Consider the following 175,203-nt stretch of genomic DNA (forward strand, 5'->3'; position numbering starts at 1 on the left):
AACACCACGTCCGAGTGGGTGGAAGGCACCTACCTGTTCCCCCTGCCGGAGGACGCGGCGGTCGATTCGATGAAGCTCGTGATCGGCGACCGGGTGATCGTCGCCGACATCCGCGAGCGGCAGGCGGCGCGCCGCGCCTACGAGGCGGCCAAAGCCGAGGGCAAGGCCGCCGCGCTTACCGAGCAGCAGCGCCCAAACCTGTTCACCAACGCGGTCGCCAATATCGGCCCCGGCGAGACCGTGCTGGTGCAGATCACCTATCAGCAGAGCATCCGTCTCTCCGGCGGCACCTACGCCCTGCGTCTGCCCACCGTCGCGGCGCCCCGCTACAGCCCGGCCCCGCCGCTCGTCCGGAGCGCGGCCGAGGGCCCGGCGGCGCCCGATCCCGTGCCGGATCGCGCAAAGATCGAAGCCCCCGTGCTCGATCCGGCCCACCACGCGCCGATCAACCCGCTGACGCTCGCCATCGACCTCAAGGCCGGCTTCGCGCTGGGTGCGGTGAAGAGCGCTACCCATGCGATCCGTGTGGACGACCTTTCGCAATCCGAGCGCCGCATCACGCTGGCGGACGGGGCCACCGCCGCCGACCGCGACTTCGAGCTGACCTGGGCGCCGGCACCCGGCAGCGAGCCCAGCGTCGGCCTGTTCCGCGAGCGCGTCGCCGGGGCCGAGGCCGTCCTCGCGGTCGTCACCCCGCCGTCCGAGGCCGCGCCCGCCCCGGCGCTGCCGCGGGACGTGGTGTTCGTCATCGACAATTCCGGCTCGATGGGCGGCGCCTCGATCCGGCAGGCCAAGGCCAGCCTGCTCGCCGGCCTCGACCGCCTGCGGCCGGGCGACCGCTTCAACGTCATCCGCTTCGACCACACCTACGAAGCGCTGTTCGTGGACACGGTGACGGCCGACGAGCGCCACATCGCGCAAGCCAAGACCTTCGTGGCCGGGCTGGAGGCGAGCGGCGGCACCGAGATGCTGGCGCCGCTCAAGGCCGCGCTGCAGGACGCGCATCCGGACGAGGCCGGCCGCCTGCGGCAGATCGTGTTCCTCACCGACGGCGCCGTCGGCAACGAGGCGCAGATCTTCTCCGCCATCGCGACTGAGCGCGGGCGCACGCGGCTGTTCATGGTGGGCATCGGCTCGGCCCCGAACGGCTACCTGATGCGCCACGCGGCCGAACTCGGCCGGGGCAGTTTTACGGAAATCCGCTCGGTCGATCAGGTGAGCGAGCGGATGCGCGAGCTGCTGGTGAAGCTCGAGAGCCCCGTCGTCACCGACCTCACCGCGACCTTCTCGGAGGCGGCCGACGCCACGCCCTCGCAGATGCCCGACCTCTATCGCGGTGAGCCCGTCACCGTCGCGGCGCGGATGCCGGAGGCCAAGGGCACGCTGACGCTGACCGGCCGGATCGGCGGCCAGCCGTGGCGGACGGTCCTGGACCTCGGCGAAGCCGCGGAGGGCTCGGGCATCGGCAAGGTCTGGGCGCGGGCGAAGATCGCGGACGCCGAAACCGCGCGGATCACCGGCCGGCTCGATCAAGCCGGTGCCGACGCCGCGATCCTGCGCCTCGCCCTCGACCACGGCCTCACCACGCGGCTGACCTCGCTGGTGGCGATCGACGCGACGCCACGCCGGCCCGAGGGCGTGCGCCTCGTCAGCACCGATCTGCCGCTCAACCTGCCCGCCGGCTGGGATTTCGATGCCCTGTTCGGAGGAGCCGGCGAGGCCGCCCCGCCGCGCCAGCGCCGCGCCGGACTTCCCGCTGCTCAATACGCCGCGGCCCCCTCCGTCCCGCTGCCGCAGACGGCCACCGATTTCGAACTGCGGGCGCTGGCCGGTCTCGTCCTCCTCGGCCTCGGCTTGCTGATGGCCGCTCGCCGCCGGAGGTTGGCGTGATGGTTTTGGCACTGCCCGAACCGAACGAGGCGCCTCTCCTCCCCCTTGCGGGGAGGAGCCGGAGGTGGGAGTGGTGCAGGAGGCACCGCTCCCGCCTCATCCTGAACCACCCCCACCCCGAACCCCTCCCCGCAAGGGGGAGGGGACCCGCGCTTGGCTCGGCTCTCGCCGTTGCCCTCTGCCTCGCCGGACTCGCCCTTCTGGCGCAGGCCGCCTGGATTCCCGCCAAGGCGGCCCTGGCGCAGGTGCTTCTGGAGCGCGCCTTCGCCCGGACGCTCAGTGAGGGCGCCCCCGCCCGCTCCTGGCCCTGGGCCGACACCGTGCCGGTCGCTCGCGTCTCCTTCCCAGACCTCGACGAAAGCTACATCGCGCTCGCCGGCTCCAGCGGGCAGGCGCTCGCCTTCGGCCCCGGCCATGTCGAGGGCACGCCGGAGGCGGGCGAGCCCGGCATTGCGGTCTATGCGGCGCATCGCGACACCCAGTTCCGCAGCCTCGGGCGGTTGCGGCCGGGCGATCCGGTCACGGTGCAGCGCCGGGACGGCCGGATCGTGCGGTTCCGGGTGACGGGGGCCCGCGTCGTCCGCTGGGACGCCTCCGGCCTCGATCCGGACGCGCCGGGCCGCCGCCTCGCGCTGGCGACCTGCTGGCCGCTCGACGGGCTGACGCCGGGGCCGGAGCGGCTGTTGGTGGAAGCGGAGGAGGACGTAAACCCCGCGCCTTGACGGCGGCGGGCGCGGTGCGGTTCTGTGCGGGTTCGTCCGGACCCGAGCACGATGCCGACCTTCGAGGCCGCCTGTCCGGCCGATCATCCCGAGACCGAACTCCCCGATGCGCAGAGCCGCGTCATCGCGGATGCCGTGCGCGAGGCGCTGGCGCGGCGCCGGATGTCGCGCCAGGCGCTGGCGGATGCGGCCCGCATCAGCATCTCGACCCTGGAGAAGGCGCTGTCGGGCCGCCGCCCCTTCACCCTGGCGACCACGATCCGCCTGGAGGAGGCGCTGGGGCTTCCCCTGCGGGTCCCCGCCGCGTTGCCGGTGGCGAAGCCGGCGGCAACGCGCCACGCGCCGGAAGAATTCGGCTCTTACACCCGCGAGGCGGTGGCCTTTCTGGAAGGGCGCTACCTGACGCTGCGGACCTCGTTCGGGCAGGCCGGCGCCCTGTTCGCCTACCGCACCGAGATCGCCTGGGATGTCGAGAGCGCCCGTCTCGTCTTCCGCGAGGCCGAGCGGCTCGATGCGCCGTTCGCGCAATCCGGCACCGTCTCGGTGCCGAACCAGTCGGGCCAGATCTATCTCGTGACGAACTTCCAGGGGCAGTACCGGCTTGCCATGCTCGGCCGCCCGACGATCCAGGGCGAGCTGTTCGGCATCCTGACGACGCTGTTCTCAGGCCGCGGCGCCCATCTGACGCCCGCCGCGACGCCCATCGCCCTGGTGCCCGAGCGCGGGGCGCTGGCGGACGGCGCGCAGTACGGCCGGATCGAGCCCGGCATGGCCTGCGAGCCGGGCTACCGCCGTCTCCTCGACCGGGTGCGGGCGGATGGGTTTGCCGTCTTCCCCGGCTGCGCCGGGGAGTGATGCTTGTTGCATCGAGACCGACCGATGGTCGGTCACGATGCGCCCGGCGGACGACCGCCGCCCCGCAGTCGCGGGGGCCGATCGGTGATGAGGATTCATCGCCGATCGGAAGAAGCCTGTCGGCTCAGGCCGTGCTCGACAGCTTCATCAGGACGAGGCCGCCGATGATCAGCACGGCGGCCAGCACCCGCATCGCGCTCAACTCCTCGCCGAGCACCGCGATGCCGACCACGAAGGCCCCGACCGCACCGACGCCGGTCCAGACCGTGTAGGCGGTGCCGAGCGGCAGCGTCCGCATCGCCCAGGCGAGCCCGGCGAGGCTCACCGCCATCGCCGCGACGGTGACGAGCGAGGGCCAGAGCCGGGTGAAGCCTTCCGACTGCTTCATCGAGAAGGCCCAGACGACCTCGAACAGTCCGGCGACGATGAGGATGATCCAGGCCAACACGGCCTCCTGGCGTTTTTCGCCGGGCCGTCCCGGTCTCGAACCCGAAAGTAAAGGGGGAGGGCGTGGCCTCGCGGGCGAAGCTATGGCGCCGGGCCCGCTATTCCAGCCGCACCACCACGCTGTCGCTGGTCCCAGTGGCGTCCATCACCGAGATGCGGGCGAAGCCCGCGCCCTCCGGGCTCCAGTCCGATTGCCGGCGCAGGCTCTCGGCCACCGGCAGGCCGTCGACCATCCAGGTCAGCGGTGGCTGGCCGCCGAGCGCCTTGAGGGCGAGGCGGGTCTTTTCACCCGCACTGATGCCGAGATCGACGCGGGCGCCATCGGGCGGGTAGGCGATCTTGAGCGGCACGCCCAGCGTCGCCGCCAGCGTCTTGGGCGCATCGCGGCGGATGTGGCGCAGCGGCGGCGGCAGGGCGATGGTGGCCGCCACCAGCGCCTCGCGCGGGCGCGTCAACGGCTCGGGCTCGCCGCCGAATCGGCTGAAGGCGTCGAACAGCATCGGCGCCGCGGCCGTCCGGCCGACGAGGCCCGGCACCGAAGCGCCGTCCGGCCGCCCGACCCAGACCGCGATCGTGACGCGGGCGTCGAACCCCACCGCCCAGGCATCGCGATAGCCGTAGGAGGTGCCGGTCTTGTAGGCGAGGCGGCCGGCGGGCGCGTTCTCCGGCGGCGGGGCACCCCGCAGGATGTCGGCGACGTACCAGGCCGAGACCGGGTCGGTGACGGTGCGCTCAGGGATGGTGGGGGAGGGCGGCCCGTCGAGGCGGCGCGTTAGGGTCGGCACGCTTCCCGCCCGCGCGAGCCCGGCATGGAGCCGGGCGAGGTCGGTGAGCGTGATGCCGAGCCCCCCGAGCGCCACGGGCAGGCCCGGCGCGGTGTCGCGCGGCAGCAGGATCGTGGCGCCGGCCCCGCGCAGCCGCGCGACGAAGCGGGCCGCGCCCACCGTCTCCAACAGATCGACCGCGGGCAGGTTGAGCGATTGCTGGAGCGCGACGCGGGCCGTTACGGTGCCGCGATAGCCCTGATCGAAGTTCTCCGGCGCATAGCTCGCGGCGAAGCGCGCCGGGCGGTCGTCGAGGAGGGTTTCGGGGTGGGCGAGCCCGTTCTCGAAGGCCAGCGCGTAGATGAAGGGCTTGAGCGCCGAGCCCGGCGAGCGCACGGCCGCCGTTGCATCGACCGCGCCGGCGCGAGCCGCGTCGAGATAGCCGGCGCTGCCGACATGGGCCAGCACGTGGCCGCTGCGGTTGTCGAGCACGAGGATCGCCGCCGACAGGGCCGGGCCGAGCGCCGCCGCGCGCTCGGCGGCCAGCGTCTCCAGGCTCGCCTGGAGGCGGGCATCGAGCGTCAGGTGCTGCACCCGCGCGGCCGGGTCGGCGGCGACCGCCTGCTCGGCGGCGTGGGCCGCGAGCATCGGGAAGGGTTTTCGCGAGGCCGGCACCGGCTCGGCCTTGGCGGCGCGGGCCTCGTCGGCGTTGAGCACGCCGCGCTCCGCGGCGATGTCGAGCACGCGGTCGCGGGCGCGTCTCGCGTTGGCCGCGAAGCGGTCGGGCCGGCGCGCCTCGGGGGCCTGGGGCAGGGCGACGAGGAGCGCGCTCTCGGCAAACGACAGGCGGGCCGGCTCGCGGCCGAAATAGGCGAGGCTGGCCGCCCGCAGACCCTCGACCGGGCCGCCGTAAGGGGCGAGCGCGAGGTAGAGGTCGAGCACGCCGGCCTTGCCCAAGGTCCGCTCCAGCTCGACCGCGCGGATCATCTGCCGGAGTTTTGCGGGAAGCGAGCGCTCCGCCCGCGGCTCGACCAATCGGGCGACCTGCATCGACAGCGTCGAGCCGCCCGACACGATTTTTTGGTGGGCGAGCCATTGCCATGCGGCGCGGACTATGGCGGCGGGGTCGATGCCGGGGTGGGTGTCGAAGCGGCGGTCCTCATAGGCCTTGAGCATGGCCAGGTACCGCGGATCGACCTCGCCCGCGGTGACGGGCAAGCGCCAGCGCCCGTCGGCGGTGGCGAAGGGGCGCAGAAGTTGGCCCTTCCGGTCGAGGACGACGGTGGAGCGGAGGGAGGCGGCGGTGAGGTCGATGGGGGGGAGGGAGGTCGCGTAGCGCCAGAGGGCGAGGCCGGGGAGCGCCAGAGCAGCAATCACGAAAACAGCGCAGAGCAGGCCGACGCGTCTCCCTCCCCCCTCTGCGGGAGAGGGTGGGCCTCGCGTCAGCGAGGGTCGGGAGAGGGGAGCGACGCTTCCGGAAAATTCGCCGTCGATGGCGGCCAAGCGGGACTGTCGCTCCCCTCCCCCGCCCCCTCCGCGGGCACCCTCCCCCGCGGAGGGGGGAGGGTTAATGGCGTCGCGCCTCATCAAACTACTTCGCCGACACCACCTCGACCGATCCGAACGCGCTGCGTCCGAACCGCTCGGGGCGGTACATGTCCTCGACGCTGGCGCCCGGATGGACGTAGGTGCCGGGCGAGACCACGCGCACGATGTAGGCCGCCGAGAAGAAGGCCGATTGCTCCGGCGTGCGGTCGTAGGCGGCGACAAACCGGTCGTCGCGGAACTCGGTGTGGACCGGCTGCACGTCGCTCTTCGCGAAGCTCAGGCCGCTGAGCGCGTCGGCGTCCAGAAGCTTCGGGTTGTCGATCTCCAGGCCCGCGGGCAGGCGATCGACCAAGAGCAGGCGGGCGGCGGAGGCCTTGGCCTCGGTCACCTTCAGCACGACGACGAGGCGGTCGTTCTGGCGCAGGGGCTTGCCCGCATCCACCGGGCTGCCGTCGAGGCGGTAGAAGGCGCGCTCGACCGTGTAGCCGTGGGCGGCCGCCGGCTCCGGGGCGATCGGGTTGCCGGTGGTACCGAGCGTCAGCTGCACCGGCTCGCGGCCCTCGTTGACGATCCACACCGGCCGCGCCTCCAGGGCGGGCGCCCGGTAGAGCCGCGACAGCGGACCGGTCTCGGGCCGACCGTCGATCGACAGCTTGAGACCCTCCGACTCCTTGGCGAGGCCTTGGGCGGCCAGCACCATCCAGGCGTTCTCCTGGGTGCTGGTGGTGCGGGAATCTCCCCGCTCCTGGCCGATCACCGCGGCCACCGGCTGCAAGGTCTCGCGGGAAAAGCCGGTCTCGGCCGAGAGCGCCAGCAGGGCGGCGCCGTCGCGCAGGCGGGAGCCGTAATCGGCGCGGTAATCGCCCTTGTCGCGGCCGGCCTGCAGCGCCTTCACCGCCGCGTCGAAGGCTTTCTGCGCCCGGCCGCGGTCGCCGAGGAGCGCCAGCGCCGCGGCGAGCTGCCCGCGCCCGAGCGGCGTGGCGAAATCCTCGATCTTGGTGTCGGCGAGGTAGCGCAGGTCGCCCATCACCGGGCGGCCGTTGCGGGCGAGCACGTAGGCCGCGTAGGCCAGATCCATCCCGCCGTTCTCGACGTTGGTGGTGTTGGCCACCGTGTTGCGCAGACGGTCCAGCGCGCTGTTGAAGGCGGTCTGCGCGACGGAGAAGCCCCGCTCGCGGGCGCGGGTGAGGAAGTCGGTCACGTAGGCGTCGAGCCACGTGTCGCCCGCATTCTCCGTCGACCACAGACCGAAGGCGCCGCTCGAATCCTGACGCGCCAGCACCCGCTCGATCGCGCCGCGCACCCGCTCGTCCACCTTCCCGTCGAGGCCGAGTTTTTCGGAAGCCGCCAAGCCGTTGACGTAGAGGAGCGGCAGCGCCCGGCTCACCGTCTGCTCGGAGCAGCCGTAGGGATAGCGGTCGAGCGCTTGCAGCAGGGCGGCCACGTCGATTCCGGCCAGCCGATTGGCCGCCACCGAGACCGCGCCGGTGCCGGGCAGGATGTCGGCGAGCAGATCGGCGCTGACGTCGAGGCCGGCACCCGGCTCCAGCGGGCGTACCGTACGGCGCAGCAACGCGCCGGTGCCGGGGCCGATGGCGAGCGCGAAGGACTGGCCGGCGCTGCCCTCGATGCCGGGGCCGGTGAGCGTCAGGTCGAGCCGGGTGAGGCCCGGCCCGGCGGCGGTGATCGGGATCACGAACTGCCCCTTGGCGCCGGCCTCCAAGCGCAGCGTCGAGCGCAGGGCCTCGCCCGCCACCACGACCGGGCCGGACAGGTCGAGATCGACCGTGTAGTCGCCGGCCCCGCCCTCGACGTTGTCGAGCGCCACGAAGAAGCGCGAGCGGTCGCCGACATTGAGGAAGCGCGGCAGCGTGCCGGTGAGCACCACCGGATCGCGCACGATCACGTCGGCCTGGGCCTGCCCCACTTTGGCTTTGGTCCAGGCGGTCGCCATCAGCCGGGCGGTGCCGTTGAAGGCCGGCAGCTCCAGCGGAATTTTCGCAATTCCGTCCGCGCCCACCGTGACGACGCCGGAATAGAGCGCCAGCGGCGCCTGGGTCGGCGGGGTGTCGGCGAGTTCGGTGGCCCCGCCGTCGCCGCCGGAGCGGATCGCGCCGAGCGTGCCCTGCATGCCGTCGATCAGGTAGCCGTAGAGGTCGCGCACCTCCGGCCCCAGCGCCTTCTGGCCGAAGAAGTAGGCGAACGGGTTCGGCGCCTCGTAGCGGGTCAGGTTGAGGATGCCGACATCGACCGCGGCGAGCGTCACCCGCGCCTCCTCGCCGGCCTGGAGCCCGGCGATCTTGACCGGCACGGTGAGCGTGCCGCGGGGGCGCACCTTCTCGGGCGCGTCGAGCGAGACCGAGAGGCCGCGCTTCTCCCCATCGATCGAGAACCATGCGAGTCCGAGCGCCCGGCCCGGCATGCGCTTCGCCGCCTGATCCAGCGGCCGGTAGGCGGTGGCGACGAGGTAGGCGCCGGAGCCCCATTCGGCCTTGACCGGGATGTCGACGGTGGTGCCGCCCTCCGACACCGTGACGTCGCGAATCTCGTGGACGCGGTCGCTCACCACCGCGAGGGTCGCCGTGCCGGCGAATTTCGGCGCGAGGCGTGCTTTCAGCCGCTCGCCGGAGGCGTAGGCCGCCTTGTCGAGGGTGAGGTCCAAAAGGTCGGGCACGTCGGCGCTCTCGGAGCCGCCCCAGCCGACGGAAAAGCTCACGCTCACGGCGGCCTGCGGCTGGCCCGGCACGGTGGCTTCCAGACGGTACTGCCCGAGGCCGACCGGGGCGGCGATGCGCGCGGGCGCGTCGGAAGAGATCGCCACGCGCCCGTCGGCGACGCGGCGGCTCGACTTCACCGGTTCGAAGCTCCAGCGCCCGTCCTCGCGGTACCATTGATAGGTCCGCTCGACCTTCGAGAGCGTCCACACCACGCCGTCCTGCGACAGGCGCCGCCCGTCGGGCGTGGCCATCACGAGATCGAAGGTTGCGGTCGCCCCATCCGATAGGTCGCCGCCGAAATTCTTTCGGATCGCCAGGACCGGGTTGGACGGCAGGATCGGCAGCGTGACGCTGCGGCTGAGCACCCGCCCGCCGGGCTCGCCGACCGAGAGGGTGATTTTTGCCTCCAATGGCCGGGGGGCCGCCAGTTCCTGTACCGGCACGGTGAGGCTCGCCTGCCCCCGCGCGTCGGTGGTCGCCTTGGCATCGACTTCCGTTGTAGTCGCCTCCACCGCCTCGTCGTCGAGGCCGATGGAAAAGCCCTCCAGGCCCTTGATGCCGGAACCCGTGGCGGGCTGCACCGCGACCGCGGCCGACACGTCGAGGCCGGCGCCCGGCGCGCCGTAGAGGTAGCGGGCCGACACGTCGATCGTCGCGGCCTCGCCGCGCTTCAGCGCCGGGGACTTGGGCGAAAGACTCACCTCCAGCCGCTCGGGGACGTAATCCTCGACGAGCCAGCTCGCCTCGCCGACCGGCGGCGCCTTCGGATCGGTGTAGGCCGAGACCCGCCATGTGCCGTGCATCGCGCCCGCCATGAGCGGCAGCGACAGGGCACGCCCGCCGAGCCCCTCGTCGGCGACCGCCGCGCGGCGATACTCGACGCCGTCCGGGCGCTTGACCACCAGGGTCAGCGGCAGGCCGCTCACCGCCGCGCCCTGTGGGTCGCGGAGCAGGGCGGTCAACTGCACCGTCTCGCCGGAGCGGTAGACACCGCGCTCGGGAAACACGTAGGCCTCCGCCCCGCCGGGCGCCGGGCGGCCCTTCACGCCGCGGTCGGACAGGTCGAAGGCGCCCTGCGCCAGATCGAGGAAGCCGTAATCGTCGCCGACCTGCGCCACGACGAGGCCCGGCGCCAAGCCGCCCTCGCCGCGGGCGAGGCCGCCGGGGAAGGCGGCGTGGCCCTGGCCGTCGGTTTTACTCGTCGCCAGCACGTCGTTGTTGCGGGCGACCAAGCGGATCTCGGCGCCCGAGACCGCCTTGGCGCTGGCCAGCGAACGGGCCAGCACGTGGACGCCGTCGCGGCCCTTGAAGGCGGTGAGCCCGAGATCGGAGACGACGAACCACTGCGTCGCCTGGGTCTCGTACCCGCCCTCCTCGTCCTCCGATGCGTCGGTGGTGCCGGTGGGTTTGGCAAGCATCAGGTAGAGGCCGGGCTCGAGCCGGCCGACCGCCTGGAGCACGGGGAAGGCGGTCACCGCCTCGCGGTTGGTCTCGACTTTCGCCGTATCGAGCGTGCCCTTCCAGACCCGCTGGCCCTTCTGGTCGGCGATGGACTTGGCCGTCGAGCCGCTGAGCTGGCTCAGGAATTCCTCCGAGCGCAGCGTCGGCAGCAGGCCGCGGTCGCCGATGCGCAGCACCTCGACATCGAGTTTCTGGGCGTTGACCGAGACCAGCGGCACGCCGGCCTGTCCGGTGCGGGGCAGGACGTAGTTGCGGCCGGTGAAGCGCACCTGGGGCGAGCGGTCGCGGACGTAGACCTCGTAATCTGCAGCCTTCAGCAGGTTCTCGCCCACAGTCGAGGGCAGGCCTTGGCGAAGCACGAAGGCGTAGCGCTCGGAATGCTTCAGCCCGTCGACGCAGAGCTGCTGACCCTCCGCCGTCACCGCCGCGTTGCTCGCCCCCGAGACCGCGACGAAGGGGGCGTAGTCGGCCTTCGGGACGAGCGCTTCCGAGAAGGTGAAGCAGACCCGCGGGGCGGCCGCGTCCGAATCGACCTTGTAGTCGAGGATGCGGAAGCCGTGCGCCTCGCGCAGCTTTTCGTAAGTCCCCCGCGTCGGCGCATCGTCCCGGAGGGCGAGGCTCGCCCGGTAGGCCTCCATGGCCGGGCGCCACTCGTTCTGCGCCGCCTGGACCTCGCCGAGGCGGGCGAGCGCGCGGGCCTCGTCGGCGGGCGTCCTGGCCTTGAGGTAGCCCTGGTAGGCGGCGGCTGCCGCGCGGCCCCGCAGCTTGAGCCGGGCCGAATAGTCGCCGCGCTCCTCGTCGGCGCCCGCCTCGCCCGCGGTGCGGGCATAGTCGAGCCAGTTCCGGACATCGTTCGGGTCGGCCGCGATGGCCGCGGCGTAGGCGTTCATCTCGGCGTCGGGCTCGGCCTCCTCGCTCTTGGCGGCGGCCTCCGCCTCGCGGCGCCACTGGGCGGACGTCTTGGCGCCGGGAGGCGCCTCGGCCCTCAAGGTCGCCTCCAGCCGCACGCCCGCGCTGGCCAGCGCCTCGCGCACGAAACTTTTCTGGATGGGGGCCGTCGCGGATTTCGGCGGCGGCGCGGGCCGGGGCGCCTGGGCGACCGCCGGAAGGGTCGTGGCGGCCAAAGCCGCCGTCAGGACGGCGAGGCGCCGGATCGGGTTGCCCTGGAACATGCGCGTCTCTCCGACCGCCTATGAGCGCATTCCGACGAAGCGGACACCGGTTCGTCGAAAGAATGCGCGGCACGACAAGGGCCTAGAGGCGTGATCCGACCCAGCGGGGTCGGGCACGGCTCTAGGAGCGGCGGGCGGCACGCTATCACTTGGCGCGGACGCCGCAACGCTTGTCGTGACGCGCCGGACGCGGGCATCATCGGCGCCGTGACGCGCCCGGCGCGTCGGAGCGGATGGCGGCGATGCGTGAGCGGACGGCAGCTTTGCGAACGGGGCTCGCGGCTCTGGCCAGCCTCGGCCTCGCCCTCGGTGCGGCGGCGCAGGGCGCGCCGCCGCCCACGGCTCCCAGACCCGCCGCCCCCGCGCCCGACCCCGCCCTGGAGGCGGCGCGGGCGGCCTTCGAGGCGTTGCCCGAGCCCGAGCGGCGGGCCGTGCAGGACGCGCTGGTCTGGACCGGCGACTACAACGGCGTGACCACCGGCGGCTTCGGGCGGCGCACTTTCGACGGCATCGCCGCCTACCAGCGGCGCACCGGCGGCACCCCCACGGGCCAGCTCTCCGCGCCCGAGCGTGCGGCGCTCGCGAATGCTGCCGAGGCGGCCCGCAAGGCGGCGCGGTTCCGCGTTCAGACCGATGGGGCGAGCGGCGCCGTCATCGGCGTGCCCGAACGGATGCTGTCGAAGCGCAGCCTGCTGCCCGGCGGTACCCGCTGGCAGAGCGCCGACGGGCGCGTGACCCTCGACACCCGCTCCTTCCCGCCCGGCACGACCGACCTCGACACCCTGTTCGAGCGCGCCACCGCCGCGAGCCCGGAGCGCAAGGTCACCTACAAGCTGAAAAAACCCGACTTCGTCGTCGTCACCGCCGAGACCGCGACCGGGCGCTCCTATGTCCGCTACGCCGCGGGCGAGGCCGGCATCCGCGGCTTCGCGCTGGGCTACGACCGGGCGATGGCCGCCGAGGTCGAGCCGCTGATGATCGCGGTCGCCAACAGTTTTTCCGCGTTTCCCGTCGAGGGCTTGTCACCGTCGGTCGCGGCCGCGCCGACGGCCGCGGCGACGCCCCCGACCGCAGCGACCGCGGCGCCCAGGCCGGCCCCGAATCCCGGCCTTGCCGCGACACCGTCCCCGACACCGTCCTTGGCAGCGCCTCCGGCGGAAGCGCGCCTGTCCGCGACCGGGCTGAACCTGGGCGGCGGGCGGGTGCTGACGGCGGCCTCCGCCGTCGAGACCTGTCCGGCGCCCCGCATCGGTGCGCAGCCTGCCCGGAGCGAGGGCCACGATGCCTCCGGCTCCGTCGTCATCCTCAAGGTCGACGGCCTCGGCGGCGGCGCTGTGCCGCTCCCGCGGGCGGACGCGCCCGGCGCGGACGAGGCCTTGCTCGTGCTGGCCGTGGAGGCCGGCGGCGGGCGCAGCGTCGCCCCCGGCATTGCCGGGCCCGGCGGCGTGTTCGCGCCGCTCCAGCCGGGTGCCGCCGGCGCGCCGGTGCTCGACCGGACGGGCCGCCTCGTCGGACTCGTGGCGCGGGCGCCCGCGGCCCCGCGCCTGATCGCCGGCGTGATGCCGCCGACGCGCTACGCCATGGTGCCGGCGGGCGCGGTCGCGGCGCTGCTGAAGCAGAGCGGGATCGCGCCCGCGCCCGTCGCCGCCGCGACGCCGAGCGGGGCCGCCGCGCCGGTTCTCGGCGCGGTGGTCGGGATCGCGTGCGGACGATGAGGGGGGGAGGCCCGAGGCCCCCGGTCAGTCGAGGACGACGGCGACGAGGGAGAACAGGCCGGCCAGCAGCAGGTTGCAGGCGATGAGGACGACGACCGTCATGGGAACGCTTCGAACTTTCGAGGGAGGAGCCGAGAAGGCGGGACAGGCACGGGCTCCCAGGCGGTAGCCCGAGAAACTTGACGATGTGTTCCCTCGTGGCCGATTGCGGCGGCGGCGGGGCCTGCTGCGCTGGAAACCGGTGCAGGGAGATCACACCGGCTCCCGATCGGCCACGACGCTTGAACCGCTCCTGAACCGGCTGTCGCCGTCCGGCCACAGCGTCGCCGCGACGGCACCGAAAACCGGCCGCGCCGCAAAAGCGTCAAGGTTGCATCAACCTTTGCGCTTCCACGGGCATCCTGTTTCGAGACGGTGGCGGCATGATCTCTCTGAGCGAATCCCTCCTGACCGCCGCGAGCCGGCTCGGCCTCGGCGCGGTCGCGGCCCGTGCCGAGGCACCGCCGGAGCCCGAGCCGGAGAGAAGGAATCCTTCGTCCGAGCCGGTGACGCCGGACGATCCCCTCTTTCTTGCGGTCGCCGAGGCGCTACAGGAGGCCGGCTATCTGGATTCCTGAAAACCCCGCGCTTAAGCCTCGGCCCACGACCGGCGCCCATTCCGGGGCCGGGGCCGGAGGCCTTTCCGCATGACCGCATCCCACGACGTCCGCCCGCGGGTCTCGCCGGACGTCCTGGCCGCGGTCGGCGGCACGCCGCTGATCCGGCTGCGCCGCGCCTCCGAGGAGACCGGCTGCACCATCCTCGGCAAGGCCGAGTTCCTCAATCCCGGCCTGTCGGTGAAGGACCGGGCCGCCCTCTCGATCGTGCGCGATGCGGAGAGCCGCGGGCTGATCCGGCCCGGCGGCACCATCGTCGAGGGCACCGCGGGCAACACCGGCATCGGGCTCGCGCTGGTCGCGTCGGTGCGCGGCTACCGCACCGTCATCGTCATCCCCGAGACCCAGTCGGCGGAGAAGAAGGAGACGCTGCGGCTCGCGGGCGCCCGCCTCGTCGAGGTGCCGGCCGTGCCTTTCGCCAACCCGAACAACTACGTCCACGCCGCCCGCCGCCTCGCCGAGCGGCTGGCGCAGACGGAAGAGGCCGGCGCGTTCTTCGCCGACCAGTTCGACAACGTCGCCAACCGCAACGCCCATATCGAGGGCACGGGCCCCGAGATCTTTTCCCAGACCGAGGGTGCGGTCGACGGCTTCGTCTGCGCCGCCGGCACCGGCGGCACGCTGGCCGGCGTCGCCGAGGCCTTGCGGGCGAGGAAGCCGGGCGTGACGATCGCCCTGTCGGACCCGGAGGGCTCGGCGCTCCACAGCCTTTACAGCACCGGCACGCTCAAGGCGGAGGGCTCCTCGATCACAGAGGGGATCGGCCAGGGCCGGGTGACGAAGAATCTCGAAGGATTCACGCCGGACCACTCCTTCCGGATTCCGGACACGGAGGCGCTCGCCATCGTCTTCCGCCTGATGCGGGAGGAGGGGCTGTCGCTCGGCGGCTCCTCGGGGATCAACGTGGCCGGCGCGATCCGGCTCGCCCGCGCGCTCGGGCCGGGCCACACCATCGTGACGATCCTGTGCGACGGGGCGGCGCGCTACGCCTCGAAGCTGTTCAACCCGGCCTTCCTCACGGAGCGCGGCCTGCCGACGCCCGACTGGCTCGGGGCGCCCGCGGGCGCCCTGCCGGATTGGCGAGCCTAACCCCGCCCCTTGCCTAACCCCGCGATTTGCCGAGCCGGGCGATCAACGCCTCGATGCGCTCGCCGACCGGCTCGGTGAGGCAGCCCGAATAGAGGCTACGCAGGTTCCTGCCGAGATGGCGCCGCACGCCCTGGCTCAGCGGCGGGACGGCGTCGTCGCCCGTGGACTTCGTCTCGGTGACCGTCTTCGTCACGGATCGTCTCCTGTCCGGGGGCCTTTGGAAAGGGCAACGTGACAGGAGACGGTTAAGGCCGGGTTTTACCGGCGGCGTTGACCGACGGTTCACCCTGGGGCGCCCGAACCCGGCGCCCGCTCCGATCCGGGGCTCTCAGAACGAGGCCCGGATGCCGCCGAACACGCTGCGGCCGATGCCGGGATAGAAGGCGACCGGGTTGGACGAGGGCGCCAGCGCGAGCACGGAGATGTCCGAGATGTACCGTTCGTCGGTGAGGTTGCGGGCATCCACGAACAGCGAGACGCCGTTGGCGAAGTCGATGCCGGTCTGGACGTTGAACAGGGCGTAGCCCGGAACCTTCAGCGTGTTCCTGTGGTCCACGAAGGCGCCGCCGGGCACCCAGTCGATCGAGGGCGTGAGATAGAAGCCGCTCGGATGGGTGTAGCCGAGGACGGTGCGCAGCACGTCCTGCGGGATGCCGGCGATGCGGTTGTTGCGGTATTCCGGGTCGTTCACGAAGCGGAAGTCGTTGTGCGTCCAGATCTGCGTGAGGCGTAAGCCGTCGCCGATGCCGGTGAGGTCGCGCGAGAGGTCATAACCGAGTGCCGCCTCGATGCCCTGATGGCGCGTCCGCGGCGCGTTGAAGGTCGCCGCCGGCACGTTCGCCGCGCTGCCCGCTGCCGTGTTGAAGTTGATCAGCGTGTCGCGCACCTCGGCCCGGTAGAGCGTCACGTCCCAGAACCAGTCGTCGAGGCGGCCGCGGGTGCCGGCCTCGTAGGTCCAGGCGCGCTGCGCCCGCAGCGGCACGAAGACGACACCCGCGGCGACGAGGTTCGGATCCACGATCGTCTGCGCGAGGTCCGAGAAATCCGGTACGTCGGCCGAGCGGGTCGCGTCGGCGAAGACCTGCACGGTCGGCAGCGGCTGCCACAGCAGGCCGACCTTCGGATTCACGCCCTCGTAGGTCACGTTGTCGTAGCGCACGGCGGGATTCTGCGTGAAACCGCCCTTGTTGCTGAAGGTGCGGTTCGAGGAGAACGCCTTGGCCCCGGTCATCAGCGCCATGTCGGGCAGGAACCAGAACCGGTTCTCGCCATAGGCCTCGTAGTTCGAGGCGCTTTGGACCGCCCGCAGCGTCTGGGGCCCGCGCAGGCCGGACTTGTTCTCGAATTGCCGGGCGTCGTTGATCCCGGCAAACGCCCGCAGGCCCAGCAGCAGGTCGTTGCGGAATCCCCCTACGTCGAAGGTGCCGGACCAGTGGGGCGAGACGCCGTAGGTCCAGCCGTCCTGATCGATCACCTGGAAGATCGGGTGGTAGAGGTTCTTGTGGATCGCCCAGGAATCGATGTCGAGGCGGCCGACATCGAGTTCGAACGAGGTGCGGTTGGCGATCCGCTCCGCCTGCACCTTTCGCGATTGGTTGCCGCTGACCGCGTTCGGATTCGCCACGCTTGGATTCGTTAGCGCGGCGTCGAGGTTCAGCGTGCCGGGCAGCTTCTGGTCGGTAGCGTAGCTGCCGACGTAGAACCGCGTCTCGATCCCCGGCGCGATGCGATAGCCGACATTCGCGTTGAAGTTCTGCGTGCGCTGGGTCTCGTGATCGCGGAAGCCGTCCGAGTTCGTGAGGGTGCCCGAGATCAGGAAGTCCGCCGGCCCCGCGATGCGCGAGAACTGGAAGCTCTCGCGGAACGTGTTGAAGCTGCCGGCCTCGAAGCGGAGGATGTTGGGCGCCAGCGCCGTGTAGGCGGTCGGCGTCACGAAGTTGACCGCCCCGCCCAGCGTGGTCGCGCCAAAGCTCAGCGCGTTGCCGCCCTTGTAGACCTCGATGGAGCGCAAGCCCAGCGGGTCGATCTGGTAGAAGTCGCCGCTGCCGTCGGCGAGGTTGAGCGGGATGCCGTCCTGCAGCAGCTCGATGCCGCGCACGTGGAAGCCGCGGGCGATGCCGGAGCCGCGGATCGAGAGCCGCATCTCCTGGCCGTAGCGGGTCTGCACGAAGACGCCGGGCACGTCCTTGAGCACATCGCGCACGGTGTTGGCGTAGGTGTTCTGATAGGCGGCGGCGTCGACGAAGGCGACCGAACCGACGGTGGACTTCACCGCCGCCTCCTGGGCCGCGACGCTCGGCACGGTGAGCGAGCCGGCGGCCTCGCGCCGGCCGGCGCGGGCCGCGCCGGCCACGCTGATCTCGTCGAGCGTGGTCGCGCTGCCGGATGGGGCGTTCATGCTGCCCGGCGGGGCCTGGGCCAGGGCGGGTGAAACGGTCGTCAGGCAGGCGAGCAGGGGCAGGGCGGCCCGCGGCGCGCCCCGTAGGGAGGAGGTCATGGTGGGACTGTCCGTGGTCTGAAGGATCGGGAGAGGGCGATCGATCAGGCGACGGGGGGCGCTCGGACGCGGGGGCGGGTGCCCGGCGGGGCGCGGGGCGATGCCGTGACCTCGGGGCGCCACGCGACCCGGCGGACCTGCGCCGCCGGCCAGACGACGGCGGTGGCCACGGTCGGGGGAAGGACGGGCGCGGCGGCCGCGTGGGCGGCCGGGCAGCAGGGCAGGTGGGCGTGCGGCGGGTGCTTCGGCGATCCCTCGGCATCCCCGGCGTCGGGGGCGCAGAGGATGTGCGCGGGCCCGAAGCTGCCGACGAAGGCGGCCTGTCCCAGAAGCGCCTGCAGGGCGAGCGCGTAGAGCGCGGCCACGGCGATGACCGCGCGGCACGCGGTCCATCCGGGCAGGCGCCTTCGCATCGGGCCAGCTATGGTCAAGCTTGGCCGGGCGTCAATGCGAATGCGCGCAACAGCGGCGCGATTTCGGTCTCCGGTGACGGCCCGTCAGCTGTCGCGTCCGCCCGCGACCAGCCGATGCAGCTGCTTGAGGGCGAGGCCGTGGCCGGCTTCCAGATCGAGCGGTCCGGCAAAGCCTCCGTTGCGGTCCATCATGTAGACCATCAGGCTGTGCTCGATCGTCGTGCCGCCCTCCGTCAGCGGCACCCGCTTCACCTCGGCGCGGAAGGCCCGCGTCACCCGCTCGATCGCCTCGGGGCTGCCGGTCAGGCCGGTGATCCGGTCGCTGAACGAGGCCATGTATTCGCGCATGACCTCCGGCGTGTCCCGCTCGGGATCGACGGTGACGTAGTAGGCCCGCAGGTCGCCGCCTTCCTTTGCGAAGGCGTCGAGCAGGTTGCCGAGGTCGGCCAGCGTCGTCGGGCAGACGTTGGGGCACTGGGTGAAGCCGAAGAACACGAGGTAGGGCTGGCCGGCGAGCGTGCGCGAATCGAGCACGCCGCCCTTCGAGGATTCGAGCCGGAACGACCCGCCCACCACCGAGATAGGCGGCGGCTTCGGGCCGCGCGGCAGGAACGCCACCGTCGTCCCGACGATGGCGGCGAGCCCGAGCGCGAAGACGGTCAGGATCTGGCCGCCGCCCCGCGGATTCCGGGGTCGCCCGGGCTCAGTGGGCATGGTCGTGGCCCTTGTCGGGTCCCTTTGCGGCCAGCCCCTCCACGACGAACTCCACCGGCACCGTGCCGGCCTTCTCGAACGTGAGGGTGCCGGCGACCCGCTCGCCCTTCTTGAACGGCTGCTTCAGGTCGAGGAACATCAGGTGGTTGCCGCTGGGCGCGAGCTTCACCGTGGCGCCCGGCGCGATCTCCAGGCCGTCGGGGAGCGGCGCCATCCGCATCACCCCGCCCTCGCTCGACATGCTGTGCAGCTCGGTCCGGCCCGCCGCGGTGACGCTCGCGCCGGTGAGACGGTCGGGGCTGGTGCCGGTGTTGGTGACGCTGAGGTAGCCCGCCGCGACCTTGGCCCCGCCCGGCGTGGCGCGGGACCAGGGATGGTCGATCTTCAGCGGGCCCGCCTTGTAGTCGTGGGCCGAGAGCGGGCCTGCCGACAGGGCGGCGAGGGCGATGGACAGCGAGAGGGCGGGAAGGCGCATGTCTGTCTCCGGTCGTGGGCGCTCCGGGCGTCGGCCGCGGGGCGTGGAGGCTTCAGGGGAAGATAGGAACGCTTTCGGAGGGGCCGGGGCGGGCGCGGCGTCGCACGCCGCGCTCAGGCTCAGTGGTGGTGGGCGTGGCCGCCGGCCTCGGGCGCCGCTGCGCCGGGGCCCTGTGCGCCGATGGGAGCCACGGTGAAGGTCACCGGAATGGTGCCGGCCCGCTCGAAGGTGAGGGTGCCGGAGATCGTCTCGCCCGCCCGTAGGCCGTCGGTCAGGTCGAGGAACATCAGGTGCAGACCGCCGGGCTTGAGCGCCACGCTCTCGCCGGGCGCGATGGTCAGCCCGCCCGCGACGGGGGCCATCTTCATCACGCCGTTCTCCGTCGACATCGTGTGGATCTCGCCCCGCCCGGCGCGGGCGATGGCGGCGCCGGTCAGCCGGTCGGGCTCCGCGCCGGTGTTGCGGACCGTCACGTAGCCGCCCGCGACCTTGGCTCCGCCCGGCGTGGCGCGCAGCCACGGCGTCTCGATCGCGAGCGCGCCGGCCTTGGTCTCGGAATCGGCCTTGACGGGCACCGGGGCCGCTGCCGTGGCCTTGGCGGCGACGATCCGCACGGCGGGGGCCGGCGTCTTGAGCGTCCGCGCCTCCTGGCCCGGCGCGGGCACCTCGCTCCAGCGATAGCCGCCCTCGGTGCAGTCCTGCTCGACCGGGAAATGGATCGTCGCGCCGGGCTCGAAGGCGTCGGAGACGCGGGCGAAGAAGGTGAACTCGTCGACCTGATCGTCCGGCAGGCTGCCGCCGCTCCACGTGATCGTGGTGACGCCCTCGGTGACGGTGCCGTGGAACGACGGGTAGGGCTTCGAATAGGCCGAGCGGGTGGTGGCGAGGGTCCAGCCGGGCTTCGGCATCGGCTTGGCGCCGGTCACGCCCTCGGGGATCGAGACGCTGACCCGCGTGGTCGGCTTGCCGTCGCAGCCGTGCATGATCTGGACGACGCCGCGATAGGCGGCGTTGGGCGTAGCCTCCTTGCGCTCCAGCAGGGCGTGGGCCGAGGCGGCGGAGGCGAGGAACGGAACGAAGACGAGGGCGGCGACCGGCAGGGCGCCGCGGCGACGGATGGGGGGCATGGCGAATCCGAAAAAACTGACGTCGAAGGTCGCTCGCGGCCCTGTCGCTTGCGGCACTCTTGGCCGGTTCGGCAGGGGGGGGCGCGGCGGGGCGAGACCCTTCAGAACCGCCCGCGACGGGGCGGCCTGTCGGAAAGATCGAGGTCAGGCGAGCGGCGGCGCGCGAGCGCTGGCGATCAGGAAGGGCGGCGCGCGGGCCGCGTGACGCGGGCGTCCCCGCCAGCCGGGTGCCGTCGCGTCCGGCTCGCTCCAGGCCGGCGAACGCGCGAGGTCGGGCGGCGGGGCGGCGAACGGGGTGTGGCTCGCAGCGGTGCAGCAGGCGGCGTGAGGCGGGGTCGGTGAGGACGGGCCATCGGGCGCCGCCTCGGCCGCGGCGGCGCAGAGGAGGCCGGGGGCGCCCGCCACCGGCAGGGCCGCGATGCCGCCGAGCAGCGCCTGGAGCACCAGCGCGTAAAGCGCGACGACGGCCGTGAGCGCGCGCAGGCGGCGCGGCGCCCGCCCGGTCCGGTCGCGGTGGTTCGTCGGCATGATCCGAGCCGTAGAACAGCCGTGTGCAAGCCGCCAGTGAATTCGCGTCGCAGCTCGTTCCGGCGCGCGTGACTCCCAGGCCCCACCGGCGCGGTCACGTGCGCCACGGCACCAGGGGCGCCACAATATGGCCCGGAACGCCATGGCTTCTTAACGCCAAGACCGCAACAACGGCGGCACGAGGACTTGGCGGGACTGTCGTCTCCGCTCCGTCCACCCGACCGCACCTTCATCCAGAGCCCCGGATCGATGTTGAAGACCGCGCGCCCCACCCGCTCCCTCGCCTTCGCCCTGGCGGCGACCACGCAGATGGTCACGCTCATGGCCGGGCCGGCGCTCGCCCGCGAGCCGGGCTTCGCCCAGGCCGAGTGGGCGCAGGACTATTCCTCGCCCTCGACCATGCAGGTCACGCGCTCCTCGACGCCGATCCTGTCGCCGCAGACGATCGCGGCGACCGAGGCCATGGTCGAGAAGTACCGCGCCATCGTCGCCCGCGGCGGCTGGCAGCCGGTCTCCGGCGCGGCGTCCCTGCGCGTCGGCTCCCGCGGCCCGGCGGTCGCCGCCGTGCGCCAGCGCCTGATCGTGACGGGCGACCTCGACGCCAATGCGGGCGGCGCGGGCGTCTACGATTCCTACGTCTCGGCGGGCGTGAAGCGCTTCCAGGCCCGCCACGGCCTGTCGCAGACCGGCCAGATGAGCCCGGCGACGCAGGCCGCGATGAACGTGCCCGCCGACATTCGGCTGCGCCAGCTCGAGACCAACGTGATCCGCCTGCGCTCCTATGCGGGCGATCTCGGCCGGCGCTTCGTCATCACCAACATCCCGGCCGCGCTGGTGCAGACGGTCGAGAACGGGCAGGTCGTGACCCTGCACGCCGCGGGCGTGGGCAAGATCGACCGCCAGTCGCCGATCATGAACACCAAGGCGGTGGAGATCAACTTCAACCCGACCTGGACGGTCCCGGCTTCCATCGTGAAGAAGGACCTCATCCCGAAGATGCAGAAGGATCCGAACTACCTCACGGACAACAAGATCCGCATCCTCTCGGGCGGCCAGGAGATCTCGCCGCGCTCCGTGAACTGGAATTCGGACGAGGGCACGCGCTACACCTACCGCCAGGATTCGGGCGCCGACTTCAACTCGATGGGCGTGGTGCGCATCAACATCCCGAATCCCTACGGCGTGTTCATGCACGACACCAATTCCCGCGGCGTGTTCGGCGACGACTTCCGCTTCATCTCCTCGGGCTGCGTGCGCGTGCAGAACGTGCGCGAGTACATCACGTGGCTGCTGAAGGACACGCCCGGCTGGGATCGCGCCGCGGTCGAGCGCGCGGTGGAGGGCGGCCAGCGCATCGACGCGCGCCTGACGCAGCCCGTGCCGGTCTACTGGACCTACATCACCGCCTGGGCGACCCCGGAGGGCACCGTCCAGTTCCGCGACGACATCTACAAGCGCGACGGCGTGAACGTGCCCTCGACCATCGAGGCGCCGACCCCGGTCGCCAGCGCCGCCGCGACCCAGCCCGAGACCTTCGAGCCGGGCGACGAGGGGAACTGATCCTCGAATCGCGTCCCGGAGCCGGGCGGCCCGAGCGCGGTCCCGACGGCTCCGTCCTCGACCGTCACGCCGAAGCGGCCCCCGCTTCGGCGTCTTGCGTTCCGCCCAAGACCCGATCGGTCGATCGGCAAGGTGGGGGTGAAGAGGCGGCCCCGCCTCGCCGGAACACCGGCGCTCTTCTGTGGCGACTTGCCGCAGATCCGCGTCCCGTTTTGGGACTTCGGTGCGTCCCGGCGAACCTATTCGCATCCGTCGCTTCGGGATAACGCTCAGGCGGGCATGACCGCATGCTTCGGCCGCGACGCGCTTCGCGGGATCGAGCCGCGATCATTCGCCTTCTCCAGTAATGCCACCGCAGTTCCGCGAGACATCGTTGCCTCGGCTCAAGCTCGGCCTGAGGTTGTGTTCGAAACGCCTTGGAAACCATGGGCCTCGATTGTCGGCGTCCGCCCGCACCGTGCCATAAATATTGATTAATGCTCGGGTGGGATGGTGCGCCGCCGGCCGGTCTTGTGCGATCGGGTCGAGGCCTCGTTCTGCGAGAGCTCTGGGGGAAAACGAGCGCAATGGGCGATTACAGGGTAACCACCGGCACGGATCGCCTGATCGGTGACGACGAGGACGATGTCTTCAACGTCGTCGGATCGTACATGAGAACCCTCAGTGCCGCCGACGTCCTCTCGGGAGGCGGCGGCAGCGACGTCCTGACCTTCTCCGGCATCACGTCGGGCCTGCAACTCGGCTCCGACCGCCTCGCCGGCCTCTCCTCGGTCGAGGAGATCGACATCAAGGGCGTGAGCGGGACCCTCAACATCGTGCTCGACGCGACCACGATCCGGCAGGCCGACGGCGGCCGGCTGACGGTGACGTTCGGCGCCAATCCCCTCGCCTTCGGCGTGATCTCGAAGGATCCGGGCGACGCCGTGATCCTGTCCGGCTCCGGGCAGGTCACCCTGCAGAATTTCAACAGCAATCAGACCGTCCAGCTCGCCGACGGCGTCAACGGACGCGTCATGGGCTCCAACTTCGACGACACGATCCTCGGCGGAGACGGCAACGACACGCTGGTGGGCGGCAAGGGCAACGACGTTCTGAACGGCGGCGCGGGCAGCGACACGATCGACGGCGGCATCGGCAACGACCTGATCATCACGGGCAGCGGCCGCGACGTCGTGACCGGCGGCACCGAGGCGGACCTGTTCCAGGTCGGCTCGGGCTCGACCACGATCACGGACTTCGCCGTCGACTTCCACCTCGAGCGCATCGATCTGCGCGGCGTCGTCGCCGCCACCGACTTCTCGAAGCTCGCCGTCGCGGACACCGCCGCGGGCGCCCAGATCACCGTGGCGGACACCACGATCCTGCTCCGCGGGGTCGAGGCCTCGGACTTGAGCGCGGGCAACTTCATCTTCAGCGGGACGGCCGATCCGAACGTCATCCTCGTCGATGCCGGGACCTCCGAGGCCATCATCCAGCGCATCGTCAACGAGGCGCCCCCCGGTTCGACCATCAAGCTCGCCGCCGGGACCTACACCTTCGACAAGACCCTGACGATCAACCGCAGCGACATCACCTTCGAGGGAGCGGGCAGCGACAAGACCGTCATCCGCTCGGTCATCACCGACGCGAACCCCGTTCCGGTCCTCATGGTGAGCGGGGAATTGACGGTCGACAAGGCGGCCGATCTGGCGACGACCGCCGTCAAGGGATCGAACACCCTTCAGCTCTCGTCGACGGCGGGCCTGAAGGTCGGCGACGTCGTCCGCATCGCGCAGAACAACGACGACGCCTTCTTCGCCGCCACGGGCAACACGGGCGTCCAGGTGGCCGGGTCCATCGTCTACTCCGACCGCTGGGCCCTGCGCGAATCGCTCTCGAAGATCGTCGCGATTGACGGCAACACCGTCACGGTCGCCGAACCGCTGCCCTACACCTTCGAGGCGGGCAAGGGCTGGGTCGGTCAGTTCGAGGCCCTGCGCAACGTCACGGTCGGCGGCTTCCGCGTCGATTCCGGCTTCACGGGGGCCGATCCGAACGCGTTCGTCAACAAGAATCCCGCCTGGGACGGAGCCGGACACATCTACTTCAAGTCGATGGTGGGCGGCAAAGTGTACGACATCGAGGCGTACAACAACGCCTCCAAGGCCTTCATCTTCAGCCGCATCTACGGCCTCACCGCCGACCACCTGGTCGCCGTCAGCGCGCAGAACAAGGGCGCCGACGGCAACGGCTACGGCTTCACCCTGGAAGAGGCGTTCGCCAACACGTTCACGCACCTGAGCGACCGGGACATGCGCCACAGCGTGCTGTTCTCGTCCTGGAACGCGGAGCACTACAACCACATCCAGGTCGACTCGACCAACCGGGACATCAACTTCCACGGCAGCCCCGACAGCAGCAACACCATCATCGTCGACCGCGCCGTCGCCAGCTACGGCGGCGGCATGGCGTCTTGGCCCATCGTCGGCCCGGGTGCCTTCCCGATCCATCCGCGCAGCACGATCGAGGACAACGACATCCGCTTCCACTACCTGCGGGCGACGGAGCATTACGAGACCATCCGGGCCACCGACGACGGTGCCGATATCGATGCGGCGGGCGGCGGCGACTTCATCACCGGCGGCAAGGGGGCGGACCGTCTGTCCGGCGGCGCGGGCGACGACACGATCCGCGATACCGACAGCGGCAACGACACGATCGACGGCGGCACCGGCAACGACACGATCGCGTCCGGCCGCGGCAACGACGTCATCACCGGCGGCGAGGGCAACGACACGATCCGGGACAGCGGCGGCAACGACCGGATCAGCGGCGGTGCCGAGCGCGACCTGATCCTGGGCGGCGCGGGCGACGACACCCTGTCGGGCGACGACGGGGCCGACATCCTCGACGGCGAGGCCGGGACCGACACGCTCACGGGCGGGACCGGCAGCGACATCCTGAAGCTCGGCGCGGGCGATACCGGGACCGGCGGCACCGATCCCGACACCTTCGTCGTCACCGGCAACGTCACGATCACCGATTTCACGGTCGCCGACCCGCTGGAGAAGATCGATCTGCGCGGGATCGCGGGCGCGACCTCGTTCGCGGCCCTCAAGCGGACCCAGGTCGGGACCGATGCCAAGGTCGTCGTCGGCGGGGTGACGATCCTTCTCAAGAACGTCGACGCGCGGACGCTGACCGCCGACGACTTCGTCTTCGTCGGTGCCACGAAGGCGACCTACGCCGAGATGCAGACGCGGACGTCGCACGCGACGCTGACGGACACGATCAAGAGCGTGGTCGGTACCGCGGGCGACGACCTGTTCGGCGGTTCGGGCATTCGCTTCATGCAGGAGGGCACGGTCGCCGGCGGGGCCGGCACGGACACGCTGCGCCTCGTCTCCGACAAGATCAACCTCGACGATGCGGCGCTGTCGCGGCTGTCGTCGGTGGAGATCATCGACCTGTCGCAGTCGACCGGCGGGGTGGTCGTGCTGGTCGGCGCGCGGGGCGTGGGTCAGGCCGACGGCGACGTGCTGACGCTCTACGGCGGCCTGAGCGACATCGATCTCAACACCTCGGCGGTGGGTCCGGCCGGCAAGGTGGTGGTCGAGACCTTCGGCACGGTGAATCTGGCCCACAGCGCGAACAACGCCGTGACGGTGTCGGATTTCGTCGAAGGCAAGGTGATCGGCAGCAACGGCCGCGACGCGATCACCGGCGGGGCGCGCAGCGACGCGCTCGCCGGCGGGGCCGGCGACGACGTGCTCAGCGGCGGCGGCGGCAACGACACCCTCGACGGGGGGCTCGGCGACGACGTGCTCCGGGGCGATGCCGGCAGCGACCGGATGCTCGGCGGCGAGGGCGACGACACCTTCCTGATCGAGGCCGGCGACACGGTCACGGGCGGGATCGGCTCGGACACGTTCGTGATCTACGGCAGCACCACGATCACCGACTTCGCGGTCGCCGACCGGATGGAGAAGATCGACCTGCGGCCGATCAAGTCGGCGACGAGCTTTGCCGCCTTGAAGCTGCTGCAGTCGGGCGCCGACACCCGCGTGCAGGTGGCCGGTCGGGAGATCGTGCTGAAGAACGTCGCCCCGTCGCAACTGACGGCGGACAACTTCATCTTCTACGGCTCGACCGAGCAGACGCTGGCGAGCCTGCACAGCCGGGCCCCGATCGGCCTGCTAAGCAGCGGGGCCGACAAGCTGACCGGCACCGCGGGCAGCGACCTGTTCGAGGGGCAGACCTCGCAGTTCACCACCGCCGACACCATCGTCGGCGGGGCGGGCATCGACACGCTGAACCTCGCCTCGAACGGCTTCGGCCTGACCGACGCGCTGCTGTCGCGCCTGTCGTCGGTGGAGATCATCGACGTGTCGCAGACGCTCGGCGGCGCGGTCTTCCGGGTCGGCGCGGGCGCGGTCGGTCAGGCGGACGGCGACGTGCTGACGCTGCGCGGCGGCAACCGCGAGCTGTTCCTCGACACCTCGGGGGTGGGTACGGCCGGCAAGGTGGTGGTCGAGACCTTCGGCACGGTGAGCCTGACCCCCGGCGTGAACAACGCCGTCACGATGTCGGACAAGGTCAACGGCACGGTGATCGGCAACACCGGCCGCGACGCGATCACCGGCGGGGCGCGCAGCGACGCGCTCACCGGCGGGGTCGGCGACGACGTGCTCAGCGGCGGCGGCGGCAACGACACCCTCGACGGGGGGCTCGGCGACGACCTGCTCAAGGGCGATGCCGGCAGCGACCGGATGCTCGGCGGCGAGGGCGACGACACCTTCCTGATCGAGGCCGGCGACACGGTCACGGGCGGGATCGGCTCGGACACGTTCGTGATCTACGGCGGCGCCACGATCACCGACTTCGCGGTCGCCGACCGGATGGAGAAGATCGACCTGCGGCCGATCAAGTCGGCGACGAGCTTTGCCGCCTTGAAGCTGCTGCAGTCGGGCGCCGACACCCGCGTGCAGGTGGCCGGCCGGGAGATCGTGCTGAAGAACGTCGCCCCGTCGCAACTGACGGCGGACAACTTCATCTTCTACGGCTCGACCGAGCAGACGCTGGCGAGCCTGCACAGCCGGGCCCCGATCGGCCTGCTGAGCAGCGGGGCCGACAGGCTGACCGGCACCGCGGGCAGCGACCTGTTCGAGGGGCAGACCTCGCAGTTCACCACTGCCGACACCATCGTCGGCGGCGCGGGCATCGACACGCTGAACCTCGCCTCCAACGGCTTCGGCCTGACCGATGCGCTGCTGTCGCGCCTGTCGTCGGTGGAGATCATCGACGTGTCGCAGACGCTCGGCGGCGCGGTCTTCCGGGTCGGCGCGGGCGCGGTCGGTCAGGCGGACGGCGACGTGCTGACGCTGCGCGGCGGCAACCGCGAGCTGTTCCTCGACACCTCGGGGGTGGGTACGGCCGGCAAGGTGGTGGTCGAGACCTTCGGCACGGTGAGCCTGACCCCCGGCGTGAACAACGCCGTCACGATGTCGGACAAGGTCAACGGCACGGTGATCGGCAACACCGGCCGCGACGCGATCACCGGCGGGGCGCGCGGCGACGCGCTCACCGGCGGGGCCGGCGACGACGTGCTCGACGGCGCCGGCGGCAACGACACCCTCGATGCCGGGCTCGGCGACGACCTGCTCAAGGGCGGCACCGGTCGCGACACGCTCCTGGCCGGTGCGGGCAACGACACTCTCTGGCTCGAAGGCGGCGATACGGCCTCGGGCGGGACGGGCTCGGACACGTTCGTGATCTACGGCGGCGCCACGATCACCGACTTCGCGGTCGCCGACCGGATGGAGAAGATCGACCTGCGGCCGATCAAGTCGGCGACGAGCTTCTCCGCCTTGAAGCTGCTGCAGTCGGGCGCCGACACCCGCGTGCAGGTGGCCGGCCGGGAGATCGTGCTGAAGAACGTCGCGCCTTCGCAGCTGACGGCGGACGACTTCATCTTCTACGGCTCGACCGAGCAGGCGCTGTCGGTCCAGCACAGCCTTGCCCCGGTCGCACTGCTGAGCAGCGGGGCCGACAAGCTGACCGGCACCGCGCGCAACGACCTGTTCGAGGGACAGACCTCGCAGTTCACCACCGCCGACACCATCCTCGGCGGCGCCGGCACCGACACGCTGAGCTTCGTCGCCGGCTCGGTCTCCCTGACCGAGTCCACCCTCGCGCGGCTGTCCTCGGTGGAGATCATCGACGTGTCGCAGTCGGGCGCGTCGATGGCCTCGTTCCAGATCGGCGCGAAGGCGGTCGGTCAGGCGGACGGCGACGTGCTGACGCTCCTCGGCGGGACGAAGAACTTCGTCCTCGACACCTCGGCGGTGGGTTCGGCCGGCAAGGTGGTGGTCGAGACCTTCGGCACGGTGGCCCTGCGCCGCGACGCGGGCAACGCCGTCACGGTGTCGGACAAGGTCGACGGCAAGGTGGTGGGCGGCGACCTCCGGGACACGATCTTCGGCGGAGCCCGGGCCGACACGCTGTCGGGGGGCAAGGGCGCCGACCTCCTGTCCGGCGGCCTGGGCCACGACGTGCTCGCTGGCGGGGCGGGCGCCGACACCTTCGTGTTCGCGACACGGCCCGGCAGCACCAATATCGACCACATCACCGACTTCGTCGCGGAGGACACGATCCAGCTCGCCAAGAGCGTGTTCGCCACGTTGGCGACGGGCCAGCTGGCAGGAGGCGCGTTCAAGGACCTCGGCGTCACCGGAGCCAAGCTCGATGCCGACGACCGGATCGTCTACAACCACGACACCGGCGTGCTGGCCTACGACGCGGACGGCTCGGGCAAGGTTGCGGCGGTGACGATCGCCGTGCTCGACAACAAGCCGCTCCTCACCCACGCCGACATCCTCGTCGCGTGACGTCACGCACCCCGCGCGGGTTCGCCCGCGCGGGGGCGGATTAAGCGCGAGGGCACCCGCGTTAACTCGACATGGTGCCAGATCGCATGCGCTCGAAACGCCCCGAAATCGTCGATCTCCTCGTGCCGCTGCGGCGCTACGCCCGCTCGCTCACCCGGGACGCGATCAAGGCGGACGACCTCGTCCACGACACGCTCGTGCGGGCCCTCGAATCGCGCGCGAACCTTCGGCCCGACACCAACCTGCGCACCTGGATGATGACGGTGCTGCACAACGTCTTCATCGATGAGCAGCGCCGCAGGCGGGTCGAGGCCCGGCACGCCGACGTGCTGGTCCAGCTCTCCGACGACGTCGCGCCGCCGGCCCAGGAGGGGCAAGTGCGGCTCATGCAGATCCGCAAGGCGTTCGAGGATCTGCCGGAGGAGCAGCGCGCCGCCCTGCATCTCGTCACCCTGGAGGGCATGGCCTATGCCGACGCGGCGGCCGTGCTCGGCATCCCGATCGGCACGCTGATGTCCAGGCTCGGCCGCGGACGTGCGGCGCTCCGCGCCTTCGAGGAGGGCAGCCGGAAGTCGCGCGGCTCGGCCGCCTCGGACGAGCCGTCCGAGCGAGGGCCTCCGCGCCTGCGCCTCGTCGGTCGGGAAAACGTCGCCTGAACCGGCGTTTCCCGAGAGAAAGCGAAGCGGCCCACACCCGGTGCGACGGGCGGCCTGGAAGGAAGCATCGGGCTTGCAGGCCGAAGGGCCGGGCAGGCAGAAAGGACAGTCGGAGTGGACTGATGGTCGACCCGATCACACAATCCGAACTCATCGCCTATGTCGACGGCGAACTGGACCCGATGCGTCGCGTCGAGGTCGAGGCGCATCTCGCGCGCCACCCGGAGGACGCCGTCCTGGTGATGGCGGATCTGCGGGATCGCGACGCCCTGCGCGAGGCCTTCGCGCTGCCGCCCAGCAGCGGTCCCGAGCGCCTGCGCTCCGGCGCACGCCGCATCGACCGGGCGATGGCTTGGCAGCGGATCGGCAACCGCCTGCGCCGCGCCGCCGCCATCGCCGTGCTGGTCGGGGCGGGCTGGCTCGCCCACACCGAGATCGGCACCTTCGGCGTGCCGAACTCCATCGCCTCGCCGATCGATCCGGCGCTGGCCGAGGAGGCGCAGCAGGCGCGCCAGGCCGTGCAGATCCGCGCCCGCGCGGCGTCGCAGCGGGCGACCTCGGCCTACGACACGGCCGATCTCGAAGCCGCCACCGGCATCGACCTGCCGGAGATGCCGAGCGACTGGGTCGTGCGCGACGTGCAGATCTTCCCCGGCCGCCACGGCACCGGGGTCGAGATCGAGATCGAGACGAAGGACCTCGGCGCGTTGTCGCTCTTCGTGAAGCGCAGCAGCGGGGCCCTCGTGCCCGAGGGGGCCGAGCCCGTGACCCGCTCCGGCGACGGCACCACCGCCTATTGGCGCAACGGCCAGACGGCCTATGCCCTGAGCGGTCCGCGCGACGAGCCTCGCCTGCACGCCGCCGCGACCCGTCTCGCCGCCCTGCAGCATTGATCCGCGGCATCGTCCGCGCCGCCGCCGGCCCGCGGACGATCACGGTTGCGGGATCGGCCCTACCCATCGCCGAGTGAACGCATTATTCAAGATGCGTTCGTCGCAACCTTGGGTCCATGCGCCTCCTCGGCCTCATCGCCCTCGCCCTCGCCGGTCTCTACGGCATCGCCGTCCTCTCCCTCGCCCTGGGACAGAGGCGGCTGATCTATCCTGGGGCCTGGATGTCGGCGCCCCCGGCCGAGTCGGTCGCCGGGGTCGAGGCGATCACGCTTCACACCTCCGACGGACAGAGCCTTCACGCGCTCTGGCGCCCGCCGCAACCCGGCTGCGGCGTCGTGGTGAGCTTCCACGGCAACGCCTCCGCGCCCGAGCCCCATGCCGAGCGCTTCGCCGACGGCGTGTGGCGCCAGGGCGGCTGGGGTGTCCTGGCGCCGGCCTATCGCGGCTATCGGGGCTCGACCGGCCATCCGAGCGAGGACGGCCTGATCCGCGACGGCGTCGCGGCCTATGTCGCCGCCGCCGAGCGGGCGCCCGGCGCGCCGATCCTGCTGCACGGCCATTCGCTGGGCGCCGCCGTCGCCGTCGCGGTGGCGGAGCGGGCACCCAACCTCGGACTCTACCTCGAAGCCCCCTTCGATTCCATGAGCCACCTCGTGGCCCTGCGGTTTCCCTTCGTGCCGAGCCGCTGGCTGCTCGCCGACACCTACCGCTCCGACCGGCGCATCGCCGACCGCTCCGAGCCGGTGCTGATCGTCCAGGGATCGGAGGACCCGGTGGTGCCGGCGAAGCTCGCCCTTCGCCTCGCCGCCGCCGCCGGCCCGCAGGCGCAGATCGTCCTGATGCCCGGGGATCACGTCTCGATCCTGGGCGAGGTCGACGCCCGCGCCGAGGCGCTGTTTCGCGCGCGGCTCAAGGGCCGCTGCAGCGCGGCGCCCGCGCAGGCGGCCGTGCCCTGACCGGGAGGATCGTGCCGCAGCGGGACCGCCGGAAGACGCCCTGCCCGGCCGCGGGCTCGAACGGAACGAGTGGAGATCGGCGGGCACGGCGGCGCGGCAGGCGCGCGCCGTCGTGTCCGCGGGAAACGGGAGCCTCGTGCGCGCCTACGCGATCAGGAAATCGGCGTGGGTGATCGCCGCCTTGTTGTCGAGCACGGCGAACTTCACCGCCGCCGCCTTGCCCGAGCCGTCGGCGTCGTAGAACAGGCTTCCGTTTCGGCTGTCGTAGAGGATGTGGTCGTCGGCATCGACCCTGGCCTTGGCGATGTCCTTGAACGCCCGCGCCGTCAGCTGTCCCGGCGCCAGAGCCGAGAAGACGCTCTCGCTCAGCCGGATCGTATCCACGGTGGCGAAGTCGGTGATGTGGTCGAGGTTGCCCGCTCCGAGCGCGCCCGCGAACACGAAGGTGTCGGCGCCGCCCCGGCCGACCAGCACGTCGAGGCCGAGCCCGCCGTCGAGGACGTTGGCGCCGGTATTGCCGACGAGCGTCTGGCCGAACTCGTTGCCGACGAGGTTGAGGCGGGCCGAGCCGGTCGCGGTGAGCAGTTGCAGGGCCTCGATCTGCTGACCGGCGGACAGCGCGTAGCTGACGAAGGACAGCACCTTGTCGCTGCCGCCGCCCACCTTCTCGAAGGCGCGGTCGCCGCGATCGTCGACGAGGAAAGTGTCGTTGCCGGCCCCGCCCGTCATCCGGTCCGCGCCGGCCCCGCCGTCGAGGGTGTTGCTGCCGACATTGCCGACGAGGATGTCGGCGGCCGAGCCGCCCCTGGCGTTCTCGATCATGTTGACGATGACCCCGTCGACCGTGTGGGCGAGGGCGAGGCCGATGTTGTTGGCGACCTGCCCGATGGTCGAGAAGGCGCCGGGATTGAGGTCGATCCTGACCGAGCCGGTCTGGTTCGAGGCGTCGATCGTGTCGATGCCGCCCGCGTCCCACACGGTGAGGATCGCGGTCCGGCCGTTGGCGAGCAGGCCGCCGTCCTTGAGGGCGTAGGCGCCGTTCGTGCCGAAATAGGTCGTGGCGCCGGCGCGGGTGGTCAGGTTGGCGCCGTAGAGCTTCTGGATCGCCGCGATGTCGTACATCATCGGCGTGATCGGCCAGTCCTGATCGGCATCCGGAACGCCTTCCATGCCCGGATGGGGGACGTAGGACATCACCGTGTACTGGTTGTTGTGGAAGGTGACCGGCGTGTTGGGCTCGCCGTCGTCGTTCGGGTGATGCAGGCCCAAGGCGTGGCCGAGTTCGTGCAGGTAGGTCTGCCAGCCGGTGTTGCCGTAGACGGCGCCGACCTGCTGCGGATTGCCGGTGTTGATCCAGAAATCGCCGTGGACCGAGGGCCTGCCGAGCGTGGCAGGCCCAATGTCGGTGACGCTTCCGTCGGGGAAGTCCGCCACGAAGCCGAAGGTGTCGGTGTTGTTGAACTTGAAGGAGCCGAGCGTGATGTCGGCGCCCGTGGCCGAACCTGGCTTGACCTCGACGAGGTTGAGGTTCGCCACCTCGGCCCATTCCTTGAGAGCCTGCCGCGTGAGAGCGGCCTCCGCCCGGCCCATGGCGACGCTGGCGCCGAACGGAACGGTGAAGTCCGCCTCGCCCGTGTCGCCTTCGCTGATCAGGTAGGAATCGGCCCGGCCGTCGCCGTTCGTGTCGACTCTGGCGTAGTAACCCGGCACCTGCGTGATGAAGGCGTAGGTCAGCGTCCTGTCGCCGTCGTGCCAGCCGAGGGCGTTGCCGACGAGGAGCGAATCGGGGGTGATGCCAGAAGCCATGGTCGTGTCGCCGGCGTAAGAGTGATCGCATCCCTCGACGGGGGCGCTCACTCTATAGACTTGGCAATATAGCTTACAAGATCGACCTCTAAGTCTAAGCCGAGCCCGTGGACAATCATCGCGTGCGCATTCGATTGGGAAACCCACGTAGGATGGTGCCGTCGGGCCGGCCCGATCCAACCGCCTCCTGCCGCGTTATCCCGTCTCCTGCAGGGCCGCGCCGCGGCACGGGACGATGAGAACTGGGATCGGACGGAGCCGGATGAGCGTACCGCGGGAGATCGAGCTGAAATTGGAATGCGAGCCGTCCGACCTCGCCGTGCTGCAGGACCATCCGCTGCTGCGGGAGGCGTCCGAGCGCGGCGAGGCGGAACTCGCCTCGGTCTATTACGACACGCCGGATCGCGATCTGCGGGCGGCCGGGCTCGGCCTGCGGGTTCGCCGGATCGGGGAACGCCACATCCAGACCCTCAAGGCGGAGGGCGACGGCCTGTTCGCGCGGCCCGAATGGGAGGAGGAGATCGGAGGACCCGAGCCCGATCTCGCCGTGCTCGCCGACACGCCGCTGCCCGACATCCTCGAGCGCGACGCGAGGCTCGAGCCGCTCTTCACCACCGCGGTGACGCGCAAGACCTACCTCGTGCGGCAAGGCGCCTCCGCGGTCGAGGTCGCCCTCGACACCGGCCGCATCGAGGCGCCCGCCGCCGGCGACCGGATCGCGACGATCTGCGAGATCGAGCTGGAGCTGAAAGCGGGCGAGGCCAGCGACGTGTTCGCCCTGGCCCATGCGGTGGCCGCCCTGGTGCCGGTGCGGCTCGGGGTGCGGACCAAGGCCGAGCGGGGCTACGCGCTCGCCGCCGGCACGCCGGAGCGCGTCCACAAGGCCGAGCCCGTGCCGCTGTGGGAGGAGGCCACCGCGGCGGAGGCCTTCCGGGCCATCGCCCATGCCTGCCTGCGCCACATGCGGCTCAACGAGGCGATCCTGCTGGAGCGGCGGGACGCGGGGGCGCTGCACCAGATGCGGGTGGCGATCCGGCGCCTGCGCTCGGCCTTCTCGCTGTTCGGCGACCTCGTCGAGGACGCGATGGGCGAGCGGCTGCAGGCGGAGCTGAAGCGGATGACGGAGCCGCTCGGCCGCGCGCGCAACCTCGACGTCTTCCTCGCCACCACCCTGCCGGCGGAGCGCGAGCGCCACCCGGACGAAGTCGGCCTGCTCGGCTTGGAGCGGCAGCTGGAGGCAGCGCGGACCTCGGCCTATGCCGAGGTCGAGGCGCTGATCGGCTCCGAGGCGTGGCGCGCCCTGGCGCTCGACCTGATCGGCTGGATCAATGCCGGTCCCTGGCTGCGGGACGCGAGCGGCGATCGGCCGGTGCGCCGCGACGAGCCGGCCCGCGACTTCGCCGACCGGGAGCTCGACCGCCGCCGCCGGCAGGTGAAGAAGCGCGGGCGCCGCCTCGACCGGCTCAGCCCCGAGGAGCGCCACCGGGTGCGCATCGCCGCCAAGAAGCTGCGCTACGGCGCGGAGTTCTTCGCCGGCCTCTATCCCGGCCGCAAGGCGGGCCGGCGCCATGCCGCCTTCGTCAAGGCCCTGTCGGGCCTGCAGGACCAGCTCGGCGCGCTCAACGACATCGCCACCGCCCACGACGTGGTGCGCGGCGAGGTGGTGGAGGAGAGCGGGAGCGAGGCCGGCCCCTCGACCCTGTTCGCCGCCGGCATGGCCGCCGCCGACATCGAGGCGCACAGCGGGAAGCTGCTCGACGAAGCGGCGGAGGCGCACGCGGAACTGGTCGACGCCAAGCCGTTCTGGCACTGAGGTATCGTCCGGAGGCGGCGAGCCCCGCGCCCGCCGCATCCGCTGCGCGCTCCGCATCGGATGGCGCGCAACCCGGATTTGGCCTAGTCGGGTCGCGCCGAAGGAGGCGGGCCGGCCCCGCCCTCTCCCTCGGGCCTTGGAGGAGCGTTTCCGGATGCGGCATCCGGAACGATCCCGTAAATCGTTGTGCGGCACCGGCTCTTCCGAAGATCCGGTGCGCACCCTTTGGGCCGATGCTCCGGTTATGCGTGTCGAGATCGAGCGGAAGTTCCTGGTCGTCCATGACGGCTGGCAGGCGGCCGTGATCGGCCGGCGGCGGCTGACGGACGGCCTCGTCGGGCAGTTCGAGAACGGGAAGGTGCGGGTGCGGCTCGACGAGGAGCGCGCCTTCCTCACCGTCAAGGGCGAGCGCCGGGGGCTCGGGCGGCCGGAATTCGAGTACGAGATCCCCCGCGCGGACGGCGAGGCCATGCTGCGTCTCGTCTGCGGCACCTGCCTGATCGAGAAGACCCGCCACCGGGTGCTGCACGGCGGGCTGGTCTGGGAGGTCGACGTCTATACCGGCGCGCTCGAAGGGATGATCCTGGCCGAGGTCGAACTCGACGACGAGGCGCAGGCCTTCTCCCTCCCCGACTGGCTCGGGCGGGAGGTCACCGCCGATCCGCGCTTCCGCCAATCCACCCTGCTGCGGCTCTCCCGCGAGGCCGGGCGCACCGTGACCCTCGACGAGGTGCTCTCCGCCGTTCTGTGAGACCCGCCTGCGAGACGTGGCGCCCCGCGACGTCGCCGCTCGGAACGGCGCCCTTCCGTGCCCCGTGCGATCGGCGGAAGGTCCACTACATCCCACCCGAAGATCGCCCTACTCTCTCCGGCGGGCCGCTTCTCCGAGCGGCGCGCCGCCTGTATCGAGCCTGCCCATGACCGTCATCGCCCCCTCGATCCTCGCCGCCGACTTCGCGCGCCTCGGCGAGGAGACGCGGGCCATCGCCGAGGCCGGGGCCGACTGGATCCATCTCGACGTGATGGACGGGCATTTCGTGCCCAACATCAGCTTCGGCCCCGCGGTCGTGAAGGCTTTGCGGCCCTGGACCGACAAGCTGTTCGACGTCCACCTGATGATCGCGCCCGCCGATCCCTACCTCGCCGCCTTCGCCGAGGCCGGGGCCGACGCGATCACGGTCCACGCCGAGGCCGGCCCGCACATCCACCGCTCGCTCCAGACCATCCGGGGCCTCGGCAAGCGCGCGGGCGTGGCCCTCAACCCCGGCACGCCAGCCACCCTGATCGAGCCGGTGCTCGACATGGTCGATCTCGTGCTGGTGATGACGGTCAATCCCGGCTTCGGCGGCCAGAGCTTCATCGCGTCCGCGTTCGAGACCGTGTCGCGGGTGAAGGCCCTCGTCGCGGACCGTCCCATCGGCATCTCGGTCGACGGCGGCGTCACCCCGGAGACCGCCGGGCCGGCGGCGGCGGCGGGCGCCGATATCCTGGTCGCGGGCTCCGCTGCCTTCAAGGGCGGCCCCGACCGCTACCGGGCGAACATCGCGACGATCCGCGAGGCCGCGGCGATGGCCACCGGGCGGGAAGGCGCGCGATGCTGAAGGCGCTGATCTTCGACGTCGACGGGACTCTGGCCGAGACCGAGGACCTTCACCGCCAGGGCTTCAACCGGGCCTTCCGGACGCTCGGCCTGCCCTGGGAGTGGTCGCCGGAACTCTACGCCGAACTCCTCAGGGTGATGGGCGGCAAGGAGCGGCTCGTCCACTACATCGAGCGCTTCCATCCGGGCGAGGCGGACGCGCTCAAGGCCCGCATGCCCGAGATCCACGACCTCAAGACCCGCTATTACGGCGAACTCGCCGAGGGCGGGGGGCTCGGCCTGCGGCCGGGAATCGGGCGGCTGGTGGGGCAGGCGCGGGCGCGCGGCGTGCGGCTGGCGGTGGCCACCACCACGAGCCGGCCCAACATCGACCTGCTGCTGCGCCTCAACTTCCCCGGCGACAACCCCTTCGACGTGATCGCGGCGGGCGACGAGGCGGCGCAGAAGAAGCCCGCCCCCGACATCTTCGCCCTCGCCGTCCACCGCCTCGGCATCGACCCGTCCGCGGCGATCGCCTTCGAGGATTCGGCCGCGGGCATCCGCTCGGCGCTGGCCGCCGGCCTGCCGGTGCTCGCCACCCGCAGCCGCTACACGAAGAGCCACGCCCTCGACGGCGCCTTCTCGGCGGTGTCCGATCTCGGCGAGCCGGGCGCCCCCCACACCCACCTCCAGGGCGTCGCGTGGCCCGGCGGGATCGTCACCCTCGACGCCCTGGCCGCGTGGCACGCGGGTCAACTGCACGGCGCCGCCTGACGCGTCGCCTCCTGACGCGATGCGAAGCCCCGCCCATCACCGTTCCGTGGCTTCCCAAGCCGCCCCGGCGCGGTCTATCAGGGCCGGCCTTCCGCTTCCGGGTCGCGGGTCCCGGGACGGCACCGCACGGTGGCCGACCCCCCTGCCCGGGAGGCCGGGACCTGACGCTTCGACGTCGCTTCGACGTCACACCGCCGGACCGTGGAGCCTGATGCGCGAGCCGAACGCGATCGATTTCTGGCGTGGCGTCGCGCTCGTGACGATCTTCATCAACCACATCCCAGGCAACGTCTTCGAGCGCTACACCTTCTCGCAATACGGCATCTCGGACGCCGCCGAGCTGTTCGTGTTCCTGGCCGGCTGGTCGATCGGGCTCGCGACCCGCGGGCGCGACGGTCGCCCGGAGCCGCGGCTGATGACGGTGCTGCGGCTCCTGTCGCGCACGGTCGAGGTGTACCGGGCCCAGATCGTCATCATGGCGCTGGCGCTCGCCATGATCGCCGCCTGCGCGCTCTATCTCGACAATCCGCTCATCCTCGAATGGCACAATGCCGGCGGCTTCTTCGGCGATCCGATCCAGACCATGGTCGGCATCGTGCTGCTGACGCACCAGCTCGGCTTCTTCAACATCCTGCCGCTCTACGTCGTGCTGATCGCCATCGCGCCGGTCGTGGTGCTTCTGGGTCGCGTCAGCCGAGCGCTCCTCATCGCCCTGTCGGTCTCGCTCTACGCGGCCAGCCTCGTCTTCGCGTGGAACTTCCCGTCCTGGCCCGGCGAGGGCGACTGGTTCTTCAATCCGCTCTGCTGGCAACTCCTGCTGGTGCTCGGCTTCGTCTCGAACGAGGCAGCCCGCGAGAACCCGCGCCTGCGGTCTCTCGCCCGGCGGCTGACGCCGCTCGGCATCGCCATCGTGATCCTCGGCGTCATACTCGCCGTGTGGGAGCTGCGCCCCGATCCGATGCTGGCGCCCGAGCCGCGCCTCGTCTTCACCTTCGACAAAACCTATCTCTCGCCCGGCCGGCTGATCCATTTCTGCGGGATGGTGCTGGCCTTCCAGGCGGTCTACGGGCTGATCGCGCCGCGGGTGATGCCGCTCGCCCGCTTCCTCTCCGGGCTCGGGCGCAACTCGCTCGCGGTGTTCTCGATGGGATCGCTGTTGAGCCTGGCCGCGCAGTTCGTGCGCTTCCAGACCGGAGGCGGTATCATCGTCGACGTTTCGGTCGTAGGGTCCGGCCTGTTCGCACTGGGTTTCACCGCATGGTTCGTCGAATGGCGTTCCCGCAAGCCGCGCACCCCGCGGACGCCGCCCGACGGCGCCGCCTCGCGCTCGGCCTCTCCGCCGGCCTGAGCTTCGTCCTCGGGGCCGGCCTCTCCGCCCGCGCCGAGACGCCGCCCGCCGTCGCGGCGCCGGTCCAAGCTGCGCCCGTTCAGGTGGCCCCGCCCCAGGCGGCGGAGCCCCTCGACCAGAGCCTGTCGCCGGAATGCCGCGTGCCGGGCTCCAAGCTCTACACCCTGGCCAAGCTCAAGGCGGTCAAGGCCGCGCTCAAGGAGAAGCGGCCGATCCGCGTGCTCTCGATCGGCTCGTCCTCGGCGGGGCTCGGCTCGGCGTCGAGCTATCCGGTCAAGCTCGAGAACGCGCTGGAGCGTGCGCTGCCCGACGTGAAGGTCGAGGTCGAGGCCCGCGCGCTGCCCGGCGAGGTCGCGAGCGGGGCGGGCGAGCGCCTGCGCACCCTCGTGGCGGAGGTCGAGCCCGACCTCGTGGTCTGGCAGGTCGGCACCAACGACGCCCTGGCGCGGGTCGACATCGACACCTTCGCCGAGGCCCTCGACGATTCGGTGAAGTGGGTGATGTCGCACGACATCGACATCGTGCTGATCGATCCGGTCTTCACCGCGAGCCTCGCCGAGGACGACTATTACAACCGCATGGTCCGCACCGTGCAGGAAATCGCGAGCCGCGAGGCGGTGCCGCTGGTCCACCGCTACGCGGCGATGCGCTATCTCTCGACCCGCGGCACCGACGAGGCGCACATGCTCGGGCGCCATTTCCGGCTGAACGACCTCGGCCTGCGCTGCATGGCCGAGCACGCGACCCGCGCGATCACCCTATCGCTGCTGCAACCCGATCCCACCAAGGCGGATGCGGACCGAACCGGCACCGCGACCGGCCCGGCCCAGGGCCGCACGTCCTCCGGCGCGGCGCCGGCCGCACGCGGGAACTGACAGGATCGGCCGGAGAGACGGAAAATTCTTGCGCTGCCGGCCGCGGGCGGCAAGATCGTGCTTGGCGCCCGACTGCAAGCCGGCTAAGGCTTCGCTGCCTCGACAAAAAAGGCCGCCCCGGTGAGGGAGCGGCCCGAAGTCTAGGGAGGAAACGCCCAAGAAGGGCAACGGGACCGCGACGCCATCGCGATCTCGTCTGATGCAAAATTATATGCTGCGTCGCACAAAGCAAGATGCGGCGCCCCCGCATCCAGCGCATGAAGCGCACGGTCCGCACCACGAGGTGCGCTATCACACCCTGTCGAGGGAAGAGGATCCGGCGGCCTCGCGCTTGTCGGCCTCCAGCTGCTGCACCAGCGCCGTCAGCCGCGGGTCGAGGGGCTCGTCGAACACGGGATCGTAGAGCGCCTTGAGCTGCCGCCCGAGGCGTTCCCGCGTCTGCGCATCCAGCACCGGTCCCTGCTCGGCCGGCATCGATGCAGTCTGTGCCCGCGCTTGAACCATGAGACCTACATTGCCCGGCCGCGCCATAAGGCAAGCGTCGTCCGCGCCCTGCGGCCGCGGGCGAGCCCCCGACCGGGGCCGGCACGCGGTTTAACCGGACCGAAACGCGTGCCCCGCTAGCCTGAACCTCATGTGGGCCGGCCCCAGTCCGGTGCCCGGCCGCTCTGGGGAGGGCACCGCCTTGGCTGCGGACGAATGGGCGGCGGGTCCTTTTCCGGGCGCGGTCTCTCCGCTGGGCCGGGTGCGCGCCCGGCTGGTCGCGGCGCGCGCCGGGGCGGGCGGAGCCGCGCTCGGCGTGTTCTCCGTGCGCATCGCCGCCGCCGGCTGCGCCTACCTCGCCCAGGTGCTGATGGCCCGGATGATGGGCGGCGCGGAATACGGCGTCTTCGCCACCGTCTGGGTCTGGATCGCGATCCTCGGCCACACCGCGACCCTCGGGCTCGCCCAGGGCGCCTGCCGCTTCCTGCCCGTCGAGCGGGCGCGCGGCCATCTCGACGCGGTGCGCGGCTTCCTGCTCGGCGGAGCGCTCGCCAGCATCGCGGGCGGGCTGGCGCTGGCGCTCGCGGGATTCGCCATCGCCGAGATCCAGCACGACATCCTCGACGGCCCCTATGGCGGTCCGATCCTCGTCGCCGTCCTCGTCGTTCCGCTCTTCGCCTTCCAGGACTATCTCGAGGGCGTGGCCCGCAGCCAGGGCTGGGCGATGCTCGCCATCGCCCCGCCCTACCTGCTGCGCCAGGGGCTGATCATGGCCGGCATGATCGGCGCCGTGCTGTTCGGCGCGCCGGCCCACGCCTGGGTCGCCATCGCCTGCACGCTGGCCGCCACCGGTGTCAGTGCGACGATCCAGGGCTTGGCTCTGCTGGCGCGGCTGCGCCGCCACCTGCCCGCCGGGCCCCGGACCTACCGCTGGAGGATCTGGCTGACCGCCTGCCTGCCGATCGCGGCGGGCGAACTCGCCACCAGCGCCTTCGGCTTCGTCGACGTGGTGCTGCTCGGCTTCCTCGCGCCCCCGGCGGCGGTGGGCCTGTACTTCGCCGCCACCCGCATCCAGCAATTCGTCGTCTTCGTCTCCTACGCCGCCTCCGCCGCGACCGCGCAGCGCTTCGCCGCCGCCCGCGCCGAGGGCGACGAGGCGGGGCTCGCCGGCCTCGTGCGCAGCCAGGCCCGCTGGACCTTCCTCGGCACGGCGCTCGTCGGCCTCGGCGTCATTGCCGCCGCGCCGCTCCTCCTCGGCCTGTTCGGCTCCGACTTCCACGACAGCCTGCCGGTGCTGGCGATCCTGGTCGCGGGCGGCGTGACCGCGAGCCTGTTCGGGCCGGGCGAGGACATCCTGATCATGCTCGGCGGCGAGCGGCTCTGCGTCGCCATCACGCTCGCCATGCTGGGGCTGGCCGTCCTGCTCTGCCTCGTCCTGATCCCGTGGCTCGGCGTCACCGGGGCGGCGCTCGCCATGGCCGGCGCCACGGCCCTGCGCGGTCTCGCCATGGCGGCGGGCGCGCGCGCCGTGCACGGCATCATGACGCCCGCCTTCGCGCTTCCGGCCTTCTCCCGGAGCGGCGGCGCCTGATCATGGGTCTCCCGCTCCGCCGCTCCCCGCACGTCGCCCTCGACGCGGCCCCCGAGGCCGCCGTCGTGCCGGTTTCCGCCCTCGAGTCGGGGGCCTGGGACGCGCTCGCGCTCGCGGCCGTCGAGCCGCACCCGTTCTACGCCCGCCGCCCGGTCGAGGCGCACCGCGCGAGCGGGCTCGCGCCTGCCGACCTCGCCGCTGTGGTCGTGCCCGGCCCCATGGGCGTGTCCGGCGGCTTGGCGGCGCTGCTGCCCTTCGTCCTGCGGGCCGACATCGCCGGGCTCGGCGCGGCGATCGCGCAGCCCTTCCTCTCCCCGTACGTGACGGCGAGCGCCCCGCTCGTCGCCGACGGGCCCGATCTCGACCTTCGACTCGACGCCCTGGTGGCCGGCCTCGCGCGCGCCTCGGGCAGGCGTTGCTGGCGCTGGCCGCTGCTGGCGGTCGAGAGCCGCCCCGGCGCCGGGCTCCTCGCCGCGATGGCGCGGGCCGGCTGGCAGATCGCCACCGTGGCGAGCTTCGAGCGCCCGGTCCTCGACCGGCGGGCGAGCCACCTCGCCTTCCTCGCCGATCATCCCCACAAGAGCCGCCTGAAGGACCTGCGCCGCCGCCGCCGCCGCCTCGCCGAGTCCGGTGCGCTGGCCTTCGAGACCGCGACCGAGGGGCCGGCGCTGGAGCAGGCGCTCGACGCGTTCCTGGCGCTGGAGGCCGCGGGCTGGAAGGGCGAGGCCGGCACGGCGCTCGCGAGCCGACCGGACAGCGCGCGCTTCGCCCGCGCGCTGTTCCGGCAGGACGGCGCCGCGTCCGGCCCGCCGGCCGTGCGGGCCGATACCTTGCGCCTCGACGACCGGGTGATCGCCGCGAGCCTCGCCCTGGTCGCGGGGCCGACGGCCTACCTGCTCAAGACCGCCTACGACGAGAGCCTGCGCGCCCATGCCCCGGGGCTGGTCCTGGAGGACGAGATCGTGCGCGCGCTCCACGACACCGCCTTCGCCGAGCGCCTCGATTCCGCGACGCTGCCGGGCTCGCCGCTGGAGGGCCTGTTTCCCGAGCGGGTGCGGATCGCCGAGATCCTGGCGCTTCCCCCCGGCGGTGGCAGCCTGCTGCCGCTCGAACGCCGCGCCGACCTCGCCCGCTTCGAGCACCGGGCGCGGGCGGAGGTGAAGCGGTTGATCGGGCGGCGATAGGTTTTCCCAGGCTCGTTCCGCGCCCCTTCGCCACCGCGAGGCGGAGCCGAACCGCTCCGGGGCGCGACGCGTCGGGACAAGGCGTGACGCGGCCGGACGTCGATCGGGATGCCCGAACGGGCCGATCCGCGCTGTAGGTTTCTCCCGCCCCTGCGGAGGGCTTCGACCGAAGCCTCGCGAGACGGTCGCGGCGTGGTCCGTCGCGCTCGATCAGGGACCTCACAACAGCAGCAGCGCTCCCGCCAGGACCAAGAAGGCCGCGAGGCCGGACAGGAGGACGATCCGGTCCACCGGCTCCGCCGCGGCGCCCCTCTCCGATCCGGCCGGCGCCGCGGCCCCCGCGCCCGCGGCACCGCCCGCGGATTGCGGCGCCCCCACCGGCACGGGGGCGGACGTCGTCGCCCGTCGCTCCGGAGCGGGCAGATCCGGCACCGCCGTCACCGGGCGCTCGCCCCGCGGCCCGAACGCGTCCGGCTCGACGCCGACGCCCGCGGCGTCGAGTTCCAGCATCACGAGGACGAGGGCGTCCACGTCCATGGTGTCGATCGGCAGGGCGCGCTGAAGGTCGTCGGCGGTGAGTTGGCCGCGCTCCCGCCCGAGGGCGATCAGCCGGTCGAGGGTGGCGCGGTCGATCGGCGTGGTCATGCGGCGTCCCGTTGCTCCTCCCTACCTGTGCCGCGCCTGCGCCTTCTCCAGATGGCGCAACAGCGCGGCGGCCTGGGACGCGCGGTCGGCGGGCTCGTCGCCGCCCCGGCGCCACACCACGCGGTCGTCGCGCAGGGTGATCTCCTCCGAGACCGGCATGGTCGGCGCCGCCCGATCGGGGTGGAAATCCGCCGCGATCCCCTGCGGCCCGCCGCTGAGGCGCAGGATGCCGAGGCCGAGGCAGCCGATCCGCAGGGAGGCCAGGGTGAACAGGGCCTCGACCGGCTCCGGCGGCGCCCCGAACCGGTCCTCGACCTCGTCGCGCAGCGCATCGAGCTCGTCGCGGGCGCGCAGCCGCAGCAGCCGCGTGGCGAGGCTCAGGCGGATCTCGGGCTCGGGCACGTAGTCGGCGGGCACGCGGCCCGAGAGGCCGATGCGCACCTCCGGGCTCCAGTCCTCCGCCGGCTCGCCCTTGGCGGCGCGCAGCGCGAGCTGCAGCAGGTGCTGGTAGAGCCCGAGGCCGACGCGGGCGACGTGGCCGGCCTGGGCCTCGCCGACGAGGTCGCCCGCCCCGCGCAGGTCGAGGTCGCGCGCCGCGATGGCGAAGCCGGCACCCAACCGGTCGAGGGCCTCCAGGGTCCGCAGCCGCTTCTCGGCGGTCGCACCCAGCGGCTTGCCGGGCCCCCCGAACAGGAAGACGCTGCCCCGCCGCTGCCCGCGCCCGACCCGGCCGCGCAGCTGGTGAAGCTGGGCCAGCCCGAAGCGCTCGGCGTCGAAGACCAGCATCGTGTTGGCCCGCGGCACGTCGAGCCCGCTCTCGATGATGCTGGTGGCGAGCAGCACGTCGCCCGCGCCGTCGGCGAAGCCGACCATGGCGGCGTCCATCTCGGCGGGCTTCATCGCGCCGTGGGCGGTCATGACGGCGAGGTCCGGCACCAGCGCGGCGAGGCGCTCGGCCATCGGCGCGATGTCCTCAATGCGCGGACAGACGACGAAGCTCTGGCCGCCGCGCCGGTGCTCTCGGACCAGCGCAGCCCGAAGCGTCTCGTCCTCGAACGGCGCGATCACCGTGCGGATCGGCCGGCGCACGGCCGGCGGCGTCGCGATCACGCTGAGGTTCTGGAGACCCACCATCGCGGCCTGGAGCGTGCGCGGGATCGGCGTGGCGCTGAGCGTCAGGAGATGCGCATTGCCCGCCGCCTTGCGGAGAGCGGCCTTGGTCTTGGTGCCGAAGCGCTGCTCCTCGTCGACGATGACGAGCCCGAGATCGTGGAACCGGACGCCACGCCCGGCGAGCGCCTGCGTGCCGACGACGAGGCGCACCGAGCCGTCTTCGAGGCCCTGCTTCACCCACCGCGCCTCGGCCGGCGCCACCAGCCGCGAGAGCTGCGCCACCGCGATGCCGAAGCGGGCGAAGCGCTTCCGAAACGTCTCGGCGTGCTGGCGCGCCAGCACCGTGGTCGGCGCCATCACGGCGACCTGCCGCCCGGCGAAGACGGCGGCGGCCGCCGCGCGGAGCGCCACCTCGGTCTTGCCGAAGCCGACATCGCCGCAGACGAGGCGATCCATCGGCGCCTCGCCTGCGAGATCGGCCAGCGTGTCCTCGATGGCGCGGGCCTGATCCCCCGTCAGGGCGAAGCCGAAGCCCGCCGCGAAGCGCTCCATCTCCCAGGCGGGCGGCGCGATGCGCGGCGCGCGGGCCGTGCGGCGCTCCTGCGCGGCCTTCAGCATGGCGCGGGCCGCCTTGGCGAGCGCGGCCTCCGTCTCCAAGCGGCGCCGGGCCCAGGTGCCGCCGTCGAGACGGTCGAGGGAGACGGCTTGCGCCTCCGAGCCGTAGCGCCAGATGCGGTCGGCCTGGGCCGCCGGCACCATCAGGACGGAATCGTCGGCGAAGCGCAGCCGCAGGGCGTCCTCTTCCGCGCCGTCCACGCCGGGAATCGTCTCCAGCCCCTCGAACACGCACAGGCCGTGGTCGCGGTCGACCGCCACGTCGCCGACGCGTAGTTCGACCTCGCCGATGGGGAGCATCGCGACTTGGCGCGGCGCGCCCGCCTCCGCGCCGCCGAACAGGTCGGCGGCGGCGATCACGGTGGCGCCGGCCTCCGGCACGCGAAACCCCGCCCGGATCGGCGCTTCGAGCGCCAGCATCGCGCCGGGGGCGGCCTCCGCCACCTCGCTCCAGCCGTCGATCAGGCGAAGCGCGCGCCCGTCCTGCTCGGCCGCCGCCCGCACGAGCCGGCGCAGGGGCGCCTTGGGGCCGGTGAGCACGATCCGGTCGCCGGCCTTCAGGCGCTCCTTCAGGGTCCTGGCGAAGGCGGCCTCGGGCCGGCGCTCGCGCAGGAAGGGCGCGAGCGCGATCTTCTGGGCCTCCTCGATATCGGCGGTGGCGAGGCCGTGCTTCTTCACCAGCGCCATCCAGTCGGCGGGGCCGAGATAGAGCGCGCCCTCGGTCGAACGGGACGCCTCTCCTCCCCCTTGTGGGGGGGAGGCAGGAGGTGGTGCAGGAGGAGTCGTCACGGTGCCATCGGCACCACCCCCACCCCTCCCCCGCCCCAGAAGGGGGAGGGGAAGGCGCGGCTCCGACGCGCCCCCCGAAAAATCCTCCCGTGCCTCGTCGAGCTGCTCGAAGAAGGCCGCCACGCGCTCCTCCGTGCCGGCCTCGACCACGAGGCGGGCCTCGGGCACGTAATCCAGCACCGTCGAGAGGGCGCGGTAGTGGCGCGCCAGCCGGTGCTCCGCGCCGGTGAACGGCGTCACCGTGACCTCCGAGCCCGCCTCCGGCACGATCTCGGTGGCCGGGTCGATCACCAGCCGCTCGGTCTCGGTGCGGGAGCGCTGCGAGACCGGATCGTAGGCGCGGATCGCGGTGACGCGCCCGTCCGCATGCTCGATGCGGCAGGGCAGGGGAGCGGCGGCGGGAAACACGTCGATGGTCCGGCCGCGGACCGCGACTTCGCCCGGCTCGTCCACACGGTCGTCGAGCTGGTAGCCGAGCCGAGCGAGCTGCGCCGTCAGCGCCTCGGGATCGAGCCGGTCGCCGACGCGGATCTCGACATGGGCCGTGGCCCAGGTCTCTCGCGGCGGCACCCGCTGCAGCAGGGCCGGCGCCGTGGTGAGGAGGAGATCGGGGAGCGCCGCCCGGTCGGTCAGCCAGCGCAGCACCCCGGCCCGCGCGCCCATGACGCCGCGCGAGGGCGAGGCGCGGTCGAAGGGCAGGCAGTCCCATTCGGGATAGACCGCGACCGTCCGCTCCGGCGCGAGCGCCCGCAGGATCGCGGCGATCTCGTCGAGCCGGCGCCCGTCGCGCGCCACGTGAACGAGCGGCTTCGGGCCGTCGAGGAGGCCGAGCAGGGAGACGGCGAGCGCGCCGGCCGGGACCAGCGGGACGGCGTTCGGCTCCGGGGCGCTCTCAGGCTTGGCAGTCACGGACTTGGCCATCGGGGATCCATGATGAGCCGGTTCAGGACCGGTTTCCCCCGAAACCCGGCGCGACCCGGCCGGGTCCCCGGTGCGGTGCCGCGATCCCCAGGTGAAAGGGAGCGACTCTCCGCCTCAGGCCGCCCGCCGCGACCGCTCAGGCCTTCCGCAGGACCACGCTGAGATTGTTGGCCGGCATCGCGATCCGCTCCGCAAGGTGCAGGCCGTGCCCGGCCGCGGCCGCCAGCACCGCTTCGAGATCGCGCACCCCCCATTCGGGATCGCGCATCCGCAGGTCCGCATCGAAGCGGGCGTTGCTCTCGGCCGTATGCGCCCCGCCGATGCGGAACGGGCCGTAGAGGACGAGCGGACCGCCTTCCGGCAGCAGGCGGCCCGCTCCGGCGAGCAGTCCCTCGGTCGCCGCCCACGGCGCGATGTGGATCATGTTGATGCACAGGACCGCGTCCGCCCGCTCGACCGGCCAGACCTTCGCGCAGGCATCGAGCGCGACCGGGGGCAGCAGGTTCGGCAGGCCCGCCATGCGGGCATGGGCCCGGATGCTGCCGCGTCCCCGCCGGTCCGGGTCGCTCGGCTGCCAGGTCAGCGCCGGCAGGGCGGCGGCGAAGCGAACCGCGTGCTCGCCCGTGCCGCTGGCCACCTCCAGCACCGTGCCGCCCGGCGGCAGGACCGCCCGCAGCACCCCCACGATCGCCGCCCCGTTGCGGGCGGCGGCCGGCGCGAACAGGGCCTCGTCCGCGATGCTCTCGCCGCTCAACGGCCTCTCTCCCGACAACCCTGCCCAGCGCCCCGGCGGCGGCATGCCCGGCCCCTGCGCCTCCCTCTCGCCCCAATCAAGCCCTGTCTGGGCCGATCCCGAGCCGTTCCGCCGGGGCGCTTCCCATCCGAGGCACACCGTCTTGAACGCTCCCCACCGCGCCGAAGCCGCCGACGCCTCCGCGCGCCTCGACCCGGACCAGATCCGCTCGATCATCATCGGCCTCGTCGCCGCGATGCTGCTCGCCGCCCTCGACCAGACCATCGTGGCGACCGCGCTGCCGACGATCGGCCTCGAACTCGGGGATGCGGCCAACCTCCCCTGGATCGTCACCGCCTATCTGCTCGCCTCGACCGCGGTGACGCCGCTCTACGGCAAGCTGTCCGACATCCACGGGCGGCGGATCATGCTGCTCATCGCCATCGTGACGTTCAGCCTCGGCTCGCTGCTGTGCGCGCTGGCGCCGAGCATGATCGCGCTGGCGCTCGCCCGCGGGCTCCAGGGCATCGGCGGCGGCGGGTTGATCGCGCTGGCGCAGACGATCCTGGCCGACATCCTCACGGCCAAGGAGCGGGCGCGCTATCAGGTCTACATCGCGGGCGTGTTCGCCCTGTCCTCGGTGGCCGGGCCCCTGCTCGGCGGCTTCTTCGCCCAGCACCTGCACTGGTCGGCGATCTTCTGGATCAACCTGCCGATCGGGCTCGCCGCCTTCCTCCTCACCAACGGCAAGCTGAAGCTCCTGCCGCGGCGCGAGCGGCGCCACAGCGTCGACTATCCGGGCGCGGCGCTCCTCGTCGTCAGCTCGACCAGCCTGATGCTGGCGCTCAGCTGGGGCGGCGTGCATTATCCTTGGGCGTCCGCCCCGGTGCTCGGGCTCGCGGCCTTCGGCCTCGCCGGGGCCGCCGCCTTCGCCGCGCGCCTCGCCACCGCGTCCGAGCCGCTGATCCCCTTGAGCGTCCTCTCCGACCGCGTGGTCACCAGCGCGACGCTCGCCGCCTGCTTCGCCATGGGCACCCTGATCGGCCTCTCGATCTACGTGCCGATCTTCCTCGAAGGGGTGATCGGGCTCGATCCGAGTCGCTCGGGCCTCGCGATGGTGCCCCTGATGATCGGCACGGTCGTCGGCGCCACGATCTCGGGCCGCTCGATGGTCCATTTCCGGCACTACAAGCGCCTGCCGCTCGCGCTCCTGAGCCTGAGCGTCGCCGCCTGCGCCGCGCTGGCCTTCCTCGGCCACCGGCTGCCGCTCTGGGGCATCGAGATCCTGTTCGTGGTGCTGTCGATGGGGATCGGCACGGTGCTGCCGCTCTCGACCATCGCGGTCCAGAACGCGGTGGCGCCGCAGCAGCTCGGCATCGCCACCGCCTCGATGAACTTTTTCCGCGCCCTCGGCGGGGCGCTGATCGTGGCGATCTTCGGCACCCTCGTGCTCGGCGGCGCGGGCGGGGAGAGCACGGCTCACGACATGGCCGCGCTGATCCGCGGCGCCGACGCGGCGCAGCTCGGGCAGACCTTCCGCCTCGTCTTCCTCGCCGCCTGCCTCGGCCTCGTGCTGGCGCTCGCCTGCCTCGGCCTCGTGGAGGAGCGCCCGCTGCAGGATTCCGCCGGGAAGAAGCCCGCGGCGTGAGATGTCGGCCGATCAGGCGCCGGATGCGCCGTCAGGCGCCAGCGTCCTCCTTCTTCTCCTCCCCCGCCGGCTGGCCGTCGTCGCGGGCGCGGTGGAGGATGAAGATCGCGATCACCATGGTCAGGATCAGGCCGGCGAGCACGGCGAGTTCGATCATCGAGGCCTGGAACAGGGCCTGCTTCTCCGGCGACCAGTCCTTGGAATGGGTGATCTCGGAGGATTGCAGGGTGATCACCAGCACCCGCCGGATCGAGGCGATGAGGCCGACGATCAGGAACGGCTCGCAGGTCAGGCGGCCGGAGCGCATCGACACCCGCACCGTGTGCAGGATCTCGATCAGCATCAGCAGGAACAGGAGCCGGTCCACCACCTCCAGGATCTGGGCGGCACCCCCGAGCGCGACGAGCGCGTTCCACGTCAGGCCGGCGGCATCGATCAGCGCCACCAGGGCGGTCAGCGCCAGCAGAACACCGAGGGCGGCATAGATCGCGTGTTCCGTATGCAGAAAAACGAAGCTCGCCGCGCGCGTGAGCCGACCCTGGTCTTCCCCATTCTCGGACATGTCTCGCCTCCCGTCTGTTTTCGGCGATCAGACAGGATCGATGGACGGGCGTCCAGCGCGGCGATGTGTCCGCGCACAGGCCCGGCGCCGGCGGGCGACGCGTCGGCGGTTCTCCAGGTTCTCGTGCCGCATCGGCTTTCGCCGAAAGCCGGCAGCCACCGTTCGGGCCGACGCTCTACCCGACCACGAGGTGGAGCGCCCGCGGCGCGGGGGCGAACGCGACGCGCCGGCCCCAGTCGAAGGGGATGAAGTCCTGCTCGATGCCGTCGGCGAAGACCACGCCGCCCTCGTTCATCCGCGAGACCACGCGGAGCGTCGTCTCGGCGAGCTTGCCGGCACGCAGCCGCGTCGCCGTCGCCACGCTGGGGAAGGGCTCGCGCACCCAGTAGCCGAGCGCGGGCTCCTCGGGCCCGAGGGGCACGCCGAGGCCGGTCGCCTCGCTGATCGAGCGCGCCCAGCCCGTCGCCCCGGTGCCCGAGGCCACGATGAGCCCGCTCGACGAATGGTCCTCGGCCGCCTCGCCGGCCTCGATCCGGTAGCGGGCCGATTGATGGCTGCGGTGGCCCACGAAGATCTCGTTGAGCGCCAGCAGCCGCTCGCCGCCGTCGAGCACGGCCTCCACCATGGTCCGGCGCTCGATGGCCGCGGCCCCCGCGACGCTCGCCGGCAGCAGGGACCCGAGCTGCGCGACGGCGATGCGGGCCAGCACGCCGTCGTAGAGGTCGGGCGCCGGGTTGAGGCCGATCACCGGCTGGCCGGCGAGATACTTCGCGACGTTGGCGACCAGACCGTCCTGGCCGACGGCGACGACGACGTCCTCGGGCGCGAACAGGAAGCGGTCGAGATCGGCGCGCCGCGCCAGCGCCTGGCGCCAGTCTCCCGGCACCGCGGCGCGGGCCTGCGCCAGCGCCGCCTGGAACCGCGCATGGCGGTCCTCGGCCTCGTTCAGGGACTGCCCGCGGCTCTCGAGGAAGAACTTGGCCTGGCCCCGCGTCGCGTGGCGGGCGAGCAGCAACTCGTAATCGGTGTCGCGGGTGACGAACACGGCCCGCGGGGTGATCGCCGCCATGGCCCGCGCCCTCAGCGGGGCGCGGCGAGCGGCGCCGCCCGGCGGAACTCGCCCATCACGCTCGCCAGCAGGTCGGGCGTCACGGTGACGTGATCGATCGTCTCCAGCTTGGCCGCGAGTTCCCGCGCCGCCAGCCCGAGCAGGGTGGCCGGGGGAAGGTCGCGGTAGACCGCCACGCGCCGCGCCTCGGCCTCGGCCCGCGCCCCCTCGACGAGGCGGATGCGCTCGGCCTCCGACGCCGCCTCCAGGCCGCGCGCTTCCGCCAACCCCGCCGCGCGGTCGCGGGCGTTCTCGGCCTCGCGGGCGATGAGGCCCGATTCGCGCTGCGCCAGCTCGGTGCGGGTGGCGAGTTCGTTCTCGGCGATGGCGCGCTCCTTCTCCACCGCGAGCGCACGGCGGGCGAAGGTCGCCTCGTCGGCCTTCTGCTGGAGCGCCTCGAAGGTCGGCGTCTGCAGCGCGCGCTCCAGCTCGCTCGTCGGCGCGAGGTTGGTGAGCCGCACCGCGACCGGGGCGACGCCGATCTCGGCGAGCGCGGGGGCCTCCGTCAGCACCGCTTCGAGCAGGAGGCGCAGGGGCTCGGGGCCCGCGTCGAGCAGGGCGCGGACCGGGCTCGCCGCGAGATGCTGCAGCACCGCCTGGCCGGCGATGCCGGAGAGGCGCGCCTCGATCCGCTCGATCGGCTCGCCCTGGAACGTACCGCTCCGCAGCCCGATCGAGAAGTCGACGCGGCTCGCCAGCCGCTCGGGATCGACCACGTGCCAGCCGATCGTCCCCTGCACCGCGACGGTCTGGAAGTCGCGGCTGCGTCCCCGCACGAACAGGGTCATCTCGCGGTCGTCCATCGGGACCTCGCTGATGCTCGCGGTCTCCGGGCGAAACCAGAACACGAGGCCCCGCCCGCTCTGGCGCACCCGTCCGTTGCGGTAGCGGATGACGTGGCGGCTCGCCTCGCTGCGCAGCTGGGCGACCGGGCCGAGGTTTCGGATCGTGGCCATGGCAGTCTCCTCGAAGACGGATCAGCGGGTGTTGCGGAAGCGGTAGAGTTCGGGCGGCCGGAACGAGGTGCCGGCCTCGCGCTCGCCGGTCGGTTCGAGCCAGCCGCGGTCGAGCATCCGGCGGCGGAAGGCGGGCTTGTTGAGGGGCGTGCCGAGGATCGCCTCGTGCACATCCTGGAGCTGGCGCAGGGTGAAGCGCTCCGGCAGCAGCGCGAAGCCGACGGCCGAGTAGTCGAGCTTGCCCCGCAGCCGCAGCATCGCCAGCGCCAGGATGTCGGCGTGGTCGAAGGCGAGCGGCAGCGGGCCGGGCTCGGGGCTTCCCTCGGGCGGGTGCAGCACGACGGGGCCACCCGCCTCACCGGCCCACGGCACGTCGATGATCGCCGACAGCAGGCCCGCGCCATTGCGCGCCGCGTCCGCGAAGGCCCGCTCCGGCAGCAGCGCGAGATAGGCCACGGAGACGATGCGCATGCGCGGATCGCGGTCGAGCGCGCCGAAGGTGTAGAGCTGCTCCAGATGCAGGCCGGTCAGCCCGGCCTTCTCGCGCAGCACCCGCCCGGCCGCCGCATCGATCGTCTCGTCGATGCGGACGAAGCCGCCGGGCAGCGACCAGAGCCCGACCTGCGGAGGCTCGCTCCGCCGCAGCAGGAGCGCGGCCGGGCGGGTGCCCCGCAGCCCGATCAGGACGACGTCGACGGTGAGCGCGAGGCGCCCGTAGGCCTCGGGGTCGTCACCGGCAGGATTTGCGGCCTCGCTCACGGGCGCCTCATATTCGCAACTTGCATCTAACTAAGATGCAGTTTGCGAATATGTCAAGGGCGCCCGTCCCTCCGTGAGAGCGAGGGCCCGGTCAGGCGAGGACGAGGAAGTCCGCCGCCGTCAGCACCGCCTTGGTCTCGACGACCGCGAAGGCCACCGCCGCCCCCACGCCGCTCCCGTCCGCGTCGTAGGTCAGGAGGCCGGTGGTGCGGTCGTAGAGGATCCGGTCGTCCGCATCCCGCACCGCACCGGCGACCCCGAGATCCTTGAAGGCGCCGGCCGCGAGCGCTCCCACGGGGAGCGATGCGAACACCGAACGGTCGAGGGCGATCGTGTCGTCGGCCGCGGAGAAGTCGGTGAGGCGGTCGAGGTTGCCCCCGCCGAGCGGCGCATCGAACACGAAGGTGTCGGCGCCGGCGCCGCCCGCGAGGCGGTTGGCGCCGGCATTGCCGGTCAGCGTGTTGGCGAACTCGTTGCCGGTCAGCGCGAAGGCGCCGGTGCCGCCCGCGTCGAGCGTCAGAACCTCGATCTCCTGGCCCCGCGCCAGGGCGTAGCTCACGGTGGCGTAGACCGTGTCCCGGCCGCCGCCGACGGCCTCCAGCACCGCGTCGCGGGCCGTGTCCACCCAGTAGGTGTCGTTCCCGGCCATGCCCTGCAGCGTGTCGGCGCCCGCGCCGCCGGACAGGACGTTGGCGAGGCCGTCGCCCTTCAGCACGTCGGCGCCGCCGCCGCCGACCACGTTCTCGACGTTGAGGATCGTGTCCTCCGCCACCCCGCCGACGAACACCGTCGCCGCCTTGGCCCCGGCGAGCGTCACCGAGACCGCCGCGGTCTTGTCGCCGTAATCGGCCGTGTCGAGTCCCGCCCCGCCGTCGATCCGGTCCCGGCCGAGCCCTCCCAGGAACGCGTTGGCGAGGCCGTCGCCGGTGAGGCTGTCGGCGCCCGCGCCGCCGACCACGTTCTCGACGTTGAGGAGCGTATCCTCGGCCACGCCGCCGACGAGGACCGAGGCGGCGCTGGCACCCTTCAGCACGACCGAGATCGCGGCATTGCGCTCGCTGTAATAGACGGTGTCGAAGCCCGCCCCGCCGTTGATTCGGTCCGCGCCGAGATTGCCGAGGAACAGGTTGTCGAAGGCGTCGCCCGTGAGGATGTCGGCGCCGGAGCCGCCGATCACGCCCTCGACGTTGAGGAGCGTGTCCTCCGCGATGCCGCCGACGAGGACCGAGGCGGCAATCCCGCCCTTGAGGGTCACGGCGATGCCCGCCGACTTGTCGTCGTAATAGGCGAGGTCGAGGCCCGCGCCGCCGTCGAGGCGGTCGCGGCCGAGCCCGCCCTGGAGGATGTCGCTGCCCCCGGCCCCGATCAGGACGTTGCCGAGGCCGTCGCCGAGCAGGGTGTCGTTCCCGGCGCCGCCGGTCACGTTCTCGACGTTGCGGAGCGTGTCCTCGGCCACACCGCCGACGACGACCGAGACGGCGGTCGTGCCGTTGAGGGTCACGGAGACGCTCGCCGTCTTGTCGCTGTAATCGGCGGTGTCGGCGCCGCCGCCGCCGTCGAGGCGGTCGCGGCCGAGGCCGCCGCGGAAGACGTTGGCGAGCGCATCGCCGGTGAGCGCGTCGTTGCCGGCGCCGCCGAACACGTTCTCGATGTCGAGGAGCGTGTCCTCGGCCACGCCGCCGACGAACACCGAGATCGACCGGGTCCCGTTGAGGGCGAGCGAGACCCCGGCGGTCCTGTCGCCGTAATCGGCGGTGTCGGCGCCGGCGCCGCCGTCGAGCCGGTCGCGGCCGAGGCCGCCGCACAGCAGGTCGTTGCCCGCATTGCCGCGCAGCACGTTGGCGAGGCCGTCGCCCCGCAGCACGTCGTTGCCGGCGCCGCCCGTGACGTTCTCGACGTTGAGCAACAGGTCTTCCGCCACGCCGCCGACGAGAACGGAGACCGCGCTCGCCCCGTTGAGGGTCACGGAGACGCCCGCCGTCTTGTCGCTGTAGTCGGCGACGTCGATCCCGCCCCGGCCGTCGATCCGGTCGCGGCCGAGGCCGCCGCGGAAGCCGTTGGCGAGCGCATCGCCCGTGAGCACGTCGTTGCCGGCGCCGCCGATCAGGTTCTCGACGTTGAGCAGCGTGTCCTCCGCCCGGCCGCCGACCGAGACCGTCACGGCGGTCGCGCCGTTGAGGGTCACCGCGATGCCCGCGGTCTTCTCGCCGTAATCGGCGACGTCGATCCCGGCACCGCCGTCGAGGCGGTCGCGGCCGACGCGACCGCACAGCACGTCGTTGCCGGCAAGGCCGCGCAGCACGTTGCCGTAGCCGTCGCCCGTGAGCAGGTCGTTGCCGGCGCCGCCGGTGACGTTCTCGACGTTGAGGAGCGTGTCCTCCACCACCCCGCCGACGAGGACCGAGACGGCGATCGACCCGTTCAGCGCCACCGAAACGGCCGCCGTCTTGTCGCTGTAGTCGGCGGTGTCGATCCCGCCCCGGCCGTCGATCCGGTCGCGGCCGAGGCCGCCGCGAAACGCGTTGGCGCCCGCATTGCCCGTGATGGTGTTGGCGAACTCGTTGCCGATCAGGGTGAGGGCGGTGGTCGCGGTGAGGGAGAGCGCCGAGAGGACCTCGATCTCCTGGCCGAGTTGCAGCGTGTAGCTGACGCTGGTGAAGACGCCGTCGGTTCCCTCGCCCCGGGCCTCGTAGATGCGGGTCGAGGAATGCGAGATCTCGTAGCGGTCGTTGCCGAGCCCGCCGTAGAGCCAGTCGAACCCGCCGCCGCAGACGATCCGGTCGTTGCCCTGAAGGCCGTAGATCACGTTGTTGACGGCGCTGCCGATCAGGGTGTCGTTGCCGAGCGTCCCGCCGATCACGGCGGAGGCCGAGACGTTGAACGTGGCGGTGAGGACGAAGACGCTCGTCTGCAGGCCGAAGGCGGCGAGCTGCGCGCCCGTGTAGCTGCGGACAAGGCCGAGCGTGTCGGTCAGGTCGAGCCGGGCGATCTGGTAGATCGGCGAGCCGGTCCCGGCGACGACCGTCGCGCCGAACCTGCCGTCGGCACCGAAGGACAGGCTCGTCGTCGTGCCGGTCGAGAGCTGGAGGCCGTGGTCGAAGGTCACGACGCCGCCGCGCAGGCCGGTCTGGTCGCTCGCCGACGCGTCGAGGACGAAGCCGCCGCGGCCCTTGGTGAGGTCGATCACGCCGGTGAAGTCGAGCGAGCCGACCTGCGGCCCGACCGTGTCCTTGGCCGGGAGCGGCGGCGCGCCGGTGACGGTCAGGCCGGTGACGAGGCCGAGCGCCTTCAACTGCGCCGTCGTGTAGCTGCGGACGTTGCCGACCTTGTCGATCACGTCGACGCCGGTGACGGTGTAGGTGCCGTTGCGCGCCGTCGTCGGGATGACCTGGACGAGCCGGCTCGATCCGTCGGCCCAGGAATCGGGCCCGAGCCCCGCGATCTCGATCAGCCCCGTCCCGGTGCCGCCGGACAGGTCCTTGTCGAAGCGGATGCGCACGCTGCCGATGCCGGTGCCGACATCGCTCGCCGCGGCGAGGAAGCTCACCGACTTCGCGCCGCCCGAGAGGTCGACGGTCGTGGGGAAGCCGATCAGGTCGAGTTCCGGCGCGGTCCGGTCCGAGGACGCGCCGGTGATGGTCAGGTCCGTGCCGAAGCCCAGCGCCTTCAGCTCGGCCGGGGTGTAGGCGTGCCGGTTGCCCGCCCCGTCGGTCACCTCGAAGCCGGTGATCAGGTAGGTGCCGTTGCGGGCGTTCTGCGGGATGGTGAGGTTGATCCGGCTCGCGTTGTCCGCCCAGCTGTCGCCGGTGCCGTCGAGGACGATCCGGTAGGGGCCGGCCCCGCCGGTGACGAGGTTCTTGTCGAAGGTGATCGTGACCGAGCGGATGCCGCTGGCGTCGTCGGTGGCGGCGACCCCGAACAAAGCGGCCTTCGGCCCGGCCGACACGTCGACGGTGGCCGGGAAGGCGAGGTTCTTCAGGTCCGGCGGCGTGGTGTCGGGGGTCGCGGCCCCGCCGGTGATGGTCAGGCTGGTGCCGATGCCGAGCGCCTTGAGATCGGTGGTCGCGTAGGTGCGGACGTTGCCGGCCCCGTCGGTCACGCTCACGCGGGCGACGGTGTAGAGGCCGGACTTCGCCTCCTTGGGGATCGTGACGCCGAGCGAACTGGCGCCGTCGGCCCAGCTGTCGCCCGCGCCGTTCAGGAGGACGGTGCTGGGGCCGGTGCCGCCGTAGAGGTTCTTGTCGAAGGTGACCGCGACGCTGGCGATGCCGGTGGCGTTGTCGCGGGCCTGCGCGGCGAAGGGCTGGATCCGCGCGCCCGTCGAGACGTCGACGGTGCCGGGGAAGGTCAGCGCGGTGAGTTCGGGCGCCGTCCGGTCGCCGTTCACGGTGAGTTTCGTTTGGGTGATGCCGAGCCCCGGCAAGTCGGCCGCCGCATAGGTGCGGACATTGCCCGCCCCGTCCGTCACCACCACGTCGGTGAGGGTGTAGACGCCCGAGCGCGTCGAGGTCGGGAACAGGGTGGTCAGCGCCGAGGAGCCGTCGGCCCAGGAATCGTTGCTCGATCCGGGAATCGCGATCGTGCCGCGGCCGGTCCCCCCGAAGAAATCCTTGTCGAAATGCAGGACGACGCTGGCGATGCCGGTGGCGTTGTCGGTGGCCGAGGCGCCGAAGGTGACGTTCTTGGCGCTTCCCGAGACGTCGACATTGGCCGGGAAGGCGAGCCCGGTCAGTTGCGGGGCGGTCGTGTCCGTGGCCCCGACGACCACGGTGGTGGAGTAGCCGAGCGCCTTCAGCTCGGCGGTGGTGTAGCTGCGGGTGTTGCCCGCCTTGTCGGTCAGTTCCAGGCTGAGCACGGTGTAGGTGCCGGGCTGGGTCGTGACCGGCACGGTCTCGGTGTCGCTGCTGGCGCCGTCGCTCCACGGGTCGGCGGTCGAGCCGAAGATGTAGACGTTGCGCCCGCCCCCGCCGAGCAGGTCCTTGTCGAAGCGCACCACGGCGGACGCGATGCCGCTCCGGTCGGTCGCGCTGACCCCGAAGGTGATGTCCTTCGCGCCGCCCGCGAGGCTGACGCCGTCCGGATGGGTAAAGCCCGTCAGCGTCGGCCCCTCGAGGTCGGAGGCGCCGACCGTGAAGGTGTTGGGCAGGCCCAGCGCCTGCAGGTCGCCCTGCAGGTAGGTGCGGGTGTTGCCGGCCTTGTCCGTGACGTCCACCTGGGCGACGACGTAGGTGCCGGGCGGCGTGGCGGCCCGGATCGTGTCGGTGCCCGCGCTGCGCCCGTCGTCCCAGGAATCGCTGCCGCCGAACAGGTAGTAGTTGCCGAGATACTGGCCCGTCTGGCTCTGGACCCGCAGGACCACGCTGGCGACGCCGCTGCGGTCGCTGGCGGCGGCCGAGAAGTGGAAGGTGGCGTCGCCCCCCGAGAGATCGACGTTGCGGTCGAAGTCGAGCCCCGTCAGGGTCGGCCCGGACGTGTCCGCGCCCGAGATCGTGAAGGTCTTCTGGATTCCGGCCATCCCGGCGAGTTCGGCCTCGGTGTAGGTCGTCTGGTTGCCCGCGGTGTCGGTGACCCGCACGCTCGCGACGTGGTAGGTGCCCGGCGGCGTGCTGACCCGGATCGTGTCCGAGCCGCTGCTCGTCCCGTCGGCCCAGGAATCGGTGCCGCCGAACAGGTAGTAGTTGCCCTGATAGCGGCCCTCCGCGTCGCGGATCTCGAAGGAGAGGCTGGCGATGCCGCTGCGGTCGCTGGCGCTCGCGGCGTAGCGGAAGGTGGCGTCGCCTCCCGAGAGGTCGACGGTGGGATCGAAGCTGAGCGCGGTCAGCGTCGGGCCGGTGTTGTCGGCGCCCGAGACGGTGATCGTCGTGCCGATGCCGCGCGCATTCAGGTCGGCGGTGGTGTAGTAGCGCTGGTTGCCGGCCGCGTCGCGCAGGTCGACGGAGGTGACCGTGTAGGTGCCGTTCGGGGCGCCGACCGGGATCGTGGCCTGGATCGCGCTCGACCCGTCCGCCCAGCTGTCGTTCGAGCCGAACAGGTAGAAGCTCGATCCCGCCGAGCCGAAGCCTTTATCGAAGGTGATGACGGCGTAGCTGACGCCGCTCAGGTCGTCGTCCGCCGAGGCCGCGAAGGTGATCGTCTTCGCGCCCGACGACAGATCGATGGTTCGAGGAAAGCTGAGGCCGTAAAGCGTGGGCTGGACCGTGTCGGCCATGACGAACCTCGAATCGACGTCGCGCCATGTCTGCGCGATCACGCGCGTGTAAAATATCGTTCCCTCGCATCGCGAGCAAACGTAAATCACGGCCGCGGAAGCGAATACCCTTTCGGTGTTGCGGCGCGTGTCAAATCAATGAATTTCGCCGCCTGCAAAGCTCTCGCGCCGTCGCTGCCGCGCCGGAGATCGCCGTCACGGCATCGCACGAAGGTTTTCGAGACTATACCCTCGATTGCACGACGTGGCTTTGCCTCGGTGCCGGTGCCGGTGCGGTCGGACGCGCATCATCCACCGTCGGGGGAGCCCGCGCCCGCGTTCAGCACCGCCGCGATCTTCCGGCAGGCGGGATGGGGGGCGGCCGGGCCCTGGGCCGCCGCGCCGTGCTGCCAGACCAGGAAGTCGGTGCCCGCGCGCGTGCCGCCCAGCGCGTAGACGGCGGCGCGGCCGGCGCGGGCACCGTTGCGCTCGACCACGACCGACATCCGGAAATACTGGCGCGGCGAGGGGACCGGCCGCCCGCCCGCCGGCAGCGAGCGGACGGACGAGGGCCGGACCCGCGCGATCAGGGCGGCGAGGTCGAAGCGGCCGCCCTCGTTGTAGACGGTGAGCACCGGCGTCAGGATCGCGGCGACGTCCGGCGTCATCGAGGGGAGACGGCCGATCTCGTCCACCCGCACGAACGGGCCGTTGCGCGGGCCGGAGGCGAGACCGCGCGCCCGGTACTGGGCGCGCTCGGCCCCGCCGTTCGGCTCGGGCACGTCGTCGGGGTCGCGGGCATCGACGATCTCGGCGGCGAGCGCCAGCACCGTCGGATCGGGCAGGCCGAGCAGGCGGAAGGCCTCCTCCAGGGCCGGGCGCGGCGTGGTGTTCAGGTCGATCAGCCGCCCCTGGTCCTGCAGCGCGACGAAGGCCGTGCGCCCGCGCCCGAGGGGGCAGGCGACGGCGGCGCCGTCCTCCGGCAGGCCGAGGCCGGCGACCCGGTGGGTCCGCGCCACGCGCAGGTCGTAGGCGACGAACTGGCCGATCCCGTCGGCGAGCCCCTGGAGGCGCACGCCGTCGCCCCGTGCCTGGATCGTCGCCGTCTCGCTCCGGACCTGCAGCAGGGCCGCGGCCAGGATGGCGCTGACGACGACGAGCACGGCCAGCACCGAGAGCAGCACGAAGCCGGACTGGCCCGAGTCGGTGCCCTCTCCCTCGCGAGGAGGACGGCAGAGGCCCAAAAACATCATCGGCCGTCCCGCGGCCGGTCGCCGAGGGCGACGAGGAGGGGCGGCCAGCGCCGACGGTCGGCGGGCGCGAACAGCACCTGGATCTCGACGAGGACCGGCAGGCGGTCGGCCCGCAGCCAGACGGTCTGCCACGCGGGCGGCGCGCCGTCGGTCGTCTGGCCGAAGTAGCGCAGCCCGACACCCGCGACGCCGTCGAGCAGGACCTCCGATTGCCGCCAGGGCGCGCCGCCCGGCTCCGGTTCGAGCGGGCTGCGGGTCTCGACGAGATCGAAGATGCCCTCGGCGCGCGGGACGCTCGCGAGGCTTACGGCGAATTCGAGGCCGCGCTCCAGGGTCCGGTCGGCGCCGAGGGCGGCGTGCAGGCCGTCCGGCCGGCCGAGCAGGCTCGGGCCGGACCCGTCGATGCGCCGCCGCGCGAGGCTGCCGAGGGTGCGGCGCAGATGGTCGCGCACGGTCTGCACGTCCTCCGCCCCGGCCGCGAGGGCGGCGGTGGCCGAGGCGGTGCCGGCGGCCCGCATCGTGCCGAGCATGAGCAGGCCGATCAGCGAGGCGAGCGCGAGGCAGACGATCATCTCGACGAGGGTGAAGCCCGCCTCGCGCCCCTCAGCCATCGCGGCCTCCGGCGACCAGCGTCGTGTAGAGCGGCTCGCCGCCGCCCCGCTCGCCGGCGCCCTGCTCGACCTGGATCTGCCACAGGGGCGGGAGCCGGGGGTTGCCGAGCGCCGCACGGGCATCGGTCACCCGCAGGGTCCAGGCCGTGCCGTCGGAGAAGCGGCCCTGCGTCAGGCCGGGCCCGAGCGGCCCGGCGGCGATGCGGCGCAGCGCGACGCCCTCCGCCTCGTCGAGGGAGGCCCGCGCGGCTTCGAGCCGCCGCACCCCGCTCGTCGTCGATCCGGCGATCTCCAGGGCGAGCAGCGCGCCGAGGCTCGCCACCGCGAAGGCGACGAGCACCTCGGCGATCGTGAAGCCGGACTCGGCGTCGCGCGCCCTCACCGGATCTCCTCCCGCACGACCCGGCCGGTCAGCGGGGCGAGCGTGAGGACCACGCCCGAATTCCGGCCCGCCAGGACGATGCGGCCCCCCGTGCTGCCGCCGTCGGGCAGGAGCCGGATCTCGCCCGGGACCGGACGATCCGAGGGCGGCGTCTCCAGCGAGACTCGCAGGCCCGCGGTGGCGATCGCCGCCGCGCCGGGGCGCGAACTCAGGAAGCGGGCGGCCTCGGGGTCGTAGACGAGGCGCCCGCGCGTGCCGGAGCGCAGAGCCTCCGCCCGCAGCCGGCCGATCTCGGCGGCCAGCGCGTCGGCGGCCTGCGCGGCCCGCCGGTCCTGGGTCGCCCCGAGCAGCGTGTGCGAGCCGGCGGTGACGGCGAGGCTCAGGATCGCCAGCACCACGAGCAGCTCGATCAGGCTGAAGCCGTCGGCTCGGCCGGCGATCGCAGGGGGGCCGCGATGCCTGTCGGGCGCAGCACTCTCGGTCATGGCCGGCCCCGCCCCTCCCGGCGCGCCCCGCGGCCGATGCGCCGCGCCCGCCATGATGCCCCGGAATCCTTTCGGAAGATTTTTTTGATCGACCCTGCGCCAACGCCCCGACCGCGAGGTCGGGGCGTTGGCGCAGCCGGCCGGAGATCGACCTCACCTTCCGAGGATCGCGCGCGGCGTCCTCGGGAGGTGGGGCGTCCGATCACTGGGTCAGCTGGGTCGTGGCGAAGGTCTGGTTGCCGCCGCCGTGGCAGGCCCACATGATCGCGGCGGCCCCGGTCTGGGTCGAGGCTCCGGCGATGTCGAGGCAGAGATTGGCCGCGGCGGCGGTGACGAAGGCGTTGCCGCCGTTCTGCGCCCGGGTCGTCCAGGCCTGGTTCGTACCGCCGTGGCAACCCCACTGCCAGATCCGCGAGTTGTTGGCGACCGCCCGCTCCAGGCTGATGTCGAGGCACTTGCCGCTCGCCGCGTTGACCAGTGCCGAGCCGCCCGCCACCGCCCGGACCCGCCACATCTGCTCCGAGCGGCCGGTGCAGGGCTGCTGGGTGACGAGGGCGCCGTCGTTGTTGTTGCCGGTGGGCACCGAGAGGCACAGGCCGGAATGGGCCGCCCTCAACGGCATGCCGCCGGTGTTGCCCGCCGTGCCTCCGCTCGAAGTGCCGCTCGAGGTCGCGGTGATCGAGAAGGTCTGGTTGCCGCCGCCCCAGCAGCCCCAGACCACCGTCGCCGCACCGGCCTGGGTCGAGACGCCGTAGACGTCGAGACACAGATTGGCCGCGGCGGCGGTGACCAGCGCGTTGCCGCCGTTCTGGGCCCGGCTCGTCCAGGCCTGATTCGTGCCGCCGTGGCAGGCCCACTGCCAGATCCGCGAACCGTTGGCGACCGCTCGCTCCAGGCTGATGTCCATGCACTTGCCGCTCGCCGCGTTGACATAGGCGTTGCCGCCCGCGGTGGCGCGGACCCGCCAGGTCTGCTCGGCGCCGCCGGTGCAGGGCTGCTGGGTGACGAGGGCGCCGTCGGCGTTGTTGCCGGCGGGCACCGCGAGGCACAGGCCCGAATGCGCCGCCTTCAGGGTGACGCCGTCCGTTCCGCCCGTTCCGCCCGCGGTGTCGGTTCCGCCGGTCCCCGTCCCGCCTGTCCCTGTCCCGCCCGTGCCGGTTCCGCCGCCCGCGGTGCCGCCGCCGGTTCCGGTGCCGCCGGTGCCCGTGCCGGCCGGGGTGCCGACGATCGGCGTGGCCGTCTGCGGGGGAGCGGCGACGTTGCCCATGGCCACGATCACGCCCGGCGAGGGCACGCCGTTCCGGTCGAGTGCGACGAGCTGGTAGTAGCCGGGAGGCGCGACGGCGCCGGAGGCCGGCGGCTGGAGCGTGACCGTCTGGTCGGTCTGGGTGAAGCCGAGGGGAATGCGGCGCTGGGTGAAGTTGAAGCTGTGCGTGGTCTGGCTCAGCCCGATCAGCACCACCTGCGCGACGCCGTTCTGCGAGGCGAACTCGAACTGCATCGCCTGGCCGTATTGCAGCCGGGTGGTGTTCAGGCTGACGATCTGCGGCCGGGGGGCGAGCGCGGCCCTCCCGTTCACCGTGGCGAACAGGTAGGGCGGGTAGAAGATCTCCGCGTTCTGGTTGTTGACCGGGCCGGGCGCGCCGCCGCCCGCCAGCAGCAGGGCGCCGTTCTGAAGCAGGATCGCGGAGGAGTGGTAGCCGCGATAGACCGCGCCCGACGCGCCGAGCGACCAGCGGCCGTTGCCCGGGTTCCAGATCTCGCTGGCCAGCACCACGTCGCCGCCGCCGCGGTCGTTCCACTTGCTGCCGCCCGTGACGGCGACCTGGCCGTTGGGCAGGACGGTCGCGTTGGCCCAGGCGCGCCCGAAATTCATCGCGGCGGTGTCGTTCACCGCGGGCGTGCCCCCGTTGATGTCGACCACCGTCGCCCGGCTGCTCGACAGGAAGCCCTCGCCGTTGGAATAGGAATTGCCGCCGACCTGGAGGATCTTGCCGGGCTCGTACATCACGGCCGTCGAGGCGGGGCCGACATTCGGCGCGTCCGCCGCATTTCCGGCGTTCCGCTGCGGCTCCTTGAACGGCAGCGTCGTGACCGAGCCGTTGCCCGCCGGATCGAGGGTCCACATCTTCTCCGACGAGATGCCGAAGACCCGGCCGTTGGGGGCGATCCAGGCGCGCGGGTACCAGAAGCGGTTGAAGTCGGGGCCGAAGGCGTCGCGGCTGTTGGCGCCGAACAGGCTGCGCCAGCTCCCGCCGTCGTAGACCTCCGGCGTCGTGCCGGTCATCCAGCCGTTGTTGATGCTGCCCTGCGGATCGGCCCACCCGCCGAGATACGGATAGGAGCCGCCGACGATCACCTGCTGGCCGTTCGGCAGGGTCAGCATGGTCGAGTAGTAGCGGTCGTTGGCGAGCTGCGCCCCGATGGCGGAGACGCCGTTGGCCGCCGTGTTGAGGACGACGCTGCCCTTGTCGTTGCCGTTGTCGAAGATGCCGCCCGAGACGAGCAGCGAGCCGTCGGCCTGGAAGGCCTGCGCCGCGCAGAAGCTGTTGATGCGGGTGATGCCCGGCAGGTTGACGTGGCTGCCCGCCGCCAGTCCGGCATAGGGGTTCCAGATGTCGAAGGTGCGGCCGTCCTGCACGCCCGGATTGCCGGCGGCGGTGCCGAACGAGACGACCTTGCCGGAGGGCAGCAGGCCCATGTGGATCGCGTTCATCGGCCAGTCGCGCACGCCCGACCACATGCCCATGGTCGGCGCCGAGTCCGGGATCGCGAGGTTGGCCAGCAGCGGGTCCTGGACGGCATCGACGACGATGCCGAACTTGGCCGCCTGGGCGGGATTCAGGAAGCCGGTGGCCAGCATCGTGGCCGAGAGCAGGGCGGTTCGGCGGGCGCGGGCCCGGCTGTCCGCCACGTTGCGTCGCGTCATGTCGTCAACTCCGTCGTCGGTCGGTGAAATCGGTCGGGATCAGTGGGTCGGGGCGGGCTCGGACGTGCCGCGCGGGGGGCGCCCGACCCCGTCCTCGAAGGTGTCGAGGATCGCGAGGTCGCGCCGCAGCCGGGGGGCATCGAGCGGGTCGCTGCCGTAGGTCATCGCGATCTGCCCGCGCCGGTCGAACACGAGGATGGTCTGGGGCGGCTCGGGCAGGGCGCGCGCCGGGTATCGCAGCCGGTCGGCGATCGCCGCCGTCGCGGCGGCGTCGGCATCGAGGAAGCGCAGGGGCGTCGTCGGACCGACGAGCCCCTCGGCGAAGCGGCGCAGGCGCCCGGCTTCGTCGCGGGCGTCGTCGCCGGTCGGGTCGGTGTCGAGGGCGAGGAAGCTCACCCGCCCGCGCAGGGGCTCGGGCAGGGCGCGGGCGAGCTTGTCGAGGTCGAGGGTCCGCACGGCGCAGACGATCGTGCAGCCGACACTTACGAAGGAGACGACCACGAGCCGGTCGCGCAGGCTCTCGGGCGTCGGCCGCTCGCCGTGCTGGTCCCGGCGCGGCCGGGACGCCGCCGTGGGCTGCAGCAGGACGGCGAGGTCGCTCGAACCGCTCGACGCTTCGGCGCCGCCCGTCTCGGCGGCGCCGAGTCCCGTCGTCGCCAGGGCAAGAAGACCGAAGCTTGCCGCAACGGTTTGTCTGAAAATCGAAGGCATCGCGCAGGGTGCAACCGAGTTGTCGGGCTGATCTGCTGCGACCATCGGCGGGAGACATTGACAAATGGTGTGGCGGGTTTGCACAAGATGGTTTTGGACGCGATAACCTCAACGAAGTCTTGTCTTCCTACCCCCGATCGGGTGGGACGACGGGATGCGGGGGGGCGGCCCGTTCCCGTGCCCGTGCTTGGCATCGATCCGGTGGGCCGGGCGGCGAGGGTCCCGCCGCCGAGCTTCGACCCGGCGGCCATGGCTCGGGACATGACCCGCGAGACCGGCGCGGCGGCCACGTGATCTTGCGCTCGATCGGTCTATGCTCGCGGCCCGTGCGCCACTTGGCCGGAGCAGGGCAGGCGTTCTGAGTCGAAGAACGGGCGGGAAAGATCAGTCACCCTCGAATACGTTCAGGTCGCGAAATCGGTGCACGGCTCGACTATCTCGCCTGATCCAGTCGTTCTTTCGTTTGCGACCGTCTTCAACATCTCATTAACCATAAATCCCTAACGTCCCCGGACGAACGGATCGGGGCGCAAAGGCTCGTCGGCTGCATGAGGTGGGGGGCATTTGTCGTTGGAGCGGCGCTCGGCGGCGCCGTGGCCGGCGCGGCGCTCGCCGCCGAACCGGTCTCGGGGCTCAACCCGGCCGTCGCGGGCGCCGCGCCGGCCGGCCGGCCCTCCGGCGGCATCGTCGTGCGCGGCACGGACCGACACGTCGGCGGCGAGGCCCCGGCGGGGGCGTCGCTGCCCGGCGGCATGGTCAACCTCAACCTCGTCGAGGTGCCGCTCTCCGAGGCCGCCAAGGCGGTGCTCGCCGACACGCTGGGCTGGGGCTACAGCCTCGACGAGCGCGCCGCGGGCACGATCACCCTCCAGACCGGCGGCCCGGTCACCCGCGACACGCTGCTGTCGATGTTCGAGACCGCGCTCGGCAGCCGCGGCCTCGTCCTGCGGCGGCGCGGGCGCACCGCGCAGATCGTGCCGTCCGGCGGTCCCGGCGTGCAGCCGGTGCGGGGGCCGTCGGCCGAATCGGGCGCCGTCACCGTACCGCTGCGCTGGATCTCGGCCGCCGAGATGCAGGCGGTGCTCGGCGCGATCGCCCCCCGCGAGGTGGTGCTGCGCGCCGACCGGACCCGCAACCTCCTGATCCTGTCGGGCGATGCCGGCCAGATCCGGGCGCTGCGCCAGACCATCGAGGTGTTCGACGTCGACTGGATGCGCGGCATGTCGACGGCGATGCTGCCGGTGCGCAGTGCCAACCCCCGCTCGATCGCCCGCGACCTCGCCCAGATCTTCGGCGGCGAGGCGGCGGGCACCGGCGACATGATCCGCTTCGTGCCGAACGAAGCGCTCGGCGCCATCCTCGTGGTCAGCTCGCGCGCCGCCTATCTCGACCGGGCGCGGGGCTGGCTGGAGCAACTGGAGACCTTCGCGGCCGAGCGCGAGCGCCAGCTCTTCGTCTACCGGATCCAGAACCGCTCCGCCAAGGAACTCGCGATGGTGCTCCAGGGCGTCGTCGCCGCCGAGACCGGGATGTCCGTCGGCGGCGGCATGGGCGGCGGTATGGGAGGCGGCTTGAGCGGTGGCCTGGGCGGTGGTTTGAGTGGCGGATACGGCGGCACGATGGGCTCCGACCCGTCCGGGCTCGGTAGCGGGGGCGGTTTCGGCAGCGATCCCTCGCATGGCGGCTCGGGCAGCCTGCCGAGCCAGAACTCGGGCGGCTTCGGTTCGTCCTTCGGCGGCGCGTCGGGGGCGCAGGGCGCCGGGTCGGGCGGCGGCTTAGGCGGGGGCACCTCGGGCGGGTCCGGCGGCACTCTCGGCGGCACTCTCGGCGGCGGCTTCGGTGCCGGTGCGGGCGGCCTCTCGGGCGCGCCCGGCACCCTCTACGGCGGCGCCTCGGCCTCCGGCTACGGCATGGACAGCGGCTATGGCGGCTATGGCGGCGGCATGGGCGCGCGCCGCGACGCCATCGGCATCGTCGCGGACGAGGCCAATAACAGCCTCGTGATCTCGGCCACCCGCAACCAGTACGACAAGATCCTGCGCATCCTCGGCCGCCTCGACGCGATGCCGACCCAGGTTCTCCTGGAAACCGTGATCGCCGAGGTGACCCTCAACGACTCGCTGCGCTTCGGCGTGCAGTGGTTCCTCAAGAACGGCGGCGGGCAGTTCAACAACGTCCAGGGCGACGTGGTCGGATCGTCCGGGCGCGGCGGGGGCACCGCCTCGCTGGTCAAGGCGGCGGTCGGCGGCGTGCCGGGCTTCAACTACCTGCTCAACGCCTCTGACTTCAACGTCGTGCTCAACGCGCTCCAGGGCGTGACGCGGGTCAACGTCATCTCGTCGCCCAACATCACCGTGCTCGACAACCGCACCGCCAAATTGCAGGTCGGCGATCAGGTGCCGATCGTGCAGCAGACCGGGCAGAGCGCGCTCTCGACCAACGCGCCGATCCTCAACCAGATCGAGATGAAGGACACCGGCGTCATCCTCTCGGTGACGCCGCGGGTCAACAAGAACGGCCTCGTGGTGCTCGACATCAACCAGGAGGTCAGCGACGTGGTGAAGACCACGACCTCGAACATCAACTCGCCGACGATCCGCCAGCGCCGCGTCGCCACCAGCGTCGCGGTCAACGACGGCCACAGCCTCGCCATCGGCGGCATGGTGCAGGAGAAGGCGCAGATCTCGAACGAGGCGGTGCCGGTGCTGGGCGAGCTGCCCGTGATCGGCCAGGCGTTCCGCAACCGGATCGACGAGCGGGTGCGCACCGAACTGATCGTCTTCATCCGCCCGAGGGTGATCCGCGGCACGGCGGAAGCCGACCGCATCGCCGAGGATTTCCGTCAGCAGTTCAAGGCGATGATGCCGGTCCGCCCCGTCCCCGCCCCTCCGCCGATGGCGGTGTCGCTGCCGGGGCAGGAGGGGGTGCTGCGGCGGATGATGGAGTGACGCGGGGAGGGAACGCGCTTGGATGCGCGCGGGGCGTGGCTCCTCTGCCTCAGGCGCTGCCGCCGGTTTCGTAGTGCCGTAAGGTCCGGGCGGCGGCATCGAAGGCGGCCCAGGTTTTCTTGGCGAGGCTCCCGCCGACGCTGCACCGACGGACACCGAGCCCGGCGAGCGCCCGGATCCCGTCATCGTAGTCGTGCACGACGACGTTGACGGTCTTCGGGGCGACCGCCGCGACGAGTTCCGCGACGGCGCCGTGATCGCTGAGGAAGGGCACGAAAAGGCAGTCGGCGCCGGCCTCGGCATAGGCGACGGCACGCGCGATGCTGGCACTCGCCGGCATGCCGGGAACACGGAAATTCTCGTTCCGGCCGATCAGCATAACGCTCGGATCGATGGCGTCGATGGCGGCCCGCGCGGCAGCGATCCGATCGACCGCCAGGGCCGTCTCGTACATGACGGTGCCCGACCAATCCTCGATCGACAGGGCGGCGACACCCGTATCGATCGCCAGGGCGACGTTCCGCGCAACGTCCTCGGGAGGGTCGGCGAAGCCGTTCTCGAAATCCGCATTGATCGGCAGGTGCGTGCTGGCAACCAGCATCTTCAGGTGGGCCAGCACCGCCTCCAGGCCGAGCTCTCCATCCTGTTTACCCGCCGCCCACGCCGCGCCGGCGCTTGTCGAGGCGATCGCCTTGAATCCAAGCCCGGCCAGTCGCACCGTGCTGCCGGCATCCCAGGCATTGGGCAGCAGGAAGAACCCATCTTCGTGCAGCTTGCGAAAAGCAGCCCTCTTTTCCGCCACGCCGTGCATCGGCCCATCCCCCGTTTTCAGGCCAACCGTCTTCCGGCTTGCGCCGGTGCCGACTCGCTTCATTGAAGCTCGTGGTGTCGAGCCATGCACGGAGCGTGGCCCCTTGGTCGTCGCGAACCGAGCACGCACGACTCTCGCTACGAGAGACGTCTCACCGCCGCAGGCCCGCGTCGAGCGGCTTCGGGCGCAGCGTCGCCGGGGGCCCCATGAAGGCGGCGGTGAAGGCGCGGCCGCGCTGATCCACGGTGACGTGATCGGCCGCGATGGCGACGACGCGCCAGTCGGCGCGGCCCTCGCCGGTCCTGAGCCAGATGCGGTCGCCGCTGCCGTCGTCGATCAGCGCGCTCGCCGCCGCGCCGTCGAGGCGGATGCCGCGCACGATCAGGACGGGGCGGGGCGGATCGCCCTCGGCCACCGTCTCGCGGCTGCCCCGCGCCGTCCACTCGCGCCGGCCGGGATCGAACAGCGGGCGCCGCAGGGCGGCCTCGCCGGGCGGTTCGGCGCGGATCGCGGGGGGCTCCGGCGCCGGATCGATCCGCACCGGCCAAGCGAAGGCCGCGAGCGCCGCCGCCGCCGCGAGGCCGAACAGGACGCGCGGCAGCAGGCCGGTCGGGGGCAGAGCGGGCAGGGCCGGTCTCACGGGGCGCGGCCTCCGGCGTCCGGCGGGGGAGCGGGCGGCACCACCACGCCGCGCAGGGTCAGGCTCGCGCGCATCACCAGCGGCCGGCCGCCTTCCTCGTCCGCCGCCCGGGCGATGCCGAGTTCCGCCTCCTCGACGGCCAGGAGCGGCGCCTCGGTTTCGAGGGCGTGCAGCAGGCCGTGCAGGCCGTCGGCCGTCCCGCGCAGGCTCGTCCGCAGGCGCGGCAGGGCCGGCCGGGCCGGATCGGGATCGAGGCCGGCCCAGTCGATCACCACCGCGCGGCCCAGGGCGAGGCCCTCCAGCCGGCCGCGGAAGGCGGCGAGCAGGGCGTCGCCGTCCGGCGCGACGAGCGGGGCGGGAAGCGGCGGGCGGGCGGCGGCGGCCTGCGCCCGGGCGAGGTGGTCGCGCGCCGCCGCGATCTGCCCCTGCGCCTCGATGGCGCCCGAGACCGGCCCGGCGGCGAGCCCGAGGATCAGCCCGATCCCGCCGAGGCCGAGGAGCAGGGGACGGATCGGCAGGACGCTCAGGGATGGGAGAGGGGGACGCGTCACGGCCGATCCCCGCGGTCGGTTCGCGGCAGCAGGAGGACGAGCCGGCGCGCCCCGTCGGGGCCGGCGGCCGTTTCCTGCAGGAACGGCGCGCCGAAGCCCGGCACGCTCCCCAAAGCCGCGAGCGCGGCCGGCTCGTCCGCGGTCAGCACGGTGAGCCGCGCGCCGTCCGCGTCGAGGCGAAGGCCCGCGGCGGACGCCGAATCCGGGAGGGCCGCAGCGAGGGCGTCCCAGGTCTTGGCCAAGGGCGGCCCCCGTCCCGAAACGATCGCCGCCGCTCCGGCCTGGACCGGGGCCGGCAGGGCGGGACCGGCGGCGCGGCGGGCCTGCGCGAAGGCGTCGTCGAGGGCGGCCAGCGTCGCGTCCTGATGGGCGCGAAGGCCCCAGAAGGCGGCGAGCAGCATCAGGGCCGCACCGGCCATGAGCGCGAGGTCGCCCTTGCGGGCGCCGCCGGCGAGCCCCTGCAGCGTGCGGTGCCCGCCGGTGAGGAGATCGACCGGCATGGTCCGCGCCTCGTCCGGCCCGACCGTGACCGGTCCGGCGGCGATGCCGGCATCCGCGAGCGCGGCGAGTAGCGGATCGAGGACGGCGCGCTTCACCACGACGTGGCGCACCCGCAGGCTCCGAGCGGCGGCATCCTCGCCCTCGACGTACCAGTCGCTGTGCACGCCCGCCGCGCGGAAGGGCGTCGCCGCCTCCAGTTCCTGCGCCAGCACCGCGCGCATCCGCGGCAGGGCCGCGCTCGGCAGGGTGAGGGTGCGCATGAAGCAGCGGGCCGGATCGACCAGGATCTTGGCCCGCACCCCGGCTTGCCCGGCGCGGATCGCCGCGAGGCGCGCCGTCAGGTCGTCCGCCGCGTCGAGACGCTGGACCAGGGGCGTCTGCCCGCGCCGGTCGATCAGGGTCAGGCCCGGCTCGGCCGGAGGGCCGAGGCGAATCGTCAGGAGGCCCGGCGCGCGGTCGGCCCGCACCTCGCTCAGGCCGAGCAGGTAGGCGGTCGTGTCGAGGCTCTCGCGCAGCACGGCCTTGCGCGCAGGCCGCGCGCCGACCGGATGGGCGTCCATGGCATTCACGCGGGCAGGTGCTCCGGCAACGTCGATGGGAGGAGTTGTTAAGCCTCCCGGTGTTTACGTCGGCTTAAGGGGCGCGACGCCCGCGCGGGGCTTGTCCGAACGCCGACCCGCGGAGTGCGCGCGGGGGCGATCCGGGAATGCTGAGCGTCTGGGGATCGAAGAGCCGGCCGCAGCGGGTGCGGCCCGACCGGCGCGGCGGAGCCCGCGATCGGCTCGACGCGCCCCGCGCCTTCGTCGAGTCCCTCATGGCCGCCGGCCTGCTCGACGCGGCGGGATTCGAGCGGGCGCTGGCCGCCCTCGACCTGCCGGGCCGCCGGCCGCTGCCGGTGCTCCTGACCGAACTCGGCCTCGTCCACGAGGCGGCGCTGGTCGATGCGCTCGCCGAGGCGACCGGGCTCGCGGTCCTCCAGGACGAGGACCTCCCGGCCGCCCCCGTTCTCCCCGAGACCATCTGTGCCGATTACTGCGCCCGCGCCCGCGTGCTGCCGCTCGCCGAGGACGGCGACGGCCTCGTCGTGGCTGTGGTCGATGCGTTCGATCCCGAGATTCCGGCCGCACTCGAACACCTGACCGACCGCCCCGTCACCTGCCGCCTCGTCGGCCCCGGCAGCTTCGAGCGGGCGCACCGCGCCCTCTACGGCGATGCCGCGGGCGAGGACGAGGGTGGGGCCGACGACGACCTGAGCCGGCTCGCCGACGTGGCGAGCCAAGCGCCGATCGTCAGACTGGCCGCCCGCCTCGTGCGAAAGGCCTTCGAGCTGACGGCCTCCGACATCCATCTGGAGGCGGAGGAGACCGACATGCGGGTGCGCTACCGCGTGGACGGCGTGCTGGTGGAGGCCGAGCGGCTGCCGAAATCCGTGCAGCTCGCGCTCACCACCCGCATCAAGATCCAGGCCGGCCTCAACATCGCCGAGCGGCGCCTGCCGCAGGACGGGCGCATGAAGGCGCCCGACCGCGGCCAGGACGTCGACATCCGCGTCTCGACCCTGCCCACCGCCCACGGCGAGAGCGTGGTGCTGCGCGTGCTCGACGGCTCGCGCCGGGTCGAGGATTTTTCGTCCCTCGGCTTCGACGCGCCGGCGATTGCCCGCATCGCGGCGATGACGGGCAAGCCCAACGGCCTCGTCCTCGTCACCGGCCCGACCGGGTCAGGGAAAACCACGACGCTCTACGCGGCGCTCCGGCGGATCAACGGCCCGCATCTCAAGGTCGTCACCGTCGAGGACCCGATCGAGTACCGGATGGCGGGCGTCAACCAAGTCCAGGCCCATGCCGGGATCGGGCTCGACTTCTCGGCCGCGCTCCGCTCGATCCTGCGCCAGGACCCGGACGTGGTGATGGTCGGCGAGATCCGCGACGGCGAGACCGCGCGCATCGCCGTGCAGGCCTCGCTCACGGGCCATCTCGTCATCTCGACGCTGCACACCAACTCGGCGCCGGCCACCGTGACCCGGCTGATGGACATGGGCGTCGAGCCCTACCTCATCGCCGCGACGCTGAACGGCGTGGTGGCCCAGCGCCTCGTGCGGCGGCTGTGCGGGGCCTGCGCCACGCCGGAGCCCGCGACCGATCAGGAGCGGCTGCGCCTCGCCGTGCCGGCGTCCCAGCCCCTCACCCTCAAGCGCGCCCGCGGCTGCCCCGCCTGCAACGGCACCGGATACCGCGGCCGCATGGTCGTGTCCGAGATCATGCCGCTCGACCCCGCCCTGCGCGCGCTCATCGCGGACGGGGCGGGGGAGGGGGCGATCACGAAAAGCGCCCGCGAGGCCGGGATGGCGAGCCTCGTCGAGAGCGGCCGGGCGCGGGTGATTTCGGGCGACACCACCCTCGACGAGGTCGGCCGCGTGCTGGAGGGTCAACTCTGATGCCCCGCTTCGCCTATCAGGCCTATGCCGCGGACGGGCGCGCCCGCTCGGGGAAGATCGAGGCCGACAGCCGCCAGCGCGCGGTGGCGCAGTTGCGCGCCGATGGGCTGCAGGTCTTCGCCATCGAGGCCGCCGCGATGGGGCCGGCACCGTTCTGGAGCCGCGACCTGTTCGGGCGCGACCGGGTCAACGACGCCGCCCGGATCGCCTTCCTCAGGGAGTTCGGCACGCTGGTGGGCGCCGGGCTCACCGTCGACCGGGCGCTGCGGCTCGTGGAGCGGCAATCCTCGGCGGCGCTCAAGCCGATCCTCGCCGACATCCTGGAGCGCGTCGTGGCCGGCGCCTCGCTGTCGCGGGCGATGGCGGCGCATCCCCAGGCGTTTCCCGCCGACATGGTCGACATCGTGCGCGCGGGCGAGGCGACGGGGACGCTCGTCGACGTGATCGGCTCGCTGACGGGCTCGATCGAGCGGCGCGACGCGGTGCGCCGCCACCTCGCCTCGGCGATGATCTACCCGGCGCTGCTGGTGCTGATGGCGATCGGCACGCTGGTGATGATCGTCGTGGTGCTGGTGCCGGCCCTGGCGCCTCTGTTCGACGGCACGGGCCGGGAGCCGCCCTTCGCGATCCGCGCGGCGGGGGCGCTCGGCCACGCCGTGAGCGCGGGCTGGCCCTGGCTCGTCGGCGGGGGCGGGCTCTTGGCGCTCGCCCTCGTCAGGTTGTGGCCGAACCCGGCCTTCGCGGCGGCCCGTGGCCGCTTCGCGCTGCGGGTGCCGCTGGTGCGGGAGATCGTGGTCGGGATCGAGCTCGGGCGCATCTGCCGGGTGCTCGGCACGCTGCTGACCGCGCAGGTGCCGATCCCCGACGCGGTGGCGGCCACCCGCCCGCTCGCGGGCAACCGCGTGTTCCGCACGGCCCTCGACGAGGCGGGCCGGCGGCTGACCGAGGGGGCGAGCCTCGCCACCGGCCTGTCGAGCCTGAAGGCGCACGCGCCCTCGACGCTCAACCTCATCGCCAGCGGCGAGCAGGTGAACCGCCTCGGGCCGGTGCTGATCCACGCCGCCGAGATGCACGAGACCCAGACGCGCCAGCGCATCGACCGCCTGCTCGCGCTGATGACTCCGCTGGTGACGGTGACGGTCGGCGGGCTGATCGGCGGGCTGATCATCTCGGTGATGGGCGCGATCACGAGCGTGGGGCAGTTGGCGCAGTGACCGCATACGCTTCCGGCTGATCGCTTCGGAGCCCGTTGGGTCCCCCCTCTCCCCGCACGCGGGGAGAGGCCTGCATGGACCTTGTCGTCCATGCAGGAAGCGAAGCGGCGGTGAGGGGGCGGTTCCGGTGGAGCCTCTTCCGTCGAAGCCCCCTCACCTTCGCCTGCCGGCTCGCCGCGCCGACGACGAGGTCGTCGCGGCCCTCTCCCCGCACAGCGGGGCGAGGGGATGCGCGCCCGACCGACGCGGTCAAACGGAACCAATCTAACGAGATTCCAAAGGGATACATCCCTTTGGCGGGTCCGGGCGGAGCCCGGGGTTTTCAGGGGATGTGCCCGGCGAGCAGCGCCGCGTGCAGCCCGACCGCCAGGAACGGCCCGAACGGCAGCCGAAATTCCCGCGTGATCTGCCGGCCCGCGAGCGCGGCCAGGGCGAGGGCGGCCAGCGCCGTCGTGCTGGCGATCAGGATCAGGAACGGCAGTCCGGTCAGCCCGATCCAGGCGGTGGCGGCGCCGACGAACTTCACGTCGCCCAGCCCGAGCCCGGTGCGGCCGCGCAGCCGGGTGTAGAGGGCGCGCAGGGCCCAGAGCAGTCCGAACGCCATCGCGGCTTGTGCGAGGCATGCGGCAAGGGTCGCCGGATCCGGCTCGCGCAGCGTCGCGACGGCGAGGCCTGAAGCGAGGAGGAGCAGGTTGAGCGGATCGGGGATGATCCGGCGGCGCCCGTCGATCACGCTCACGGCGAGCGTGATCGGCAGCGGCAGGGCGGCCAGCGTCAGCGAACCGGGATCGAGGATCATCGCCGGCCGAGCGGGACGATGCGGTGGGCCGGCACCTGGGTGAAGGTCATCGGCACGGCCCTCATCGGATGCGGCGGCGGAGGGGGCGCGTCGCCGAAATCGAGCGGGCGCGAATCCGGGGACGGGCCGACCATCCCGCCGCGGGCGCTGCGGGCGAGCAGGGATTGCCAGAAGGCGAAGGCGCCGACGGAGGCGATCACGACCGCCGCCAGCCAGAGGGCGAGCAGGAGGCCGGCGGGGACGCGCCCGTTCAGCTCGCGCATCAGCCCCAGCGCGAAGGCGGCGTACCACGACACGCCGGAGACCGCCCCGGAGACGAGGAAGATCGCGGTGCTGAGGTGCGACACGCCCTCGAACATCGGCCGGCTCACGTCGCGCAGCACGCTCGGCAGCACGAGGGCGTGGATCAGCAGGCCGTTGACGGTCAGCACCAGCACGATGACGACCTTGGCTAGGAGCTTGGGATTGCCGAGCTTCTCGGGCGACTCGACGGCGTAGACGGCGAGGAAGCCGAGGCCGGAGAGCCAGAGCAGCGCGATGCCGACCGAGACGACCTTGCTGACGAACAGGAAGGTGCGGGCGATCTCCGGCGGCAGGCCGCCCCAGCGCATCCAGCGCAGGATCCAGAAATCGAGCATGGTCGCGCCGCCCAGCCCGAAGCACAGCCCGATCAGGTGGAGCCCGACCAGGAGGGTGAGCAGCCGGATCGGCGGGAGCGGCGCCGGCAGGGGCAGGCTCAGGACTTTCGGGAGCGTGTCGCCGGCGGCCGGCGCGATGCCGAGCAGCACCGTCAGGATCAGGACGAGCGAGGCCGCCTTGAGGGGCTGAGAGCTGGCCGCGGCCATGAGTGCTTCCCGCAGGAGCGGGACGAGGCCCGCCGGATCGTCCGGGAGCGTGGCAGGATTCCGATAACAAACATCAAAAGAAGTGCGGGACGGCGGGCGGTCCCCACCGTCCCGGTCAGGTCTTGTTCGGGACTCGCGGCGATCCTGGCCGCCGGACAGACCACAGGTGGCGACGATGACGGACGACGCGGTTCAGGACGAGACACGGATCGAGGCGCGGCAGGCCGGCTTCTCGCTGGTCGAGCTTCTGGTGGTGCTGGCGATCATCGGCATGATCGCCACGATGGTGACGCCGCAGGTGCTCGGCTATCTCGGCAAGGCGCGGGGCGACACCGCCCGCATCCAGGTCAAGAACATCGCCCAGGCGGTCGAGCTGTACTACCTCGACCTGGGCACTTATCCGACGGCGCAGCAGGGGCTCCAGGCGCTGGTCCAGTCCACGGGCGCGACGTGGCGCGGCCCGTACCTGCGCGACGCCCGCGGCCTGATCGACCCGTGGAACCAGCCCTACCTCTACCGCTCGCCCGGCTCGGGCGGCAAACCCTACGAGATCTACTCGCTCGGCAGCGACATGAAGATCGGCGGCTCGGACGACGCCACCGACCTGGCGAGCAACTGATCTACTCCGACGGGCGGACGGCGTCCGGCCGCCGCCAGTCGGGGGGCTGGTCGTCGGCACCGGAGCCCAGCGGGCACTGGACCATGACGCTGTCGCTCCAGCGCCCGTACTTGTAGCCGATGGCCGGCAGGTAGCCGACGCGGGCGAACCCGCAGGCCTCGTGCAGGCGCAAGGACGCCTCGTTCTTCGCGTCGATGTAGCCGATCATCTGCCGGTAGCCGCCCGCCGCGCAGGCCTCGATCAGCGCCGGGAGCAGGCGCCGGCCGATCCCGGCGTGCAGGTGGTCGGGGTGGACGTAGATCGAGTGCTTGAGGGTGAAGCGGTAGGCCGGGCGCTTGCGGAACGGCACGGCGTAGGCGTAGCCCGCCACTTGGCCCTCGCGCTCGGCGACGAGATGGGGCAGGCGCTTGCTGCGCATGTTCTTGCGCCGCCGCTTCAGATCGTCGGGGAGCAGGCGCTCCTCCTCGAAGCCGCCGGTATCGCCGACGCCGCGGCGGATGTGGCGCTCGTAGATCGCGATCATCGCCGGCACGTCGGCATCCGACGAGGGCCGGATCACGATGTCCGGCCAGTGGGCCGGGCAGGCCCGCTCCGCGAGCGCTCCTTCCGCCATCAGGCCCCCTCGCGCAGCACGTAGGTGTGGAAGCGGATGCGCCCGTCCGGATCGGCCTCGCGGTAGACGCCCTGGATCTCGGCCTCGAAGCCGGGGAACAGGTTCGAGGCCGCCTCGAACATCTTGAAGTAGTCGAGCATGGGCTTGGCCCGCTCGTCCAGCCGCTCCCCCGGCAGCACGGTGCCGATGCCGGGCGGATAGACCAGCATCAGGGTGGTGGCGATGCGCCCTTCCGCTTCCGCGATCGGCACGTAATCGACCTTGTTCCGCGTCAGCATCTGCGCGGCGGCCTTCGGGGGCATCACCATCTCGGGCAGGTGCTCGGGCATGAACTGCTTGCGCTGGAGCGCCGAGGTGCCGGATTCCCGGTGGAAGGTGTGGTAGTCGGCGCACAGGTCGCGCAGGCGCACGCCCCGGTAGCGCTTGGGCCGGGCGCGGACGAATTCCGGCATCGCCTCCTCCAGCAGCACGTTGTCGTCGTGCAGCCGCTTGAAGGCGACGAGCCCCGAGATCAGGGTGCCGGCCTTCGAGGATTCGACGCCCGGCGTCAGCAGGAAGAGCAGCGAGTTCAGATCGTTCTTCTCCGGCACGATCCGGTTCTCACGCAGGTATTGCGCCACGATCGGCGCGGGCACGCCGTGCTCGGCATAGGCGCCGGTCTTCCGGTCGAAGCCGGGGGTCAGGATGGTGAGCTTGTTCGGATCGGTGATGGCGAAGCCCGGCTGACCGCCGTCGCGATGGGACGGCCCGACTTCGGGCCCCACGTGGGTGAAACCGTGCCAGGACGCGCCCGGCGTCAGCTCCCAGTAGCGGGCATCCGAGGCGAGGACGTCGGTCGGGATCGATTCCCACGGCGTCTCTCCGCCGTCGGGGCCGGCCACCATGTCGGGCACGAAGGGGTCGAAGAACCAGCGCCGCTTCGGATCGGCCTCGCGCTCCTCGAACTCCTTGCGGATGGCCCGCGCCTTCTTGCGCCACTCGATGCCGAGCCGGATCGTGTCGTCCCACAGGACGACGCCGGAGCGGCCCTTCATCATCTGCGCGCCGACATCGAGCGAGGCGAAGATCGGGTAGAACGGCGATGTCGAGGCATGCACCAGGAAGCTCTCGTTGAGCCGCTTGTGCTCGACGCGCCGGGTCTGGCCGCGGATATGGCCGTCGCGGGTGTGGATCTGCGAGGCCTGGGAGAAGCTCGCCAACTGCTTGTGGGTCGATTGGGTGGCGATGATGCCCGGCGAGGTCTCGTCGAGCCCGGTCAGGCCCATGGCGAAGCGGCGGACGTAGAGCGGGTGGAACTTCATGAAGCCCGCCCAGGCCTCGTCGAACAGGATGTAGTCGCACAGGTGCCCGATCCGCTCCACGATGCTTTGCGCGTCGTAGATCGTGCCGTCGTAGGTGCATTGCTCGATCACGGCGCAGCGGAACGGACGTTCTTTCCGCCACGCCTCCTTGTCCTTCACCAGCGGGTTGTTCCGGATCTTTTCGCGGATGCGCTCCTCGTCGAGCGCCTCGTGGTAGATCGGGCCGATCAGACCGTAGGCATTGCGGTCGGTCTCCAGAAAGATCGGGATGCCGCCGGCGAGCAGCAGGGCGCCGTGATGGGCGGCCTTGTGGTTGTTGCGGTCGAACAGGACGAGGTCGTCCTCGGCCACCAGCGAGCCCAGCACGACCTTGTTCGAGGCCGAGGTGCCGTTGAGGACGAAGTAGGTCTTCTCCGCGCCGAAGATCGCCGCGGCCTCCTTCTGCGCCTTCAGCGCCGGGCCCTCGTGGGTCAGCAGGTCGCCGAGATCGAGCACCGAGTTGTCGAGGTCGTCGCGAAAGATCGCCTCGCCCAGATGCTCGACGAAGATGCGGCCGATGGGGGAGCGATTGTAGAAGATGCCGCCGTTGTGGCCGGGGCAGGTCCAGAGCTGGTTGCCCTCCTCGGCGTAGTCGACCAGCGCACCGAAGAACGGGGTCTTCAGCGTGTCGGCGTACTGCGTCACGCGGGAGACGAGGCCGCGGGCGATGAATTCCGGGGTCTCCTCGGCGAGGAAGATATAGCCGTCGATGAAGTCGAGGAGTTCGACCGGAATGTCCTCCAGCCGCTTGCGGCGGACCATGATGACGATCGGCATCTCCAGGCCGCGCTTTCGCATCATGTCGATGAGGGCGGCGGCCTTGCCCTCCAGGCCGCGCTTGCCCCAATCGACCACGAGGCAGCCGACCGCCGAGTCGGTCTGGACCGCGATGGAGGCGTCCTCGACGCGCCGCGCCCGCACCACCTCGAAGCCCCGCTGCTCGACCGCCGCCACGATCTGCTCGACCCGCGCCCCTTCGAGGTCGCCGGGTTCGAAGTGGGGCGTGCACATCAGCACGGTGAAACGGCGGTGGAAGTCCATGGACCGGGCTCTCCTCGCGAGGGTCGAGCCCAGCCTTTCCGGTCCATCCGCGACGATTCGATGACAGCCGGTGCCTATCCGTAGCCGGCTGCGTCACATCGCTCGCTCGGGAGCGCGTCAGTCGAGCTGGAGCCAGGAGGTGGTGGAGCGCAGGAACAGCGTCACCCCTGCGGCGAGCAGCGCCGCGCCGAGGCTCGTCTCGAACGGGTGCTCGTAGCCGACCCGTTCGAGGATGGTGCCGGCGGAGGCGATCGCCAGACCGATGCCGAGGGGGAAGAGGTGTGCGGGCAGCGTGCTCATGGGGACGATCCTACGCCGCCTCGCTTGCGCGGGCATGGCGCGGATCGTCGCTCGCGGCGCGACGACCGGAATGGTTCCGTGGGCCGGTCGACTTTTTTGCAGTACCTATCCGTCCTGCGAGGGAACGGCGATGCGCGGGGTCTGCTGGTGCTGCACCACCCGCCATTCCTCGTGCGACAGGCGGCGATAGGTCGAGGTGCAGTGCGCCTCGTAGGTCTCGGCCCCGCGCGAGGCCTTCACGCCGTAGGCGATGACGATCAGGCCCTCCTGCGGCCGGGCGATGCGACCGTCCTCGATGGCGACCTGCTCCCAGCGCGGGGTGTCGGCCACCGCCGCGATCGCCTCGGCGCCGCCGAGCACGTAGGGCGGATGCGGCAGGGCCATCAGGCACTCGTCGTCGACGAGGTCCCGGTAGCGGTCGGCGCCGCCCTCCCACAGACTCTTCTCGAACGACCAGACGCGATCATCGTCCACGGTTCTCTCCCGTACCAGAGGCGTCACGGGAGAAGATCGATCCGAGCCGATCGTTCCGGGTGCGGCGATAAACGCAAAGAAGCCGCCCCGAGGCTCGGGACGGCTTCTCAAAAGGCGTAGTGATCGAGTAAGCGAAAAAACTTACTTGATCTTGGCTTCCTTGAACTCGACGTGCTTGCGCGCGACCGGGTCATACTTCTTCATGACCATCTTCTCGGTCTGCGTGCGGGAGTTCTTCTTGGTGACGTAGAAGTAGCCCGTGTCGGCGGTCGAGACGAGGCGGATCTTGACGGTGACGGCCTTAGCCATGGCTGGCGCTCCCAATCGGGTTGTCGGACACGATTCGCGATCGTGGCGGCGCCCACGCGAAACGCAAAAGGCCGGGACACCCCGGCCGAATTCCGCGGGGTGAATGCCCGACAGGCGTCGGTTCGTCAAGCCAACGCGTTGCTTCGGAACCGGCACGCGGCCTATAAGCGGCGCCTTCGACACACCTGCCGCGCGCGGCGTCGAGGATCCCGGCCGACGGGAGCCCTCCGCCCCGGCGAACGAGAAAAGGTCCCGCCATGGCCGGGCATTCCCAGTTCAAGAACATCATGCACCGCAAGGGCCGCGTCGATGCGGTCCGCTCGAAGCTGTTCAGCAAGCTCGCCCGAGAGATCACGGTGGCGGCCAAGCTCGGCACCCCCGATCCGGCGATGAACCCGCGCCTGCGCGCCGCCGTGCTCGCCGCGCGGGCCGAGAACATGCCCAAGGACAACATCGAGCGCGCCATCAAGAAGGCGACCGGGGGCGAGGGCGAGAACTACGAGGAGATCCGCTACGAGGGCTACGGCCCCGGCGGCGCCGCGCTGATCGTCGAGGCGCAGACCGACAACCGCAACCGTACGGCCTCCGACGTGCGCTCGGCCTTCACCAAGTCCGGCGGCAGCCTCGCCGAGACCGGCGCGGTGGCCTTCCTGTTCGACCGCGTCGGCGTGATCGCCTTCGCGCCCGAGGTCGCCGACGCCGACGCGATGGTGGAGGCCGCGATCGAGGCCGGCGCCGACGACGTGCGCTCGGACGCGGACGGCCACGAGGTCACCTGCGCCCAGGACGCCTACGGCGAGGTCTCGAAGGCGTTGGAGGCCCGCTTCGGCGAGCCGCGCCGCACCGGCCTGATCTGGAAGGCCCAGAACGCGATCGATGTCGACGACGAGACCGGCGAGAAGCTGATCCGCCTCGTCGAGGTGATCGAGGACCAGGACGACGTCCAGAACGTCTACGTCAACTTCACGCTGTCCGAGGCGCTGATGGAGAAGATGGGCGCCTGAGCGCGTTCTTTGTCAAAATCCATCGCCGTCATTCCGGGGCGCTGATTGAGCGAACCCAGAATCCACGACTGGGCTCGACGGCGCAATTTCAACCGGGCATCCCGCATCACGGGTGGATTCCGGGTTCCGCTGCGCGGCCCCGGAATGACGGGGGTGGGCTGAGAGCCCGGAGCGTCCTCCGCCAAGGCACCGCCCCACACCATAAGATGGTGCGCAATTTGTCGCGCGGCGCCTTTCCGGCCCGCGCGCTATCTCCTGCGACCGTCGACTCGACTCGGCGCGCTCGAAGGTCTCGCCTCTCCCCACGATGCACGACGCTCCCGTCATCCTCGGCATCCACGGCCTCGCCAACAAGCCGCCCCGGGAGGAGAAGCAGACGTGGTGGCGTCAGGCGATCGAGGAGGGCCTGCGGCGCAATCTCGGGCGCGCGCCGCCGGACGTGCCGTTCGAGTTCGTCTACTGGGCCGACCTGCGCTACGACGCGCCGCTGCGTTCCGAGCGCAACCGCGAGCCCTATGTTCCGGACCGCGGCCGGGGCCCGTTCCCGAGCCCGAACGGCACGCCGCCGGGACCGACGGTGACCGACCGGTTCTACCGCATCCTCGAATGGATGCAGGAGAAGACCGGCAGCCTCGCCCTCGATGACGCCTTCATCGAGTACCGCCTCGACGACCTGTGGGGCTACCACAAGGACGCGGCCTTCCGCGCCGACGCCCGCGACCGCCTGCGCGCGGTGCTGGAACGCCACGCGGGCCGCCGCCTCCTGCTCGCCGCGCATTCGATGGGCGGGCTCATCGCCTACGACGTGCTGCGTCTCGCCGAGCGCCAGGGGCCGCTGCCGCGCGTGGCGCATTTCTTCACCCTGGGCTCGCCGCTGGGCTTGGCCGAGATCAAGCACCGGCTCGCGGCCGAGCACGGCGACCTGCGGGTTCCGGCGGCGGTGGCACGCTGGACCAATCTCGGCGACCGCGACGACGTGGCGACCGTCGGTGCCGATCTCGCCGAGTCCTACGCGCCGAACGCGGACGGGGTCGGCGTCGTCGATTGCCCGGTGATCAACGGCTATCGCCGTCCGCGCGGCGGCCGCAACCGGCACAAGTCCTACGGCTACCTGCGCACGCCGGAATTCTCGCGGGGCGTGGCCGAGTTCCTCGACCGGGCGCCGGCCCCGCAGGACGCCGAGGCCGACGCGCCTGCCTGAAGATCGCTGCCGGGCGGCCGATCTCGGCCAAAAAACTCGGGGCGGATTCGGAAACATCCTGCCGGTCGGCCGGTTTCGGGGGCAGAACCGTCGGGCCTCGCCGCCGCGACGGTCGACGACCCGACGGTTCATACCGATCGGCGACGACCATGACGCATCGCCGATGGCCCGCGCGGCGGCAGTCGGCCGCCGGACGCATGGGAGCAGGACCATCGGTCCTGATCCATGCAGCCTGGTATTGGCCCGATCTCTGCCCGGCCCGGTCGCATCGGGACGTCGGGCGGATGCATGCTGTTTTGACGCAGTCTATCCGAGTGAAACCGATCGTCGCTGCGCTGAAAGTCGCTCCAGGGCAGCGATCTGAATCGAGAAAATCAATTTTGTCTCGGGATAATTCGGAACTTAATTTTCCTTAATCGCTTTTCTCGGTCAGACCGGTTGCCAGACCGGCCAGACAATCCCGGAGGAAAGCATCGTGACGCTCACGAAGACCCTTGCCGCTGCCACTGCCCTCGCCTTCATGGCCGGCTCCGCCTTCGCCGCACCCTGCAACACCGGCAGCACCGCCAAGGCACCGGACCAGAATTCCCCGTCCAACAGCAGCACCGCCGCCGGCGCCGATGCGGGCTCGAAGAACCTCGCGGGCGGCCAGCAGCCGGCCTCGCCAGGTACCGTCGGCGCGATGAACAATGTCGGCGCCGGTCAGGGCGTGGGCGACAAGCCCGGCTCGGACCAGACCGCCTCGGCCAAGAACAAGGCGGGCGGCGACCAGCCGGCCTCGCCGGGCACCGTCGGCGCCATGAACGCCGCCGGCGCCGATCAGAAGCTCGGCGAAAAGGGCGGCAACGACTGCTGATCCCTGATCGCCGCGCCCCGCTTCGGGGCGGGACCGGTCGGATGAGCCCTCGCACCCTGCGGTGCGGGGGCTTTCTCATGTCGGCAGGGAAGGGGTTTGTGCGCCCTCACCGTCGTTGCCGTGGAGCTTCGCATAGTCGTCGATCGCGGCCGTCGGCCTGGGAGGGCGAAGCGATGCGCGACAACCGTTTCGACCGGACGATCGCGCGCGCAACGACGTTCGGACCTCGCGCTTCCTGATGACGGCGTGCGAACAGGTCAAGGCCGGCCGATCGGAGCCGTTCGCCTCGGCCGGTGGCGGTGCCCGGCCGCGCCACCGGTCTGGTTCGGAAAGTCCGCCGCGCCTTTAGCCGTCATTAACCAAGTTCCCGTTCAATGACCGTGGCTTAAACGAAAGTCCTCTCCTGACGGCGGAGCCCTCCCGGGCCTCACCCGCGGCATCCGCGGGCGGGGGCGGGCGGCCGTGCGGGACCCCCGCGTTGCCGAGTATCCCCGCATGGACATCGCCGCGCTCGTCCAGGGCCAGCACGCCCGGCCCATCCGCCGCCGCCGCGGGCCGCCCGTGGCGATCCTCGCGCTGACCGCGTTGAGCGGGCTCGCCCTGGCCGGCCTGCTGCGGCAGGGGGAAGCGCCCGCGACCGGCCCCTCCGACGCCGTTCCGGCGATACAGGCCGCCGAGGCAGGTGACTTCGCCGCCGGGCCGGCGGAGCCCCCCGCTGAGGGCGATCTCGCCTGGATGCTCGATCCGAACCCGACCTTCGAGACCGGCGCCTCCGGCTTCGCGGCGCCGTCGACCGCGCGGGTCGCCGCCTTCCGGGCGCCCGCGTCTCTTGCGCCGGCGTCTCTTGCACCCGAGTCTCTTGCGCCCGCGACGCAACTGGCCGCGCTCGCGCCCGACACCGTCGCTTCTCCGGAAGCCGTCTCGCCCGCACCCGCCCCGGCCGCTCGGGTCGGCGCCGCGCGCCTCGCCCTCACCGTGCCGCTGCCGGTACGCCGCCCGGCCGAATTCCGCTACGAACCGCGCGAGCAGACCGCGCGGCTTTCGACGCCGCTCCCGCGCGGGACGAGCCGGCAGGCCCGAGAATCGACCCGTCAGGTGTTCAGCGCCGCGGTCACCGACAACCGCTCGTTCTTCGAGAAGCTGTTCGGGGGCGATTCCGCCCCGTCATCCTCGTCCGCGTCCGGCCCCGCGATGGCCTATGCCGGGCTGGAGAGCGGGGCGGCGGAATCGGCCGCCCGTCGCCGGCTGGTGCCGGGACCGGTGGCCGAGCCTGGCGTGGCCGTCTACGACATCAGCGCGGCCACCGTGACGCTGCCGGGCGGCGAGGTGCTGGAGGCCCATTCCGGACTCGGCGTCGCGCAGGACAATCCCGATTACGTCCATCTGCGCATGCGCGGCGCGACCCCGCCGGGCGTCTACGATCTGCGCGAGCGCGAGGCGCCGTTCCACGGCGTGCGGGCGATCCGCCTCAATCCGGTCGGCGGTTCCGCGGCGATCCACGGGCGCGACGGCATCTTGGCCCACACCTACATGCTGGGCCCGAGCGGCGCCTCGAACGGCTGCGTCGTGTTCAAGCACTACGACCGCTTCCTGCGGGCCTATCTGCGCGGCGAGGTCCGGCGCATCGTCGTCGTGCCGGGCACCGCGCCGGGCATCTTCGCCAGCCGCCGCGGCACCCGCCGCTCGGCCTCGGCCGCCGACGGGAACTAGAGCATCGGCCCGAAAGGTGGATGCCGGCTTTCGGGCCGATGCGGCACAAAAGCTTAGAGAATCGTCCTGGATCCGAGATCCAAGACGATTCTCGAGTTTCGGTTCGACGGCTCAGACGATGCCGCTGGCCTCGTAGGGCCAGGGCTTGCCGAGATGGGCGGCCACCTGCGCCGGGTCGGGGCCGACCGCCTCGACCGCCGCTTGGACCTGCTCGACCGGAACCTCGAGGCGGCGCGCCCAGTAGGCGCGGTCGCGCGGCTGCTTCAGCACCACCGTCGCGGGGTCGCCGCTCGGATCGCCATCGACGCCGCTCTGCTCGCCCGCCATTTCCATCCCGCCGCTCGCTGATCGCCCGGAGGATCCGGGCGCATTCGGGAGGGAAACCGTCAGGGGGCGGGGGCCGGTTCCGGACGGGCGAGGCCGGGGACAGCCCGGCGCGGGGCGGCCGGCGCGGGGGCGATGTGGAAGGCGGCCGGGCGCCGGAACAGCACGTCCAACCGGGTGCCGCGCACCAGCCGCTCGAAGGCCAGCGGCACGGTGACGGCGACGACCGTCACGATCAGGCTGGCGAGCCCGATATCGATCGCGACGCCCGACTTGGCGATCAGCGTGCGGGTGAACGCCATCGGCAGGAAGAAGCCGAGATAGATCACGATGGAGCGCTGGCCGCAGGCGCGGAGCGCCGCCGTCACCGGCCCGCCCGCGCGGGTCATCAGGCTGGCGAAGGCCACGATGGCGAGCGCCCCGACGGTGCCGAGCGCAAGGCTCACGCCGGGCAGGCCGGCGAGGGAGGGGTGCTCCGGGAACCCGGTCGGCGTGAAGACCAGCACGGCCTCCACCACGGCCCAGACGGCGAGGCCGACGAGGGCGAGGCCGATGCGCGCCCGCACCCGGTCGGCGAACCGAAAGATCCACTCGGCGAAGAGGTAGCCGCCGAAGAAGTAGACGTAGCGGCCGCAGAATTCCTCGATCAGGAGCGGCCAGCCGGCGGTCGGCAGCATCTGCAGCAGGGCGGCCACGGCGAGCACGACGAGCGGCGGCACCCGGCGGTGCAGGAGTTTCGTCACCACCGAGAACACGGCGAGCAGGTAGACGAACCACAGCGTCGAGTACGGCACCACCAGGGCCTCGGCCAGATGCAGACCGAAGGCGGCGAGCTTGCCCCCGGTCCCGACCGCGTCGGCGGTGATGAGGCCGGCCTTGAACACCGACTGGATCAGCACCCACAGGCCGTAGAAATAGGCGAAGTGGACCACGCGCCGGTCGGCGAACAGGCGCCAGTCGCGGTCGATGACGCGGCCGAGGAACAGGCCCGAGAGCAGAAAGAAATCGGGGATGCGGAACGGCTTGGCGAAGGCCACGACCGTGTGCAGGAAGCCCTCGCCGCCCATCGCCTCGCCGGTGCCGAGGGTGGAGTGCATCATCACCACGAGGAGGATGCACAGGCCCTTGGCGACATCGACCCAGGCGAGCCGGGCTGCCTCTTCGGGATGCGGGTGGAGGGGGTGCGTGGTGCCGGCCATGGGAATCAGGGCCTCCTGATCGGGCGATGAACCCCGACCCTGGCCGCCCCGCGGTTAACCCGGCCTCGACGACCGGGGGAAACCTTTTGAACCGGTTAACGACCGGGTAATCGCCTCATCGACGCGCCCGGCCCTCGCCGCGGCGCGTGCGGGTCTGCCGCGTCGGCGCATGGAAGTCGTCAGGCTTGGTCGCCACCCATTCGAGGAAGCGGGCGATCTCGGGATCGACCCGGAGAGCCTCCACTTCCGCCAGCCGCCGGGCGATCTCGGCCTCGCTGTAGCGGGCATGGATCGCCGAGTGGCAGATTTGGTGCAGCCGTACGGTCGCACCGCGGGCGCCGCCCTTCAGCTTCGGCGTGAGATGGTGAAGGCTCTGGCGGGCGTGACGCGGGATCGGGCGCTCGCAGAGCGGGCAGACCGGCAGAGCCTCGGGCTTCGGCCCGTGCGTGTCGGGATCGTCGTCGCGCCAGCGCCGGACCCGTCGTCCCACCAAGTGTCCGCTTCCTTCCGCTGCGTGGAGGATAGCGAGGGGACGGTCCGTTGTCGCCCGAGGCGGAGCCGGGACGTTCGCGTCACGGGGCCGCGGCAATCTCTTCGACGGGGCCGAGGCTCGCGCGATGTTCCGGGGATCAAGGGCCCCGCAGGGAGCGGAGGAAGCGGGGGATGAAGCGGCTGCGCCCGCGCATCGCCTCGGCCTCGTCGAGCCCGCCGTCGGGCGCGCCGCCCGCGGGAGGCGTCGGCGCGTCGGGAAGCGGGGGCCGGGCGTGGAGCCGGCTCAGCACGTCGGTCACGAGGTCGGGGATCGGGTGCCGGCAATCCTCCAGCAGATCGACGGCCTCGCCGAGCGCCGTGACCTTCGTGGCCGAGGGCGCGCCGATCATGCTCTCCAGCAGGATCTGGTCGGCCAGTTCGCCGGCCAGCCGGGACACTTCGGCGAGCCGGTCCGGGGAGGGGCTCGGTTCGGCCATCGGGTTCGCGCCTCGACGCGGCTCTTCGGGTGCAGGGGCCTGCGAAGAGCCGTCAACATAGGTTACGGGCGGGCGGACCGGAGTCCGTCGACGGCCGAAATCTATATTGAGGCCGCTCTCTCGACAACTGATCGCCGCGGAACGCGTCGCATCGACCCACAGGAGTCTCGCGAACACGCTAAAGATCCGGCGAAGTCCCGCGATATCCCGCGCGCCGCGCGAGGACTGGTGGGAGGGCATCACCCTATGCCTGTCCCGCCAGATCGCCGATTCGAAGGCGCCCTCGTCGGGGAGCCGGATCGTCCCTCCGCACAGGATGCCGCCGCGCGGGTCGGTGCCCTATTCCTCCCGGGCCTTCTCCGGCATCTCCTCCTGCGTCCGCGGTCCATCCTGCGCGGTCTCCAGATGAGCCTGCAGGCTCCGCTCGTAGGCGACGAGGTCGCGGCCGCGCTTGACCGCCCGGTGATACTGTCGGGCGGAGAGCTCGTCCTGGATCGCCAGGATGTAGGGGGCCATGCTCGGCGCCGCCTCCATGAGCTGGTTGGCCTGCCGCACGAACAGGTCGTCGGCCTCCGCCGGGTTGTCGGCGAGGTAGATCAGCTGGAGCGTCACGCACAGGCGCTTGGCCGCGGTGTCGGCGTCGCCCTCGAAGATGATCTCGCTCTCGCGCAGGAACTTGCACTGGTTCTCGATCATGAACACCGACCGCCGGTCGCCGTTGCGGATCAGCGCGCCGTTGATGATCAACCGTTCGTTGGGCTTCAGCTCGATGCGCAGCGGCATGGTTACGGATTCCTTGTCGGGCCGATCGACGAGATCAGCTTGAGGGTTTCGTTAACTATGGTGCCGAGAGTTTCGGTTCGACTTGGCCGGAACGGGCGAATACGGGCGAAATCATCGATCGGATTAAGACCTCGGCAAGGCGCGGGGTGAATGGTTCGGGAGCCGCCAAAACGACGGCTCACAGACCCAATAGGATCGCCCCCATGTCCTCCGGCATCACCCTTTCGGCCTCCACCCGCCAGAACCTGCTCTCGCTGCAGGACACCGCCTCCCTCACCTCGACGACGCAGAATCGCCTCGCCACCGGCCTGAAGGTTTCGTCGGCGCTGGACAGCCCGGTCAACTTCTTCACCGCCCAGTCCCTGTCCAACCGCTCGGCCGACCTCGGCGGCCTGCTCGATTCTATCTCGAACGGCGTCCAGGCGATCCAGGCGGCCAACCAGGGCATCACCTCGATCTCGAAGCTGATCGACTCGGCCAAGTCCACCGCCAATCAGGCCCTGTCGACCCAGATCACCACCACCGGCACCGCCTCGACCGCCTTCGACGGCACTGCGGGTGGCGACGTCAACTTCTACATCAACGGCACCTCCAAGACCGCGACGATCGCCGCCAACGCGACCATCGACGATGCCATCTCCGCCCTCAACACGTCGGCCGGCAGCAAGATCTTCTCGAAGGACAAGACCGGCGAGAAGATCGTCCTGAACGCCAGCTCGGACGTCGAGTTCGAGGACACCGCGAGCCAGACGCTGCTCGGCTTCACCGCCGGCTCCGGCACGGCCCCCGACTACGGCACCAGCAACACGACGGTCGCCCAGGCCACCGAACTGACCGTGTCCGGCGTCGACAGCCGCAAGAAGCTCGCCGAGCAGTACAACAGCCTGCTGACGCAGATCACGCAGCTGGCCAAGGACGCGAGCTTCAACGGCGTCAACCTGATCTCGAACGGCGACGACACCAACAAGCTGCACATCGCCTTCAACGAGAAGGACACCGCCAACCTCGACATCCAGGGCCAGGACCTGACCTCGGACGGCCTCAAGCTCGAGTCGATCACCGCCGGCACCGCGGGCACCGGCAACTTCCTGCTCGACACGGACATCTCCTCGACGCTGACCAAACTCGGCAGCGCCACGGACACCCTGCGGGCGGCGAGCTCGACCTTCGGCTCGAACCTCTCGGTGGTGCAGAACCGCCAGACCTTCTCGAAGAACCTGATCAACGTGCTCGACACGGGTGCGGCCAACCTGACGAACGCCGACCTCAACGTCGAGGCGGCCAACTCCCAGGCGCTGTCGACCCGCCAGTCGCTCGGCATCTCGGCGCTGTCGCTGGCCAACCAGGCCCAGCAGAGCGTTCTCCAGCTGCTCCGCTGATCCCGCAAAGCTCTCCCGCGCCTCAGGCGCGGGAGACGACACGATCTCGACGGACCGCGAAACGGCCGGAGCCCCGCTCCGGCCGTTTTCGTGCGTTCCGGCGAAGAACTTCGTTAGGGAAAACGCGACGTTAACCTGCCGGAAACCCGTTCGTGGTGAATTAACCTTAATGCCGGTTAGGCATGCGCCTCCAACGGGTAGCCCCTCATGTCCTCCAGCGTCACGCTTTCCGCCGCGACCCGCCAGAACCTGCTCTCGCTGCAGGACACCGCCGCCCTCACCTCGACGACGCAGAACCGCCTCGCCACCGGCCTGAAGGTTTCGTCGGCGCTGGACAGCCCGGTCAACTTCTTCACCGCCCAGGCGCTGCAGGGCCGCTCGGGCGACCTCAACGCCCTGCTCGATTCGATCTCGAACGGCGTCCAGACGATCCAGGCGGCCAACCAGGGCATCACCTCGATCCAGAAGCTGATCGACACGGCCAAGTCCGCGGCGAACCAGGGGCTCTCGACGCAGCTGACCACCACCGGCACCGCCTCGACCGCGTTCGACGGCACCGCGGGCGGCACGGTCGCCTTCTTCGTCAACGGCACGTCCAAATCCGCGACGATCACCGCCGGCGCGACCATCGACGAGGCCATCACCGCCCTCAACACGTCGGCCGGCGCGACGATGTTCTCGAAGGACACGAGCGGCAAGAAGATCGTCCTGAACGCCAGCGCCGACGTCGAGTTCAGCACGGCCAACGACCAGACCCTGCTGGGATTCGCCGCCGGTTCCACCACGAACACCGACACCTACGGCACGGGCAACGACACGATCAGCCCGAGCCCCGACCTCACGGTGGCCGGCGTCGAGGGCCGCAAGAAGCTCGCCGAGCAGTTCAACAGCCTGCTGATCCAGATCACGCAACTCGCCAAGGACGCGAGCTTCAACGGCATCAACCTGATCTCGAACGGCGACCCGTCGAACAAGCTCCACATCGCCTTCAACGAGAAGGACACCGCCAATCTCGACATCCAGGGTCAGGACCTGACCTCCGACGGCCTCGACCTCGCGGCGATCGGCCCGAATTCCGGCGCGACGCCCAACGGCCAGGGCAACTTCCTGCTCGACGTCGACATCAAGGCGACGATCTCCAGCCTCGGCACCGCCTCCGACACGCTGCGGGCGGCGAGCTCGACCTTCGGCTCGAACCTCTCGGTGGTGCAGAACCGGCAGGACTTCACCAAGCGCCTCGTCAACATCCTCGACACGGGCGCGGCCAACCTGACCAACGCCGACCTCAACGAGGAGGCGGCCAACTCCCAGGCGCTGTCGACCCGCCAGTCACTCGGCATCTCGGCGCTGTCGCTGGCCAACCAAGCGCAGCAGGGCATCCTCCAGCTCCTGCGCTGACGCGATCGCGCCCGCCCTCCCCAGCGGCGGCGCGATGGTCTATGGCCCCGGCGGCGGCGCGCCCGCTCCCGATGCCTCCTTCGTCGACGTCACCTTGAGAAATTTCGGCAAGCGCATCCTGCGCTGGCTCCTCCTCGGCCATCGCTGGCTCGGGATCGTCTTCGCCCTCGCCTTCGCCGTCTGGTTCCTGTCCGGCGCGGTGATGATGTATGTCGGCTTCCCGCGGCTGACCGAATCCGAGCGCCGCGCCGCTCTGGCGCCGCTGGCGCTGCCGGGCGGCATGATCGGCCCCGATGCGGCGCTCGCCGCCGCGAAGGTTCTGGGACCGTCCGGCCGCATCGATCTCGGCATGCTGGGTGACATACCGGTCTACCGGGTCGGCGCCCTCGACGGCGCCCGCACCACGGTCTCGGCCCTCGACGGTCGGGTGATCGAGTCGGTCGATCCCGCTCTCCTCCTCGCGATCGCGAAAAACCATCCCGCCGCCCGCGCCGTCGAGGATCTCGGCCCCGTCGTCCGCGACCAGTGGAGCGTGCCGCAGCGCTTCGACCCGCTGCGCCCGCTCCGCCTCGTGGCGCTCGGCGATGCGGCCGGCACCCGCCTCTATCTGTCCGAGCGCACCGGCGAGGTCGTCCTCGACACCACGGCCTCCGAGCGGTTCTGGAACTGGCTCGGCGCGGTGCCGCACTGGATCTACCTGACGCCGCTGCGGGCCGAGCCGGCTCTGTGGCGGGACGTGGTGCTGTGGGTCTCGGGCATCGCCATCGCGGTGGCGGTGAGCGGCTACGTTCTGGGCCTGTCACGGCTGCGCCTGCGGCCCCGCTACGCCACGGGGCGCGCGACGCCCTATCGCGGGTTCGCGGCGTGGCACCATCTCGGCGGCCTGATCGGCGGCACGGCTTTGCTCACCTTCATCGTCAGCGGCTGGCTCTCGATGAACCCGAACCGCTTCTTTTCCCCGACCATGCCCGACGCCGCCGCCCTGGCGCGCTACGCCGGAGCCGAGACGGCGCCGTTCCGCTTCGATCCGACGGACGCCGCGCGCATCTGCCCGGACCTGAAGGAGGTTCGCTTCACGCAAGTTGGCGGCGTGCCGGTGGCCCGCGCATTGTGCGGGCAGGCTCCGCCGCGCCGCTGCTGCGGCGGCACCGCCCCGGACCCGGACGCCCTGGCCCGTGCGCTGGCCGGCCTGATGCCGGGGGAGGGGGCCCCGCGCATGGAGCGGATCGAGGCCGAGGATTCCTACTGGTACGGCGACCGGGAGGCACGCCCGCTCCCGGTCCTGCGCGCCGTCTTCGCCGACCCGGCCGCGACCTGGGTCCATGTCGATCCGGCGACCGGCGAAATCCTCGGGCGGATGGACCGCTCGAACCGGGTCTCCCGCTGGCTGTTCGACGGACTCCACACCCTCGACTTCGTGCGGCTGCCCCGCCCGGTTTGGGATGCGGTGATGTGGCTCTGGCTCTCCGCCGGCTTCCTCGTGGCGGCCACCGGAACCGTCATCGGCTGGCGCCGCCTGCGGCGGCGCTTCGGCTGATTCTTTTCGCCGACGCCTGTCATCCGGCGCCCGCTGAAACCGCTTCCGCCCGTCCGGCTCACCGCCCCGGTGGTCAAAGCATGGCAGCCATGCTGACATATCGCTGTCGGGCCGTCCTCGCTCGGGCTAGCGGACGGACGCCAAATATTTTTTGAGTCGAGCGCAAAATAAAATGAAAAATAGTGGGAGCGCCGACCGCAAACTCAGGAATGGGGGACCCACCATGCACGATCGTTCCAAGCCGCAGGCGATGCCGCGTTCCTTGCCGATGAACCGTCGTCAGCTCATCGGCGGCGCGCTCGCGGGGGCGGCCGCGACCGCGCTTCCCGGCGGCCCGCTCTTCGCGGCGGGCGAGGCCCGCAAGGTCGACGTGCTGCTGATCGGCGGCGGCATCATGAGCGCGACGCTCGGCGTGTGGCTGCGCGAACTCGAGCCCGACTGGTCGATGGAGATGCTGGAGCGGCTCGACGGCGTCGCGCTGGAAAGCTCCAACGGCTGGAACAACGCCGGCACCGGACACTCGGCGCTCGCCGAACTGAACTACACCCCCGAGGATTCGAAGGGGAACGTCAAGATCGACAAGGCGGTCGAGATCAACGAGGCGTTCCAGATCACACGCCAGTTCCTGGCGTGGCAGGTGCAGCAGGGCGTGCTGAAGAACCCGCGCTCGTTCATCAATTCCACGCCGCACATGAGCTTCGTCTGGGGCGACGAGAACATCGCCTACCTCAAGAAGCGCCACGAGGCGCTGAAGGCGAGCCCGCTGTTCGCCGGGATGGACTACTCGACCGACCCCGAGCAGCTCAAGAAGTGGGTCCCCCTGATGATGGAGGGGCGCGACCCGAAGCAGAAGATCGCCGCGACTTGGACGCCGGTCGGCACCGACGTCGAGTGGGGCGAGATCACCCGCCAGTACGTCGCCTCCCTCCAGGCCCGCCCGAACTTCTCGCTCCGCACCTCGACCGAGGTCGAGAGCATCGAGCGGAATAAGGACAACACCTGGCGCATCACCGCCAAGAACCTGAAGGACGGTTCGCGCCAGACGGTCGACGCCAAGTTCGTGTTCATCGGTGCGGGCGGCGGCGCGCTGCACCTGCTCCAGGCCTCAGGGATTCCCGAGGCGGCCGATTACGGCGGCTTCCCCGTCGGCGGCTCGTTCCTCGTCAACGAGAACCCGGACGTGGCGATGCGCCACCTCGCCAAGGCCTACGGCAAGGCCTCGGTCGGCTCGCCGCCGATGTCGGTGCCCCACCTCGACACCCGCGTCCTCGGCGGCAAGCGCGTGATCCTGTTCGGGCCGTTCGCGACCTTCTCGACCAAATTCCTGAAGGAGGGGTCCTACTTCGACCTGCTGACCTCCACCACCACCAGCAACGTCTGGCCGATGGTGCGCGTCGGCGTCGATCAGTATCCGCTGATCGAGTACCTCGCCGGCCAGGTGATGCTCTCCGACGAGGACCGCTATCAGGCCCTGCGCGAATACTTCCCCAACGCCAAGAAGGACGAGTGGCGCCTCGTCCAGGCCGGTCAGCGGGTGCAGATCATCAAGCGCGACCCGGAGAAGGGCGGCGTGCTCAAGCTCGGCACCGAGGTGGTCGCGGCCAAGGACGGCAGCATCGCCGCACTTCTCGGCGCCTCGCCCGGCGCCTCGACCGCCGCGCCAATCATGCTGACCGTGCTGGAGAAGGTCTTCGCCGACCGCGTGAAGAGCGCCGCGTGGCAGGACAAGATCCGCAAGATCGTCCCCAGCTACGGCACCAAGCTCAACGCCGACCCGCAGAAGGCGTACGAGGAGCTGGTCTACACCAGCGAGCACCTGCAACTCACCCCGCCGCCGAAGCCCGGCGCCGTCACGATCCCGGCGAGCGCGCCGGCCGCCGAGACCACCGGCGGGGTGGTGAAGGCGGTGCCGGACATGGCGCCGTAAGCACGACGCGCTCTCCTCCCCACGGATCTCGGGCTTGCCCGAGATCCGTCCTTGCTTGCCCAGATCGGGCAGGCCCGATCTGGGTGGGGAGGAGTTGGAGGTGGGGGTCGGGCAGAAGGCACCGTTGCGGTTCCTCCTGAACCACCCCTATCCCTACCCTTCCCCGCAAGGGGGAGGGGACAGGTCGTGTTTCATCATAAATCAGCCGCGTTGTGCGCCGCATGATCGAGGCTTCGGGCATTGAGGCCCGATCGCTCCGGGTTCCCGCGCAGGCTCGATGAACGCCATCCTGATCAAGCTGTTCGCGACCGCGCTGACGCTGAGCCAGGTCACGACGCGGCCCGATGCCGTGCGCACGCAGTTCGACCCGGTGAAGGACGGGCCGGAGGTGGTGCGCATCCTGCGCGACGGCTGCGCGCATATGCGGAAAAGCTTCGACATCGAGGACATCAACCTCGATGAGCTGATCTCCACCGCGATGGAAGACCCGAGCGCGGTCGCGGGCGACAACGCGCCCAAGATCCTGCACGGGCTCGATCTGTCCGAGCTCAACACGAGCTACAAGCAGTTCTGCAAGGGCGAGAACCCGGCCAACTCCCCGTTCGAGGCCGGGGCGGTGATCGCGTTCTACAACAACGCCGTGAAGGACCTGCCTTCGGCGGAGGCGCTGCGCGACATCAAGCTCGCCAGCGCCAGCGTGATTCTGGATGCCGCCGGCAAACCCTATTCCGAGACCTTCGAGCCGAACGGGCGCCGGCTCGTCGTGCCGATCGAGGGCGTGCCGGACCTCGTCCAGAAGGCCTTCGTCGCGGCCGAGGACAAGCGGTTCTACAGCCACCACGGCATCGACGAGCGCGGCGTGATCCGCGCCTTCGTCGGCAACCTCGCCTCGCCGGGGCGGCCGGCCGGCGGCTCGACCATCACGCAGCAGGTGGTGAAGAACCTCTCGGTCGGCGACGACGTCACCTACGAGCGCAAGATCCGCGAGATGATCGTGGCCTCGCGCCTGGAGCGCCTCCAGACCAAGCCCAAGATCCTCGGGCTCTACCTCAACGGCATCTATCTCGGACGCGGCGCCTACGGCATCGAGATGGCGGCGCGCTCGTGGTTCGGGAAGTCGGTCGGCGCGCTCACCGTGCCGGAGGCCGCCCTGCTCGCCGGCCTGCCCAAGGGCCCGAACTACTACAGCCCCGACAGGTACCCCGACCGCGCCCGCGAGCGCCGCGCCTACGTGCTGACCCGCATGAAGGAGGACGGCGCGATCACCGAGGAGCAGAGGGATGCGGCGCTGAAGAGCGACCTCGGCATCAAGCCCCCGGACACGGCCCGGCGCGATTCCGGCTTCTACCTCGTCGATCATCTGGCGCGGGAATCGCGCACCTTCGCCGGGCTGGAATCGCTGACGAACGCCTCCTACACCGTCCACGCCACGGTCAATGCCGGTCTCCAGAGCGCGCTCGAAGGCGCGATCCAGGAAGGGCTCTCGACCTACGAGCGCGGCACCGGCCGCGCCCGCTACGAGGGGCCGGAGCTGAATCTGGCGGACGCCGTCAAGCGCTTCGAGACCGCCGCGCCGGTGCCGGAGCCGGAAGCGCCGCCTGCCGTGCCGGTCCCGAAGGGCGTGAAGGGCGCCAAGGCCTTGCCGGTGCCCAAAGCCCCGGCGGTCAAGCCGGCGTGGCAGCGCGCCCTGGAGACGGCCCGCGCCCCGCTCTACGATCTGCGCTGGCCGCTCGCGGTCGTGCTCCAGACGGGCAAGAACGGCATCCGGGTCGGCCTGCCCGACGGCCGCATCGCCAGCCTCGATCCCGGCCCGGCCCGCGGAAAACTTCAGCTCTACGATGCCGTGCGGGTGCGCCTGCGCGAGGGCAAGGGCAGCCTGCGTGCCGACCTCCGCGTGCGCCCGAGCGTCCAGGGCGCCGCCATCGTGCTGGAGAACCGCACGGGAAAAATCCTGGCGATGACCGGGGGTTTTTCCTACCCGCTGAGCCAGCTCAACCGGGTGACGCAGACCGTGCGCCAGCCGGGCTCCACGCTGAAGCCGCTGACGTATCTGGCCGCGCTGAACGCGGGCCTGCAGCCCAACACCCTGGTGATGGACGCCCCCGTCACCCTGCCGCCGATCGGCGGGATCGGCGCCTCGTGGTCGCCCAAGAACTACGACGGCGGCGGCGCGGGCGCGACGACGATCCGTCGCGGCCTCGAATTCTCCAAGAACCTCGTCACCGCCCGCTTGCTTGAAGGCGGGATTGCGAAAAGCGCGCCGCAGAGCCTGCAGCAGGTCTGCGACATCGCGCTGGAGGCCCAGCTCTACGCCGAGTGCGAGCGCTACTATCCGTTCGTGCTCGGCGCCCAGCCGGTGCGGATGATCGATCTGGCGAGTTTTTACGCCGCCATCGCCAACGAGGGCGCGCGGCCGTCCGCCTACGCGCTCGAATCGATCGAGCGCGACGGCAAGCCGGTCTATACGCGCCCCGCCAAGGCGCCGGTGCGGATCGGCTCGGCGGATCGCGTCGCGTTCTACCAGCTCAAGACCATGCTCCAGGGCGTGACCCAGCACGGCACGGCGGCCGCCTTGTCCGGCGTCTCGGCCTATGTCGCGGGCAAGACCGGCACCTCGGAGAACGAGAACGACGCGTGGTTCGCGGGCTTCTCGAACGAGATCACGGTGGTGGTCTGGGCCGGCTACGACAACGCCGACGGCGTGCGCAAGACGCTCGGCCGCGGCCAGACCGGCGGCCACGTCGCGGTGCCGATCGCGCGGGCCATCTTCCAGGCCGCCTGGGCCAACGGCGTGCCGCGCACGCCCCTGGCGCCGCCCTCGCCCGAGGCCAAGCCGTACATCGCCGACCTGCCGATCGAGCCCCGCAGCGGCCAGCGGGTGGCGGGCGGCGGCTTCATCGAGCATTTCCGCCTCAAGGACGGGCGCGTGGCCGACACCCAATACGCGCTGGTGCCCCGCGAGACCCTCTACGCCATGCGGCCCGATTCCGAGGACGGCGATTTTGGCGGCTCCGACGAAGGGGCGGACGTGGCCGGCGACATCCTCGGCAACATGATGGGCGGCGGCCGGCGCGACGGCACCGATCCCTTCGGCCGCGACCGGCCGGACGCCGACCCGCGCTACGCCGACCGGTCTTCCGACCGCTATTCCGATCCTTGGGGCCTGCGCCGCGACCGGCGAGAGGACCAAAACCCCTGGCCCGGTCGCGATCGCTACGGGCAGGCCAACCCCTCGCCGTTCGGCTCGCCCTTCGAGGACGAGCAGCCGCGGGCGCGCCAGCGCCGCCGCGATCCCGACTATCTGTTCGGCGACGACCCGCGCTACTGACGCGGGCTTTTCCCCGATCCCTGTTGTCTTCCCGAGGTCCGCTGTGCCCAGGCATTACCCGGCCACCCTGTTCGTCGCCCTCGCGCTCGCCGGCCCGGCCCTCGCGCAGGACGCGCCCAAAGAGCCTGCGAAGCCGGCCGCCGTCTCCGATCGGGTGAAGGACGTGGCGGCACTCAGCCCCACGGACGCCGCGACGCTCAAGCCCGGCACGGTGCTGTTTCGCGATTCCCGCGAGAGCGCCTCGACCAATCCCGAGAACGGCCTGATCGCCTTCGACGCCTGGAAGAAGGCCCGGCCGGCGGAGGCCGCCGCGCTCTCGCCCTGGCCCGGCTACACCGAGCCGGACTACGCCCAGAGCCGCGACGGCGTGACCAAGCAGCGCCACGAGACCCTGAAGGTCTACGTCGCGGAAGGGCGCTTCGTGGTGGCGAAACCGCCGTCGGCCATCGATCTCGCGGCCTACGCGAACCTCGACTTCCTGGCGAAGATGGACCCGGTGATCCGTCACAAGCGTTTGGAGCCCGCGGACGCCACGCCGACCAAGGACCCGGCCGCCGCCTTCGCCCGGCGCCCGGACCGGCCCTGGTGCGGGGCGGGCGGCTCCTGCATCGAGTCGCGCTACGATCTGGAGGGCAAGCTGCCGCTCGGCGTCAAACTCGCCAACAAGCTCGAACTGGGGTCATCCAAGAAGGTCGCCGAATTCGTCTCATTCCAGAGCGAACTGCGGGTGCTGCCGCCCGTGGAAGCCGCGAGCCTTTCCGCGCTCACCCGGATCGAGACCCCGGTGGCGGGCGGGCTCGAACAGACGATCTTCTGGGTCAACCAGATCCTGCGCTTCGGCAAGTTTTTGGCGGTGATGCAGCCGGCCCCGAACGATCCGAACCGGACGGTGGTGACGACCTACATGGCGCTCGCCATCAAGGCCGACGTGCTCGACCGCAAGCAGGAATACGCCCGCGTGCCGGTGCTCAAGAACCTGCTGCCGGTGCAGGTGCTGATGGGCAATTCCTCGTTCAACACCGGCTCCTCGATCAGCGCGGGCGTGCCGACCTACGCCCGCAACCGCATCGTCGCTTTCGCCGACGCGCTGGCCAAGAACTGAGCTGTCCGTGGCGCGCCTGAGCATCCGCGTCGATCTCGGGCCCGACCACCGGCTCGGCCCCGGCAAGGTCCGCCTCCTGGAGGCCATCGCCGAGCACGGCTCGATCGCGGCAGGCGCACGGGCGCTCGGCATGTCCTACCGGCGCGCCTGGATGCTGGTGGAGGCGATGAACCGCGGCTTCGGCGCGGCCCTCGTCGAGTCCCAGGCCGGCGGTCGGGCCGGGGGCGGGGCGCGACTGTCCGACCTCGGCGCCGAGGTCGTCGCCGCCTACCGCGCGGTCGAGCGGGCGGCGGAAGAGGCGGCGGCGCCGGCCCTGCACCGCCTCGCGGTGCGGTGCCCGGAGGGGCGTTCGAACACGGAAACGTGAAAAATCGTGCCGGATGTCACCCGGAGTGATGGACGCGGAATGGTATATTGCATACCTTTCTCGGACTCGTTCCTGAGACCGCGAGCACCTCGATCGGCGCGCCCTGCCTGGGCGCGCCGTTTTTCTTGGCGGCTCACGGGCTCCCGGGCCCCCTGGCGAGGCCCGCCAGCGTGAACAGGTCCACCGACAGCTTGGCGCCGATCACGAAGGCGTCGGGGATGTTCTTGGTGCGGTAGGGGAACCGGGTCTGGTCCGGGTTGACGATGTATTGCAGGTTCGGCGTCAGCCGGATCGCGGGCGCGACCTGGATGCCGTAGTTCAACTCCATCATGATCTGGTGCTCGGGGATCTTTCGCGACACGCCGAGCGAGGCCTGCGCCGCATAGATGTTCGACAGCGCGAGGTCCGAAAACTTCTGCGTGTTGATGACGAAGCCGACCGTGTCGTAGGGCCGGCCCGCGAAGGTGCCGGTCTGCAACGCGCCGATCTCCAGAAAATAATCCTCGATCAGCCGGCCGCCGGTGCCGGTCATGGCGACGCCGAACAGGGTCAGGCCCTGCACGCCGGTCGGATCGGGGCGCCAGATCATCTGGTCGAAGCGGGCATAGACGCCCGAGCGCCCGAAGCGGGTGCGCGGGTCGAGCCCGGTCAGCACCGCGCGGCCCCCGGCCACGTCGCGCACGGGATCGGGATAGTCGGAGCGATCGACCCAGCCGCCGATGCCGTAATTGCGCGGCAGGGCGTCGTTGGCGAAGGTGGTGGAATAGCCGAGCTCGAACGGCACGATCGCGCCGGTCGCGCCCTTGGTCGAGAAGTCGAGGCCGTTGTCGCCGGGCTGCTGGTGCAGCGGGTTCACCTCGTAGGCGCCGACATGGACGAACACCTTGTCGGTCAGCCACGCCTTGGCGTGCCCGCCCCAACTCGACACCGGCCAGAAGGTGAAGTTCGAGGTCTTGAACACGAAGGTCGGGTTGCCGCAGGCCGAGTTCGTCTGGAAATTGCAGTAGATCGGCGAATTCAGGAAGGCGATGTTGGCGACAAGCCGCCCGACCTCGATGTCGAGGCGGTTGTCGAACAGCTTCTGCTGGTAGGACAGCAGCGTGAGGCGGGTGGTCTGGCCGCCGCCGAAGATTTCCTGAACGCTGGTGTTGTTGCCGATCACGTCGTTGGCGAGGCTGCGGCCGTGGCGGTTGGTGACCGCGACATGGACCGAGCCGCCGTCGATCCCGGCGAGCCGGTTGAGGTCGGCGTCGATGCCGAAGAACAACTGGCCGGCCCAGGCCGTGCCCCGGCGGATGCCGCCCACCGGATTGGTCGCGCCCTGGCCGGTGTAGTTCAGGAGGATCGACAGGCCGTTGCCGAGGTCGAACGTGCCGGGCGGCAGGGTGGGGGGCGTGGCGCTCTGGCCGAGCACGTCGGCGGCGGCGGCCGCGCTGCCGTCGTTGCCGAAGATGCGGCGGGGCGCGGCGCGGCGGGCGACCCGGCGGACCACCGGGCGGCGCGCGGCCGGCGCGACGATGGTGGGCGGCGCGAGGCCGGGTTCGGGCGGCGCACCCTGTGCGTGCGCTTGGCCGCCGAGCACCGTGCACAGGCCGAGCATCGCCCCTGCTGCTGTGACCGCCTTCATGTCGTCCCCCGTTGTAAACGATTTCTTGAATTGAGCTCGACCGAGCCTCCGATCTGCGCCGGAGCCGGAAGATTACAGGGCGATTCACTTCGGGAAAGAAGTATTCGCCGTTTTTCCCAACCTATGTTGATTTTCGGGCCCAGCGTGACCCGGATGCCGCATCAGGGTTGTGCGGGTATTCCCCTCCCCCTTGCGGGGAGGGGGTAGGGGTGGGGGTGGTTCAGAAGGAACCAGATCGGTGCCTTCCGCCCGACCCCCACCTCCGGCTCCTCCCCACCCGGATCGGGCCTGCCCGATCCGGGCCAGCAAGGATCGGATCTCGGGCAAACCCGAGATCCGGGGGGAGGAGAGGGCGCTTCACGCCGCCCGCTTCTTCAGGAGCCCCACCAGCAGCCCCGTCACGACGGTCCCGGCCACCAGCGCGATCAGGGCGCCGGGCAGGTTCGTCACCGCGTTCGGGATCGGCAGGACGAACAGGCCGCCATGGGGCACCTTGAGGGTCACGCCGGAGGTGAGCGCGAGGGCGCCGGCCACCGCGGAGCCCGCCACCATGGAGGGGATCACCCGTAAGGGATCGGCCGCCGCGAAGGGGATCGCGCCCTCGGTGATGAAGGCGGCACCCAGCACGGCCGCCGCGCCGCCGGCCTCGCGCTCGGGCTTGGAAAAGCGGTTGGGAAACAGCCGGGTGGCCAGCGCGATGCCGAGCGGGGGCGTCATGCCGCCGAGCATCACCGCGGCCATCGGGGCATCGACGCCCGAGGAGAGCAGGGCGGCGGAGGAAGCGTAGGCCGCCTTGTTGATCGGCCCGCCCATATCGACCGCCATCATGCCGCCGAGCACGAGGCCGAGCACCAGCGCGCTCGCCCCCTGCATGCCCTTGAGCCAGTCGGTGAGCGCCGCGAGCACCGCGGCCACCGGCACGCCGACGACGTAGACCATCAGCAGGCCGGTGATCGCGGTGGCGATGAGCGGCAGGATCAGGACGGGCTTCAGCCCTTCGAGATTGCGGTGCAGGCGGATATGCTTGTTGAGGAACGCGGTCGTGTAGCCGGCGATGAAGCCCGCGGCGATACCCCCCAAGAAACCCGCCTGGAGGTTGGCGGCGAGCATGCCGCCGATCATGCCCGGCGCGATGCCGGGGCGATCGGCGATGGAATAGGCGATGTAGCCGGCGAGCGCCGGAACGATGAGGGCGAAGGCCGCCTTGGCCCCGATCTCGCTCAGCGCGAAGCCGAGCGTACCGGCATTCTCCGGCTTCATCGCGTCGATGCCGCCGAACGCGAAGGCGAGCGCGATCAAGAGGCCGCCCGCGACCACGAAGGGCAGCATGAACGACACACCGGTCATCAGGTGCTTGTAGGCGCCGGCCTTCTTTTCCGCCGCGGCCGGGCGGGCGGGGCCGTCCGCCTTCGTCTCGGCGGCGCCGGCCGCCTGGAGCTGCGCCTCGGCGAGCGCGGTGGCGATCAGGCCCTTGCCGTCGCGGATCGCCGCCTTGGTGTTGGTGGCGTAGAGCCGTTTGCCGGCAAAGCGCGAGCGATCCACCCCGGTGTCGGCGGCGATGATGACCACGTCGGCCGCCGCGATCTCCACTGCGGTCAGGGCGTCGCGGGCGCCGACCGAGCCTTGGGTCTCGACGCGGATGTCGTGGCCGAGCGCCTGCGCCGACGCCTGCAGTCCCTCCGCCGCCATGAAGGTATGGGCGATGCCGGTGGGGCAGGACGTGATCGCCACGATTTTTTTGGCAGTTGGCGTCGCGCTCGTGGAAGCCGATGCGGGTGAGGCGCTGGCGGTGCCGGCGAGCAGCCGGTCGAGCACCGCGTTCACGTCGGTGAGCACGTCGTCGATGGCCGCGCGCGCGCGGGTCAGCGCGCCGAACCGGCCCTCGCCGAGATCGCCCTCGCCGACGAGGAGCACGGCCTTGGCCTCCCGGATGGCGGCCTCGGGGATCGGGTTGCCGCCGCCCTTGCCGCGGATTTCCAGCGCCAGCGCCGCGTTGCGCCGCCCGGCCGCCTTGCGCAGAGCCTCGGCCGCGAGGACGGCGTGGGTGGAGAGGTCACCGCCTCCCACCACCGCCAGGAGCTGTGCCATGGGTTCCTCCTGTGAAATGGGTTGTTCGTTCAAACGGTTCGGTGGCCGCCGCATCCCCTCTCCCCTCCGCGGGAGAGGGTGGCCCCCGAAGGGGGTCGGGTGAGGGGCTGGCTCAGGTTCTTCCGGAAGCGTCGCTCCCCTCTCCCGCCCGCTCCGCGGGCACCCTCCCCCGCAGAGGGGGGAGGGTTTTTTAGGTCAGCGCTTCCACCCGGATATCGCGGGCGATGGCCTCGACCGCCTCCCGCCCCGGCAGGTTCGCTCCCGTGCGGCTGAGCTTGCCCGCGGCAAAGGCCAGCGCCCGCCGGGCGAGGTCGGGGAGCGCCAGCCCGTCATGCAGGCCGGCAACGAGACCGGCGACCAGGGCGTCGCCCGCGCCGACCGTGCTCGCCACCTTCGTCGCGGGCGGCAGGGCCCGCAGCGCCCCTTCCCCCGAAACGAACAGCGCTCCGTCCTCGCCGAGCGAGACGCAGACCAACGGGATGCCCGACGCCTGCAAGCGGCGGGCGGCGTCGAGCAGGGCGGCGGGGTCGGCGAGCGGGCGGCCGGCCCATTCCTCCAGTTCGTGGCGGTTGGGCTTGATCGCGGAGGGCAGGGCGGCGGGGCCGGCGGCGAGCGCCGCGCTCAAGGACGGGCCGGAGGCATCGAGCACCACGCGGGCGCCGCGGCCGCGCAGCTCCGCCGTCAGCCGGGCGTAGGTGTCGGGGGCAAGCGAACGCGGCAGACTGCCGGCCAGCACCACGAGGCTGCCGTCCCGCGCCAGCTCGGAGAGGACGGCACGCACCGCCTCCAGCGTCGAGGGGCCGAATTCGAGGCCGGGCAGGTTGATGTCGGTGGTCTCGCCCGTGCCGGCGTCGAGGAGCTTGAGGTTGGTCCGGGTTTCGCCCGGAATCCAGACGAAGCGGTCGTCGATGCCCTTGGCCGCCAGCACCTGCTCGAACGGCGCGGCGTTGTCCTGGCCGAGCACGCCGGTGGCGGACACGGACAGGCCCCAATCGGCGAGGCAGCAGGCGACGTTGACGCCCTTGCCGCCGGCATCCGACCAGACCGAGCGGGCGCGGTGGACCGAGCCGGGGGTCAAGGCGTCGAGGGTGACGGTCTGGTCGATCGCCGGGTTGAGGGTGAGGGTGGCGATCATCGCTCAGGCTCCGGTCGCATGGGTGTCGAGGGCGCGGACGGACGCCGCGTCCTCCTGCTCGCAGGCGCGCAGCGCCAGGGCCTTCAACTCGGCCATGTCGGAGGCGCGCAGCCGCGCCTTCACGCCGGGCAAGTCGCGGGGCGTCATCGACAGTTCGTCGACCCCGAGGCCCGCGAGCAGGCAGGCCCCGAACGGATCGCCCGCGATGCCGCCGCAGACGCCGACGAAGCGGTTGTGGCGCGCCGCGCCCTCGCAGGTCATGTGGATGAGCCGCAGGACCGCCGGATGGAGCGAATCGGTTTCCGGCGCGAGGTCGGTGTTCTGGCGGTCGATGGCGAGCGCGTATTGCGTCAGGTCGTTGGTGCCGATCGAGAAGAAGTCGCAGTGGCGGGCCATCGCATCGGCCTGGATCGCGGCGGCCGGCACCTCGATCATGATGCCGAGCGGCACCTCCGGCGCGCCGATCTCTTTTCGAATCTGCTCGCAGATTTCGCGCAGGCGGATCACCTCCGGCACCGAGGTGATCATCGGCATCATGATCGAGAGCGGAGCTTCCTTGCCCTTGGGGGCATCGGCCGGAATATGGTCCTTGGCCGCGCGGTAGAGGGCGCGCAGCTGCGGCTCCATCAGGTCGGGGCGGCGCAGCAGCAGGCGGGCGCCGCGCACGCCGAGGAAGGGGTTTTCCTCTTTCGGCAGGTGCAGGTGGGCGACCTGCTTGTCGCCGCCGATGTCGAGCGTCCGCACGATCAGCGGGCGCCCGGCGAGCGCCTTCAGCATCGCCGAGTAGGTCGCGTACTGGTCGTCCTCGCTCGGCGTGTCGCCGCGCTCCAGAAACAGGAACTCGGTGCGCATCAGGCCGACGCCCTCGGCGCCCTGGTCGAGGGCGAGCGGCACCTGCTCCGGATTGTTGACGTTGCCGCCGATGGCGATGCGGTGGCCGTCGCGGGTCTCGGCGGGTTTCGCCCGCTCCCGCGCCTCGATCTCGGCCTGTTCCCGCTGCCGAGCGCGCCAGCTCTCGGCCGAGGCGATGTCGGCCTCGCTGGGATCGAGGTAGAGGCGGCCCGTGGTGCCGTCGAGGATCGCGCGGGTGTGGTTCTCTAGTGCCAGCAGGCCGGGGCCGCCCGCGACCATGGCCGGGATGCCGAGCGTGCGCGCCAGGATCGCGGTGTGTGAGGTCGGGCCGCCCTGCGCGGTGGCGAGCCCGATGACGCGGGCCGGGTCGAGCCCGGCGGTGTCCGAGGGGGCGAGGTCGGGGGCGATCAGGATGCAGGGCACATCCGGCAGGTCGTGGCCGCTCTTGAGCGCCGGGTCGATCTGCGCCAGCACCCGGCGGCCGACATCGCGGAGATCCGCGGCGCGGGCGGCGAGCACCGGATTGCCGAGCGCCGAGAGCTGGCCCGCCATCCGCTCGACGGCGGCGTTCCAGGCGTAGGCCACGCCGTGGCCCTCGACCATGAGCTGGCAGGCGAGCGTGATCAGATCTGTGTCGGCGATGAGTTCCCCTTGCGCCTTGAAGATGCCGGCATCGGCCTTGCCGAGGCGGCGGGCGGTGTCGTCGGCCAGCGCCCGGAGCTGGTCGCCGGTGGCCGCGAGCGCCCGGTGCAGGCGGTCGGCGCCCGAGGTCAGGGGCTCGGGCTCGTCCGGCACCACCACCTCGGCGGCGGCCAGCACGTGGACCGGGCCGATGGTGAGGCCGGGGCTCGCGCCGATGCCGGCCATGGTCCGCGGCTTGTCGGCGGGGTTCCAGCCCGCCACCGGTCCGGCGGCCTTGGCCGCGGCCTCTGCGGCGCGTTGCGCGGCGGCCTTCTCGCCGGCGCTCAGCCCCGTCACCGCGGCGCAGATTTTTGCGAGTGAAGCGGCCTCGTCGTCGCCCTCGGCCGAGATCGTCACCTCGTCGCCGCAGCGCAGGCCGAGCTGCAACAGCGCGATCAAATTCTTGGCATCCGCCACCTCGCCGCCGTGGCGGACCTGGATGCGGGCCGGGCAGGAGCGCGCCGTCTCGACCCAGTGCGAGGCGGGCCGCGCATGCAGGCCGGTCGGATAATCGACGGTCCAGTCGAAGCGCTGGCGCAGGTCGTTGGCCGTGCCGGTGCTGGCGGGGGCCGCCGAATCCTCGGTGAGGGCCCGCGCGATCTCCGCGTCGCTCGCGGTGGAGCGCAGGCGCTCCAGCCGGCCCTCGTCCTGGATCAGGCGGGTGAGGCGGCGCAACACGGTGATGTGGGTGTCGGATTGCGCCGCGATGGCGACGACGAGATGGGCGATCTGCCCGTCGTGCCACGCGATGCCGCCGGGCACCTGCAGCACAGCCAGCCCGCTCTCGCGCACCAGATGGCGGTCGTCGACCATGCCGTGCGGGATGACGACGCCGTGGCCGAGATAGGTGTTCGACACGCCCTCGCGCTTCAGCATGCTCGCCCCGTAGTCGGCGTCGATGCAGCCGGCGGCCGTCAGCAGCGAGGCGGCCTCGCGGATCGCGGCCTCCTTGTCGGCGGGCGCCGCATTCAGGCGCACAAGCAGCCGCGGGCCGGTGTGGGGCGCGGAGAAGTTCGGCGTTGGTGCGAGCATGGCGTGCTCTCCTCCCTGGCGCGCCGACCGACCGATCAGATCGATTCTTGGGTCGTCGGCGTTGTTGTGCTCAATGAAAACGTTTTCACAAGTCGCGTCAAGCGTACCCGGCAAAAAAGTGCAGGTAGCCGGCTTGCTGAGGGTGCCGGCCCCTGGCACAAGAGGCTGCATGCAGCTGAAAACGTTTCCCGCCCGATGAGTGTCGGCATCCGCGACGTGGCCCGTGCGGCGGGCGTCTCGACGGCGACGGTGTCGCGCGCGCTGGGCCGTGGCCCGGTGAGCGACGCGGTGCGCGAGCAGGTCGAGGCGGCGGTGCGCGCCACCGGCTACCGGCCGAACCTCTCGGCCCGGCGCCTGCGCTCCAAGGCGGCGCAGACGATCGGCCTGATCGTGGCCGACATCCGCAACCCGTTCTTCACCGCCGTCAGCCGCGCGGTGGAGGATGCGGCCTACGCCGCGGGCCTGCGGGTGATCCTGTGCAACACCGACGAGGACCCGGCCCGCGAGGCTTTGTATCTCCGCCTGATGGAGGAGGAGCGCGTCACCGGGGTGATCTTCGCGCCCACCAAGACGACCGCCGACGCGCTGACCGCCGACAGCCTCGCCTTCCCCACCGTGTTCATCGACCGCTCCGGCCTGCCCGGCGCGCACGACAGCGTCGTGCTCGACAACGTCGCCGCGGCCGCTGCGCTGGTGGATCACTTGGCGGCACAGGGGTTCTCCCGCATCGGCGGCCTGTTCGGCTCGACCAGTTCCACCGCCCGCGAGCGGCAGGCCGGCTACGAGGCGGCGATGGCCCGCCACGGCCTCGCGCCGCTCATCCGTTCGGTCGCCCCGAACGCCGCTGCCGCTGAAGCCGAATCCGCCCGCTGGCTCGGGCAGCCGGATCGGCCGGAGGCGCTGATCCTGTCGAACGGCCTGATCCTGATGGGCGCGGTGCGCGCCGCCCGCACGCTCGGCCTCGGCGTGCCCCGCGACCTCGCGCTCGCCGGCTTCGACAACGAGCCCTGGACCGATCTGGTCGAGCCCGGCCTCACCGTGATCGAGCAACCGGTCGCCGAGATCGGCGCCCAGGCGATGCGCCTGCTGTTCGAACGCATCGAGAGCCCGGACCAGCCGGTGAGGAAGGTGGTGCTGAGCGGGCGGACGGTGCTGCGGGGTTCGACGCGGCGGGTTGCTTGAGAGGCGCGGCCGATCCGGTGGATTGCGCACCGACATCAAGCGTGTAGATTTAAATACACACGGAATTGCCATGCCGAAGGTCGAGACCAGCTTCAGGGCGATCATCGACCGCCTGATGGCGGAGGGCTGGGTGAGCGAGGGCGGCACCAAGCACGAGAAATTCGCGCATGCCGCCAAGCCCGGCATCAAGATCATGGTGCCGCGCCACCGCGTCCTGTCGCCGGGTGTCGCCCGCAACATCGCCAAGGCTGCCGGTTGGCTCTGAGGAGGGAGCGATGGCCCGCTATATTGCGCTGATCGACGGGGAGGCGGGCGCCTACGGCGTCGCCTTTCCCGATTGCCCCGGCTGCACCGCCATGGGCGACACCGTGGACGAGGCTTTGAGCAACGGAGCGGATGCCTTACGCGAATGGATGGCCGACCGCATTGCGGCCGGCGTTTCACCGCCCGATGCCCGTTCCGCCGACGCGATCCTGGCCGATCCGGAGGAGGCCGAGGCGGTCGAGGGCGCCGTGATGGCGAGCGTGCCGCTGTTCCTCGACGCCGGGCGCGCCGTACGGGTCAACCTCTCGCTCGACGCCGCGGCGCTTGCCATGATCGACGAGGCGGCGGGCAAGCGCGGGCTCACCCGCAGCGCGTTCCTCGTCTCGGCCGCGCGCGACAAGGTGCTGGCGGAGGGCTGAGACGCCGTCCGCCGTTCCTCCTCTGGCCTCACTACGCCGAAGCCGGCGCGGGCGCTGGCGTCGGCGCGCCCTCCGCCGCAACCGGCCGCCCCGGCTGGCGGCGCGAAAAGGTCAGGATCAGCACCGGCAGCACCAGCAGGATCAGCAGAGGGGCGAGGCACATGCCGCCGACCACCACCAGGGCCAGCGGCTTCTGCACCTGCGAGCCCACACCCTGCGAGAAGGCCGCGGGCAGGAGGCCGACGCCGGCGACCACGCAGGTCATCACCACGGGGCGCATCTGCGTGTAGCAGGTGCGCAGCATCGCGGGTGTTCGCTCGACGCCCGCCGCGACGAGGCCGTTGTAGTGGGTGAGCACGATGATGCCGTCCATCACCGCGATGCCCAAGAGCGCGATGAAGCCGATCGCCGCCGAGACGGAGAACGAGGTGCCGGTAACCGAGAGCGCGACGATGCCGCCGGCCATCGCCATCGGGATCACGCTGAGCGCGAGCAGCGAATCGATCACGGAGGAGAAGTTCATGAACAGCAGGATCGCGATCAGCCCGATCGCCACCGGCACGGTGACCGAGAGGCGGGCGATGGCGCCCTTCATGTTGTTGAACTCGCCGACCAACTCCAGCCGGTAGCCCTGCGGCAGCGGCACCTCGGCCGCGACGCGGCGTTGCGCCTCCTCGATGGTGCTGCCGAGATCGCGCCCGCGCACCGAGAACTTCACCGGCAGGTAGCGCTCCTGGCCCTCGCGGTAGATGTAGGCCGGGCCGGAGACGAGCTGCACGCTCGCCACCGCGCTCAGGGGAAACTGGATCGGCGCGCCGCCGTTCGGGTTCTGCCCGGCGATGCGCAGGTTGGCGATCGCCTCGATGCTCGTGCGGTATTGCGGCGCGAGGCGCACGACGATCGGGTAGTGCCGCTCGGAGCCCGGATCGTACAGGTCGCCCGCGGCGTCGCCGCCGATGGCGGTGCGGACCGTGGTGTTGATGTCGCCCGGCGTCAGGCCGTAGCGGGCGGCGCGCACCCGGTCCACGTCGATCTCGATGGTCGGCTGGCCCAGCGACTTGAACACCGCCAGATCCTCGACGCCGTGGATCGTCGCGAGCACCTTCTCGATCTGCTTGGCCGTCTCGGTGAGCTTCTTCAGGTCGGTGCCGAACACCTTGAACGAGTTCTCGCCCTTGATCCCTGAGACCGCCTCGGCGACGTTGTCCTGAAGGTATTGCGACAGGTTGAAGTCGACGCCGGGGAAGGACGTCTGGAGCTTTTGCAGCATCTCCTCGGTGAGCTTGTCCTTGTCGACGCCGGGGCGCCACTGCTCCATCGGCTTCATCGGCGCGAAGAACTCGGCGTTGAAGAAGCCCGCGGCATCCGTGCCGTCGTCGGGGCGCCCGTGCTGGGAGACGACGCGCTCGACCTCCGGGATGCCGGCGATGATCTTGCGCATCTCGTTGACGTAGCCGTTGCTCTCGCGCAGCGAGATCGTCGCCGGCATGGTTGCGCGGACCCAGAGGTTGCCCTCCTCGAGCTTGGGCAGGAACTCGGTGCCGAGATTGCGGGCGGCGACGCCGACGCCCACCGTGATCAGCGCCACGACCGCCACCGTGACGAGCCGGGCGCCGAGCGCGGCGCGCACCGCCGGGCGGTAGAGCCGGTCGAGCACGCGCACGAGCAGCGTCTCGGTCTCCTTCACGTGGGCCGGCAGCAGGTAGGAGGCGAGCGCGGGCGTGACCGTGAAGGTGGCGATGAGGCCGCCGAGCAGCGCGTAGGCGTAGGTCGTCGCCATCGGCCCGAAGATGTGGCCCTCGACGCCGGTCAGCGTGAACAGCGGCAGGAAGCCCGTCACGATGATCGCGGCGGCAAAGAAGATCGAGCGCGACACGTCGCCGGCGGCCAGCGCGATGCGCCCGTCCTTCGCGTCGAGCCCCGCCGGGGGATAGCCGGGAATGCCGTGGCCCGACAGCCGCCGGAAGATCGCCTCGACCATGATGACGGTGCCGTCGACGATGAGGCCGAAATCGAGCGCGCCGACCGAGAGGAGGTTGGCCGATTCGTCGCGCGCCACGAGGATGATGACGGCGAAGAACAGGGCGAAGGGGATGGTGGCGACGACGATCAGCGCCGAGCGCAGGTTGCCGAGGAACAGCCACTGGATCGCCAGGATCAGCAGGATGCCGACCACCATGTTGTGCAGCACGGTGTGGGTGGTCACCGCGATCAGGTCGGCGCGGTCGTAGATGCGCTCGATCTTGACGCCCGGCGGCAGCAGGCCCGCCGCCTCGATCTCGGCGACCTCCGCCTTCACGGCCTCGATCGACGGGGTGCTCTTCTCGCCGCGGCGCATCAGGACGATGCCCTGGACGATGTCGTCCTCGTCGTTCATGCCGGCGATGCCGAGCCGCGGCTGGTGGCCGATGGTGACGGTGGCGACGTCCTTGACCAGCACCGGCGCGCCACCGACCTGGGCCAGCACCGTGCCGTTGATGTCCTCGATGTCGCGGATGAGGCCGACCGCGCGCACCACCGCCGACTGGCCGCCGATGGCCACCCGATTGCCGCCGACGTTGAGGTTGCTGTCGTTGAGGGTCTTCACCACGCCCGAGAGCGTCAGCCCGTAGGCCATCAGCCGGTCCAGATCGACCGACATCTCGATGGTCTTGGTCTTGCCGCCCCAGCCGATGGCGTCGATGACGCCCGGCACCGTGCGGAAGCGCTTCTTGAGCGTCCATTCCTGCAGCGTGCGCAGGTCGAGCACGCTGTATCCCGGCGGTGCCGTGAGCTTGTAGCGGAAGATTTCGCCGATCGGGCTCATCGGCGAGATGGTCGGCTTGGCGCCCGCGGGCAGCGGATCGAGCTGCTGCAGGCGGTTCAGCACCTGCTGCTCGGCCTGGAGATAGTCGAACTCGAAGCCGAACTGGAGCTTCACGTCGGACAGGCCGTAGAGCGAGATCGTGCGCACCTGCTTGAGGTTGGGCATGCCCGAGGTGATCAGCTCGATCGGGATCGTGACGTAGCGCTCCATCTCCTCGGCCGAGAGGCCGTCGGTCTGGGTCACGACATCGACCAGCGGCGGCGTCGGATCGGGATAGGCCTCGATGTTGAGCTTCTGGAAGGCGGCGACGCCCCCCACCACGAACAGCAGGAAGAACAGGACCACGAGGGGGCGCTGCCGGAGCGCCAGGGTGACGATGCCGTTCATGCCGTTGGTTTCCAAACCTTATGCCCGAGCCTCGCGTCGCGAGGTCGGGCGGTCTTTTCGTTTCGGCCTCAGTCGCCGACGGCCGCCTCCGCGGACGCCGATTCCCCTTGGGCTTTCGCTCCGCTAGACGGCTTCGCGCCGTGGGGCCGCTCGCGCGGCCGCGGATCGTCCCTTCGTGTCCGGGCCGTCAGCCCGGATCGACCATCCCGTCGATGAACAGCGCGCCGCGTGCGATCACCCGCTCGCCGACCGTGAGCCCGTCGGTCACCTCGATGTCGCTGCCGTCGACGAGGCCGGTCTTGATCGCGCGGCTCTCGACCGCGTTGTCGGGCTTCAGCACCCAGACGCGGGCCTTGTCGCCCTCGAAGATCACCGAATGGCGCGGGATCGCGCGGGAGACGGTCTCGCGCTCGTTGATGATGTGGACGCTGGCATACATCTCGGGCTTCAGCAGGCCCTTCGAGTTGTCCACCTCGGCGCGCATGTAGATGCGCCGGCTGGTCGGATCGACCGAGGACGAGATGAAGTTGATCCGGCTCTCGAACGTCTGGTTCGGGTAGGCCAGAACCTTGAAGCGGATGCGCTCGCCGAGATCGACCTTGGCCGCGTCGGTCTCGCGCAGCTGCGCGATGATCCAGACCTTCGACAGGTCGCCGATGATGTAGGACGGCTCCGAGCCGCCGGTGTTGACGTACTGGCCGGGGCCGATCTTGCGAGAGATGATGGTGCCGGACAAAGGCGCGTTGATCGTCGTCTCGGGGTTGATCGCGCCCTTGGTCTGGAGCGCCATCATGTCGTCGTCGCGGAGCCCCAGGATGCGCAGGCGGTTGCGCACCGCCTCCAGACCGACTTCCGCGGTCTTGGCGTCGTTCTGCGCCGTGGCGAGGTCGTTCTGCACGGTCTGCAACTCGCGCAGGGTCGTGACGCGCGACTCGTAGAGGTCGCGCAGGCGCTTCTCGTTGTTGGTGGCGTAGGAGAGCTGCGAGCGGGCCTTGTTGAGCACGTTGAGCGCGGCGAGATAGTCGTTCTGCGCCTGGACCATCTCGTTGGCCTGGAGCGAGAACAGCTTGTCGCCCTGGCGCACGCGCTCGCCGGAGCGGGCGAAGATGGTGATGACCCGGCCCGGATAGGGCGAGAAAACGGGGGTCGCCCGGTACTCGTCGACGCCGATCTTGCCCTCGGTGGCGATGTCCTCGAAGAACAGGCGCTGCTCGACCGGGGCGGTGGTGACGGTGGCGAGCTGGCTCGGGTTCAGCACGAAGCGCCCGTCGGGCTTGGCCGAGGCCGTGACGGCGGCGGGCGTCGGCACCGCGGCATCGACCTCCTTCGGCCGGCCGTACCAGACCGCCGCTCCCGCGCCGGCGCACAGAACGAGCGCGATGGCGATCTGCGCGGGCCAGCCCATCCGCCTGGGGGTCAGGCTCTCCGGCGGCAGGTTCTCGTCCCCATGCGATCCGCTCATCGACCCATGTTTCCCGGCTGACCCCGCCTCGCGCCGAACCGTCGGCGCGGCCGATTCGCTCGGCCCTTCGGTTGTGCGCGACCGAAGCTCTTAAATTGCGCCGTTACCGTGGCGACTTGACAGAGGCGTGACGCGATCCTGGCCGATGAAGCACCGTGATGAATAAAGCGCCGCATCGGGGGCCCGCGCACCGGTCGATGTCGAGCCCTCCGCGGCGTCCGTCGATCAGTATTGAACCGTGGCGCGCAAGCCGAACACTCCGGCGTTGCGCAGGCGGCCCGCTTGCGGGTCGCGCGGGTTGGCGATGCCGCCGCCCGGATGGAGGATCAGCTGCACGTCCGGCTGCAGGGTGAAGCCCGGCACCACCACCGCCTGATAGGTCGCCTCGATCACGGTCTCGGCCCGCCGCCGCGGCATCGGCATGCCCGAGTAGACGACCATATCCGTGTCGGCCCGGCGGGCGTCGTCCGAGAGGCGGGCGTGGCCGAGGCTGATCCCGACCGTGTCGTCGTCGCGGCCCGGAAACAGACCCTTGTAGGCCAAGCCGGTATCGACATAGGCCGCGATCAGGCTGGAGCGGGTCGGCGAGTAGGCCGCGCGGACGAAGAAGCCCAAACCCTCGTCGTCCTTGCCGGTCTCGCGATAGAGCGTCTGGTCCCAGATCGCGTAGAGCCCGGCATTGCCCCGCAGGCGGCGGCCGATGCCGGTCGAGCGCGGGTCGGCGAGCGGCAGGCCGGTGTCGTCGAAGCGCAACGAATCGAAGCGGCCGAAATGCTGCCAGCCGCCGAGCGTGATATCGCCGGGCAGGCCCTTGGCGTTGTCGTCCGTGTTGTAGGCGTAGGTCGCCTCGGCCACGATCAGCGCCGGGTCGCGCAGGCGGAAATTGGTGCCGGTGCGGTTCAAGCGCTGCGCCTCCGGGTCCTGTCCGGGCCGGTTTGCCCCGGCCGGATCGCCGTCGTAGAGCCCTGCCTGGAGCGAGAACCCGTTGCCCGGCACGTATTTGGCCCGGATCGCGGGCGCGGCCAGCGGATAGGCCGGCCCGCCGCTCGGCAGGTCGAGCCCGGTGATGACCGGCCAGCCGAAGGTCGAATTCACGAACAGGGTCGCGGTCTGGCTGACGAAGAACTCGGTGTCGGCGGCCTGCTGGCCGATGCGAATGCCGAGCTTGCCGTCGAACAGCTGCTGGTCGAGCCACAGCACGTAGAGCCGCGAGGACGGCAGCGCCTCGATCACGCTCGTGGTCAAGAGGTTGCCGACATAGTAGCGCGACAGGCCGGTGCCGTGGATGAAGTAGGCGTTGGCATGCACCGTCGCCCCGTCCCAGCCGACGAGCTTTTGCAGATCGAGGTTGAGCCGCAGGTTCAGCCGGTCCTGCACGATCGCGCCTTGCCGGATGCCGCCGAAGGCGTTGCCGAGCGTCTCGCCGACATAGGTGAGGCTGTACTCGATGCCCTTCTCTTTCAGGACGGGGCGCAGGCCCAGCGGATCGCCGAAGGGCCCGAGCGAGGGCTCGATCGAGCGCACGTAGCCGCCCGAGGCCTGGCTGGTCGATTCCGGCTGGGAGACGGAGATGCGCGGGTCGCCGCCCGCGCCTTCGAAGACGGGCTTGCCGGTGGGCTGCGCGGCCGCCGGACCGACGGTGAGCACGGCGATGAGGAGGGCAGGGGCCGGGCTTCGGAACACGGGCGAGGCCTCGCGAGGAGGGCGACGCTTTGTTGTACGGGGTGCGGGCCGGGGCTGCCAGTCGCTATAGGCAGGAGGCGGACACCCAAGGTCGGTTATGCGAAGCGTCTTCCGACTGCGATGCCGTTCCGAGTTCCTCAACGCCCGTCATTCCGGGGCCGCGCAGCGGAACCCGGAAACCACCCGTGATGCGACGCTGAACAATACGTCGCGGCCAGTCGTGGATTCCGGGTTCGCCTTCGGCGCCCCGGAATGACGGTGGCTCAATCGTCCATCTTCAGCGCCGCAATGAACGCCTCCTGCGGGATCTCCACCCGCCCGAACTGGCGCATGCGCTTCTTGCCTTCCTTCTGCTTGTCCAGAAGCTTGCGCTTGCGCGAGATGTCGCCGCCGTAGCACTTGGCGGTCACGTCCTTGGACAGCGCCCGGATGGTCTCGCGGGCGATGATCTTGCCGCCGATGGCTGCCTGGACCGGGATCTGGAACAGGTGGCGCGGGATCAGGTCCTTGAGTTTTTCGCACATGGCCCGGCCGCGGCTCTCGGCGCGGGTGCGGTGGACCAGCATCGAGAGGGCGTCGACCGGCTCGGCGTTGACCAGGATCGACATCTTCACGAGGTCGCCCTCGCGGTAGTCGGAGACGTGGTAGTCGAAGCTCGCATAGCCCTTCGAGATCGACTTCAGGCGGTCGTAGAAATCGAACACGACCTCGTTGAGCGGCAGGTCGTAGACGACCATGGCGCGCTTGCCGACGTAGTTGAGGTCGATCTGGACGCCGCGGCGGTCCTGGCACAGCTTCAACACGCCGCCGAGATACTCGTCGGGCGTGAGGATGGTAGCGCGGATCCAGGGCTCCTCGACCGTCTCGATCTTCATCGGATCGGGCATGTCGGCGGGGTTGTGCAGCTCCTTCAGCTCGCCGTCGCGCATCGCTAAGCGGTAGACCACGGACGGGGCCGTCGAGATCAGGTCGAGGTTGAACTCGCGCTCGAGCCGCTCCTGAATGATCTCGAGGTGGAGAAGTCCCAAAAAACCGCAGCGGAAGCCGAAGCCCAGCGCGGCGGACGTCTCCATCTCGTAGGAGAACGACGCGTCGTTGAGCCGGAGCTTGCCCATGGCGCCGCGCAGGGACTCGAAGTCGGCGGCATCCACGGGAAAGAGGCCGCAGAAGACGACCGCCTGGACCTCCTTGAAGCCCGGCAACATCTGCGTGGTCTGGCGCTTGTCCTCGGTGATGGTGTCGCCGACGCGGGTATCGGCCACCTCCTTGATCGAGCCCGTGAGGAAGCCGACCTCGCCGGGGCCGAGTTCGCCGATGTCGGACATTTTTGGGCGGAACACGCCGATGCGGTCGACGCCGTAGGCGGCGTCGGCCCCCATCATGCGGATCGTCATGCCCTTCTTGAGCACGCCGTCGATGATGCGCACGAGCACGACGACGCCGAGATAGACGTCGTACCAGCTGTCGACCAGGAGCGCCTTCAGCGGGGCGGCGCGGTCGCCCTTGGGCGGGGGCAGGCGGGTGACGATCGCCTCCAGCACCGCCTCGATGTTCAGCCCGGTCTTGGCCGAGATCGGCACGGCCTGCGAGGCGTCGAGGCCGATCACCTCCTCGATCTGCTCCTTGACCCGGTCGGGCTCGGCGGCCGGCAGATCGACCTTGTTGAGGACCGGCACGATCTCGTGGTTGGCATCCAACGCCTGATAGACGTTGGCGAGCGTCTGGGCCTCGACGCCCTGCGAGGCATCGACCACGAGGAGCGAGCCCTCGCAGGCCGCGAGACTCCGGGACACCTCGTAGGCGAAGTCGACGTGGCCGGGCGTGTCCATCAGGTTGAGGATGTAGTCCTTGCCGTCCTCGGCCCGGTATTCGAGGCGCACGGTCTGCGCCTTGATGGTGATGCCGCGCTCCTTCTCGATGTCCATCGAGTCGAGCATCTGCTCGCTCATGTCGCGCAGCGCCACGGTGCCGGTCGTCTGGATCAGCCGGTCGGCGAGCGTCGACTTGCCGTGGTCGATATGCGCGACGATGGAGAAGTTGCGGATGTTGTCGATGGGCGAGGCGGTCATCGGGGTCTCCGGCACGGCGCGGCTCAGCGGGGCTCGCGCGGCGCACGGCAGGGCTGTCGGGAAATGGCAGCGGGGGAGATAGCAGCGGCGAGCCGGCCCGCCAAGGCGCGCCGGAGTCGCTCCCGTATCGCCCGCCTACAGATGCGCGATCAACGCCGAGACCTCGACGGGCGCCACACCCACCACTTCGTCCATCGCGCGGCCGACGAGGTCGCGGGCCACGTGGCAGCGGCGGAGCGCCGCCGCGTCCTCCGTCTCGGCCAGCCGGTCGAGGGCGGCGGCGAGGTCGGTCAGGCCGAAGCGCCGCGCGCCGGCCGCGATGGTGGCGGCCTCCGCCCGCAGGGTGGCGTCGTCGGCGAAGGTCACGTCGAGCAGCGCGACGAAGCCCCGCAGCGCGCCGCGGGCGCTCTCGGTTCCGAGCGAGGCGACGAGCCGGTCGTAGGCGGTCCGGTCGATCACCGGCATCGGCGCCGGGGCGCTGGCGGGCGCCTCCGCCAGCATCACCGCGGGCAGGTGCTCGGCGATCGCGCCGCAGAGGTGGCCGCGGTCGATCGGCTTGGCGACGTGGCCGTTCATGCCGGCCTCGCGGATCGCGTAGACCTGCTCGGGCAGGACGTTGGCGGTCAGCGCCAGGATCGGCACGTGGCGGCAGGGATGGGGCAGGGCGCGGATGCGCCGCGTCGCGGTCAGCCCGTCCATGCCGGGCATCTGCACGTCCATCAGGACGAGGTCGTAGATGCGGGCCTGCACCGCCGCCAGCGCCGCCGCGCCGTCGTCGGCCACGTCGACCCGGCAGCCCTGCCGCTCCAGGATGCGGCGGGTCAGCTCCTGGTTGATCGTATGATCCTCCACCAGCAGGATCTTTGCGCCCGCGAGCGGGCCGCCGACCGCCGGCGGCCCGGAGGCCTCCGCCGCGGGCTCGGGCGTTGCCGGCGCCGCCTCCGGCGCGGCCTGCGCGAACGCCGTCTCGGTGGCGGGCAGGTGCAGGCTGAAGCGGAAGCTCGATGCCTCGCCCGCGAACGACACCGTCTCCAGCCGCCCGCCCATCCGGGCGACGAGGCGCCCGGCGATGGCGAGGCCGAGCCCGTCCGGCTCGGCCGGCCGGGCATGGCCGCCGCTGCCGGTGAGCGCGAAGCTGATCCGGTTCTCGGCGCCGCGCAGCGCGTAGAGCGAGAGGGTGACGAGGCCGCCGCGGCGCTCGCGCAGGTTGACGTTGAGCAGGTTGAGCAGGATCTGCCGCAGGCGCCGCGGATCGCCGCGCACCGCCCGCGGCAGGCCCGGCTCGATGCTGAGGCCGAGCGTCACGCCCTTGCCCGCGGCGGCGGGCCGGACGAAGGCGGTGACGCTCTCGATCGCCTCGGCGAGCGAAAAGTCCTCTTCCCGCAGGTGGAAGTCGCCGGCCTCGATGCGGGCGACGTCGAGGATGTCGTCCACCGCGGTCAGCATCGTGCCGGTGGCCTCGCTCACCAGCGCGAGGCAGCGCGCCTGCTCGGCGCTCAGGGGGGCTCCAGCGCCGAGCAGCTCGGTGTAGCCGCGGATGGTGGCGAGCGGCGTGCGGATCTCGTGGCTCATCATCGCCAGGAATTCCGACTTGGCCCGGCTGGCGTTCTCGGCCTTGGCCTTGGCCAGTTCCGCCATGTCGCAGGCGATGCGCAGTTCGTCGGCCTGCTGCTTGCGCGCGGTCACGTCGCGCATCACCGTGATGGTGGTCCGCGGCTGGCCCGGCGCGGCCCTGGCGATGCGGCTGCTCACGCATTCGAGCCACAGCCAGGAGCCGTCCCGGTGGCGGGCGCGGAACAGTCCGACGGCCGCCGGCTGCCCGGCATCCAGCGCCGCGTGCATGTCGCCGACGATCCGCTGGTCCTCCGGATGCACGAAGGTCGCGGGCGTCAGGGCCGCGCGGGCCTCTTCATCGTAGCCGAGCATCCGCTCGAACGCGGGCGAGACGTCGGCGCGGGCCCAGGTGCCGTCGCACAGGACGATGATGTCGCCGACATTGTCGGCCAGCATCCGGTAGCGGCTCTGGCTCGCCTCCGCCCGCGCCGCGAGCGCGGCCTGGGCCGCGTCGAGGGCGCTGCGCTGCTCGCCCAGCGTGCGCGAGGCCAGGGCCAGGGCATGCTCGACGATCCGGACCTCGCGGATCACGCTGTCCTGGGCGGCCACGGTCTCGCCCCGGCCGATCGCCTCGGCCTTGGCGGCGAGCCGGGCGGCGGCGCGGGCGATGCGGCGGGCCAGCCGCAGGGCGAGCCAGCCGCCGAGGCCGATCAGCACCAGGGCCAGCGTCAGCAGCAGCACCAGCGAGCGCCGCAGCGGCGCCTCCAGCGCGTCCCGTCCGACGCCGACCGTGAAGCGCCAGTCGGACCGGCGCGAGGCTTCGGTGATCCGCATCACCGCGACGGCCCCGGCCTCCGCCGGGGCGGACAGCGCACCGTCAAATCCATCGGACAGCGCATCGCCCGCCGGATCGGCCTGCCCGATCCGGGCGACGACGTTGCCGGCGCCGTCGACCACCGCCGCCCAGTAGGGCGCCCTGACGTGCGGGTTGCGGATCAGCGCCTCGACCTGCTCCGCCAGCGTCACCAGGGCGACGACCTTGACGACGACGTCCTCGCGCAGGACCGGAACGACGACGCTGACGATCGGGCGCCCGGTCAGCTGGCTGGTCATTAGCCCCGAGACCACCGGCCGGCGCGTCGCCAGCAGCCGCTCGATCGTCTCGGGCCGGGGCATGACCGGCAGCGCCGTGTCGTCGGGCGCGCGCGTGTTGACGAGCTGACGCCCGTCGAGTTCGGCGAGGGTCACGGTCGTGCCCTCGGAATCGATGCTGGCCAGCGCCTGGGCCCGGAAGGCGCGCAGGTCGCCCGCATCGATCGAGGGCGAGGCCGCCAGCGTCCGGGCGACGGCCTCCATCCGGGCGAGATCGTGGTCGATCCGCTCGCGGACCTCCTCGCCGATCAGGGCGAGGGTGTGGGTCAGGCGGTCCCGCTCGCTCTCGACGTACCAGTGCGTCGCGAGGATCGCGACGGTCGCGGGCGGCAGCATCAGCGCCAGCGCGAACAGGGCGAAGGAGACGACGAGCGGTCGAGAGCGCACACCTCCGGTCATCACGCCGTCACGCCACCATTCCCCGCGATCCGGCACCGGTTCTACCCGCGCAGCCGTTAATGCTTCGCCCGCCGCGATGCTTGGGCGAGATGCAACCAAAAGAATGCGAATCGGATCGTGCTCCGTCTATGGTTGATCGACGGCGGCGCGCGCGCGTGCCGTGGCGAGGGGAGGAGCAGGCATGGCGAAGCCGAGGACGGCGGGCGGGGCCGCGGACGGCACGATCGTGAAGGCGGCGATCTATCCCTCGATCGGGATCGCCCGCGTCGGCAACAGCCCGACCGGGTGGTATCTCGGGCCGGAGGTGCCCGACCCGCTGCCGCAGCCTCCGGGCTTCTACCGGGACAAGTCCGGCGCGCTGAAGCGCGAGGCGGCCCGGTTCCGGGTCTACGGGCTCGACGCCTCCGACACCATCGTGCGCGAGCTGACCGCCGCGGACGCCGAGATCGCCTGGACGGTGCAACTCGCCAACACCAAGGCCGCCTGGTACGGCTTCCAACTCGCCCTCGACATCCCGGAGGCCTCCGCCGAGGGATCGACGCCGACAACCCTGCGCAATCCCCAGGTGAGCGACCGGGCGGCGCTGGCGATCACGCCGCGGGCCCGCACCGTCTCGGGCAGGAAGCAGGGGGACCAGCGCTTCGACGACGGCACCTTCATGGGCAAGCCTGTCACGCTCGGCGCGATCCGGACGGACGAGGCCGGGCGCCTCGTGGTGCTCGGCGGGCACGGCGTCTCCGCCTCGTCCATCGGCGCCAAGGCCTCGACCTTCGCCAACAACGACACGTGGCACGACGACGTCGCCGACGGTCCGGTCACTGCCCGCGTCACCCTCGCCGGCCGGGAACTGCCGGTGGAGCCGGCCTGGATCGTCGTGGCGCCGCCGAATTACGGCCCCAACCGAAAGTCGGTCCGCACGCTGTGGGACCTGATGCGCGACGGCGCCGTCGCCAACGGCTGGCTGCCGAAGATGACCCGCCCGTCCTTCACCGAGGACATCCTGCCGATCTTCCAGCGGATGGCGGGGCTGCAATGGGTCAACAAGGGGTTTGCCGACGGCTTCGGCTGGAAGGGTCTGTTCGAGCTGACGCCCGAGACGATCGCCCGCCTCGCCTCGCCCGACGCGTCGAACGAGGAGTGGCGCCGGGTCGTCGCCAACCAGTTCCGCATCGGCAGCCTGACCCGGGACGACACGCGCGACAGCTGGTCGCCGGTGCCCTGGCCCTGGATCTACGGCGACGCCATGAACCAGCCGCCCGCGCTCTCGCCGCGCCAGAACAGCAGCCTGAGCAACCTGCAGATCAAGGCGCTTCAGCTCTGGGTGAAGGGCGCGTTCGAGGCCGATCACGATCCGGCCCGGCCGATCCCGCGCCGGATCGAGGAGGTGCCGCTCGCGCGCCAGGGCGACGTGCTGACCAAGGCGGCGCTCGATTTCTGCCTCGCCGACGCCTTTCATCCGGGCTGCGAGATGACGTGGCCGGTGCGCCAGCCCGCGCTCTACCGCGCTCCGTTCCGCTTCGCCCACGCGCCCGAGGGCTGGACCGAGCCGGATTTCGGCATGGAGCTGACCTACGCCCGGGCGGACGCGCCCGACGGCTGCCTCGGGCCGCAGCGTCCCGGCGGGATCACCCGCTGGATGGCGGTGCCGTGGCAGACCGACACGGCGAGCTGCCGCGCCGGCTACGACAAGGCCTACGATCCGCACACCCCGACCTTCTGGCCGGCGCGGGTGCCCAACCACGTGCTGACCCGCGACGACTACGACGTCGTCATGGACCGCAAGCGCCCGCTGCCGGAGCGCAAGGCGGCCTTCGCCCGCCGGGAGAACTGGGACGACTCGCTCGACCGCACCGCCCCCTACGTGACGCAGATCAACACGATGATCGACCATTTCGACCGGATGGGCGTGGTCGAGAGCCTGCCCGGCCCCGCCGACGACGACTTCCCCGCCGTGATCGAGGCGCAGGACCGGCCGCCGAACGAGACGCCGACCCCGGAGCGGGCGGGCGCGCCGGCCCTGTTCGCGACCGCGGCGGCGCCCGATCCGGCCGAGGTCACCGACCTGTCGGGGATCGACAAGGTGCGCCGCCTGCCGCCGCGCCTGCACCGCTGAGCCGGGGCCGGCCGGACGTGGAGCCGACCGCCGACGTCGCGGTGGTGGGCGCCGGCCCGGCCGGGGCCGCCGCCGCCCTGATGCTGGCGCCCGACCACCGCGTCCTGCTGGTGGACCGGCTCGACGCCGCCGCGCCGCCGGCCGCCCGGATCGGCGAGAGCCTGCCCGGAGCGGCCCGGCGGCTCCTGCGGGACATGGGGCTGTGGGAGGCGTTCCTCGCCGAGGGGCATGTGCCGCGCCACGGCGCCGACAGCCTGTGGGGCGGGCCGGACCTCGTCTCGGCGGAGAGCCTCCGCGATCTCGACGGGCCGGGCTGGCATCTCGACCGGGCGCGGTTCGATGCGTGGCTGCGGGACCGCGCCGTCCGGCGCGGGGCCGCCCTGGTGGCGCCCGCCCGGCTCGCCGGCCTCGCGCGCGACGGTGCGGGCTGGCGGCTGGTCCTGATCCGGCACGGACGCGAACTGCCGGTGCGCGCCCGCTTCGTGATCGAGGCCGGGGGGCGCGCGGCCCCGGTCGCGCGGGCGCTCGGCCTGGCGCGGGCGCGCCACGACCGGCTGATCTGCCGCTGGCTGCACGGGCGGGCCGCGGGCGAGGCCGGCCGCAGCTTCGTCGCGGCCGAGCCCGACGGCTGGTGGTACTCTGCCGCCCTGCCCGGAGGGCGGCGCGTGCTGGCCTTCCACACCGATGCCGACTTGGCCGCGGCACGGGAGACGGCGGGCGCCGCCGCCCTCCTGGCCCGCGCCCGAATGCAGCCGGGCCTGTCCGCGATCCTGGCGGCGACCGGCTTCGCGCCCGACGGGCCGCCCTCCGTCTGCGCCGCCCATGGCGGACGCCCGGCGACCGTCGCCGGTCCCGGCTGGCTCGCGGTGGGCGATGCGGCGCTCGCCTGCGACCCGCTCTCGTCCCAGGGGCTCCTCAACGCGCTCTACTCGGCGTTGATGGCCGCCGACGCGGTCCGCGCCGCGCTGGCGGGCGAGGCCGACGCTTCCGAGGAGTATCGCCGGACGATCGGGCGCGTCGCGCACGCCTACCGCGATCATCTCGCCGCCTGGTACGATCTGGAGGACCGCTGGCCCGCGCACCCGTTCTGGGCCCGGCGCCGGACGGCGGGTCAGGGTGTCGGCGCGGCAGGCCGGAGGCCGGAGCGGGCCCTTCGCCCCTGAGCGGTCAGAGCGTCGCCAGCGCCGCCGCGAGGCCGAGATTGGTGAGCTGGTGCAGGAACTGGTCGACGCCGATCAGCCACCAGAATTGCACGTCGTCCGAATCCCAGCCGCCGCGATGGCCGAGCACCGACTTGGCACGGTCGACGGCGAAATGGACCGCGAAATCGACGAGCGCCAGCCACCAGAGCCGCGGCGCCACGAGGAGCGCGATGGCGAGCGTCAGCCCGGCATGGCCCAGCGCGTGCAGGCCGAGCGGGACGAGCCAGCCGTGCCGCCGCTCCTTGCCGCGGGCCATGGCGCCGGTCTGGAACAGGAAATCGGCCACGACGTGCTTGAGCGCGAAGACCCCGGCGAGCAGCAGGAAGGGCAGGAGCGGGACCGCGGGGGAGGAAGGCAAGAGGATCGGCCTGGACGGCGAAGGGGGCGGTGATTGGACCGGCTCGCGCCCGGTTCGGCAAGCGGTTCGATGCGCCTCCTCCCGCGGGAGCGGGCCGAGCCCATCCCCGATCCGATCACATGCATGCGAATGTCAGCCGAGCGATCTCAGCGGGGTCCGCCCCCGCCGAAGCCGCCCGGACCGCCGCCGCCGCCGAAACTGCCCGGCCCACCGCCGAAGCCGCCGGGGCCGCCCCCGCCGAAGCCGCCTCCGCCCGGACGACCGCCGCCGAAGCCCGGCGGGCCCCCGCCGAAGCCGCCCGGCGCGGGGCCGCCGAATCCGCCGCCGAATCCGCCGCCTTGGCCGGGTGCGGGTCGCGTGTCGATCGGGAAATTGCCGGAGCCGGGCCCCGGACCACCGCGGCCCGGCACGAAGCCGCCGCCGGCCGGGTCGTGCCCGCCGGGCCGCATCGATGGCGCATCGACGCCGCCCGGACGAGCGCCAGAGGGACCGCTCCCCGGCGGGCCGCCGGGGCGTCCGCTGCCTGCCGGCCCGCTGCCGCCGCGGGGCGAAGGGCCGTCGCCGCGCACGGACTCGACATTCATGCGCCCGTCACGACCGACGCCCGCCTCGATCACCGCCGGCCCCGCGCCGGGCAGCGCGCCCGGACCCGCCCGGCCCGTCACCGCGAGGCCGGAGCCGAGGCGTAAGCCGCCGCCGCCCGGCACGACGTAGCCCTCGACCGAGGCACGGGCGAGGCCCGCCGGGAACGGGCGGCTGACGTCGCGGGCGGCGGTCACCGAAAAGCCCGACCCGTCGGGCCGCCCCTCGACGAGGACGCGCCGCCCGGAAAGCCCGCTTTTCAGCCCGTCGAGCGCGAGGCCGCCGATGCGCGCGACGCCGTCGGGGCCGCGCCGCACCGGGCCGGCGACGCGGTCCGGCCCGTCGGCACGGGGCTCGATCAGGCTCGCCACCACCGTGCCGTCGCCCCGACGCAGGCCGCTCACCGCCACCCGCTCGCCGACCGCGAAGGGTTTTTGGGACGTGAGGCTTTCGGTGGAGACCGTCTGCCCGAGCACCGTCAGGCGGCCGGGAGCGGAGGCCTCGACCGGGCCGACGACCTCGCTCGTCACCGCGATGGCGCGCGTACTGAGCCCACCCTCCGGCCCGCGGGCGACCACGCGCACGACGTGGCCGATCCTGAGGTCCGCGGCGCGGGCCGGGCGCCCGTCGATGGTGACGCGCACGTCCGCCGGGTAGGCGATGCGCAACCCGTTGACCACGATGGAGCCGAACCGGCGGATCGTGCCGATCACCCCCGTGCCGCCGATGCCGCGGTCGCCGCCAAGGCCCTCGTCCGGCTCGGGCCGCGCCCCGGTGCCGCCGATGCCGCGATCCTGCGGCGGCTCGGCGCCGGTCTGGGGCCGGGCGGCGTGCGGCCAGGCCAGCGCGGTGCCCGCGAGCAGCGCCAGCAGCCCGCGGCGGGTCGGGTGCGCGGGGCGGCTCAAGGCGCGCGGCCCCGGCCGGCTTCAGGCGCCTCCACCTCCTCGCGAAAGATGTAGATTCCGAAGTTCCAGCGGTGGCGTCCGCCCGGATCGTCGGCGCAGGCCGCGTGCGCCTCGGCGTTGGCCTGCTTCAGCGCGCCCATGGCGATCTCCCGCGCGCGGCTCTCCAGCTGCGCGGCGAGCGCGTCGGAGAGCCCGTCGTAATGCACCGCGCGCTCGAAGAAACGGGGGGCGGGGCCGGCGACGTTCTCCACGGCCGCCGCGAGATGGTCGTGCAGGTTGCGGCCGAAATAGTAGAGCTGCGGCTCGGCCCCGCCGCGGGGCAGGTAGGCCGCCTCCAGGAGCTGCACCCGGCCCTCCGGATCGAGCACGGCCACGCCCCGGTCGAGCCATTCGTCGAGCACCGCGCGGGGGCGCACGTCCTTGGTCACGCCCGCGACCAGGCTCTCGAAGGAGGGCGCGCCGGCCTCGGCCGTGCGCGGCAGCGGCAGGGGGCGTCCGTTCCCGTCGGTGAAATCGGGCGCGGCGAGCCAGCGGGCGATGATCCGGCTCGTGCGCGAGACCGTGGCCGGCACCTGACTCACTGGCGCGCCGGCGCCGCGCAGGCGCCGCACCTCCTTGCGGTGGATGCCGGTGAGCAGGCTGACGCGGCTGTCGGTCTGCTCCTTGCCGGGCAGGGCGAAATCGTACTCGGCCACGTTCACGTAGAGCTCGCGCAGCAGGTCCGTCAGCGCCGGGAAGGTGATCCCGCGCTGGACCAACAGGCGCACGAGCGGGCGCAGCAGACGAGCCACCGGCCCGTGCAGGGCGGCACCGTCCCGGCTCGGATCGGGGTCGATCGACTCTGGCATGGGTCGAACTTAGCGACCTCGATGTGGGACACAATCCCACGACGTGCGCTCCGGCACCCTTGCCAACCGATTTTCGATTGACGTGGGATTTTTGCACACGCATATTTTCGTGGTCATTTTTCCCACGAAACAACGAAGGATCGACGCGATGGGTGAGTTGAGGCCCCTGCTCGCGATCGGCGCGGCGCCGATGGTGCTGAGAGCCGGTCCGCGCCCGCTCTTCGGCGGATCCGTGCGTCCCCTCTGCCGCGGCCTGATGCTGGCCGCAGCCCTCAGCCTGCCCGCCCTCGGGCCGCTCGCCGCCGACCGATGGGCGGCGCGCGACATCCGTCCGGAGGCGGTGCGGGCCGCCGTCGCTCCGTCCCTTCACGTCCCCTCGGCCCCCACGGGCGGCGCGGCGGCGCGTCTCGTCCTCGCGTCCGGAGACGCCCGATGAAGCCCGCCCTCTTCGCGGGTGCGCCCGCCGCGTCCCGCCCGATGCCCCGCTTCGACGAGCGCGAGCCCTGCGGCGGCGAGACGGTGCTCGACCTCGCCCTGTGCCTGATCCTCGCCGTGGCGGTGGTCGGCCTGCTGCTGCTGGCGGCCGCCTGAGCCCTCAGCCCGATCCCCGAAGGACACCGAACGCATGATCCGACGCTCGACCCTGCCGGCGCTCGCCGGCCTCTTCCTCGCGAGCGGGGCCTCGGCCGCCGACCTGCCGCGGCGCGAGGCACCGCCGCCGCCGCCGATCCCGCCGGCCTTCACCTGGACCGGCTTCTACATCGGCGCCAATGCCGGCACCGGCTTCCGCGCCGGATCCTCGACCTTCACGGATGCAACCTACGGCACCGTCACCGAGTCCAAGTCCGGCAACGGCTTCGTCGGCGGCGGGCAGATCGGCTACAATTACCAGTTCACGCCGGGCTCCGGCTGGGTGCTCGGCGCGGAGGCCGACTTCCAGGGCACGACCTTCGGCCGGCGCGGCGATGGCGTGATCGGCTCCACGCCGTATTACGACGTCTCGCCGAGCCTCGACTGGTTCGGCACGGTGCGCGGGCGCGTCGGCTACGCCTTCGAGCGCTGGCTCGTCTACGGCACCGGCGGCTTCGCCTATGGCGGCGGCGGCACGTCGCCCTACGCCGCCTCCTATCCCTACGCCCTGCCGGACACGACGCGGCTCGGCTACGCCGTCGGCGGCGGCGTCGAGTACGCGCTGACCGAAAAAATCTCGGTCAAGGTCGAGGGGCTCTACGTCGATCTCGGCAAGCGCGGCTCCGGCACCACGGTCTACGACGCCTCGGTGCCGGCCTATTACGGCACGGGCCGCTCGGAATCCGGCTTCGGCCTCGTGCGCGGCGGCCTGAACTGGCGCTTCTGAGCCCTGTCCGCGACGCATCGCTCCAGGGGCGAAGCCGTATCGGAGTGAACCAGAGCCGTGGACGGCCGTTGGAACGGCTCAGTCTGCCCGGCGGCGACGGCAACGGTCGCGCCGGCCGGGTGGCTGCGAGGGGAGCATTTCGAACGGAGAGAACGACTTTGGCCATTCCCTCATTGCACCGCTCGGCGCATGGCTCGGTTCTGCGCCTGTGCCTCGTCGTCGGATTGTCCGGCGCCCTTTTCGGTGGCCCGCTCGCGGCCTCCGCTCAAGATTGGGATACCCCGGAGATCGAGCTGCCGGCGATCCCGAAGCTCGGGGCGGGTCTGCCCAAGGGTGCGCTGGTGTTCCACGGCAATTACTGCGGCCCCGGCAGCCGCGGCGCCGGCCTGCCGCCGATCGACGCCCTCGACCGGGCCTGCATGCACCACGACGCCTGCTCGCCGCCGGCCGGCCAGGGCATGCCCTCCTGCGCCTGCAACGATCAACTGGAACGCGAGGCCTCGCTCGTCGCGCACACGCCGCGGGTCCGCAGCGATCTCCGCTCGACGGCCGAACTCGTCGCCGTCGGCGCCAAGGTCATGGCCTGCGAGCCCTGACGCGAAACGGCCGGGCGCTCGGTTCGCCCGGCCCGGAACCCGTTACGCCTCGGGTGTCTCCATGGCGATGCCGAGGCCGTCGAGGCCTTCCTCCAGCAGCGCGGCGGCGTCCGGCGTGCCGAGCAATTCGCGCACGACGCTGTCGCCCGCCGCCTCGCGCTCCTTGGCATAGCGCACCGCTTCGCCCCATTCCGCCGCTTCCAGATCGCCGCGGCCGATATAGAGCAGGGCCATCAGGTTGCTGCGCTCGTCCTCGTTGAGGCCGACCACGGCCGAGCGGATCTCCTGCTCGGTGGCGTCGTCGGTCCCGCCGACGAGCACGTCCGCCGCGCCGTCATCGATCGGATTCGAACCTGAATCCGGATCGGTCGCTCCCTCCTTCGCCTCGACCGCCCGCAACCGCAGGATGATCTCCGAAACCTTGTCGAGGGCGATATCCATATCTGACTCCTACTGCGTTTCTTTCGCCGCGCTTGGCGTGGCGGGGCGTGGCCATGCACCGAGTGAACCCCCAAGGTCCACTTCCGGTTCGAGCGGGGACGGGGGCGTGCGGATGTGCCACGAGGTTCTGTCAGGCGCTCGTGCCGCGAGGCCGGAGCGGGTCCGTGGGCGCGACGCCGGGGTCGTGCGCCTCGGATCGCCTGGGGCTCACGCGACGATCACTCGGGCTTCGAGGTCTCCTCGGCGCGCCGGTGCCACATCAGCAGCAGGCCGGACACGATGAGCCAGGGACCGGCGATCCCGATGAAGAACGACATGAGCGTCTCCCAGGCGGCGGGGCGCTGTTCTGAGGTATCGCCGGCCCGGCGCGGGGCCGGAGGCGGCGACGGGATGTCCCGCCCTGTTCCGCTTCGGGGATGATAGACGGCGCCGCTCTTCCGGCAAGGCTCGCGGAGGCACAAAGTCGCGGCAGTGACAATGGGCTCGCGGAGCGCCTCCCGCCGCCATCCTCCCCGGGTTCACCTGCGGAAGTCCGCGATCCGCCGCGCCGCCTCCGGGACAATCAGTCGAACAGGTCCGGCCGGCGCAGGCGCAGGGCCAGCACGAGGGTGTAGGTCTTCAGGTCGGCGAGTTCGCCCGCCTCCGCCTGGGCGGCGAGGTCGGCGAGCCTCACCTCCGCGACGGTGATGCCCTCGTGCTCCTCGGCCAGCCCGCCGCCCGCGCCCGTGCGGTCGGCCTGGCCGTAGGGGCCGAGGAACAGGTGCATCCGCTCGGTCGAGACGCCGGGCATGGTCCACACCGTCGCGACCGGCTCCAGGGCCCCGAGTTGCACCCCGGTCTCCTCGAACGCCTCGCGGCGGGCGCCCGCGTGCGGGTCGGCCTCGTCGAGGAGGCCGGCGGGGGCCTCCAGCAACTCGGGCAGGGCGGCGGCGAAGAAGGGGGCCGCCCGGAACTGCCGGATCACCAGGGCGACCCGGCGCTCCGCGTCGTAGGGCAGCACGCAGACCGCCTCGCCGTGATCCTCGATCTCGCGGGTGACCTCGTGCCCGTCGGGCAGGGTGACGTCGGCGATGAGAAAACTCGCCCAACCGTCGTGGACGGTGCGGGTGCCGCGGATTTTTGGGATCAGGCTGTCGGCGGGCATGGCGTGTCCTTGCGTATCGGCCCGAAAGGTGGATGCCGGCTTTCGGGAAAAGCCGATGCGGCACAAAAGCCTAGAGAATCGTCCTGGATCCGAGATCCAAGACGATTCTCTAGATCGGGCTGCGGCGGATCAGAAAGCGGAAGGCGGCGCCGTCGCGCTCCTGCGCCTCCAGCGCGGCGCCTTCCTCGCGCACGGCGTGGGGGATGTCGATGCCCGCCAGCGGATCGGTGCAGGTGACCCGAAGCCGCCCGCCCGGCGTCAGCCCGCGCAGGGCCTTGCGGGTGCGCAACGCCGGCAGGGGGCATTTGAGCCCGCTCAGGTCGAGGTCGATCGGGGCGTCGGGGGGCGGGGCGTCGGACATCGCGCCCGGCCCATAGCACGAAGGCCCCGTCGGCGTGTGCCGGCGGGGCCTTCGATCAAGGGTCACGAGCGTCGAGGCTTTTACCAGCCGTAGTAACCGCCGTATCCGCCATAGGCCGGGTAGCCGTAGCCGCCATAGCCGCCGTAATAGACCGGGCGGGCATAGCCGTAGCCGCCGTATCCGCCGTAATAGGCCGGGCGGCCATAACCGTAGCCGCCATAGCCGCCGTAATAGCGGTAGCGCGGGGCCGCGCTCGCCGCGATGGCGCCGCCGATCAGGCCGAGCGCCGCGCCGGCGAACAGCGCACCGGCGGCACCGCCGCCGCGGCGATAGCCGTAGCCGCCGCCGTAATAGCCGCGGCGCCAGCCGACGTGATCGACGGTGGTCTTGGTGCCGCCGACGAGGTCGCCCGTCAGCGCCGGAAGCGGCGCGGCCTGGGCGGCGGGGGCGGTTCCGACGACGGCGAGACCGGTGGTGGCGAGGCCGGCCAGCATCAGGGTCGTGATGCGCGACGACATGGTTGCGTTCTCCTGAGGTGTCACGAGCACGCTGAGGAACATTCTTTCAGGATTTGCGTTCCATGGGGCCGAGCTTGGCCTTGAACGAAATGTGTCCGGTCGCACATTCCGGTGTGGACGGTCGTGTCCCGGGGGATCGGCGGGGCCTTCAGAACGTGCAGGCGGTGAAGGCCGGATCGACGCATTTCGCCCATTCGCCCTCGTACAGGCCGAGCAGGTCCTCGGCCCGGCTGCGCCCGGCGGCGACGATGGCCTCCAGCGGCTGGAGATGGATCGCCTCGTCCCGGCCCGCCGCATCGCGGCGCGCCCGCGCCTGCAGGCCGGCGCGGGCGATGGCCAGCGCCTCCGCCGCCACCGCGCCGAGGCTGCGCCCGCCGATGCAGGCCGCCAACCCCAGCCGCGGCACCGCGGCGCGCAGGGCCTCGCGCTCGGAGGCCGTCCAGCCACGCACGAGGTCCCAGGCGGCGGCGAGCGCGCCCTCGTCGTAGAGCAGCCCGGCCCAGAGCGCCGTCTGCGCCGCGATCATCGCCGGCCCGCCGACATCGGCCCCGCGCATCTCGAGGAAGCGCTTCAGCCGCACCTCGGGGAAGACGGTCGAGGCGTGGTTGGCCCAATCCGACACGGTGGCCCGTTCGCCGGGAAGCTGCGCGAGGCGCCCCTCCATCAGGTCGCGGAACGAGGCGCCGGAGACGTCGTGGTAGGTCTCGCCGCGCTTGACGAAGTACATCGGCACGTCGAGCAGCCAATCGACGTATCGTTCGTAGCCGAACCCGTCCTCGAAGGCCTGCGGGAACATGCCGGTGCGGTCCGCGTCCGTGTCGCGCCAGATCTCGGAGCGGCGCGAGAGGAAACCGTTCGGCCGCCCGTCGGTGAAGGGCGAGTTGGCGAACAGAGCGGTCGCCACCGGCTGGAGCGCGAGGCCGACGCGGAGTTTGCGCACCATGTCGGCCTCGGAGGAGAAGTCGACGTTCACCTGCACGGTCGCGGTGCGCAGCATCATGTCGAGGCCGAGGCTGCCAACCTTCGGCATGTAGCCGCGCATGATGCGGTAGCGGCTCTTGGGCATGAACGGCGTGCCCTCGCGCGTCCATTTCGGGCTCATGCCGAGATCGAGGAAGCCGATGCCGAGCGGCTCCGCCGCCCGGCGCGTGGCCGCCAGATGCTCGTCGAGTTCCGTCACCGTGGCGTGGACGTCGGCCAGCGGCGCGCCCGACAGCTCGAACTGCCCGCCGGGCTCGATCGAGATCGCGCCGCCGCCCTCGTTGTTGGACAGCCCGATGATGTTGGCCCCATCCAGGATCGGCTCCCAGCCGGTCTCGCGGCCGAGGTTTTCCAAGAGCGCCCGGATGCCGCGCTCGCCCTCGTAGGGCACGGGCGTGCGGTCGGCCGTGTAGAACGGAATCTTTTCGTGTTCGGTGCCGAGCGCGAAGCGCGCCGCCGGCTTCTCGCCGTCGGAAAACCACGCGATCAGTTCGTCGCGCGAGGTCAGCGGGGTCGTGTCGGACGTGTCGCGCGCCATGCGCTGCCTCGTCGTGCCGGTGGTGGGGCAGAGGCGCGAAAAAAGGCCCGATCCTGAAGACCGGGCCCGCGATCGGCCACGCCGGAGATGTCGTGTCCTTAGAGCAGGCCGCAAGAGCCGACAACGCGGAGGGGCGTCACGGTGCGGGTATGACGGGCGGGCACGGTGCCGCCGGCCGCGCTTCGCCCGTTGAAGCTGTGCCGGTTCGGTATACAACCCGAAGCCCTGGGGGATTCCGTTGCGCCCGCCTCTCTCGCGATTCTCCCCATCCGCTTGGCTCCTGGCGACGATGCTGTCGCTTATGGCCGGATCGGCCTGGGCCTTTCCGCCAGCCTCGCTCAAACGAGTGGAGCCGATCCTGCTGCCGGATGGGCAGCAGGGCACGATGCGGATCGTCGTCGGCGACGGTCTCCTATTCGATCGCGTGCGCATCGCGATCCTCGACGCGCAGAGCCGCCTGATCGCCCGCGGTCCGCGGACCTATCAGCTCTCGCTCGTCTGCGACGGGCCGCTGCGCTGCTACGGCTACGATCATGGCTCGGGCGAAGTCATCGCGCCCGATCCGGCCACGTTCGGGAAGGACGGGCCGGTCGTACGTCCCGTGGACGATCGGGATGATCTCACGGAGATTGATGACGACGCCACAGCCTGGGGCGTGACGGTTCGCCCGGCGACGTGGCGCGAATGGTTGTTCGCCGAATGGGCGGCGTTCCGGGCCGTATCGCTGTTGGAGCCGGCCTTCTACGCGACTCTCGGGACCATCGCGGGCCTCTGCTTCGTCGGCTTCCGCGCGCCGGGCCGGACTGGCCTCGAGTTCCTGTTCTGGCTCGTCGGGTTGGCGCTGCGGGTCACGCTCTGCGCGGGCGTCGCCCTCGTCGTGTTCGTCATACTGATCACGACTGACCCCATCACGAGCGTCGTGCTCTATCCCTTCTTCGCGGGCGTTCTCCTCGCATGGCTTCTCGGGCCCCGGATCAACCGGCGCCTCCGATCCGCGCTCGTCAACGCGCGTCGCCGAGCACCGCCTGCACCAGCGCCATGACGGCCACCGCCGCCGTATCCGCCCGCAGGATGCGCGGCCCGAGCGAGAGCGCCACCGTGTTGGGGCGGGCCGCGATCAGGGCCCGTTCCTCCGCGTGAAAGCCCCCCTCGGGGCCGACCAGCACGGCGAGCGGAGGCGCTTTGTCCCCCGCCGCGCCGCGGAGCGCCGCGACCGGGTCGGTGACCGGGGCGTCCTCGTCGCAGAACACCAGCAGGCGCTCCGGCTCCAGGGCGGCGAGCGCCGCGGGCAGGCGCTCCGGCTCGGCGACCGAAGGAATCGCCAGGATGCCGCATTGCTCGGCGGCCTCGACGGCGTTGGCGCGCAGGCGGTCGAGCTTGATCCGCTCGCCTTGGGTGAAGCGGGTGAAGACCGGGCGCAGCGTGCCGGCCCCCATCTCCACCGCCTTCTGGGCCATGTAGTCGAGCCGGCCCGTCTTCAGGGGGGCGAACAGGTAATGCAGGTCGGGCGGGGCCGGTTGGGACCGCGTCTGCGCGACGAGCCTCAGGTCGGCGCTCTTGCGGCCATTCGGAACAATGTCGGCGCGCCACTCGCCGTCGCGGCCGTTGAACAGCAGCACCGGCTCGCCCTCGGCCTTGCGCAGCACGGTGAGCAGGTAGTTGGCCTGCGCCCGCTCCAGGGGCAGGACGCGCCCCTCCGCCAGATCCGCCTCGACGTAGAGGCGCGGCGCGGTGAAGTCGTAGAGGGCCATGCCGGCCTCCTCGCGTGACGCCCCGATCGTGTCAATCGGACGACCTGTGGCGGATCGGCCACAGCGCTGGTTTTTCCGCGCCTTGCCCACGGCCCGAGCCTTCTCGCGGGCCGCGGCACCATTGGCGCCACATTCCCGTGCAGGAACAGTCCCACGACACATCGCAAGGCCCGTTTACGGATTCGGGGCGCGTACGGCGCCGGAATCCGATGCGGGCGGGCGCTGCGGAAGCGGGGGCGACACCCGCCGCGGCAAGCGGGAGAAGGACCGAGCCCCAATGACTGCGCTGCCTGCCAATTCCTCCAAGTCCACCTCGTCCCAGTTCGCCGTCGCGTTCGCGGCCCTCGTGCTCCTGTCCGGCCCGGCCTTGGCGCAGGGCGCCTTCGGCCAGATGCCGGCCCCCTCGATGGAGGCGAACGCCGAGCCGGCGCCCGCCGCCCCGCCGATGAGCATGCCGATGCCGACCACCACGGCGCCCGCCCCGGCGGTGCCCCAGGGCGGCACCGATTGCGGCGCGATCCAGAAGACGCTGATCGAGCGCAAGAACCTCGTCGGCAAGGCCAACGCCGCCTCGAACTCCAAGCAGAAGATGACGCCGCAGGCGGCCTGCGCCCTGTTCGGCCAGCTTCAGGCCAACGGCACCGCCGGCATCAAGTGGATCACCGCCAACAAGGAATGGTGCTCGATCCCGGATTCCTTCGCCGAAGGCTTCCAGGCCGACCACAAGCGGGTCGGCGACATCCGCACCAAGGTCTGCACCATGGCGGCCCAGGCCACGAAGATGGAGGCCCAGGCCCGCGCCCAGGCGCAGAACGGCGGCGGTGGCGGCCTGCTCGGCGGCCCCGGCCTGAGCGGAAGCTTCAAGATGCCCCAAGGGGCGCTGTAAGCGCCCTCCGAACCCGCCGCGTTGCGTTCCCACCCCGAGCCCGCCGGCCGCGTCGCCGACGCGGTCGCCGGCCACTGGGTCGATCGGCTCGCGCCGCCGCGCGCCCGGCCCTATCTCCGCCTCGCCCGGATCGAGCGGCCGGTCGGCTGGTGGCTCCTGCTGCTGCCGTGCTGGTGGTCGGCCGCGCTCGCCGGCATCGCAGCGGGCGACCCGCCCGACCCGCTCCACCTCGTCCTGTTCCTGATCGGGGCGGTGGCGATGCGCGGCGCCGGCTCGACCTACAACGACATCGCCGACCGCGATCTCGACGCCCAGGTCGAGCGCACCCGCTCGCGCCCGCTGCCCTCGGGGCAGGTGAGCACGAAGGCCGCGGCCGCCTTCCTCGTGGCGCAGGCGCTGGTGGGTTTTTGCGTGCTGCTGCAGTTCAACGGCACGGCGATCCTCGTCGGGATGCTCTCGCTTGCCCCCGTGGCGATCTACCCCTTCATGAAGCGGGTGATGCCGCTGCCCCAGGGCGTGCTCGGCCTCGCCTTCGCCTGGGGCGCGCTGATGGGCTGGGTCGCGGTGTTCGGCCGGATCGATCCCCCGGCCCTGTGGCTCTACGCCGCCACCGTCGCCTGGATCGTCGGCTACGACACGATCTACGCGGTGCAGGACATCGAGGACGACGAGATCGCCGGCATCAAGTCCTCGGCCCGCCTGTTCGGGGCCCGGCTGAAGCCCCTGGTCGGCCTCTGCTACGGGCTGGCCGCCGCCCTGATGGTGCCGGCGCTGCTCGCCGCCGGAGCCGGCCCCCTCGGCTGGCTCGGCCTCGCGCTGTTTTCCGCCCATCTCGGCCAGCAGGTGCTGCGCCTCTCCCCCCGCGACGGGCGGCTGGCTCTCACCCTGTTCCGCTCGAACCGCGACGCCGGGCTGATTCTGTTCGCGGGGCTCGCCGCGGATGCGCTGTGGCGGGCACTCGGTTGACGTGAGGCGGGACCGGTGCGGTGTCAGTCGCCGCCCAGAATCTCGGGTGCGTCCGCTGGGAAGGGCGGGGCGTGGCGCAGGTCGTCGGTGAAGCCGGGCGGCAGTGCGGCGAGTTGCGCGCGTGCTTGAGCAAGAAGCTCCGCCGCACCGGCCGCTCCGATGCCTATTCCGGCCATTCGTATGCCGCGTGCGCGGACCCGTTTGGCGCGACGCGCGGCGATCGACTTGACCAGCCGCAATGCCTGCTTGCGGATTATGGAGGAACGCGCCGATCCCGAGGCATCGAGACTTTCCGCCTCGGACGACACACGCGCGGCCTCGAAACCCCTTCTACAGTGTGCGTGTATGACCCCAGCGGCCGTCCGGCGCCCGCGCAGATCTGGTGGGCCACCCGGCTGACCTCGGGCAGGATCGAGGAGAGACGATTTCATCGGCGTCACGGCTTTCGACGGCAAAGATAGACGGCATCGGCGACCGCGACCAGATCCGTCCAGCCGCGGTGCCGATATCCCTCGCGCAACGGCTCGATCGGATTCTTGAGACGGGTCTCCGGGATGTCGAAAGCGATGGCCTGGGTGCGCAGCACAGCCAGCGCGAGATCGATGACTTGGCCCTTGAGCGGGTGGATGTGGGGGCTACCCTCCAGCCAGCCGATCTCGAGCCAGTCGGGTTTGGCTTGGCCGTAAGCGATGCCGCACAGCGTATCCTCGTGCCAGATCGCGAGATCGAGGTCGGCCCCGGACTTGCCTTTGACGATGCGCTGCCAATCCCAATCCACGAGACGTGGCGGGCGCTTCCAGCCGCGAGCGGTGCGCAACGCTTCGTGACTGATCCCGTCGAGGCGCAGGCCGGGCGTGCGCCAGTCGAGGGCGACGCGTTCGCGCACGGCCCGGCGCACCGCCTCGTATTCCGCGTAAGTCCGTCGCACGCCGTCCGTGTCCGCCCTCGTTGCAAATCTGTCTCACGACAACCCGACCCCGCTCAAGCCGCAATGGTCTCAAGCCCGCTGCGCGCCATATCCGGCACATGAGCGACACCGATCCGCACGCCACCGCCGACGAGGCGATTTCTGAAGGCGCCCGCGCCCGGGCGCAGGGCCGTCCCCGCGACGCCTGCCCCTACGGGCAGGACACGCCCGAGCGCATGGCCTGGCTCGAAGGCTACGACGGCGCACCGATGGACCGGGCGCCCGATCTGCCGATCGGCAACGGATAGGACAAGTGACGAGCGGTTGCGGTCCGGCTCGGCCTGCGACCATGATGCCGCGATGGACGACACCTTCGCCGAGACCTTCGCCCCTCTGATCGGCTTGCCCTGCTGGGGTGTGGAGCATGGACAAGGCAGCATGCTCTCCTTCGAGTTCGGAGAGCCCCGCCTCATGATCCGTGAGCCCTTCGTCTCGGCGTCGCCCTCGGCCGAGATGCGGGCGTCCGCGGCACGGCGCCGTGTCAGGCCGGTCGGGGAATGGCATCTTTTCGTGTTCTGTTGCCGCTGGCGCGCCAGCGCTTCCGGCACGCTCTCAGCCGAGGACGAAAGCGCCCAAGACCGGATCGGGGTCGCCGTGCGGGATTTCGACGGACAGCGGTTGACGCGGTTCGCACTCGATGCGGCCGAGCGCCGGGCGACCTTCGGGTTCGACCTCGGCGCCGTTCTCGAAACATGGCCGTACGCGGACGACGACGGCGAGCAATGGTCGCTGTATCGGCCCGACGGGCGCGTTCTGACCTATCGTGCGGATGGCGCGGTCAGCCACGATCCCGGCGACACGCATCCCGATCGGATCGTGTGGCGTGCGGCGGAGGGAAGTGTCCGGGTTCCGTAAAGCCCTCCTCACCCCCGCGAAAACATCTCGCTCTCGCCGCGGTGGATGCAGGGGCGGGCCGGCAGGCGGGTGGCCTTGCGGCGGGTGAGGAAGCGGGGGCGGCGGCCGCTGAGCGAGCCGTTGCGGCGGCGCTGGCGGCTGCGGCCGAGCGCGAGGCGGCCGATCTGCCGCGAGACGGGCACGAGGCTGCCGTCCTCGCGCAGGAGCATCCGGGTCAGGCCGCCCTTGGCGGCGAGGTCGCGCCACTGCGCCACCACGTCCTCCTCGGTGAAGCCGGCGAGCCGCATCAGCACCTCGCCCTCGGCATCGACGAGGAGCAGCGCGAAGCGGTCCTCGCCGGTGGCTTCGGCGGCCTCGTCGTCGAAGGCGAGCGCCGCGCCGACCGGGACGACGCCCGTGCGGGCGCCGAGGATCGGCAGCGGCGTCGGCGCGACCGAGAGGATCGCATCGTCTTCGTCGGTGGCCGGGCAGTCCAGAGCGGTGATCTTGAAAGTCATCATCGGTTCGACGCCTTGTCCCTGGTCGCGGTCTCTGGCGGACGCGCTGTCATGACAAGCATATGGCCCGACATCACCCCCAAGGCGCCTTAAGAGCGAGCGTTAAGCGATGGTGGACGGCCCCGAAGTCTCCGGAATGCTCAACGGACCGTTTTCGCGATGGGTGAAAGACGGGTGTATCGGGGCGAGGCGCCCCGCCGGGGCACGGCAGGGCTGCGACGGCGCGTCCTTGTGAGGGGGACCGCTTCGCCCTTAGAACGGAAGCGTGCTCCGCCGGCCTTCCGCGGAGCACATCATTGCAAGCGAGCCCATGACCGACACGACATCCCCGTCCGGATCGTCCGGGGCGCCGTCCGTCGCGGCGCTGGCCCCGCTCCTGCGGGAGGCGGTGCGCGAGGCCGCGACCCTGGCGCTGCCGTTCTTCGAGCCCGGCGGGCAGACGCGCGCGCGGGTCTGGTCGAAATCGGGCGGATCGCCGGTGACGGAAGCGGACGTGGCCGTCGACACCTTCCTCAAGGTCCGCCTGTCGGAGGTCGAACCGGCGGCGGCGTGGCTGTCGGAGGAGACGATCGACGACCCCGTGCGGCTCGGCGCGGATCGCGTCTGGATCGTCGATCCGATCGACGGCACCCGCGCCTTCCTGTCGGGCCATCCCGACTGGTCGATCGCGGTCGCCCTGCTGGAGGCGGGCGAGCCGGTGCTCGGCGTGGTGTTCGCCCCCGCCACGGGGCGCTTCTACGAGGCGATCGCCGGAGAGGGCGCAACGCTCGACGGGGCGCCGATCCGCGTCTCGGACCGGGCGGCCCTGGAGGGCGCGCGCATCACCGGCCCCAAGCCGATGCAGGACCGCCTGCTCGGTGGCGCCGCACGGCTCGGGGACGCCCCCACGGTGACGCGGGTCGAGCGGGTGCCCTCGCTGGCGCTCAGGCTCGCGCGGGTGGCCGAGGGCATGATCGACCTCGGCCTCGTCTCGAAGGATTCGCGGGATTGGGACTTGGCCGCCGCCGACCTGATCCTGCGCGAGGCGGGCGGCGTGGTGTGCGACCTCGACGGCCGCCCGACGGTCTACAACCGGCCGGAGCCGCGCCACGGCGAACTCGTCGCCGTACCGCGGGCCTTGTGTGAGCTCACGCTCGCGGCGCTCGCTCGGGGCAATGGATAGTCTGGCCGGTCAGGGCGCCCCCGAACGTAGGCAGGGGCGGGCGTCCGCCGGATGCGCGAGGACCGACCGTCGGTCAGGTCCCGCGCAGGGCGAAGCTCACGCCGCCTCGCTCAGCCGCACGGCGCGCGGCGAGAGGCCGAGGCGCTCGGCGAGGTGCCAGCGCAGCTCGCGCGGCGAATGGTACTCGTAGGAGGAATCGATCAGGTGGCTGAGATCGGCCGAGGCGTGGGCGGCGGTCTCGATCAGATGGTCCACCCGGAAGGTCGCCGCGTCGGTGACGGGCGAGCGGGTGCCCGAATGGCGTCGGAATTCGAACTGCATTTTCTTGTCTGTTCTTTCTCTCACCGGATGTCCGCGACTCTCCTGAGCCGGCCGGTGTCGTTTCTGGTTGTCGTTGATGTGCGTGTCGTCAGGCGGCACCCGCACAGCAAAGTTGGCGGGGGCCGCGTCGTCGGTCGGGGACGATTCATCGTCCCCGGTGCGGTTCTCAGACCGCCTGAAGGTTGCCGGCGGCGTCCTTGCCGCTGCGCTTGTCCGTCAGGACCTCGTAGGAAACCTTCTGGCCCTCGACGAGATTGCGCAGGCCGGCCCGCTCGACGGCGGAAATGTGGACGAACACGTCCTTGCCGCCGTTATCCGGCTGTATGAAGCCGTAACCCTTGGTCTCGTTGAACCACTTGACAGTACCAGTATCCACGAAAACTTCCTTCGTTCTGTCTCGCCCACGCGCAAGGTCATGCGCGCCGCGAGCGCGTCGTTTCATCCGTCGATGTACGGATTGACGGGATGCGAGCCGTGGAAAGCGTGCGGCATGGCTGCCGCCGCTCCCGTCATGTCCCTATTTAGGCGCTCGATGCGGCCTTAACAAGGCGGATCGACCCCGCACCGGCCGCCGGGACGCCGCAGGCGGGACCCCGCCCTGCCCTGAACGGGCGCCTCCAGGCACTCTCCCACCCTGTGACAAAGCCCGGTGCGGGTGCATATAAGGGAGAGGGTCCAGGCGTTTATGCCAGGGCATCCCCAGCGGCATTCCCCATCGCAGTCGGGCGGTTCATGGCGGGCATCTCGGTTTCCCTCGAAGGCGCGAACATCCAGCTCTCGTTCCAGAAGGACGAGCAGTCGACGGCGGTGGTGATGGACGCCCGCGCCGCCCGCGCTCTCGTGCGCGCCGTGGGCCAGCTTCTCACCGCGATCGACGACGGCGACGAGGTCGATCTGCCCGAGGACGGCGACGAGGACATCGCCATGCTCGACGTGACCTCCTCGGCGATCGAGGTCGGCACCGACGAGCAGGGTCAGGCGGTGGTCGCGCTCCAGGCCGGCGCCCTGCCGCCGTTCCAGCTCCGCCTGACCGACGAGGAGGCCCGCCACGTGGCCACCAGCCTCAGCGAGATCCTGGCGGCGCCGCGGGACGTGCGCACGTCCCACGGCGGTCACTGATCGTTTCGATCAGACGCCCGGACGGCCGCGGCGCGGGCCGCGGATCCGCTCGGCGCTCGGCAGCGCGTCGGGCACCATCGTGACGTTGACCGGGTTCGGGAAGTGATCGAAGGCGGCGCCGTTATAGGCGTCCACGCCCATGCCGATGACGCCGCCGGCCAGCACGTTGCCGGCAAAGCCCGCCGCGCCGGTGCCGACGAGCTTGGTCCGCACCGGCACCGTCTTCGGCCGGTAGCCCGGCAGGGTGAAGGTGGCGTCGAACTCTTCCGAGCGCGGGATGTCGAGGGAGCAGGGCGTCGAGGGGCAGAACCGGTTCTTCGAGGTCTGCACCGCCGCGCCGGGCGGCTCGGAATTGAACGCGATCAACTCGGACGTGCCCCGCGTGATGCTGCCGCACGCAGACACCGCCGTCGCGAGGAGCGCGACGGCCACACACTGACGAAACATGAAAAGAGCCCCCCAGGTGCCGTTCGAGGCACGACCCAAGACGCCGCCTCTGCGGGCGGACGGACGCGGTTGTCCGATGGGTCTGGGAGCAACGCAAGCGTGCCGGTTCAAGAAGTCCGGAAAACGCAACTGCAAGGGTGGATGTGTCGCCCGAAAGTAACAAAGGACCGTCCCCGCCTGCGAGGCGGGAACGGCCATGGCACTCCTACATGCGGATGCCGGGATCGGTCGGTCCGCCGGGCAGATAATCGGGCTCGGAGCCCGGTCCCCTGGGTTCATCGACGCCCGGCTCGTCCACCGGGTAGGGCGTGCGCGGGCCGGTCGGGCCGATATCGGGCTGATCGTCCGGTTGGGGCGGCGCAGGCAGATCGCCGGGGATCGGTCCGCCGGGTGTCGGATCGGGGGTCGGAATGCCGGGATTGGCCATGGAGCCTCTTCCTGCTCGGGGTTTCGGGATGTGAGGGTCCAACACCCCCTACCGACACAGGTTCCGACCCCGATCATGGGGGAATGGCCGCAGGAACCGGGCCGGTGCCGAATGGTTGGCCCGCCATACCCGACCCCGACAGGAGACCAACCATGCCCGATATCGGCGAGGCAAAGATCCTCATCGTCGCCACCGACGGCTTCGAGGAGAGCGAACTGACCGTACCGCAGGCCAAGCTGCGACAGGCCGGGGCCACGGTCCATGTCGCGAGCCCGCAATCGCGCCGGTCCAAGGAGACCATCCGCGGCTGGGACAAGACCGATTGGGGGAAGGACGTGCCGGTCGATCTCGATCTGGAGAGCGTGGACCCGGCCGAGTACCACGCGCTGGTCCTGCCCGGCGGGCAGATCAACCCGGACAAGCTGCGCCTGGAACCGAAGGCCCTGGAGGTGATCCGCAGCTTCCTCACCGACGGCAAGGTCGTGGCCGCGATCTGCCACGGGCCCTGGCTCCTGGTGGAGACCGGCGCCGCGAAGGGCCGCACCCTGACCTCGTTCCCGTCGATCAGGACCGACGTGATCAACGCGGGCGGGACCTGGGTCGACAAGGACGTCGTCACCGACGGCGGCATCGTCACGAGCCGCAACCCCGACGATCTCGACGCGTTCGTGGCCAAGATCATCGAGGAGGTGCTCGAAGGCCGCCACGAACCGCGTCAACTCGCCGCCTGATCGTCTGATCGCGACCGAAACGGGAAGCCGCCGACGCCGAAGCGTCGGTGGCTTTTCCATTCTCCAATCCGCGCCCTCTTCGAAGCTTCGCTTCGCGAAGCACCTCAGGTGAGGGAATTGGGTTGGACAGGCCGATCGTAGCGATCAGCGCTTCGCGGAGGCCTTCTGCGCCTTGGCGGCGGAGGCGCCGGCCATCAGCTTGGCCAAGTGCTCCTGATCGAAGCCGTCGGCGCTCGCCGTCTGGACGGAGGCGGCGCCGAAGGTCTCGATCCTGCGCGGGGTGATCGAGCCGGTGCTCACCGGGTCGGGCAGGGCCGCCACGGGGAGGACGGGGGCCGCGGGCTCCCGCTGGAGGCGCAGGGCCCAATGGGCCGCAGTGGAGAGCACGGCGATGGCCAGGATCGCCTTGATGCCGCTCGTCAGGAAACGCCGCATGGTCGTGGGCCGTCGAACGCGAGGGGAACGCGGCCGGTTCCCCGGCCTCTCGGCATCATCGCCCAGGATCGTGAACGAACCGCTTCGGGGAGGTTCGTTCGACCGTGCCGGATCGGGTCAGCCGCCCTGCGCGGCCCTCCCGTGCGGGGCCTCGGCCCCCGTTTCCCCGCGCGTCTCCCCGCGGGTGCGCCACAGGCTGTAGGCGATGCCGCCGACGAGCAGGACCACGGTGACGGCGAGCGACACCCACGGCGGCAGATGCACGAGGTCGAGCGTGTCGGCCACGACGATCTTGGCGCCGATGAACAGCAGGATGAGGGCGAGCGCGGTCTTGAGGTAGGCGAAGCGGTCGACCATCGCGGCGAGCGCGAAGTAGAGCGCGCGAAGCCCGAGGATCGCGAAGATGTTCGAGGTGTAGACGATGAACGGGTCGGTGGTGATGGCGAAGATCGCCGGCACGCTGTCGACGGCGAAGATCACGTCCGCCACGTTGACGAGCACCAGCGCCACCGCGAGCGGGGTCAGCCAGCGCACGGTCTTGCCGGTCTCGGGATCGGGTTTGCGCACGACGAAGTCCTGGCCGTGCGGCTCGTCCGTGACGCGCACGAAGCGCTTGAGCAGGCGGAAGGAGGCGCTGTCGCGCACGTCCTTCTCCTCGTCCTCCTTCGTGACGAGCATCTTGATGCCGATGTAGAGGAGGAACACGGCGAAGATCGAGAGCACCCAGTGGGCTTGGCTCACCAGGGCGGAGCCGAGGCCGATCATCAGCCCGCGCAGCAGCACGGCGGCGAGGATGCCCCAGACCAGCACCCGGTGCTGGGAGGCCCGCGGCACGCCGAGCGATGTCAGGATCACCGCGATGACGAAGACGTTGTCCATCGACAGCGACTTCTCGATCACGAGGCCGGTGACGTATTCCTGGCCGGCTTGCGACCCGAGCATCCACCACACCCAGCCGCCGAAGACGAGACCCAGGGTGAAGTAGAACGCGGTGAGGAGAAGGCTCTCCTTCACGCCGATCTCGTGGTTCTTGTCGCGGTGGAGCAGGCCGAGATCGAAGGCGAGCAGGCCCGCCACGAGGCCGTGGAAGCCCAGCCACATCCAGACAGGTTTGCCGAGCCACTCGTAAGTGAGGAATTCCATAGCGTTGGGACCCTGATGCTTCGCCGAAGGGAGAGCATCGGCTCCGACATCACGTGACGCTTCGGTGCGTCCTCGGGCGTGGGGTCCACGGGGCCGTCGGCCGGTGGAGGGCTCCGATGAAGGGAGCCGCGCGAGGCACGCCCGCGCATCCCGCCAGAGGGGCCCGCAGCCGATACGGCGCAGGTGGAGTGGGAAGCGCGGCGATTCAAGGGGCGGCCGCGACGATCTCGGCTCGCGTCCCTTCGCGATCCGCTTGACAGGAGCGGCGCCGCGGGGCCTCCCGCAGATCATGGGCACGGATCGCAGCGGCGACTTACACGGAATTGCCGTCGTCGGCGGCGGGCCGACGGGGCTGATGGCCGCCGAGACCCTGGCCGGGGCGGGCTGCGCCGTCACGGTCTACGAGCGGATGCCCTCGGTCGGGCGCAAGCTTCTCATCGCCGGGCGCGGCGGGCTCAACCTGACCCATACCGAGCCGCTGCCGGCCTTCCTCGCCCGCTACCATCCGGCGCAGGCCGCGCTCACGGCGGCGATCGAGGCCTACCCGCCGGACGCGCTGCGGGCGTGGTGCGAGGGGCTCGGCCAGCCGACCTTCGTCGGATCGAGCGGGCGGGTGTTTCCGCGGGTCTTCAAGGCCTCGCCGCTGCTGCGGGCGTGGCTCGCGCGGCTCTCCGAGCGCGGCGTCGCGATCCGCACCCGCCATCGCCTGACAGGTCTCGGGGGGGACGGCACGCTCGCCTTCGACACGCCGGAAGGTGCCCAAGAAATCCGCCCGCGGGCGACGCTGCTGGCGCTCGGGGGTGCGAGCTGGCCCCGGCTCGGCTCGGACGGGGCGTGGGTGCCGCTCCTCGAAGGCGCCGGCCTCGCCGTGGCGCCGCTCAAACCCGCCAATGTCGGGTTCGGCGTGGCGTGGTCGGCGCACGTCGCGGAACGCTTCGCGGGTGCCCCGCTCAAGCGCATCGCGGCCCGGATCGGCGCGGCGAGCGCCCGCGGCGAGGCGGTGGTGACGGCGGGCGGGATCGAGGGCGGCGTGATCTACGCGCTGGGACGCCCGATCCGCGAGGCGGTGGAGCGAGAAGGAAGCGCCACCCTCGTCTTAGACCTGAGGCCCGATCTCGACGCGGGCGTACTCACGAAGAAACTCGGCCGCACGCGTCCCGGCGAAAGCCTGTCGACGCGCCTGCGCAAGGCGGCAGGGCTCGATGGAGTCGCCGCGGCGCTCCTGCGCGAAGCCCACGCCAACGCCCTGCCGGGCGATGCGGAGAAACTCGCCGCGGTGATCAAGGCCGCTCCCCTTCGCCTGACGGCCCCGGCCCCGATCGCCCGGGCGATCTCGACCGCGGGCGGGCTCCGTTTCGACGAACTCGACCCCCGCTTCATGCTGCGCGCCCGCCCCGGCCTGTTCGCCGCGGGCGAAATGCTCGACTGGGAGGCCCCCACCGGCGGCTACCTGCTCCAGGCCGCCTTCGCCAGCGGACGGGCGGCGGCGCTGGGGATGATCGACTGGCTCGGGTCGGGGACCGACCGCCGTCCCGGTTGATCGCCGCGTCGCCCGCCCGTGCCCTCGCCGGGCACGCGGTTGCAGGCGGCACGCATTTCGTTCGACGCCCCGCGCCGACACATCGTCCCTCGACGGGTTCAGGACGCGGGACGTGTTCCCGATCCGCGAGCGCGAAGGTCTGCGGCCGGCGGCGACGGCGCGGATCCCGAACGAGGAAGGCCCGGAGCGTCCCCGCTCCGGGCCTTCCTCGAGACCGTCTGCGCCTTACTCGGCGGCGTTCGGCGTATCGCTCGGCTCGGGAGCCGGCTCGCCCTCGGTGCCCTTGTAGCGGGTGCGGGTGCGGCGGCGCTTTGGCGCGGGAGCCTCGTCGGCGGCCGAGGCGGGCGCCGCCTCGGCGGCGGGGGGCGTCTCGCGCGGCGGGGCGGGGCGGGGCGCCGCCTCGGCCTCGTCGGAGGGCGCGGCCGGCGGCGGGTTGCGGGTGGCCGTCATCAGGAAGGCCGGGAAGGCGCTCTGGTCGGCGACCTCGGCCCGGGGCTCGGCGGCGCGGCGGCTGCGCCGCGGCGGCGCATCGGGGCGCACCGGACCGTCCGTCCGCGGCTCCTGTCGGACCGCTTCTCGGACCGCTTCCTGGCGCGGGGCCTCGGGACGAGGCGCGTCCTGGCGGACCGGATCCTGGCGCGCCGCCTCGTGGCGGGGTCCGTCCTGGCGGGGCGCATCCTGGTCGCCGCGGCCGTTCTCGAACCGATCCTGGCGGTCGGAGCGCTCCGGACGGTCCTGGCGGAACTCGCGGCGGCCCTGCTCGGGACGGCCCCCGTCCTGCTGCCCGTAATCGGGGCGATAATCCTGCCGGGCTTCCTGACGCCCAGCTTCTTGGCGCCCGACTTCTTGGCGTCCAGATTCCTGGCGCCCACGGTCGTTGCGGTCGCCGCGCTCCTGCCGGAACTCGCCGCGGTCCTGATTGCGATCTTGCCGGTCGCCGCGGAAATCCTGGCGCGGCTCGCCGCCCCGGTTGTTGAAGTCCGGACGATCCTGCCGGTTGTAATCCGGGCGGTTGCCGTCGAAGCGCTGGCCCCGGTCGTTGCCGCGGTCATTGCGGTCGTTGCGACCCTGGAAGCGCTGCTGGCCCCGATCGTTGCGGTCGTTGCCCCGATCCTGCCGGCGGGCGTCGAAGTCGTGGCGCTCGAACGGCTGCGGCGCCTGGGTCGGGTCGCCGTACTCGTCGGTGCCGTAGCCGAAGCCGGAGCGACCGCCCTCGGCGGCCTGCACGCCGTCGTCGTCGCCCTCCTCGTCCTCGTCGAAGCCGTTGCGGGCATAGCCCTGGGCGGCCTGCGGACGGCCCTGCTCCTGGGCGGCGCCGGTGATGATGCGGAAATAGTGCTCGCCGTGCTGGAAGTAGTTCTCGGCGGCGATCGGATCGCCGCTCGCCAGCGCGTCCCGGGCGAGCTGGGCGTATTTGTCGGCGATGTGCTGGGCGTTGCCGCGGATTTTGACGTCGGGACCGTTCGACTCGTAGGAACGCGTCAGCGGGTTCGGACCCTTGGGCCGGTTGTTGTTGCGGCCCCGCATCCGTCGGTTCTGGTTTGGTCTCATCGGCCTCGATTGACCCTCGTTACCTGTCGCTCGGTGTGACTGACAGCACCGCGGCGTCCGTGGACGGCGCGTCCGGCGCCATCGGCGCGACCGCGCTCCGCCCGCGTTGTCTGCCGCCCGTCCGGTGGCCGCGCTCTCAAAGGCGCGCCGCGAGACATCCCTCGACTGTCAGGTTCGATCCCACCGAGCCTGACCGCGCTTGCCGGGCCGCTCGTCCGCTCGATGGTGGGAAGACCGTCCGAACCCGGAGGATGCAGTCAAAACCGATCCTACCGCAGCCCATCTTAACGGGCCGTTCGCTGTCTGTGTCCCTAAGCTAGTGACTGCCGCCCGCGACAACAAGCATTTTTTCGTGATTCCGGCGGGTTATGCCGGTTTCGCGAGGGCGTGTCGTCGCCGTGCGACAGGCGTTGCGGCTCCTCACCTGACCGACAAGGATGGCCGAAGCGTGACGACCCGCGCCTGTCCGGCGAGATCGCGGGCCACCGTCACGTCCGAGAAACCTGCTTTCCGCGCCAGCTCAGTGACCGCCGTCGCTTGATCGTAGCCGATCTCCAGGGCGACCACCCCGTGCGCCGCCAGCAGGCCGGGCCGTTGCGCGATGTTGCCGAGGATCGCCCGGTAGGCGTCGAGCCCGTCCGGCCCGCCGTCGAGGGCGGCCGGCGGGTCGTGTTCGCGCACCTCGGCGTCGAGGGTCGGGATCACGCCCGTCCCGATGTAGGGCGGGTTCGAGACGATCAGGTCGAACGGGCCGGCGAGCGCATCGAGCCAGGAGCCGCGCAGGAAGGCGGCGCGCGAGGCGACGCCGTTCGCCTCGGCGTTTGCCTTGGCGGTCGCCAGCGCGTCCTGCGAGCGGTCGAGGCCGATCCCGAAGGCTTCGGGGCGCTCGTGCAGCAGGGCGACGAGGATGCAGCCCGAGCCGGTGCCGAGATCGATCAGGCGCAGCGGGCGGTGGCGTTCGGGGAAGAGCGGAAGGGCGGCCGCCACCAGGGTCTCGGTGTCGGGTCGCGGCACCAGCGTCTCGGGGGAGAGCCGGAAGGGCAGCCCCCAGAATTCCCAGGCGCCGAGGATGCGCGCCACCGGCTCGCCCGCCAGGCGCCGCGCGGCGGCCTCGCCGAGCGCCTGCGCGCCGGATTCACCGAGGGGGGCTTGACCGTGCAGGATCAGCTCGGACGAGGACAGCCCGAGGGCGTGCTCGGCGAGAAAGCGGGCATCGCCGCGCGGGTTGGCGAGGCCGGCGGCCGCGAAGGCTCGGGTGAGCTGGCGCAGGGCTTCCGCGCGGGGGAGGGTGGGGGCGAGGTCGGGGATCATGAAGAGGGGCGGGACGTTCCCGCTGCATCGCCCTCTCCCCCGCAGAGGGGGAGGGAAGGGGCATCGCTCGTCACGCCATCCCCTCGGCGGCCAGCAGCTCCGCCTGATGCTCGGTCACCAGCGCGTCGATCACCTCGTCGAGCGCCGGGCCGGCCATGACCTCCTCCAGCTTGTAGAGGGTCAGGTTGATGCGGTGGTCGGTGACGCGGCCTTGCGGGAAATTGTAGGTGCGGATGCGCTCCGAGCGGTCGCCCGAGCCGACCTGCGCCTTGCGGTCGGCGGCCCGCGCCGAGTCCTTCGCCGTACGCTCGGCGTCGAACAGTTTTGCCCGCAGCAGCGCCATCGCTCGCGCCCGGTTCTTGTGCTGCGAGCGCTCCTCCTGGACGAACACCACCACGCCCGACGGGATGTGGGTGATGCGGATCGCCGATTCCGTCTTGTTGACGTGCTGGCCGCCCGCGCCCTGTGCCCGCATGGTGTCGATCTTCAGGTCGGCGTCGTTGATCGCGATGTCGACCTCTTCGGCCTCCGGCAGCACCGCGACGGTGGCGGCCGAGGTGTGGATGCGTCCCTGCGTCTCGGTGTCGGGCACGCGCTGGACGCGGTGGGCGCCGCTCTCGAACTTGAGGCGGGAGAACACCGAGCGGCCCTTCACCTCGGCCACGACCTCGCGGAAGCCGCCGACGGTGCCCTCGCTCTCCGAGATCACCTCGACGCGCCAGCCCTTCGACTCGGCGTACTTGGCGTACATGCGAAACAGGTCGCCGGCGAAGAGCGCCGCCTCGTCGCCGCCGGTGCCGGCGCGGATCTCCAAGATGGCGCTCTTCTCGTCCGCCGCGTCCTTGGGCAGCAGGATGAGCTGGAGGGCACGGTGGGCCCGCTCCAGCGCCTCTTCGGCCTCCGGCTTCTCGTCGGCCGCCAGCGCCCGCATCTCGGCATCACCCCCGGGCTCGTCGATCATCGCCCGGATGCCGTCGAGATTGGCCTGCGCCGCCCGGTACTCGCGGATCGCCGCCACCACGCCGTCGAGCTCGGACAGTTCGCGGGAGAGCTGCACGATATGCTCGGGCGAGCCCGCGCCGTCGGCGAGCTGCGCCGTGACGAACTCGTGCCGGGCCAGGATGGCGTCGAGGCGCTCAGAGGGAATGGGTGTCACGGGGTCTTCGATGTCACGTCGCGGGAAGGGGGCTTCCCTACTTCACTGCCGCGCGGAGGGCGAGTGCTCCGAGAGGCGGGCTGCCGCTCTTGCAACGCGCGGCGCGGTTCGGCAACCAGCGGTTCCTCACGAGCCGTTTTCGCCCGACGCCATGCCCAGGCCGCGCCTGATCCGACCCTCGCCCTCATCCTGAGGTGCGCAGCCGAAGGCGGAGCCTCGAAGGAGGGCTCCAGGGATCGCACGCGCGCTGGAGCCCTCCTTCGAGGCCGCTTCGCGGCACCTCAGGATGAGGGGGGTTGGGTTGGATGAGCCCGTCGAACAGGCTCTCACACCGGCACGCCGTGCGTCTTGGCGAACGCCGCGAGCGCCGGGCGCAGCGAGGCCCCATCCGTCACCTTGGTCAGCTCCGCGTCGATCAGAGCGGCGACGGCGCCCGCGTCCGCCGAGAGCACCATCGCCTTGATCGGGCCGATGGCGGCGGGCGACATCGAGAAGTCGCGGAAGCCGAGGCCGATCAGCGCCAGCGCTTCGAGGGGGCGCCCGCCGATCTCGCCGCAGACCGTCACCGGGCAGCCCTGCGCGGCCGCGCGCTGGGCGATCAGGCGGAAGGCCCGCATGGCGGCGCCGCAGAGCGGGTCGAAGCGGTTGGCCACGCGCCGGTTCTCGCGATCGACCGCGAACAGGAACTGCATCAGGTCGTTGGAGCCGACCGACAGGAAATCGGCCTCGCGGGCGATCTCGTCGATCTGGAACAGGAGCGAGGGCACCTCGACCATGGCGCCGAGGCGGCACTCGCTCGGCAGGGTGTAGCCGTGGCGGCGCAGATGCGCCTTCTCGCGCTCGACGATGGCGCGGGCGCGGGTGAACTCCTCCACCGTCGCCACCATCGGGAACATGATCTTGATCGGGCGGCCGGCGGCTGCCTTCAGCAGCGCGCGCAGCTGCACCCGCAGCAGCGCCGGACGGTCGAGGCCGATGCGGATCGCCCGCCAACCGAGTGCCGGGTTCTCTTCTTCGAGCGCCGGCATGTAGGGGAGGATCTTGTCGCCGCCGATGTCGAGGGTGCGGATCGTCACCGGCAGATCGCCGGTGGCGGAAAACACCGCCTCGTAGAGCGCCTGCTGCTCGGCCGCCGAGGGCATCCGCTCGGCCACCATGAACTGAAGCTCGGTGCGGAACAGGCCGACGCCCTCCGCCCCGGTCTCGTGCAGGTGGGTGAGGTCGACCAAGAGCCCGGCATTGAGGTGGAGGCCGATGCGCACGCCGTCGCGGGTGGCGGCGGGCACGTCGCGCAGCGCCCGGTACTGCTCCTGCCGCCGGGCGCGCAGGCGCACCATCTCGGCGTAGGAGGCCTCGATCTCCGGGGTCGGCCGGATCTGCACGTCGCCGGAGAGGCCGTCGACGATGATCGCGTCGCCGGAATCGCACAGGCCGGTGGCGTTGGCGATCTCGCCGACCGCCGGAATGCCGAGCGCGCGGGCCACGATGGCGATGTGACTCGTCGGCCCGCCCTCCTCCAGCACGACGCCGCGCAGCCGCGCCCGGTCGTAGTCGAGGAGTGCGGCCGGCCCCATCGAGCGGGCCACCAGGATCGCGTTCTCGGGCAGGCCGTCGGCGCCGCGCCCCTCCTGGCCGACGAGGCGGCGCAGCAGGCGGTTGGCGAGGTCGTCGAGGTCGTGCAGGCGGTCGCGCAGATAGGGGTCGCTCTGGCGCAGCATCCGGGCGCGGTTGTCCGACTGCACCCGCTCGACCGCGGCCTCGGCCGTCAGGCCCGACTGGACCGCCTCGCGCATCCGGCGCAGCCAACCCTTGTCGTGGGCGAACATCCGCACGGTCTCGAGCACCTCGCGGGATTCGCCCGAACTGAGCCCGTCGCCGCGCTCGACCAACTCGTCGATGGCCGAGCGCACCTCCTCGATCGCCGCGTCCAGCCGCTCGACCTCGCGCTCGACGTTCTCGGCGATGAGCGTCTTCACGACGATGCGCGGCTCGTGCAGCACCACGTGGCCGAGCCCGATGCCGTCGGCGAGCGCGACGCCGCGCTGGCTCACCGGACGGCGCGCCGCGGAGCCGGCGCCGGGCGCCAGCGCCTGCAACTCGCCCGAGGCGATCATCTCCGAGAGCACCATGGCGGTGGTCTGGAGCGCCTCGATCTCCTCCTCGGAATAGACCCGGTAGGTCTTGTTCTGGACGACGAGCACGCCGAGCGTGTTGCCCGCGCGCAGGAGCGGCACGCCGAGGAAGGCGTGGTAGATCTCCTCGCCCGTCTCCGGCCGGTAGGAGAACGAGGGGTGCGATTGCGCGTCCGAGAGCGCCAGCGGCTCGGCCGTCTTGGCGATCAGGCCGACGAGGCCCTCGTCGGCGCGCAGGCGGGTGATGTGGACCGCGTCGCGGTTCAGACCCTCGGTTGCGAACAGTTCGAGGGTGTTGTCATCGCGCACCACGTAGACCGAGCACACCTCGGCGATCACGTTGGCCGCGATCAGGACGACGATCCGGTCGAGGCGCGCCTGCGGAGAGACCGGCTCCGCCATGGCTTCGCGGAGCCGGCGCAGCAGCAGGCGCGGGCCTCCGGGCGCAGCGGGCATCGGGTCGTCAATCCGGGTCGGCTGGCGCCTCGGGCCGAACGGCCCGATGCCCCAGACTCTTGTTTCGCGTCGGCCTGTCCGAGAACCGGCTCCCGTCGTCGGGCCGGTCCGGCGCAACCCTCACGTGCGGGTGCGCCGGCGGGTACGGTCAGGCCTGGTCGAGGCCGTATAGCGAGTGGAGCGTGCGAACGGCAAGCTCCGTGTAGGCCGCGTCGATGAGCACCGAGAACTTGATCTCGGAGGTGGTGATCGCCCGGATGTTGATACCCTTCTCGGCCAGCGCCCGGAAGGCCTTGGCGGCCACGCCCGCATGGGAGCGCATGCCGACGCCGATGGCCGAGACCTTGACCACGTCGGTGGCGCCCTCGATCTGGCCGAACTGGATCGTCTCGCGCTGGGCATCGAGGATCGCGCGGGCGCGTTCGTAGTCGGCCGCCGGGACCGTGAAGGTCATGTCGGTGGTCGATTGGTCGCCGGACACGGTCTGGATGATCATGTCGACGTTGATGTTGGCGTCCGCGAGCGGCCCGAAGATCGCCGCGGCGATGCCGGGGCTGTCCTTGACGGCCCGCAGGGTGATCTGGGCCTCGTCCCGGGCGAAGGCGATGCCGGTGATGGTCTGCTGTTCCACGATCTGATCCTCGTCGCAGATGAGGGTGCCCGGCCGCGCGGCATCGGGGGGATCGAAGGAGGAGCGCACCGTGGTCGGCACGCGGTGGATCATGGCGAGCTCGACCGAGCGCACCTGGAGCACCTTGGCCCCAAGGGAGGCCATCTCCAGCATCTCCTCGAAGGTCACGCGCTCCATGCGCTTGGCCTTCGGCACCACCCGCGGATCGGTGGTGTAGACCCCGTCCACGTCCGTGTAGATGTCGCAGCGCTCCGCGCCGATGGCGGCGGCGATGGCCACCGCCGAGGTGTCCGAGCCGCCGCGCCCCAGCGTCGCGATCCGGCCGGTCTCGGCATGCACGCCCTGGAAGCCGGCGATCACCGCGACCTCGCCGCGTTTGAACCCGGCGTCGAGGTTCTTGGGGTCGATCGCCTCGATCCGGGCCGAGCCGTGGGCGTCGGAAGTGTGGAGCGGGATCTGCCAGCCCTGCCAGGAGCGGGCCGCGATACCCATCTTGGTGAGCGCGATGGCGAGCAGCCCCGAGGTCACCTGCTCGCCCGAGGCCACGACGGCGTCGTACTCGGTCTCGGAATAGAGCGCGTCGGCGTCCTTCACCCAGGCGACCAGCTCGTTGGTCTTGCCCGACATCGCCGAGACCACGACGGCGACCTCGTAGCCGGCCGCGACCTCGCGAGCGACGTGGGCCGCCACGTTGCGGATGCGCTCGACATTGGCGACGGAGGTGCCGCCGAATTTCATCACCAAACGGGGCATGTCGCGTCCGGTCTGCCTCTCGTCGCCTTCAATACCGGCGTGCGCCCCATCGCCTGCGGTCAGGTCGGGCGCGGCTGTACCGGGGATGCGCCCGGCGGGTACAAGGGGCCTCCGGCCGTGTCAATCGGACGGCGGGTCGGTTGAAACGATACGAAAGTGAACCGGATGACGAGCGCCTCGATCGATCGGGACGAAGTGGCGCGCTTCGATGCGCTGGCCGCGCGCTGGTGGGATCCGCGCGGGCCGATGGCGGTGCTGCACAAGTTCAACCCCGTGCGGGTCGGCTACATCCGCGACGAGGTGTGCCGCGTGTTCGGGCGCGATCCGGCCGCACCGTTCCCGCTGGAGGGCCTGAGCGTGGTCGATATCGGCTGCGGCGGCGGCGTGCTGTCCGAGCCTCTGGCCCGGCTCGGCGCCCAAGTGACCGGGCTCGATCCGGCGCGCGCCAACATCGCGGCGGCCCGCGCCCATGCGGAAGGAGAGGGGCTCACCATCGATTACCGCGACGAGACCATCGAGGCGGTGGTGGCGGGCGGCGCCCGCTTCGACGTGGTGCTCGCCATGGAGGTGGTCGAGCACGTCTCCGACCGCGCCGGTTTCTTGCGCGCGACGTGTGAGGCCGTCAGGCCCGGCGGGCTCCTGTTCGCCGCGACCATCAACCGGACGATGCGCTCCTTCGCGCTCGCCATCGTCGGCGCCGAATACGTGCTGCGCTGGCTGCCGCGGGGCACGCACGACTGGGAGAAGTTCGTGACGCCGGCCGAGCTGACCGCCGACATCGAGGCCGGGGGGCTCACCGTCACCGACACGACCGGCGTGGTCTACAACCCGCTCGGGGATTCCTGGCGGGCGAGCCGCGACACGGGGGTGAACTACATGCTGGCCGCGCACCGACGCGCCTGAACGAAGCGGCCCGCCCGCCGTTGACGTGTCCCCAGGCTCATGACGGGACACTTAAAAAATGCTGGAGAAGCTGCCGCAAGCCGTGGGCGAGGCCCTGTCGAATGTCAGGGCCGGCATCGAGAAGGCCGCGTTCCACACGGTCGCGGCACAGGCGCCCGCCACGTTGCGGGTCACGAGCCCGGCCTTCACGGACGGCGCGCCGATCCCGGCCCGCCACACCGCCGATGGCGAGGGCGTCTCGCCCCGGCTCGCCGTTGCGGGCGTGCCGCCGGAGGCCGCGGCCCTGGTGCTGTTCGTGGAAGACCCCGACGCGCCTTCGCTGCACCCGTTCGTCCACCTCATCGCCTGGAACCTGCCGCCGCGGGATCAGGACTTTGCCGAGGGCGCGTTCGCGAGCCCGGCGGGGGAGGGCGCCCGGCACGATCTCGGCCGCAACTCGTTCCTGAAGGATGGCTGGCTTCCCCCGGACCCGCCGACGGGCCACGGCCCGCATCGCTACCTGTTCCAGGCCTTCGCGCTCGCCCGCGCGCCGGACCTCTCGGCTTCGCCGGGTCGCAGCGCACTCCTCGATGCGCTCAACGGCAACGTGATCGCCAAGGGGTGGCTTACGGGGACGTACGAGCGGGCGTGAGCGCTTGCGCGACGGTGGCGGCGATGGGCATGAAAGGAGGGAGTCGGGCGCGTCCCCTCCCCCTTGCGGGGAGGGGTTCGGGGTGGGGGTCGTGCAGAAGGCACCGCAACGCCCTGTCCTGAACCGCCCCTACCTCCGGCTCCTCCCCGCAAGGGAGGAGAGACCCGCGCCCGAGCCGACGAACGGACGGAAGTCGAAGACGATGAAGGCCCTGATGTGCACCCGGCTCGGCGGGCCGGAGGATCTGTCGATCGAGGATGTCGCCGATCCCGTGGCCGGACCCGGCGAGGCGCTGGTGCGGGTGAATGTCGCGGCGCTCAACTTCTTCGATACGCTCATCATCGCCGGCAAGTATCAGGTGAAGCCCGAACTGCCGTTCTCGCCGGGCGGCGAGGCCTGCGGGGTCGTCGAGGCCTTGGGCGAGGGCGTCGAGGAATTCGCCGTCGGCGACCGGGTGATGGTGCATGTCGGCTACGGCACCGCGCGCGCGCGCATCGCCGTCCCGGTGGCACGCCTCGCCCGCGTGCCGGACGGCGTCTCCGACGAGGTCGCGGCGGGGCTGTCGATCACCTACGGCACCACGCTGCACGCGCTGGCCGACCGCGCCCGCATGCAGTCGGGCGAGACGCTGGTGGTGCTCGGCGCCTCGGGTGGGGTCGGGCTCGCGGCGGTGGAACTCGGCAAGCTGCTCGGCGCCCGCGTGATCGCCTGCGCCTCCTCGCCGGAGAAGCTGGAAGTCGCCCGCGCCCACGGGGCCGACGAGCTGATCGATTACCGGGCCGACAACCTGCGCGAGGAACTGCGCCGGCTGGCGCCCGAGGGCGTCGATGTCGTCTACGACGCGGTCGGCGGCGATCTGGCCGAGCCGGCGATGCGGGCGCTCGGCTGGAAGGGCCGCTTCCTCGTGATCGGCTTCGCGGCGGGCGAGATCCCGAAATTCCCCCTCAACGTCATCATGCTCAAGGGCATCGACGTGCAGGGCGTCCACTGGGGCGCCTTCGTCGAGCGCGAGCCGGCGGCGCATCAGCGCAATCAGGCGCAGCTTCTCGCCTGGGCCGCGGAAGGCAGGCTGACCGTGAAGGTGCACGGCGTCTACCCGCTCGAAGCCTACGAGGAGGCGCTCGGCATCCTCAAGCGCCGCGAAGCGAGCGGCAAGGTGATCCTGAAAGTGAGCTGACGCCCCGTCATGGGTGTCCAGAGGGCAAGCCCTCTGGTGGGTCGTCAGGGCAAGGCCCTGACAATCTTGCAGGGTTTCACCCTGCACCCGTCGAAACCCCTGACTTGGCGTCAGCCCTGCCTTGCCAGCGCCGCCGCGATGCGGGCCGCGCCGGGGCCGCTGCCCGCGGGCACGGCGTTGCGGCGGTCGATGGCGGCGCGGCCGCGATGGCTCGCGTGGGTGATCGCGATGGCCAGCGCATCGGCCGCGTCGGCCACCTTGAACTCGGCCTTGGGCAGCAGGAACCGCACCATCGCCTGGATCTGGACCTTCTCGGCATGGCCCGAGCCGGTCACGGTCTTCTTGACGAGGTTGGCGGCGTATTCCGCCACAGGCAGCCCGGCGAGCGCGGGCACCAGCAGGGCCACGGCGCGGGCGTGGCCGAGCTTGAGCGTCGCCTGCGCATCCTTGTTGACGAAGGTCTCCTCCACCGCGACCTCGTCGGGGCGGTGATCCCCGACGACGCGCGTCAGCCCCTCGTGCAACTCGCGCAGGCGCAGCGCCAGCGGCAGCTCGCCGTCGGAGGTCACGACCCCGCAAGCGAGGTAGGACAGCTTGGTCCCCCGCGCGACGACGAGGCCCCAGCCGGTGCGGCGCAGGCCCGGATCGATGCCGAGGATGCGGACGTCGTCGCTCATCGGAAGCTCCCGGCCCTGCGCCGCCGCGGCGCGCGACCCTTGTGCGCACATATCGTGAACGAAGGGTTGCGGCAACGAAGTTGCCGGTTTCTTGGCTGGCCTCAAACGCCGGCGGCCGCGTCCGCGGCCTCAGGCTTCTCGCGCCGCTAGACGCCTCGGCTCACGCCGAGGCCGCTGCGCGGGGCGCTCTTCGCGCCCGGTCATACGGTGCTGCCGCGCGTTTCAGGCGGTGAACGTCCTGCTCTTCACTCCACCGCCTTGAATTCCCCCTCCAACCGCAAGGCCACCTCGTCGCCCAAAACCGGCAGGAAGGCGTTCACGCCGAACTCCGAGCGCTTGATCACCGCCCAGCCGTCGAAACCGACGGTGTAGAGCTTGTCGACCGGGTGGGGTCCGGCCTGGTTGAAGGTGGCGTCGAACGAGACGGGTTTCGCCACGCCGCGCAGCGTCAGGGTGCCGTTGACGCGGGCGGTGGTCGGGCTCGTCGGCTCGACCGAGGAACTGACGAAGGTCGCCTCGGGGAACGCCTCGACGCTGAGGAAATCCGGCGCCTTGAGGTGGGCGTTGAGCTTTTCGTGCAGCGCATTGACGCTTCCCGTGGCGATCTTGACCGAGAGGCGGCTCTGGGCCGGCGCCTTCGGATCGAGGGTCAGCTCGCCCGTCACGTCGGTGAACTGGCCGTAATAGGTCGAGTAGCCGAGATGGCTCAGCGACCACGTGATCTTGCCGTGCGCCGTGTCGAGCCGGTAGCGCCCGGCCTTCACCTGTCCGGGATCCTTGGTGAGCGCGGCAGGAGCCTCCTGCTTGGCGTCCTGCGCCAGGACGGGCACCGAGACGGCGCTCGCGAGGAGGAGGGCGGCGAGGAGCGTGCGCTTCATGCGGTCACCTTGTCGGTTGGGCCGCCCTGACGGATATGGCGTCCGGGCGGGCGCGGCAACGAGGGGCCGGGCGCCGATCCTGACAATTGATCGGTGTCTGCGCATGATCGGCAAACTCAAGGGCCTGGTGGATTCCTACGGCGAGGACTTCGTCATCCTCGACGTGAACGGCGTCGGCTACGTGGTGCACTGCTCCGCCCGCACGCTTCAGCGCCTGCCGCCGCCCGGCGAGGCCACGGATCTGGCCATCGAGACTCATGTGCGCGAGGACATGATCCGCCTCTACGGCTTCCGCTCGGACGCGGAGCGGGAGTGGTTCCGCCTGCTCCAGACCGTGCAGGGGGTTGGCACCCGCGTCGCGCTCGGCGTGCTTTCGGTGCTGGAGCCCGGCGCGCTCGCCTCGGCCATCGCCACCGGCGACAAGGGCGCCATCGCCCGCGCCCCCGGCGTCGGCCCGCGGCTGGCCGCCCGGCTGGTCGCCGAACTCAAGGACAAGGCGCCGGCCTTCGCCCCCATCGATCCGGCGCTCATCGCGCTGACGGGAGCGGTGGAGGACCGCACCGCGCCCCAGCCGGTGGCGGATGCGATCTCGGCGCTGGTCAATCTCGGTTATCCCCAGGTTCAGGCCTCGGCGGCGATCGCCGCCGCGTTGAGGTCCGCGGGGGAGGGGGCGGAGGCGAAGGTCCTGATCCGGCTGGGCCTCAAGGAACTGGCTCGCTAGCCAGCGCCCGCCGATCCTCGCAAAAATTGTTCTGTTCAGAAGCCGTCGTCGAAGGGCGGCGGCTGCAGCCGCTGCCAAGCCGCGGCGATCCGTTCCGGCTTCACGTCGAGGGTCCGCGCGCAGGCGAGCAGCCGCGGCTCGTCGCCCATCACGTGGTCGAGGACGGCGGCGAGGAAACCCGGATCGCGGGCGCTCTCGCGGAGCGTGCCGGGATCGAGGCCGCTCTCGACGACGAAGCGGGTGAGCCGCTCGTCGTCGTCCGCCAGCCATCCCAGCACTTCGACCGCGAGACGTTCGCCTCCGGCATCCGTATGATCAAGTTTGCGTTTCATCAACGAGTAGCAGTTTAAAGAGAGTTCGAGGGCTGTGCCGGATGACGGAGCGCGGTCGGACCGCCTCGGAGCAGGTCATGAAGAAAACCGTTCTCATCGTTGAGGACAACGAGCTCAACATGAAGCTCTTCAACGACCTGCTGGAGGCGCACGGCTACGCGACCCTGAAGACCGCCAACGGCATCGAGGCGATCGAGCTGGCCCGCGCCCACCATCCCGACCTGATCCTCATGGACATCCAGCTGCCCGAGGTGTCGGGGCTGGAGGTGACCAAGTGGCTCAAGGACGACGACGACCTGCGCGACATCCCCGTCATCGCCATCACCGCCTTCGCGATGAAGGGCGACGAGGAGCGCATACGCGAAGGCGGCTGCGAGGCCTACCTCTCGAAGCCGATCTCGGTCGCGAAGTTTTTGGCAACGGTTCGTCGGTACATTGGCGAGGACGGCGCCGCCTGATTCTCCCGAGGTGACCCGGGCGGCTGTCGGCCGCGCAGCGGAGGAACGATGTCGGCCCGCGTCCTGATCGTAGACGATCTCTATCCGAACGTGCGGCTGCTCGAGACGAAGCTGTCGCTCGAATATTTCGACGTCGTGGTCGCGATGAACGGGCCCGACGCCTTGGCGATCTGCGAGCGCGGCGCCTGCGACGTGGTCCTGCTCGACGTGATGATGCCGGGCATGGACGGCTTCGAGGTCTGCCGCCGCCTGAAATCGAACCCCGACACCGCCCACCTGCCGGTGGTGATCGTCACCGCCCTCGACCAGCCCGCCGACCGCCTGCGCGGGTTGGATGCCGGCGCCGACGACTTCCTCACCAAGCCCATCGACGACACCGCCCTGATGACGCGGGTGCGCAGCCTCGTGCGGCTGAAGGCGGTGACCGACGAACTGCGATCCCGCGCGCTCGCCACCCGCGCGCTCGGCGGGATCGATCCGCTGGCGCTCGCCGCCGCCGATACCGGCGAGGGGGCCAACATCCTCCTCGTCGAGGACCGGGCCAGCGCGATCGACCGGATCGGCACGGCCCTCTCGCAGCATCATCGGGTCACGGTGGAGACCGATCCGCACCGGGCCCTGGTGCTGGCGCCCGACGGCGGCTTCGAGGTCGCGCTGGTCAGCCTCGACCTCGAAGGCTTCGACGGCCTGCGCCTGTGCAGCCAGCTCCGCTCGCTCGACCGCACCCGCAACCTCTCGCTTATCATGCTGGGCGAGATGGGCGAGAAGACCCGCATCACCCGCGGGCTCGATTTCGGCGTGAACGACTACCTGCTGCGCCCGATCGACCGCAACGAGCTGGTGGCGCGGGTGCGCACCCAGGTGCGCCGTCGCCGCTTCACCGAGACCCTGCGCGGCGCGCTCCAGGCCTCGATGGAACTCGCCGTCACCGACGACCTCACCGGCCTGCACAACCGGCGCTACCTCGACCGGCAGATCGGCACCGTCTTCGGCGACGCAATGCTGCACCAGAAGGGGCTCGCCTGCCTGCTCCTCGACATCGACCGCTTCAAGCTGATCAACGACACCTGGGGGCACGAGGCCGGCGACGAGGTGCTGCGGGCGTTTGCCGAGCGCATCCGCCAGCAGGTGCGGCCGATGGACATCCTGGCCCGCTACGGCGGCGAGGAGATCGTGATGGTGGTGCCCGGCGTCGACCTGCCGGAGGCGCAGGCCATCGCCGAGCGCGTCCGCGAGCGCGTCGAGGCCGCGCCCTTCGCCGTCCAGCGCGGCACCCGCGACATCCCGGTCACCGTCTCGATCGGCGTCGCCGTGCGCCGCTCGACCGACGCCAGCCCCGCCGACATGCTGGGCCGCGCCGACGCGGCGCTGTATCGGGCGAAGTCCGCCGGACGCAATCGCGTGGAGGCGGCGGCGGCTTGAGGCGCTCGAACGCGCTTTGAAGCGCGAAGGATAAGGCGCCATTCCCCTCTCTCGCCCGCTCTGCGGGCACCCTCTCCCGCAGAGGGGAGAGGGTGATTCGCGCTGTCGATCGACGAACAGGTGTTTTGGCGCGCGGCTCAGCCCGCGCCCGGATCGGTCTCGTCGCCCTGGCCCGGATCGCCGGGCTTGCCGTCGGTCTTCTCGTTCGGGTCCTTGACCGCGTCGGGCGCGGTGTTGGCGGGTTTCTCGCGCTCTCCGCCGTCCTTGTCCGAATCCCTGTCGCGCTCGCTCATCGGCCCATCTCCCTCGTCTGACGTCACGAACGCCGTCTCACGACCGTTTGGCCCGGTCCGGATCGCCCGCGATCGGCTCGCCCTCGCGCGGGCCGGCCGAAGCCTTGCGGTCGGAATGGCCGCCGGAGGAGCCGCCGATGGCGGGCGGCGTACGGCCTTCCTCGGCGCTGTCCGTGCCCTTTGCCCACTCGCCCGTCCGCTCCTCGTCGGAGCGCCCGCCCGAGCCCTGCCCGGTGATCGCCGCCTGCTGCGGCGTCTGATGGCCGCCGCCGGCCGGGCTAGGCCCGCGGGAGCCCACCGCATCCTCCGGCTTGCGGGTGCCGACGTTGCTCAGATCCTCGTCGGGGCGGTTCTCGTTACCCATGACGGCCTCCCTGGCGCGGCGGCTCCTCGCTGCCGATGGCGGCGGTGGCGCGCTCGATCGCCTCTTCGGCCTTGGCGTCCGGCTTGGGGCCGTTCGTCGGATCGGAGATGCGGCGCAGGTTCTCCGGCGGGGTCTCGGCCTCGGTCTGGTCGGTCGCGTCCTGGCCCGGCGTGCCGGAGGCGATGCGCGCGGCTTCCGCCGTCCCGTCCGGGTTGCCCTTGAGCTCGGCCTGGGTCCGCGACGGGATGCCGACATCGAGTGGCGAGGCCGTGCCGAAATCCTGGCCGTTGCGGTCCGCGGTGGCGTCGAAGTCCTTCAGCGACGGCCGGGTGCGGTCGGTGTCGGTCATGGATGATCTCCTCGGATTCGCCGGGACAACCGTCCGGGAACCCGAGGAGTTGCGGCAACTCGGAGAGTTGCCGCGCGGGCCCTGCGACAGGCCCGCGCCGTTGCGCTGGAAAAAAACTAGCCGATGCCCTCGAACAGCACCGACGAGATGTACCGCTCGGCGAAGGAGCAGGCGACGGTGACGATCCGCTTGCCCTGGAATTCCGGCCGCGCGGCCAGTTCCAGCGCCGCCGCGACGTTGCCGCCGGTGGAGATGCCGCCGGGGATGCCCTCGAGCCTGGCCAGCTCGCGGGCGGTGTCGATCGCCTGCTGGTTCGTCACCTGGAGCACGCCGTCGAGCACGTCGGTGTGCAGGTTCTCGGGGATGAAGCCCGCGCCGATGCCCTGGATCTTGTGGGGCCCCGGCTGGCCGCCGGAGATGACGGGCGAATCCACCGGCTCGACCGCGAACACCTTGAGATGCGGCAGGCGGGGCTTGAGCACCTCGCCCACGCCCGTCACCGTGCCGCCGGTGCCGACGCCCGCGACGAAGGCATCGAGTTGGCCGTCGGTGTCGTTCCAGATCTCTTCCGCCGTCGTCTTGCGGTGGATCTCGGGGTTGGCCGGGTTGGCGAATTGCTGCGGCATCACCGCGCCGTCGATCTCGGCAAGCAGTTCCTCCGCACGGCTGATCGCGCCCTTCATACCCTTCGGGCCGGGGGTCAGCTCCAGCTGCGCGCCGAGGAAGGCGAGCATCTTGCGCCGCTCCAGCGACATCGTCTCGGGCATGACGAGGATCAGGCGGTAGCCGCGCGCGGCGGCCACGAAGGCGAGCGCGATGCCGGTGTTGCCCGAGGTCGGCTCGACCAACGTGCCGCCGGGCTTCAGGCGGCCCGAGGCCTCCAGCGCGTCGATCATGTTGACGCCGATGCGGTCCTTCACCGACGCGATCGGGTTGAAGAACTCGAGCTTGAGCAGGATCTCGGCGTCGACGCCGCGCTCCTTGGTGAGCCGGTTGAGGCGCACCAGGGGGGTGTTGCCGATGGTCTCGGTGATCGAGCCGTATACGCGGCCGTGTCCGGCTTTACGCGCGGTGTCTGTCATGGCTGTCCACTCCCTGGGCGGCGAAATCGAGGGAGCCGGGGGACCTCACGGCGCGTCGCTCAAGCACCGATCCGCCCCGGCTCGCCGGGGCAGGGCTGTAGCCGATTTCCCAAGGAGCGTCGAGGTTTACCGGATCTGGACGGGGACTATCCGTCTTCGAGCGAGGGCGGAGAATTCTCTTCTCCCGCCGGCCGTTGCGACGACAACAATGTCATCCGGCCGATCCGGGAAAAGGCCGGTCTCAGGCTGGCCCGAGGGCGGCGGCGAGCACCAGGAGGGCGATGGCCGCGCTGGTGGCCCAGGCGGCGAGCAGGGCGGCGCCCTCGTGATGGGCGCGCATGAAGTCGTAGCGCGGCAACGCGACCGTGTGCGGCACCACCTTCGGCACCACCCTGGGTCTCTGGCGCTGGTGAACCCGGCCGATCCGCATCCCGTCCTCCGCTGGAGACCGGCCGCGCGAGGGGCGCGACCGGTTGCGGGTTCAGGAAACGGCCGGGACGACTGACGAGGAATGAATCCGCGGAGGCGACCGCGGATCGTCGTCAACGGCGCGTTAAGCCGGTGCGCTCAAAGGGTGCGATCGAAGCGCAGCTCGCCGTTCTGGGTGCGGATCACGAGCTGCGAGCCGACCAGATCCCAGGCGCCGGAGGTGCGCAGCGCGATCAGGAAGGCCTGCTCGGTGGCGGCCAGACCCTTGTCGCAGCTCTTCTTGGTGATCGCGAGGGGGCCGACCGCGAGGTGCTGCTCGCGCAGGGGGAAGGCGGTCGCCGTGAAGGTGTTGCAGCCGCCGTAGCCACGGGCGCGGTACTGGCTGTCGATGATGAAGGTCGGGCGGTCGTTGCCGTTGAACGGCTTGCCGTTGAGGCTGACGGCGGTCCAGGTGGCGCCGAGCGGGAACATCTTCTCCTGGGCCTTGGCCCCGGGGACGTATTGCGGCTTCTTCTCCTGGGTCCGCCCGCCCTGGCCGAAGCCGGTGATCTGGTTGGTTCCCTGCGCCAGGGTCGGCCCGGCAGCCAGCGCGGCGACGGCGACCACGCCGGCCAGCGCGGCGGTCAGCTTCCTGTTCATGTCCTAAAACCCCCTCTCGCTCGGCGGCCTCGCCCGTCCCGTGCGGACTGTTTCGCACGCATCAGCGCAAGCCTCGGCCGGATCGCTGCACGGGACGACTCGCGCATCCGGCGGCGGCGGAACGGGGAATCGTCAGAGATTCAAGCACAATTATGGTCGCGGGCCCCGTCCCCGCCGCCCTCCACCGGTGCCGGCGTCTCAAGGCGGTGCGCCGGGACGGTCCGGAGCCTCGATCGGGCCTTCTCGCGGGCCTTCTCGCGGGCCTTCTCGCGGGCTTTCTCGCCGGCTTTCTCGCGGGCGGGCCGAAACGATCGGCCCGCCCGATCGGTTGTTCAAGTGGCCCGAGCCCGCGCGGCGCGGGCGATGGACCGACGGCAACGGGAGAGCGGCTTGACGGGATCGGACGAAGCGGGCGCGAAGGGGTATGGCGGCGGCGACCTCAACACGATCGGGCCGGGCCAGTCGCGGGCGGCGCGCGGCCTGCTCGGCTGGAGCGCGGCGGACCTCGCCCGCGCCTCCGGCCTCGACGAGGGTTTCGTGACCGGCTTCGAGGCCGGCACCGGCGATCCGGCCTCGGGCCAGGTCGAGGCCCTGCGCAGCGCGCTGATGCGGGAGGGCGTGGTCTTCACGGAGGGCGACGGCGTGCGCCTCTCCGGCCGCCAGAAGGGTGGTGACGAGGGCACCCGGCTCGGCGACCTGACGACGGAAAACGATCGCTGATACCAAGTTGCACGGACCATGACCGATGGTCCTGTTCCGTACGTCCGGCGGACGGCCGCCGCCGCGCAGGCGCGCGGGCAAGCGGCGATGAGTCATGATCATCGCCGATTGGTATGAGAGGGCTTCAGGCGGTGGCGAGGGCCTTCAGATCGAAGGCTGGATCCGCCGCCTGCTCCGGGGTGAGCGAGCGGCCCGCGGCGATGATCCGGCGGGCCGCCATGTGATCGGCCGGGCGGTCGACCGATTCGACCGCGCTCAGGCGCCCGTCGCGGAACCGGAACACGGAAAAACCCCCGCCGGCCCGCCGCAGCACGCTCGCATCGTCCGGGCCGCCGAGCCCGGCGATCTGCAGCTTGCGCGGGCCCTGGTCGCTCCAGAACCACGGCACGGCGTCGTAGGCGGCCGGGCGCCCGGTGAGCCGCGCGGCGAGGCAACGGCCCTGATCGACCGCGTTCTGCACCGATTCGATCCGCACCCGGTCGCCGCCGGGGAGCCCCGCGGCGAATCGGGTCGGGAAGCGGGCGCAGTCGCCGATGGCCGAGATCGCCGGATCGATGGTCGCCAGGAAGGGATCGACCTCGATGCCGTCGCGCACCGGCAGGCCGGCCTCCGCGGCGAGTTCCTGGTTCGGCACCACGCCGATGCCGACGAGGACGAGATCGGCCGGCAGGTTTTCGCCGTCGGCAAGCGTGACGGAGGCGACGCGGCCGTCCGCGCCCTCGATCGCGCTCACGCCGGCCCCGAACCGGATCGTGACGCCCGCCGCCTCGTGGAAGTCGCGAAACGCCGCCGAGGTCTCGGGCGCGACGGCCCGCGCCATGACGCGGGGCGTCGCCTCGATCACCGTGACCGACAGGCCGCGGGCAGCGCAGACCGCGGCGAATTCGAGCCCGATGAAGCCCGCCCCGACCACGACGATGGTGTGCGCCCGCTCCAGCGCGCCTTTCAGCGCGTCGGCCTCGTCGAGCGATCGCAGGCCGTGGACGCCGGACAGCTCCGCGCCGGGCACCGGCAGCGCCCGGTTGCGGGTGCCGGTGGCGAGGATCAGGTGGTCGTAGGCGAGGCTCGCGCCGTCTTCCAGCCGAACCCGGCTCGTCCCCCGGTCGATGCGCGTGGCGCGGGCACGGCGATGGGTGATGGCGTACTCGGCGAAGAACGATTCGGGCCGCAGCAGCAGGCCGCGGGCATCGGTCTTGCCGGCGAGATAGGCCTTGGACAGGGGCGGGCGCTGGTAGGGCGGCTGCGCCTCCTCGCCGATCAGGGTGAGGGGGCCGGCAAAGCCCGCCTCCCGCAGCGAGGCGGCGGCCTGGAAGCCCGCCTGGCCCGCCCCGACGACGAGGATGCCGTTCCCTCGTCCGCTCACTCGCCCGCCTCCGCGGCGAGGTCGGCGGCGGCATCCGGGTCGGCGGCGAGCCGCGGCGCCATCTCGGCGGCCATGCCGGCGAGCGCTTCTTCCGGCAGCCGCGGCAGGAAGCGGCGTCCCTCGGTGGCGAGATAGTCCCAGAAGGCGTCGGCGGCGGGGCCCAAAACCTTGTCGGAGCGGCGCACCACGTACCAGTCGCGCCGGATCGGCAGGCCCTGCACGTCGAGCAGAGCGAGGCGCCCGCCCTCCACCTCGGAGGCGACCGTGTGGCCCGACAGGAGCGCGATACCGAGGCCCGCCATCACCGCCTGCTTCAGCGTCTCGTTCGAGCCGGCATCGATCCCGAGCTTGGCCCGGCGGATCATCACGCCGTTCATGAACTCCTCGAACACCGAGCGCGTGCCCGAGCCCTCCTCGCGCACGAGGAAGGATTCCGCCGCCAGATCCGAGCGGCTCAAGCCCCGCTTCCCGGCCAGCGGATGGTCGGGGGCGGCGATCACCACGAGGGGATGGGGCCCGAAGGTCTCCGCCTCGATGGCGAAGTCCCGCGGCGGGCGGCCCATGATCGCGAAATCGATGTCGTAGTTGCGCAGCGCGTCGATCGTGCCCTGGCGGTTGCCGACGGTGAGCGCGATCTCGACCTTCGGGTGGCTCTCCATGAAGCCCGCGATGACCGCCGGGGCGAAATACTTGGCGGTGGACACCACGCCGAGCGCCACGCGGCCGCCGCCGCCCCCTTTCAAGGTGCGAAGCCTGTCGGTACAGGTCTCCAGCACGGTGTTGATGCTGTTGATCGCCCACAGCATCTCGCGGCCGGCATCCGTCGGCTTGAGGCCGGTGGGCGTGCGGTCGAACAGCAGCAGCCCCGCCTCCTCCTCCAACTGGCGGATGCGGGCGTAGAGCGCCGCGGAGGTGACGTTGAGCTCCTGCGCCGCCCGCGTCATGGTGCCGAGCCGCGCCACCGCGGCGACCGCCTGGAGCTGCTTGAGCGAGAGGTTGCGCATGATTCGCTTTTAGTTTTTTTGCGCGGTACCACAAGTTTTTTCAAAAACCTTCCCCGACTGCTTCGCGCCCGCTGGCGCAGGCGCCACGGCACGGGGTATCATCGAGGCGAAAAATCCGCCGGGACGGCGGTGACGGGAGCGAGCGCGACAAGCCGATGACGAAGCCGACCGGGTCCTCCCTCGACGCGCATCTCGACGCCGAGGTCGCGCGCGACGCGACGCTCGCCGATACCGCCGCGACGATCCGCGCGCTCGCCGCCGCCGCCATCGACGTGAGCGCCACCTGTGCCCTCGGGGCGCTCGCGGGCGACCTCGGCGCGCAGGGCGAGCACAACAGCGACGGCGACGTGCAGAAGGCGCTCGACGTCATCGCTCACAAGCGCTTCATGCAGGCGCTCGAACAAGCCCCCGTCGCCGAGGTCGCCTCCGAGGAGGCCGAGGACGTCGTGGTGCTGAACCCCGACGCGCCGCTGGCGGTGGCGATCGACCCGCTCGACGGCTCGTCGAACATCGCGGTCGGCATGGTGGTCGGCACCATCTTCGGCATCCGCCCGAAGGTCGTCGCGGAGGGCGATCCCAACGCCTCGTTCAAGACGCCGGGCACCACCCAGACGGCCGCCGGCTCCGTCGTCTACGGCCCGGCCACCACCTTCGTGCTGACGCTCGGCAACGGCACCCGCATCTTCACCCTGGACCGCGCGGAGGGTGTGTTCCTGCTCACCCACGACGCCCTCAAGGTCGTGCCCTCGGCCAACGAATACGCCATCAACGCCTCGAACGCCCGCCACTGGGACGGCCCGATCAAGGCCTTCATCGAGGATTGCCAGCGCGGCACGGACGGCCCGCGCGACCGCGACTTCAACATGCGCTGGACCGCGGCGCTGGTGGCCGACGCGCAGCGCGTGCTGATCCGCGGCGGGGTGTTCCTGTATCCGGGCGACGGCCGCAAGGGCTACGGCCAGGGCCGCCTGCGCCTGCTCTACGAGACCGCGCCGATCGCCTTCCTGATGGAGCAGGCGGGCGCGGCCGCCACCGACGGGCGCACCCGCGTCCTCGACCTCGTGGCGACGAAGATCCACGAGCGCTCGCCGCTGGTGTTCGGCTCGACCGAGGAGGTGGCCGCCGTCGCCGCCTACTACGAAGGGCGCCAGCCCGCGGCCGGGCGCTCGCCCCTGTTCGGCCAGCGCGGCCTGATGCGCAGCTGAACCGATCGATGACGATCATCCATCATCGATCGCCCCCGCGCAAAGGAACAGACCTTGGGGGCGGCTTTCGTCCGCCGGACGCACGCAACAGGACCATCGGTCCTGTTGCGTGCGGCTAACGTAAGACCCTTTCGGCGCGTCATCCCATCAGTTTCGAAGCATCATGTCGGCGCGTCACCCCATCATCTCGGTCACCGGCTCCTCGGGCGCCGGCACCACCTCGGTCCGCAACACCTTCGAGCAGATCTTTCGCCGCGAAGACGTCAGTGCCGTGTACATCGAGGGGGACGGCTTCCACGCCTACGACCGCGACACGATGCGGGCGAAGATGGCGCGCGAGCCGACGCTGAGCCACTTCGCCCCGCGCGCCAACCTCCTGCCCGAGCTGGAGGAGGTGTTTCGCAGCTACGGCGAGAACGGCACCGGCCGCACGCGGCACTACGCCCACGACGCCCACGACGCCGCCCGCTACGGCATCCCCGAGGGCGCCTTCTCCGAATGGGAAGAATTCCAGCCGGGCTCGGACCTGCTGTTCTACGAGGGCCTGCACGGCTGCGTGGTCGACAACGCCGTCGACATCGCCCGCTATCCCGATCTCAAGATCGGGGTGGTGCCGGTGATCAACCTCGAATGGATCCAGAAGCTGCACCGCGACCGCTCGACCCGCGGCTACTCGACCGACGCCGTCACCGACGTGATCCTGCGGCGCATGCCCGACTACGTGCAGACGATCTGCCCGCAATTCTCGTGGACCGACATCAACTTCCAGCGGGTGCCGATGGTCGACACGTCGAACCCCTTCATCGCCCGCTGGATTCCCACCGCCGACGAATCGATGGTGGTGATCCGCTTCAAGGATCCGAAGGGGATCGACTTCTCCTATCTGGTGTCGATGATCCACGACAGCTTCATGAGCCGGGCGAATTCCATCGTCATCCCCGGCGGCAAGCTCGACCTCGCCATGCAGCTGATCCTGACGCCGATCATCATGCAACTGGTGGAGCGGCGGCGGCGATTGGCGTGAGGCGGACGGCGTCCCTGTCGGGATCGAAGAGCCGGTCGGTGATCGCCCCCTCGACGCCGACGCCGACATCGGGCCGCGCGGCGATGTCCCGGCGATCGTCGACGGGCACCGCGGGCGTGCCGCCGAAGCGCAGCCTCTCGTGCACCGCCCAGGCGCCGGCCTCGCCGTAGAGCAGGACGTTGTCGCTCACCAGACCTGCACCTGAAACGCGCCGGAGAGATCGCGCGAATCCCCGGCTTCCTGAAGCCGCGGCGCATGGCCGAGCCCTTCGACGGGCTCAGGATGAGGGCCTGAACGGTGAGATCGAGCGCCGCACCGAGGTAATCGTTATCTTCCCCGACGAGGCGGCCATCATCCGCCTCGTCGGCGCGATCCTGCTCGAACGGAACGGCGAGTGGGCCGTGCCGCACGGCCGCACCATGACCCTGGAAAGCATCGCCCCATCGGCGATGATCCCCTCGCCGGTCTGCCCACCCTGGCAGCCTGACCGATCCGGCAGCCGGTGATCGTGGTGCCCCTCAGCGCGCTACATCAAGCAATAGGATACGACCCAATCGACGGGATTTTTTAGATCATGCAATGAGTTGTAATGGTGCCGGTTGCGGGACTTGAACTCGCGACCTACCGCTTACAAGGCGGTTGCTCTACCAACTGAGCTAAACCGGCGCTGCCCGTTTCGCTACCAGTCCGCTCAAGGGGGCGCAAGCTGGGATGTTTCCGGCACGTTTCCGAACGGTAACGTTCGGCTGAACGCCCGTTTCAGAGTGAATTCAAGCGCATCGACCTAATCCCGTCCCGACACGCCCGGCCTGCCGGGGCGGGTGCGGCCGGTCGCCGGAAGGTGTCGCGTGATCCGGTCGCTCCCCCCGCAGCCCGCCAGGGCGCTCAGCCTGGGAAGAGGGGCCTCAGTATGCTTCCCGCCGGAACGCCGGCCGATCCCGATCTGCGCGAGTGCCTGCTCGGCGCGATCCCGGCCCTACGGGCCTTCGCCCATGCCCTGACAGACGACGGCGCGCGCGGCGACGACCTCGTGCAGGACGCGCTGCTGCGCGCATGGAGCGGCGCAGACGGCGCCGGCGACCGCGATGCCACCGCTTGGCTGTTCACGATCCTGCGCGCCCGCTTCTACGCCGAACGGCGGCAGCGACCTCGGGTCGGACCTCGGAAGCGAGAGGGGCTTCGGCCAGATCCGCCGGAGCGGCGGAGGGAGTCGGTGCGTCCGGACAGGTCGGAGACGGTGCGGTTCCGCGAGGCCCTCCGCCGCCTGCCCGATGCACAGCGCGAGGCCCTGATCCTCGTCGGCGGGCAGCGCTTCACCTACGGCGAGGCCGCCGCCATCTGCGGGGTGGCGGTCGGCACACTCAAGAGCCGGGTCGCCCGCGCCCGCGCCCGGCTCGCCGCGGAACTGGAGCGTCGACCCCCGCGCCCCTGACCCGAGCCGGACAACGTCGTCGGAGTTCAGCAACGGGCTCGAATTTCGGATCGACCGATGTCGGTTTCGTTCTCTTCGCTGATCATGAATCGCAAAGATGGAGAATTCCGACCGTGATGGCTTGCCTGTCGCAATCGATCGATTTGAGTTCGGGCAACGAAGGGACGCGGCGCCTCGAACGTGCCGCCGGTCCGATCGGGTTAGGACAACCCTGGCGCGTCACCGTCCGTTAAGGTCCGGCGGCGAACCTTCGCCGTGAGACCGATCCGGAATGGTCCGATTCCGGCTGTCGTCCGCGGCCCGCGCGCCGGTCCGTGTGCGGCGTTCGCCGGAGAACCGAAGGCGGGCTCGGGCGATGCCGAGTGCAAATCCGGAACGGGAGGAGGACCCGTGCGAGACGTGGCCAAACCGATGCTGGAGCCGTCGCGATCGAAGGTGGCGTCGGTCGCGACCGCTTCCGTGTCCAGGCCGGCCGCGGGGCGTGCGGTGTCGGGGCGCTGCCTTCTGGAGGACGGATCGGAATATGCCTGCATCGCCAGCGACCTCGGCCCCTGCGGCGCCGTGATCGCCTGCGCGGGCCTCCCGCGCGTCGGCGAGCGGGTGGTGTGCTACCTCGACGGCATCGGCGCCGTGCGCGGGCGCGTGGACCGGGTGCAGCCGTCGCGTTTCCATATCGGCCTCGACGTCGGAGAGGCGCGGCTCGCCCGCATCATGGCGCGCCTCGCGTGGCAGGAGGCCCGCACCGGCGAGCAGCGCGCGGCGCCCCGCCTCGTGCCGGTGAACGACCGGACCCAGGTCTGCCTGCCCGGCGGGCGCGTCGTGGCGGCCCGCATTGCCGACCTGTCGATGGTCGGCGTCGCCCTGCAGGTGGAGGCGCCCGAGGAGGCGCTGCCGCCGGTCGGCGCCCTCATCCGGGTCGGCCTGCGCTACGCCGTCGTCGCGCGCGCTCTGGAGGGCGGCTTCGCCGCCCGCTTCCGGCTGCCGCTGAGCCGCGAGACCTTCAATCCCGAGATCGTCCTCTGAGCGAGCCGGCGCCCATCCGTGTCGGAAAAACGCCGGTCACGGGATCCCGGTCCACCACGAACACCTTGAACGGGCCGGGGCTCATCCCCTTGGATTCCCTTGGCGTCAGCGCATCGCGTCGCGCTGGGCCATGGCGGTGGCGGATTTCGACTTCTGCATCGTCGCCTCGATCTGGTCGCGCTGGCGCTTGAACTCGGCGAGCAGCCGCCCGTCGAGTTCGCGCCCGCGCGGCACGCGGATCTTCATCGGATCGACGAAGTGGCCGTTGATGACGACCTCGTAGTGCAGGTGCGCGCCGGTGGAGAGGCCGGTCGATCCGACATAGCCGATCACCTGCCCCTGCCGCACCCGCGCCCCCGCCGAGACGCCGCGGGCGAAGCGGGACATGTGGTTGTAGGTCGTGACGTAGCCGTTGATGTGCTGGATCTCGACGCGGCGACCGTAGCCCGAATCCCATTCCGCCTTGATGACCGTGCCGTTGCCGGCCGCCACGATCGGCGTGCCGATGGGGTTCGACCAATCGACCCCGGTATGGAGCTTGGCGTAACCGAGGATCGGATGGCGCCGATAGCCGAAGCCGGAGCGCAGGATGCCGTCGGCGATCGGCTTGCGGATCAGGAACTTCTTGAGCGACCGGCCCTGGTCGTCGAGATAGTCGATCGAGCCGTCGTCGGGCGACTGGAAGCGGTAGACCTTGCGCCACTCGCCGCCGAGATTGAGCGCGGCGTAGAGCAGTTCCGGCCGATCGGCCGCGGCAGGGCCGGCCTCCTCGTCGTAGGTGTAGAACAGGTCGAGCCCGTCGCCCGCCGAGATGCGGCGTTGGAAGTCGATGTCGTAGCTGAACACCCGGACGATGTCCTCGACGGTCGGGCGCGGCACGTCGTGGCGCGCGGCCGTCTCGTAGAGGCTCTGGTAGAGCCGCGGGCCGGTGCCCTCGTCCTCCTCGTCGTCGCCGTCCTGGGCTTCCGCCTGCGCCGGTTGGGTCCGGCCCTTGGTCTCGTCGACCGGGGGCGCGACGGGCACGAAGGCCCCCTTGTCGTTGATCGCCGCGATCGCCTGCACGCCGCTCTCGCCATAGAGCACCACGCGGGTCACCTGCCGCCCATCGCCGGGCTTGGGCCCCGGCGCGACCTGGACGCGGAATTGCTGGCCTTCCGACAGGCCCGAGACCTTCGTCTTGCCGCCGAGCGCGGCGACGATGCCGGCTATGCCTGCGTCCGAGGCGTGGCCGGTCGCCTTCAGCATCGCCTCGACCGTGTCGCCGCGCTTCAGCGCGAGGTCGCGCTCCTCCACCAGCGGCGCCTCGCCGGAGCGCAACTCGACCTTGGCGAGCTTGGTGACGTTCTCGGGGACGACCAGCACCTCGATCGACTTGAACGGGCTGCCGTCCTCGCTCTTCTTCTCGTCAAAGCCCGGAAAGCCCGAGCCTTGGCGGAGCGTCCGCGACAGCATGATCTGCGGCGCGAGCGGCAGAGCCGTGCGCCGCCCCGCCTCGGCCGTCAGGCGGCGCTCCTCCTCGACCTGCGCGGCCACGTCGTCGTCGGACAGGGCCGGTGCGTTCGGATCGATCGGGGCCTCGGCGAGATCGCGCTTGACCACCGTGACCTCGGCGCCGGGTGCGTCGGCGGTGCCGGGATCGGTGGCGCGCTCCTGCGGCTCGTCGGAGACGAACCTCATCGGATCGAAGCGCGGCACGTCGGCGGCGAACACGCCGGTCTGCATCGAAAGCGCCGACGCGATCCGCACAAACGGCTTGACCTTGATGATCTCGCGATCCCCGAGCCTCACCGTCACGGGCGTGCGAAAACTCTGCTTGGCCGAGGCGATCATCAGGTTGCGCACCAGCCGGTCGCCCTTGTGCGCAAGGGCGACGCTCGCCTCCTCGGCGGGCTGCGGCCGGGCGATTAGGGCCGGCTTGTCGGAGATCGCGGCGAGCGACACGTCGCCCTGCAGCGAGACGTGGATCGCGGCGCCGATCAGCAGCGCCCCGGTGATGCCGGTGAGCGCGCTGGCGCAGAGCCAGCGCAGGTTGACGTCGCGGCGGTCGACCTGACGGGCATTGGCGCCGAGCAGGTTGAGCGGCGGCTCGACCCCCCGCGGCAGGTCGGCCGCGCGCCTCTGCGCGCCGGCCGCTCCTCCGATCTTCAGCCGCTCGCGCGTCACGGGCTTCCTCTGCATCGGCGCTTCGGACCGGATCTCTCGGATGGTCATCACACGTACCAGACTTGCCCGGACCCGGCGACCAGAACGTGAAGCGGAAAGCCCGGATGTCCCGGTGCAGCATGTCCAGATTGAGGCGATTGCCCTCAGGGATGACGACAGGGGCCGGAACATCCCGTCACACGGCTGTGATCGGGCGATGACGCAGTGCGGGACTTTTTTCGACCTGGCGGTTGACGGGCCTAGCCCGGTCCCGTAAAGGCTCTTTCACCGACGGGGCGCCGCGGCCCACCACATGGTGGCGCGGCGGCCTTGAGGTCATCGGGACTGTTTGAGCGGCACGGCTGATCCAGGCGACTGGATCGGACAATCGCTGTCCTTCGTGTCCCGGATGTGTCGATCGGATGACGGTTGACAGGACGGTTCGCCGGCTCTAGACGCCACGGACCGCTCGGGCGGGGCTCCTGCCGGTGACACGATCGCCGGGTTGACGAGGCCGCCGCGGTACTATCGCTGAAGACGGGGCTGATCGGGCCGGGCAACCGGGGCGATGGCGCGTTCTCAGCAGAGGGTTGCACTTCGGGTGCAGGCTTCGTCGCTCTTTGACAAGTAGATATCGAGAAAGAGAAACGCGGGCGGCTTGTTCATGTCCTTGCGGGTTCGGCTGAGAGGCTGAACCGTGAGAGTATGAGGCTGACCGACGTTTCGGAAGCTCACCGGGCTTTGGTGGAAACGCCGAAGTCACGGATGTGAGCACTCCGTTTATGTTGTGATCAGCTGAGATCTAACTCTTCAACTTGAGAGTTTGATCCTGGCTCAGAGCGAACGCTGGCGGCAG

The 175,203-nt window shown here is 71.4% G+C and carries 151 protein-coding genes, 1 tRNA gene and 1 pseudogene (1 of these 153 running past the window's edge); 65 read left to right on the plus strand and 88 right to left on the minus strand.

The features are described 5' to 3' along the window. The 3 genes in view from HNR00_RS03640 to HNR00_RS03650 are tightly spaced (at most 51 nt apart) and all read left to right on the plus strand, a layout consistent with a single transcriptional unit that may run on beyond the window. On the plus strand, positions 1–1,890 hold the 3' portion of the coding sequence (locus HNR00_RS03640; RefSeq protein WP_183565038.1) for a marine proteobacterial sortase target protein. 240 nt of this gene lie to the left of the window's left edge; 1,890 of the gene's 2,130 nt are visible here — the last part of the coding sequence; its start codon lies off the left edge, out of view; the stop codon is at positions 1,888–1,890. After that, positions 1,890–2,612: a class GN sortase gene (locus HNR00_RS03645; RefSeq protein WP_376770351.1), complete on the plus strand. Its 723-nt coding sequence runs from the start codon at positions 1,890–1,892 to the stop codon at positions 2,610–2,612. The genes HNR00_RS03640 and HNR00_RS03645 overlap by 1 nt, the downstream gene beginning before the upstream one ends. A 51-nt stretch (positions 2,613–2,663) precedes the next feature. Continuing rightward, positions 2,664–3,467, plus strand: coding sequence for a helix-turn-helix domain-containing protein (locus HNR00_RS03650; RefSeq protein WP_183565041.1), 804 nt, complete (start codon positions 2,664–2,666; stop codon positions 3,465–3,467). A gap of 124 nt (positions 3,468–3,591) precedes the next feature. Here the strand turns inward: HNR00_RS03650 and sugE are convergent, their stop codons facing one another. The 3 genes from sugE to HNR00_RS03665 all read right to left on the minus strand — a co-directional run bounded on the left by sugE (position 3,592) and on the right by HNR00_RS03665 (position 11,576). Further along, complete coding sequence (gene sugE / locus HNR00_RS03655) at positions 3,592–3,912, minus strand: quaternary ammonium compound efflux SMR transporter SugE (RefSeq protein WP_183565044.1); 321 nt, start codon at positions 3,910–3,912, stop codon at positions 3,592–3,594. Between the two features lie 100 nt (positions 3,913–4,012). Then, positions 4,013–6,265, minus strand: coding sequence for a penicillin-binding protein 1C (pbpC, locus tag HNR00_RS03660; protein WP_183565046.1), 2,253 nt, complete (start codon positions 6,263–6,265; stop codon positions 4,013–4,015). Between the two features lie 4 nt (positions 6,266–6,269). Further along, a complete protein-coding gene (locus HNR00_RS03665) occupies positions 6,270–11,576 on the minus strand; it encodes an alpha-2-macroglobulin family protein (protein WP_183565049.1) in 5,307 nt (1,768 codons plus the stop codon). Positions 11,577–11,818: 242 nt separating this feature from the next. Between HNR00_RS03665 and HNR00_RS03670 the strand changes: the two genes are divergently transcribed. The 3 genes from HNR00_RS03670 (at position 11,819) to HNR00_RS03680 (ending at position 15,036) form a co-directional block, all read left to right on the plus strand. After that, on the plus strand, positions 11,819–13,291 hold the full coding sequence (locus tag HNR00_RS03670) for a peptidoglycan-binding protein (protein ID WP_183565052.1): 1,473 nt from the start codon (positions 11,819–11,821) through the stop codon (positions 13,289–13,291). Positions 13,292–13,713: 422 nt separating this feature from the next. After that, positions 13,714–13,908, plus strand: coding sequence for a hypothetical protein (locus tag HNR00_RS03675; RefSeq protein WP_183565055.1), 195 nt, complete (start codon positions 13,714–13,716; stop codon positions 13,906–13,908). Between the two features lie 69 nt (positions 13,909–13,977). Beyond that, the gene (locus tag HNR00_RS03680) at positions 13,978–15,036 is read left to right on the plus strand and encodes a cysteine synthase A (protein ID WP_183565058.1); all 1,059 of its coding nucleotides are present in this window, start codon (positions 13,978–13,980) and stop codon (positions 15,034–15,036) included. 13 nt (positions 15,037–15,049) lie between these two features. On the opposite strand, the gene HNR00_RS03685 is transcribed toward HNR00_RS03680, so the two are convergent. The 7 genes from HNR00_RS03685 to HNR00_RS03715 form a co-directional block, all read right to left on the minus strand. Then, positions 15,050–15,229 (minus strand): hypothetical protein, encoded by a 180-nt coding sequence (locus tag HNR00_RS03685; RefSeq protein ID WP_183565061.1) that lies wholly within the window; start codon positions 15,227–15,229, stop codon positions 15,050–15,052. Between the two features lie 135 nt (positions 15,230–15,364). After that, positions 15,365–17,533, minus strand: a complete 2,169-nt coding sequence (locus HNR00_RS03690) for a TonB-dependent receptor family protein (protein ID WP_183565065.1) — start codon at positions 17,531–17,533, stop codon at positions 15,365–15,367. Positions 17,534–17,577: 44 nt separating this feature from the next. Then, complete coding sequence (locus tag HNR00_RS03695) at positions 17,578–17,898, minus strand: hypothetical protein (RefSeq protein ID WP_376770349.1); 321 nt, start codon at positions 17,896–17,898, stop codon at positions 17,578–17,580. Positions 17,899–18,030: 132 nt separating this feature from the next. Continuing rightward, entirely contained in the window at positions 18,031–18,660 is a 630-nt protein-coding gene (locus HNR00_RS03700; protein ID WP_183565071.1) for an SCO family protein, read from the minus strand. Next, positions 18,650–19,135 (minus strand): copper chaperone PCu(A)C, encoded by a 486-nt coding sequence (locus HNR00_RS03705; protein ID WP_183565074.1) that lies wholly within the window; start codon positions 19,133–19,135, stop codon positions 18,650–18,652. Before HNR00_RS03705 ends, HNR00_RS03700 begins: the two co-directional genes overlap by 11 nt. A gap of 119 nt (positions 19,136–19,254) precedes the next feature. Continuing rightward, positions 19,255–20,262 carry a DUF1775 domain-containing protein gene (locus HNR00_RS03710; protein WP_183565077.1) on the minus strand — a complete coding sequence of 336 codons (1,008 nt, stop codon included), beginning with the start codon at positions 20,260–20,262 and terminating at the stop codon, positions 19,255–19,257. 144 nt (positions 20,263–20,406) lie between these two features. Next, a complete protein-coding gene (locus HNR00_RS03715) occupies positions 20,407–20,790 on the minus strand; it encodes a hypothetical protein (RefSeq protein WP_183565080.1) in 384 nt (127 codons plus the stop codon). A gap of 249 nt (positions 20,791–21,039) precedes the next feature. Between HNR00_RS03715 and HNR00_RS03720 the strand changes: the two genes are divergently transcribed. The 5 genes from HNR00_RS03720 (at position 21,040) to HNR00_RS03740 (ending at position 31,721) form a co-directional block, all read left to right on the plus strand. After that, positions 21,040–22,350: a L,D-transpeptidase family protein gene (locus HNR00_RS03720; protein ID WP_183565083.1), complete on the plus strand. Its 1,311-nt coding sequence runs from the start codon at positions 21,040–21,042 to the stop codon at positions 22,348–22,350. A 650-nt stretch (positions 22,351–23,000) separates the two neighbouring features. After that, on the plus strand, positions 23,001–29,216 hold the full coding sequence (locus HNR00_RS03725) for a hypothetical protein (RefSeq protein ID WP_183565086.1): 6,216 nt from the start codon (positions 23,001–23,003) through the stop codon (positions 29,214–29,216). An 86-nt stretch (positions 29,217–29,302) separates the two neighbouring features. Further along, positions 29,303–29,872, plus strand: a complete 570-nt coding sequence (locus tag HNR00_RS03730; RefSeq protein ID WP_183565089.1) for a sigma-70 family RNA polymerase sigma factor — start codon at positions 29,303–29,305, stop codon at positions 29,870–29,872. Positions 29,873–29,994: 122 nt separating this feature from the next. Further along, positions 29,995–30,765 carry an anti-sigma factor family protein gene (locus HNR00_RS03735; protein ID WP_183565093.1) on the plus strand — a complete coding sequence of 257 codons (771 nt, stop codon included), beginning with the start codon at positions 29,995–29,997 and terminating at the stop codon, positions 30,763–30,765. Between the two features lie 116 nt (positions 30,766–30,881). Then, entirely contained in the window at positions 30,882–31,721 is an 840-nt protein-coding gene (locus tag HNR00_RS03740; RefSeq protein WP_183565096.1) for an alpha/beta hydrolase, read from the plus strand. Between the two features lie 144 nt (positions 31,722–31,865). Here the strand turns inward: HNR00_RS03740 and HNR00_RS03745 are convergent, their stop codons facing one another. After that, positions 31,866–33,527, minus strand: a complete 1,662-nt coding sequence (locus HNR00_RS03745) for a M10 family metallopeptidase (RefSeq protein ID WP_183565099.1) — start codon at positions 33,525–33,527, stop codon at positions 31,866–31,868. Positions 33,528–33,789: 262 nt separating this feature from the next. Between HNR00_RS03745 and HNR00_RS03750 the strand changes: the two genes are divergently transcribed. The 6 genes from HNR00_RS03750 (at position 33,790) to HNR00_RS03775 (ending at position 39,916) form a co-directional block, all read left to right on the plus strand. Further along, on the plus strand, positions 33,790–35,340 hold the full coding sequence (locus tag HNR00_RS03750) for a CYTH and CHAD domain-containing protein (RefSeq protein ID WP_183565102.1): 1,551 nt from the start codon (positions 33,790–33,792) through the stop codon (positions 35,338–35,340). Positions 35,341–35,584: 244 nt separating this feature from the next. Beyond that, positions 35,585–36,091 (plus strand): CYTH domain-containing protein, encoded by a 507-nt coding sequence (locus tag HNR00_RS03755; protein ID WP_183565106.1) that lies wholly within the window; start codon positions 35,585–35,587, stop codon positions 36,089–36,091. A 166-nt stretch (positions 36,092–36,257) separates the two neighbouring features. Then, a complete protein-coding gene (gene rpe / locus HNR00_RS03760; RefSeq protein ID WP_183565109.1) occupies positions 36,258–36,941 on the plus strand; it encodes a ribulose-phosphate 3-epimerase in 684 nt (227 codons plus the stop codon). Continuing rightward, on the plus strand, positions 36,935–37,693 hold the full coding sequence (locus tag HNR00_RS03765) for an HAD-IA family hydrolase (protein ID WP_183565112.1): 759 nt from the start codon (positions 36,935–36,937) through the stop codon (positions 37,691–37,693). The genes rpe and HNR00_RS03765 overlap by 7 nt, the downstream gene beginning before the upstream one ends. Before the next feature lie 211 nt (positions 37,694–37,904). Further along, positions 37,905–39,041: an OpgC family protein gene (locus HNR00_RS03770; RefSeq protein ID WP_183565115.1), complete on the plus strand. Its 1,137-nt coding sequence runs from the start codon at positions 37,905–37,907 to the stop codon at positions 39,039–39,041. Then, on the plus strand, positions 38,963–39,916 hold the full coding sequence (locus HNR00_RS03775; protein WP_183565118.1) for an SGNH/GDSL hydrolase family protein: 954 nt from the start codon (positions 38,963–38,965) through the stop codon (positions 39,914–39,916). The genes HNR00_RS03770 and HNR00_RS03775 overlap by 79 nt, the downstream gene beginning before the upstream one ends. Before the next feature lie 291 nt (positions 39,917–40,207). Here HNR00_RS03775 and HNR00_RS03780 read toward each other — a convergent pair whose 3' ends face one another. Beyond that, complete coding sequence (locus tag HNR00_RS03780) at positions 40,208–40,390, minus strand: hypothetical protein (protein WP_183565121.1); 183 nt, start codon at positions 40,388–40,390, stop codon at positions 40,208–40,210. A gap of 211 nt (positions 40,391–40,601) precedes the next feature. Here HNR00_RS03780 and HNR00_RS03785 point away from each other — a divergent pair, with 211 nt between their 5' ends. Then, positions 40,602–41,990: a lipopolysaccharide biosynthesis protein gene (locus HNR00_RS03785; protein WP_246390237.1), complete on the plus strand. Its 1,389-nt coding sequence runs from the start codon at positions 40,602–40,604 to the stop codon at positions 41,988–41,990. Positions 41,991–41,992: 2 nt separating this feature from the next. After that, the gene (locus tag HNR00_RS03790) at positions 41,993–43,174 is read left to right on the plus strand and encodes a GNAT family N-acetyltransferase (RefSeq protein ID WP_183565127.1); all 1,182 of its coding nucleotides are present in this window, start codon (positions 41,993–41,995) and stop codon (positions 43,172–43,174) included. A gap of 219 nt (positions 43,175–43,393) precedes the next feature. Here HNR00_RS03790 and HNR00_RS03795 read toward each other — a convergent pair whose 3' ends face one another. The 3 genes from HNR00_RS03795 to HNR00_RS03805 form a co-directional block, all read right to left on the minus strand. Next, positions 43,394–43,819, minus strand: a complete 426-nt coding sequence (locus tag HNR00_RS03795; RefSeq protein WP_183565130.1) for an RNA polymerase sigma factor region1.1 domain-containing protein — start codon at positions 43,817–43,819, stop codon at positions 43,394–43,396. A 21-nt stretch (positions 43,820–43,840) separates the two neighbouring features. Next, on the minus strand, positions 43,841–47,257 hold the full coding sequence (locus tag HNR00_RS03800) for a DEAD/DEAH box helicase (RefSeq protein WP_183565133.1): 3,417 nt from the start codon (positions 47,255–47,257) through the stop codon (positions 43,841–43,843). A 136-nt stretch (positions 47,258–47,393) separates the two neighbouring features. Next, positions 47,394–48,011, minus strand: a complete 618-nt coding sequence (locus HNR00_RS03805) for a DUF938 domain-containing protein (protein ID WP_246390239.1) — start codon at positions 48,009–48,011, stop codon at positions 47,394–47,396. Positions 48,012–48,153: 142 nt separating this feature from the next. On the opposite strand from HNR00_RS03805, the gene HNR00_RS03810 reads away from it, so the two are divergent. Next, positions 48,154–49,638, plus strand: coding sequence for an MDR family MFS transporter (locus HNR00_RS03810; RefSeq protein WP_183565139.1), 1,485 nt, complete (start codon positions 48,154–48,156; stop codon positions 49,636–49,638). Positions 49,639–49,669: 31 nt separating this feature from the next. Here HNR00_RS03810 and HNR00_RS03815 read toward each other — a convergent pair whose 3' ends face one another. The 11 genes from HNR00_RS03815 to HNR00_RS03865 form a co-directional block, all read right to left on the minus strand. Next, entirely contained in the window at positions 49,670–50,200 is a 531-nt protein-coding gene (locus tag HNR00_RS03815; protein WP_183565142.1) for a phosphate-starvation-inducible PsiE family protein, read from the minus strand. Positions 50,201–50,375: 175 nt separating this feature from the next. Continuing rightward, positions 50,376–51,269, minus strand: coding sequence for an NAD(+)/NADH kinase (locus HNR00_RS03820; protein WP_183565145.1), 894 nt, complete (start codon positions 51,267–51,269; stop codon positions 50,376–50,378). An 11-nt stretch (positions 51,270–51,280) separates the two neighbouring features. After that, positions 51,281–52,264, minus strand: a complete 984-nt coding sequence (locus HNR00_RS03825) for an SPFH domain-containing protein (RefSeq protein WP_183565148.1) — start codon at positions 52,262–52,264, stop codon at positions 51,281–51,283. 21 nt (positions 52,265–52,285) lie between these two features. Further along, positions 52,286–53,023 carry an NUDIX hydrolase gene (locus HNR00_RS03830; RefSeq protein ID WP_183565151.1) on the minus strand — a complete coding sequence of 246 codons (738 nt, stop codon included), beginning with the start codon at positions 53,021–53,023 and terminating at the stop codon, positions 52,286–52,288. Between the two features lie 91 nt (positions 53,024–53,114). Continuing rightward, on the minus strand, positions 53,115–59,273 hold the full coding sequence (locus tag HNR00_RS25415; protein WP_312885993.1) for an Ig-like domain repeat protein: 6,159 nt from the start codon (positions 59,271–59,273) through the stop codon (positions 53,115–53,117). A 245-nt stretch (positions 59,274–59,518) separates the two neighbouring features. After that, positions 59,519–60,463, minus strand: a complete 945-nt coding sequence (locus HNR00_RS03840) for a type II secretion system protein GspK (protein WP_183565154.1) — start codon at positions 60,461–60,463, stop codon at positions 59,519–59,521. Further along, on the minus strand, positions 60,460–61,074 hold the full coding sequence (locus tag HNR00_RS03845) for a prepilin-type N-terminal cleavage/methylation domain-containing protein (protein ID WP_183565157.1): 615 nt from the start codon (positions 61,072–61,074) through the stop codon (positions 60,460–60,462). Before HNR00_RS03845 ends, HNR00_RS03840 begins: the two co-directional genes overlap by 4 nt. Next, on the minus strand, positions 61,067–61,456 hold the full coding sequence (locus tag HNR00_RS03850) for a PulJ/GspJ family protein (RefSeq protein ID WP_183565161.1): 390 nt from the start codon (positions 61,454–61,456) through the stop codon (positions 61,067–61,069). Before HNR00_RS03850 ends, HNR00_RS03845 begins: the two co-directional genes overlap by 8 nt. Next, complete coding sequence (locus tag HNR00_RS03855; RefSeq protein WP_183565164.1) at positions 61,453–61,941, minus strand: prepilin-type N-terminal cleavage/methylation domain-containing protein; 489 nt, start codon at positions 61,939–61,941, stop codon at positions 61,453–61,455. The genes HNR00_RS03850 and HNR00_RS03855 overlap by 4 nt, the downstream gene beginning before the upstream one ends. Before the next feature lie 202 nt (positions 61,942–62,143). Then, the gene (locus tag HNR00_RS03860) at positions 62,144–64,870 is read right to left on the minus strand and encodes an RICIN domain-containing protein (RefSeq protein ID WP_183565167.1); all 2,727 of its coding nucleotides are present in this window, start codon (positions 64,868–64,870) and stop codon (positions 62,144–62,146) included. A gap of 39 nt (positions 64,871–64,909) precedes the next feature. Beyond that, positions 64,910–65,581, minus strand: coding sequence for an SCO family protein (locus HNR00_RS03865; RefSeq protein WP_183565170.1), 672 nt, complete (start codon positions 65,579–65,581; stop codon positions 64,910–64,912). Between the two features lie 548 nt (positions 65,582–66,129). Here HNR00_RS03865 and gspD point away from each other — a divergent pair. Then, positions 66,130–68,529: a type II secretion system secretin GspD gene (gene gspD / locus HNR00_RS03870; RefSeq protein WP_183565173.1), complete on the plus strand. Its 2,400-nt coding sequence runs from the start codon at positions 66,130–66,132 to the stop codon at positions 68,527–68,529. Positions 68,530–68,578: 49 nt separating this feature from the next. On the opposite strand, the gene HNR00_RS03875 is transcribed toward gspD, so the two are convergent. The 4 genes from HNR00_RS03875 to HNR00_RS03890 all read right to left on the minus strand — a co-directional run bounded on the left by HNR00_RS03875 (position 68,579) and on the right by HNR00_RS03890 (position 71,601). Further along, positions 68,579–69,403, minus strand: coding sequence for an isocitrate lyase/PEP mutase family protein (locus HNR00_RS03875; protein WP_210306274.1), 825 nt, complete (start codon positions 69,401–69,403; stop codon positions 68,579–68,581). 88 nt (positions 69,404–69,491) lie between these two features. Next, positions 69,492–69,980, minus strand: a complete 489-nt coding sequence (locus tag HNR00_RS03880) for a hypothetical protein (protein WP_183565176.1) — start codon at positions 69,978–69,980, stop codon at positions 69,492–69,494. Next, entirely contained in the window at positions 69,977–70,531 is a 555-nt protein-coding gene (locus HNR00_RS03885) for a GspMb/PilO family protein (protein ID WP_183565179.1), read from the minus strand. The genes HNR00_RS03880 and HNR00_RS03885 overlap by 4 nt, the downstream gene beginning before the upstream one ends. Further along, on the minus strand, positions 70,528–71,601 hold the full coding sequence (locus HNR00_RS03890) for a hypothetical protein (protein ID WP_183565181.1): 1,074 nt from the start codon (positions 71,599–71,601) through the stop codon (positions 70,528–70,530). The genes HNR00_RS03885 and HNR00_RS03890 overlap by 4 nt, the downstream gene beginning before the upstream one ends. Before the next feature lie 137 nt (positions 71,602–71,738). Between HNR00_RS03890 and HNR00_RS03895 the strand changes: the two genes are divergently transcribed. Further along, the gene (locus HNR00_RS03895; protein WP_183565184.1) at positions 71,739–73,469 is read left to right on the plus strand and encodes a GspE/PulE family protein; all 1,731 of its coding nucleotides are present in this window, start codon (positions 71,739–71,741) and stop codon (positions 73,467–73,469) included. Continuing rightward, positions 73,469–74,683, plus strand: coding sequence for a type II secretion system F family protein (locus HNR00_RS03900; protein WP_183565187.1), 1,215 nt, complete (start codon positions 73,469–73,471; stop codon positions 74,681–74,683). Before HNR00_RS03895 ends, HNR00_RS03900 begins: the two co-directional genes overlap by 1 nt. Positions 74,684–75,005: 322 nt before the next feature. On the opposite strand, the gene HNR00_RS03905 is transcribed toward HNR00_RS03900, so the two are convergent. Further along, positions 75,006–75,482: a prepilin peptidase gene (locus HNR00_RS03905; protein WP_183565190.1), complete on the minus strand. Its 477-nt coding sequence runs from the start codon at positions 75,480–75,482 to the stop codon at positions 75,006–75,008. After that, complete coding sequence (locus HNR00_RS03910; protein WP_183565192.1) at positions 75,479–76,327, minus strand: hypothetical protein; 849 nt, start codon at positions 76,325–76,327, stop codon at positions 75,479–75,481. Before HNR00_RS03910 ends, HNR00_RS03905 begins: the two co-directional genes overlap by 4 nt. A 175-nt stretch (positions 76,328–76,502) precedes the next feature. On the opposite strand from HNR00_RS03910, the gene gspG reads away from it, so the two are divergent. Then, positions 76,503–76,946 (plus strand): type II secretion system major pseudopilin GspG, encoded by a 444-nt coding sequence (gene gspG, locus HNR00_RS03915; protein WP_183565195.1) that lies wholly within the window; start codon positions 76,503–76,505, stop codon positions 76,944–76,946. 1 nt (position 76,947) lies between these two features. On the opposite strand, the gene HNR00_RS03920 is transcribed toward gspG, so the two are convergent. The 5 genes from HNR00_RS03920 to rpmG all read right to left on the minus strand — a co-directional run bounded on the left by HNR00_RS03920 (position 76,948) and on the right by rpmG (position 81,023). Next, on the minus strand, positions 76,948–77,559 hold the full coding sequence (locus HNR00_RS03920) for a GNAT family N-acetyltransferase (protein WP_183565197.1): 612 nt from the start codon (positions 77,557–77,559) through the stop codon (positions 76,948–76,950). Further along, positions 77,559–79,940, minus strand: a complete 2,382-nt coding sequence (locus HNR00_RS03925; protein WP_183565201.1) for an Orn/Lys/Arg family decarboxylase — start codon at positions 79,938–79,940, stop codon at positions 77,559–77,561. The genes HNR00_RS03920 and HNR00_RS03925 overlap by 1 nt, the downstream gene beginning before the upstream one ends. 117 nt (positions 79,941–80,057) lie before the next feature. Then, a complete protein-coding gene (locus HNR00_RS03930) occupies positions 80,058–80,240 on the minus strand; it encodes a hypothetical protein (RefSeq protein ID WP_183565204.1) in 183 nt (60 codons plus the stop codon). A 105-nt stretch (positions 80,241–80,345) separates the two neighbouring features. Then, positions 80,346–80,714, minus strand: coding sequence for a DUF4440 domain-containing protein (locus HNR00_RS03935; protein WP_183565207.1), 369 nt, complete (start codon positions 80,712–80,714; stop codon positions 80,346–80,348). Positions 80,715–80,855: 141 nt separating this feature from the next. Beyond that, the gene (gene rpmG, locus HNR00_RS03940; protein ID WP_003602581.1) at positions 80,856–81,023 is read right to left on the minus strand and encodes a 50S ribosomal protein L33; all 168 of its coding nucleotides are present in this window, start codon (positions 81,021–81,023) and stop codon (positions 80,856–80,858) included. A 257-nt stretch (positions 81,024–81,280) separates the two neighbouring features. On the opposite strand from rpmG, the gene HNR00_RS03945 reads away from it, so the two are divergent. From HNR00_RS03945 to HNR00_RS03960, 4 genes are all read left to right on the plus strand, one after another. Next, positions 81,281–82,027 carry a YebC/PmpR family DNA-binding transcriptional regulator gene (locus HNR00_RS03945; protein ID WP_183565210.1) on the plus strand — a complete coding sequence of 249 codons (747 nt, stop codon included), beginning with the start codon at positions 81,281–81,283 and terminating at the stop codon, positions 82,025–82,027. Positions 82,028–82,334: 307 nt separating this feature from the next. Continuing rightward, the gene (locus HNR00_RS03950; protein ID WP_183565213.1) at positions 82,335–83,228 is read left to right on the plus strand and encodes a hypothetical protein; all 894 of its coding nucleotides are present in this window, start codon (positions 82,335–82,337) and stop codon (positions 83,226–83,228) included. Positions 83,229–83,703: 475 nt separating this feature from the next. Beyond that, the gene (locus HNR00_RS03955) at positions 83,704–84,084 is read left to right on the plus strand and encodes an exopolysaccharide production protein YjbE (protein WP_183565216.1); all 381 of its coding nucleotides are present in this window, start codon (positions 83,704–83,706) and stop codon (positions 84,082–84,084) included. A 495-nt stretch (positions 84,085–84,579) separates the two neighbouring features. Further along, positions 84,580–85,794 carry a DUF2778 domain-containing protein gene (locus HNR00_RS03960; RefSeq protein WP_183565219.1) on the plus strand — a complete coding sequence of 405 codons (1,215 nt, stop codon included), beginning with the start codon at positions 84,580–84,582 and terminating at the stop codon, positions 85,792–85,794. A gap of 111 nt (positions 85,795–85,905) precedes the next feature. Here the strand turns inward: HNR00_RS03960 and HNR00_RS03965 are convergent, their stop codons facing one another. The 5 genes from HNR00_RS03965 to HNR00_RS03985 all read right to left on the minus strand — a co-directional run bounded on the left by HNR00_RS03965 (position 85,906) and on the right by HNR00_RS03985 (position 89,068). Beyond that, entirely contained in the window at positions 85,906–86,121 is a 216-nt protein-coding gene (locus HNR00_RS03965) for a DUF3606 domain-containing protein (protein ID WP_183565486.1), read from the minus strand. A 59-nt stretch (positions 86,122–86,180) separates the two neighbouring features. Beyond that, a complete protein-coding gene (locus HNR00_RS03970) occupies positions 86,181–87,317 on the minus strand; it encodes an acyltransferase family protein (RefSeq protein WP_183565222.1) in 1,137 nt (378 codons plus the stop codon). Between the two features lie 115 nt (positions 87,318–87,432). Further along, a complete protein-coding gene (locus tag HNR00_RS03975; protein ID WP_183565225.1) occupies positions 87,433–87,810 on the minus strand; it encodes a restriction endonuclease in 378 nt (125 codons plus the stop codon). A 136-nt stretch (positions 87,811–87,946) separates the two neighbouring features. After that, positions 87,947–88,285, minus strand: a complete 339-nt coding sequence (locus HNR00_RS03980) for a hypothetical protein (protein WP_183565228.1) — start codon at positions 88,283–88,285, stop codon at positions 87,947–87,949. Between the two features lie 339 nt (positions 88,286–88,624). Further along, a complete protein-coding gene (locus HNR00_RS03985; protein ID WP_183565231.1) occupies positions 88,625–89,068 on the minus strand; it encodes a flagellar biosynthesis repressor FlbT in 444 nt (147 codons plus the stop codon). Between the two features lie 203 nt (positions 89,069–89,271). Here HNR00_RS03985 and HNR00_RS03990 point away from each other — a divergent pair, with 203 nt between their 5' ends. The 7 genes from HNR00_RS03990 to HNR00_RS04020 all read left to right on the plus strand — a co-directional run bounded on the left by HNR00_RS03990 (position 89,272) and on the right by HNR00_RS04020 (position 100,106). Continuing rightward, entirely contained in the window at positions 89,272–90,447 is a 1,176-nt protein-coding gene (locus tag HNR00_RS03990; RefSeq protein ID WP_183565234.1) for a flagellin N-terminal helical domain-containing protein, read from the plus strand. 207 nt (positions 90,448–90,654) lie between these two features. After that, complete coding sequence (locus tag HNR00_RS03995; RefSeq protein ID WP_183565237.1) at positions 90,655–91,845, plus strand: flagellin N-terminal helical domain-containing protein; 1,191 nt, start codon at positions 90,655–90,657, stop codon at positions 91,843–91,845. Between the two features lie 34 nt (positions 91,846–91,879). Beyond that, positions 91,880–93,382 (plus strand): PepSY domain-containing protein, encoded by a 1,503-nt coding sequence (locus tag HNR00_RS04000; RefSeq protein ID WP_183565240.1) that lies wholly within the window; start codon positions 91,880–91,882, stop codon positions 93,380–93,382. Positions 93,383–93,632: 250 nt separating this feature from the next. Continuing rightward, positions 93,633–95,309: a malate dehydrogenase (quinone) gene (mqo, locus tag HNR00_RS04005; protein ID WP_376770352.1), complete on the plus strand. Its 1,677-nt coding sequence runs from the start codon at positions 93,633–93,635 to the stop codon at positions 95,307–95,309. A 277-nt stretch (positions 95,310–95,586) separates the two neighbouring features. Beyond that, positions 95,587–98,637: a penicillin-binding protein 1A gene (locus HNR00_RS04010; protein WP_183565246.1), complete on the plus strand. Its 3,051-nt coding sequence runs from the start codon at positions 95,587–95,589 to the stop codon at positions 98,635–98,637. Between the two features lie 43 nt (positions 98,638–98,680). Beyond that, positions 98,681–99,739 (plus strand): hypothetical protein, encoded by a 1,059-nt coding sequence (locus tag HNR00_RS04015; RefSeq protein ID WP_183565249.1) that lies wholly within the window; start codon positions 98,681–98,683, stop codon positions 99,737–99,739. 7 nt (positions 99,740–99,746) lie between these two features. Beyond that, complete coding sequence (locus HNR00_RS04020; RefSeq protein WP_183565252.1) at positions 99,747–100,106, plus strand: winged helix-turn-helix domain-containing protein; 360 nt, start codon at positions 99,747–99,749, stop codon at positions 100,104–100,106. A 133-nt stretch (positions 100,107–100,239) separates the two neighbouring features. Here HNR00_RS04020 and HNR00_RS04025 read toward each other — a convergent pair whose 3' ends face one another. The 4 genes from HNR00_RS04025 to ptsP (HNR00_RS04040) all read right to left on the minus strand — a co-directional run bounded on the left by HNR00_RS04025 (position 100,240) and on the right by ptsP (HNR00_RS04040) (position 107,521). Next, positions 100,240–101,733, minus strand: a complete 1,494-nt coding sequence (locus HNR00_RS04025) for a carbohydrate porin (protein WP_183565255.1) — start codon at positions 101,731–101,733, stop codon at positions 100,240–100,242. A gap of 357 nt (positions 101,734–102,090) precedes the next feature. Then, positions 102,091–103,821 carry a fructose-specific PTS transporter subunit EIIC gene (locus tag HNR00_RS04030; protein WP_183565258.1) on the minus strand — a complete coding sequence of 577 codons (1,731 nt, stop codon included), beginning with the start codon at positions 103,819–103,821 and terminating at the stop codon, positions 102,091–102,093. Between the two features lie 190 nt (positions 103,822–104,011). Next, on the minus strand, positions 104,012–104,956 hold the full coding sequence (gene pfkB / locus HNR00_RS04035) for a 1-phosphofructokinase (protein WP_183565261.1): 945 nt from the start codon (positions 104,954–104,956) through the stop codon (positions 104,012–104,014). A 3-nt stretch (positions 104,957–104,959) separates the two neighbouring features. Beyond that, entirely contained in the window at positions 104,960–107,521 is a 2,562-nt protein-coding gene (gene ptsP / locus HNR00_RS04040; protein ID WP_183565264.1) for a phosphoenolpyruvate--protein phosphotransferase, read from the minus strand. A 195-nt stretch (positions 107,522–107,716) separates the two neighbouring features. On the opposite strand from ptsP (HNR00_RS04040), the gene HNR00_RS04045 reads away from it, so the two are divergent. The 3 genes from HNR00_RS04045 (at position 107,717) to HNR00_RS04055 (ending at position 109,386) form a co-directional block, all read left to right on the plus strand. Further along, positions 107,717–108,703, plus strand: a complete 987-nt coding sequence (locus tag HNR00_RS04045; protein WP_183565267.1) for a LacI family DNA-binding transcriptional regulator — start codon at positions 107,717–107,719, stop codon at positions 108,701–108,703. 70 nt (positions 108,704–108,773) lie between these two features. Further along, positions 108,774–108,968, plus strand: coding sequence for a type II toxin-antitoxin system HicA family toxin (locus HNR00_RS04050; protein ID WP_183565270.1), 195 nt, complete (start codon positions 108,774–108,776; stop codon positions 108,966–108,968). A 10-nt stretch (positions 108,969–108,978) separates the two neighbouring features. Next, on the plus strand, positions 108,979–109,386 hold the full coding sequence (locus tag HNR00_RS04055; protein ID WP_183565272.1) for a type II toxin-antitoxin system HicB family antitoxin: 408 nt from the start codon (positions 108,979–108,981) through the stop codon (positions 109,384–109,386). Positions 109,387–109,417: 31 nt separating this feature from the next. Here the strand turns inward: HNR00_RS04055 and HNR00_RS04060 are convergent, their stop codons facing one another. From HNR00_RS04060 to HNR00_RS25420, 5 genes are all read right to left on the minus strand, one after another. Next, positions 109,418–112,579: an efflux RND transporter permease subunit gene (locus HNR00_RS04060; RefSeq protein ID WP_183565275.1), complete on the minus strand. Its 3,162-nt coding sequence runs from the start codon at positions 112,577–112,579 to the stop codon at positions 109,418–109,420. 187 nt (positions 112,580–112,766) lie between these two features. Then, positions 112,767–114,041, minus strand: coding sequence for an efflux RND transporter periplasmic adaptor subunit (locus HNR00_RS04065; RefSeq protein ID WP_183565278.1), 1,275 nt, complete (start codon positions 114,039–114,041; stop codon positions 112,767–112,769). 225 nt (positions 114,042–114,266) lie between these two features. Beyond that, the gene (locus HNR00_RS04070) at positions 114,267–115,724 is read right to left on the minus strand and encodes a carbohydrate porin (protein ID WP_183565281.1); all 1,458 of its coding nucleotides are present in this window, start codon (positions 115,722–115,724) and stop codon (positions 114,267–114,269) included. Between the two features lie 263 nt (positions 115,725–115,987). Beyond that, positions 115,988–117,793, minus strand: a complete 1,806-nt coding sequence (gene lepA / locus HNR00_RS04075; RefSeq protein WP_183565284.1) for a translation elongation factor 4 — start codon at positions 117,791–117,793, stop codon at positions 115,988–115,990. A 135-nt stretch (positions 117,794–117,928) separates the two neighbouring features. Further along, positions 117,929–120,886, minus strand: a complete 2,958-nt coding sequence (locus tag HNR00_RS25420; protein WP_183565287.1) for a response regulator — start codon at positions 120,884–120,886, stop codon at positions 117,929–117,931. A gap of 193 nt (positions 120,887–121,079) precedes the next feature. Here HNR00_RS25420 and HNR00_RS04085 point away from each other — a divergent pair, with 193 nt between their 5' ends. Continuing rightward, positions 121,080–123,011, plus strand: coding sequence for a LodA/GoxA family CTQ-dependent oxidase (locus HNR00_RS04085; protein ID WP_183565290.1), 1,932 nt, complete (start codon positions 121,080–121,082; stop codon positions 123,009–123,011). 17 nt (positions 123,012–123,028) lie between these two features. Next, entirely contained in the window at positions 123,029–124,174 is a 1,146-nt protein-coding gene (locus HNR00_RS04090; protein WP_210306276.1) for an FAD-dependent monooxygenase, read from the plus strand. A gap of 4 nt (positions 124,175–124,178) precedes the next feature. Here HNR00_RS04090 and HNR00_RS04095 read toward each other — a convergent pair whose 3' ends face one another. The 3 genes from HNR00_RS04095 to HNR00_RS04105 form a co-directional block, all read right to left on the minus strand. Next, positions 124,179–124,571: a DUF3307 domain-containing protein gene (locus tag HNR00_RS04095; protein ID WP_183565293.1), complete on the minus strand. Its 393-nt coding sequence runs from the start codon at positions 124,569–124,571 to the stop codon at positions 124,179–124,181. A 146-nt stretch (positions 124,572–124,717) separates the two neighbouring features. Then, positions 124,718–126,058 (minus strand): DUF5666 domain-containing protein, encoded by a 1,341-nt coding sequence (locus tag HNR00_RS04100; RefSeq protein ID WP_183565296.1) that lies wholly within the window; start codon positions 126,056–126,058, stop codon positions 124,718–124,720. Beyond that, positions 126,055–126,906: a DUF6502 family protein gene (locus tag HNR00_RS04105; protein WP_183565299.1), complete on the minus strand. Its 852-nt coding sequence runs from the start codon at positions 126,904–126,906 to the stop codon at positions 126,055–126,057. The genes HNR00_RS04100 and HNR00_RS04105 overlap by 4 nt, the downstream gene beginning before the upstream one ends. Before the next feature lie 148 nt (positions 126,907–127,054). Here HNR00_RS04105 and HNR00_RS04110 point away from each other — a divergent pair, with 148 nt between their 5' ends. From HNR00_RS04110 to HNR00_RS04125, 4 genes are all read left to right on the plus strand, one after another. Next, entirely contained in the window at positions 127,055–127,342 is a 288-nt protein-coding gene (locus HNR00_RS04110) for a hypothetical protein (protein ID WP_183565302.1), read from the plus strand. Further along, complete coding sequence (locus tag HNR00_RS04115) at positions 127,339–127,497, plus strand: hypothetical protein (protein WP_183565509.1); 159 nt, start codon at positions 127,339–127,341, stop codon at positions 127,495–127,497. The genes HNR00_RS04110 and HNR00_RS04115 overlap by 4 nt, the downstream gene beginning before the upstream one ends. Before the next feature lie 34 nt (positions 127,498–127,531). Further along, a complete protein-coding gene (locus HNR00_RS04120) occupies positions 127,532–128,263 on the plus strand; it encodes an outer membrane protein (RefSeq protein WP_183565305.1) in 732 nt (243 codons plus the stop codon). Between the two features lie 158 nt (positions 128,264–128,421). Next, positions 128,422–128,859 (plus strand): phospholipase A2 family protein, encoded by a 438-nt coding sequence (locus HNR00_RS04125; protein WP_246390242.1) that lies wholly within the window; start codon positions 128,422–128,424, stop codon positions 128,857–128,859. A 42-nt stretch (positions 128,860–128,901) separates the two neighbouring features. Here HNR00_RS04125 and HNR00_RS04130 read toward each other — a convergent pair whose 3' ends face one another. From HNR00_RS04130 to HNR00_RS04150, 5 genes are all read right to left on the minus strand, one after another. After that, entirely contained in the window at positions 128,902–129,300 is a 399-nt protein-coding gene (locus HNR00_RS04130) for a DUF3775 domain-containing protein (protein ID WP_183565308.1), read from the minus strand. A gap of 562 nt (positions 129,301–129,862) precedes the next feature. Further along, positions 129,863–130,444 carry an NUDIX domain-containing protein gene (locus HNR00_RS04135; RefSeq protein ID WP_376770350.1) on the minus strand — a complete coding sequence of 194 codons (582 nt, stop codon included), beginning with the start codon at positions 130,442–130,444 and terminating at the stop codon, positions 129,863–129,865. 109 nt (positions 130,445–130,553) lie between these two features. Next, complete coding sequence (locus HNR00_RS04140; protein ID WP_183565311.1) at positions 130,554–130,805, minus strand: sulfurtransferase TusA family protein; 252 nt, start codon at positions 130,803–130,805, stop codon at positions 130,554–130,556. Positions 130,806–130,885: 80 nt separating this feature from the next. Beyond that, on the minus strand, positions 130,886–131,323 hold the full coding sequence (locus tag HNR00_RS04145) for a hypothetical protein (protein ID WP_183565314.1): 438 nt from the start codon (positions 131,321–131,323) through the stop codon (positions 130,886–130,888). Between the two features lie 148 nt (positions 131,324–131,471). Next, the gene (locus tag HNR00_RS04150) at positions 131,472–132,842 is read right to left on the minus strand and encodes a glutamate--cysteine ligase (RefSeq protein ID WP_183565317.1); all 1,371 of its coding nucleotides are present in this window, start codon (positions 132,840–132,842) and stop codon (positions 131,472–131,474) included. Positions 132,843–133,143: 301 nt separating this feature from the next. Between HNR00_RS04150 and HNR00_RS04155 the strand changes: the two genes are divergently transcribed. Continuing rightward, positions 133,144–133,884, plus strand: a complete 741-nt coding sequence (locus HNR00_RS04155; protein WP_183565320.1) for a hypothetical protein — start codon at positions 133,144–133,146, stop codon at positions 133,882–133,884. Here HNR00_RS04155 and HNR00_RS04160 read toward each other — a convergent pair. Then, the gene (locus tag HNR00_RS04160; RefSeq protein WP_183565323.1) at positions 133,844–134,593 is read right to left on the minus strand and encodes a 16S rRNA (uracil(1498)-N(3))-methyltransferase; all 750 of its coding nucleotides are present in this window, start codon (positions 134,591–134,593) and stop codon (positions 133,844–133,846) included. The two genes, HNR00_RS04155 and HNR00_RS04160, sit on opposite strands and share 41 nt — an antisense overlap. Positions 134,594–135,044: 451 nt before the next feature. Here HNR00_RS04160 and HNR00_RS04165 point away from each other — a divergent pair, with 451 nt between their 5' ends. Together HNR00_RS04165 and ubiA are read left to right on the plus strand one after the other, a co-directional pair. Then, a complete protein-coding gene (locus tag HNR00_RS04165; protein ID WP_376770353.1) occupies positions 135,045–135,479 on the plus strand; it encodes a hypothetical protein in 435 nt (144 codons plus the stop codon). Positions 135,480–135,500: 21 nt separating this feature from the next. Next, a complete protein-coding gene (ubiA, locus tag HNR00_RS04170) occupies positions 135,501–136,445 on the plus strand; it encodes a 4-hydroxybenzoate octaprenyltransferase (RefSeq protein WP_183565326.1) in 945 nt (314 codons plus the stop codon). A gap of 23 nt (positions 136,446–136,468) precedes the next feature. Here the strand turns inward: ubiA and HNR00_RS04175 are convergent, their stop codons facing one another. Next, positions 136,469–136,753 carry a hypothetical protein gene (locus HNR00_RS04175; RefSeq protein ID WP_183565329.1) on the minus strand — a complete coding sequence of 95 codons (285 nt, stop codon included), beginning with the start codon at positions 136,751–136,753 and terminating at the stop codon, positions 136,469–136,471. A 128-nt stretch (positions 136,754–136,881) separates the two neighbouring features. After that, on the minus strand, positions 136,882–137,373 hold the full coding sequence (locus HNR00_RS04180; protein ID WP_183565332.1) for a hypothetical protein: 492 nt from the start codon (positions 137,371–137,373) through the stop codon (positions 136,882–136,884). Between the two features lie 98 nt (positions 137,374–137,471). Here HNR00_RS04180 and rmf point away from each other — a divergent pair, with 98 nt between their 5' ends. Both rmf and HNR00_RS04190 read left to right on the plus strand, forming a co-directional pair. Further along, positions 137,472–137,660, plus strand: a complete 189-nt coding sequence (gene rmf / locus HNR00_RS04185) for a ribosome modulation factor (RefSeq protein ID WP_183565335.1) — start codon at positions 137,472–137,474, stop codon at positions 137,658–137,660. 52 nt (positions 137,661–137,712) lie between these two features. Beyond that, positions 137,713–138,267: a hypothetical protein gene (locus HNR00_RS04190; RefSeq protein ID WP_183565338.1), complete on the plus strand. Its 555-nt coding sequence runs from the start codon at positions 137,713–137,715 to the stop codon at positions 138,265–138,267. Positions 138,268–138,275: 8 nt separating this feature from the next. On the opposite strand, the gene HNR00_RS04195 is transcribed toward HNR00_RS04190, so the two are convergent. Continuing rightward, complete coding sequence (locus HNR00_RS04195; RefSeq protein WP_183565341.1) at positions 138,276–138,767, minus strand: DUF6101 family protein; 492 nt, start codon at positions 138,765–138,767, stop codon at positions 138,276–138,278. Positions 138,768–139,074: 307 nt separating this feature from the next. On the opposite strand from HNR00_RS04195, the gene HNR00_RS04200 reads away from it, so the two are divergent. Further along, a complete protein-coding gene (locus tag HNR00_RS04200) occupies positions 139,075–139,926 on the plus strand; it encodes an inositol monophosphatase family protein (RefSeq protein WP_183565344.1) in 852 nt (283 codons plus the stop codon). A gap of 96 nt (positions 139,927–140,022) precedes the next feature. Here the strand turns inward: HNR00_RS04200 and HNR00_RS04205 are convergent, their stop codons facing one another. Together HNR00_RS04205 and HNR00_RS04210 are read right to left on the minus strand one after the other, a co-directional pair. After that, complete coding sequence (locus HNR00_RS04205) at positions 140,023–140,247, minus strand: AsnC family transcriptional regulator (RefSeq protein ID WP_183565347.1); 225 nt, start codon at positions 140,245–140,247, stop codon at positions 140,023–140,025. A gap of 166 nt (positions 140,248–140,413) precedes the next feature. After that, on the minus strand, positions 140,414–140,623 hold the full coding sequence (locus HNR00_RS04210; RefSeq protein WP_009866236.1) for a cold-shock protein: 210 nt from the start codon (positions 140,621–140,623) through the stop codon (positions 140,414–140,416). 356 nt (positions 140,624–140,979) lie between these two features. Here HNR00_RS04210 and HNR00_RS04215 point away from each other — a divergent pair, with 356 nt between their 5' ends. Then, positions 140,980–141,366: a hypothetical protein gene (locus HNR00_RS04215; RefSeq protein ID WP_183565350.1), complete on the plus strand. Its 387-nt coding sequence runs from the start codon at positions 140,980–140,982 to the stop codon at positions 141,364–141,366. Between the two features lie 9 nt (positions 141,367–141,375). Here the strand turns inward: HNR00_RS04215 and HNR00_RS04220 are convergent, their stop codons facing one another. After that, entirely contained in the window at positions 141,376–141,813 is a 438-nt protein-coding gene (locus HNR00_RS04220; protein WP_183565353.1) for a translation initiation factor 2, read from the minus strand. A 205-nt stretch (positions 141,814–142,018) separates the two neighbouring features. Continuing rightward, positions 142,019–142,240, minus strand: coding sequence for a hypothetical protein (locus tag HNR00_RS04225; protein WP_183565355.1), 222 nt, complete (start codon positions 142,238–142,240; stop codon positions 142,019–142,021). A gap of 152 nt (positions 142,241–142,392) precedes the next feature. On the opposite strand from HNR00_RS04225, the gene HNR00_RS04230 reads away from it, so the two are divergent. After that, positions 142,393–142,971 (plus strand): type 1 glutamine amidotransferase domain-containing protein, encoded by a 579-nt coding sequence (locus HNR00_RS04230; protein ID WP_183565358.1) that lies wholly within the window; start codon positions 142,393–142,395, stop codon positions 142,969–142,971. Positions 142,972–143,115: 144 nt separating this feature from the next. Here the strand turns inward: HNR00_RS04230 and HNR00_RS04235 are convergent, their stop codons facing one another. Continuing rightward, on the minus strand, positions 143,116–143,406 hold the full coding sequence (locus tag HNR00_RS04235; protein ID WP_183565361.1) for a hypothetical protein: 291 nt from the start codon (positions 143,404–143,406) through the stop codon (positions 143,116–143,118). A 117-nt stretch (positions 143,407–143,523) separates the two neighbouring features. Beyond that, a complete protein-coding gene (locus tag HNR00_RS04240) occupies positions 143,524–144,549 on the minus strand; it encodes a TerC family protein (RefSeq protein WP_183565364.1) in 1,026 nt (341 codons plus the stop codon). Positions 144,550–144,838: 289 nt separating this feature from the next. On the opposite strand from HNR00_RS04240, the gene HNR00_RS04245 reads away from it, so the two are divergent. Beyond that, positions 144,839–146,089 (plus strand): TIGR03862 family flavoprotein, encoded by a 1,251-nt coding sequence (locus HNR00_RS04245; RefSeq protein WP_183565368.1) that lies wholly within the window; start codon positions 144,839–144,841, stop codon positions 146,087–146,089. 225 nt (positions 146,090–146,314) lie between these two features. On the opposite strand, the gene HNR00_RS04250 is transcribed toward HNR00_RS04245, so the two are convergent. The 5 genes from HNR00_RS04250 to HNR00_RS04270 all read right to left on the minus strand — a co-directional run bounded on the left by HNR00_RS04250 (position 146,315) and on the right by HNR00_RS04270 (position 154,079). Next, positions 146,315–147,616 carry a DUF4167 domain-containing protein gene (locus HNR00_RS04250; protein ID WP_183565371.1) on the minus strand — a complete coding sequence of 434 codons (1,302 nt, stop codon included), beginning with the start codon at positions 147,614–147,616 and terminating at the stop codon, positions 146,315–146,317. A 444-nt stretch (positions 147,617–148,060) separates the two neighbouring features. After that, positions 148,061–148,951 (minus strand): peptide chain release factor N(5)-glutamine methyltransferase, encoded by an 891-nt coding sequence (gene prmC, locus HNR00_RS04255; protein WP_183565374.1) that lies wholly within the window; start codon positions 148,949–148,951, stop codon positions 148,061–148,063. A gap of 70 nt (positions 148,952–149,021) precedes the next feature. Then, on the minus strand, positions 149,022–150,107 hold the full coding sequence (gene prfA / locus HNR00_RS04260; RefSeq protein ID WP_183565377.1) for a peptide chain release factor 1: 1,086 nt from the start codon (positions 150,105–150,107) through the stop codon (positions 149,022–149,024). Between the two features lie 326 nt (positions 150,108–150,433). Then, positions 150,434–152,695 carry a phosphoenolpyruvate--protein phosphotransferase gene (gene ptsP, locus HNR00_RS04265; protein ID WP_183565380.1) on the minus strand — a complete coding sequence of 754 codons (2,262 nt, stop codon included), beginning with the start codon at positions 152,693–152,695 and terminating at the stop codon, positions 150,434–150,436. Between the two features lie 148 nt (positions 152,696–152,843). Further along, positions 152,844–154,079 carry an aspartate kinase gene (locus tag HNR00_RS04270; RefSeq protein ID WP_183565383.1) on the minus strand — a complete coding sequence of 412 codons (1,236 nt, stop codon included), beginning with the start codon at positions 154,077–154,079 and terminating at the stop codon, positions 152,844–152,846. Positions 154,080–154,244: 165 nt separating this feature from the next. On the opposite strand from HNR00_RS04270, the gene ubiG reads away from it, so the two are divergent. From ubiG to HNR00_RS04285, 3 genes are all read left to right on the plus strand, one after another. Continuing rightward, positions 154,245–154,982, plus strand: coding sequence for a bifunctional 2-polyprenyl-6-hydroxyphenol methylase/3-demethylubiquinol 3-O-methyltransferase UbiG (gene ubiG, locus HNR00_RS04275; protein ID WP_183565500.1), 738 nt, complete (start codon positions 154,245–154,247; stop codon positions 154,980–154,982). Positions 154,983–155,040: 58 nt separating this feature from the next. Next, positions 155,041–155,613 carry a YbhB/YbcL family Raf kinase inhibitor-like protein gene (locus HNR00_RS04280; RefSeq protein ID WP_183565386.1) on the plus strand — a complete coding sequence of 191 codons (573 nt, stop codon included), beginning with the start codon at positions 155,041–155,043 and terminating at the stop codon, positions 155,611–155,613. Between the two features lie 202 nt (positions 155,614–155,815). Continuing rightward, the gene (locus HNR00_RS04285) at positions 155,816–156,790 is read left to right on the plus strand and encodes an NADPH:quinone oxidoreductase family protein (RefSeq protein ID WP_183565389.1); all 975 of its coding nucleotides are present in this window, start codon (positions 155,816–155,818) and stop codon (positions 156,788–156,790) included. A 110-nt stretch (positions 156,791–156,900) separates the two neighbouring features. Here HNR00_RS04285 and ruvC read toward each other — a convergent pair whose 3' ends face one another. Beyond that, positions 156,901–157,467 (minus strand): crossover junction endodeoxyribonuclease RuvC, encoded by a 567-nt coding sequence (gene ruvC, locus HNR00_RS04290; RefSeq protein WP_183565391.1) that lies wholly within the window; start codon positions 157,465–157,467, stop codon positions 156,901–156,903. A 245-nt stretch (positions 157,468–157,712) separates the two neighbouring features. After that, complete coding sequence (locus HNR00_RS04295; protein ID WP_183565394.1) at positions 157,713–158,345, minus strand: YceI family protein; 633 nt, start codon at positions 158,343–158,345, stop codon at positions 157,713–157,715. A gap of 103 nt (positions 158,346–158,448) precedes the next feature. Between HNR00_RS04295 and ruvA the strand changes: the two genes are divergently transcribed. Beyond that, positions 158,449–159,066: a Holliday junction branch migration protein RuvA gene (gene ruvA / locus HNR00_RS04300; RefSeq protein ID WP_183565397.1), complete on the plus strand. Its 618-nt coding sequence runs from the start codon at positions 158,449–158,451 to the stop codon at positions 159,064–159,066. A 35-nt stretch (positions 159,067–159,101) separates the two neighbouring features. Here ruvA and HNR00_RS04305 read toward each other — a convergent pair whose 3' ends face one another. Then, entirely contained in the window at positions 159,102–159,398 is a 297-nt protein-coding gene (locus tag HNR00_RS04305) for a DUF3572 domain-containing protein (protein ID WP_183565400.1), read from the minus strand. A gap of 77 nt (positions 159,399–159,475) precedes the next feature. Here HNR00_RS04305 and HNR00_RS04310 point away from each other — a divergent pair, with 77 nt between their 5' ends. Together HNR00_RS04310 and HNR00_RS04315 are read left to right on the plus strand one after the other, a co-directional pair. Further along, the gene (locus HNR00_RS04310) at positions 159,476–159,856 is read left to right on the plus strand and encodes a response regulator (RefSeq protein WP_056248867.1); all 381 of its coding nucleotides are present in this window, start codon (positions 159,476–159,478) and stop codon (positions 159,854–159,856) included. Between the two features lie 48 nt (positions 159,857–159,904). After that, the gene (locus HNR00_RS04315) at positions 159,905–161,278 is read left to right on the plus strand and encodes a PleD family two-component system response regulator (RefSeq protein ID WP_183565403.1); all 1,374 of its coding nucleotides are present in this window, start codon (positions 159,905–159,907) and stop codon (positions 161,276–161,278) included. A gap of 137 nt (positions 161,279–161,415) precedes the next feature. On the opposite strand, the gene HNR00_RS04320 is transcribed toward HNR00_RS04315, so the two are convergent. The 6 genes from HNR00_RS04320 to HNR00_RS04345 form a co-directional block, all read right to left on the minus strand. Beyond that, complete coding sequence (locus HNR00_RS04320; protein ID WP_183565406.1) at positions 161,416–161,571, minus strand: hypothetical protein; 156 nt, start codon at positions 161,569–161,571, stop codon at positions 161,416–161,418. A 37-nt stretch (positions 161,572–161,608) separates the two neighbouring features. After that, positions 161,609–161,935, minus strand: a complete 327-nt coding sequence (locus HNR00_RS04325; protein WP_183565409.1) for a hypothetical protein — start codon at positions 161,933–161,935, stop codon at positions 161,609–161,611. Continuing rightward, complete coding sequence (locus HNR00_RS04330) at positions 161,928–162,284, minus strand: hypothetical protein (protein WP_183565412.1); 357 nt, start codon at positions 162,282–162,284, stop codon at positions 161,928–161,930. Before HNR00_RS04330 ends, HNR00_RS04325 begins: the two co-directional genes overlap by 8 nt. Before the next feature lie 116 nt (positions 162,285–162,400). Continuing rightward, on the minus strand, positions 162,401–163,366 hold the full coding sequence (gene cysK, locus HNR00_RS04335) for a cysteine synthase A (RefSeq protein ID WP_183565415.1): 966 nt from the start codon (positions 163,364–163,366) through the stop codon (positions 162,401–162,403). A 241-nt stretch (positions 163,367–163,607) separates the two neighbouring features. Beyond that, positions 163,608–163,796, minus strand: coding sequence for a hypothetical protein (locus tag HNR00_RS04340; protein ID WP_183565418.1), 189 nt, complete (start codon positions 163,794–163,796; stop codon positions 163,608–163,610). A 137-nt stretch (positions 163,797–163,933) separates the two neighbouring features. Beyond that, positions 163,934–164,434, minus strand: coding sequence for an META domain-containing protein (locus tag HNR00_RS04345; protein WP_183565421.1), 501 nt, complete (start codon positions 164,432–164,434; stop codon positions 163,934–163,936). Positions 164,435–164,824: 390 nt separating this feature from the next. Here HNR00_RS04345 and HNR00_RS04350 point away from each other — a divergent pair, with 390 nt between their 5' ends. Further along, complete coding sequence (locus tag HNR00_RS04350) at positions 164,825–165,154, plus strand: helix-turn-helix domain-containing protein (RefSeq protein ID WP_246390246.1); 330 nt, start codon at positions 164,825–164,827, stop codon at positions 165,152–165,154. 124 nt (positions 165,155–165,278) lie between these two features. Here the strand turns inward: HNR00_RS04350 and HNR00_RS04355 are convergent, their stop codons facing one another. Together HNR00_RS04355 and HNR00_RS04360 are read right to left on the minus strand one after the other, a co-directional pair. Continuing rightward, positions 165,279–166,517, minus strand: coding sequence for an NAD(P)/FAD-dependent oxidoreductase (locus HNR00_RS04355; RefSeq protein WP_183565424.1), 1,239 nt, complete (start codon positions 166,515–166,517; stop codon positions 165,279–165,281). Then, positions 166,514–167,521 carry a LysR family transcriptional regulator gene (locus HNR00_RS04360; protein WP_246390249.1) on the minus strand — a complete coding sequence of 336 codons (1,008 nt, stop codon included), beginning with the start codon at positions 167,519–167,521 and terminating at the stop codon, positions 166,514–166,516. Before HNR00_RS04360 ends, HNR00_RS04355 begins: the two co-directional genes overlap by 4 nt. Positions 167,522–167,676: 155 nt before the next feature. Here HNR00_RS04360 and HNR00_RS04365 point away from each other — a divergent pair, with 155 nt between their 5' ends. Together HNR00_RS04365 and HNR00_RS04370 are read left to right on the plus strand one after the other, a co-directional pair. Continuing rightward, a complete protein-coding gene (locus tag HNR00_RS04365) occupies positions 167,677–168,726 on the plus strand; it encodes a class 1 fructose-bisphosphatase (RefSeq protein WP_183565428.1) in 1,050 nt (349 codons plus the stop codon). Between the two features lie 163 nt (positions 168,727–168,889). Next, positions 168,890–169,750 (plus strand): phosphoribulokinase, encoded by an 861-nt coding sequence (locus tag HNR00_RS04370; protein ID WP_183565431.1) that lies wholly within the window; start codon positions 168,890–168,892, stop codon positions 169,748–169,750. Here HNR00_RS04370 and HNR00_RS04375 read toward each other — a convergent pair. Further along, a complete protein-coding gene (locus HNR00_RS04375) occupies positions 169,713–169,940 on the minus strand; it encodes a hypothetical protein (RefSeq protein ID WP_183565434.1) in 228 nt (75 codons plus the stop codon). The genes HNR00_RS04370 and HNR00_RS04375 overlap by 38 nt on opposite strands. Positions 169,941–170,034: 94 nt before the next feature. Here HNR00_RS04375 and HNR00_RS04380 point away from each other — a divergent pair. Further along, positions 170,035–170,237: pseudogene (locus HNR00_RS04380) on the plus strand (transposase); the annotation flags it as partial. Between the two features lie 103 nt (positions 170,238–170,340). On the opposite strand, the gene HNR00_RS04385 reads toward HNR00_RS04380, so the two are convergent. After that, positions 170,341–170,416 (minus strand) — tRNA-Thr (locus HNR00_RS04385). Between the two features lie 244 nt (positions 170,417–170,660). On the opposite strand from HNR00_RS04385, the gene HNR00_RS04390 reads away from it, so the two are divergent. Next, positions 170,661–171,182 (plus strand): sigma-70 family RNA polymerase sigma factor, encoded by a 522-nt coding sequence (locus HNR00_RS04390; protein WP_183565437.1) that lies wholly within the window; start codon positions 170,661–170,663, stop codon positions 171,180–171,182. A 459-nt stretch (positions 171,183–171,641) separates the two neighbouring features. Beyond that, on the plus strand, positions 171,642–172,205 hold the full coding sequence (locus HNR00_RS04395; protein WP_183565440.1) for a pilus assembly protein PilZ: 564 nt from the start codon (positions 171,642–171,644) through the stop codon (positions 172,203–172,205). A gap of 105 nt (positions 172,206–172,310) precedes the next feature. On the opposite strand, the gene HNR00_RS04400 is transcribed toward HNR00_RS04395, so the two are convergent. After that, entirely contained in the window at positions 172,311–174,368 is a 2,058-nt protein-coding gene (locus HNR00_RS04400) for a M23 family metallopeptidase (protein WP_183565506.1), read from the minus strand. Positions 174,369–175,203 lie beyond the last annotated feature (835 nt).

It is taken from the genome of Methylorubrum rhodinum (assembly GCF_014199935.1).
In the GTDB taxonomy this organism is placed as follows: domain Bacteria; phylum Pseudomonadota; class Alphaproteobacteria; order Rhizobiales; family Beijerinckiaceae; genus Methylobacterium; species Methylobacterium rhodinum.

What these genes read in the sequence shown, in the direction of transcription:
- HNR00_RS04115 (WP_183565509.1), top strand. Translation starts at nt 127,339, where the DNA reads ATGAAGCCCGCCCTCTTCGCGGGTGCGCCCGCCGCGTCCCGCCCGATG.
- HNR00_RS04025 (WP_183565255.1), bottom strand. Translation starts at nt 101,733, where the DNA reads ATGAAGGCGGTCACAGCAGCAGGGGCGATGCTCGGCCTGTGCACGGTG.
- HNR00_RS04130 (WP_183565308.1), bottom strand. Translation starts at nt 129,300, where the DNA reads ATGGATATCGCCCTCGACAAGGTTTCGGAGATCATCCTGCGGTTGCGG.
- HNR00_RS04160 (WP_183565323.1), bottom strand. Translation starts at nt 134,593, where the DNA reads ATGGCCCTCTACGACTTCACCGCGCCGCGCCTCTACGTCGAGGCGGAT.
- HNR00_RS03820 (WP_183565145.1), bottom strand. Translation starts at nt 51,269, where the DNA reads ATGGCGGCGATCACCCCGCGGGCCGTGTTCGTCACCCGCGACACCGAT.
- HNR00_RS03985 (WP_183565231.1), bottom strand. Translation starts at nt 89,068, where the DNA reads ATGCCGCTGCGCATCGAGCTGAAGCCCAACGAACGGTTGATCATCAAC.
- HNR00_RS04230 (WP_183565358.1), top strand. Translation starts at nt 142,393, where the DNA reads ATGCCCGATATCGGCGAGGCAAAGATCCTCATCGTCGCCACCGACGGC.
- HNR00_RS04370 (WP_183565431.1), top strand. Translation starts at nt 168,890, where the DNA reads ATGTCGGCGCGTCACCCCATCATCTCGGTCACCGGCTCCTCGGGCGCC.
- prmC (WP_183565374.1), bottom strand. Translation starts at nt 148,951, where the DNA reads ATGATCCCCGACCTCGCCCCCACCCTCCCCCGCGCGGAAGCCCTGCGC.
- HNR00_RS04305 (WP_183565400.1), bottom strand. Translation starts at nt 159,398, where the DNA reads ATGAAACGCAAACTTGATCATACGGATGCCGGAGGCGAACGTCTCGCG.
- HNR00_RS04200 (WP_183565344.1), top strand. Translation starts at nt 139,075, where the DNA reads ATGACCGACACGACATCCCCGTCCGGATCGTCCGGGGCGCCGTCCGTC.
- HNR00_RS04065 (WP_183565278.1), bottom strand. Translation starts at nt 114,041, where the DNA reads ATGAGCGGATCGCATGGGGACGAGAACCTGCCGCCGGAGAGCCTGACC.
- HNR00_RS04220 (WP_183565353.1), bottom strand. Translation starts at nt 141,813, where the DNA reads ATGTTTCGTCAGTGTGTGGCCGTCGCGCTCCTCGCGACGGCGGTGTCT.
- HNR00_RS03765 (WP_183565112.1), top strand. Translation starts at nt 36,935, where the DNA reads ATGCTGAAGGCGCTGATCTTCGACGTCGACGGGACTCTGGCCGAGACC.
- gspD (WP_183565173.1), top strand. Translation starts at nt 66,130, where the DNA reads ATGAGGTGGGGGGCATTTGTCGTTGGAGCGGCGCTCGGCGGCGCCGTG.
- HNR00_RS03745 (WP_183565099.1), bottom strand. Translation starts at nt 33,527, where the DNA reads ATGGCTTCTGGCATCACCCCCGATTCGCTCCTCGTCGGCAACGCCCTC.
- ruvC (WP_183565391.1), bottom strand. Translation starts at nt 157,467, where the DNA reads ATGAGCGACGACGTCCGCATCCTCGGCATCGATCCGGGCCTGCGCCGC.
- HNR00_RS04055 (WP_183565272.1), top strand. Translation starts at nt 108,979, where the DNA reads ATGGCCCGCTATATTGCGCTGATCGACGGGGAGGCGGGCGCCTACGGC.
- HNR00_RS04315 (WP_183565403.1), top strand. Translation starts at nt 159,905, where the DNA reads ATGTCGGCCCGCGTCCTGATCGTAGACGATCTCTATCCGAACGTGCGG.
- HNR00_RS03845 (WP_183565157.1), bottom strand. Translation starts at nt 61,074, where the DNA reads ATGGCTGAGGGGCGCGAGGCGGGCTTCACCCTCGTCGAGATGATCGTC.
- HNR00_RS03755 (WP_183565106.1), top strand. Translation starts at nt 35,585, where the DNA reads ATGCGTGTCGAGATCGAGCGGAAGTTCCTGGTCGTCCATGACGGCTGG.
- HNR00_RS04010 (WP_183565246.1), top strand. Translation starts at nt 95,587, where the DNA reads ATGAACGCCATCCTGATCAAGCTGTTCGCGACCGCGCTGACGCTGAGC.
- HNR00_RS03965 (WP_183565486.1), bottom strand. Translation starts at nt 86,121, where the DNA reads ATGGCGGGCGAGCAGAGCGGCGTCGATGGCGATCCGAGCGGCGACCCC.
- HNR00_RS03770 (WP_183565115.1), top strand. Translation starts at nt 37,905, where the DNA reads ATGCGCGAGCCGAACGCGATCGATTTCTGGCGTGGCGTCGCGCTCGTG.
- HNR00_RS04330 (WP_183565412.1), bottom strand. Translation starts at nt 162,284, where the DNA reads ATGACCGACACCGACCGCACCCGGCCGTCGCTGAAGGACTTCGACGCC.
- HNR00_RS04120 (WP_183565305.1), top strand. Translation starts at nt 127,532, where the DNA reads ATGATCCGACGCTCGACCCTGCCGGCGCTCGCCGGCCTCTTCCTCGCG.
- HNR00_RS04150 (WP_183565317.1), bottom strand. Translation starts at nt 132,842, where the DNA reads ATGGCGCGCGACACGTCCGACACGACCCCGCTGACCTCGCGCGACGAA.
- HNR00_RS03705 (WP_183565074.1), bottom strand. Translation starts at nt 19,135, where the DNA reads ATGCGCCTTCCCGCCCTCTCGCTGTCCATCGCCCTCGCCGCCCTGTCG.
- HNR00_RS03680 (WP_183565058.1), top strand. Translation starts at nt 13,978, where the DNA reads ATGACCGCATCCCACGACGTCCGCCCGCGGGTCTCGCCGGACGTCCTG.
- HNR00_RS03730 (WP_183565089.1), top strand. Translation starts at nt 29,303, where the DNA reads ATGCGCTCGAAACGCCCCGAAATCGTCGATCTCCTCGTGCCGCTGCGG.
- HNR00_RS03920 (WP_183565197.1), bottom strand. Translation starts at nt 77,559, where the DNA reads ATGGCGGAAGGAGCGCTCGCGGAGCGGGCCTGCCCGGCCCACTGGCCG.
- HNR00_RS04195 (WP_183565341.1), bottom strand. Translation starts at nt 138,767, where the DNA reads ATGATGACTTTCAAGATCACCGCTCTGGACTGCCCGGCCACCGACGAA.
- HNR00_RS04085 (WP_183565290.1), top strand. Translation starts at nt 121,080, where the DNA reads ATGGCGAAGCCGAGGACGGCGGGCGGGGCCGCGGACGGCACGATCGTG.
- ruvA (WP_183565397.1), top strand. Translation starts at nt 158,449, where the DNA reads ATGATCGGCAAACTCAAGGGCCTGGTGGATTCCTACGGCGAGGACTTC.
- pbpC (WP_183565046.1), bottom strand. Translation starts at nt 6,265, where the DNA reads ATGAGGCGCGACGCCATTAACCCTCCCCCCTCCGCGGGGGAGGGTGCC.
- HNR00_RS03860 (WP_183565167.1), bottom strand. Translation starts at nt 64,870, where the DNA reads ATGACGCGACGCAACGTGGCGGACAGCCGGGCCCGCGCCCGCCGAACC.
- HNR00_RS04345 (WP_183565421.1), bottom strand. Translation starts at nt 164,434, where the DNA reads ATGAACAGGAAGCTGACCGCCGCGCTGGCCGGCGTGGTCGCCGTCGCC.
- HNR00_RS04155 (WP_183565320.1), top strand. Translation starts at nt 133,144, where the DNA reads ATGGCCGGATCGGCCTGGGCCTTTCCGCCAGCCTCGCTCAAACGAGTG.
- rpe (WP_183565109.1), top strand. Translation starts at nt 36,258, where the DNA reads ATGACCGTCATCGCCCCCTCGATCCTCGCCGCCGACTTCGCGCGCCTC.
- HNR00_RS04045 (WP_183565267.1), top strand. Translation starts at nt 107,717, where the DNA reads ATGAGTGTCGGCATCCGCGACGTGGCCCGTGCGGCGGGCGTCTCGACG.
- HNR00_RS03910 (WP_183565192.1), bottom strand. Translation starts at nt 76,327, where the DNA reads ATGGCCGCGGCCAGCTCTCAGCCCCTCAAGGCGGCCTCGCTCGTCCTG.
- HNR00_RS04165 (WP_376770353.1), top strand. Translation starts at nt 135,045, where the DNA reads ATGCCGATGCCGACCACCACGGCGCCCGCCCCGGCGGTGCCCCAGGGC.
- HNR00_RS03825 (WP_183565148.1), bottom strand. Translation starts at nt 52,264, where the DNA reads ATGGCCACGATCCGAAACCTCGGCCCGGTCGCCCAGCTGCGCAGCGAG.
- HNR00_RS04135 (WP_376770350.1), bottom strand. Translation starts at nt 130,444, where the DNA reads ATGCCCGCCGACAGCCTGATCCCAAAAATCCGCGGCACCCGCACCGTC.
- HNR00_RS04325 (WP_183565409.1), bottom strand. Translation starts at nt 161,935, where the DNA reads ATGGGTAACGAGAACCGCCCCGACGAGGATCTGAGCAACGTCGGCACC.
- HNR00_RS03980 (WP_183565228.1), bottom strand. Translation starts at nt 88,285, where the DNA reads ATGGCCGAACCGAGCCCCTCCCCGGACCGGCTCGCCGAAGTGTCCCGG.
- HNR00_RS04050 (WP_183565270.1), top strand. Translation starts at nt 108,774, where the DNA reads ATGCCGAAGGTCGAGACCAGCTTCAGGGCGATCATCGACCGCCTGATG.
- HNR00_RS04310 (WP_056248867.1), top strand. Translation starts at nt 159,476, where the DNA reads ATGAAGAAAACCGTTCTCATCGTTGAGGACAACGAGCTCAACATGAAG.
- HNR00_RS03740 (WP_183565096.1), top strand. Translation starts at nt 30,882, where the DNA reads ATGCGCCTCCTCGGCCTCATCGCCCTCGCCCTCGCCGGTCTCTACGGC.
- HNR00_RS03665 (WP_183565049.1), bottom strand. Translation starts at nt 11,576, where the DNA reads ATGTTCCAGGGCAACCCGATCCGGCGCCTCGCCGTCCTGACGGCGGCT.
- HNR00_RS04320 (WP_183565406.1), bottom strand. Translation starts at nt 161,571, where the DNA reads ATGAGCGAGCGCGACAGGGATTCGGACAAGGACGGCGGAGAGCGCGAG.
- HNR00_RS03895 (WP_183565184.1), top strand. Translation starts at nt 71,739, where the DNA reads ATGCTGAGCGTCTGGGGATCGAAGAGCCGGCCGCAGCGGGTGCGGCCC.
- HNR00_RS03930 (WP_183565204.1), bottom strand. Translation starts at nt 80,240, where the DNA reads ATGAGCACGCTGCCCGCACACCTCTTCCCCCTCGGCATCGGTCTGGCG.
- HNR00_RS03735 (WP_183565093.1), top strand. Translation starts at nt 29,995, where the DNA reads ATGGTCGACCCGATCACACAATCCGAACTCATCGCCTATGTCGACGGC.
- HNR00_RS03900 (WP_183565187.1), top strand. Translation starts at nt 73,469, where the DNA reads ATGCCCCGCTTCGCCTATCAGGCCTATGCCGCGGACGGGCGCGCCCGC.
- gspG (WP_183565195.1), top strand. Translation starts at nt 76,503, where the DNA reads ATGACGGACGACGCGGTTCAGGACGAGACACGGATCGAGGCGCGGCAG.
- HNR00_RS04250 (WP_183565371.1), bottom strand. Translation starts at nt 147,616, where the DNA reads ATGCGGGGCCGCAACAACAACCGGCCCAAGGGTCCGAACCCGCTGACG.
- HNR00_RS03710 (WP_183565077.1), bottom strand. Translation starts at nt 20,262, where the DNA reads ATGCCCCCCATCCGTCGCCGCGGCGCCCTGCCGGTCGCCGCCCTCGTC.
- HNR00_RS03905 (WP_183565190.1), bottom strand. Translation starts at nt 75,482, where the DNA reads ATGATCCTCGATCCCGGTTCGCTGACGCTGGCCGCCCTGCCGCTGCCG.
- HNR00_RS03950 (WP_183565213.1), top strand. Translation starts at nt 82,335, where the DNA reads ATGCACGACGCTCCCGTCATCCTCGGCATCCACGGCCTCGCCAACAAG.
- HNR00_RS04110 (WP_183565302.1), top strand. Translation starts at nt 127,055, where the DNA reads ATGGGTGAGTTGAGGCCCCTGCTCGCGATCGGCGCGGCGCCGATGGTG.
- HNR00_RS03720 (WP_183565083.1), top strand. Translation starts at nt 21,040, where the DNA reads ATGTTGAAGACCGCGCGCCCCACCCGCTCCCTCGCCTTCGCCCTGGCG.
- HNR00_RS04190 (WP_183565338.1), top strand. Translation starts at nt 137,713, where the DNA reads ATGGACGACACCTTCGCCGAGACCTTCGCCCCTCTGATCGGCTTGCCC.
- lepA (WP_183565284.1), bottom strand. Translation starts at nt 117,793, where the DNA reads ATGACCGCCTCGCCCATCGACAACATCCGCAACTTCTCCATCGTCGCG.
- HNR00_RS03995 (WP_183565237.1), top strand. Translation starts at nt 90,655, where the DNA reads ATGTCCTCCAGCGTCACGCTTTCCGCCGCGACCCGCCAGAACCTGCTC.
- HNR00_RS03750 (WP_183565102.1), top strand. Translation starts at nt 33,790, where the DNA reads ATGAGCGTACCGCGGGAGATCGAGCTGAAATTGGAATGCGAGCCGTCC.
- HNR00_RS04235 (WP_183565361.1), bottom strand. Translation starts at nt 143,406, where the DNA reads ATGCGGCGTTTCCTGACGAGCGGCATCAAGGCGATCCTGGCCATCGCC.
- HNR00_RS03700 (WP_183565071.1), bottom strand. Translation starts at nt 18,660, where the DNA reads ATGCCCACTGAGCCCGGGCGACCCCGGAATCCGCGGGGCGGCGGCCAG.
- ubiG (WP_183565500.1), top strand. Translation starts at nt 154,245, where the DNA reads ATGACGAGCGCCTCGATCGATCGGGACGAAGTGGCGCGCTTCGATGCG.
- HNR00_RS03690 (WP_183565065.1), bottom strand. Translation starts at nt 17,533, where the DNA reads ATGACCTCCTCCCTACGGGGCGCGCCGCGGGCCGCCCTGCCCCTGCTC.
- HNR00_RS04000 (WP_183565240.1), top strand. Translation starts at nt 91,880, where the DNA reads ATGGTCTATGGCCCCGGCGGCGGCGCGCCCGCTCCCGATGCCTCCTTC.
- HNR00_RS04145 (WP_183565314.1), bottom strand. Translation starts at nt 131,323, where the DNA reads ATGTCGTCGCGCATCACGACCCTGATGCTGGCCGGCCTCGCCACCACC.
- HNR00_RS04205 (WP_183565347.1), bottom strand. Translation starts at nt 140,247, where the DNA reads ATGCAGTTCGAATTCCGACGCCATTCGGGCACCCGCTCGCCCGTCACC.
- HNR00_RS04390 (WP_183565437.1), top strand. Translation starts at nt 170,661, where the DNA reads ATGCTTCCCGCCGGAACGCCGGCCGATCCCGATCTGCGCGAGTGCCTG.
- HNR00_RS03865 (WP_183565170.1), bottom strand. Translation starts at nt 65,581, where the DNA reads ATGCCTTCGATTTTCAGACAAACCGTTGCGGCAAGCTTCGGTCTTCTT.
- HNR00_RS04280 (WP_183565386.1), top strand. Translation starts at nt 155,041, where the DNA reads ATGCTGGAGAAGCTGCCGCAAGCCGTGGGCGAGGCCCTGTCGAATGTC.
- rmf (WP_183565335.1), top strand. Translation starts at nt 137,472, where the DNA reads ATGAGCGACACCGATCCGCACGCCACCGCCGACGAGGCGATTTCTGAA.
- HNR00_RS03815 (WP_183565142.1), bottom strand. Translation starts at nt 50,200, where the DNA reads ATGTCCGAGAATGGGGAAGACCAGGGTCGGCTCACGCGCGCGGCGAGC.
- HNR00_RS03840 (WP_183565154.1), bottom strand. Translation starts at nt 60,463, where the DNA reads ATGATGTTTTTGGGCCTCTGCCGTCCTCCTCGCGAGGGAGAGGGCACC.
- HNR00_RS04270 (WP_183565383.1), bottom strand. Translation starts at nt 154,079, where the DNA reads ATGCCCCGTTTGGTGATGAAATTCGGCGGCACCTCCGTCGCCAATGTC.
- HNR00_RS03925 (WP_183565201.1), bottom strand. Translation starts at nt 79,940, where the DNA reads ATGGACTTCCACCGCCGTTTCACCGTGCTGATGTGCACGCCCCACTTC.
- HNR00_RS03970 (WP_183565222.1), bottom strand. Translation starts at nt 87,317, where the DNA reads ATGGCCGGCACCACGCACCCCCTCCACCCGCATCCCGAAGAGGCAGCC.
- HNR00_RS03855 (WP_183565164.1), bottom strand. Translation starts at nt 61,941, where the DNA reads ATGACCGAGAGTGCTGCGCCCGACAGGCATCGCGGCCCCCCTGCGATC.
- HNR00_RS03780 (WP_183565121.1), bottom strand. Translation starts at nt 40,390, where the DNA reads ATGCCGGCCGAGCAGGGACCGGTGCTGGATGCGCAGACGCGGGAACGC.
- HNR00_RS04245 (WP_183565368.1), top strand. Translation starts at nt 144,839, where the DNA reads ATGGGCACGGATCGCAGCGGCGACTTACACGGAATTGCCGTCGTCGGC.
- HNR00_RS04285 (WP_183565389.1), top strand. Translation starts at nt 155,816, where the DNA reads ATGAAGGCCCTGATGTGCACCCGGCTCGGCGGGCCGGAGGATCTGTCG.
- HNR00_RS04340 (WP_183565418.1), bottom strand. Translation starts at nt 163,796, where the DNA reads ATGCGGATCGGCCGGGTTCACCAGCGCCAGAGACCCAGGGTGGTGCCG.
- HNR00_RS04030 (WP_183565258.1), bottom strand. Translation starts at nt 103,821, where the DNA reads ATGGCACAGCTCCTGGCGGTGGTGGGAGGCGGTGACCTCTCCACCCAC.
- ptsP (WP_183565380.1), bottom strand. Translation starts at nt 152,695, where the DNA reads ATGCCCGCTGCGCCCGGAGGCCCGCGCCTGCTGCTGCGCCGGCTCCGC.
- HNR00_RS03650 (WP_183565041.1), top strand. Translation starts at nt 2,664, where the DNA reads ATGCCGACCTTCGAGGCCGCCTGTCCGGCCGATCATCCCGAGACCGAA.
- HNR00_RS03990 (WP_183565234.1), top strand. Translation starts at nt 89,272, where the DNA reads ATGTCCTCCGGCATCACCCTTTCGGCCTCCACCCGCCAGAACCTGCTC.
- HNR00_RS04365 (WP_183565428.1), top strand. Translation starts at nt 167,677, where the DNA reads ATGACGAAGCCGACCGGGTCCTCCCTCGACGCGCATCTCGACGCCGAG.
- HNR00_RS03715 (WP_183565080.1), bottom strand. Translation starts at nt 20,790, where the DNA reads ATGCCGACGAACCACCGCGACCGGACCGGGCGGGCGCCGCGCCGCCTG.
- HNR00_RS04140 (WP_183565311.1), bottom strand. Translation starts at nt 130,805, where the DNA reads ATGTCCGACGCCCCGCCCCCCGACGCCCCGATCGACCTCGACCTGAGC.
- HNR00_RS03775 (WP_183565118.1), top strand. Translation starts at nt 38,963, where the DNA reads ATGGCGTTCCCGCAAGCCGCGCACCCCGCGGACGCCGCCCGACGGCGC.
- HNR00_RS04060 (WP_183565275.1), bottom strand. Translation starts at nt 112,579, where the DNA reads ATGAACGGCATCGTCACCCTGGCGCTCCGGCAGCGCCCCCTCGTGGTC.
- HNR00_RS04295 (WP_183565394.1), bottom strand. Translation starts at nt 158,345, where the DNA reads ATGAAGCGCACGCTCCTCGCCGCCCTCCTCCTCGCGAGCGCCGTCTCG.
- HNR00_RS04360 (WP_246390249.1), bottom strand. Translation starts at nt 167,521, where the DNA reads ATGCGCAACCTCTCGCTCAAGCAGCTCCAGGCGGTCGCCGCGGTGGCG.
- HNR00_RS03875 (WP_210306274.1), bottom strand. Translation starts at nt 69,403, where the DNA reads ATGAAGCGAGTCGGCACCGGCGCAAGCCGGAAGACGGTTGGCCTGAAA.
- HNR00_RS03960 (WP_183565219.1), top strand. Translation starts at nt 84,580, where the DNA reads ATGGACATCGCCGCGCTCGTCCAGGGCCAGCACGCCCGGCCCATCCGC.
- HNR00_RS03670 (WP_183565052.1), top strand. Translation starts at nt 11,819, where the DNA reads ATGCGTGAGCGGACGGCAGCTTTGCGAACGGGGCTCGCGGCTCTGGCC.
- HNR00_RS04240 (WP_183565364.1), bottom strand. Translation starts at nt 144,549, where the DNA reads ATGGAATTCCTCACTTACGAGTGGCTCGGCAAACCTGTCTGGATGTGG.
- HNR00_RS04225 (WP_183565355.1), bottom strand. Translation starts at nt 142,240, where the DNA reads ATGGCCAATCCCGGCATTCCGACCCCCGATCCGACACCCGGCGGACCG.
- HNR00_RS03945 (WP_183565210.1), top strand. Translation starts at nt 81,281, where the DNA reads ATGGCCGGGCATTCCCAGTTCAAGAACATCATGCACCGCAAGGGCCGC.
- cysK (WP_183565415.1), bottom strand. Translation starts at nt 163,366, where the DNA reads ATGACAGACACCGCGCGTAAAGCCGGACACGGCCGCGTATACGGCTCG.
- ptsP (WP_183565264.1), bottom strand. Translation starts at nt 107,521, where the DNA reads ATGCTCGCACCAACGCCGAACTTCTCCGCGCCCCACACCGGCCCGCGG.
- HNR00_RS03645 (WP_376770351.1), top strand. Translation starts at nt 1,890, where the DNA reads ATGGTTTTGGCACTGCCCGAACCGAACGAGGCGCCTCTCCTCCCCCTT.
- mqo (WP_376770352.1), top strand. Translation starts at nt 93,633, where the DNA reads ATGCCGCGTTCCTTGCCGATGAACCGTCGTCAGCTCATCGGCGGCGCG.
- HNR00_RS04105 (WP_183565299.1), bottom strand. Translation starts at nt 126,906, where the DNA reads ATGCCAGAGTCGATCGACCCCGATCCGAGCCGGGACGGTGCCGCCCTG.
- rpmG (WP_003602581.1), bottom strand. Translation starts at nt 81,023, where the DNA reads ATGGCTAAGGCCGTCACCGTCAAGATCCGCCTCGTCTCGACCGCCGAC.
- HNR00_RS03725 (WP_183565086.1), top strand. Translation starts at nt 23,001, where the DNA reads ATGAGAACCCTCAGTGCCGCCGACGTCCTCTCGGGAGGCGGCGGCAGC.
- HNR00_RS03800 (WP_183565133.1), bottom strand. Translation starts at nt 47,257, where the DNA reads ATGGCCAAGTCCGTGACTGCCAAGCCTGAGAGCGCCCCGGAGCCGAAC.
- HNR00_RS03795 (WP_183565130.1), bottom strand. Translation starts at nt 43,819, where the DNA reads ATGACCACGCCGATCGACCGCGCCACCCTCGACCGGCTGATCGCCCTC.
- HNR00_RS03675 (WP_183565055.1), top strand. Translation starts at nt 13,714, where the DNA reads ATGATCTCTCTGAGCGAATCCCTCCTGACCGCCGCGAGCCGGCTCGGC.
- HNR00_RS04215 (WP_183565350.1), top strand. Translation starts at nt 140,980, where the DNA reads ATGGCGGGCATCTCGGTTTCCCTCGAAGGCGCGAACATCCAGCTCTCG.
- pfkB (WP_183565261.1), bottom strand. Translation starts at nt 104,956, where the DNA reads ATGATCGCCACCCTCACCCTCAACCCGGCGATCGACCAGACCGTCACC.
- HNR00_RS03790 (WP_183565127.1), top strand. Translation starts at nt 41,993, where the DNA reads ATGGGTCTCCCGCTCCGCCGCTCCCCGCACGTCGCCCTCGACGCGGCC.